Below are 230,686 nucleotides of genomic sequence, written 5' to 3' on the forward strand. Positions count from 1 at the left end.
GGAGACCGTGGGGGCCATCCCCATGGCCGCCCTGGTGGCCGTGATGATCGTGGTCTCCGCGAACACCATCAACTGGCGTTCGGTGCACCCGCGCACGCTGCGGGTGATGCCGGCATCAGAAACTATGGTCATGCTGGTCACGGTCGTTGGTACGGTGACCACGCACAACCTGGCGGTGGGAGTCATAGCGGGCGTGCTCGCCGCGATGGTGGCCTTTGCCCGCCGGGTTGCCCACGTGGTCTCCGTGGAGCTGCGCGGGGATACCTACCGGGTCAAGGGGCAGCTGTTCTTCGCCTCCTCTAATGATTTGGTCTACGCCTTTGACTACAACCTGCCGGGACCGGTCACCGTGGACCTGACGCAGGCCAACGTGTGGGACGCCTCCACGGTCGCCACCCTGGACGCCGTTCGCGCCAAGTATGAGGCGAAGGGTACATCCGTGGAATTCGTGGGCCTGGATGACCAGAGCCAGCAGCGCCTTGACCGGCTGTCCGGCACGCTGGATTAAGCGCGGGTATTGTGGGGCGCTATGGATAAGCGACTAGAAAAGGCACTTAACGATCAGGTCAATTCCGAGCACCAGGCCGCCCTGGTCTACACGCAGCTGGCTTATGAGATGGACAACCTCTCCATGACCGGCATGCGTGATTGGTTCGCGGCGCAGGCCGAAGAGGAGCGTGAGCACGCCGAGCGCTTCGCCAAGCACCTCATGGATCGCGGTTACCGCGTTGAGCTCACCACCATCGAGCTCCCGCCCGTCAAGGCCGCCACCGCGCTGGATGCCTTCGAGGCGGCGCTGGCCCATGAAAAGCACGTCTCTGAGCAGATCCGCCAGATTGCCCGCATCGCTGATGAAGTCAAGGACCTGGACTCCCGCGGCCTGATCAACGACTTCCTGGACGAGCAGGTTGAGGAGGAGGCCACCGTCTCAGAGATCATCGACCGCCTCAAGCTCGTGGGCAACGATGGCTCAGGTTTGCTGCGCATCGACGCAGGCCTGGGGCAGCGTCAGCCTTAGCCGCATTATTCCGACGCCCCCTTTGGGCCCCGCCCCACGCCTCCGTGGCTTGTGGCCATGCCGCCGCACCCCCGGGAACCCGCAGGGGGAGTAATGGCTAAAATCGGGGGCATGCCAAATGTTGTGTTCTCGCTCTACGGCGTGCTCCTCGAAGGGCCTGGCCCCGAGGACCGCCAGCGCATCGAGGCCGCCGCGGGAGTGGAGGACCCTGAGGCGTTCTGGCGGGTGTATTCGCAGCTTCGCCCCGAGTATGAGGCGGGTCTGATCTCAGACAAGCAGTGGTGGCAGAAGGTGGCCAACCGCGCGGGGCTCGTGGAATTTTCCATTGCAGAGGCGGTGGCCGCGGACTTCGGTGCGCGCCTTGACGCCAATGAGGACATGGTGGCCTACGCCGAACAGCTCATCGATGAGGGGCACCAGGTCGGCGTGCTGGCGAACCTGCCGGTGGGGCTCGCGCGACTGGTCCGCGCGAAGCACACGTGGCTAGGTGATCTCGCCGCGGTTGCCATGAGCTGCGACATCGGCGTGGCTAAGCCGGATCCGCGCGCCTATGCCGTGGCCGTGGACGCGCTGGGGGCGACGGTGAAGGACACCTTGTACTTTGACGCCAATCCCTCATGGGTGGCCGGCGCCCGCGAGGTGGGCCTGCGCTCATACCTTATCTCCGGCGTCCCCTCCGTCAAGCAGGTCCTCGCCACCGAGCCCCGCAAGGCGCCGAGGAATAAGCGGGGCTAGGCCCGCTCCAGGGTCTTTCCAAGGGCCAGCGGCGTGCGCAGCAGCTGGTCCAGCGCCACTGCGCGGGCCACGGCGCGGACAATCTCGCGGTGGGTGGGGATCATCCGCAGCTCAACGTCCTCGGTGGGCGTGGAGCAGGCCGCGCGGGCGGAGGCGGCGAACTTCTTGGGCGCGGAGGAATCCGAATAGAAGGCGGAACCCGCCACCACTACGGTCGCCGGGCGGTATTCATCGATAAGCTCCGCGGCCACCTCGCCCAGCAGCCTGGCCCGCTCATCCAGGATGGCCCGCGCCGTGGCGCCGGCACCACTGCCGGTATCTTCGCCCGCCGCCACCGCCGCGGCCAACGATTCCTGGCCCGCCCCCGCGTCCTTCAGCGATTTTAGGACGCCGGCGGTGGTCAGGGCTCTCTCCGCCGCCGCACCGTCGAGGTTGAGCAGATCGGAGCTGACGGTGGGCAACGGGACAATCTGGCGGACGCCGGAGGAATTGGACAGGGCGGCGCCGATGGAGTCGTCGGCGAAAAGCACCAGCACCGGCGCCGTTTCGGAGAGATCCGCCGCCTGAGTTTCCGAGCCCAAGATTGCGGGAATCGCCGAGCTCACGATGACCGGCACGCCGAAGTGGTTACGCAATAGCGATGGCACGTCCAGGCCATCCCAGCCCAGGTTCGGGGCGTAGACGCGGCCGTCCTCGTCCACCCGCCCTGAGGTGGACACGCCCATGGACACCAGCGTGTAGTCCAGCCCCGTGCTCAGGCGGTGGACGCCGGCGATGATGTGCTCGATGAAGTCCTCGTGGGTCAGCTCCGCCACGTGGGTTTCGATGTCAAGATCGCGCAACGGGCGCCCCTTTGTGTCAAAGAGCGCAATGTGCGTGGATTTGGTGCCCACCGCAATGCCGGCCAGCATCCAGTTATTGGTTGCCAGCTCCAGCGGCACGGTGGGGCGGCCCCGGCCATGGGAGCGGGTGAGGTCCATGCGCTGCTGGATGAGGCCGGCGTCCAAAAGCGAGCCGACGGCCCGGGTGATCGTGGGCTGCGACAAACCGGTTAGTTCAACTAATTCGCTGCGCGTGATGATGGGGTTAAGGCGCACCAGGTGGAGACATTTTGCCGCTGGTGTTTGTAGCCGTGAGAATGCCGGTTCTGCCTTATTCATGCGTGAATAATAAACAGATTTAGACCGCTTTGTCTAACGTTGCGGGGGTAGATTTAGACCGCATGGTCTACCCCCAAAATGTCCAAACTACCTGTATAACTATAGAATTCGCCGCCCTTATAGCACCTGCTTAGCAGGCATCCGCCAACCCCGGAAGAACCGTCGCCGCGGTGCCCTCGATGAAGTGGGACGCTATTGGCGTGAGTTCGGTGGGCGCCGGCGAGATCTCAACGATCGGCGTGCCCAACTCGTGGGCCAGCCGCGGCAGGCCCGCCGCCGGGTACACCACGCCGGAGGTCCCCACGATCACCACCAGGTCCGCCTCCGTCATGCGCCGCTCCGCCTCATCCCACTCGCGATGGGGCAGCGGCTCGCCGAACCACACCACGCCCGGGCGCACCAGGTTCCCGCACAGCGGGCAGGCCGGCGGCGTGGCCCGGGGCACCGCCTCCTCCAGCCTTTCCACGGGGCCACGCCAGGGGCGGGCGCACATGCAGCAACGGTAGGAATACAGCGAGCCATGCAGGTGCACCACGTTCGTCATCCCGCCGCGCTCGTGCAGATCATCGATGTTTTGCGTGGTCACCGTCAGTCGCCCGCCGCGCGCTTTTAGCGCCTGCGCCCACCGCGCGATGGCGCGATGGCCCGCATTGGGCTCCGCCCGCCGCGCCACCTCCGCCCGCCAGAGGTACCACGCCCACATGGGCTCCGGGTCCCGCGCCCAGGCGTCGATGCTGGCCATGGCCGTGGGGTCCACGCGTGACCAGATGCCCGTCTGCGGGTCCCGGAAGGTATCCAGCCCGGACTCCGCTGACATGCCGGCCCCCGTGAACACCTCCACACGCTGGGCGCTACGAACAAGCTGCGCTACGTCTTTCATGGCGCCCAGCCTAGCTTTATGCTGGAATGCATGAAGTCTGTTGCTGTGTATTGTGGTTCCGCTTTCGGCCTGTCCCCTAAATACAAGGAGGCCGCCCAAACCCTGGGCGCGGAGCTCGCCGCCCGGGGTATCACGCTGGTGTATGGCGGCGGCAACGTCGGGCTGATGGGCACCGTCGCTGACGCCGCGCTGGAGGCCGGAGGGGAGGTCACCGGCGTCATCCCCCGGCAGCTGGTGGACCGCGAGATGGCGCACCCCCGCCTGACCAGGCTCGAGGTGGTAGACACCATGGCGCAGCGCAAAACCCGCATGGAGCAGCTGTCCGAGGCCTTCATCTGCCTCCCCGGCGGGATTGGAACCCTCGAGGAAATCACCGAGGTCCTATGCATGCAGCAGCTAGGCCACATAGATAGCCCCGTGGGCCTTATAGATATCGATGGCTTCTGGAGCCCCTTTAAGGACCTATTGGCCCAGTTCGCCGCCACGGGATTCATCAAGCAGCGCTACGTGGATGCCATAGTCCTGGATGAGGACCCCGCCGCGGTTTTGGATAAATTCGCCGGCTGGAGCCCGCTGGGGCCAAAATGGGCTGAGTAAATCCTCCGTGAATCCTCCCAGAAAACCGGGGTTTTGCTGAAATTTGGTGAAGATCACCTGTGATTCAAGTTTCCAGCATCAGATCTAAGCGATAGACTACGCCGTTATGACTTCAGAGTATTCTGTAGAGAACCCAGCCAAGGGCACGGGATCCAACGCGGGAGAAAACTCAGCGCCGCGCGAGCCTTCCCTGCTGGACGCATCCTGTGACAACTTCCTGGCAGACCTAGCGGAGCTATCCCCAACCGCGGCCACCGAGTGGGGCATCGAGGGCTTCGATGGCGAGCTGCAGGATTACTCCCCCGAGTACTGGGGCGCGGTGGCTGATCGTACCCGCGAGATGATTGCGGATCTGGACGCCTTGGATGATTCCACCGATGAATCCGATGATGAGGACGACTTTGACCACGTAGATTACGTCACCGCCGCCGTGCTGCGCGATCGCCTGGTCTTGGACCTGGATCTGCACCACCACGGCGAGGATCTGCGCCAGCTCAACAACCTTGCCTCACCGGTCCAGGACATTCGTGACACCCTGGCACAGATGCCGCAGGAGACGCCCGAGCAGCTCGACGCCATCCGCTCCCGCCTGGACAAGGTCCCGCACGCGCTGGAGGGCTACAAGAAGTCCCTACTGGAGGCCGCCTCCCATGGCCACGTGGCGGCGACCCGCCAGATTAATGAGGTCATTGGCCAGTGCAACGCCCTCGCGGACGCCACCTCCGTGCTCGATGGACTCGGCCAGCCCGAGGACTCCACCGAGGTGGAAAACGCCAAGCAAGCCTTCGAGGAGTTCTCCGGATGGCTGTCCGCGGAACTGCAGCCGAACGCCCCCACCGAGGATGCCTTCGGTCGCGAGCGCTACGAACGCTTCTCCAAGCTTTTCGTCGGTGACACCGTGGACCTCGACGAGGCCTACGAGTGGGGCCTTCATCGCCTCGAGGAAATCCGAGCCGAGCAGCAAGCCATCGCCACCGAGCTCTACGGCGAGGACTGCAGCATCCGCCAGGCCATGCGCAAGCTGAATGCCGATGAGCGCTACACCCTCGAGGGCACCGATGCGCTGGTGGAATGGATGCAGGAGACCGCCGATCGAGTCGTCCGCGATTTGGACGGCGAGTACTTCGATATCCCGGAGCAGATCAAGACCATCGAGTGCAAGATCGATCCCGCCGGAACCGGTGGTATCTTCTACACCCCTCCCACCGAGGATTTCTCCCGCCCCGGCCGCATGTGGTGGTCCGTACCGGCAGGCCAGACTACCTTCCACACCTGGCAGGAGCTGACCACCGTCCACCATGAGGGCGTACCCGGTCACCACCTTCAGCTTGGCCAGCAGGTTGCGCAGGGGGATCTCAACATGTGGCGCCGCTTGGCCTGCTGGAACTCCGGCCACGGCGAGGGCTGGGCCCTCTACGCCGAGCAGCTCATGGCGGAGCTGGGCTACATGGATGACCCTGGTTACCGCATGGGCCTCCTCGACGCGCAGCGCCTCCGCGCCGCCCGGGTAGTGGTGGACATCGGACTCCACCTATCCAAGAAGATGCCTGATGGCTCCTGCGTTTGGGACAAGCCACACATGAAGTCCTTCCTGCGTGAGAACACCGCGATGGATGACAAGAACCTCGCCTTCGAGGTCAACCGCTACCTGGGTTGGGCCGGCCAGGCCCCGTCCTATGCTCTTGGTCAGCGCCTCTGGCAGCAGACCCGCGATGAGGCGGTAGCGCAGGGAATGACCCCCCGCGAATTCCACGCGAAGGCCCTCTCCCTCGGCTCCATCCCGATGTCCATCCTCCGCGAGACAATCCTGGACTAATCCAACCAGTAGGCAGCATGCTGCACGGCCCGCTGCTGCCTGCCCACCGCGGACGCGCCTATAGCCCAGTCTCCCCCTACTTTTCGCGTGGGGGACTGGGCTTCGTGCTGTTCCGGGGAGAGCCTAACTAGGCCGCTCCATCTTCAGGCTCGTAAGCGTGGTACTCATCAACGTGGTAGTAGTCATCTTCCTCAAACAGCCACGCCGGGGGATTGTCATGTTCCTCAAAGTCGTTCGCGTGCTGTACTGATACCTGCCCGCCCTCGGGCTGCCGTTTGTCTGTTGGGGGATTTCCTCCGCCACCGCCATCATCGGGCGGAGTCCACGGCTTGCCGGTCAAGTGTTCGGCGGTGCCGTTAACTTCGTTCCTTAGCAACCGGGTGGCTCCCATCTGGGCTCCGACGGTCTCATTGACCTCGAATGTTCCGTCCGCGTGGTACTTGCCAACCAGGCCGGTCTCGGGGTCCCGGTCGATGTAGCCCATGTTGTTGCGGCCGTCCCGGTAATCATTGATATTGACGTGGTCCCAGCGGCAGACGGGCGACATATTGTTTGCGTCCGTCGGCCCGCCCATCGAGTACGCCACCATATGGTGCATGTCGCACTCCCTCGCGGGCTTGTCACACCCGGGTTCCGTGCACACCATGTATGCGGCGGCCAGGGCGATGCGTTGGAAGAAGCTCGCCGTGCGCTGTCCCTGCCCAAGCGCTAGGGGCTTGAACTGCTTGTTATCGGTAATCATCAGGAAGTCGCTGGCTGCAGCGCCCAGGCGCAGCAGGTCGTTGGGGCTTAGCATGGTGCCCACGGTGGTGGGCAACAGCGTATCGGGGCTCAGCTCCTTGAGCTGGTTTACCGTCGCAGAGATGACGATGGTGCCTAGGCCGCCGCTTGGGTGTTTGGAGGCCTTCTCCTCGGACCAGTTGGCCACAATCGCAGCGAGCTGATCATGGCGGCGTTGATTTACCGTGCGGGTGTCTTCCTCGGGCGGAAGATCCGGCCCACCCGGCTGTAATGCGGGGGCCAGGGCATTTTTCACCAGCGTCGCGGTAACCGCATCCAGGTATCCGCCAATGCGGCAACCCCCGTCCTGATCCGGACGGGATATCCATAACTCGCGCTTGCGCGTGGAGGCGTAGGGGTCCTTCTTATTGCGCGGGGTCACCGCGTTGGCATTAGCCTTGCCAACGAGCCTGCGGAGCCAAGCGCGGGTATCGTCCAGGCTGTGGGTCTCGGCGTAATCGAGGGCCTGGAGCCTAAGTTCATTGGGGCCGGGCTGGCTGTATTTCACGAGTGCGCGCAGCTCTTGCTCGATCATCTGCACCTTCTCGCGGTTCGCGGCCCGTGCGGCTTCCTCGAGCAGCTTCTTGCGCAGTTCTTCCTTCTTCTTGGCTTCGCGCTCTTTGCGGCGCCTGGCCTCCTCTTCGGCTTTGTGCCGCTCTTCCTCGCGGCGGCGTTCCTCTTCTTCCTCGCGCCGGCGGCGCGCCTCTTCAGATTCCGCAGCGGAGAAATCAGCTTCGGTTTGCTCCGGCTCCGGTTCCGGACCCAAGTCCAGTTCCGTTTCTTCCTCCTCGGCGAAGAGCATGTTGCCGGCCTTGATGCGGGCAAATGCCTCTTGCCGGGTGATGTGGAGGCGGGCGGTTAGGTAATCAACGGCTTTGGTTGAGCCCACGCGGCGACCAGCGTCATCACGTTCCGCGATGAACGCGAATGCGGCATCCGTGATGGTCTTATAGTTCACGGCAAACTCAAGGCGTTCGAGCGAGTCGCAGATTGAGCCGAAATAAATATCGTCAACATTCGCCATCAGATCCTTGAGCTCCGAGAGCGCGGAGACGGCGCGCTCAACCGTTGCATTTATCTGTTGACTCTTGGTACGCACCGTGACCCCCCTCCCGGACCCCTTATCGATTAGATGTTCTAATTATCTCACCACTATTTTCCCTCGTCAATAGCAATTTTTAAATTCGAACACTTGGGGGTAAAATCGCCGGACCGGCCGCGAAACCGTCCACTGTCATGCCCCGCTGAGCTCGATCAACGCGGCCGCCCTCACGAGGCTTGCACAATGCAATTGGCAATCAATCAACCGGCCGTATACCCCCGCCGCCAGGCCCCAAACCCAGCCGCCGCCAGGCCCCAACCCCAGCCCCGCCAAACTACCGGCCGTGCCTCCGCTTCCAGCCCCGGCCCAGGTTGAGTAGTTGCGGCAGATAACTGGCGATACCTAGCACAAAGATGATGCGGATGAGCTGGACGGCTACTACGGCGGCGGTCGCCCCGCCCTCGGCCGCGAGGGCCAGCACGGTCTCCAGCGCCCCCGGGGTAGTGGCCAGGTAGGCCTCGAAGTAGGTGATATTCAGCCACCACACCAGCGGCCAGGCGCTCAACGCGCACACCGCCATCAGCGCGGCGATAAACCCGATAGTCGCCGGCAGCTGCTTGGCAAAGGCCTTCAACGCGTCAACGCTCAACGATCCGCCGCAGATCCACCCGATAGCCAAGAACGCAAAAATCTGGAGGGGTTCGATGGGGGCGAGCGTGGTGCCGTCGGGCAAGGCGAGGCCTACCGCGACCGTCAGCAACATGGGGCCAAAAATATAGGGCGCCGGTATGCGCAATTTCTTGGCCACGGGGCCGCCCACCAGCGCAATGGCCACAACGAGCAGTATGACCCACCAGGTGTGAGAGGGCTGGCCAAAGCCGCCCGCCCCGCCGCGGTCACCGGGTAGCACCATCAGCGCCGTGACTAGCGGGAGGGAGAAGCTCACCACCAGCAGGCGAAGGTACTGGGTCAGGGACACGTACCTGTAGTCCGCGCCCAGTTCAGCGGCCAGCATGGGCATCATGGAGGCGCCGCCCGGCAGCATGGAAAGGATGCCGGTCTCCCAGGAGATTGCCCTGGGCTGGGCGCGGTGCAGCAGCATGCCGCCCAGGATGCCCACCACCACCGTCAGGATGGAGACAAAGAGACCGGGCGGCAAAAATCGTAGAAGCTCGCCGCCCGCCGCCACGCTCATGGGTAGCGCGGCCAGCATGCCGATTAGCCCCCTGGCCAGCGTGTATGGAAACGCGGCGAGCTTTAGTTCCTTACCCGTGCCTAGTGCCATGGCCGCGGAGCAGATGATCGCCGCCAGGATCCAGGCGGCGGGCACTCCCCAGCGGGTAAATAGCCAACCCAGGCCCAGGGAGGCCGCTACCACCACGGTCCAGCGCGCCACCGCCATGCCCGCCTCCTTTTACTTCTGCGTTGTGTCTACTTAAGCCCCGTCCACCTTACGCTGTGTTCCGCAGGACCTCCCTCTTCGCGATCGCCCCCGCGGCCGTGTAAAACTTCTTGCATGGATATTGGCATGGGTACCTGGGCGCTGCTGGTTGGCGGCGCGGCCACCGCCGGCTGGGTTGACGCGGTCATCGGCGGGGGAGGCTTGGTGCTGATTCCTCTGATCTTGGCGGCGTTTCCGCAGATGGCGCCGGCGGTAGCCCTGGCTACCAATAAGGTCGCGGCGGTCTCCGGCACCGCGTCCGCGGCGTTCACGCTCTACCGCAAGGTCCGCCCGCCCGCGCGGGAATTGGCCATCTATGGCGGCGTGGCCATGGCGTGTTCTGGCATCGGCGCGCTGGCGGCGTCCCTCATCGATTCCGCGGTCATGCGCCCGTTGGTCATCGTCTTGCTGCTTGGCGTCGGCGCGTTCGTCGCGCTTCGCCCGGCCTTCGGCGCCAGCTCGTCCGAGGTCCCCCGCGCCGGCTGGCGGGTCTGGGCAGCCCTAGGCGCGGTGGCCGCAATCGCCTTTTACGACGGCATCTTCGGCCCCGGCACCGGCATGTTTCTCATCATGAGTTTCACCGCCATCTTCTCCCAGAACTTCCTTCGTTCCGCGGCCATGGCCAAGGTGGTCAACACCTGCACCAACGTCGGCGCGCTGGTTACCTTTATCGCCGGCGGGCACGTCATTTGGGGGCTGGCCATCGTCCTGGCCATCGCGAACATCGTTGGCGCCCAACTGGGCGCCCGTACCGTCCTGGGTGGCGGCGCCAAGCTCATCCGATACGCCCTGTTGACCCTCGTCATTGTCATGTGCGGCTACCTTTCGTGGCAGCAGTGGGGGGTAGCCCGCCCGGGTGAACCTTGAGGAGCCAGAGATTTCCAAGGCGCGTGTTACTTAGACTTTCGGGAGAGTTAACTTTGGGTTCCTCGAAATAACATAAAGGGCTTGTAGATTCCCGGTCTGAGCGCTGAAGCTGGCAAGCAGCTGGCATTAGCGCGGGAAGCTAGTCACTTTTAGTTGTTAAGGAATCACCTAATGCGCATTAACGCTCGCATCGCCGCCCCGCTGGTGGCAACCTCCCTGGTTGCAGGCATGGCGGCGCCGGCTTACGCCCAGGAATCTAACGCCCCGAAGAACATTATCTACATGGTTGGCGATGGTATGGGCTACGGTCACATCGCCTACAACAACATCTATGAGACCGGCCAGTCCAAGTACACCGTTGACGGCGAGTTTGGTGCCGTCACGGAGCAGCCGGGCGAGTCCGTGCAGACCTTCGAGGACTTCAACCGCCTGTCCATGACCACCTTCCCCAATGGTGGCTCTTACGATCCGGAGGCCGCATGGGGCTCCCACACCTACGTGGATGAGGGCGCCACGGACTCCGCCGCGGCCGGCACCGCCATGGCCACGGGCATGAAGGTACAAAACGGCACCCTTGGCGTATCGGCATACGGCCACGCGATGGAAAACACCTCCGAGCGCGCAATTGCTCAGGGCAAGGCCGCGGGCGTTGTGTCCTCCGTGCAGTTCTTCCATGCCACCCCGGCCGCTTGGTCCGCGCATAACAAGAACCGCAACAACTACACCGAGATTGCCAATGAGATCATCAAGTCTGATCTCTCCGTGGTGATGGGTGCGGGCCACCCGGAATATGATGATTCCAACGTCAAGCGTGACACCCCGGATTACTCCGCACTGTCCCAGGCTGATTTCGAGTCCCTGAAGAACGGCTCCGCCGGCTGGCAGTATGTAGAGGCCAAGGAGTCCTTCGAGGCCCTGGCGAATGGCGATGTTGAGGCTGATAAGAAGTACTTTGGCCTGGCGCCGGTAAGCACCACGCTGCAGCAGGCCCGCGCCGGCGCGGCCGAGGCCCCTTATTCCGATCCTCGCAATGACGTGACCGATCTTGCGACCATGACCAAGGGCGCCCTGAACGTTCTGGGCCAGGATGAAGACGGATTCCACGTCATGATTGAGGGTGGCGCAATTGACTGGACCGGTCACGCGAATGATTCTGCGCGTGAGATTGAAGAGGTGCAGGACTTCAACGCGGCGGTTGACGCGGCGGTTGCCTGGGTGGAGGAGAACTCCTCATGGGATGAGACCCTGCTGATTGTCACCGCTGACCATGAGACCGGCTACCTCTCCGGCGCCGAAGAGCGCGGCGAGGGCGGCGAGGGCGTCCGCTTCAATGCCATGAATGGTGAAAAGGGCATCATCCCTGAGGGCCACGACTGGTACTCCGGCGATCACACCAACCAGGTTGTCCCATTCTTCTTCAAGGGTGCGGGCTCTGAGGACATCAAGGCGAAGGTAACCGGCACCGATCCGGTCCGCGGTGACTACATCGATAACACCACCGTGGCGAAGCTGACCCTTGAGGACTGGTGGTTCGGCGAGGGCTCCGGCAACGGTGGGGATTCCACGGGCTCGTCCTCTCAGCCTGAGGGTTCCTCCGTTTCCTCCGGCTTTGCCGGCGCCGGCATCGCGGCGGCGGTAATCGAGGCATTGGCGGCCATCGCTCAGGCGACTGGCCTGGTGAAGATTCTTCCCGGTGACCTGCGATTCTAAGACTATTTCCTCTCCTCGCTGAGCTGCCCTCCGGCACCTAAGCCAACGAGGAGACAACTCACCCGGCCGCGAAATATACGCGGCCGGGTGCCTTTGCATCTGGGGCCCACCAGATTGCTTGGCCCCGCCAGCCCAGCCCTAGCCCAGCCCTAGCCCAGCTCTGTGAGCTCGCCGGTGCCCGAGCGCCAGAACACGGCCCTGTGGGCGGTGATGTGGCGGAAGTGGGGTGAGGTTTCCTCATCCAGGGCCGCAAGGTAGTCCGGCACCTGGGCACGGGGGATGCGCAGGCCCATGGTTAGGTGCGGGGTCCACCGGTGGCCGCGGCCTTCCGGATTGAGGGCGGAGAGTTCACGCGCGGCGCCCTCAAGCTCTTCGGGGGCCTCGAGGAGCCAGGCAATCGTTTGTTTTCGCTTGGTGCCAAAAATGACGGTGCCCACTCGCGAAAGCTGGCAGGGCAGGAGCGGCGGCAGCAGCTCCTTGGCGCGCTCAACCACATGCATCTGCATCCGTTTCGCGAAAGTGACGGTGATGTGAGGGGTTTGATTCTGGCGCGGGAATCCCCGTGCGGCGAGACGCTCAAAGATGCCCTGGATCTGCTCTTCCTGTTCGGTGGGGAGGAAGAGCTTGAGGTTCTCCGGGGAATTGATGGACATGGGGCGATGGTACCAAGCAAGCGCTAGGCATCACGTGGGGGCTTGAGGACCCGCAGCCTCGCCAGGGCGGCGCCGGCGATCAGGGCGCCTAGGGCGTCGGCGAAAAGGTCCGTGACCGTGTCATCGTAATCCACCATGACGTCGGCGGGCGTAAAGCGGAAGCCTATCCACTCCACCATTTCCCACGCCGCCCCCAGGGCTAGGCCAATCATGGTGCTAAAAATGAGGCCGTGCGCGGCCGTGTATTCGCGCGCCTCGGGCATCGGCAGCAGACCTAAGCGGGCGAGCAGCAGGTAGCCGATGGTGGCGATCACCGCTGTGCACACGGCGTGGACTACGAGGTCCCACCCGGGGATGGTGGCGTAGAGGCCAAAGATGTTGCTCAGCGCGGCGACCAGGATGACGGTTACCGAAAAGAGGTCGGCGGCGCCGCTTAGGCCCATGAACTTCGGCAGCATGAGGCCGGGGAGGGCAAAGGCCATGATGCCGGCCTCGAAGATGCCCAGCTGGAAAAGCAGCACGAACGTGAGCAGGGTGGCCAGTACCCGGGCGATATCCGCCAGCCATTCCGTCGCGGTGCGCGGTGGGCGCAAGAAGTTGTCAATCATGTGCCGTTGATTTTACTAATCCCCGCCCGCGCCATGGGCATCGACCGCGCAAACCCCAGGCTGTGCGCGGCGGGTTTGGGTAGTCTGGCCGCATGGGAGAACAAGAGCGTACGGAAGACGGCCGCTACATCATCGTCAATGGGCGTAAGTGGCGCGCCACGGATCCCTCCATCCCGGGGTCGCTGGAATCACAACTGGTCAAGGAGCTCATGGACGCCCGCCGGTTGGTCAAGACGGAGGGCGATGCCGTTCGCTACCGGGTCCACGATGCCAAGGTCGCGCTCGGTGAACGCGGTGAGCCGTGGTGGGAGCCAACGGAAGAAGGCCGGCGGGAGCGCATCGCGGCCGCGGAGCGTGCCCTGCTGCGCGGGCGCGACGGTAAGACCATCTGCCCATCGGAGGCCGCCAGGGTCGTTGGCGGGGAGGATTGGCGGGACCTGATGGACTTGGCCCGCGATGTTGCCGGGGAGCTAGTGGAGTCCGGCGAGGTAGTGGTCATGCAAAAAGGCGAAGTGGTGGACCTGGCCACGGCCAAGGGGGCGATTCGCCTGGGGCCGGGGGACAACCTTTTTAAGGATTAGTCACATGCGCTTCTTGGTCCGCGCGGTGGCGGGCGCGCTCCACGGGTCCTCCGGCCACGGGTGCTTGGGGTAGCGCCCGCGCATCTCCGCGCGCACCTGCGCGTAAGGGCCGGACCAGAAGGAGGTCAGGTCATCGGTGACGGCGAGCGGGCGCCCGGCCGGGGAAAGCAGGTGGAACAATACCTTCACGCCGGCGCACTCGGGGGACTGGGCGAGGCCGAAGCACTCCTGGAGCTTGACCCGGGTTACGGGGCGGCCCTCCGCGTAGGAAATGCGTGGGTGGGAACCGGAAGGCACCTCAAGGTTAGCCGGGGCCAGCTCGTCTAGGCGCGCGGCCTCCGGCCACGGCAGCAGGCGCTGCAGGGCGGGGTACATATCCAACCTGGACGGCGCGGTGCCGTGCGCCAGGGCGTCAAGCTCCGGGCCCAGCCAGAACTCCGGGTCCGCTTTGACCGGATCCGGCCAGGGATCCCCCAGCTGCTTGTGAAGGAAGCGCATGCGTTCCATCAATCCCTGAGCCCTCTCGCCAAAGGTGAACAGTCCAAGGCCGTGGGTGCGGATGGCGGAGGCTATAGCGGGGGCGGCCTCCGCCGCGGAGAGCTGCGTTGGGGCGGATGACAGCTCAATCTTGCCGGCGCGCCTGACGGTTCGCCCGCGCAGCTTCCCGCCCTCAAACGTGGCCTCCGTGGTCTCGGTGACGCCGATGATCTCCAACGCATCCGCTTCCGTAATGCGGGCGGCGGCGCGAATGACGGCGCCGGAGCGGCCCGCGCCGGACCTGGCGCGGGTGACCTCAGCGATGGCCAGCCAGTCCGCGCCCGCAAGGCCGGAATCCGGCGGCAGCCAGGCGCGCGTGCCGGAGGCCAGCAGGTAATCCTCTCCCTGGCGCCTGGCCACCCGCAGCGGGTAGGCCATGCCGGTGATGACGCCGGGATCCGTGGCGCCGTTTCGATTGTGTTCCCCGGCGTCGATGAGGCGCCGGAGGCGGTCAACCTCACGCTGCGGGGCCCGCTGGCGGGCAATATCGCCGGTGGGCCGGTCCGCAAGGACGGCGATGGTGGGCGCCGCCTGCGGGCCGCACTCCAATAGCGCCCTGCCCAGGCGGGGCTCCATGGGCAGGGTTGCCAGCCTGCGGCCAAGCGGGGTGGGCGCGTGGGACTCATCGATGGCGCGGAGCGTGGCGAGGGTCTCCCGGGCGGCCTGGAGGGCGGCGGCCGGCGGCTGATCCGGGAGCGGCAGGTCAGGGCTGCCCCAGCAGGCCAGCCACAGCGCAGCCTGGGTGAGATCAGACGTGGCGATCTCCGGGGTGATGTGCGCGGCCGCGTGCTGGTAATCCGCCTGGGAGTAGGCGCGGATGACGGTGCCGGGGCCCTCACGTCCGGCGCGGCCCGCTCTCTGGTCCACGGTGGACTGGGCGGCGGAGATGGTGACCAGCCCGGTCATGCCGCGCTGGGAATCGCGCCGGGGGACACGGGAGAGGCCGGAATCGATGACGGTCCGCACGCCGGGGACCGTCAGGGATGACTCAGCGATGGACGTGGCCACGATGATGCGCGGGACCTCCTCGCCCTGCTCGCGCACCGGAGCCAGGGCGGCGTCCTGCTCCTTGCTGGTCAGGGAGCCGTGCAGCGGCAGGACCGGGTACGGGGAGCGGTTCAAGCAGCCGATGACGGCGTCCACCTCACGCACGCCAGGGACAAAGACCAGCGTGGAGTGCGGGGCGTGGGCCTGCGTGGCCGCAAGCACTAGGTCGGCCAGGTGTTGCAGGAACTCCCGCGTGCACTCCGCGCGGCCGTTGTGCGGGGAGTACGTGACGGTGAGCGGGTGCGTCACGGCGGGGGTCTTAAGGATGGGCGCGCCGAGGAGCCCGGCGAACTTCGCCGCGTCGAGGGTCGCGGACATGGCCGCCAGGTAGAAATCATCCCGCAGCTGCGTGAGCTCAATGAGCATGCCCAGGATGAGATCAGAATCCAGCTGCCGCTCGTGGACCTCATCGATGGCCACGGCGGACACGCCCGCCAGTTCGGGATCCTTAAGCAGGCGGCGCAGCAGGACGCCGGGGGTGACGAATTCCACCAGGGATCCCGGCTTGTGCTCGCCCTTGATGCTATATCCCACGCGCTCTCCCAGGCGGGAGCCGTCCAGGTATGCCAGGCGCTTGGCGGCCGCGCGCACGGCCACGCGCCGGGGCGCGGTGATGATGACCTTGCCGGGACTGTCAAGGCCCGGGTGGGAGGCTAAGAAATTGGCCAGTGCCGGCGGCACCAGCGTGGTCTTGCCGGTGCCGGGTGGGGCCTGGATGACCAGCGTGGCAGAGGATTCAAGCAGGTGGGGCAGCTCATCAATGGTCCCCGCCACGGGGAGTCCGCTGCCAATGCGCGCCAGGTCAAAGAAAGTCACGCTCAGACATTTTACGCGCCCGCGTCATCCGGGCCCCGATGCGCCGGCGCGTCCGCCCGCGGGGCAAAGACTAAGGCTTCAGGGCCACGCGCAGACAAACCCCGAAGGGGCGTACATTGGTGCCCATGCTCTTTGACGTCACCGGCGCCCCGCGCAAAGTGGCCCCCGGCGTGGCCCACCTGCCCGGCTGGCTGCCGCTGGATCAGCAGCGCGGCCTGGTCGAGGACTTCCGCGACCAGGCCCGCGCGCTGGCCGGGACACCGCTGCAGATGGCCCGCCCGCGGTTGCGCTCCGGGCAGATGAGCGTATTCATGCTCCACTACGGCAAATACTGGACCGGGTACCGCTACGTTGACGCCGTGGACGGCCACCGCGTGCCGCCGCTGCCCACGGGCATGGCGGAGCTTGCGCGCCGGGCCCTGGCGGAGGCGGCCGGCGTGGCCGGGGAACTAGCGCCCTGGGTTGATAGCTACCGCCCGGACATGGCTTTGGTGAACTATTACCCGCCGGGCTCGAAGATGGGGCTGCATCAGGACGCCGAGGAGGAATCCGCCGCGCCGATCGTGTCGGTGTCCGTGGGGGACGAGGCGCTGTTTCGCATCGGCGGCGTGGAAACGCGCAATAAGCCGTGGGATGACGTGCGCCTGGCCAGCGGGGACGTGATTGTCTTCGGTGGCCCCAAGCGCCTGGCCTATCACGGCGTGCCGTCCGTGCGGCCGCACACGCTGCCGGCGGGATGCGGGCTGCACGAGGGCCGGATCAACGTCACATTCCGCCAGGTTCACTAGCCGCGGCACCTAGTCCGCGCGGATGAGGACCTCGGCGCGGCCGAAGTCCCCGGCGGCCAGGTCCGCGGGCCGTATCCACACCTCAAGCGGGCATGCGTCGCCGAACCACCACTCCAGGGTGGTCCAGGATTCGATCTCGGCGAGCAGCGCAAAATCCTTGTCCGGCAGCAGCTCGTCCAGCGCCACGGCGGCGCCGGTGGAGGAGTGCCCGCCGAGCAGCGTGGAATTAAATTCGCCCTTGCGGCCGCGCTCGTGGATGAGCGCGCCCTGCCAATCGGAGTAGAGCAGGTCATAGGTGGCGAAGGCGGAATCGGGCAGCTCAAAGCGGTCATTGGGGGAGGCGATACTGTGGGCGGCGCGGAAGGTGCCACGCTGGTAGGCGTCGGTGGGATTGGGCGCCGGATACGTCCTGCCGCCCTTGTGCCAGGTCAGCGCGCCGGTGCCCGCGCCGTCATGGAAGACCTCCAGGTAGCCCGCGGCGGGCAGCAGATTGAGCAGGGGATTGTCCGGGAGGTTGCCCAGGGCGAACGTGGCCACGTGCGGCAGGGAGCTGGGCGTGAAGGACGGGCCGCCCAGCCAGCTGGACCCGGTGTTGTCCTCAACAAACAGCGCCGCCGTGCGGGCGTCCGCGTACTCCGCGTGCTGGCCCAGCCACGCGTGCGGCGGCGGGCTAAAAACCGGAACCCCATTACAAGTCATAGCAACCAGACTAAACTGGCCGGCATGATTCCTGCAGATAAAAAGGTAGCGGTGGTCACCGGGGCGTCCTCAGGCATTGGCGCGGCAACGGCGCGTGCCCTTGCGGCCGAGGGCTTCCACGTGGTCCTCGGCGCCCGCCGCTTCGACCGCCTGGAGGCGCTGGCCCAGGAAATCGGCGGCACCGCCGTCAAGCTGGACGTCACCCTGCAGTCCTCCGTGGACGCGCTGGCTGAGCAGCTTCCGCGCGTGGACGTGCTGGTTAACAACGCCGGCGGCGCCAAGGGCCTGGAGAACCTGGTGGACACGGACATCGAGGACTGGCAGTGGATGTATGAGACCAACGTGCTGGGCACCGTCCGCATGATTCAGGCGCTCATGCCCAAGCTGGAGGCGGCTCCGGAATCTTCCGGCCTGATTATCAACGTTGGATCCACCGCGGGGTGGATTGAGTACGCGGGTGGCTCCGGCTACAACGCCGCGAAGTTCGGCGTGCGCGCGCTCTCCCGCGTGCTGCGCATCGAGAACCAAAACGTTCGCGTCTCCGAGGTGTGCCCGGGCCGCGTCGCCACCGAGGAATTCTCACTCGTGCGCTTCGGCGGCGATAAGGAGCGGGCCGCCGCGGTGTACGACGGGGAATTAAACCTCACCGCCGAAGACATCGCGGAGACCATCCGCTGGATCGCCTCCCTGCCGGCGCACATGAACATCGACCAGGTCACTATTCGCCCGCGCACGCAGTATTAAAACGCAGCAGTGGGCCCCTGCGCAACGAAGCCGCCTTTCCCAGGGCGGCTTTTCCCAGTCCCGGGACTTTCGTTTTACCCCGCTTGAGATTTAAGTTAGGCCCATGACTTTTGCCGCGCTGACCGCTTTCATCGGGGTCTGGGCCACCATGATTGTGGCGCCGGGGCCCGACGTGGTGCAGATCATCCGCACCGCGCCCCGCGGCGTACGTCAAGGCGTGGCGTGCGCTGTGGGAATCGTGGCGGGCATCGCGGTCTGGGTGACCGCGTCCTTGGCGGGAGTTTCCGCGCTCATTGCGGCCCGCCCGTCGATGCTGGCGGTGCTGCAGGTAGGCGGCGGCGCGTTCCTCGTCTGGATGGGTATCGCCTCCGTCAGGGGCGGCCTAGCCGAGCGCGGGGCCACCCGGCCGGGGCCGTCCCACACGTCCGGGCAATTGTCTGATCTGCCGCAGGAAACCGTCGCCGCGGTGGGCGCCGGCGACGTGGTTGGTTTGACCACGCCCAGGGCCTTCCGGCTGGGGCTTGCCACTAATTTGTCCAACCCCAAGGCTTTGGTATTTTTCGGCGCGGTCTTTGCCCAATTCATCACGCCGGGCATGTCCCCGGGCTGGACGTTTACCATCGCGGCCATCATGTTGGGCATGGCCTTGGGCTGGTTCGTGGGTTTTGCGCTTCTGGTCCGCGCCGGGGCCCGGTTTGTGGCCAAGCAGTCCGCGAACATTGACATACTCGCCGGCGTCATCTTCGGCGTCCTTGGCGCCGTGATGGTGGTGGAGGGCCTGTGGCAATTGCCCTTGTTCATGTGATTTAGGCAGCGCAAGCGGATAGATCGCGTAGCCTTAAGTTTATGATTTTCACTACCACGAACACGGTCGAGGGCCGTGAGATTTCCGAGTACATCCGCATTATCGGCGGCGAGACCGTGATCGGCATCAATTTCTTGAAGGACATCGGCGCGGCGTTTCGCAATCTCTCCGGCGGCCGCAGCGCCGGCTATGAGGAAGAGACCGTCCGCGCGCGTGAGGCCGCGCTCAATGAGCTGTGGCAGCGCGGCCAGGAGCTGGGCGCCGATGCCGTAGTGGGCATCGCCGTTGACTACTCCACCATGGGGGCATCGAATGACATGCTGATGGTCTCCTGCACGGGTACAGCCGTGCGCCTGAAGCCGCTAAGCTAGCTGGCATGCATGAAATTGAAGTGGGTATCACTGGCGAGTCCATCAAGCTTGGCCAGTTCATCAAGCTGGCCAGCCTCGTAGGCACGGGCGGTGAGGCGAAGGAGCTCATCGCGTCCGGCGCCGTGACCGTCAACGGCGAGGTCTCCACGCAGCGCGGGCACCACCTGCATGAAGGTGACGTGGTATGCATCGAGGGGCAGTGCGCCCGCGTGGTGGCCGACGATGATGATGACTACTTTGATGAGGCCACCGCCGATGATGACTTTGATCCAGAAAAGTGGAGGAACATGTAATGCCGGCGTTCGAAGCTGAAGTAGGCATGCCCTACTGGATTGACCTGACCACTTCCGAGCCGCGCAAGTCCGCCTATTTCTATGAGAAGGTGCTGGGCTGGGAGGTAAACCCGGCCTCGGAGGGTTCGGAATACCAGATTGGCCGCCTGCAGGGCCTGCTCATCGCCGGATTTATCCCGCAGCCTGAGGATGCGCCGTTCCCGGACACGTGGGTCACGTATTTCAACACGGCCGACGTGGCCGCGGATTGCGAGCGGGCCAAGAACCTGGGCGGCCGCGTGCTGGTGGAGCCGCAGGAAGTGCACCTGGGCACGTTGGCGCTGCTCGCGGATACGGCGGGCGGGATGTTCGGCCTTATCGAGCCCTCGGGCGCGGAGCACTTCGTCGCCGGCGGTGAGCCGGGCTGCCCCGTGTGGCACGAGCTGACGGCCACCACGAGGTTTACCCAGGCTTTGGATTTCTACGGCGAGCTGTTCAACTGGGAGATCCGTGGGCTCCAAGGCGCCGACTCTGCCGACTCCCCCCTCACCTACGCCACCGCCGAAGCCGAAGGCGCACCGTTCGCCGGTTTCTGGAATGCCGAGGGCAATTTCCCGCCGCAGGTGCCAAGCTTCTGGCAGACCTACCTGGGCGTGCGCGACGTTGCCGCGGCCGCTAAGGCCGCCGAGGCCGCCGGGGGCGAGGTCATCCGCGCGCCGTGGGATTCCCCGTTCGGCCGCCTCTGCTTGATTGCCGATTCCACCGGCGCTACCGTGACCCTGGCCGAGGTGGAGGACGCGCCCGAGTTCGAGCCTTCCGAGAGTGACTCCGTCCTTTAGCGGCCACGCGGGCGCAGCCCCCGCGGTGGAAGAGCTTGTCGCGCTGATTCCGGCGGGGAACGTGACCACGTACGGCGAGGTTGCCACGGTAGTGGGCACCGGCGCGCGCTACGTGGGCACGGTCATGCGGCAATCCTCCGGCCTGCCCTGGTGGCGGGTGGTGCGCGCGAATGGCGCGAGCCACGACGCTGACCGCGCGCGGGCCCATTGGCAGGCGGAGGGCATCGCCTTTCGGGGTGGGCGCGCGGACCTCAAGCGCTGCGGTCTAGACCGTGAGGATCTGCGCCACCTGTTAGCGGGGCAAGCATGAGGCGGGCCGTGCCGGCGGCCGTTGTGGCGGTGGGCCTGTTGGGCGCCTGCGCGTCCGAGTCTGCCGAGGTCACCGGCGCCGCCGCCGGGCGGGGTGAGGTAATTCACCTACCGGCGACTGACGGGCCGCACGACGTAATCGTGGCCTTCCACGGCTACGGCGGCGCGGCGGGTCAGCTGGAGCCGTTGGGGCTGGAGGACTCCGGCGCGATCGTGCTCCACGCGCAGGGCGAGGAAGGCGCCTGGGCGGGTGCTCCCTACGCCGTGACCAGCATGGAGGAGGACGTGGCCTACGCCCGGGCCCTCGTGGATGCGGTGAAGAAAAACCATGAGGTGCGGGATGTCTACGGCGTGGGCTATTCCAATGGCGGGGGCTTTGTCCACGCCCTAGACTGCGCGGTTCCGGGAATGTTTACCGCCACCGTTACCATCGCGCCGGCATACTATGCGGGGGCGCTGGAACCGTGCGAGGGTAACGCGGTGCATGCGCCCCGGCTTAATTTTCACGGCGACGCCGATGAGGTCATCGCGGTGGAAGGCGGCCAGCGCCACGGGGAGGAATATGAAAGCTCCCGCGAAATCACGGCTGAAATAGCCGAACAGGGGGTGCCGGCCACCACGCGCATCTTTAGCGGCGGCCATGACTGGTCCGGAGCCAAAGACGAATTGGCGGGGGAGATCCTGGAGTTCTTTGACTTGGAGGGGGACTCGTAATAAATCGTGTATCCGAGGCGACTGTCTTGTAAGCGTTACAACTTCGAGAGTTCGAAACGAGCTCGGCAAGAGATGTCCTGAGAGGTGGACGGAGCCTAAGAGGAGAGGTAATTTTCAATTTTCAGGACAAATGTGACATGTAGCATGCTACTGTGAGCGGAATCACCAATACCTTTTGCTAGGAGGGAGCTCGCATGGGCATTGCTGCACTCGTTGTGTTTATCGCGGTGACAGTTGTGTTTAATACGTTGCTTAAGCGCGATATCTCGGAATCTCTCGTGGTGGCTTTGCTGGCTACCTCGCTGCTCGGCGGTACGAATGCGCCTGCACTGTTAGGCAGTGCAGTCTTTAGTGCGATGCAATCTGAAGTTACCTTTGCCGGTATGGCCTTCGTGTTCATGGGCATCATCGTGCAGTCCACCGGTCTCATTGACCGCCTAATCGGAATTTTGAATTCTATCTTCGGCCGTGTCGCTGGAGGCGCAGCATACGTATCTACCCTGTCTTCGGCGATGATGGGGCTTATTGCGGGATCTACCGCGGGTAACTCCGCAACTGTGGGTTCCGTAACTATTCCGTGGATGAAAAAGTCTGGTTGGAGTTCGAACCGAGCTGCAACACTCGTAGCTGGTAATTCCGGTCTTGGTGTGGCTTTACCGCCAAACTCCACAATGTTCATTATCCTGGCGCTCCCTGCTGCAGCAGGTGCCTCAGCGTCATCGGTGTATGTGGCGCTGGCATGTGGTGGTGCCTATGCGGTTCTCTATCGCTTATTGGTGGTGTTCTGGTGGGCGAAGAAGGACAAGATTAGGGCAACCCCGGCGGACGACATGAAGCCGCTGTCTCAAGCTTGGGCCGAAGGGTGGCGTTCACCTTCTATTTTCCTGGGCATTATTATTCCCGTTCTTTTAACTATTGGGCCAGTGGCTGGGTTCCTAGGCAAGGAAACCATGATCGGCGAGGATGCTGTGGGTGCCATTTCAATTATCGTGTGGGTGCCGATTCTGATCACTATTATCGCCCTGATTGAGGGTGCTAAGCGCATTACCCAGAACAACGCTCATTTTGTAGCGCAGCTAAAGCGTGACTCTCATCAATTTGCCACTGTGGGAATTTCCCTGTTTGCGGCTCTCGCAGCGGCGAACATTATGGAAGAGCTGGGTGTCGGCGCACAGTTGTCTGGCTTGCTCGACTCAATGAATCTTCCCAAGTGGCTTATGCTCCTGGCCGTAGGTGTGCTGGCAGTACTTGTAGCTACACCACTGTCTTCCACCGCGACTGCCGCAGCTATCGGTGCCCCAGCTGTTGCGGCACTGACGGCAGTAGGTATCGATCCAACTATCGCCATTGTGGTCATTCTGCTGTGCACTTCTACCGAGGGCGCTTCACCTCCTGTGGGGGCGCCGATCTACCTATCTGCCGCGATGGCCGAAGCGGAACCACAAAAAATGTTTGTGCCGCTCATTCTGTTGTTCGTGCTCCCGATGATTCTATTGGCTTGGCTCATTGGTATGGGCTGGTTGCCGATTTATGCCCCGACTGCCTAAAAGGAGAAAGATGAAAGCCTTGTTTAAGCTGATTCGCATTTTGTTCTTTATCTTTATGGGTCTGTTCCTCATTGGTGGTGTGGCCATTATCGCCACGCAGACCTTCGGTATCATTTCCGCAGATGGCGACATTGTGACAGGTGTGAATGACTGGCTGTCTCCATTGACTTTTGCTCTGGCCACGGCCTGTGCCATGTGTGCATTTGTGCTGAACTATGAGCCGGGCAATGAAAGGTCAAAGCCTGCCGATTGAGCGAGCAGATGCGCTGCCGGGCTTTTCTATTCAGGTTTAGTCCACATGTTTGACCCACGTCGATGTGACCTTCTCGGCCAATTCGGTAGGCGTGAGCTCGGGGGTGCGTCGGGATAATGCCTGCCTGAGCAGTAGTAAGCCGGTGGCTTCAAGGTGGGCTCGCATAGCAGCGCGAGCTTGTTTTGGATCGTGATTCTCTAAGGCTTCGATGATAGGCAGATGTTCTGAATGAACCTGTTCTAGGGAACGGTATGTGCGGACCGTGGAGTCTGACAGTAAACGCGTGTGAGTGCGAAGCTTGTTAACGACATCCCGGCCGCGGCGTGCATGTCCGGCGGCCAAAATTGCATCGTGAAGCTCTTGATCCCATGTGAAAAATCCAGGTTCATCGTTAGCGTTCATCGCACTGGACATATTAGCGACGATGGACCTGAGCTGCTTGAGTTCATGTTCGGTTATGTCGCGAGCAGCCCGTCCGGCTGCAGCAGGCTCGATGGCCATACGCAGCGAAAATATGTCAGCCACGTCGGAGGCTTCTGGTTCAATGATCCTAAAGCCGCGGTTGCGGACAAATTCGATCACGCCTGCTTCTTCTAACCGCAGTAGTCCATCGCGCACTGGGGATCGGGAGATGCCGAGTTCCTCCGAGAGCTGGTACACGCTGTACCAGGACTCTGTATCCATTTCACCGTTTTGTACGCGGTCCCGTACATAGTTCATCACCTGGGTTGCCAAAGTCTGAGTAGTGACCGCGGGCAGTGGGGAATGGGAATGAAGCATAACTAATAACACTACCCAGGAATCACTCTCATTGAGTAACATGTTACTCAATGAGTAGTGCGTATTTTGTCTGTAATATGCCTGAATTTGCCCATCGCAGAAAGACCTTTCATACAAGAAAAGAGCTAGAGCAACGATGCCAGTAGAGTCCCAGGGATCTAAGTTTAACCGTCTCGAACCGCGCTCCTACGCGCGTGAGATCCGGTCTGGTATGCGCCTTGATATGACTACGAGGGCGGCGTATACCTCGGATGCATCTATCTTCCGGCGTGTACCGCAGGCTGTGGTGGAGCCTCGGATGTTGCAGGATATCCGGGATGGTATCGCTGTTGCTAAGGATCGCGGATGGGCTGTTGTCGGTCGTGGCGGAGGAACATCGGTGGCGGGCAATGCGATTGGTGATGGGCTCATCATCGATACATCGCGTTATTTCAACCGAATCATCGCAGTAGATCCAGTGGCTAGGACGGCTACAGTCCAACCGGGTGTGGTATGTGACAAATTAAGAGAAGCCGTGGCCGAATACGGACTGACTTACGGGCCAGATCCGTCTACCCATTCGCGTTGCACGATTGGCGGCATGGTGGCTAATAATGCTTGCGGTTCACATTCGGTGGCATGGGGCACGGCTGCAGACAATGTGGTTTCCTTAACAATGCTTCTTGCTGATGGACGGTTGGTCACCTTCGATGAACACGGCTGCAGTGACCCAGAACTGCAGGCGTCCATTGACGCGCTGGCTAGCGAGAATGCTGAATTGATTAATAAAGAATTAGGTCGTTTCCCACGCCAGGTTTCTGGTTTTGGATTGCATTATCTGACTGACCATTCAGCTAAGCCTATTCATTATGCGCGTGCTTTGGCTGGTTCTGAGGGGACTCTAGGAATTATTACAGAGTTGACCGTAAATCTGGTTGAGGTGCCGAAGGCTAAGGCTTTAGCGGTACTGGCGTTCGAAACCGTCTTTGACGCGGCGGCTGCTGCCCCGAAGCTACGTCAGGATGGGGTGGCTACCATTGAGGGCATGGGCGGTGACCTTTTAGCTGCGCTGCGCTCAAAGGTGGGCCAAGAAAAGGCCGGCGGCAATCTGCCAGGTAAACGTAAGGGGATCGCGTCTGGTGGATGGCTCTACTGTGAGGTAGTCGGTGCCGACGAAGATGCTGCCTTGGCTCGTGCACAGGAGGTCGCCACCTGTGTACCAACAGTTGATTACATCGTGGTATCTGACCCGCTAGATATGCGTGAGCTGTGGCGTATCCGGGAGGCGTCCGCGGGTCTTGTTACACGTCTGCCCGATGGTGGCGAGGCCTGGCCTAACTGGGAAGACTCCGCAGTGCCCCCTGAGAACCTAGCCGATTACCTGCGTGACTTGTATGCGCTGATGGATAGGTACGGCCTTCGAGGCATCCCGTTCGGCCACTTTGGTGAGGGGTGCGTGCACGTTCGCATCTCTTTTGATTTTGGTACTCCTGAAGGTGTCAAAGCTTTCAAGGCATTCATGGAGGATGCCGCCTCGTTGGTGTCGTCCTATGGTGGTTCTTTGTCCGGTGAGCATGGTGATGGCCGTGCTCGTTCAGCGTTGCTCAAGCGCATGTATTCCGATGAGATGCGTGCGGTATTTGAGCAATTCAAACTCCTCTTTGATCCGGAGAGGCTGTTTAATCCGGGTGTTCTGGTTTGGGCTGATGAAGTCACTGATGGCCTACGTATGGCGCCAGGCCAGCGCACTTTTGAGCTAACTCCAGTTCATGCTTTTAGTCATGACCGTGGTTCGATGGTCAATGCGGTTAACCGATGCGTAGGTGTCTCTGCTTGCCGGTCTGATGACGGCGGGATGTGCCCATCATTTCAAATAACTGGTGATGAAGTTCATTCAACTCGTGGGCGCGCGCGTATTTTTAGCGAAATGTTCCGCGGTGAATCTGTGGCAGACGGTTTCAAGTCAACTGAGGTTGAAGAGGCTCTTGACCTGTGTCTGTCGTGTAAGGCCTGCGCATCTGAGTGTCCAGTAAATGTAGACATGGCTACCTACAAGTCTGAATTCCTCAACGAGTTCTACAGGGGAAAGCTACGCCCTATGGCGCACTACGTGATGGGTTGGTTGCCACTAATCGGATACCTAATTCATAAACTGCCGGTGGTTCCACGGCTCGTCGATTCCGCGATGCAAGCTCCGGTGTTGTCTACTGTCATTGGCAAGCTCGGAGGTCTCGATACCAACCGTTCTCTGATTAACTTTGCGCATAAGTCTTTGCGTAAATGGGCCGCGATGCGAGGAGCGTCGGCGCCGGGATCAGCTGGAACCGTGGTGCTATGGCCAGACAGCTTCAACACCTCCTTGGACACCTCGCCTGCTATTGCTGCAGTGGCGGTTTTGGAGAAGCTTGGCTTCACAGTAGAAATTCCGCAGGAGTTCGTGTGTTGCGGTCTGACCTGGCACTCTACGGGTCAGTTGAGGATGACACAGAGAGTTCTTCAGCAAACCGCAAGGGTTATGAAGCCGTATTTAGACCGCGGGTTGACTGTGATTGGTGTGGAACCGTCCTGTACGGTGATGCTGCGCAGTGAAGCTACTGAGCTGTGTGACGATCCAACTCTAAAGAGCCTTGCTAAGGCGACTGTAAGTTTCGCGGAATTCGTAACGCCATTAATCGAACAGGGCGTGGTCGATGGAACAATCGTCCCAGGTGATGTTTCTGCGCTGACTCAGATACATTGTCATGAGAAGTCTCTGGGGGATCCTTCCCAAAGTACGCGCCTTCTGGCTGCACTGGGAGTTAGTGAGGAGCAGATCGCTACGGGGTGCTGCGGTCTCGCTGGCAACTGGGGCTTTGAGAAGGGGCACGCTGAAATGTCGTTGGCTTTGGGCGAGCGTGAGCTATTCCCGCGGGTGCGGGAAGCGTCCAAAGACGGCAAGGAGATCATTGCTGATGGGTTTTCGTGTCGTACCCAGATCAGTCAAGGTACAGGTGCTGAAGCTAAACACATTACCGAGATAGTTCGGGACATTATCTGCTGACTTACTATTCAACTTCCCTTAGTAATGTTGCGGTGCGTTTCTAGCACTGTACCGAACAATATCGTGAACGTGTCCGCCTCACGGCTCGACGAGCTGGCGGACACGAAAAAGCGGCGAGGAGGTAGTCTCCACGCCGCTTTAGGGGGTTAAGGGGTTACTGCTGGCCGAACTGCCCGGTGGCTGCCGGCGCTAGGTTGGTGTAGACGTGCTTGTGCTCTTGGTATTCCGCGAGGCCGGTTGGGCCCAGCTCGCGGCCGTTGCCGGATTGCTTGTATCCGCCCCACTCGGCCTGCGGCAGGTAAGGGTGGAAGTCATTGATCCAGATGGTGCCGTGGCGCAGGGCGCGGGCCACGCGCTCCGCCTTGCCGGCATCCGTGGTCCAGACCGCGCCGGCTAGGCCGTACTCGGTGTCATTGGCAATCTTGATGGCTTCTTCCTCGGTGTCAAAGGTCTCAACCGTGACGGTAGGGCCAAAGGCCTCGGCGTGGACGCACTCCATGTCCTGGGTGCAGTTATCCAGGATGGTCGGCAGGTAGTAGATGCCGGCGCCGAGGTCCGTCTCGCCGGTGCCGTGAGGTCCCTCGTTGTCGGAGGACTCGGCCTTGCGGCCGCCGGAGAGCACGGTAGCGCCCTCCCGCTTGGCGGTCTCAACGTAGTCAGTGATCTTGTCGCGGTGCTCGGCGGAGATCAGTGGCCCGGTCTCAGCCTTGGAGTCCGTTGGGCCGCCGATCTTGATCTTGTTGGCGCGGCGGGCCAGTTCCTCAACGAACTTGTCGTGGATGGAGGCCTCCACAATCAGGCGGGAGCCCGCGGAGCAGACCTGGCCGGAGTGGAAGAACGCGGCGGTCAGGGCGTTGTCAACCGCGGCCTCGAAATCAGCATCGGCGAAGACAACGTTGGGGTTCTTGCCGCCCAGCTCAAGCGCCGTGCGCTTGATGGTTCCGGCGGCGTTCTTGGCGATGAGCTTGCCGGTCTCAAGCCCGCCGGTGAAGGACACCATGTCCACGTCCGGGTGGGTGGACAGTGGGTTGCCGCAGTTGGCCCCGGCGCCGGTGATGAGGTTGGCCACGCCCGCCGGCAGGCCCGCCTCTTCGAAGGCGGCCATGAGCAGCATGGCGGTGTGCGGGGTCAGCTCGGCCTGCTTGAGCACAAAGGTGTTGCCTGCGGCGATGGCAGGGGCCACCTTCCAGGACACCTGCAGCAGCGGGTAGTTCCAGGGGGTGATAAGGCCGCATACGCCCACTGGTTCGGCGTCGATGCGGGAGCGGACGTTGTCATCGGCGGGGTCAACCACGCGGCCGGCCTGGTGGCTGGCCAAGGTGCCGAAGTACTCGAAGGCGCCAGCGATGTCATCCATATCGCCCTCGGACTCTTCCAGGCGTTTTCCGGTATCGGCGGACTCGGCGGCGGCGAATAAGTCCTTGCGCTCGCGGATGATATCGGCGACCTTGAGCAGGATCTTGCCGCGCTCGATGGCCGGGACGGAGGTCCACTCGCCGGCGTCGAAGGTCTCGCGGGCGACCTTGATGGCGCGCTCCGTGTCCGCGTCGGACGCCTCGGAGACCACGCCCACGGTGGAGCCGTCCGCCGGGCAGGTGATGGTGCGGGTCTCGCCGGACTGGGCCGCTACCCACTCACCGCCGATGTAGAGGCTGCGGGGGCCGCCAGAGGCGTGAACAGGGGCGAGCATTTCTTCTTTGGTTGGGTCGAAAAGGGAGGTCATAAAAGCCTTTCAAATACGTTGTTGTTAACTATCGTCGCGCCAGGTGCGGATCGGGGCCGCATTGTCTGACATGTCGGAGCTGCCGGAATCCTCACGCTGCATGTGCAGGAACGCCATGTGCCGTTCAAACAGGTCAAGCAGGTTGTTGATGAGCTGATGCTGGGTATAGCCGTAGACGTCATAGCCCAGGGAGCCGCTGAGGCCGTAGACCTCAAGGCGGTAGTAAAGCTCTTCGCCCACGCCCTCTGCATAATCCGGTCGGGGTTCCGCCACGGGGAACAGTTGATAACGGAAGTTGCGCTCGTCTTCCAACTGAACGTTGAGATCCAGGTGGGAGACGTTGATCTCAGGGACCACGGAGGTCAGAAGGGTGGCCTTGTAGCCGTTGGCGCGCATCTCCTCCGTGACCTTCTTCAGCGCGGGCGCGGCGGTCTCGCGGATGTAGTTAGTCATGTCATCGCGCGTTGGCCATGCGGTAGCGCGGTTGAGGCGCAGTTTCCACAATTCATCAGAATCCGAGGTGGAATCCACGCGGCCGGACATTGCGTGTGGGAGGGCCAGGGCGCGGGCCTGGGCCTCGTAGTGTTCCAGACGCAGGCACTTCCACAGGGAGAACATGATGAAGTACACCACGAAGGAAAACGGCAGGCCCATGACGATGGTCGCGGACTGGACGGTGGGGATACCGTCAATCTGCAGCATGGTCAGGGTCAGCACGCCAACCGCCACGGACCAGAAGATTCGGGACCAGCGTGGGCCGTCCTGGCGGGAATCCGTGATGCGGGAGGTGAAGTTAGACATCACCAGGGAGCCGGAGTCCGCGGACGTGATGTACAGCAGCAGGCCAATCAGGGTGGCGATGATGATGAGGAACGTGGCCCCAGGGTAGGAACCCAGGAGATCATAAAAGCCCTGCTCGGGATAGTTCATCGCAGTCTCGCCGAACTCTGCCTTACCCTGGTTGCGGACCAGGTCGATGGCGGAATTGCCGAAGAAACTCATCCACAACAGGATGAACAAGAACGGGAACGTCAGGGTGCCCACGATGAACTGGCGCAGGGTGCGGCCGCGGGAGATGCGGGCCAGGAACAGGCCGACGAATGGCGCCCACGCAATCCACCATGCCCAGAAGAACAGGGTCCACGCCTCCATCCAGGCGTGGGTCTCATCCGGATTCGGGGAAAACGCCATGGTGTCCATGGTCCAGGAAGGGAAGGAGGAAACGTAGTCACCAATGTTCATGATGAGCGTGTCAAAGAGGTAAGAAGTCTTACCCGCGATAACCACGTACAGCATCATGGCGATGGCGAGGAACACGTTGGCCTCGGACAGGCGGCGAATGCCCTTGTCCACGCCGGAGACGGCGGAGACCGTGGCCACGGCAATGGCCACGATAACCAGGCCGGCCTGCAATCCGGCGCCCTGGTCCCAGCCGGTGATGAGGTGGATGCCGTAGGCGAGCTGTACCACGCCAATACCCAGGGACGCGGCCACGCCGAAGACGGTGCCCAGCATTGCGGCGATGTCTACCGCGTCGCCGGCCGGGCCATGCACGCGCTTTCCAATCAACGGGTACAGCGCTGAACGGATGGCCAGCGGCATGTTCAGGCGATATGCAAAGTACCCGAAGGCCATGCCCATGAGAGCGTATAGTGCCCAACCGGTCAGGCCGTAGTGGAACAGGGCAAAGACCACGGCGTCCTTGGCGGCCTGCATGGATTCGGGGTCCTCCAGCGGCGGGGCCAGGTACATGGTGATTGGCTCCGCCACCGCGAAGAACATCAGATCCACGCCAATGCCGGCGGCAAAGAGCATGGAGGCCCAGGTAAAGAGGTTGAACTTTGGGCGGGAATGGTCCGGGCCCAGGCGGACATGGCCGGAGCGGCCAAAGGCGATGACTAGGACGAATACCACGGCCACCGTGGCGGTGAGGATGTAGAACCAGCCCAGGTTGGTGGCAATCCAGCTGGTCACGTTGCCCAGGGTCTCTTGGGCGTGCTCCCGGCCAAAGAATGCGTAGGCCGCCACGGCCAGCACGCCGATGGCGGAGATGATGAACACCGGCCAGTTGGTCTCCGGCGGTTCAACCTCGCCGGCTCCTACATCGTCACCGGTTTCTGCGCGGTAGCTGCCCACCAGGGCCCGCAATTGGTAGCGGTTCGCCCGGCGCTTGGCGGGCTGGGCCACCTCCTGAGCCTCACTCTGGTGGCCTGGATTCGTATCAGACACGTCAATAATCTCCTCACGCGCCTGCCCTAAGGGGCCGGGTGGCCACCATTGTTCGGCCGCTGCAAACCGCAACGCCCAGGGCGGTGATTGGGAGCTCCGCCGGGGCGCTTCTTGGGGCTTCAAATCCCAAGGCAGGACCGCGTTTCCGGTCCGCGATTCAAGACGGCTTCACGGAAGCAGGCGCTTGAACTTTAGTTATAGGGTGTTTTCCAAATTGAATGGGATTTTAGCCAAAAACCGTATCAATCTATATGCTAGGTTACTGTAACAACCGTTCGGTTTCACGTTGGTGAGATGACTAGGGGTGATTTTCTGCCGCGTCAGCTCCATCGCTGGAGGGGCCCTCGCGGCGGCCGTGCGCAGGAAAGTCACGCTGAGACCTGTGGAAACCGTGAATAAAACCATATGCGCGAAAGGAATCTTGATGAATTTCGTCAACAAAGTACTCAAGCGAGACAAGGCCAAGACTGAGGGCAAGGCCAAGACTGCCCCATCCGTAACTGATGAAGTCAGCGACGTAGTAGTTGTGGGCGGCGGCTCCGCCGGCTCCGTCATCGCCAACCGCCTGACCGAGGACAAGGACACCCGCGTGGTTGTCCTCGAGGCCGGCCGCCCGGATTCCCTGTGGGATCTGTTTATCCACATGCCATCCGCATTCTCCTTCCCAATCGGGAACAAGAACTACGACTGGAAGTTTGAGTCGGAGCCGGAGCCAGAGATGAACGGCCGCCGCGTGTACCACGCGCGCGGCAAGGTCCTGGGAGGCTCTTCCTCCGTCAACGGCATGATCTACCAGCGCGGCAACCCGATGGACTATGAGAAGTGGGCCAAGAATGACGGGATGGAGCACTGGGACTTCGCCCACTGCTTGCCATACTTCAACCGCATGGAGACCGCCGCCGCGGCGGAGCCTAACGACCCGCGCCGCGGCCACAACGGCCCGCTGTACCTCTCCCGCGGCCCCGCAACCTCCCCGCTGTTCCAGGCGCTGTTCAAGTCCGTCCAGCAGTCCGGCCGCAACCTGACCAATGACGTCAACGGCTACCGCCAGGAGGGTTTTGCCCCGTTTGACCGCAACATCAAGCACGGGCGCCGCCTGTCCGCGGCCCGCGCGTACCTGCACACCATCAAGAACCGTAAGAACCTTGAGATCCGCACCCGCGCGCTGACCTCCCGCATCCTCTTCGAGGGGCAGAAGGCAGTGGGCGTTGAGTATGAGTGGAAGGGTCAGACCCGGCGCATCTATGCCAAGAAGATTGTCCTGTCAGCGGGCGCTTTCAACACCCCGCAGCTGATGCAGGTCTCCGGCGTTGGCCCTAAGGAGCTGCTGGAGAGCCACGGCATTAAGGTGGTCAAGGATCTCCCGGGCGTGGGCGAGAACCTGCAGGATCACCTGGAGGTCTACATCCAGTATGAGACCAAGAACTCCACTGACTCCTCCCAGCCTTACCTGGACAAGTGGCGTTGGCCGCTGATGGGCCTGCAGTGGCTGACCACCCACAAGGGGCCGGTCGCCACCTCCCACTTCGAGGCCGGTGGCTTTGTGCGTTCCAATGAGAATGAGGAATACCCAAACCTCATGTTCCACTTCTTGCCGATGGCGGTGCGCTATGACGGCCAGAAGGCTGACGTAAAGCACGGCTTCCAGTGGCACGTGGGCCCAATGTTCTCTGACACCAAGGGCCATGTCCGCATCAAGAGCGCAGACATCAAGGACAAGCCGGAGATTTTGTTCAACTACCTGCGCACGGATCAGGACCGCCGCGAGTGGGTGGAGGCGATCCGCGTCGCCCGCTCCCTGCTGGACACCGAGGCCATGCGTGAGGTGGGGGCAACCGAGTTCAGCCCAGGCCCTGCCGTGCAGACCGATGAAGAAATTCTGGAATGGGTGCGCAATGACGGCGAGACCGCGCTGCACCCATCCTGCACCGCAAAGATGGGTTCCAAGGATGACCCCATGGCCGTGGTGGACCCTGAGACCATGCAGGTCTGGGGCGTCGAGGGGCTCTACGTCGTGGATGCGTCCGTCTTCCCATCCGTGACGAATGGCAACATCTACTCCCCAGTGATGATGGTTGCCGAAAAGGCCGCGGACCTGATTGCGGGCCGCACGCCACTGGAGCCAATCCACGTGCCGTGGTACAAGGCCGGCGAGGACATGCCGCTCTACGCCGAGGGTGAAGCCATCCGCGATCACGTCGAGGCACCACGCGGCGCTTACTAAAAGCCCGCCACCGGAGCACGGCCAGTGTTCCGGCCGCCGCCTGCCCCCGCGTCGGGCGGGCGGCTTTTCCTATTCCAGGCCGTCGCGGCAGGCTAGTATATGAACAATGTTGAGGAAACTACCGCTGCCGCTTGCCGTGGCGTTTAGCCTGGCGCTGGGGTTGGCCGCGCCCGCGCAGGCCGCCACCACGCTCAATCCATCCGGCGTTCCGGAAAGGACGTCCATCACGCTGCGCTACGGCAATGGCGCCACCGTGGCCACGCCCAATAGCCACCAGTCCCGCCCGGCGCTGTCCCTGTCCAAGCTCTACCTGGGCTACTGGGTCTCCCGCAACGGCGCGCCGGAGGACAAGGCGCGGGTGGAAAACATGATCCGCTACAGCGAGGACGGCACCGCCTCCTACCTGGACAGGAAATACCCGCAGGCTATCCCGTCCGTCATCGGCCAGTTTGGCCTGACGGAGACCCGCCACAATGGCTACTGGGGCAATACCACCACATCCACGCAGGATATGGCGCGTTTCCTGTCCACCGTGCGTGGGGATCCCGCCGCCGCGCCGCTGTTCCGCGGGATGGAGACCGCAGCGCCCATCGCGGCCGACGGCTACCGCCAGGACTACGGCACCGCCCGCATCCCCGGCGTGACCGGCACCAAGTTTGGCTGGTCGGATGACCGCGCCTCCCTGCACGCCACCGCGTCCACGGGCAATGGCTTTGTCATCGCCGCGCAGACCTCGGGGCCGGCCGCGCAGCTTACCGCCGACGTCCTCGGCGCCGTTCGCGTCACCCCCAGCGCCCCGGGCGCTCCGGCCGCCCCCGCGCCGGCCGGTTCCTCCCGGGGGCTGGTGGCCGCGGCGAATAACCTGCCGCGTGAAACCCCGCAGCACCTGCGCCGGGCCGCGCGCGATGCGGCCTACGGCGTTGCCCGCACCGAGGCTCAGGTCACCGGCCAGGTGTGCGACGCCCTGGCGCGGGCGGGCTCATCCCAGGTGTGTTAAAGCCCGGCCCGGCCGGGTAGGGGATGCGCACCCAACCCGGGCCCGGCGGCCGCGTGCGCGCATGGCGGTTGCCGCGGCGCACCAGCACTATGATGGTTGAGTACATCGCCACGGCCACCACGGTGTTCTTGGCGAGGTACGCCGCGTCATCCATGAGGTAGTTCCACGCAAAGTGCAGCGCCACGGCCGCAAACGTCCAGCCCACGGCCGGCCCGATGTTGCGCTTGTGCAGCGCCCAACCCACGCCCCAGCCGGCGATAGCGGCAAACACCACGTGCAGGCCGGGCCCCACTATCACGCGTAGACCCCAGGTGAAGGTGGCGCCAACCGCGTCCGATTCGGGATCCATCACCGCGCCCGTCACGCCGTAGAGGACGTTTTCGAAAATCTCGAAACCGGCGCCCACCACCGCGCCCACAATCAGCCCGTGCCACGGCCGGTCGAATTGCGAAAAGGCCAGCAGGATAAGCGCCACGATAAGCGCCTTGGCCACTTCCTCCGGGTAGCCGCCGGCCCAGCTGGCGGCGGCATTATCCCAGCCCAGCGCCGTGGCGGCCTCAATGAGGGCCACGGCGGGTAGCACGGTAAGCCACATCGCCCCGCCGGAGCCTGCCAGCAGGGCGCAGGCGACCCACAGGGCATTGGAACGGCGGCCGCGTCCGGGCCACATCGGCGAGCGGGAGATAAACCACAACAAAAGGGCCAGATACAGCCCGCCCGCCACCATCCCAATGCCGAACCCCACCGGGGAAGATATCGCGGATGTGAACAGGAAAAACAGCACGCCGCCCAGGCCGGACAAGGTCAGCAAGCCAACCAGGATCTTCGCGGCCGTCATAGCGCCTCCAGGTTGGTCGCGCCGCCGGTCGGCAGTGGTGCCCGCGTTGCCGTGGCCCACAGGGCCTTGGCCAGGTCCCCGGCGCCGCGCCCGCTGATAACCGCGTAGTCATCTCCCACGTTGATGGCGATGAGCGCGTGTTCGGCGGCGATGAACACGGAGCCGGCCTCGGAAGCCAGCGTCTGGCCCTCGGGCTGTGCGCCGCCGCCAAAATACATGCGGGCGGTGCGCTTAAGGGCGGTGGTCGGGTCAAAAGGAAGGGAGGGCTGGGCCGCAAGATAGCGAGTCGCCACGACCGTGTCGCCGCAGTCCCACGACGCGTCAAATTCCATGGGCTCCTCCACCGCGCACCGGGTGCCCGCCACCTCCTTGCCGGCGAAACTGACCGGCCCATACTCGGCGGGCTTACCCGGAATCACTAAACCCAGCGCCGCGGGCAACCCCAACGCCGCAACGCCCAGGGCACACACGGCCGCCACGGCGTTCCCCGACTTGTTCAACGTCATGCCGTCCACTTTTATCAGAATTTACGGGGTTAAGTTGGGCTAGAGTGGGTGGGCATGAAGGACTTGTACCAATTTATTAACGGCCCATGGCTCACTTCCCACGTTATTCCCGATGACCGCGGCGTGGACGGCGCCTTCCACAAATTGCGCGATGACGCGGAGCTAGAGGTCAAGGAGATCGTCGAGCAGGATTCCGGCCGCGCCGGTATCCTCTACTGCCAGTTCATGGACGTAGAAACCATCAACGCCCGCGGCATGGCCCCGCTCGACGCGGACTTGGACCGCCTAAGCGTCAAGGACTCCACGGAGTTTGCGTTCGTGCTCGGCGAGCTAGACCGTGAGGGCGTGGGCGCGCCGGCCTCGTTCTACTCCAGCAAGGACTCCGGCACGGAAGATGAGGTGGCCTACGTGGTCCAGTCCGGCCTAGGCCTGCCGGATGAGGCCTATTACCGCGAGGAAGCCCATGCGCAGATCCTGGCCGCCTATAAGAAGCACGTCGAGGAGATGCTGGGATTTTTGGACCCGGCCCGCCTGTTCGGGCTGCCGGCCGCGGCCGCGGCCGAGCGCATCGTGGCCCTAGAGACCGAGATCGCCGCCGGGCACTGGGACGTGGTGGAATCCCGCGACGCCATCAAGACCCACAACTACCGCAACCTATCCGAGCTCCCCGCCAAGGTCCGCGTCATGCTTGAAGGCGCCCGCGTGCCCGAGCACCGCCTGGTGGCGATGATGCCAAGCTACTTCGAACACTTAGATAGGCTCCTTACCGACGAGCGCCTCGCGGACTGGCAGCTCTGGGCCACCTGGCACATCCTGTACTCCCGCGCCGGCCTGCTCCCGGAGGAGGTGGGCGCCAAGAACTTCGAGTTCTTTGGCACCAAGCTCACCGGCGCCACCCAGCAGCGCGATCGCTGGAAGCGCGGCGTGGGCCTGGCGGATTCCTTCGTCTCCCAAGAAATTGGCCGGGTGTTTGTGGACAGGCACTTCCCGGCCTCTTCCAAGGCAGAGATGGAAGAGCTGGTGCGTTACCTGACGGACGCCTATGAGGACCGCATCTCCACGCTGCCGTGGATGACGGAGGGCACCCGCCGCCGCGCGCTGGAGAAACTCTCCCAGTTCAACGCCAAGATTGGCTACCCGGACAAATGGCGCGATTACACCGGCCTGGAATTCTCCGGCGAGGATCTGCTGGCCGACGTGCGCGCCGGGCATGCCTGGGCCCACGACTTTGAGCTGGCCAAGCTGGGCAAGCCAACCAACCGCGACGAGTGGTTCTGCCCGCCGCAGATGGTCAACGCGTTTTATAACCCAACCGTCAATGACATCACCTTCCCGGCGGCCATCCTGCGCGCGCCGTTTTATAGCCCGGACGCCGACGCGGCGGAGAACTTCGGCGCTATTGGCGCGGTAATCGGCCACGAGATCGGCCACGGTTTTGATGACCAGGGCTCCCAGTATGACGGCCGGGGCAACCTGGACTCATGGTGGACGGATGAAGACCGCGCAGCCTTTGAGCGCCTCACCGCCAAGCTGGTGGAGCAGTATGACGGTGAAGTCCCGTCCGTGTTGACCGAGGCCGGCATCGAATCCAGCGGCGTCAACGGCAAGTTCACCCTGGGTGAGAACATCGGTGACCTGGGCGGCCTGGGCATCGCCGTGGTGGCCTACAAGAAGTACTGCCAGGACAAGGGCATTGACCCGCTGGGCCAGCTGGCGCCCTTCGAGGTAGAAGACGCTGACCCCGCCCTGGGCGAGAAGGAGTGGAACGGCCTGCAGCGCCTGTTCTTCGCGTGGGCTCGCGTGTGGCGCACCGCCATCCGCCCGGAGCTGGCCACCCAGTACCTGGCCATGGATCCTCACTCCCCGGCGGAGTTCCGGTGCAACTTCATCGCGCGCAACATCGCCGAGTTCTATGAGGCCTTCGACGTGGACCAGGATTCCGCCATGTTCCTGCCGGAGGACCAGCGGGTGACCATCTGGTAGTTAGCCCGCGGTCCGGCCGGTAGGCTCGGAGGGTATGAGCGACGACAAAAATTCCCAGCAACGTCCGTTGGAACCCGGCCAGGACTGGCGCATCGGCGGCCAGCAGCGCCAGCTGAGCGAGGAGGAGCAGCTAGAGCAGCTGTGCTCCTACATGGACGCGCATTATGACCTGCCGGATTTCACCCCACCGTGGAGGGGCGGGGCGGGGGATCCTCTGCCCGCGGACCGTTACTCCGCGCTGCTGCCCGACCGGATCACGCACGCCTCCGTCATGGTCTTGGGCTCCGGCGGCGAGCACGAGATGCCGGGCGTGGCCTTTGCCGATGAGTTGGCCGGCCTCCAGATCCGCGACCTGCCCGAGCTGGGCGCGCAGGTCTATGCACCCGGTCCAGCGGCCGGCGCGGCGCAGGGGACCTGGGTTATTTCCTTGCACTCCGGCGGCTGGTGGCGCGGCTCCGGCCAGGCCCTGGAGATGCAGTGGCGTCCCGAGGTCGCGGCCGCGGCCGCCCTGTCCGGCGCCACCGTCATGGACCTGGACTACCCGCTGGCGCCCGAGCACTCCGTGGCGGACATGCTAGCCGCCATCCGGCGCGCGGCGGACTACGCCCGCGGCGAGGGCGCGGCCCGGCTGGTGCTGTGGGGTTATTCCTCCGGCGGTGCGCTGGCCGCTGCGGCCGCCGATCCGGAGCTGGGAATCAATCCGGACGCGTTGCTGCTGACCTTCCCGGACCTGGATTCGGTCGACGGCCTGCCGGACGAGGTCCGGGCGGGCGTAGCCGTTGCCGCCCCCGAGTCCTGGCCGCGCACGCTGCTGCAGGTAGCGCTCCAGGATGAGATCGCCGCCCGCCCGGAGATCCCGGCGGCCGCAACCCACGTCCGCGTCGAGGAGTACGTGGCCCGCCACCGCGTCTCCACGCCCACCGTGGCGCGCGAGCGGGTCAAGGCCGCGGCGCGTTTCCTGGCCTCCGCCCCCGAGTAGGCGGTAGGCGTTAACGAAATACGTGGCGTGCAAGGCTTGATTCATAGCCTTGCACGCCACGTGTTGTTTAGGAGGGCCCGCCCCCCGGCCGCGATTACTCGGAGCCCTCCGGGCGGATCTTCATCTCCGAGTCCTTCCACAGGCCGGAGCGCGTGATGACCTCATGCTGAATATCCGCCTCCACCGGGGCCTCGCCCAGGGAGTTGGTGCGCAGCTCGTACTTTTCGATCGAACCGTAGTCACGGGCCCAATCGTTGGCCAGGTAGGACGGGATCTCATAGGAGTAGTTCACCGCTTCCGCCGTGGCCATGGCCCCGCCGCCGCTGAAGGACTGGAAGTCCGTCAGGGTGGACTTGCCGGGGGCGTCAGGGGAGACGCGATACTCCGGAATTTCCGTCACGCCGGCGTAGTGGTCAAACGTGCGCTGGCACGGGAACTGCAGCGCCACGGACCAGTCCAGCAGCGCCGGGGTCTCCAACGTGAAACGCTCACCCAGCGGCTGGAGCTCCGGCACGCGCGGCGGGGTGAAGGCAACCCAGTCGTCCTCGTCGAGGGAGTCGTCGGTCGCGGAGACGCGCACAACGTCGGCCTCCGCCGGGATGTCCTCCAACGCGATGCGCAGGTTGCGCCACTGCGGGGTGGCACCCACATCACTCATCTCAAGCTCACCGACATTGGTGACGGATTGACCGTCACGCGTGCCGTACTCAAGCACGAGGTCCAAGCCCTCTTGCTCCACGCCGTTAACGTCATGGTGGTAGATGCGGCCGGCCACGGACATGGTCAGCAATGGGGTGGTCTCCGTAGCCTCGGGCAGCTCGAACCACTGGGTGGTGACCTGGGCGGTGCCCTGCTGGGCCTCGTTGTAGGAACCTAGGACCGGGACCTTGGTGTAGTCCAGGTTGAACGGTAGCTGGATGGTGGAACCGTTGGCGCCCTTGGTCTCGCGGGTGCCGCCCTCGGACGCGGACTCGCGATCCTGCTGCTCCTGCTGCTCCTCGGTCAGGGTGGTTCCGTCATTTGCCGCGCCCTGGGACGGATCGGCAGGCGCGGTATCGGAAGAATCCTCCGTCTGCGTGGCAATGGCGCCCACGGAGGCGGAGTTCATGTTCTCCGGCTCGATGGACTCGGGAATCCAGTTGGGGTCAAACCCGGAGAAGCGCTCCTCCTCGTTGACCAGTGAATCCGCCAGGCTGCCTTCAATCGGGGTGAGGAACGCGGCATTGGTGTTTTTCTCAATCAGCGCGTGGGACGCAAGGCCGCAGCGGTCCCCGCCCAGCGAGGCCAGGTTGCCGCGTCCGATGGAAAACGCCTCCCCCTGCGAGACGTACGCCTTGGCGAAGGACGCCATGGACACCGAGACCATGACGATGCAGGCCAGCGCGATGGGGGCGGACACGATACCCGCCCAGCGGGAGACCTTCCGGGCTTCATCGGCGCGGAAGTCAGCCTCGTGGCCGGCCTCGCGGGCCCGGTCCAGGCGGACGGAGTGCAGCATGGATTGCACCACGCCGACTCCCATGATGACCAGGCCGATCACCAGCACCACGGTGCTAAATTCAATACCCTTAAACTGCGGGGCGCGGTCCCACCAAGGGATGCCGAAGGAGGAGACGTACCACCAGGCGTTCCAGCCGGCCAAAGAGATGGCCATGAGCAGGACCACGGAACCCACCGCGAACGTGCGGGCGCGCGGGCTCTTCAAGGCAATCTGGGACAGCACCACCGCGCCCAGCGCCGCCACCACGCCAGCCACGCCGGCGTAGATACCAAAGTGGTGGGTCCACTTGGTCGGGGTGAACAGCAGGAAGAACATGGACAGCGCGATGATCAGCAGCAGGCGGCGGGTGGGGCCGGCCGGCACGCTAGGAATCCGGCGGTCCTTAACGTACGCGAACAGGATGAGCACCAGGCAGAACAGCATGGTAAACATCGCAAAGCGGCGGGTCATGGAACCGTCCACGGACTGCTCGAAGAGCGTGGTGTAGCGGACGTACTCTGAGTGCCACGGTAGGGCCGGGCCCACCTCGGTGCGTACGCGGGTGGACTCAAGCACCGTGGCCAGGGTCTGGTCACCGAATACCGCAACCAAAATCGCGGTGCCACAAGCCAGGAATGGGGCCACCATGGTCAGCCAGCCCAAGGCGCCGCCACCCATGGATGCAACGCGCTCAGACATGAACTTAAACAGCCTCGGCAGGCAGACCAGGAACACTCCCACGGCGAATAGGCCCGTTGGGCCGAGCCCCAGCGTCAAGGTGGCGATGATGGTGCCCACCGCCGCCGGCAGCAGGCGGCGCGTGGCGATGGAACGCTCGAATGACGCCCACGTCAGCATGACACCGAGCGCCACGATTGGCTCCGGGCGGGTGCCGTTGTTGTACGGCAGCCAGAACGCCAGGAACATAAAGGCCGCGGTCCAGTGGGCCACGCGGCGGCCATCGATGTTGGCGCCAAAGCGCGGCAGGATCTCGCGGGAGAGCACGAACCACACCAAGAGGCCGGCGATCAACGCGGGCAGGCGCATGAAGATTGACGCGGTGTTGATCTGCGCCAGCAGCGCAATCAGGTCATAGTACGGGGAGCCGAACGGGGACTCCGGAACGCCGTACCAGCGGTAGTAGTTGGCCATGTAATCCGCGTTCTCGGAGACGCGGCCCATGGTGAAGATGAAGCCATCATCGGAGGTATTGGAACCGAAGATATGCCAGAAGACCAAGATGGCCGCCACCACGCCATCCAGCGGGCGAACCTGCTTCCAGGACGGTGGCATGAAGCCGCGCTTCTGCCCGTCAAGCGCGTCTATGCGCCACAGGCAGAACAAGGAGACTAACACCATTGCCAGGCCGATCCACATGGCCGCGAGCTTCAACGGGGTAGGGGACGAGGTAAAACGGGAGTTGATCTCCACGTCCACGTCCAGACCCGCTGAGGAGAGCGCAGCAAGCGCCTCAGGGGTGTTTTCAATCTCCGTGTAAACGCCGGTGACCTGCGGACGCAGGTCCTCCTCGATGGTCTCCTCAAAGCGCCCGGCGCTCACCGTGGTGCCGTCACCGGTCATGGTGAGGCTTAGCGCGGCATCCGCCGGAAGCTCACTTGCCTCTTCTGCGCTTAAGGAGAGGACCACCTCATCCAGGCTGGTGACGGTCAGGCCAAAATCACCGGTGCGCACAAACATGCCGCGGTTGGTGGCCTCCTCGGATTCCGGCGGAACGGTACCGTAGAGCAGGGTTTGGCCTTCATTAAGGTAGTCGGCGGCCTCCAGTGGGATGGTGGCCTGAATGGACTCCGGCGCCACGGAAATCAGCGGGGCGTTGACGGAGTTTAGGGATTCATTCTGGGGCCAGCTCAACGAGGCCTGGGTCTGATTGACCGGTAGCAACGGGGTCGCCACGAACATCAAGAAACCCACGAGCCCGGCGACCACTGCGAGGATGCGCAGCCAAGCTGGGGACTTTTGGGTTACCCGAAAGGTGGCGGGAGGGTTCTGGGTTTGGGTTGCAACGCTACTTGACACGCAGATAGTTTACGTCACGAACCAGGGATTACCCTACCCAGCCGGGCCTGCTGGCGCGGGTGCGCGGCATGATAGCCGGTGGGGGAGTGGGGGTCAATCATGACGCGTGGGGGAGGCGGAATCTGTGGATAACGTAGCCTAGGTTCCTTCCTGGCGGGGCGCGGGTGTGGGGTTATCCACAGGGGCGCTGCGGACCGTTGTGGCCTGCGGGGTGGCGGGCTTAGCCTCGGCGGCATGAGTTTGCAGCAACATTTTCAACTCCGCGCCCAGGGGCTGGGTTTGGTGGCCCAGGCCGAAGGGGTCTCTAAGTCGCAGATGGTGGCGTGGGGTGCCACGCCCGATGAGGCCGATTCGATGCTGGGGCTATGGTCGGTGTATTTCGGTCAGACGCCTTTTACCGGTTTGCAGCGCCGCGCGGCGGCAAGCCCGCTGTCCCTGCCGGATTTGCTGCGGGTGGAAAAGCACGTGGCGAAGGTGAAAAAGCAGCGCGATAAATGGGTCCTGCGCGCCCAATTATCTACCAGCGCGCCTGAAGATATAGACCGGCTGGCCAAGGCCTTTTTGGACGAACACGAGCCTAAGAAAGCGCCCGAGATGGGGTTTCGCTCCCGCCGGTTAGCGGATCGTGACCGGTTCGTCTTCGATACAGATAAGCTCCTAGGCGCTAGATTGCGCGCGGTCCTTGGGGCCAAGCGCGGCAGCCTGGAGGAGCTGGAAGAGGCGCTGGATAAGGCGGCGGGCCCTGGGCTGCCGGAGGCCGTGGTCAAGCTCAATCTGATTGTCCCGCTGGACGCTGACCTCCGGCTGGTGCATACCGATGCGCAGGATGGTCGCGAGGCGGTCTTTCGCACCGTCGAGGGCGCAACGCTAACGGGGGCGCAGGTGCTGAATGCGAAGTTCGAGGAGTCGGGGCGGGTGCTGGCGGTTCACCCCGCGGAAGGCAAAATCAATCTTTATGACACGGAGCGGTTCGCTAATCCCAAGCAGTTCATGGCGGCGGCGTTGATGAACCCCACGTGTTCGTGGCCGGGGTGCTACGCCCCAGCCGTGGAGTGCCAGGTCAATCACGTGGTTGCGGTGAAAAATGGCGGGTTGACCAACATGAACAATCTGGTGATGGCGTGTGGCTATCACAATGGGGTCAATGACGATGACCGGTGTGGCTTTACCCGCCGGGGTAAGAAGTTGCGGGGTTACCTAGACATCCTTGATGGGGTGGGCTGCCGCATCGCCTACCCCGGGGCGAGCGCGCAGTTTAATGCCTCGGCCTACCGCTTCCCGGCGGATCTCACGGCCGCCTAAAGCACCCCTAAACAACGTTAAGGCGCATAGCCTCAGGCGCAGGGCCCCTGCGCCGGCTTTGGCGTGCCCGCACGCCGCGGCGCCTCCAGCCACGGCGCTAGACGTTATCGCGCGAGGCCACCACGAACGGGCCAACCTGCTTCATGGTCCACAGGGCCTCATCCTCAAAGACCTCGGGGTTGAAGAAGATGGACCGGAAGCGGACGTTGGGCTGGTTTGGGTAGATGTCCTCTGCGAGGTGGATCTTGTAGCCTTCGCCCGGGGCGTCGATGGAGCCGCGGAACAAAATCGCGTCCGGCGAGTGCCACGGATCGCTATCCAGCGCCTCGACGAATTCCTCAGGGGTGGCCTCCTGGGACAAGTTAGCCCACCTCTCCATCTGCTCGTTGCGGACGGAGAATTCGCCCAGCGGGTTGGCGTAGTGAGAGGTAAAGGCGTTGTAGCCAAAGTACGGGTAGTACGCCATGAACAGGTTCTCATCGGTCATGATCACGGTCTCGTTGGTCACGTGGCCCTGCTCTTGGAGGAACTGATGAATGGTGTTGTAGTTCTGGGAGCTATCGGAGGTAAAACGGTCGGCGCGCTCGCCGTAACCGTCGGTATCGGAGTAGGCGTGGTCAATGGCTGACTCGTTGGCCTCCGGGATTTGCTGCGCGTAATAGAGGCCGCCGAACATGCATACCACGGCAAAGGCGGCGGTGATGCGCTTGCTGGTGGACTCGGGCAAGCCCTGCGGGTAGAGGCGGGCTACGCCGCGCAGGCGGATCTCGGCCAGCGCCAGGATGCCGGCCGTGGCGAGCTGCAGCACGATCAGGATTTCGATCCGGAAGCCCAGCAACGTGGTGCCGGCCAGGGTGATTACCATTGACGCTAGGGCCCACAGATACAGGCCCGCCAGTCCCCATGCCATGGTGTGAATCTCACGGTCGGCCACCCGGAACACCAGGTAGATTAGGCCAATGAGGCATAGCAAGCCGATGACGGAGGCGGACAGGAACGGCACCGGAATCTGGGTGCCTTCCTCCGGCAGGTAGTGCTGCGCGGTGGTCTCCAGCGGCGCGTCGGAGCGCAGCGCGGCGAGCACGTAGGGACCCCACGCGATGGCGGCGATAGCCAGCGAGCCCACGCCGATGATGGCGACGCGAACAATCGGCAGCCAGGTGCGGGCAAAGAGCGCGGACAACAGCCCGATGAGCACCACAATGGTCAGGGCCACGGCGCCGGTAAACAGCGTGTAGAAGCAGGCGGAGATGCCGAGGAAGACCATGATGCCAAACGTGGACCACCAGGAACCGCGGAAGGCGCGGGCGCACAGCACGGTGGCGGCGGGCACGCCCATGCCGATGAGCGCGGAGTACGGTTCTTCCGCGGCGATGGTCAAGGTGATCGCGGTGGTGGCCAGCGCAATGGCCGTGGCCACGGGCAGCGAGCCGGTCAGGTGCTGCCACAGCGGCACCAGCATGCAGCCGGCCGCGGCCAAGGAGATCAGGGCCCATGGCTGGTAGACCTCCCAGCCCGGGATGCCCAGCAGGTTGGCCAGGCGCCCGCCCAGCCAGAACCAGCCCATGGGGTAGTAGCTGGGCATGTCCGCGTAGTTCATGTCCTGGTACGCGGCGGTGTCCGCCATGCGGGTCAGAAACTGCGTACGGAAGACCTGGTCCACCTGGATTCCGTCCAGCCACAGGCGGGTGGCGGACAGCGGGATGCCCAGGGACGCCACCGTGAGCATCGCCGGGGACACGTAGGCGATGACCGGCGTGAGGATGCGGCGCCACGCAGGACGCGCCTTCTCGCCCGACGCCCCCTTCCTCACCCCGTACTCATCCAGCAGCCACCACAGCAGCAGGCCCCCCACCAGCACGAAGATCAACACCAGGCCCGCCGTTCCCAGCGCCCGGGTGACCATTGAGGTGTTAAACGCCGGCAGGGTGGTGGCCTTGAGTACCTTCCACGCCGCCAGCGTGGCCACGCCGCCGCCCAGTGCGGCGAGCAGTATAAGCAGCGCCGTGCGCGCCGAGGTCAGCGAATCCGCCTGGTACGGCTCGTTGTCCCGGGGCAGGAGAACATTCTGTTTACCTCTGGCCTCATGGTCGTGGGCGGGGGTGACGGTAGCTGTGGTCATTTAAATAGTCTCCCATAACAGCGGGCCGGCGGCTAAACCCAACAGGCCAAATACGCGCCAAGGGCGAGGGTGATGGGAGCACCCTCGCCCTTGGTTTTCCGCTGGCGTATCGGCATCGATAGCGCCGCGGCGATTCGGAATTTAGAACGGCAGCTTGCGGAAGATTGACTGCGGAATGAACTTGAACGCCAGGGACACGTACTGGAACAGTGGGTGGACAAAGATGGATTGGCGGTTGGACAGCACCGCCTCCACGGTTGCCTTGGCCACGTCATCCACGTCGACGGTCAGTGGGGCCTCGCCGGCCTCGGCGGACATCTTGGTGCGGACCTGGCCCGGGCGCACAACGAGTACCTTGGCGCCGGAATCGCGCAGGGCCTCGCCCAGGTTGATGAAGAAGCCGTCAACGCCGGCCTTGGACGCGCCGTAGACAAAGTTGGAGCGGCGCACGCGCATGCCCGCCACGGAGGACAGGGCGATGATGGTGCCGTGGCCCTGCGCCTTGAAGCGCTGGCCCAGTAGCACGCCCAGGGACACCGGGCCGGTGAAGTTGGTCTGCGCTGACGCCACGGCGGCCTCGTGGTTCTGCCACAGTTCTTCCTGGTCGCCCAGGGTGCCGAATGCCAGGATGGCAACGTCCACGTCGCCGTGGGCGAAGGCGGCCTCGACGGTGGCTGGGTGGGAGTCAAAGTCGGTGGCGTCAAAGTCCACGACCTCGACGGTCGCGCCCTTGGCCTCGAGTGCGTCCTTGGCCCCGGCGATGCGCGGGGAATCCTTGCGCGCCGCCAGGGTCACCTTGGCCGGGCCCTTGTCTAAGAACTCCGAGACAATGCCCAAACCAATTTCGCTGGTGCCGCCCAGAAGGAGGATGTTTTGTGCTTGGCCTACTGCGTTAAGCATATGGTTATTCCTTTCTATTGCAGCTCGAGGCGGCGGGACATATCGGATGCGAAGACGCCGGTTGGGTCGATCGCGTTGCGGGTCTTGAGCCAGCCCTCCATGCCCGGGTACATCTTGTGGAAGTTTTCCGCGGAGGTGCGGGATTCCTTCGCCAGGTACAGGCGGCCGCCGAATTCCATGACGCGGCGGTCCAGGTCATCCAGGAACGCGCCCAGGCCCGGCTTGATGGGGAAGTCAACGCAGACGTTCCAGCCCTCCATCGGGAAGGACAGCGGCGCCTTGTTGCCCTTGCCGAACAGCTTGAACACGTTCAGCGCGGAGTAGTGGCCGGAGCGCTGGATGTCCTTGATGATCTCCTTGAACGGCTCCACGGCGTCGCGCGGGACCACGAACTGGTACTGCAAGAAGCCCCTCTTGCCGTAGCCGCGGTTCCACTCGCCGATGAGATCCAGCGGCTGGTAGAACTGCGTGAGGTTTTGCACCTTGTCCTTGTACTCGCCGGACTTGAGCCACCACAGCTCGCCGATGGCAATCATGGACAGCTTGTTCATGGTAAAGGACGGGAAGATGTCCGGCACGGTCACCAGCTGCGGCGCGTTGAACTTCAGCGGATCCTGCGCCAGCTTGGGGGCGTATTCCTCCAGTTGGGCCAGGGTGGCCAGGGAGCCGCGGGAGATGGCGGCGCGGCCCAGCTTGGGCTCAGGGGAGATGGCGTCAAACCATGCGGAGGAGTAGGTGTAGTTGTGCTCCGAGCCGTCGGAGTGGAACTCGATGGTCTCATCCAGGTTCGCGGTCAGGTCACCGTCGGCGATGAAGTAGGCGGTTTCCGTCTTGGTCATCTTGATGGTGGCGCGCAGGATGATGCCGGTCAGGCCCATGCCGCCCACGGTGGCCCAGAACAGTTCGCCGTCCGGATCGTCGGCGGAGCCTTCTGGCTCGAGGTGCAGGACGCGGCCGTCGGCAACCAGCAGCTCCATGGAGGCCACGTGGTCGCCGAAGGAGCCGGCGGAGTGGTGATTCTTGCCGTGAATATCGGGGCCAATGGCGCCGCCGATGGTCACCTGGCGGGTGCCCGGCAGCACCGGAACCCACAGGCCGTACGGCAGCGCGGCCTTCATCAGCTGGTCCAGGGTGACGCCGCCGTCCACATCAACCAGGGCGTTGTCCGGGTCGATGGAGTGGATCTTGTTCAGCGGCTGCATGTCGATGACCAGGCCGCCGGAGTTCTGCGCAGGGTCGCCGTAGGAGCGGCCCATGCCGCGGGCGATCACGCCACGGCGCAGGTGCGCAGGCTTGTCCGAGTTATCGTCCGCGACCTGGGCCACGGCCTTCTGAATCTCCTCGACGTCCTCGGTGGCGAGGACGTGCGAGACGGCGGGGGCGGTGCGTCCCCATCCGGTGAGTTTCTTCTCGGTGGTTTCTAGAGTGTGGTTCTGTCCCATCTTTTTCTTTCAGTAGAAAATGGATTGGAAAATGGCTTTCTCAACCAGCCTACTCAGCTTGGCCCCCGAACGCCGGAGCGCGCGCGGTGCGGCGCTTGAGCGCAGCCGGCGGGTTAGTACAGGTCCATGATGTCCCGGATTTCCTTGGGCAGTTCCTCCTGGCTGGTGATCTGCGGCTGGCCCGAGGCCTGGTATTCCCGCAGAATGTCATACACGCGGCGCCGTGAGGTGGAATCCAGCATGGGCAGTTCCTCGGCCATCAGCCGCATCATGAAATCGTTAAACGGTGCGGTGGCAAACTCCGTGGCGACGAAGCGGCCGTTGCGCCGGTCATCCTCGGTGCGTTCGTCCTGGGCCGCGCGCTGAGCCGGAGTCATGTTCTTCTTGTCGGCATCATATTGTGGCATGCCTTTAAGCGTACGATGTTTAGCATGACTAATACCACCGAACATTTTGATGGTTACGCACTGGATGACACCCTCGAGGGCCGCCTCGCGCAGGCCGCGGCCGTGGGTGTTCTTACCGCGCTGCCGGATTATTTATCTGGCAAGTCTCTGGTCGCCGCCTACGCCGCCGGATTCGTGGGCTTTGGCGCAGTGGTGGCCTACACCAACGCCGAGGCGCGGGAGGACTCGGACGCCGATGCGCAGCCGGTGACCGAAGAGAAGGACCTGGGGTTTGCCCTACCCGCCCTGGCGGTGGGGCTGATGGCCGCGAGCATGTCCCTGGATAGCTGGGTGAGCCGCAAGTTCGCCGGTTTCCTGCGTACCAAGGGCGTGTCCAAACCGTGGACCGCGATGGGCGCGCTGGGGGCCGCCCTGGCGTTCGGGGTAAGCGAGCTGGAGGCCCGGGACCACGCCAAGCGGGCCGCCGATTCCCAGTAGTGGGTACGCTGGGGCCTATGGAAGCCAAGTACGTAACCGAAGCTGATGGTCGCATCGGCGCGGCGCGTGCACACGGCGCTGACGAAGGCCCCGACGCATCCACGCTGATCCTGCAGGTATCAAACGTTCAGCCGGATGCAGAAGTGCACCGCCACATGGGCGTAACCGATGCCGCGACGTTTGCAGAGCTCCACAAGGTCCTGGGCGTGGTCTTCGGGCTAGACGCCTCGCCGGAAGAGGCCAGCCCCTGGCACTTTTATTGCGTGACTAAGCGGATCAATCCCGAGCATCGCCTGCGGGACTTCCTGCGCCGTGAGGGGGACACGGTGCAGCTGCAGTGGGGGCTGTGGGAGTTTACGCTGAGCGTAGCCGAGGTTTACCCCCGCGATGCCGGCACGCCCCGCGCCCTGTGCGTGGGCGGTTCTGGTTCCTTTCCCGGAACCAGGTTCGATCTGACCGGAATCAATGCGGCGCTGACGGGTGAGGAGACCATCTCTGAGGTCCTGCGGCTCGTGCGCCCCGAGGTCCGCAGCGTGATCGAGCGCTCGAGGCTATACGACTTTGTGCCGCTGCTCCAGGCGCTCGACCTAGCCCGCCCGGTGGATCCGGCGCTGGCGCAGCGCGTCTCCGGGCTGCCGCGCGAGGTGACCGAGCTGGGCCGGGACGCCTTCTGGTGCGTGGTCCTCGCCCTGGCGTGCCTGGGGGAGGAGACCCTGACCGCCCACGTTGCCGCCACCACCATGGAGGCGCTGGGCTGGGTTGAGGATGACGGCTCCGCCATATCTGCGGTGTCAGTTCGCGAGTACTGCCCCGCGTCCGTGGAACGCCTGCTTGAGCTTCGGGCCTGCGGGCCCGACCAGCTCAGCGCGCTGGACCGGCTGGATATCTACCGGGCGCTGCTTCGGAAGTAACCGCCCGTGGGCGTATGATGACCGGGTGACTAACCAACAGGACCCAGCAGCACAGTCAACGCCAGAGTCGGAGCCGCAGCAGGCCCAGGGATATGAGGTGGCCAAGCCATCCCCTGACTCCTCGTTGAAGACCCAGCTCACCCGCTTCATCGCCGTGGGCGTCATCTCCGCCGTGGTGGACCTGGGCCTGACGCTGATTTTGCAGGCCGTGGGCCTAAACCGCACCTTCGCCAAGGCGATCGGCTGGTGCTGCGGCACCCTGACCGCATACATCCTTAACGCAAAGTACACCTTTGGCGCGAAGGTCACCGGCCGGACCGGCGCGGCCGTGGCGGTGCTCTACCTGTCTACCTTCGCCGTTCAGGTATTCCTTTATTGGGTGCTGGACGGCCCGCTCCAGGCGATTGGGCTGGCCGGCACGTTTAAGGACGTCGTGGCCTTTGTCATTGCACAGGGCGTGGCCACCGTGACGAATTTCGCCGTACAGCGCGCATTCATCTTCAAAGAGCGCTAGGGCTGACGCGGCCGGCGCCGCCTGACCCGTGTCAGGGGCGGCGGAAGTCCTCCGTGCGGCCGGCGTTGTGGAGTTTGAGCCACTCCAAAAATCCCCGCGGGTCCTTCTTCTGCACCAGGAAGAACCAGCCGAAGCGCGCGAATTCCTGCGGCAGCAGCTTGCGCATGCCGCGCTGCCAGAGCAGGTAGCCGCGGTTGCGGTAGGTGAAGTGGCGCTTGAATTCACCCTCCGGGTACTGGGTGTGCATCTTGCCGCCGAGGATGGGTTTGAACTCGGAGGAGCCGTCGGGATGCAGGTATGCGCAGGTCAACGCCGTGCCGAAGGCAAGGCCAGAGTTGGCGAGCCGGCGGTGGTATTCCACCTCATCACCGCGGATGAACAGGCGGTAGTCCGGCACACCGATGACCTCCATGGCCTGCGCGGAAATCAGCGCGCCGTTAAACAGGGACGCGATGCCGGGCAGGAAATCCCCCTCGAGCTCCTCCATGCGGCGGCGCCACACCAGGCCCTGGCGCAGCGGGAACGCCAGCGCGCCCGGGTCTTCAATGTTGCACACGGCCGGGGAGACCTCGTGCAGCCCGTTGGCGGCGGCCACGCGGTAGAGCTCCTCCAGCACGCCGTGGTCAGCCGGGCGCCCGTCATCATCCGCGCACCACACCGCGTCCGCGCCCAGGGCGAGCGCGGTCAAAAAGCCCAGCGCAAAGCCGCCCGCGCCGCCGAGGTTGGTCTTTGACGGTACATACACCGCTCGCTCACCGGCGAGCTCTTCTACCAGCGCCTTCACGGAATCCTCCGCGCCGTTGTCCACCACAATCACCCACTGGACTGGGTGGGTCTGGTTGACCACCTGTTCAAGCGAGGCGCGAAGAAGCTCCACGCGCTGATGGGTCACGATGACCGCCGCGGTGGAGCCGGATGGATTCAAAGGCTTTACAGACATGCCCTACATTTTAGGCGCTTGGGCCTGCGAATCCGTAGAGGGACTTACTTTGAGAAAAGCTGAGATTACTGCTGTGGCAGGCGCGGCCATTCCACGCCTGGAATTTCGGGAAGCTCGATGAGCCCTTGTTCGCTCGCATGGATAAGGCCCGCCGCTGCCGCCAGGGCCACCACGGTACCGATGCCCAGCCCCAGGTAGGTCTCCAGGGTGCGGCCGACGGGCCAACCATTGGCCGCGTCCGTGCGGATGGTCTCCCAGATTGGCGAGGCCGCGGAGCCCGCAGCCACCGCGCCCGCCGCCGCGCCCCCAGGATTGGCCTGGGCCCCGGCGATAGCCCCGGCAACCGCGTCAGGGGTCAGCTGCGAGGATGCCGCCTCGCCGGCCCCGCGGAACGATGACGTGTAGCCTTGCTGCCCGGTGAGTTCCTTCCATCCGGCCTCCGCAACATACTTGGTGGTCTCCCACCCGGAGGCCTTGGAGCTGAGCGAGCTGCCGCTTGCCTCCGCCTCCGAGGACGCCCCCGCCGCCCCCGCGCTCACACTCGCCGCCGTCATGGCCGCTAGCAATGCGGTGAAAATAGTGCTGGAATGTTTCATGAATACTCCTTGTCCAAATAAGCGGTGGCGTGAACAAGAAATCCCCCCGCCCCCGAGTTGATAGCTTCTCTAAAAATGTATCTCGAGAGTAACTAGTTTGTCCTTGATTCATTTAAGAAACTTGGGGAATTAACGCTGGCATGGCAAAACCCCAGCCGCAACGGCTGGGGTTTGGGTCATTCGGAAAAGACCTAAGGCCCTCAAGGAGCCGGTTAGGAAACTAGAAAGTTGGCAGCAAGCCAGCGTTGGCTGCGGCCACACCTGCGAGGCCAACCACCGCAGCGATGCCTACGCCGAGCAGGATCTCAAAGGTGGTGCCGACCTTCCAGCCGTTGGCGGCGTCGGCCTTGACGGAGCTGAACAGGCTAGGAGAGATTTCATTGCCGTTATCGATGGAGTTCCGAAGGGAGGAGGTGACGCCAGTGCCAGGGTTGAGCCCTTCATCGATGGCGGCGCCGAAGACGTAACCGGCGGTGTATTCATCGCTAGAGGAGCCATGAACTGCGTTTGGGTCCTGAGCAAAAGCTGCGCCGGTGGACAGGGACAGGGCGGTGGCTGCGGCAACTGCAGCGGTAGCGAAGCGCTTCATGGAATACTCCTAGTGATAGAAAGGGAATAGGCGTTTGACCTGCGCCATCCAGCAAGCCGTGCGGAGCGGTCAATACGTCTTGAATTATTATCCATGCATGAGTGTTTATGAAGGGTTTCGGAGATTTCTTTTACCGCGGGGGTTGAATCGCCGCGGGGTGGAATCCTATTCCTGCAGGTCAAGCGCCTCAGTGGGGGCGGGCTGAATGAGGGGCGAGTTGCTTTCCGGAATGAATAAAACACCCCTTTTGGGTGGGGTTAGCGCTGGTCTTTGAGCTCTTCGGGGATTTCGAGCTCTGCGGGGGCGGCGTCGGATGCCTCTTGCTCGAAGCGGACCAGCAGGTCGCGGACGTACTCGCCGGCGCCGGGGCCCTCGTAGGCCTCGACCACGTCAGCCACCTCGCCGCACTCGCGGACGGTGCCGTGGTCTATCCACAGTGCGGTATTGCACAGCTGCGCCAGGAAGTCATTGGAATGGGACGCGAAGACCAGGATGCCGGAGCGCTTGACCAGCTCCTGCAGGCGCACGCGGGCCTTGGCCATGAACGCCGCATCCACGGCGCCGATGCCCTCATCCAGCAGCAAAATCTCCGGCTCAATCGAGGTGACCACGCCGAGCGCCAGGCGCACGCGCATGCCGGTGGAGTAGGTGCGCAGCGGCATGGCCAGGTAATCGCCCAGCTCGGTGAACTCCGCGATCTCATCCATCTTGGCCTTCATCTGCTTGATGGATTGGCCCAGGAAGAGGCCGCGGATGATGATGTTGTCATAGCCGGAGACCTCGGGGTCCATGCCCACTCCGAGGTCAAAGACGGGGGCCACGCGGCCGCGGACGTCGGCGGAACCGCGCGTGGGCTCGTAGATGCCGGACAGCAGGCGCAGCAGGGTGGACTTGCCGGCGCCGTTGTGGCCCACCAGCCCCACGCGGTCGCCCTCACGCAGGTGGAGGTTGATGTTAGACAGCGCCTCAACCACCACGGTGTTGTCCGCGTTCTTGCCAATCGCGCCGCCGGCGGTGGACAGCATGGCCTTTTTTAGCGAGCGGGACTTGGCGTCAAAGATGGGGAAGTCAACGCACGCGTTGTAAGTATCGATAGAAACCATCGGGAAACCTTTCGTGTGATGCCGGAGGGCATTACACCCAGTAGGAAACGCGGAAACGCCACTGCTTCATGGCGAGCAACGTGATGAGCAGGCCTGCGGCGGTGCAGGCCAGGACGATCCACCAGTGGTAGGCGGCCACGGGCTCACCAATGAGCGGGGCGCGGACAATCTCCAGGTAGTGGTACAGCGGATTGACCTCGGCGATGCGGGCGCGCTCCGCAATCTCACCGCCCTGCTCCTTGAGCGTGTTGGTCATCCAGACAATGGGCGTGACGTAAAACAGCAGCTGGGTCAGCGCCTCTAGCAGCGGGGCCACGTCGCGGAAACGGGTGGCGATGATGCCAAAGAACATGGCCACCCACACGCCATTGGCCAAAAGCAGCGCCATGCCCGGGATGACCAGGAAGAACTCCCAGCCCAGGTTGCGCGGGAAGATGAGGATGAGCAGCAGCCAAATGATCAGGTTGTGGCCTAGGAAGATGGTCTGGCGCCACACCAGGCGGTAGACGTGTACGGACAGTGCGGAGGGCAGCTGCTTGATCAGGCCCTCATTGTCAATGAAGATGGTGGCGCCTTCCTTGATGGCGCCGGAGATGAAGTTCCACATGATAAGGCCCACGGTCACGTGCGGCAGGAACTCCGCCACCGGGATCTGGAACAGCATGGAGTACAAAAGGCCCAGGGCCAGCGCCATGACGCCGGTGGCGATGGTGATCCAAAAGGGGCCCAGGACTGAGCGCCGGTAGCGCTGCTTGATGTCCTGCAGGCCCAGCATGAACCAGAGCTCGCGCTGCTTGGCGCCCTGCACAAGGTCCGCGAATGCCGCCCGCATGGTCATGGATTGCGACGGTGGCGCGGTGCCCTCTTGGGGTTCCGCGGTCATACGGGCTACGTCTGCGGCTAGATTCCTGGCTGGATTCCGGCCGTGGGTGTTGTTGTCTTGCACGCTCAAAAACCTTAGTCGTGTTGGGGGAAGATGTGGAGTTTCCACGGCGTTAGATGTCTAAAAATATTGGGTAAGCTGGGTGTTTCCTTGGATTGTCGCTGTGGCTTGGTTATTCGTGATTGGATAGAAACGGGTATAGAGTAGGGGGTTAATTGGACCGTGGGACTGTATCAAGTGCGTAGGGAGGGCAGACGCGTGAGCTTCGATGTGCCAAGCGTGCGTGGCCTGTATACGGGGCTTTCTGACGGCTGGACGTATCTCAATGCCCATGACACGCCGCAAATCGCCGAGCGCGTCTCCGCCGGCGTGGCCAGGGCTTTCCGTACCGCGGCGGCCGTGGCACCCCAGGACATGGACGGGGGCCACCACGCGCAGCGCCCGGCCCCGGGCAGGCTTGAAGGCGCCGCTTTTACCGACGCCGCCCGCATAGCCGTCGCCGACCTTCTCTCCGTCAGCGCCGATCGCGTCATCTTAGGCCCCAACCTGCCTGCGTTGTACCAGGCGCTGATGCGCGCCATGAAGCCGCTGCTGAAGAAGTCATCCGTGGTGCTTTCAAGGGTGGATGACCCAGAGCTGGCGCAATCGCTGGCCTTCGGCTGCGCCGATGTGCGCTGGGCGCAGCCGGACCTGGGCACCGGTGAACTGCCGGCCTTCCAGTTTCGCGAGCTGGTGGACGGCTCCACGCGCCTGGTTGCCTTCTCCGCCGCGCATGATCTTCTGGGAACTGTGGCCCCGGTCGGGGACATTATTGACTTGGTCAGGTCGCGTTCGCGCGCGTGGACCCTGGTGGACGTCTCCGCGTTGGCGTCCGTGCGCCCGGTGAACTTCGATGAGCTGGGTGCCCACATCGCGGGCGTGGACCTGGGCGCGCTGGGCGGCCCGCAGATGGCGGCGTTGGTATTGCGTGATACCGCCATGTTCAACCGCCTCGAGCCGGGGCACTTGAGCGAGCGCTACCTTTCGGCCGGCCTGGCCGGCGGGGTGGGCCCGCTGGTGGATCACATGGCCGCGCTGGGGCTGGGTGGTGATGCTAGGGGCTCACGCCGCAACCGCCTGGCCGAGTCCATGGCCAACCTGGCCGCGTACATGGAGCGGCTGGGGGATGAATTATTCCTGCTCATGGGTTCGCTGCCGGCGGTCCACATCGTGGGAGTGACCGGCGAGGCCGCCGCGGGGGCCGCGATGGCGGACCGCCTGCCGCGCCTGAGCTTTGTGGTCAGCGGCGTCCCGGCGGAAACCGTCCACCAGCGCCTCTTCGACAATGGCCTGGTCACCACGCTGACCCCGGTGACCCCGCTGCTTGAGGAGATGGGCGTGGCGGAGGCAGGCGGCGCGGTGACCGTGTCGCTGAGCCCGTTTAACACCAGCCAGGACATTGAAAACCTGGTGCGCGTGGTGGCCTCCCTGGCGTAGCGCGGATCTGCGCTACTGGGTTTAGGCGGTGGTGAGCACCAGCGTGCCGGTGACCTCGCCGGAATCTAGGGCCTCGTGGGCCTGGGCCGCCTCCGCCAGCGGGTAGGTGGCGTGCAGGTGGTGGGTGATGTCACCGGAGGCCAGCAGGGGCCAGACGTGCTTGACGGTCTCCGCCACGATCTCCGCCTTGGCGTCCTTGTCGCGCGTGCGCAGCGTGGTGCCCTGGAGCTTTAGGCGCTTGGACACCACCACGCCGATGTTGAGTTCTTCCTTCCTGCCGCCCTGCATCCCGATGGTCACCATGTGGCCGTCCTTCGCCAGCGCCTTGAGGTTGCCCTTGAGATACTTGGCGCCGATGATGTCCAGGATGACGTCGCAGGAGTCCTTCAATTCCTCGGCGAAGTCCTGCTCCTTGTAATTGATGAGTATGTCCGCGCCGTACTTCCTGCAGGTCTCCAGCTTCTCGGCGGAGCCGGCGGTCACCGCCACCTCGGCGCCAAGGGACTTGGCCACCTGGATGGCGAAGGTTCCAATGCCGCCCGCGCCGCCGTGGATCAGGATGCGCTGGCCCTTATTCAGGCCCGCCTCCATGACCAGGTTGGACCAGACCGTGCAGGCCACCTCGATGACCGCGGCGGTCTCCTCCATGGAGTAGCCCTCGGGAAGGGGGAGCAGCTGGCCTTCCGGCACGGCCACGTATTCGGCATAGCCCCCGCCGGAGAGCAGCGCGCCCACCTTTTCGCCGGGCTGGCGTCCGGTGTCACCGGCGTCCTCGATGACGCCGGCTACCTCAAGGCCCATGATTTCAGAAGCGCCCGGTGGCGGTGGGTATGCGCCGCGGGCCTGGAGCAGGTCAGCGCGGTTAACCCCGGCGGCGGCCACCTTGATAAGCACCTCGCCCGGGGCGAGGGAAGGGGTGGAAACGTCCTGCAGTTCCAGCGAACGCGGGTTGTCTAGGTCTGTCTGCACAATAGCCTTCATACCCACCCAGGGTACGGAAAGCGGCGGGAAGCCGCCGCAAATCCGGCGCCAGAGTGGACTTAGGGTGGCGTCAGTTGGTGCGTAGGGCCGGTGCTGGGGTAGTCTATTGGGCACTGGAGACGTGACAGAGCGGCCGAATGTACTGGTCTTGAAAACCAGCGTGGGGAAACTCACCGAGGGTTCAAATCCCTCCGTCTCCGCTCCTAAACCCCTGGTGGGAGCCGTGCACAGCGGCACCCGCCGGGGGTTTGCCCATCTCGGAGGCCGTTTGGCCGGCGGTCAATTCCGGGCGGGGTAGCCTAGGAATAGACGTTAAGGCCTCCAAGAAGCCAAGGACCGTGACTGGATGAACACCGTTTTAGAATCTCTTGCCTCGAACCAAGTGTTGCTTCTCTTCGTTCTGGTGGGCTTCGGGATGATTTTCGCCAAGGTTCGCGTCCGGGGGCTGTCCCTTGGCGCCGCCGCCGTCCTCTTCTTCTCCATCGCGTTGTCCGCCTTCGGGCTGTCCCAGGGCCATGAGCTCCTGGTCGCGCACGATATTGGCACCCTGGGGCTAGCGGTCTTCGCGTTTGCCATTGGCATTAACTCCGGCCCCAACTTCTTCCACACCATGAAGACATCCCTGGGGCCCATCGCCGGCATGCTGGCGGTGTTCGTGCTCGCCGGCGTGGTGGCCGGCGTGCTGGGCCGGGCCATGGGGATGGACTGGGCGCTGATCGCGGGCACATTTGCCGGCGCGGTGACCAATACTCCGGCGCTGGCGGCGGCGGGTTCGGGTTCCGGCGACCCGGCCACGGCAACGGTGGGTTACGCCATTGCCTACCTCTTTGGCGTGATTGGGTTTATCGGCTGGACGTTTTTCGCGCTGACCAAGCGCTCCGGGGATAGGGATAAGCCGCAGGAGGTTATCAACCGCACGGTGCGCATCACCCGCACGGACAAGGTCACCCTCCAGGACGTGATCAACTACGTGGGCGAGGGCGTGGCCTTCTCCCGCCTGGCCCACAGTTCCAAGGCGCCGATTGAGACGCCCGCGCTTGACTCCGAGCTCGAGCAGGGCGAGTTGCTGACCTGCGTGGGCAGCAAGGAGCAGCTGGACCGCGTGGTGGAGTACCTGGGCCATGCCTCGTCCGTGTCGCTGATGGCGGACCGGCGGTACATGGACTTTCGCCGCATGACGCTGTCAGATCCGAAGCTTGCGGGCAAGACCGTGCAGTGGCTGGACATGGAGCACCGCTTTGACGCCACGGTCTCCCGCATCCGCCGCGGCGACACGGACATGGTGGCCGCCCCCGACGTGGTCCTGCAGCTGGGTGACCGCATCCGCGTGGTGGCGCCCACGAACCGGATGAGGGAAATCTCCGATTTCTTTGGGGACTCCGCGCGCGGCCTGGCGGACATCAACCCGGTGGCACTGGGCGTGGGGATGACGCTGGGCATAGTCCTGGGAAACGTGAAGTTTGGTTTTGGTGACTTCAGCTTCGGCATTGGCGCGGCCGCGGGCACCCTGATTGTGGGCCTTATCATGGGGCGCATCGGCCGAATCGGCAAGGTGTACACGTCCGTGCCGTACACCGCGTGCCAGGTGCTCTCCGAGTTTGGCCTGCTGGTCTTCCTTGCCTACGCCGGCACCACCGCGGGTTCCCAGATCCTCAACGCCTTCACCGGCGGCGAGTGGCTAAAGATCTTCCTGCTGGGCGGGGTCATCACCACGATGATTGGCCTGGGCATCTTCCTCATCATGCGCCGGGGATTTTCCATGGGCGGCACTAGGCTTTCGGGCCTGCTGGGCGGCGCGCAGACGCAGCCGGCGGTGCTGGCCTTTGCCAATGACCGCACCAACTTCGACCCGCGCGTGGCGCTGGGATACGCCATGGTCTACCCCGTGGCGATGATCGCCAAGATCATCATCGCCCAGGTACTAGGCAGCCTGGGCTAGCCTTCTCCTGCGGCCCAGCGCGCGTACCCGCCGCGCAGTGACGTCCCGCCCAGGCGGCGCGCGGCAGTGGCCGAACGGACGCCGGAGGCGCAATAAAACAGCACGTCATCCCACGTGCCGTCGGCTACACCGGCGGGGCCTTCCTCGGCCGCGAGGAGTTCATCGAGGGCAATGTGCTCATCGCCCGGGATGTGGCCCTGGGCGCGTTCCTCGGCGGTGCGCACGTCGATGATGCGGGTGAAACCGGCGGGGGAGGAGGCCTCGGGGGCGTCGGATAAAAGCGGGCGTTGCGGCGGCTGGCGGGTGGCCTGGAGGGGGACGTACTCCCACCGCGCGGTCAGCGCATCGAAGTAGCCCAGCTGGCCGGTGAGCGGCTGGCCCACCCCGGTGAGCACCTTGATGGCCTCGAGAGCCATGGCGGAGCCCACCACGCCCACCACCGGGCCTAGGACGCCGGCCACCGCGCAGCTCGGCACGTCCGAGGGCGGGACCGGGAACACGTCCTCAAAGATGGGCCCGCGGCCGGCATGGAAGACGGACATCTGCGCCTCAAAGCCCAGGATGGAACCCCACACGTGCGGGATACCCAACTTTGCGCACGCCCAGGACGCCACGTAGCGCGCCGGGAGGTTATCCGCGCCGTCTAGCACCGCGTCCGCGTCCGCGAGCAGCTCCAGGGCATTGGCCTGGGTCAACTTCGTGGCGTGCGCTACCACCGTGACCTCCGGGTTAAGCGCGTTCATCGCCCGCGCCGCCGAGTCCGCCTTGCCCTGCCCGGGCTGGGTGTGGATGACCTGGCGGTGGAGGTTGCTTAGGTCAACATCGTCCGGGTCAATCACGCTGATGCGGCCCACGCCGGCGGCGGCCAAGTAGAGCAGCGCCGGGGAACCCAGGCCCCCGGCGCCCACAACGGCGACGTGCGCGGCGGCCAGTTTGTCCTGCGCTTCCTGGCCAAAACCGGGCAGCGTCACCTGGCGGATGTAGCGGGAATTCACATGCCCACCCACTGCCTAGAGCCGTCTTCCAAAAACTGTTCCTTCCAGATGGGCACCTCCGCCTTGACCCGGTCCGCCAATTCCGCGGCCGCGGCGAAGGCGTCCCCGCGGTGGGCGGCGGCCGCCAGCACCACGAAGGCCGGATCCCCAATGGCCAGCGGCCCGGTGGCGTGCGCGCACCACAGCCGCACCCGGGGATGGCCCGCGGAGACCTCCCGCGCCACGCGCCCAATCTCCGCTGGCGCGGTGGGGTGCGCGGAATAGGTCAGGCGGGCCACGCGCTGGCCACCGTCGTGATCGCGGACAATGCCCTCAAAGCTCACCAGGGCGCCCATGGCATCCGTCATAACCTCCGCCCGGGCCTGCGCAAGCAGCGGGGTCAAGCCCGGGTGCTCCACCATCAGGGCGCCGATGACCTTCCCGGTCTGGGCGTCAACGTAGCTGGGATCTGCGTGAGGCTCCGTGTGAGTCAAAGGGGGTCCTTTCCGGGGCGGGGATATCGAGGTCGATGTTAACCCCCATAACGGCGCACTGGCGAACGGCCCCGGGTCTTAGGCATAGTGGGCGTCATGATTGACGTACGCTATTTCGCCGCCGCCCGGGCCGCCGCCGGGGTGAGCGCGGAAACCGTTCCTGCGGCCGAGACGCTGGGTGCTTTGTGCGCGTACCTGGTTGAGCGCCACCCGGCATCGGCCACCCCGGAGGGCGCCCTACCTTTAGAAACGGTGCTGGGCAAGAGCTCCTATCTGCTCGATGGCCGAGGGGTTGGGGACCTGGCCGCCGCGCGGGATGAGCCGCTAGGCGGCGTGAAGAGCGTGGACGTGCTGCCGCCGTTTGCCGGCGGTTAGCGCGCCGGGGCGGTGACCATCCCAATGACCGCCTGGGCCAGGCCCAGGATGGCCGCGCCGAATATGGCCGCCCACCACCCGTCGATGACAAGGGTGCCGCGGCCAAGCGCCAATTGGTCTAGCACCCGCGGCACCGCGAGTAGCACCGCGCCGTTGACCACAAGGGCGAACAGGCCCAGGGTCACGCAGGATAGCGGCCAGCTAATGGCGTGGAGGACGGTGCCTAAAACGGCGTTGACCACAACAAAGGCGGCGGCCACCACCACAAACGCCACGCCCTCGGACGATCCCTGCGGATCTAGGGTTATGCCGGGGACCAGCGCGACCACCACCCACAGGGCTAACGCCGTGGAGATGATGGTCAGTGCAAGGTTGATAAGCGTACGCATGCCCCCAGGCTACGCGGTGGCCTTCTCCCACGCGGCCAGCAGCTTGTCCGTTTCCTCAGCCACGGTGACGGTGATGCGGATGCCCTCATCGAAGGCGCGGACCAGTACGTCATGCTCGGCCAGCCTGGCGGCCAATTCCTGAGGGGTGCCAAGGCCCGCGGCGGCGATATTGGCGGCCGGCAGCCACACGTGGTTGGCCTCGGAGTGGGGAACGCCGAATTCGGCCAGGGCCTCCTCCACGCGGTCGCGCTCAACCACGGTTTCCTTCACACGCAGCTGCAGCTCATCCTGGGCCGCCAGGGACGCCTGGGCGCCGGCCTGCGCCACGGAGGATACGCCAAACGGGATGGCCACCTTCTGCATGGCTGCGATGATCTCCTCCGAGCCAAAGGCGTACCCGATGCGCACGCCGGCCAGGCCGTACGCCTTGGAGAAGGTGCGCAGGCCCACCAGGTTCTGGTAGCGGTGGATGGCCTCGGTGGCCAGCGGGGTGGATTCACCCTGGAAGTACTCGATGTACGCCTCGTCCAGGCCCACCACGACGTGGGCGGGGACCTGGGCCATGAAGGCGTCAAAGGCTTCGGCCGTGATGGTGGAGCCGGTGGGATTATTGGGGTTGCACACGAAAATCAGCTTCGTGGCCGGGGTAATGGCGGCCAGCAGGCCGTCCAGGTCCACGCCGTGCTCGGCGGTCAGCGGCACCGGCACCGGGGTGGCGCCCACCACGCGGGCGAAGATGGGGTACGCCTCAAAACTGCGCCAGGGGAATACCACCTCGGCCGGCTCGTTGGCCAGGCAGGTGACCTGCACTAGCTGCTGGCACAGCGCGGAGGAACCGGTGCCCACGGCGACCTGATCGAAGTCCACGCCCAGGTGCGCGGCCAGATCCTCGCGGATTCCCACGGCGAACATGTCCGGGTAACGGTTCGCGCCGGCGGCCAGCTTAGCCATGGCCTCGGCCGCGGCGGGAAGCGGCGGCTGGGACACCTCATTAGAAGACAGTTTCAGGGCGGTGTCATTGCGCGCGCCGGGAACGTACGGCGGCAGCTGCTCTAAGTCTGGGCGAATCATGGGATTTACTTTAGCCCCCGCGGCGCGGCCCCGGGCGCGAACGTGGGCCAATAATCCCTCGCGGGGCGGATTCCTGCGATTGCGGGCGCCGCGAAAGGGCCTTCAGGCGGGAGAAACCGGGTGAAAATCTAAAGGGGCCTGACCGGCTGCCCGCAACTACAACAAGGGCCGCCCGGGATAATCCCGGACGGCCGCTGCGGAAAGAAAAGGGCGCTTTAGGTCAGCGCGCCGGTTTGGCGGGCAACCTCGTCATGAACGAACTGCACCTTCGGGCCAATGACCACCTGTACGGCGGTTTGGGATGGGCGGATGATTCCGGCCACGCCGGCCCTCTTAATCTCGGATTCGTCCACCTTCACGTTGTCCTTCACGGTCACGCGCAGGCGGGTTGCGCAGTAGTCAAGATCGGCAATATTGTCCGCGCCGCCAAGCCCCTTGATGATCTGGGCGGCGGAGCCTTCAAGGTTCTTATCGCCGGAGAAGGTGGCGCCGGCGTCTTCCTTCTCGGTGTCCTCGCCACGGCCAGGGGTCTTAAGGTTGAGCCAGCCGATGAGGAAGTAGAAGACAACGAAGTAGATAATCGCCCAGACAATGCCCTGGACCAGCAGCATGTACCACTTGTTGGCAATCGGGTTCTGGGAGGACAGGACCATATCCACCAGGCCGGCGGAAAAACCAAAGCCCGCGGTCCACTGCATTGCGGCGGCAATCGCCACGGAAATACCGGTCAAAGCGGCGTGGACAACGTAGAGGACAGGGGCCAGGAACATGAAGGAGAACTCGAGTGGCTCGGTCACGCCCGTGAAGAAGGAGGCCAGGGCGGCGGCCAGCATCAGGGAGCCGGTTGCCTTGCGCTGCTTGGTGTCAGCGCGCAGGTACATGGCCAGGGCCGCGGCCGGCAGGCCGAACATCATGACTGGGAAGAAGCCGGCCTGGTAGCGGCCCACTACGCCCACTACCTCACACACGCCGTTTTCCCAGAGGCCCGGGCAGGTCGCGGCGTCCGTAGCCTGTGCCGCGGCGGCAATCGTTGCGCCGCCGCCCAGGAACTTAGCAATGTCATCGATGCCAATGACGTCAAACCAGAAGATGGAGTTCAGCGCGTGGTGCAGGCCGGTTGGGATTAGCAGGCGGTTGACGAAGCCGTAGAGGCCGGCGCCAATGGCACCCAAGCCCTGAATCCATTCGCCGAAGTTGAACAAAACGCTGTAGACCAGCGGCCACAGCAGGTACAGGACGCCGGCCATCGCGATGGACAGGAAGGTGGCCACGATTGGCACCAGGCGGCGGCCGGAGAAGAAGGCCAGGAAGTCAGGCAGCTGGGTCTTGTGGAATTTGTTGTAGCACCAGGAGGCCAGCAGGCCCACGGCGATACCAATCAGCACGTTCTTGTCATTGATGGCGTCCCAGCCCTGGGAGGCCCATTTAACGGCGGCGTCACCCTCGAGGGCGGTGGGGTCCTCGATGCCCTTGTAGCTGGCGACGGCGGTTGGGGAGATCAGCAGGGTCACGGTGGCGTAGCCAATGAACGCGGAGAGCGCGGCCGCGCCGTTGGAGTCCTTGGCCAGGCCGAACGCTAGGGCGATGGCGAAGATCCAGCCCAGGTTGTCCAGGATGGCGCCGCCGGAGCTGATAAGGACACCGGCGAACCAGTTCTCGGCGCCCCAGCCAACCGGGTCGAGCCAGTAGCCAATGCCCATGAGGATTGCAGCGACAGGCATCACTGCAACGGCACCCATCAGCGCTTTACCGAAGCGCTGCAGGGCGGTCATTATTTTGTCTTTCATGACATTTCCTTGTGTTTCGATTTAGGCAACGGAAATGACATGCGGGCAACGTTATTGCTTCCAACCGTGCAAGAACATGGCGAAAAAGGCGGCCTCGCCGCGCAGGGAGTGCGGCAGGGATGGCGTTTCCACCACGGAGCAGATTACTTCCGACGCCGCCCCAAACTCCCGCGGGAGCTCGCGCTCCACCGAGCGGGCCATGGCGTTTGAACGCCGGCGGCCCGCGGCGATGTGCGTGCGCAGCTCAATGAGGGCGCTGGCTAGGCGCTGGGCGGAGATTGAATGCTGCGAAATGGAGGGGGCGATGCCGAGCGCGTTGCGCACAATGGCCATGTCGCCGGCGAGCGCGTTGGCGGTGGCCAGCGGTGCCTTGACGGTTGACCCGGTGCGCGCGGCGTTGAGGTGCAGGGCGATATACGCCGCCTCCTCAACCGGCAGGTGGACGCCGAGGGAGTCATTGACCTCCGCGAGCACCATGAGCGCCGCATCGAACTCTTCAGTAAATGCCGCATGAATCTCTTCGAGCAGTGGGTTGTGGATGATTTCCCCGCGGCGTACGCGCTGCACGGCAAAGGAAATGTGCTCTGCCAGCAGGAGGTATGCAGAAGGGTCCAGCGCGCCCAGGTAATCCATGGCCTTTTCGAGGCCCGCGGTGACCGCGGCGAAGAGATCATCGTCGATGCGCTCTAGCGCCTTGAGCAGCTGGGACTTTTCCTTACCCTTGGGGATGAAGCTGCGCGCCTGGCTGGCGTCTTTCAGCATTTCCCCTGCTTTGACCCCGAATCCCACGCCGCGACCCACCAGGATTTCCTCCTGGTCCGGATGGGCTGTGGATTGCACAAAGACGGCATTGTTACTTATCACGCGGGTCACGCGGTAATCAGTACTCATAGCATTGCCTTGGTGCGGTAGACGTCAAAGGGAAGCTTACGGAAATAAGCGATGTGTTCGTTTCCACATGTCCGGTAATGCCTGACGTGACGTGTCTATGGCAGTCAGTAACACCCGTATGCCCGTGTGACGGCCGGGCCGCCACGGGACCCCATAATTATAAGCCCGGGCGCACCTGGAGTAAACACTGCGCGCATCCCCGCCGTCCAAAAGTGGGTAGGCGGGGGTATCTTACGGGTTGCGTGGGCCCTTGGGTCCGTAGTCGAATTCCGCGGTGGCCGGACCAAAGGCCTGCAGGCCCACCGGTGCGTCGAACGGGTCAAGGTGGACCTCCAGGAAAGCCCCCGCGTCGGAGTCCGCGATGGCCTCCAACGCCGTGGCCAGTTCGCCCTCGGTGGACGCGGAGTAGCTGCGCATGGAGGTGCCGGGCTGGAAGACCTCGGCTAGGGCGCCGTAGTTCCAATCCGCCACGTCGTTGTACTCATCATTCATGCCCAGGATGAAGCGCTCGATGGTGTACCCGCGGTTGTTGACCAAGACGATGATGGGGTTGAGCTCCTCGCGGACGATGGTGGACAGCTCCTGTGCGGTCAATTGGAAGGAACCGTCACCGATGAAAAGCACGTGGCGGCGGGTGCGGTTGGCCAGCTGCGAGCCCAATAGCGCGGGCAGGGTAAAACCTATGGAACCCCAGATAGAAGAGTTGATGTATTTGACGTTGGCCGGCAGCGGCAGGGGGCCAATGCCGATGGAGGACGTCCCCGCCTCGGCGATGACCGTATCCCCCTCGCGCAAAAAGTCCACGAACTGCGGCCACAGGCGCGCCTGGGTCAACGGGGCGTCTGCGTTCGGGGTAAAAGGCTCCACGCTCTTGCCGCCGCCGGCCGGTTGGGCCTCGCGCTGGACGCGCTGGGTTAACGCCTCGAGGACCTCGAGGGTATTGATTCCCACGAAGAATTCGCCGCCCACGTGCACGTGCTGGTCGCCCATGTTGATCACGTTGTCCTCGTTGATGGCGTGGGTAAAGGATCCCGAGTTGCCCTCGATGAAACGCGGATTGGTGGTGATGAGGCAATCGGAGTTCTCCACGCGGTCTTGAACCCCCGGGGCGGAGGCGCCGCCGTTGTAGGTTCCAAGGAAGCGCGGGTGGCGCTCGGACACAATGGCCTTGCCGGAGGAAAGCTGGCTAAACGCAATGCCGGCCTTTTCAATCAGGATGCGGAAATAGGGGGTAAACCCGTGGCGGTCCGTGTCCTGGTCCACCAGGATGATGGGATCCTTGGCCGCGTGAATGCGCTCCAAGATGCGGTTGACGGTGGCCTCAAGGCGCTCCGGATCGGAGTGGGGGAGGCGTGGGTTAAACGGCTGCTCCGGCGCATCGATGACCAGGTGGGTGATGTCCGAGGGCAGCTGGATGTGCACCGGGCGTTTCTCCCGCAGGCAGGTGTGCAGCGCGCGGTCAATCTCCTCGACCGCGTTCATTGGGGTAATCCGCACGGCGACCTCGGTAAACGGGGCGATAGCGTCTAGCATGTTGGCGAAATCGCCGTCGGCTAGGCTGTGGTGCAAATTCCAGCGGTACTCGGTGGCGTATTGCGGCGGGGCACCGGCGATTGAAACTAAGGGAACGTGTTCCGCCCGCGCGCCCGCGATGCCGTTGAGCGCGGATAGTTCGCCCACGCCGTAGGTGGTCAGCAGGCAGCCCACGCCCTTTTGGCGGCCGTAGCCGTCCGCCGCATACGCCGCGTTGAGCTCGTTGCAAGCGCCCACGAAGCGGATGCCGTCAGCATCGCGCAGCTGCTCCAGGAAACTCAGGTTGAAATCACCGGGCACGCCGATGACTTCAGTGATGCCCAGGGCTTTCAAGCGGCTGATGAGAAACTCGCCGATGGTGGTCTTCATAACGCTCCTTATGGGTGCTGGGTGGGTGCTGGTTTTGAGTGTGCGTTTGCGGGCACTGTTTTTAAGCGAAAGTGCGTCTAATAAATTACCTGCCGCGGGCCGCCCAGTGGGTGGATCCGGTGGGTGGATTAAGGGGCGCCGGTTTTGTGTGCTTTCGCGATGGCAGGTATTGTTATCTCAACTCTTCTGTGGGCCGGCTACGGCCCGCATGTGAGTGCTGGAGACGTGCCAGAGCGGCCGAATGGGGCTCCCTGCTAAGGAGTTGACCTTCTTGCGAAGGTCCGGAGGTTCAAATCCTCTCGTCTCCGCCGCGACTCAAACCCCGCTCCTTGCGAGCGGGGTTTTCGCATGTCTTACTGCAGTTCACAGCTTGAAACGTGACATGGCTATAAGGGCTAGAGGGTGCCCGCGGGGAGGGGCCGTGTTAATTCATAAATGTTGGCCTATTGGGGTGAACAACGGGTGATAATCTTGGAAAACCGGAATTTCCAACCCCCGGATGAGTGTTATTTGTTACCAAAGGGGGACATTGGGGTGAATTTTGGGGGTAAAAATGGGGTAGTTCGCATCATTCTTTAAATTTTGTGACAGGTGTTTTGTAAAGTTCACGGGACGCGCCCGGAATCTGGACTGCTGCAGGCAAAAGTCATCTTCAGTCCTCCTGCATTGGCCGGGAGCCCTATCTAATACACATCTTGCAAAGGAGATAGGTCTTATGACTACCCCTCATCTACATGAGTCTACGGCTCACGCGGAGGGTGAGAATGACCACGGTGCAAGCGCCAAGGAATGGCGCCGCCAGGCAATCGGCCTCATCGTAGGTCTAGCGCTTGCACTGCTTGTTTACTTCCTCTTCCCATCCAACGCCGTTGAAACCGTCATGCAGTCCGCTGGCGCAGATCCTGAGGCGGAGTACACCTATAGTTCCATCCGCGCGGTGGCCGCGATTACCGTCCTGATGGGCGTGTGGTGGGCAACCGAAGCCCTGCCGCTGGCCGCAACCGCACTGATCCCAATCGCCATCTTCCCGCTCCTGGGCGTGGCAACCATGTCCGAGGCCGGCGCGCCATACGCATCCGCCACCATCTTCCTGTTCATGGGTGGCTTCCTCATCGCGCTGGCGCTCCAGCGCTGGAACCTGCACCGCCGCCTAGCGCTGATGGTGGTTAAGGCTATTGGTACCTCACCAAAGCGCATCATCCTGGGCTTTATGATCGCGACCGGCGTTTTGTCCATGTGGGTGTCCAACACCGCAACCGCAGTGGTGATGCTCCCAATTGGTACCTCCGTGCTGCAGCTGACCGCCGGCACCGTCGGTGGCATGAAGAACCAGAAGAAGTTCGCCACCGCCCTGATGCTGGGCATTGCCTACGCCGCATCCATCGGCTCCCTGGGCACCCTGATTGGTACCCCTCCGAATGCTTTGATGAAGGGCTACATGGAGGAAACTCATGGCATCACCATCGGCTTTGGCCAGTGGATGATCGTGGGTATGCCGGTAGCGATTGTCTTCCTGGTTATTGCATGGCTGGTGCTTATTACCCTCTTTAAGCCGGAGATGGACAAGATCCCTGGCGGCAAGGAGCTCATCAATGATGAGATTGCCAAGCTGGGCAAGTGGACCGGCCCGCAGATTATGGTTGGCACAATCTTCCTGGTTTCGGCGCTGGCATGGGTATTCGTTCCGCTCATCATTGACTGGACCGGCTGGGAGGGCCCATACGATGACGCTATTGTGGGCCTCGTCGCCGGCCTGCTGCTCTTCCTGCTTCCTGCCAATACCAAGACCGGCGTACGCCTGTTGGACTGGAAGACCGCCAATGAAATGCCATGGGACGTTCTGCTCCTCTTTGGCGGCGGCCTGTCCCTGTCCGCGATGTTCAACCAAACCGGCCTGTCCCTGTGGATCGGCGAGCAGGCCAAGGGCCTTGCATCCCTGCCAATCATCCTGCTGATTGCCGCCGTGGCAACGCTGATTATCTTCCTGACGGAAATCACCTCCAACACCGCTACCGCGGCTACCTTCCTGCCAATCATGGGCGGCGTGGCCGTTGGCGTGGGCCTGACCGCTAATAGTGACATGAACATTATGCTGCTGGCCGCTCCTGTGGCCCTGGCCGCAACCTGTGCGTTCATGCTGCCGGTGGCTACGCCTCCAAACGCTATTGCGTACGGCTCCGGTTACGTCAAGATTGGCGAGATGATCAAGGGCGGCTTCTGGCTCAACATCATCGGCGTGGTTCTCATCACCATCGCCTGCTACCTGATCCTCATTCCGGTATTTGGCATTGTGCTCTAAGCCTGAACGATGAGTGGGATTCTCCCCGCCTCCGCGCCCAGAAATGGGTGTGGGGCGGGGATTTTCTTTCGCTATTTCCGGTCGCCCTTAAACCTAGCGAAAACGTTGGTTGTACTGGCGATTTGTTAAAGAAAACATCAGTGGGTATAGTTAATTTTCGTTGCAAGGACAGCGCACAAGCTTCCAAGCAAAGGTTAGCGCCCGTAGCTCAACGGATAGAGCATCTGACTACGGATCAGAAGGTTGGGGGTTCGAATCCCTCCGGGCGCACAATTAAAGAAAAGCTCAGAATCATTCTTTGATGGTTCTGAGCTTTTTTAGTTTTCCGCTTAGCCCAGCGCGGCGGCCTTTCAAGATTCAACGCGCGGGTTGGCGGTTAGGTCCTCGGGGCCGCTAGGGCCACCGCGTGGGAATCCTAAGCTTGCTACGCAAAGGCTGGTAAAGGCGGGCCGGGCTACGCCGGCCGAGGCGCCTTAGAAGATCTCAATGCGCCCGCCCAAGGACTCGGCCTGCTTGAGCTGGCCCAGCCAGCCGTCGCCGCCGGGGTGCAGGCGCAGGACGGGGCGGGAAGAAATCTTTACCGGGCTGACGGACTCCTTGCGGGCGCCGGTGCGCGCGGCGATGCGGGTGCGGGCACGGTGGCCGGCCTCGGCGAGGCCGGTGATATCGGGTTCATCAGAGGCCAGCTTTTCGCGCGCGGCGGTAAGGATGGTCAGCGCCTCATCGAGGGCTGTTACGAGGGCCGGGGCGTTAGTGCCACACATCTGCTGCACGAGGGCCGGGGCGGTGCCGGCCACGCGGGTGCCATCGCGGAATGAGCCGGCGGCCAGGGACTGGGCCAGAATGCCGCCGTTATCGCCCACCACCGCTAGGGTCTCCGCAAGGACATGGGGGAGGTGGGAGATGCGGGCCACGGCCGCATCATGGGCCGCCACGCGGGCCGGAACGGCCTCGGCGCCCACGAGATTGACCATGCGTACCACATCGGCGAAGAGCGAGATCCATGCCTTGGGGACGGGCAGGCCGGCGTCAAAGCATTCGGTGGCGTAATCATAGGTGATGACGTACGCGGCGCGGGTAAATAGGCCGTTGTGGGAGGCGCCCCAGCCGGATTCGGCCGTGCCGGCCATGGGGTGGCCGCCCACGTAGCGCCCCTCTAGTCCACGGGCGCGGATTTCCTCATAGACGGGGGACTTGACTGATACCACGTCGGTTAGCCCGCAGGTGGGCGCATATTGCACCACAGCGTCAAGGACGGAGCCCACCGCATTCATGGGGACGGCAATGACAATAATGGCGCCTTCTTCTTCCGCGCGGGTAAGGACCGCGGGTAAATCATCGGTGACATCAAAGCCCTCGCGAGCGGCCGTGCGGGCCCCGGAGGTGGAATGGTTATAGCCGAAAACCGGGTGTTGAGCTGCCGAAAGATCACGCAGGAGGGAACCGCCAATGAGGCCTAGGCCAATGAGGCAGATAGGGCGGGAAATCAGTTGATTAGTCACGGTGTTAATTTTTCCATAACGCGACTAATCTGACGAGGTATGAGCGAAGACTTCAATGAGGGCATCTCCTTTGCAGTGACCGTCACCCAGGCGGACGGCGTGTGGCAGGTCCGTGAGTTTGATGATGATTTCGAGGACGTGCAGACCTCCATCAAGGCCGTGCGTGCACTGCGCAGCCCGTCCGCGGCCTTCGCCCTGTTGTGCGTTGAGGATGAATATTTTGTCATCGTCCGCCCGGTGCCGGGCGGGGTGCGCATCGCTTTGTCCGACGCCGTGGTCGCCGTCGAGGATGACTTCGCCGCCGATTTCCTGGACCTGCGGGATATCGACGTCCCAGACTTGGACGAGGATGAGATCGATAACGCGGATCCGTATGCGGAAGGCGACCTGGACATCCTCGCCGATCTAGGACTGAACGAGGATCAGCTGGGCTACATCGCGTCCGATGATGAAGATTACGCCTCAGATATGCTCCTACGCATCGCCGGTGAACTGGGATTCGGCGATGAATTGGAAGACATCATCAACGGCGAGGACGAGTGATCCATCCCGGCGAACGGGCGTGCCGCCTGCCGCGGGAGACCGGGGTTGTACGGGCGCAGCGGCGCATGCGCCGCGCGCTTGAGGTGGCGGCCACCACGCCGGCGGGGGATGTGCCGGTGGGCGCGGTGATCTTTGGGCCGGACGGGGCGGAGCTGGCCACGGGGGTCAACCGGCGCGAGCAACTCCAAGACCCCACCGCGCACGCGGAGGTGGAGGCCATTCGGGCTGCGGTGAAGGTGCTGGGGGATGGGTGGCGCCTGACCGGATGCGAGTTGGTGGTAACGCTTGAGCCCTGTGCCATGTGCGCGGGGGCATTGCAGGGGGCTCGGGTGGACTCGGTGGTATTCGGGGCCTGGGAGCCCCGGACCGGCGGATGTGGATCCTTGGTAGACGTGCTGCGCGCCCCCGGGGCGCTGCACGTTCCGCAGGTGCGTGGGGGCGTGCTGGAGGCGGAGTGTGCGGGAATCCTCTCGACGTTCTTCGGCGAACTTAGGTAGGCTGGCGCTTATACCAACAAGAAGGAGGCTCATTATGGGTGATTTTGACAACGCAAAGGACAAGCTCGTAGGCAAGGCTAAGGAGTCCGCTGGCGCGGCTACCGGCGACGAGCAGCTCGAGAACGAGGGCAAGGGCCAGCACGCCGCGGGCGATGCAAAGCAGAAGATTGCCGACGCGGCCGAGGGTCTTAAGGATAAGGCCAGCGAGGCGCTGGGCAAGCTTAAGGATTAATTTGCCCGGCCGCGCATCGCTGCCGTAGTGTGGAACGCGGTGGCGTGTCCGAGCGGCCGAAGGTGTTCGCCTCGAAAGCGAATGTTGGGTAACCCCCAACCGCGGGTTCAAATCCCGCCGCCACCGCCATTTCCCCACCTGTTTACGCAGGTGGGGATTCTTTTATGCCGTGGGAGGCCACGCGGTAGGCTGGTGTGACACGTGTGAAAGCTATTTGAGGGGATTGTGGTGGCTAAATTTCTGTTCCGCCTTGGTCGATGGTCCTTCCTAAATAAATGGAAGGTGATCATCGGCTGGATTGTGCTGCTGGCGGCCATGGGGGGCGCTACGGCGGCGCTGATGAAGCCCATGACCCAGGAGTTCTCCATCTCCGGAACCCCGGCGATTGACGCCACGTACAGGGCCGTGGAGCTATTCCCCGAGGGTGGCAACCCCGCCAACTCCCCGTCGGTGAACCTCACTTTCCAGGCCCCCGAGGGCCAAAAGCTTAGCGATCCTCACAATGAGGCCGCGATAGATGCGGTCATCTCCCACCTGCGGGAAAACCTAGACTTCGGCGATGACCTGCGTTTTGGTAATCCGCTGGAGGTATCCCCGGCGCTGCAGCAGGGCGTGATTGACCAGATGACTGGATTCGGCCTGCCGCGGGAGACCGCTGAGGCGGACGCCGCGAACCTGGCCATGGTCAATGAGGATGAGACCATCGCCTACACCACGTTCAACTTCGATGCGTCCTCGCCGTACACGGTGGAGCAATCCGATAAGGACATTGTCACGGACGCGATGAACATCGGCCGGGCCCAGGGCCTGCTGGTGGAGGCCGGCGGCGCCGGCTTCGGTGACGTCATCGCCGTAGAGCCCCTCTCTGAGATCATCGGCCTGGCCGTGGCCTTCCTGGTGCTGATTTTCACCTTTGGATCCCTGGTGGCCTCCGGCATGCCGCTGCTGTCCGCCGTCATCGGCGTGGGCCTGGGCGCACTGGGCATGCTGGCCATGACCCACTGGTTTGAGCTCAATAACATCACCCCAGTCCTGGCCGTGATGATTGGCCTGGCCGTAGGCATCGACTATGCGCTGTTCATCCTCTCCCGCTATCGGGCCGAGCGCGAGGCCAGGCCGGGCCCGGAGGCCGCGGGCATGGCGGTGGGCACCGCGGGCTCCTCCGTGGTCTTTGCGGGCGCAACCGTGTTCATCGCGTTGTTCGCGCTCATCATCGCCAACATCGAGTTCCTCACCGCCATGGGCCTGGCGGCCGCGGCCACCGTCGCGGTTTCCGTGCTCGTGGCGCTGACCTTCGTCCCGGCCATGCTGGGAGCGCTGGGGGATAAGTCCTTCGCGGGCGCGGTTCCTGGAGTGGCGGGCAATCCCGCCAAGTGGCGCAAGAAGCGGTCCATGCAGGGCCCAACCATGGGCAACCGCTGGGTGCGTTTCGTGCAGAAGTGGCCGGGCCTCACCATGGCCGCGGTGGTCCTGTCGCTGGGCGCGCTGTCCACGCCGGTGCTCAACATGGAGCTGGCGCTGCCGGCGGATACCACCTCCGATCCGGACACCACGCAGCGCAAGGCCGCGGACACGCTCTCTGAAGGCTTTGGCCCGGGGATTAACGGCCCCTTCCTGGTGATCGTGGACGGACAGGCGGCCGACCCGAACGCCGCGGCGCTGGCGCCGCTCATCGAGGCGCAGGCGGAGGGAAGCGGGCAGGACAAGGCCACCTTCTCCTCCTTCATGTACGCCGCCGACCAGCTCAACACCGTGGGTGGCGTCAAGCGCGCCCAGCTGGTGGGCGTGAACTCAGAGGGCACCGCGGCCCAGATCATGGTCACCCCGGAGACCTCACCAACTGACGCGGCGACCGTGAAGGTGGCGGCCGCGCTGCGCGAGACCAACGCCCAGATTGAGGATGCCACCGGCGCCGAGCTGGGCATGACTGGGCTTACGGCCGTGCAGCTGGATATCACCGAGCGCCTCGAGGGTGCCATGCCGCTGTACCTGTCCATCGTGGTGGGCCTGGCCATCGTCCTGTTGCTGCTGGTATTCCGCTCCATCCTGGTGCCGGTGGTTGCCGGTTTGGGCTTCCTGCTGTCCGTGGGCGCGGCCTTTGGCGTGACCGTCCTGGTGTGGCAGGAGGGTTTTACCGGCCTGGTGCCGGCGCCCGGCCCGCTCATTTCCTTCATGCCAATCTTCCTCATCGGTGTGACCTTCGGCCTCGCCATGGATTACCAGGTATTCCTGGTTACCCGCATGCGTGAGTACTACTCACGCATGGGCGGGCGGGCGTCCGCGGGCTCGCCGTACAATGCGGTGGATGAGTCCACGATTGTGGGCTTTACCCAGGGAGCCCGCGTGGTCACCGCCGCGGCGATCATCATGATCTCCGTGTTCGTGGCGTTTATCGGCCAGCCGCTGCCCTTTATCAAGATCTTCGGATTCGCCCTGGCCGCCGCGGTCCTGTTTGACGCCTTCTTTGTCCGCATGGCCCTGGTGCCGGCCACCATGTTCCTGATGGGCCGCGCCACCTGGTGGATGCCCCGGTGGCTGGATAAGGTGCTCCCGGAGCTGGACGTGGAGGGCACCGCGCTGGAGGAGCAGTACGGTTCGGGGCACCAGAGCGTTCAGGCCGAAGAACGCGTGGGGGCCCACGCCCGTTAAACTGTTGGGCATGACTGAACCACGTGAGCTTTACCCATCTACCGCCAGCGACATTCCGGAGGCGCCGCTGGGCCAGGACCTGAGCTTTGAGGTGGGCACCCAACTCGAGCCGGCCCCGGGCCGCCACGGGCGCACCGGCGTGATTCATACCCCTCACGGTGACATTCACACCCCGGCGTTTATCCCCGTGGCCACCAAGGCCACGGTAAAGACGCTGACCCCGGAGCAGATCCGCTCCACCGGCGCGCAGGCCATCCTGTCCAACGCCTATCACCTGTACCTGCAGCCGGGCCACGACCTGGTGGATGAGGCCGGCGGCGTGGCCAAATTTGAGAACTGGCACGGCCCCACCTACACGGACTCCGGCGGATTCCAGGTGATGAGCCTCGGCGTTGGGTTCAAAAAGGTTCTGGCCATGGACACCACAAACCTCAAGCGCGAGGATATCCGGGCCGCGGACAAGGAGCGCATGGCGCGCGTGGATGAAGACGGCGTTAACTTCAAGAGCTTCATCGATGGTTCCAAGCACCGCTTTACCCCGGAGGTCTCCATGCAGATCCAGCACGGGCTGGGCGCGGATATCCTCTTCGCCTTCGATGAGCTCACCACGCTGGTAGACACCCGCCAATACCAGGAGGAATCCGTGGCGCGCACCCACCGCTGGGCGCAGCGCTGCCTGGACGAGCACCACCGCCTCACGCAGGAGCGTTCCCACCGCCCCCGCCAGTCCCTCTGGGGCGTGGTGCAGGGCGCGCAGTACGAGGACCTCCGCCGGCAGGCCGCCCGCGGGCTGGTCGATCTGTCCGCGCAGGCAGAAGACGCCGGCAAGCGCGGATTCGGCGGCTACGGCATCGGCGGGGCTATCGAGAAGGAGAACCTGGGGACAATCGTCGGCTGGGTGTGCGATGAGCTGCCGGTAGACAAGCCGCGCCACCTGCTGGGAATCTCCGAGCCCGATGATCTCTTCGCCGGCATCGAGGCCGGCGCGGACACCTTTGACTGCGTGGCGCCCACCAGGCTGGGTCGCCGCGGCGGGGTCTACACGCTGGACGGGCGCATGAATCTTAAGGGCTCCAAGTTCAAGCGGGATTTCCGCGGGATCGATGAGGAGTTTGGCGGTTATGTTTCCACGCACTATTCACGCGCGTACATCCGTCACCTGCTCAAGGCCAATGAATTCCTAGCGGGAACGCTGTGCACCATGCACAACCTGGAGTTCATGATCGCGCTGGTGGATAACGCCCGCAAGGCCATCGATGGTGGCTACTACGAGGAATACCGGGACGCCTTTATGGCCCGCTACTACGCGGGCGCGTAGTCCTCGCGGCGCTTGACCCACGCGATGACCTTGGTGGTCACCGGCAGGAGGATGACCTCGATGGCGGTCTTCCACACAAACCCCACCGTTACGTAGTTGACGAACTGGCCCACGGTTTCCACGCCGATGACCGGCGCGGCAATTGCGCAAAACAGCAGCGTGTCGCCGAATTCGCCCACGACGGTGGACAGGACCAGGCGGGTTTTTAGCCGGTTTTCGCCGGCGCGTTTCTTCAGCTGGACCAGGGTCCATGCGTTGAGCAGCTGGCCCGCCACGTAGCCGGCCAGGGAGGCCAGGAGGATTTGCGGCACGAGGCCCAGGGTTGCGGCGAAGGCCTCCTGGCCCTCGTAGAAGTCCGCTGCCGGGAGCCAGATGGCGATGTAGAAGGACAGGGTCATGAGCAGCGCCATGACGAAGCCTATGATGATAGCCCTGCGGGTGGATTTGAATCCGTAGCATTCCGCCAGCACATCGCCCGCGATGTAGGCCAGGGGGAACAGGAAGAAGGCGCCGTCAGTGATGAGGGGCCCTAGCTGGACGCCCTTGGAGGCGTTGATGTTCGAGATGAGGAACGTGACTACGAACACCGTGACCAGCCACGGGTACAGGGTGGACTGTACCGGGATGAATCGGATGCTCTCGCCACGGTTATTCGTGGTTGCGGTTGCCGATTGAGTTGACATAGCGGTTATCTAATCACGGTTTGGGTGCGTAACCTAAAAATTATGCACGGTTCAGGACGTTACGCCCCCAGCCCCAGCGGGGATCTGCACTTTGGCAATCTCCGTACCGCCATGGTCGCGTGGCTTGCCGCCCGCAGCACCGGCAGGGAATTCATCATGCGCGTCGAGGACATTGATACCCAGCGCTCCTCCATGGACTCCGCCCACCGGCAGCTTGAGGACTTAGCGGCGCTGGGCATCGAGTGGGACGCGGTGGAGTATCAAAGCGACAATGGCGCCCGTTACGCCGCGGCGCTGGACAAACTTCCCACCTTTGAGTGTTACTGCTCCCGCAAGGACATCCAGGAAGCGTCCAGCGCCCCGCACGCCATTCCGGGGCAGTATCCAGGCACGTGCCGCGACCTAAGCCCGCAGCAGCGCGAGTCGAAGCGAGAGCAGCTGCAGGCCGCCGGCAGGGTGCCAGCTATCCGCCTCGCATCCGAGGCCTCCTCGTGGCGGGTCCACGACCTCCTCCACGGCGATTACACGGGGGACGTGGATGATTTCATCCTGCGCCGCGGCGGCAACGCCAACCAGGGGCGGGACTGGGCGTACAACCTGGCGGTGGTTGTCGATGACGGGGCGCGCGGGATCGACCAGGTAGTCCGCGGCGATGACCTGCTTTCCTCCGCCCCGCGCCAGGCGTATCTGGCGCACCTGCTAGGGCACGAGGCGCCCGAGTACATCCATGTGCCGCTGGTGGTCAACGCTGAGGGCAAGCGCCTGGCCAAGCGCGACGGGGCCGTAACCCTCCGCCAGCTGCGTGAGCAGCGGTCGGTGGGCGATGCGGACGTAGTGCGAATGATCGCGGAATCACTGGGGTATCCCGGGCTAAACACCGCCCAGCAGCTGCTGGACGCCTTCGACGTAGAACGGATTCCACGCCGGCCCCACGTGTGGGAATAGGCTAGAAGGGCTAGGTTTTCGACAAAGTCAACAGGGCCCTTATGGGCCGGTTGCTAGTCCCTGAAGGCCTTATCCTGGCCACCACCATAGCCGCGGCCCTGGGATTGCCTTGGATGACTCCGATGCGCCGGACGGGGAAACACCGGCAGGCCCACACCAGTAGAGTAGAAAGCTATGAACCACGAGGATTCCGCGCCGGACCACCCCGCCTATGATTTCCTCCCCGCGCCCGATGCCTACGCATGGGCCGGCGGGGAAGAGGGGCTTGAATTCCTCTACGCGTTCCTCGAACAGGACCTTGAGGCGTGCCTAGAGGATGAACGGGCCCTCCTGCCCCAAGGGCTGGAGGATTTGTTGGCCAGCGACTCCCTTGAGGACTACGTGTGGCTGTGGCTCAAGCACCCCGGCCCCCGCGGCTTCAAGGCGTTTATCGCAACCGGCGCGAAATTCCGTGACATTGAGGTAGACCGCGCATACGCCGCCCGCGTCCAGGAGTGGGCCATCGATAATCCGCCGCACGTGACCTGGCTGCGCGAAGACGGCTACGAGGCCCCAATTAATCCGTTTATCTAGCAGTGTCGCCGCATCATGCCCGCCCCAGGCATTTCCCGTAAAAAGGGCGCCCACCAATCAAGGCGCCCCCACGCGGCGGCAAACCCGTATCGCGTCACCCCGGGGATGGGGCGGCGGCTGCTGACTCGCCTTATGGCCCCCAGCGTCCATTGTGCGCCCTTTGGCGCTTGTTCCTTAGGGTTGGGCCTGGGGTCGGCTTCTTAGGGCCCTATACTCGGCGCTCAATTATGCCGAGGCCCCTGGCTAGCCCGCCGCTGTCGAGGTTATCGCTGGCGGGCTGTCAATTGCTGGGCGCGGCATCTAAGAAGCAAATGTAAAAGAAGGAGAAAACCAGAAATTCCCCGGCTCCGAAGAGCCGGGGAATTTCCCTTGGCGGAGGATAGGGGATTTGAACCCCTGAGGGATGTGACTCCCGCACGCGTTCCAGGCGTGTGACATAGGCCGCTAGTCGAATCCTCCGTGGAAAGACTTTACAGTAACCCCTTCAATAGAGCAAAATCCGCAGCTTAAACCGTAAAAATGGCCATTTTTAAGCAGTGTTTAGGTCGGGTTTTAAACCAACCGTGCGCCATCGGGTGCGGGGCGCGGTGTGCCACCGGGTGCGGGCGGCTACTATTCCGGCCAGAGCGGAGGGGTTTGGCGTTCGCTGCCGTTTCCGGCTAAGGTATTGGGCAGGATCTCGCGTGGCGTTTATCCTGTGAATTCCCCCAGGGCAGGAATGCAGCAAGGGTCAGCAGGCTCTGACGGGTGCGTGAGGTCCCCTTTAACGTTTTGGGGACATCCAGTGGGATATCGGGGGATACCGGAGGGTTAAGGGTCAAATGTGTGTCCGGTCGGCGTGTTGCCGGCCGGATGTTTTGTCTTTAGCCGATGGTGCCTTTTCGTATTCCGATGTTGTGTTGGTAGTCGGTTGGGATAGCGTTGTCGTAGAGGGCTGGTCGTCCTGTTTCCTGGTCGGCGTGGTTCTCGTTGTGGGACAAGGTGGATACTTTGGCGAGTGCGTCTTGTCCCCAGCGTTGCTGCCTGGCGATGTCTATCGGATTGTCAGGCAGTTCCGTTTTCATGTAGAGCCACCATTCGAGCATTTTTCGCTGGTGCTCTCCACCTCTGCCACGGTGGTTGCGGGTTGAAGTGTCCCAGGTTTTGTTCCGTTTGAGTAGATGGGAAAATCTGGATTATGCCGAGAAAATTTGACCAGGATGCGAAGGACCGTGTGGTTCGTCTTGTGGAGGACCGCATCTTGTCGGAAAATATGTCGATGCAAGCCGCGTACCAGGCAGTAGCTCCAAAGCTTGGGGTTTCGTGGCACACTGCTCGTCAATGGGTTAACAAATCACGTCGTGAAGGTCGTGTTATTGAACCTATGGCAGAAGATTTGGCTGCTGAAAATACAAGGCTGAGGCGAGAGAATCAACAGCTACGCGACACCAATGAGTTACTGAAAGCTGCATCGGCTTTTTTCGCGTCAGAACTCGACCCGAAACGTTAAGAAATGATCCGGTTCATTGATGAACACCGGGATCGTTTCACCATCGAGTTCATCTGCACGACGTTAAGAAGTAATCGTGAAGGTGGCTTCATCACTTCGCGTGGCTATCGCCAATCAAAGGCCCGTGGCATGAGTGCGCGTCGGCTACGTGACACTGTGCTGATAGAACGCATCAACGAGGTTCACTCCACTAATTACGGTGTCTATGGTGTTCGTAAGATGTGGCACGCACTTCGACGAGAAGGCATCGATATTGGCCGTGAACAAACAGCTCGGCTAATGCGGCTAGCTGGAGTTTCCGGCAAAGGAAAAGGAAAATCTCCGATCACCACCGGCAAACCCAACAGTCCGGATTTAAGGCCAGACTTGGTGTGTCGTGATTTCAAGGCGAGCGCACCGTGCAGGTTGTGGGTGGCAGACATTACGTATGTACGCACCCAGAAAGGGTTCGTGTACACCGCGTTTGTTACTGACGTATTCTCCAGGCGCATCGTTGGGTGGGCATTGTCGGATTCCATGCGCACCGAGGCCTTGCCGTTGCAGGCATTGAATCAAGCGATTGTGTGCGCGAAGGAAACCACCGGGCTGATTCACCATTCTGATCATGGTTCACAGTACGTCAGTATCGTCTACAACGAGAGGCTTGCTGAGTATGGAATTGCTGCTTCTACTGGAACCGTTGGTGATTGCTATGACAATGCTTTGGCGGAGAATGTCAATGGCTCGTACAAGAATGAGCTGATTCACACTCGAAAGTGGTCTGATGTTGTTGAAGTGGAACTCGCGACGTTTGAATGGGTGAATTGGTGGAATGAGACTAGGCTCCATCAAGGACTTGAGTACCGCACACCGAGAGAGGTTGAGTCAGAGTTTTGGAAGAACAACCCAGCCCAAGAAATAATAGAAATTAAGGCAGATGCCTAGGAACAAAACCCAGGGCACTTCAGCCTGCGCAGGCGAAAGCTCACCCTCGACCGGTTGAATCGACTCGGCGGTAACCCCGCGCTCCACGCGCGCGGTAGCCATATCAACGCCACGTTCAACCTCGTCGACAACCTCGACGGTGGTGTATTTCTGCGAACCTTCACGCTGGGTATTATCCAGCTCGCGCGACTTCTCCGGGGTCACCGACCATGTACCGTGCACAGTCAACGCAGCATCAACCAGCCCCTCAACCGTGACCGTCATATCCTCCGGGGATATGGCACCGGGGCGGATAAGTTCTGCTACTTTTTCGGCAACATCAGCGCGAGTAAACGTGGAGCGTTCTGTAACAACCGCGCTTAAAATCTGGGACGGTTTCGGCAAGAAATCCTCGGAAGATTCACGCGCATCTGCTTCATTTTTCGGCTCAAGTCCGGCCACAAATGCGCGCACCTGCGCACCGTGTTCAGCACGTGCCCACTCGGTTTCTAGCATAAACCTAGAGCGCTTAGCGCTCGTAAAGCGTGGTCAGCGCAGAAAAGTAGCCGGCGCTTCGGTGTCTCTGGTTGTGTCAGGCAACCGCTAGCAATAACTGCGAGCGCCAGGACGTCACAATCACACGGGGCAAGGAAGTCGCACACGCGACTTTCGCGGCAGCACCAAAACCTTGAACTCGACCGCGCCCGCAACCTCCAACTACGGCAGCTAGCACAAACGGATGCCGGGTTAAACCGCGCCCAACGACGCGCGAAAACGGAGATAGGGGGGGCGCGCGGAGACATCAAGAACGAGTATCACTGTCTGGTTCAGAGGCGCTTTTTCCGCGTTTGTCTCCCCCAAAGATCATTTCGACGGCGGCTCCCACAATGACCGCAGAGATGAAGAAAACTAACCAGGAAAAAGGTGATGTGAGGTCTACGTAGGAGGTCGCAATAAAGACGATAATCCCTCCTGCTAGAAGACCAATAGCGATTCCCAATATTAGGCGTTTCATGTACTTTCGTACCCCCTGTTGCAGTCGTCCTAAACGGGGAGAGAAAACCTTTGATATCCTCTCCGTATGGCTATTAAGACTCGTGTAACAGTGACCGCTTTGATTGCTGCCCTGACCGTTTCTTTCACTGTACCAGTGGCTAGCGCGACGCCGGTCCATTCTAATACGCAAACTATGGAGCAGGACTCTCTTCAGGTCGAGGATTCCTTTGATGATAGCATCCCCGACGAAGTCATGCTAACGGCCATCGAAGAGGCTTCCGAGGAATTCCCAGACCCGACTGCTGACCCAGAAGGCTACGAACGGGCTATCACGCACTCTGTACAGCGACAGATGGGCCACAATGAGGGAGTTGCTCCCCGCATAGCCCCGGCTGTGATCATCGGTGCCCGGATTGCGATGTGCGCAGCTTCTGCGTACCCCTCATTGGCCGCGTTGGATGGGAATGCAGGGTATGCCCACAACGCTGGACTGATGGGGAATATCCTTGCCTCCTGCATCGGCGGAGGTCTGGCAGGCCCAACGGTCGCAAAGTGGATCATGAAGAATCCACGGATCTTTGGGGGGATCCTGAATTCGATTGGTCTGGGACATCTGGCGGCAGACTCCGCACAGTAGATTTGAGTGCCGCTCGCCTGGTCTTTCCGGGCGTTCGTTTTAGGCACGGCGGGCGTATTCGGTTCGGGCAAAACGGTGCGGCGAGCGCCCACACGGCGTGCGCGTGCCCGTTGGCCGGGTTTTCGACCACGGCGTTGGGTCGCCAGCCGTCGCGGTCCCACATCGTCCGCAAAAGCGCGTCGTCGTGATCGATGTCGACGACCAGGAGATTGCTCACCGCGTCCGGGTTCGCCTCGATGTAGCGCTTACCAAGCGCTTTTCGCGGCTGGTGCGGTAGATCCCGTTGCGCAAATTGTCTGACGCAAGCGGCCACAACGGCAGCCAGAGCTGCTCGAAGCGCCCGTCAGGGCGAACGGTGGGAGTGGACATGGCCTAACCCTCGCATACGGGTGTGCACACCCCTGGTTCATTTTCTCGGCATGCTCAAACTAGCAAAGGAACCAAGTCAGATACTTCCGGGGGGTTAGGGGGTTCCCCTGAAGAACTCTTTCCTGTTCGAGCGAAGCTAGCTCCTTCCCCGGCGGGGTTCCTGCACACCCGGCTGTCACCCTTCCCTTGCACCCACCGGTCGCCCCTTCTCCCCGGACCATCGTCGACCCGTCTCACTTCCCGCGCTCCGGGCCGAAAACCGGCCCTACAACCACACACCTTACGCACTCTTAGTGACACCGGGACATAATTCATCCAACCTAATCTTGTTAAGAGAGGTTTTACTTAACTGCCTAACGCCAGGGGAACCGTATATTGAAGCGTCCTGGGTTTCGTTCCGCTTCTTTTACTACCCCATACTGACGGGCTGGGTGAGATAGTACTCGATTTCTACTTCTCGTGGGGTGGCGTAGTCCAAAGCTTCATGAAGCCGTTTGGTGTTCCACCAATGCACCCACCGCAAGGTCGCCAGTTCGACTTCTCCGACCGACGTCCACGGGCCCTGGGCATGAATCAGTTCAGCCTTGTAGAGACCGTTGACTGTTTCGGCTAGTGCATTGTCGTAAGAATCGCCGACTGTTCCCACACTCGGGCGGATTCCTGACTCAGCTAGCGCAGTGGAATACTTCAGTGACACATACTGGCTGCCCCGATCGCTATGGTGAATTAACTGGTTTCCATGGATTCGCCCGAGAGTGTCTGATGGTTTGTGTGTGGGTACCTAACCCGCGCAAGGAGATGGACCACAATGACAACTATGGCACGACGAGATCCGGCTGATAAGGCCAAGATTGATGCGATTGAAAAGAAGCTGCTTGCTAACCCTGAAATCGCGAAACTGATTGATGACCTAGGCACGTCTACAACGGATGCCAATGACTTGGTTCGCGGCATGTTACAAGCCTCGATTACCAGAGGCCTCAACGCTGAAATGGATGCCCACCTTGGCTACGAGTCTGGCGACAGGAGCGCTAAAGCTGCTGCTGGATGAAGCGTCCTGGGTTTAGTTCCTACCTCAGCTAAGGAAGGATTGAACTATGCCTAGAAAATATTCCGTCGAGTTCAAGGAGAAGGCGGTCCATCAGATCATCGAAATGGTCCGCCTGGAGTCTTGCTCACTGCAACGCGCCTACACGTCAGGTCGGTGAGCTGCTTGGAGTATCCCACCACACGTTGCGGGCTTGGTACCGTGACAGCGCCTGCGTACGCGATAATTCTGACGCTTCAGGCGGCGAAACAATGGAAGAAGAGCTCAAGCGTCTGCGCCGCGAAAACCGCGAACTGAAACGAGCAAACGGGATTTTAAAGACAGCTTCGGCTTTTTTCGCAGCGGAACTCGACCGACCCACGACCAAATGATCTCCTACATCGACGCGTACAAGGATCAATTTGGGGTCGAGGCCATCTGCCGAGTCCTTAAACAAGCAGATCGTGGATTCATTACTTCACGCGGCTACCGCAAAGCCACCACACGTGTTCCCAGCGCAAGGGCCTTAAGCGATAGCCTGCTCATCCCAGAGATACGGCGTGTGCATGCGCAGAATTTCTCGGTCTACGGCATCCGTAAAATGTGGTACGCGATGAACCGTGAAGGCTTTCATATCGGCCGCGACAAGACAGCCCGGTTAATGAAACTAGCCGGTGTTTCCGGCCGCCGACGTGGACGAACCCCTGTGACAACGATTAACTCAAAGGCACCGGATCATCGCCGGGGACCTTGTGCGCCGAAACTTCCGTGCGCAGGCACCAGGCAGGCTTTGGGTTGCCGACATTACCTACGTTCGCACCCTGTCAGGATTCGCCTATACCGCGTTTGTCGTGGATGTATTCAGCCGAAAAATTGTTGGTGTCGCTACACGCTCGACGATGCGCACCGACGCGCTGCCGATGGAGGCTTTGGAGCATGCGTTAACGACTGCAGGGCGAATCCATGGAAACCAGTTAATTCACCATAGCGATCGGGGCAGCCAGTATGTGTCACTGAAGTATTCCACTGCGCTAGCTGAGTCAGGAATCCGCCCGAGTGTGGGAACAGTCGGCGATTCTTACGACAATGCACTAGCCGAAACAGTCAACGGTCTCTACAAGGCTGAACTGATTCATGCCCAGGGCCCGTGGACGTCGGTCGGAGAAGTCGAACTGGCCACCTTGCGGTGGGTGCATTGGTGGAACACCAAACGGCTTCATGAAGCTTTGGACTACGCCACCCCACGAGAAGTAGAAATCGAGTACTATCTCACCCAGCCCGTCAGTATGGGGTAGTAAAAGAAGCGGAACTAAACCCAGGACGCTTCACAGGCGAGGACGTGGTCTAGGGTTGCTGCCACGATAAGGCACCCACCGGCGGTGTAGGTGCCGTCAAGAAAGATTTGATCGTAGATACGGCCGGTATGACCGATCATGGGGTCGGGTATCTCAACGAGCCAGCACCAGGAAAAACGCCGTTTTATGGTGGAGAGGCTGACTCCGGCTGTGAGCGCTGTTTGTTGTAAAGATGTGGTGGATGTGCAGTGCTCGATAAAACTTCGAAACACCGCTGCATTGCTGATATCACTGCGGGTCTTGGTGACGGAGGCGCCGCAGGCTGTGCAGCGCCATCGAGTTTTACCGCTTGTTGTGGTGCCGTTGCGTTTCATGACATTGCCGCAGTGGCAGCGTGGTCGGTGCTTGGGCATTGAATTACCACACCACCGGGCACTACCACATCAAAGCTGCCACACCGTGTATTTCCAGCCCAGTCATTCGATATATGCTCCGCGGGCATATATTTCCAGCAAATACCTAGTTCAGAGACCGAAAAACTCTAATTCCAGACACACATTTTGGGGATGCGGACGAAATCCTGGAGGATTTTCCGCATGACTAATATTCGATACACGGATGCCCAACGACTTAAGGCATTAGAAGTATTCGACAGAACTCAATCTGCTACACAGACTGTCCGGGAGTTGGGCTACCCAGGCCGTTGGACGCTCCATCGCTGGATTAGGGAACGTTCTGAACCCCCAGCCGCCCCTATTCGGCGTACAAGCTTGAAACGCTACCCATTTGCGACAAAGCTTAAAGCTGTCGAACTCTTTGTCTCCGGCATGTCTCCTGATGCCGTTGCAGCCGAGTTGTCGCTGAACTCGAAAATGAGCGTCTATGCTTGGGCTCAACGATTCCGCGAAGAAGGAAAGTGGGGGTTGATGAGCGCAACTGAACGCAAACAGTCAGCAGGTATCGTAACTCACAAAGCTTTTGAAAAGTCACTTCCAGACGATGCGACGGAACTTAAGAAGCTGGCAGCGCGCCTATCAGTAGAAAAGGCTGTGTTAGAGAAAGAGCTGGAAGAAATAAAAAAAGACGACAGCATCGACCCGACCAACCTCAGTAACAGGTTTAAAGCCATTGTGGTCGATGCGTTACGGTCTACGTTCCCAATTTCACTGCTGCTCGATATCGTCGGACTATCCTCATCTAGCTTCTACTACCAGCTCAACGTGCTCAAGGCCCCTTCAAAATATGCGGGGCTGACCGAAAAAATTACCGAAATCGTAGAAGATTCCGGATTTAGTTACGGATATCGTCGCGTATGGATTCAGCTGAAAAACTTAGGCATCAAGGTCAGTGAGAAAGTTGTACGTCGAATCATTTCTGCCGAAGGGTTAACGGTGCGCTACGTTAAGAAAAAGCGTGGTTATTCGTCATATCGCGGTGAGATTTCAGATGCACCGCCGAACCTGGTTAAACGGAATTTTCATGCTGATAAGCCTGGGTTACTGTGGTTGACAGATATTTCAGAATTCCCTGCTGATGACGGAAAAATATACTTTTCAGCGTTGGTGGATTGTTTCGACGGAAAGATTGTAGGAGCAACGACGAGCCACCATCCCAATCAGAAACTTGCTGACGATTGCCTAGCTCAGGCGATTGAAAGTGATGGCCCTGCAGACCCAACAAAATTAGTGATTCATTCCGATCGGGGTTGCCATTACCGAGGTAACAGTTGGATCCAAGCCTCCCGGGACATCGGCTTTGTTCGTTCGATGTCGAAGAAAGGATGCTCACCGGACAATTCGGCGTGCGAGGGATTGTTCGGTCGAATGAAGAATGAGATGTTTTACGGGCGTAAATGGCGCCATCGCGACGAGTTAGAGCACGCAATTCATGACTATGTTGACTTCTATAACGAACGAAGAATCAAACTTGAATACGGCGGATTAAGCATCAATCAACGCCGACGCAATTTACTACTCTAAATGTTCCTAAAAAATGTCCGCATCCCCTTTTTTTGACCCTTAACCCATACCGGAGACCGGGAATCGCGGGTTAGAAATCGCGGCGCAGGGGGCGCTAGTCGCTGATATTCGTGATACGGGCCATTATGATGGTTGGGGATAAAACTTCTCCATTACCGGAAGGCAGGCGAGCATTAGATGTCGCTCCTGGAACTAAACCCTGAACAACTCAAGGAACTCACTGAGCAGACCCGCACGCAGTATGAGGAGCTCAAGGCCAAGGGCCTCAAGCTAGACCTCACCCGCGGTAAGCCATCGCGCGCGCAGCTGGATCTGTCCAATGATCTGCTAGAGCTGCCGGGCCAGGACAATTTCACCGACGCGGATAATGTGGACGCTCGCAACTACGGCAACGCTAAGGGAATCCGTGACATCCGTGAGCTGTGGGGCAACCTGATTGGCGTCCCACTTGGAAACATCCTCGCGGGGGATTCTTCCTCTCTGAACATTCAGTTTGACCTGATCTCCTGGGCGTACACCTTTGGCACCAACGACTCTGAGCGTCCATGGTCCCAGGAAGAATCCCTCAAGTGGATCTGCCCGGTCCCGGGTTATGACCGCCACCACACCATCACTGAGGCCTTCGGCTTTGAGATGATTCCTGTTCCTATGCTGGAGGATGGCCCGGATATGGCCGCGGTCAAGGAATTGGTCAAGGATCCCGCGGTCAAGGGCATGTGGACCGTCCCGGTGTACTCCAACCCAACCGGCGTGACCTTCTCCGAGGAGGTTGTCAAGGAGCTCGCGTCCATGGAGACCGCCGCGCCTGACTTCCGCATCCTGTGGGATAACGCTTATGCCGTGCACCCGCTGGGCGATGAGTTCCCGGAGCTCATCGACGTTCTCACCGTCTCTGAGGAGGCCGGTAACCCTAACCGCTTCTGGCAGTTTTCTTCCACCTCGAAGATCACCCACGCCGGTTCCGGCGTAGCGTTCTTTGCCTCGTCCGAGGCCAACCTGGAGTGGTACCTGAAGTATGCCGGCGTTCGTGGGATTGGCCCTAACAAGATGAACCAGCTGGCGCACGCCAAGTTCTTTGGCTCCGCCGAGGGCGTGCGTGCGGTGATGCGCCGCCACGCCGGCCTGCTCAAGCCAAAGTTTGATGCGGTTCTAGGCATCCTTGAATCCCGCCTGGGCAAGTACAACGTTGCCCAGTGGACCAAGCCTGAGGGCGGCTACTTCATCTCCCTCGACGTGGTGGATGGCACCGCCACCCGCGTGTGGGAGCTGGCCAAGGATGCCGGCATCGTGCTGACCAAGGCCGGCGCCTCCTTCCCGTTGGGTGAGGACCCCAATGACCGCAACATCCGCCTGGCGCCTTCCCTTCCACCGCTGGAGGAAGTTGAGGCCGCCATGGATGGCGTGGCCACCTGCGTTCTGCTCGCGGCCCTGGAGAAGCTGGAGGCATAAAACCATTAATCGCGAAGAGACCGCCCTGTGGTTAGACCAGGCCATCCCGGCGCCGCTTGAATTTAAGTACGTTGACGGGCGGCATCTAGGCTTGGCCTCGCTGGAGGGCGGCCAGTCTCTGGCGGTGACCACGGAGTTTAGTCAGGTGGATACGGGCCTTCAGCTTGCCGACGCCTCCTCGACGGACGTCCGCACCGAACTCCTCGCCGTGGCCCGCGGCACCCAGGCTGACGTGGCCGCCGTTGTGCTGGGCGCCGCAGAGTCACTGGAGAAGGCGCAGGGGATAATCCCCGCCCAGCCCGGGGTCATGCTGCCGTCTATCGTCGATATAGAGGGCATGAGCGTCAAGCATGGTTTGCTCATCGCCCCGTACCTGTGGGGCGGGGATTCCCCTCAGTTCACGGAGCCCGGCCGCATGACATTGGTATGCCAGCTGCTGATGCTTACCGATTCCGAGTATGCCTTCGTCGTGGAGGAGGGCGTGGCGGCGTTTCAGGCCGCCGCGGAGGAACACGGAATCGACCTGCTGGATTACGCTCGCGCCAACGAGTAGGGGAGCTTGTCCGGCTGAACCGGTAGACTTTGCCCCGTGGCTCTTTATCGGAAATATCGTCCAGCAACTTTCGCAGAGGTAGTAGGCCAGGAACAGGTCACCGCACCATTGTCGGCAGCCCTTGATTCGGGGCGCATCAACCATGCGTACCTATTTTCGGGCCCGCGCGGCTGCGGCAAGACCTCCTCGGCCCGCATCATGGCGCGTTCCTTGAACTGCGCCCAGGGGCCTACCTCACAGCCGTGTGGCACCTGCCCTAGCTGCGTATCCCTGGCCCCTGGTGGGCCGGGCAACCTGGACGTGACTGAGCTTGACGCCGCGTCCCACAACGGCGTCGATGACATGCGTGAACTGCGTGATCGCGCCTACTACGCGCCGGCTGAGTCCCGGTACCGCATTTTCATCATCGATGAGGCGCACATGATCTCCCAGTCCGGCGCCAATGCCCTGCTGAAGGTGGTTGAGGAGCCGCCGGAGCACGTGATTTTTATCTTCGCGACCACTGAGCCGGAGAAAATCATCGGCACCATCCGTTCGCGCACCCATCACTACCCGTTCCGCCTTCTAACCCCGCCCGCCATGAAGGGCCTTTTGCAGCGCACGGTGGCCTCTGAGGACGTCCATGTGGATGATGCGGTGTACCCCATGGTCATTCAGGCCGGAGGCGGTTCCCCGCGCGATACTTTGTCCATCCTGGACCAGCTCCTTGCCGGCGCGGGCCCTGACGGATTGACCTATGAACTTGCCCGCCCGCTGCTGGGGGTCACGGATCTCACGCTCATCGATGACACCATCGCGGCTCTGGCGGCCGGGGATAAGGCCGGGCTGTTCAAGCTTGTCGATGACGTGATTGAGGCCGGCCATGAGCCCCGCCGGTTCGCCGTGGACCTGCTTGACCGCCTGCGCGATTTGATGGTCTTGCAGGCCGTCCCTGATGCCTGCGAGGCGGGATTGGTGGATGCCCCTACTGACCGCGCCTCAGTCCTTGCACAGCAGGCGCAGTCTTTCAGTGGTCAGCACCTGGCGTTCTTGGCCGCCAAGGTCAACGAGCAGGTAGCGCAGCTGCGTGGCGCCACGTCGCCGCGCCTGCTGCTGGAGATCTTGTGCGCAAACTTGGTCTCCGCGGCCGCTCCAGTGCAGGAAAACCAGCCTTCCTTCGAGGCTCCTCGCCAAGGCGCTTCGGCTCAAAGCGCATCCGCTCCGGCCGCCGAGTCTGAGCGTCCTTCCCGCTCGGGGCAAAGCGGAGCCGAGGCCGCCGCGGCAGCCGCGGCCGCCATCGCAAACCGCCGGCGGAACGCGCAGCAGGTTAAGCCCGAACCAGGCCAGTCAACCCAGCCTGCCCAAGCGGCCCAACGGACTCAAACAGCTGAGGCACCGCAGCCCGCAGAGCCGGCCCAGCAAGCGCAGCCGTCCCAGCCGGAGCCAACGCAGCTGGCGGGGCCGGCCCAGCTCAATTCGTCTCAGCCCGCGCCTGAGTCTGCGCCAGCGCCGGGGCAGGCTGCCCCATCCCAGCCGGAGGAGCAGCAGGAGGTTGCAACGCCACAGGCAAGCCCGGAGGAGCTGACTGAAAAGATCCGTTCCGAGTGGGCCGCCATCCGTGTCGCCGTGGGCAAGAAGCGCAAGCCGGCGGAAATCATGCTGACGGAGGCGCGCGTCCTGGGGATAAAGGATGGCACCCTAGTCCTCGGCCACACCACGGGTGCCTTGGCGGAACGCTTGAACGCGGATGACAATAATTCGGCGATCGTCGAGGCGCTGAAGGAGCGCCTCGAGGTAGAACTTTCGGTTAATTGCATCATTGGAACCGACCCGGAAAAGGCCGGGTTCTCGGCCCCGGCTGGGCCTCGGCCAACGTGGAATCCACAGAAGGAATCGGCTCAGGAAACCGCGCATGACGAGCCTGAGTCTGACGAACAGGAGCCTGAGAGTCCGGCTCCTAAGCGGCAGGAACGGCCAGCGCCACGGGACCAAGGCGCGCAGCGGGACCGGCCGGCGCGGGCGGAGGAAGCAGAGGCCGGAACTCATGAGCAATCGCCAGGAGACGTCTACTCTGGCCCGGCTGAGGATGAGCAACCACGCAGCCAGCACGAGGCGCAGCAGGAGGCTAACCCCGAGGTAGAAACCCCAGAGGAAAAGGAGGCCGAAGCCGAATCGCAGCCGGCAGCACAACGGGCCCCGGAATCCTCACCCGCGCCAAAGGCGTCTACCGGAGGGTGGGGCGCACCGCGGCCCATCGGCGGAGAGAACCCGCAGCCCGCCCGCGAGCAACCCGATGAGGTAAACCATCAGCCGCAGGAACAGCCAGCGCACCGGAGCTTTGGCGAGGCTGCGCGCCCCGCGCCACCGCAGCCGTCGCCGCGGGCGTCGCAGCCCGCGCAGCCACCGCAGCGTCACGGGAGGCCCAGCTGGCAGGATAAAATTGCCCAGGTTACCCAGTTGACCGCCCAGCGGGAGGAAGAGTTCAACAAAAACGCCTTTAGCAATGGCGTCCCGCTGCCGCCGGAGCCTGAGGATGACTACCCGCCAGCGCCGCCGGAGGAGGAGAATTACTATCCGCCGCGTCAGCAGCACCAGGCTCCCGCGCAGCAGGCGGGCCAGGCGAACAACCAGACGGCGGCGCGCCAAGAGCCACCACAACCGTACAGCCGTGACGATGAAGAACGGGAGATGATCGAGGCCGCCCAGGAGGCAGGCGAGCATGATCACCGCTCTTCCACCGAGGTTGCGATGGAATTGTTGGAAAAAGAGCTAGGCGCGCGCAGGGCCTAGGAGCCCGCAAGCAAGGTGTTTAGCTGAAAGCGATCTGCAGGCCGCTCAGGAAGCCGATGCCGCAGTAGCTAGGTACACTTGCCGTGAGACAAACTTAGACGTTGAAAGGTGCAACCATGACCGAACCAAATCCAATGAACCAGGCTAATGACATGAACGAGCTGCTGGCCCAGGCGGCACGCGTACAGGCTGAATTGCAGAAGGCTCAGGAAGAAATCCTCGCAGCCAAGGTAGAGGGCACCGCGGGCAACGGCCTGGTCAAGGTCACCATGACCGGCGGCGCGGAGCTGCTGGACGTAACCATCGACCCGTCCGTAGCGAATGCCGATGACGTAGAGACCCTTCAGGACCTCATCATCGGAGCTTTCAAGGACGCTCACGCCAAGGCCGGTCAGCTGGCTCAGGAAAAGATTGGTCCGCTGTCCCAGGGCATGGGTCAGTCCCAGCAGGGCTATGACGGGCCATCCTTCCAGGATGTATTCGGTGGCGGTCAGTAAAACCTGCCCCTCGCTAACCTAGACTTAGACGCCGGATGAACCTCCTCTAGGGGAGACATCCGGCGTTTGTCATGACTTTGATGAAAGGACCATGCCGTGTTTGAAGGCCCACTACAAGATCTCATCGATGAGTTCTCCCGCCTGCCGGGTGTGGGACCTAAGAGTGCCCAGCGCATTGCCTTCCACGTGCTGCACATGGACCCGGAGGACGTAACGCGCCTGCAAAACGCGCTGGGCGCGGTGCGCGATGGCGTGACGTTCTGCAGAATCTGCAGCAATATTTCCCGCGAGTCCGTGTGCCGCATCTGTGTGAACTCCCAACGCGACGCGGGGACCATCTGCGTGGTGGAGGAGCCGAAGGACATTCAGGTCATCGAGCGCACCGGTGAATACACCGGCCGCTACCACGTGCTGGGCGGCGCGCTGGATCCGTTGGCGAATATTGGTCCAAAAAACCTGAATATAACCCAGCTCTTGCAGCGCATAGGCGGGGTCCTGCCGGACCGTGAGTTGGCGGATTCCACACCGGACAATCCACTCTATGATGAGACGCCTTCCATCAAGGAGGTCATCCTGGCTACGGACCCTAACACGGAGGGTGAGGCCACCGCGGCATACCTGGTCAGGCTGTTAAAAGACTTCCCGGATTTGAAGATCACGCGGTTGGCCTCGGGAATGCCGCTGGGCGGAGACCTGGAATTCGTGGATGAACTCACGCTATCGCGTGCGTTATCCGGCAGGCTGACCGTGTAAAGATGCCGGAAATAAGACACTTCGGCGCGGCCCACTGATCGCGGTGAGCGCGGGCGCCGCAAAAGGCGCGCGCCCCGCCCAGCCCATTGCGTGTGGCGGCCCGGTGCCGCCGCGCGGCCGTCACCGCCGCCGTGAATTGCGGGAACGCAAGCCTCTAGCCGCGCAGTTGCGGAGCTTCTAGCGCCATGGAACCGCAGTGCGTTGCCGGGGCGAGCCTTTATGAGGGCTAGGACATGCGTTCCTTGCGCAGCTGCTCCACGGCCGGAATATCCAGCGGTTCCAGTTCCTCGAGGCTTTGGCCGGTGGCCTGGGCGAAGAGTAGATCGGCGAGCTGTGGATTGCGGGCCAACGCCGGACCGTGCATGTAGGTGGCCACAACGCTGCCCTGGACGGCGCCCTCCGAGGTGACCTGGACGGCCGCATCCGGAAGGTCTTCGGTTGCGGCCTTATCGGAATTGCCGGTGCCGCGGGTGACGGTGCCCAAGGGCTTAGCCTCTGGGCCCAAAATGGTGGCGCCCATGTGGTTTTCGAAGCCGGTCAGGCGCTCGGTCAGGCCCGCGGTAATGCCGGTGCCGGTTGGGGTGGAGGCTACCTCGCCGATGGAACGTTCCTGCAGCGGGGTGGTGGTGGCATCGATGAGGCCCACGCCGTCCACGACGCGGCCCGAGGCGCGGAAGGATTCACCTAGGACTTGGAAGCCAGCGCAGATTGCAAGAATTGGCCGGCCCGCGTTGGCGGCGCGGGTGAGGCCGCCATCCGCGATGATGTGTTCCGCGGCCAGAATCTGCGCCACGTCCTCGCCCCCGCCAAGGGTGTAGATGTCCAGGGTCTCAGGGATGGGCTCGCCCAGGCGGATGGTGTGGATGGTGGCATTCCAGCCGCGCATGCGCGCGCGTTGGCGCAATACCAGCGCATTGCCGTCATCGCCGTAGGTACCCAGGACGTCCGGCAGTACCAGACCAATATTGAGCTCATTAGCCATTGGTGGCCTCCTTGTCTGCCTGCTCTGCCTTCTCAACTGCGGCGGCGCGCTCCAGCGCCTTCTTCAAATCACGAAACGCCGTGTAGTTTGCCAGGACCTCAACCCGGCCGGGCGGGCAGGACTTAATAGCCTCGACCGGGTCCTTGATGAGCTCGTGGGAAATGTCCGCGTAGACCAGGCGCACTGCGAGGTCCGTGCCGCGCTCGCCGGAGGCCTTGACGGCAATGCCCTCAAAGTGCTCGAATCTAACGTCCCACAGCCAGGACATGTCCACGCCATCGGCAACTTGCCCATTGGCCGCGATGACCAGGCCATCTGCGTCGCGGTCCACCATGGACAGGGCTTCCTGCCAACCTGCGGGGTTCTTGGCCAGCAGGAGACGGATTTCATGGTCTCCCAAGTGGACGGTGGAGTAACGGCCGGCCACGTCGGCGACGGACTCTGCGGCTTTGACGGCGGGTTCCAGCTCCACGCCGAAGCCCTCAACCGCGGCGGCGATAGCCTGTGCCGCGTTGCCACGGTTGGCGCGTCCCGGCAGCGCCAGGTTTAGTTCCGAGGTTCCTTGTGGGGTATGCAGGCCCTCTTCATCTACAACCCAGGAAGGCGTAGGGCGGCGGAACTCGCGGCCGTCCGGCAGCGGCTTAACCGCGTACCAGTCACCGTCCGAGGAGACAATGTGGCCGCCGGTTCGCGGGCAAGAGACGGAATCGCCGAGCCAGCCGGCGCCGGCGGAGACCCAAATGACCTTCTTTGCGTCAAAGGCGACCGAGGTCATCAACACGTCATCGCAGTTAGCAATCACCAACATGTCTGGGTTGGCTTCCACCGCGCCGCGCAGCGCGCGCTCAATTTTGTTGATTTCACCCACGCGGTCCAGCTGGTCACGGGAGAGGTTGAGCAGCACCAGTGCCTGTGGCTTGAGCTTTTCAGCCACGTGCGGCACGTGCAGCTCATCTACTTCCAACACGATGCGGGATGCGTCCTTGCCCGCCATGAGCGCGGAAATGATACCGGCATCCATGTTGTCGCCGCCATCGTTGGTGGCTACGGTGTACGCGGAACGCATGGCGGCCGCCAGCATGCGGGTAGTGGTGGACTTGCCATTGGTGCCGGTAACCAGCACCGCCGGACGCCCAGCGCCCAGTGAGGTCATGATATTGGGGTCAATGGCGCCAGCGATCAAACCGCCAATCATGCCGCCCGCACCGCGGCCAGTTGCGCGCGATGCGGTGGTTGCCAGCGTCGCCGCCGTGGTAGCCGCCTTGGTGCGCAGCTTCTTTAGCGAACCAGGAAGTGAAAAACTCATGGTCCTAGGTTACGCGTTTGGGCCTAAGAATTACCGTTCCCGCGACCGTTGCCGGAAGAATTTCGCCTACGGCGACCACGCCCACCACGCCGACGCTGGTTTTTCTTCCCGGAATTTCTTCCGCCGTCACCATTAGCATTCTTCGGCTTGTTTTTCGTGTTCCCTTTCGCTGAACCCTCGGATGGATCCTTGGCTCCGCCGCCGGAGCCATGGGTGGGCCTCTGGCTGGATTTTTGTCCGGATTTTTGGCCGGGTTTCGTTCCCGAACCGCTCTTGGATGAGCCGGTGCTCGAACGGCGGCGGGCGCTGCGGTTGTTGGAATTAGGAACGTGCTTGCCCTCACGTTCCTTCTTCTCCGGCGCGGGAATCGCGTCCTGGATGCGCTCCAGGGCCTCCATGAAGGCCACATCGGACATCAGCGGGATGTTCTTGCGCACCGCGTGCATGGGCTTGCCCACGAGATCCGTGGTCACGTTGCACACCACGAGTGAAGACTCACGCGAAAGCTTTTCCACGTAGTTGAGCTCGGCCTTGACCAGCGCCTCGATGATAACGTCCGGGTCCATCTCAATATCCGGCGCCACCACAATCTCCATGCCGCGGATAAGCTCCTTGCCCGGCTGATAGGTGCCCGGATTATGGTGCATGCGAGGAGCGTTAATCGCCTCATTGCGGATCATGGAGCGCTGCAGGCCAAAGCGGTCCGCGCGCAGCTTTTCCGGGTCCATGGTGGCTAGGTTTCCGCGCTCGCGTTGGGCTGTAGCCAACGCGATGAGGTTGAGCGTTGCCTCGCGGGAAGTCTCTGCTTCCGGGCGACTGGCGCGTTGCGGCGTGGCCTGCGGCGCCTCTACGTCGAGGCCATAGGCCAGCGCTACGGCGTTGAGGCGGATGTCAGTCAGCTGTACGGCCTGGCGGCGCGCGGTGGCCAAGGTGTCAATAATCGCCGCGGGGTTAGGGATGTGCCCCACCTTCTGGCGGCGGCGCCGATTGCGATTACGGCCGCGGTTGCGCGCACGGTTTTGCCGGGCGGCGGCGGTCATGGCGCGGCGGGCCTCGGAGACCACAAAGCCCCACGTATAAGAAGTGTCATGGAGAATGAGCGTGCGGCCATCGATGAGTTCATCCAGGGTTTTGAGCACGCCGGAAAAGGGCTGGCCCTCCGCTACCTCTTCAGGGGTAAGGCCGTGCTGATGTTTGGGTCCGCAATCGCCGTCCGGGTTGAATACCACGTGAAACTCTTCGCCATGCTCACCGGATTCACTGAGCGTGACCGCATCGAGCGTGATCAGCCTGCTTGTCGCCGGATGAATGCCGGTGGACTGAATAGTCAGTGCAATAAAGGGGAAAGCCGCCTGGGGGTCCTGCTCATCGGGGCATGCCGAATCAGCGGGTGGCGTTCCCGCTGCCTGGCGAAAATCATGCGGCTTTATCATCCCGTCCAGTGTAGTTCACCGGGGCGTGATTCTTGTTACCCGGCGCACTCAACCGCGGTATCGGGCCCTCGCACCCATTTATGCGAATTCCTACATCCGAGCGACCTGGAGGTGCCGTTTAAGGCCTTTTAAGGAACAGGACTTGCCCCGCCTGGTCGAGGCAGAAACAGCGCGGCCTCCCAATGCCGACAGTGGCCGTTCACAGTGCGCGAATAACAAGGTGAATCCCCGCTTGAGAGTGAATAGCAAAGGCGTCCACGCGCGAGCTCGTAATCGAGCCGGGTGGACGCCTTATATAAGCGGGTTACAAAACCTTAGGAATTGAAGGCGCGGTTGACGGCGGAGGTAATCGCGCGCAGGGACGCATTGGTGGTAGAACCTGCGGTGCCAACACCCCAGACCTTGGTGCCGTTGACATCGGCCGCGATGTAACATGCGGCCTCAGCGTCATCGCCGGCGGAACGGGACTGCTGGGAGTACTCCAGGACCTCCAGGTCAATGCCCACGGCCTCCAGTGCATTGGCGTAAGCCGCGATAGGGCCATTGCCGGTGCCCTTGAGCTCCTTCTCCTCGCCGTTGTAGATGACCTTCGCCACCACATCCACGTCAGCATCGATGGTCTCGGCGTTATGGATGGTAATCGCCACCTGCTCCAGCGGGGTGGTGCGGTCCAGGTATTCCTTGGCGAAGATGTCCCACATGGCCTTGGAATTAACCTCGCCGCCCTCAGCATCGGTGACGCCCTGGACGATGGAGGAGAACTCAGCCTGCATAGCGCGAGGCAGGTTAATGCCGTGGTCCGTCTTCATGATGTAGGCCACGCCGCCCTTGCCGGACTGCGAGTTCACGCGGATAACCGCCTCATAGTCACGGCCAACGTCCTTAGGATCGATTGGCAGGTAAGGAACCTCCCAAACGGTTTCGCGCAGCTCCTCCCAGGACACGTCAGTGTTATTAGCGCCTGGGCGAACCTTGTTCGCCAGCGCATCCAGGCCCTTATTAATCGCGTCCTGGTGGGAGCCGGAGAACGCGGTGAAGACCAGGTCGCCGCCGTATGGGTGGCGCTCAGGTACGCGCAACTGGTTGCAGTACTCCACCGTTTCACGGATGGTTGGCAAATCGGAGAAGTCAATCTGTGGGTCTACTCCCTGGGTCAGCATGTTCAGCCCCAAGGTCACCAGGTCAACGTTGCCGGTGCGTTCGCCGTTGCCAAACAGGCAGCCCTCAATGCGGTCCGCGCCGGCCATGTAGCCCTGCTCGGCTGCGGCGATACCCTCACCACGGTCATTGTGCGGGTGCAGGGAGATGATGATGGACTCGCGGTTGTTTAAGTTGCGGTGCATCCACTCAATGGAATCCGCGTACACGTTAGGGGAGATCATCTCCACCGTGGATGGCAGGTTGATAATCATCGGGTTATCAGGGGTGGCGCCCATGATTGCCACTACCTCATCGCAGACTTCCTTCGCGAAGTCCAGTTCGGTGCCGGTAAAGGACTCAGGTGAGTATTCCCAGCGCCAATTGGTCTGAGGGTAGTCCGCAGCAATGCTCTTGATCAGTTCTGCTGCGTCCGTAGCCAGCTTCTTAATCGCCGGCTTGTCCTTGCGGAATACAACCTCACGCTGAAGCTTGGAGGTGGAGTTGTAGAAGTGCACGATCACGTTTGGTGCGCCCTCACATGCCTCGAAGGTGCGGCGAATCAGGTGCTCGCGGGCCTGAACAAGAACCTGGATGGTGACATCTTCAGGGATCTTGTTCTGCTCGATGATTTCACGCACAAAGTCAAAGTCAGTCTGTGACGCGGAGGGGAAACCAACCTCGATTTCCTTGTAACCCATCTTCACCAGCAGATCGAACATACGGTGCTTGCGTTGTGGGGACATGGGGTCAATCAGAGCCTGGTTTCCATCACGCAGATCCACCGCGCACCACTGCGGCGCATGGGTGATCTTTTGGTCCGGCCAGGTGCGGTCCGGCAGGACAATGTCCTCTACCTCCTTGGCGAACGGCAGGTAGCGGTCGATTGGCATCGAGGATCCGCGCTGCTTATTCCATGCCGGCTGGCCTTCGCGGCGTGGGCCAGATGGGGTGGTGATTTCGCGAGGGGCGGAGATAAATGAGTCATTAGGTGACATGGCGGAGTTTTCCTTAAAAAGTGGGATGTTGTGACCACGACCGGCAACACGAGACTCCGCGCCGGGGTGCCAGCCGTGTAGGTAGGTCTAAATCCCGTCGCGGCAAATAAGAAGTAGGTTTGCCCGGTTCAACATGAGACACACTATAGCCCGGGCCGGCGGGGGACAGGGCGGTCTAGCGCTTGAAGCACACTTTTGGGGGTGACGTGCGACATATTTTTAGCTTGCTCTAAGTGATATGCCGCCCGCTCATTTTTCAGGTTCTTTTCGCCCCGTGTCATGCGTCGCATTGGGTTCCCGGTCGCACCTCCGGTTTGACCTGCGGAAAACCTGCAGGCGTCACCCTTTGCCAGCGGCTTTATAAGTTTTTTCTGAGAAATTACTGTGCGGCAAATCTGCGTAGCTAAGAGTTGTCAGGGAAGTCCGCATTTGACCCCGAAAAATTAGGCGTGAGCTGCATGAACTTTTGTTGCTATATTCATGATAATTATCCAACCTTTCTGAGGGGAAAGTATGTCTCTCCTCGGCTTATTAGACAAGGTTTATCGACATGGCTAAACATAGGTATGTATCGTCTCGCGCTCGCCGCCGTGGACTATCAATCGCTGCCAGCGCAGTCACCGCATCGCTCGTGATGCCGATGGTGCAACCGGTCATCCGTCCCGAACTTGCCCCCATTGCCCAGGCTCAGGAGACTCAGCCATCGCAGGACGGTAACTCGCCCGTAAACGAATCCGGTAACAGCACGGTCCAGCGCATCAACGCCGACGGTATAGCCTCCGGCGTCGTGACAAGCATGGATCAGCTGAACAACTATGTGTGGGTCAACCGCCAGCGAGATGCTAACGGTGGCAACTACGGCGGCATGGTTGGCGGACGCCTGTTCGCCCCTGGCGCTGGTGACTTCCAGACTTTCAATGGAAACTCCGAAGGCCTCAACGGCCTGAAGGTGCTGGCGCAGTGGATGGATGAGGATGGCACTGTATCGCCAATCTATGAGGCCACCACCGCCAACCTGAGCGGCTTGTCCGGCGGTGACGGTTCCTATGTTTTCCACTTCCCGAACTTCACCGATGAGAATGGCAACATTCACGAGTTCTACGCCCGCCCGTATCAAGTTCGCGTCAAGTTGTGGCTGGCCCCTGGCCAGAAAAACCCAGAAACCGGCCTGGAGCTGGGCACGCTGCGTTCCGTTCCGGGTGCGAATGTAGGCCTGAACAACGAAGGTGACGGCGGCGCGGGCATGTGGACTAACATCCCGCAGTCATTTGTCTACACCGGCGTGTTTACCTACGAGTACCCCCAGGCGGATCCGGCTGCCCCGAACGGTGGGATCTACCTCCACGCTCCATCGGGTGATCCCCGCCGCCATGATTCCGCGGTCCAGGGCCGGGTTGATGGTTCTTTCGCCGATGAAAACCGTGGTTCGGTCAGCGGCCGCGTGTGGTGGGAGACCGGTGCCAAAGACGTGGGCCTGCTGAACTTCCCCAACTCAGCCGGCGAAACCTTCTTCCGTGCGGGCGAAGCCCGCGTGGTGACCTCCGTGCTTACCCCGGCCGGTGTGGCCGCCATGCGTGGGATTGATCGTGACCTGACCCGCGCCGAGCAGGCCGCTATCCAGCGTGAAATCCTGGAGCAGCACCCTGAATACATCATGGAGACCGTGGTGGCCTACACGGATGATGAGGGCTACTACTCGGCTGTGTTCAATAACAAGGACTGGGACTGGCGCTACCTGTACCAGCACCTGGAAACCAGGGATTCTGATGGCAATTGGCAGGTGCAGTCTGCATACTCCAGCTACATCGACGCCATGTACGGCAAACCTGATGCCCAGACCAACATCCCGCAGCTGTGGCAAGCCGCCCGCCATAGCTGGTACAACATGCACTTCGCCGTGGTGGCTCAGCCAGAGCACAAGCTGATCTTGGACAAAGAACGCGCTTTCACTGGTGATACGGTAACCCCAGCGATCTCCGCGAATATTCCACGTGAAGCGAAGGCGGAGATTGTGTGGCGCAACGCCGCCGGCGAGGAAATCGCTAGGCACTCCGTCAACTCGGCTAACTACGAAGAAGACGCGCTCAGTAACGCCGCTTTCTCAATCCCTGCAGGTTTGAGCGCGGATACTACCTACCGCGCCGAGCTGGTCATCGACGGCTTCATTGTTGCCGCCGATTCCGTGGCATACAGCGTCAACGGCCCCAATAGCCAAGCCGCGCAACACGCGCCGTACTACGAGACGGTATACATCAATGAGCGAACCTCGCTTGGCGGTATAGCCCGTAACAATCTGACGAACATGGGCTTCATCGCGAACGCGGATACGCTTCCCGCCGGAACCACTTTTTCCGTGCCAGAGAACGAGGGCGAACAGATGGTTCCAAACCTCCGCGGTCGTGGCATCAGTAGTGATGATGATAACGATGGCGGATGGTGTGGTGGCGAACAGGGCCAAGAATGCACTCGGGCATCGGCGGTGTTCGTTGGAAAAGCGAAAGAAGCAATAGATCAATACGGCGAGGACTCACCGTTCGCCAAGAGCGCGATCAGACTAGGTGTTCGTACGAGCAGCACTCTAACCTACGATAAGGCGGTCCCAGGCTCCGAGGTTCGCATTCCGGTCACGGTGAGCTACCCCGATGGTTCCAGCGAGGTCATCCAGGCCCACTTTGTCTACGACGACCCGGAGGATCCTCAGAATCTTGAGGATGCCCAGAAGTACTCCACGTCCTATGCGGGTGTCAGCGTAGAGGTTTCTGCTGAGGCCGGTGCAACCGCAACACTTACTCCCACCGTCAGCCAGTACGACGAAAATGGTGCAGCGACCCCAGCACCTGCCGACGCCGTGCAGAGCTATGCTATTGATGCCAGCGCGGCCGACTGGCCAGCTATCGCCAATGCAGATGATGTCACCATCAACAATGCTGGTCAATTGAACTGGAACGTCCCCGCAGGTACGCAGGCCGGCGCCTACCAGTTCCCCGTAACGGTGACCTATTCTGATGGAAGCACCGCTAAGGTGTACGCGCCGGTCACTGTTACAACGGTAGCCTCGGCGGCGGAGACCAACGCGATTCCTGCTTATGCTGAAACCAGCGTGTTCCCTGGTGAGGAAGCAACAGTTGGCGCGCCAGCGTATGCCGAAGGTGAAGTTGCTCCAGAAGGTGTGACGTTCGGCGACGTGATTGCAAACGCAGATGGCACGTCGCGCTACCCATGGGCAGATGTCCAAGATGACGGCACGATCCAGCTGGCGCCGGGCTTGGATGTGGAGCCTGGTACCTACTACATTCCTGTTCAGATGGTCTACGCTGATGGGTCAATCGAGCAGATTTATGCTCCGGTTACCGTCAAGCCGCTCAGCGAGCTTGTGGGCTTTACGATCGGTGCAACCGACGCCGTGGTCGGCATCCCTGCAACGAGCCCCGAGCCTATCTTCAACCCGCTAGAGGGCGAGGGCGGGGCAGCCAAGCCTGAAGGCACCAAGTTCGCTGCAAGCGAGGAGGGGCAGCCGGAAGGATACACCCCTGCCGACTCGGCCGAGAACATCGAGCAGGGCCAGTACTACGTGAACCCTGATACCGGTGAAGTAACGATTAATGCCCGCCCCGAAGATTTCGGTGTGCCGGTAACCGTGGCTATTACCGCGACCTTCCCTGACGGCAGCACCGCTGATGGCAGCGCTACCTTTAATGTTGCGGAAGCTCAGAACACGCAGTACACCCCCACTTACGCTGAGGTTGATGGTGTCCCGGGTGCGGTTGCCGTAGCAACTCCGCTGTTTGGCGATGAGGCTGATGCGCCGGAGGGAGTAGGTTTCGAATTCACGGGCGGAACCCCTGAAGGCTTTACGGTGAAAGGCAGTGCCGATGAAGTAAGCGCACCGGGTGATGTGTTTATTGATCCCGTCACCGGTGAAATCACTGTTGTTCCGCGCAATGAGGACAGGGACTCTGCCCTGCGCTTGCCGGTGACTGTAACCTACGTGGATGGTTCCACCACGGTTGTTGATGCAGTAATTAACGTTGGCGACCAAGCCGGTTCTGTCGAACCTTTCTACCCCAATGGTGATGGAACAAGGGGTGAGGAAGTAACCCTCAACCTCGAACTGCCCGAACAGCAGAACTGGCCAGCGGGAGACCGTACCTTCGAGGTCACTGCAGGCGATGCGGTCCTGGGCGACGATGGAAGCATCACCGTGACTGTGCCTACCGATGGTGAAGTGGGCAGCGCTGTAACCGGAACCGTAACCGTTACATACGCTGACGGTTCCACCGATGAGGTTCCATACTCTGTCAATGTGGCCAACACCCCGTTGGAGGTCGGCGAACTAGAGCCTCAGACTGTCGTTGAAGGCAATGAGATTGCCCCAGTAATCCCGAGCGCCACCGGCGATGCGCCAACCGTTGCTATCAACGGCGAACTTCCTGCTGGCCTTACCTTCGAGAATGGGACGCTAACCGGCACGCCAGCTATTGACAATTGGGCCGAGGAAGAGGAAACCCGCGACCTGGCGGTTACCTTCACAATCACGGATGAAGGCGACGAGAATGCAGCGGAGCAAACTCTAACCATCACTGTCTTGCGTGATACGGATGACGATGGTGTCCCTGATGTTGATGATGGGGATGATGATGGTGACTCGATTGCTGATGAGGTAGATGAGTCTCCTAAGGAGTTCACTGTTACTGGCATTGGTGCTGTTGAGGATCAGACTGTGGTTGAGGGCAATCCGGTTGTTCCGATTCCGGTTGTGCCTGTGAATCCGGATTCTGAGGTTGCGGTGACGGTTCCTGAGGGTCTGGTTTATGACCCGGAGGCTCGTGAGGTTACTGGTGTTCCGGTTGTTGAGGAGTGGGATGCTGATGAGGAGTCTCGTGCGGTAACTGTTGAGGTTGCGGTTGAGAATCCGAATGGTGAGGTGGTTTCTGAGCAGGCCACGGTGACTGTCTTGCGTGATACGGATGACGATGGTGTCCCTGATGTTGATGATGGGGATGATGATGGTGACTCGATTGCTGATGAGGTAGATGAGTCTCCTAAGGAGTTCACTGTTACGGGCATTGGTGCTGTTGAGGATCAGACTGTGGTTGAGGGCAATCCGGTTGTTCCGATTCCGGTTGTGCCTGTGAATCCGGATTCTGAGGTTGCGGTGACGGTTCCTGAGGGTCTGGTTTATGACCCGGAGGCTCGTGAGGTTACTGGTGTTCCGGTTGTTGAGGAGTGGGATGCTGATGAGGAGTCTCGTGCGGTAACTGTTGAGGTTGCGGTTGAGAATCCGAATGGTGAGGTGGTTTCTGAGCAGGCCACGGTGACTGTCTTGCGTGATACGGATGACGATGGTGTCCCTGATGTTGATGATGGGGATGATGATGGTGACTCGATTGCTGATGAGGTAGATGAGTCTCCTAAGGAGTTCACTGTTACGGGCATTGGTGCTGTTGAGGATCAGACTGTGGTTGAGGGCAATCCGGTTGTTCCGATTCCGGTTGTGCCTGTGAATCCGGATTCTGAGGTTGCGGTGACGGTTCCTGAGGGTCTGGTTTATGACCCGGAGGCTCGTGAGGTTACTGGTGTTCCGGTTGTTGAGGAGTGGGATGCTGATGAGGAGTCTCGTGCGGTAACTGTTGAGGTTGTTGTCACGAATCCTGGTGGTGGTTCGATGACTGAGGAGATTGTGGTCACGGTTGAGCGTGATACGGATGGCGATGGTGAGCCTGATCTGAGGGATTCGGATGATGACAATGATGGTGTCTCCGATATCGAGGAAATTGAGAAGGGCAGTGATCCGAAGGACGATGGTTCCTTCCCGGCGACTCCGATGGTTCCGATTACCGGTATTGAGGATGTTGCTCCTCAGACGGTGACGGAAGGTAAGGAGATTGAACTCATTGAGGTCAATCCTGTGAATCCGGAGTCTACGGTTGTGGTGACGGTTCCTGAGGGTCTGGTTTATGACCCGGAGGCGCGTGAGGTTACTGGTGTTCCGGTTGTTGAGGAGTGGGATGCTGATGAGGAGTCTCGTGCGGTAACTGTTGAGGTTGTTGTCACGAATCCTGGTGGTGGTTCGATGACTGAGGAGATTGTGGTCACGGTTGAGCGTGATACGGATGGCGATGGTGAGCCTGATCTGAGGGATTCGGATGATGACAATGATGGTGTCTCCGATATCGAGGAAATTGAGAGGGCAGTGATCCGAAGGACGATGGTTCCTTCCCGGCGACTCCGATGGTTCCGATTACCGGTATTGAGGATGTTGCTCCTCAGACGGTGACGGAAGGTAAGGAGATTGAACTCATTGAGGTCAATCCTGTGAATCCGGAGTCTACGGTTGTGGTGACGGTTCCTGAGGGTCTGGTTTATGACCCGGAGGCGCGTGAGGTTACTGGTGTTCCGGTTGTTGAGGAGTGGGATGCTGATGAGGAGTCTCGTGCGGTAACTGTTGAGGTTGTTGTCACGAATCCTGGTGGTGGTTCGATGACTGAGGAGATTGTGGTCACGGTTGAGCGTGATACGGATGGCGATGGTGAGCCTGATCTGAGGGATTCGGATGATGACAATGATGGTGTTTCCGATATCGAGGAAATTGAGAAGGGCAGTGATCCGAAGGACGATGGTTCCTTCCCGGCGACTCCGATGGTTCCGATTACCGGTATTGAGGATGTTGCTCCTCAGACGGTGACGGAAGGTAAGGAGATTGAACTCATTGAGGTCAATCCTGTGAATCCGGAGTCTACGGTTGTGGTGACGGTTCCTGAGGGTCTGGTTTATGACCCGGAGGCTCGTGAGGTTACTGGTGTTCCGGTTGTTGAGGAGTGGGATGCTGATGAGGAGTCTCGTGCGGTAACTGTTGAGGTTGTTGTCACGAATCCTGGTGGTGGTTCGATGACTGAGGAGATTGTGGTCACGGTTGAGCGTGATACGGATGGCGATGGTGAGCCTGATCTGAGGGATTCGGATGATGACAATGATGGTGTCTCCGATGAGGTGGAAATTGAGAAGGGCAGTGATCCGAAGGACGATGGTTCCTTCCCGGCGACTCCGATGGTTCCGATTACCGGTATTGAGGATGTTGCTCCTCAGACGGTGACGGAAGGTAAGGAGATTGAACTCATTGAGGTCAATCCTGTGAATCCGGAGTCTACGGTTGTGGTGACGGTTCCTGAGGGTCTGGTTTATGACCCGGAGGCGCGTGAGGTTACTGGTGTTCCGGTTGTTGAGGAGTGGGATGCTGATGAGGAGTCTCGTGCGGTAACTGTTGAGGTTGTTGTCACGAATCCTGGTGGTGGTTCGATGACTGAGGAGATTGTGGTCACGGTTGAGCGTGATACGGATGGCGATGGTGAGCCTGATCTGAGGGATTCGGATGATGACAATGATGGTGTCTCCGATATCGAGGAAATTGAGAAGGGCAGTGATCCGAAGGACGATGGTTCCTTCCCGGCGACTCCGATGGTTCCGATTACCGGTATTGAGGATGTTGCTCCTCAGACGGTGACGGAAGGTAAGGAGATTGAACTCATTGAGGTCAATCCTGTGAATCCGGAGTCTACGGTTGTGGTGACGGTTCCTGAGGGTCTGGTTTATGACCCGGAGGCGCGTGAGGTTACTGGTGTTCCGGTTGTTGAGGAGTGGGATGCTGATGAGGAGTCTCGTGCGGTAACTGTTGAGGTTGTTGTCACGAATCCTGGTGGTGGTTCGATGACTGAGGAGATTGTGGTCACGGTTGAGCGTGATACGGATGGCGATGGTGAGCCTGATCTGAGGGATTCGGATGATGACAATGATGGTGTTTCCGATATCGAGGAAATTGAGAAGGGCAGTGATCCGAAGGACGATGGTTCCTTCCCGGCGACTCCGATGGTTCCGATTACCGGTATTGAGGATGTTGCTCCTCAGACGGTGACGGAAGGTAAGGAGATTGAACTCATTGAGGTCAATCCTGTGAATCCGGAGTCTACGGTTGTGGTGACGGTTCCTGAGGGTCTGGTTTATGACCCGGAGGCTCGTGAGGTTACTGGTGTTCCGGTTGTTGAGGAGTGGGATGCTGATGAGGAGTCTCGTGCGGTAACTGTTGAGGTTGTTGTCACGAATCCTGGTGGTGGTTCGATGACTGAGGAGATTGTGGTCACGGTTGAGCGTGATACGGATGGCGATGGTGAGCCTGATCTGAGGGATTCGGATGATGACAATGATGGTGTCTCCGATGAGGTGGAAATTGAGAAGGGCAGTGATCCGAAGGACGATGGTTCCTTCCCGGCGACTCCGATGGTTCCGATTACCGGTATTGAGGATGTTGCTCCTCAGACGGTGACGGAAGGTAAGGAGATTGAACTCATTGAGGTCAATCCTGTGAATCCGGAGTCTACGGTTGTGGTGACGGTTCCTGAGGGTCTGGTTTATGACCCGGAGGCGCGTGAGGTTACTGGTGTTCCGGTTGTTGAGGAGTGGGATGCTGATGAGGAGTCTCGTGCGGTAACTGTTGAGGTTGTTGTCACGAATCCTGGTGGTGGTTCGATGACTGAGGAGATTGTGGTCACGGTTGAGCGTGATACGGATGGCGATGGTGAGCCTGATCTGAGGGATTCGGATGATGACAATGATGGTGTCTCCGATGAGGTGGAAATCGATAAGGGCAGTGACCCGAAGGACAAAGGTTCCATTCCGGTCGATCCGGAATCTGATGTCCACGAGCCAAGCTACGATTCCACTGCGGTAACACCGGATGGCACCGCTACCACGAATGATCCATTCGAGGGCGAGCCTGAACTCAACGAGGTGACCACTTCGGAGGTTGACGGCTGGACCTTCACTACGGATCCGGTCACCGGCCAGATCACTGCGGTGGCACCAAGCCTCGAGCAGTTGGCCGATGCCTGGGATGACGCCGTGGCTAAACTCGGCGATGCGCCTATCTTCGACCAGCTAGTTGCAGAGCTGGGCGACCTGCTTAACCCAACCATCCAGGTTGACGTGACCTACGGTGACGGCACCCAGGACCTGGGTAAGGAGGCTAGCTTCATCCTCACCGATGCAGATGGCACCCCGGGGCTCGATCCTTCGGGTGACTTTGATGCCGATGGGGTGATGAATGCGGACGAGCTGGAGAACGGGACCAACCCATTCGAGCCTGACTCGGATGACACGATTGTGGTTCCGCCGGTCGGCGGTTCCTCGCTCAATGAGAAGTGCATCCCAACCGGATTGGCCGTTGGCCTGCCGTTGCTCCTGCTGATTCCGCTGGGCCTGGCTAACCAGATGAACATCCCGGGTCTAGAACAGCTGCAAGCCCAGGTGGGTCGCGAGATTAACAAGGTGAATAATCAGCTTCGGGATCTCAACACCCAGGCTCAGAAGCGCTTGGGTATCTGGCAAGAAAACAACCAGGTCATCAATGAGATCAACCGCTTGCTGAATTCTGATTTTGCACGTACCACCGCTGCGGTGGTCGCCGGAGCAATCATCCTTGGGCTGCTGATCAATAACTGCGCGTCGGGCGGTTCCTCTTCCGGCTCGTCTGACACTGACGCAGGGGCACCAAACGAGGGCTAAAGCGTAAAAACGCCTCAACCCTTGGGGTAGCTAGGATGGGGTGCCCGCCGCACTCCATCCGCCCTTAAAGGGGCAAAGTCATTAGCGGTGGAAGCGCTGTTCGCCTACCTTAAAGGTGGCCGCGCTTCACCGCTTTGTGCTGAGCGCCATCTCCCCAGGCACCGGCTGCGCAGAGGTGCTGTGGGGTCAGCGGGGCGGCGTCGGCAGCGCGGGAAGCGAGGGCCCGCGCGAGGATACGGTGCGTCCGCGGACATCGCGCTGGGAGAGGTCCACGGTGGAGGCGATCATGATCGCCAACGCAATGGCCATGGCGGACCAGCCCGGAGCGGATTCCACGCGGAAGTGCTCGCCTAACACGGCATAACCCAGGCTGAAGGCCACGATGGGCTCCATGATGGTCATGGCCGGCAGCGATTGGGTGAGTGGACCGGAGTGGAACGAGTATTGCTGCAATACCGTGCCAACTCCGGCGCTGGCGGCAAGGGTATAAAACTCCCAAGACCCCAGCAGTACTGCCACGCCCTCGTCTTTAAAGATGTCCACCACGGCCTTAGACAACACGGCCACGTAGCCGTACAGGGTGCCGCACAGCGCGCCAAGTAGCAGCGCACGCTTCGAGCGGGCGCGGGCGGAGGCGAGCCCAAGAATCGCCATGGCACCAATGCCGATGGCGATAGCCGGAAGCCAGCGGTCCATGGGCGGGCGGCTCATGCCGGCCTCGGGGCGGCCTAGGATGATGAGCACGGCCACGGCGGCGGTAAGCAGGGCGGACCAGAGGAGCTCAGATCCCGCCATGCGGCGCTTGGAATACCAGGCGGCCAGGGGGAGGGTGAGCATGAGGGAGAGGACCAGGATGGGCTGCACAATGAGCAGGGTGCCGAATCCCAGGGCGAGGATCTGCAGGCCGTAGGCCACCACGGCGGCACCCGTGCCAACCCACCATAAGGGGCGCTTTATCGCGGTGCGCATGACGGCATTGTTGGCCTCAAGCGCGATCTTGTGCCGCACAACGGTGCCCCATGCGATGGTCAATGAGGAGGCAAGCGCGAAGGTGACGGCCAGCAGAGTGTCAAACACGTAGTTAACCGTATAGAAAAAGCGTGGAATGGCGAAGTTGGGGAATTAAATCCCAAACCTTGGGAAAATTAGGGGTGAAAATGTCTATATTGTGAGACAAAACGGTTCTCATCTGTGAGGGCCACGTTGTACGATGGTTGTTATCCGTGACTCCTTTATAAGGGGCAACGTGAATATCAACCGTACAAGATGGAAGGCGGCAGCATCCAGTGGCCCTGATCGTGCAAAAATACGGAGGTTCATCCCTCGAATCGGCCGAGCGCATTCGCGCGGTGGCGGAGCGCATCGTGGCCACGAAAAAAGCCGGCAACGATGTGGTGGTTGTGTGCTCCGCGATGGGGGATACCACGGATGAGCTCTTGGACCTAGCCGCGGCAGTCAACCCGGTCCCGCCGAAGCGCGAGATGGACATGCTGCTTACCGCCGGTGAACGTATTTCCAACGCGCTGGTGGCCATGGCCGTGGAGTCCTTCGGCGCCGAGGCGCAGTCATTTACCGGTTCCCAGGCGGGCGTTCTTACCACCGAACGGCACGGCAATGCGCGCATTGTGGACGTGACGCCTGGTCGCATCACGGAGGCGCTGGACAAAGGCAAGATTTGCATCGTCGCCGGTTTCCAGGGCGTGAATAAGGAAACCCGTGACGTCACCACCCTGGGTCGCGGTGGCTCTGACACCACCGCCGTTGCCTTGGCGGCGGCGCTGAAGGCCGATGTGTGTGAGATTTACTCTGACGTGGATGGCGTATACACCGCCGACCCGCGCATTGTTCCGGACGCGCAAAAGCTGGAGCAGCTCTCCTTTGAGGAGATGCTGGAGATGGCGGCCGTCGGCTCCAAGATTCTTGTCCTGCGCAGCGTCGAGTACGCGCGTGCGTTTAATGTACCCCTGCGAGTTCGCTCGTCTTATAGCAATGACCCCGGCACCCTGATCGCCGGCTCGATGGAGGATATCCCTGTGGAAGAAGCAGTACTAACTGGTGTGGCAACCGACAAGTCCGAGGCCAAGGTCACCGTCCTTGGCATCCCGGACCGGCCAGGTGAGGCGGCTAAGGTCTTCCGCGCTGTTGCCGACGCGGAGATCAACATCGACATGGTTCTCCAGAACGTCTCCTCACTGGAGGATGGCACCACGGACATCACGTTTACCTGCCCACGCGAGGACGGCCCACGCGCGGTTGAGCTGCTGAGCAAGCTGAAGGCCGAGGGCGGCTGGACCAACATTTTGTACGATGACCAGGTCGCTAAGGTTTCTTTGGTCGGCGCGGGCATGAAGTCCCACCCGGGCGTGACCGCGGACTTTACCGAGGCGCTGCGTGACGTCAACGTCAACATGGAACTCATTTCCACCTCTGAGATTCGCATCTCCGTTCTGACCCGCGAGGCTGACGTGGACAAGGCCGCCAGGGCGCTGCATGACAAGTTCCAGCTCGGCGGCGAAGTGGAAGCCACCGTCTACGCGGGCACCGGCCGTTAGACGCCCGCAAAGCGTTTAACGCAGAAAGGAATACTCATGACTACTGTTGCAGTTGTAGGCGCCACCGGCCAGGTTGGCCGCGTGATGCGCTCCATCCTCGAAGAGCGTAACTTCCCGGCGGACAAGGTTCGCTTCTTCGCGTCCCCGCGTTCGGCGGGCACCGAGATTGACTTCCGCGGTGAGAACATCGTGGTTGAGGATTTGACCAAGGTCACCGAGGAATCCGTCGCGGATGTGGACATCGCCCTATTCTCCGCCGGTGGTTCCACCTCCAAGCAGTGGGCTCCCGTCTTTGCCGCCGCCGGCGCTACGGTCGTTGACAATTCCTCCGCTTGGCGCAAGGACGATGAGGTGCCGCTCATCGTCTCCGAGGTCAACGGCGAGGCCGTGAAGGATCTGCCGAAGGGCATTATCGCCAACCCTAATTGCACCACCATGGCGGCGATGCCGGTGCTCAAGCCGCTGCACGATGAAGCCGGCCTTGCCAAGCTGCATGTGTCCTCCTACCAGGCTGTCTCCGGTTCCGGCCTGGCCGGGGTGGAGACCCTGGCAAAGCAGGTCGAATCCATTGGTGATCATAATGTGGAGCTGACCCATGACGGCTCCAAGCTCTCCACCAACGAGCTTGGCCCTTACGTGGCGCCAATCGCATTTAACGCCCTGCCGTTTGCCGGCAACCTGGTGGATGACGGTTCCCTGGAGACCGACGAAGAGCAAAAACTGCGCAACGAGTCACGCAAGATTCTGGGCATCCCAGGGCTGCGCGTCTCCGGTACCTGCGTGCGCATCCCGGTATTTACCGGTCACACCCTGACCATCCACGCGGAATTTGAAAGGTCCATTACCCCGGAGCGCGCCAAGGAACTTCTGGCCAATGCGCCTGGCGTGACCGTGGTAGACGTTCCTACGCCGCTTGAGGCCGCAGGCAAGGATGATTCCCTGGTTGGGCGCATCCGTCAGGATCAGACCGTCGATGACAACCGTGGCCTGGTGTTGGTTGTCTCGGGCGATAACCTGCGCAAGGGCGCCGCGCTGAACACGATTCAGATTGCGGAGCTATTGGTTTAACGGCACCTTGTGCATGCGAGGCCGGCGGGGTGGCTTTCCCGCCGGCCTCTGGCGTTTTAGAGACTAAACCAGGGGCTCCGGGGCTTCAGTGGGCCAAGTCGTGGAAGGACAAAGCTCCCCACCGCGTAATCCGTTCACTTCGATTACGCGGTGGGGAGCTAGTCGTTTTTAGCTGCTGAGGCGGTCTACTCTGGTTTGTTCCGCTTCTTTTCTACAACCTTTGCGAGCTTGTCCGCGCCCTTGCCATCGAAGTCCAGGTCAGCGGCCTGCTCCTGGGATACAGGTTCGGTGTGCACGACGTAGGTCACGGATGGGTCTGGATTCTCGCGGTCGAAGTCCTCGAGCTCATCGTCGGCCTCCAGTTCATCAAGGATCTCCTCGGAGACGGCCTCGACGAACTCTGGCTTGTCCATATTGGACGCGGCGGCGAGCTTGGACAGCTCCTTCTTGTTCTTGAGCGTGAAGCGCTTGCGTGGATCCAGCTTGCGCGCCACCAGGACGCGGGCACGGCGGCGGCGGTCGGATTCCTCGTTGAGCTTGCCGCGGTTTTTAATCCAGCTTACGGACATGACCACGATGACTATCAGGCCGAGGTAGCCCAGGATTGGGTAAACGCCGCCAACCAGCTGCTTGAAGCCAACGAAGGACAGGGCAAAGCCAATCAGGCAGGAAACGGCGTAGAACAGGTAGAACTTCTCTGGATTGTTGCGGGTCAGGCGCTTGGACAGCGCGTAGAACATGCCCACGGCGGTGTTGAAGACCATGCCGAAGATGGCGATGGTCATTGGGTAGGTCAGTACCGGGTTGATCTGGTTGATCATCTCAAGCACAGGAAGATCCTGGCCGTTGACTTCGCGAACAACGAAGAACAGGGAAACTACCAGCAGGGACAGCAGTACCAGGTAGATGAAGCCGGCGAACAGGCCGCCAAGTCCTACGGAGCGGCCGTCAAGGAAGTTGCCGCCAATAACAATGGACATGGACACCGCACACAGCACGTTCAGGCCGGTGTAGTTCAGTGCGGAAATCCACCAGTTAGGCAGGGTGGTCTCAACTTCCTGCATCGCGTAGTTATTAGCGTCGGAGAGATCGACGTCGGTGGTGACGATGGTGTAGACCGTCGCGGCCACGATGAAGATAATGATGAACGGGGTGATGATGCCAATGACGTTGGTGACCTTGTCCACGTCCAGCTTGCCGGTTAGCAGGACCAGCACCAGCATAATGAGGCCGCCCACCCAGGCCGGCCAGCCGAACTGCTGCTGCAGGTTGGATCCACCGCCGGCGAACATGACAAAGCCGATGGAGAACAAGGTCGCTAGTGTGGCCCAGTCCATCACCTTGGAGGTGATTGGCCCGGAGACCTTGTCATAGACGGCGGTGTGCTCATCTGCCTGGAAGTAGGAGCCAAGCTGCAAGATGGCAATACCGGAAATCATCATCAAGGCGGCGGCCAGGGCTACGCCCCAGAAACCAGCCTCGCCGAAGGAGACGAAGTACTGCATGGCTTCCTGACCGGAAGCAAAGCCGGCGCCCACAATAACGCCGGTAAAGGCCATGGAGATGCCTATTGCGCGTTTAAGCATTATTAATATCCTTGTACACGCGCCTAACCCCCGCACTGGAAGCGGGGGTTAGGGTCGACGTTCGATTTTCCGCGTGTTTCCCCTTTAACAATAAGTGCGAAACGGCCCGTGTAGTGAATCGAAAAGCCCCCATGCGCTGCGCATTTCGTGCACGGCGGGCCTGTCTTTCCCGTCCCACCCTGCCAAAACGCGGATATGGTAACGGCTCGGTAACGATTAGCGCCTAGCTGTGCATTCGATGTGGATACCCTGCCTGTATTGAATGCCAGTCTTGCTAATTGAGGCATCGATGGGGCGGCGGGGCTTTTGAGATCTTGTGCCTGCGGGCTTGTCCCACCGGTTTCCACCGATGCAGGGCTTGGTGAACCCCGCGAAATAACTACCGTTCCCGGACTAGGTCCTTGCGCGCTCGCGCCACGCGGGAGCGGATGGTGCCCACGCGCACGCCGGCAATCTTCGCCGCTTCCTCGTAGGTGTACCCCAGGACCTGGGTCAAGATGAGGGCCTCGCGGCGGTCCTCGGGGAGCCTGTCAATCATGTTGCGTACATCAATCCACTCGCTCCACGAGGAGGCGTCTTCCTGGGGCATGGTCGCCGCGGCGTCCTCATATTCGGTCGCGGACTTGCGGGGGCGCGCCATGTCATGGCGGATGTTATCTATCCATGCGCGCCGGGCGAGTGAGAGCAGCCAGGTGCGGGCCGAAGAGCGTGCGGCGAAGCGGGGGAGCGCGGACATGACGCGCAGATAGGTTTCCTGCGTCAGGTCGTCGGCAATCTCGGCGCCGCCTAAGTGCGCGAGCAAGCGCCACACGTCATCCTGGGTTGCGCGAATGAACTCCGTAAGCGCGGCACGGTCGCCACGGCCGGCGCGCAACGCCAGGTCAGTGACGCGTGCGTCATCGGCTTCGGAGTGGTGTTTCACGCCTGATAAATCTACCACCCGGCGGGGTTGAACTATCGCAGGTACAATGGTGCGAAATTTCTAATTAATTTTAAGAGACCGGTCGCCATTTTCCATTGAATGGTGTAGGTTATAGTTAGGCCAAAATTGATAGCCAATCTCTAAACACTAGGAGGCCTCCCCATGGCTAATGAAAAGTCTGCAGTAGACCAGATTCTGGACCGCGGCGCACGCGAGCCAGGCGGCGAGCAGTCCACCCGCCCTTCCGGTCAGCCGGTAGCGTCTGAGAACACTTCCATCACCGCCGGCCCACAGGGTCCAAATGTTCTCAATGACATTCACCTGATTGAAAAGCTCGCTCACTTCAACCGTGAGCGCGTTCCAGAGCGCACCCCTCACGCAAAGGGCCACGGCGCCTTCGGCGAACTGCACATCACTGAGGACGTTTCCCAGTACACCAAAGCGAAGCTGTTCCAGAAGGGCACCGTAACCCCAATGGCGGCTCGCTTCTCCACCGTTGCCGGCGAGCAGGGCTCCCCTGATACCTGGCGTGACGTTCACGGCTTCGCACTGCGCTTCTACACCGAAGACGGCAACTATGACATCGTGGGCAACAACACCCCAACCTTCTTCCTGCGTGACGGCATGAAGTTCCCTGACTTCATCCACTCCCAGAAGCGTGACCACACCGGCCTGCGCAACGCCGATATGCAGTGGGATTTCTGGACCCGCACCCCAGAATCCGCTCACCAGGTGACCTACCTGATGGGTGACCGCGGTACCCCTAAGACCTCCCGCCACCAGGACGGCTTTGGTTCCCACACCTTCCAGTGGATCAATGAAGAGGGCCAGGCAGTCTGGATTAAGTACCACTTCAAGACCCGTCAGGGCTGGGATTGCTTCACCGATGCAGAGGCTGAGGAGATGGCTGGCCGCAACGCCGACCACCACCGTCAGGACCTGTACCGCGCAATCGAGCGTGGTGACTACCCAATCTGGGACGTCAAGGTTCAGATCATGCCTTTCGAGGATGCGGAGAACTACCGCTGGAACCCATTCGATCTGACCAAGACCTGGTCCCAGAAGGATTACCCACTGGTTGACGTTGGCTACTTCGTGCTCAACCGCAACCCACGTAACTTCTTCGCTCAGATTGAGCAGATCGCACTGGATCCGGGCAACATCGTTCCTGGCGTTGGCCTGTCCCCAGACCGCATGCTGCTTGCCCGTGCTTTCGCTTATGCTGATCAGCAGCGTTACCGCATTGGACCTAACTACAAGCAGCTGCCTGTCAACCAGCCAATCAACAAGGTCAACACCTATGAGCATGAGGGCTCCATGCAGTTCCTGTTCAACGATGAGGCTGACCCAGTTCACTCCCCTAACCGCCACGCAAAGGGCGCTGGCTACCTGGATGATAATGAGACCTCCGGTTCCGGCAAGACCCTGGGCCAGGCATATGACCTGTACGTCAACCCGGATCCACATGGCACTGACCTGACCCGCGCGGCCTACGTCCAGCACAAGGATGATGATGACTTCATGCAGGCCGGCATCCTGGTGCGTGAGGTTATGGATGACGCCGCCCGCGAGCGCCTGGCTAACAACATTGCCGGCGCTATGGAAGGCGTTCACCCTGACACCGAGGCTCGTTGCTACGAGTACTGGACCAAGGTTGACCCAGACCTGGGCAAGCGCGTTGAGGTTCTCTTCAAGGCCAAGGGCGCGGAGCGCCGCGACGGCGCAGAGAACGTCTAAAAGTTACGGTGCGCCTAGCTGAAACTATCGCCGCTGGTAGTTACAGTTTCAGCTATGAGCGCTACTACTTCTTCCCGGCGACCACGGCTTAGGTACCTACTGGCATTAGTCCTGGTACTTATCCCGCTGGTGGCCGGTGCCGTTTTTGCCGCGGTGCAGGGGTTTGATCCGGCCCGCGCCTGGTCCAGTGAGGAGGAGCGCACGGGCGCTCCGGCGGTGGGGGTTGATCCCTCCCTCTTAGTCGATGCACGCCGGGCCTCCAACGAGGCTAAGGCGCAGGCGGGGTTCCTGGAGACTGGCGCTAATCAGCTGTCCGACGGAACCTCCCAGTTGTCCGAGGGCTCCACCGAGCTCTCCGGCGGCGTCACCCAGCTTAAGCAGGGTGCGCAAGCCCTGGCGGACGGCCTCGTGCAATTGCAGGCCGGCACCGGTCAGCTCGGAGACGGCGCCACGGAACTCGCCAACGGGGTGCAGGCGGCGGTGGACCAGGTCGTTGGCCTGGAAGCGGTCAAGGGCCAGCTGCAGGGGGCAGTGGACCGCGCCATCGAGGACCTGGAGGGCAATGACAACCCAGAGGCGGCGACCGCGAAAGAACAGCTAATCAATCTGCGGGGGCAGATTGCCGCGTTCGAGATCGGTGAGAATATCACCGGGCCTCTCAATGAGTTGAAAAACGGCTCGCGGGAACTGTCCAACCAACTGGACGTGCCCGGTTACGCTTATCATGACGGCATCTACTCTGCGACCAAGGGCGCCCAGGATCTCAACGCAGCCATTGGGGAGCTCGAAGCCGGGGTTGGTGAGGCGCTGGGCGGAGTGGACCAGCTAAACGAGGGCGCGGGGCGCTTGAAGTCCATGGCCGAGCAAAACGCCGGCAAGGTGGACGCGGTGCAGCGCGCCCTGCCCGCCGCGGCGGCCGCCCCCGAGGAGGAGAAATCCTCCCTGGCCCCGGTCGTTGCCCTGATGATCGCCGCCCTCTCCGTGCTCATCGGTGCGGTTGTGGCGCGCACGCGCTGGTTCTACATCCTCGGCGGCCTCGTAGGCGCGGCCGCGGCGGCGGGGATTGTGGCATTCGCGTTTGCAACCAACACGCTGCCGGCGTCGACCGTCGCCGCGATAGCCGGCGTGGCGTTCCTCGGCGCGGCCGCCTCCGCCGCGATTACCAGGGCGCTCGTGGGCCTGTGCGGCCCAACGGCAGGCATGATCCTCGCCGCGGTGCTGGGGTTGGCGCAGTTGGCGGTATGCGCATTCCTGCTCAAGGACGTGGCCGCCAGTGACGGCCAGCTCCCGGGCGCGCTGAGTTTCATCGCCAACCTGATGCCGGTGCAGTGGGCATCGACCGGCATGACCGTGCTTGGCAATGGCGGCCAACCGTCACAGCTGTGGACCGCGCTGGTGGTCCTAGGCGCCGTGGCCGTCATTGGGCTCGCGAGCCGCTTTATTGCTCCATCGCGCGCGGATGAGCAAAGAATTCCTGAGGAATTGGAAGCTGCCTAGGCTCCTGGGCGCGGAAGGCCTGCAGCCGGGGCTTCCAATTCTTTGGGTCCGTATCGAGCTGTTCAATATCGCCGGTCTCGCGGTTGACGAAGGTTGGCCCCAGGGAGGAATCCGGTTCCGAAGGGCTAAACAGCCAGTGCGTCTCGGTTTCTGCGGCCCCGGCCAGCGGGCCACGCGCTGCATGTACCTTGGCTGCGGCTTCGTGGAAAGTAATCATGGCTCCCAATGTAGCGCCTAGGGGATAGTACCCCTGCATCGCCAACCTGTATTGCTTGAGGAAATCTGTGAAACCGTGGTGAGCATCGCTATGGCGCCTTGGGAATATGCAGCTTCATAAAAGCCAGCTGTGAAAATGGAATTCGGTATTAACTTGGCTAGGTTTCTTGGAACGCCTTTGCTAAAATCGATTCTGCTCACAAAGCCCGCTTAGGGGGCGGGCATGCGGTTTCTCCAATCCGTTGTGAGTGATAGGGAATAGGGGACGGAGCGGTATCTTCGGATACCGCTCCGTTTCGTTTTGCCTCCTACATACTCAGGGCCCGGACCAGGGGCGGGAGGTTGCGGGGCATACAAAAGCGCCCGCCGGGCGGCTCAATTGCGTGAGGCGTGCGGCGGGCGCGTTGGCGTTGAAAGCGCCGATTAGTACATCTTCTGGGTGCCGCCGTCAGCCATGAGGGTCTGTCCGGTCATGTACTGGGAATCGTCGGAGAGTAGGAATGCAACGATTGGCGCTACGTCCGTCTTTGGATCGCCAAAGCGGCCGAGTGGAACGTTGCGCAGGGTTGCCTGGTACATATCTGGGAAGGCCTCGCTCCAGGCCTTAACGCCCTCGGTCAGCGCTAGCGGGCTGACCACGTTGACGCGGATCCCGTCCTTGGCCCACTCGTTGGCTGCAACGCGGGTCAGGCCGCGGATGGCCTCCTTCGCAGAAGCGTAGGCCGCCTGGGTCTGCTGGCCAGAGATGCCGGCGCCCGAGGCGAAGTTAACTACGGAACCGCGGCTCTCCTTCAGGTGAGGGTAAGCCTCGAGCATGAAGTTGCGGGTGGCGACGAAGCCGGTGTTGAAGGACAGGTCCCAGTCTGCCTCGGTGAGATCCACGAATGGGGCCTGCTTCGATGCGTGTGCATTGTTGACAACACCGTCGAGGCGGCCGAAGGTGTCAATAGCGGCCTTAACAGCTTCCTGCGCGGTCTCGCGCTTGGATACGTCACCGTAGAGGGAGACTACCTTGTCGCCGAGTTCCTCACCCAGGGCCTTGACGGCATCCTCGCTGAAGTCTACTGAGACTACGTTGGCGCCGCGCTCAACCAGCAAACGTGAGATGCCCTGGCCAATTCCGCCAGCGCCGCCGGTGACAATAAAAGTCTTTCCCTGAACCGTCATGGTTCCTCCTTAATCGTGGTTATGACATGTTCAGGATAGCATTGAAGGCCCCTATACCGGGCCTCAGAGGGGCGGGATGCAGGGCTCGCGCGGGCGGCTCTGCCGGTAAGGTAATTTGCTTTAGCAACTATGACAATCGGCATGCCCGTAGCCTTGCGTTCCCGCATACGGGGGCGCCGGGCGATTCGGGTCATCGATTCTTCTTGGCGATAGCTGCGCTGAGCACCGTGGCAAACGAGGTCCATGCCGCGTACGGGGAAAGCAGCACGCCGCGCTCCGGTGCTGACTTCCACGCGCGGCGGACCATATCCACAGAGCTCAGGGCAAGGGCACCCGCCCATGCGGCCGCCAGCTTCTTCCTACGGGAACGGAAGAACACGCCCGTCCATCCTGCGTTGAGAACCAGGTTGGCGCCCAACGCGGCGGCATTCGCGCGTGCCGATTTAGCATCCCCGTCTTCCAGGTTATCGCTGATGACCAGTGAGTTAACCACTGCGATATCCGTATAGAGGGCGGTCCAAACAACCGGGAAGAGCGCCGCCGGTGGCTGCCAGGACGGCAGCTTGAGGCGGCGGTAATTCTTGTTGTCCGGATCGGTCAGGACCGCACCCGTTGCCGAGCACGCGGCCACGGCGGCGCCCACCGTGCCCAGCGTGCGCAGCCAACGCTTGGTATCCGTGTCCTTTGTGGCCTTGATGACCGCTTCCCTAAAGGTTTCGTTACCGCCTTCCGGGGTGCCGATAAAGCCCTCAAGGTCGCGCTCCTTGACCACCGTGTCATGCATCAGGCTGCCGATGAGCGGCTCGGCGATCTGCGCGTCGACTGGCGTTACCAGGGAGATCCAGTGCGCGGCCATCCTGGGCGTGGCCACCGGAGCGGAAAAGAGGAAACGTGGGCCCAGCTTGAGCGCCTTGGCGTACTCCTTCATCATCTTGGCGTATTTCAAGGTATCGGGGCCGCCGATGTCGAAGGTGCGGTTGACCTCGGACGGCAAATCCGCGGCGCCGGCGAGGTAGAAGACCACGTCGCGCACGGAGATCGGCGTGATGCGATTGAGGATCCATTCGGGGCCAATCGCGCCCGGCAGGCGCTCCGAAAGGTGGCGCAGCATCTTGAAGGAAATCGATTCATCGCCCAGGACCACGCCGGCCTGCAACGCGGCGGTGGGAACGCCGGAATCGATGAATACCTGCCCCACCTCCACCCGTGACGCCAGATGCTCGGAAAGCTCTTCACCTTGTGGATGCAGGCCGCCCAGGTACACGATGCGCTGGACGTCTTGAGCCTTCGCCGCCTCTGCGAAGTCCTGGGCCATTGTTATCTCGGTGTCCTTGAAATCATCATCATCGGACATGGAATGAACCAGGTACCAGGCCACGTCCACGCCGGCTAGGGCCCCGTTGAGATCATCGCTACTGGTGGCATCCCCCTCGAAGACCTCAACCTGACCTGCCTTTGCGGACTGGCCCCGCGGGACAATCGCCTCGGCCCAGTCCATGGTCTCTGCCTTGTCCCGGCTCCGCGATAGCGTGCGTACCGCCCAGCCGCGGTCTAATAGTTCCTGAACCACGTTGCGGCCTACGTATCCCGTGGCGCCGGTGACCAGTGCCAGGCGGGTATTCGATGTGGACGTGTTCTGATCCATGGTGGATACATCCTCTCTTCGGAGCGTGCGTGAAAAATGCACGTAGGCGCTGTTTGCCCCAGCCTACCGAAAGGTCGAGCCAAGGCTGGGGGCCGTTTTATGCCACACTGGGGAGCATGTCTTCTTTCGCCCACGCCACGCACCCGCCACGGATTCTTTGGCGCGTGATCATCCCCGCGGCGCTGGGCGGGCTGGGATTGTTCGTCTCGGCCATCTCCGCGACCGCCTCCGTGGGCTTCTACCTGGGCACATTCTTTACCGCCGCGGTGTGGTTCGCCACCTGGTGGCTATGCGGCAATCGCGCGGCGATGAAGGGGGACTTCCGGCGTGAGGTTCCGCGCGGCTTAATCATCGGGCTGGGGCTTATCGCCCTATTCATCGTCGGCGCGCTGATCGTGCGGTTCATCCCGCTGCTTGCCGCCCCCGTGGATGAACTGCTGGGCAATATGCGCACCGATACCGTGGCCATTACGCTATTAACGCTGGTGGTCAACGGCATTGGCGAGGAGCTTTTCTTCCGCGATGTGGCCCGCCGCCAATTCGGGAAAGTAATGTCCCCAAAGGCGGTGCTGATTGCGACCGTGCTGCTGTATATCGCGGTCACGGCCGCGATGGGCATCCCGCTCCTGCTGGTGGCCTCCGTCCTGATCGGCGGCCTGGCGGGCATGGAAGCCGCCCGCTCCGGCAACGTCATCTCCGCCATCACGCTGCACCTGACGTGGAGTGTGGGCATGGCGTTCCTGCTGCCCTTGATTATCAACTAGGCGGCTATCGCCTCACCATTAGCCCTACAAGGTCAAAGGCTAAAAGCCCTGGCGGTGTGCCAGGGCTTTTAGCCTTTTATGGTCGGGATAACAGGATTTGAACCTGCGACCCCTTCGTCCCGAACGAAGTGCGCTACCAAGCTGCGCCATATCCCGTGCAGATTTTTACGTTACTCCGATTGGGACTCTTAACCAAAAGGGCAGGTTAAGCGGGCTTTTCTGTTATCTTGATTAGCGCCGCGGAGGGGCGGCAGAAGATCCGCACGGGGGCATACTTGGAGGTGCCCAGTCCGTTGGTGACGTGCATCTTCATGGCACCGAAGTCATGCATGCCGGAGGCCCGCTTGCGATCGATCCCGGAATTGGTGACCAAAGCGCGCTCACCCGGCAGGCAGATCTGGCCGCCGTGGGTGTGTCCGGACAAGGAAAGCTGGTAGCCGTCAGCCTCAAAGCGCTTGAGGACGCGCGGCTCGGGGGAATGCAGCAGCGCCAGGGCCAGATCCGCGTCCGGGTTCGGGGCACCGGCGATTTCCGAATAGTCATCCAGATCGTGGTGCGGATCATCCACGCCGGAGGCCGCGAGCTTGACGTTTCCAACCTTAAACTCCAGGCGGGCCTGGTTGGCGTCCTGCCAGCCACGCTCGATGAACGCAGCACGCATGCCCTTCCACGGCAGATCGATGTAGCTGGGGTCGCGTTTTGCGCCCCATAGGTATTTGAATGGGTTGACCGGACGGGGCGCCCAGTAATCATTGGTGCCAAAAACAAACAGGCCGGGGCGGTTAAGGAGCGGCTCTAAGGCGCGGAGAACGTCCGGAACGCCGGCTGGGTCGGAGAGGTTGTCCCCGGTATTAACCACCAGATCCGGGTTGAGGGAATCCAGGGCGCTAACCCATGCAATCTTGTCCTCCTGGCCCGGAATCATGTGCAGATCCGAAAGGTGGAGGAGGCGGAACTCCTCCTTGCCGCGCAGGCTTCCGGGAGGCAGCAGGGGCAGGGTGTATTCCTTGAGGCGGAACTTGTTTAGCTCCGTGTGTCCCCACACCAGGGTTCCGAGGCCGGCCAGGGCGGTTGCGGCGAGGGCAGATAGCGCTGTGGTGGTTGTCTTTTTCACGTATTAGAGCCTACCCGGTCCGGGGCAGGTATTTTTGATTGCATGAGTGCTTTGAAAGATACGATTCGCAACGACATGAAGACCGCCATGAAGAATAAGGAAAAGGAGCGCCTCGGCGCCATCCGCTCCCTACTGGCGGCAATCCAGGCGGAAGAGACCTCCGGTTCCCGCCACGAGCTGACCGATGATGACGTGCTGAAGGTCATCGCCCGTGAGATCAAGAAGCGCCGCGAGTCCGCCGAGGTTTACACCGAGGCCGGACGCGAGGAGCTGGCCGAGCATGAGCTTAGCGAGGCGGGCTTCCTCGAGGCCTACCAGCCGGAGCAGCTGGACGATGAGGGCGTAAAGGCCCTTGTCGATGAGGCCGTTGCCGAGGTGGAGGCGGAAACGGGAGAAGCCGCCTCCATGAAGCAGATGGGTAGCGTCATGAAGGCGGCTAATGCCAAGGCGGCCGGCCGCGTAGACGGCAAGCGCCTGTCCGAGGCCGTCAAGGCGCGCCTGGCCTAAGAAGGTCGAAGTGGCCTCAGAAGCCTCGGCGCCGCCGAAGCTAAGGCCTAGAGGCCAAACATATTGCGCAGGTCGTTGGTGATACGGTCAACGTCGTTCTGGGAAATCAGTGGTCGGGGAGCCTGCGGCGCCGGGGCCGGCTGCTGATTAGTCCGGCCGGGGCCGCCGGGCGAACCGGGCTGCGGGGCGCCCGGCTGAGCTGGGGCCGAACCGGCGGATGAATCGTTGGAGGGGGCACCGGTGCCGTCGGATACCTGCAGGACCACCTCAGCCCCTTTCTTGAGCCCGCCGTTGGGCTCCAATGCGCGCACCACGCGCCCGTAGGCCACGCCGTCACCATTGACGCGGGTGACCTTCACGGTATAGCCGCGGTCCTCCAGGGTGCTGACCGCCTCAGCCTCGCCACGGTTGCGCTGCTGGTCCAGGATCTCCTCACCGGAGACGCCCTTATCGTAGGCGCGGTCATATCCCGCGATAGCGCCGTCCGCGGCGACCTGGCCCGCGATGCTGAAGAATGCGCGCGCGGGTTCCTCACCGCCGTAGAGGTTGCCTTCGCCGCACTGGCGCGCTGGGTTGGCGCACAGTGGGGTGGTGGAGGTGCCGTCATTGTAGATGTATGGCGCCGCGGCGATCTTCGAGTTAAAGCCCAAAAAGGCCGCGGATTGGTTGGATTCCGTGGTGCCGGTCTTTGCTGCCACGCGGCCGCCAAAGCCCATGGCCCGCGCGGCATTCGCGGCGGTGCCGTCCACCGAATCCGATGACAGGGCGTTGGCCAGGGCGTTGGAAACGTCGAAGTCAAGCGCCTGCTCGCACGGGGTCTCTTCAATGTAGACCTCATTGCCTTCCTTGTCCGTCACGCTCGCGATTGGGTCAGGCTCACACCAATTACCGCCGGAGGCGATGGTTGCGCCCACATTAGCCAACTCCAGGGGGTTGACCGCGGTAGGCCCCAGCGTGAATGAACCCATGGGGGCGTCCTTGGCGAACTGGGCAATGGAATTCTCCCCGTCATACGTGCCAGGATCATCGTAGGAGCGCAGGCCTAGTTTCACGGCCATGTCCACTACGTGGTCGATGCCCACCTGCTCCTCGAGCTTGATGAATGAGGTGTTGGGGGACTGCGCCAGGGTGTCCTGCAGGGTCATGGTGCCGCGGTAGGTGCCGGTATTTTCCACGCAGTAGCGGTCAGGCGGGCAGTTCTCGGCGCCGCCGCGGCCCAGCCCCTCCGCCTCATAACGCGAGGGGACCTCGAGGTTGGACTGCACGCCATAGCCGGCGTCCAGGGCCGCGGCGGCGGTAAAGACCTTGAAGACGGAACCGGCGCCGTTGCCAACCATTGAGTACGGCTGCGGCAGGATGGTCTGGCCGGATTCTAGATCCAGGCCGTAGGTGCGGGAGGAGACCATCGCCGTTACCTCGCGGCTGTTGGGGCTTGGCTCGAGGACGTTTATCACTCCGGCCACGCCGGGCTGGTTGGGGTTGACCTGCGAGTCGATGGCGGCCTTGGCCGCATCCTGCACGGCGGGGCGCAGGGTGGTGTTCACGGTGTAACCGCCGCGGGACAGCTCCTGCTCATCCAGGCCCTTGTCCGCGAGGTACTGCAACACGTAATCGCAAAAGAAGCCGCGGTCATTGGCTCCGATGCAGCCATTGGGTAGCAAGGCGGGGGACTCCAGCACGCCCAGGCCCTGGGCCGCGGCCGCGTCCGCCTCTTCCTGGGTGACGTAGCCGTTGCGCGCCATGGTCTGGAGGACCAGGTCGCGGCGGTCGGTGACCTCGGCGGTATTCGTGTAGGGGTTGAGGTATTCGGAGGACTGGACCATGCCGGCGAGCATGGCGGATTGGCCTAGAGAGAGCTCCGCGGCGGAAATGCCAAAGTAGGTCCGAGCCGCGGCCTCAATGCCGTAGGCGTGGTTACCAAAGGGCACAAGGTTGAGATAGTTGGTCAGGATCTCATCCTTGCTGAGCTTCTTGTCGATATCGGCGGCCATGCGGATCTCGCGCAGCTTGCGCCCGATGGACTGCTCCGTCGCCGCCTGCTGCTCCTCCGGCGTGGTGGCCCTGACCAGCAGGAGGAAGTTCTTCACGTACTGCTGGTTGAGCGTGGACGCGCCCTGCTGGACGCCGCCGGCTAAGACATTGGTGGCTAGAGCGCGGAAATTGCCCTGGAAGTCCACGCCCTCATGCTCGTAGAAGCGCTGGTCCTCGATGGAGACAATCGCGTCTTTCATATCCTGTGAGATTTGATCACCCCGAACGGGGTGGCGGCGCTGCTGGAAGAGGTACGCCATATTGTTTCCGTCCGCGTCCTTGATGACGGTCACGCCGGGGGCTTCGCCGGCGGATAGATCATCCACGTCGGATTCCATACTGGCGTTAGTGCGGGCGATGGCTACACCCGAAATGCCCGCTACGGGGGCAAGAGCCACGGCGATGAGGAGGCCCACCAGCGTGGTAGCCAGAACTATCTTTGCCAGCGATTTCGATATATTCACCTTCAATACCCTACGTGGTTTGAGCAAGTTGTGTAAGATACAGCTCCCCCCACTTGTGTGACGTGTTAGACAAGAGTTAAAAGCTGTGAATACACTGACGGTGTTCGCATTTTATGCTTGATAGTTCCCCTTAACCTATAAAGGAGCTCGCACGTAATGACTCTCAGCCTGAAGGGTTCTGGCCGGTCCGCAGTACGCGAGGGGTGGTCCGGTTCTACGTGGGAGCGCGGCGAATGGGTAACTCAGGCCAAGTGCCGCAGCGGGGATCCGGACGCCCTGTTCGTCCGCGGCGCGGAGCAGCGCAAGGCCGCGGTCATCTGCCGCCACTGCCCGGTACTTAACGAGTGCCGCGCTGATGCCCTTGATAATCGCGTGGAGTTCGGTGTGTGGGGCGGCCTTACCGAGCGTCAGCGCCGCGCGCTGCTGCGCAAGAACCCACACGTCTCCAGCTGGGCCGAGTACTTGGCTGAGGGTGGAGAGCTCAACTTTTAAAACCTAATGGATAAGCCCCGGCTTGGGGTGAAAGCACCCGTTTAGTGGCCTTCATGGCCCGGCGGGTGCTTTTTTCGACCCATAGGGCTGTTTAGTAGGCTTCACCGCGCTAGAATGAGCAGCATGACTAAATGGGAATACGCTACTGCGCCTGTCCTAACGCATGCTACTAAGCAGATCCTTGACTCTTGGGGTGAGGATGGCTGGGAGCTGGTGACTATCACTCCGGGCCCTAACCCTGAAAATGTGGTTGCTTACTTCAAGCGGGAGGTCGAGTAGATGAGCTACCTGGCGAAGCTTGAACAGCTGGGCTACGGGTTGCCCGGCGTTGCTAAGCCACTGGCGTCCTACGTCCCCGCCGTTCGCGTGGGCAACCAGGTCTGGACCTCCGGCCAGCTGCCAATCGTTGAGGGGCAGCTGAAGGCAACGGGCAAGGTGGGCGCGGAGGTATCTGCCGCCGACGCGGCCGAGTACGCTCGCATCGCCGTACTCAACGCCCTCGCCGCCATTGACGCTGAGGTGGGGCTGGATAACGTATCCCGCGTGCTTAAAGTTGTGGGCTTCGTGGCGTCCGCCCCCGATTTCGTGGAGCAGCCGGCCGTGATTAATGGCGCGTCTGATTTTATTGGTGAGGTCTTTGGTGACGCGGGCATTCACGCGCGCTCCGCGGTGGGCGTTGCCGTCCTGCCGAAGGACTCTCCGGTGGAAATCGAAGTAATCGTAGAAGTCAAAGAATAAAAGCAGACTGGATAGGCTAAATAATGTTGAAGCATCCTGCATATAGCATGCTGCGCCCCGTGTCTAACTCCGCGGGCGTGGTTCTGTGCGATAACCCAAGCTATTCCGCGCTTGAGGGAACCAATACCTGGATCATCCGTTCCGGTGAGGACAAGAAGGCGATTGTTGTGGATCCGGGTCCTGAGGATGAGGGGCACCTCAACATTGTCAATGCGCAGAGCGGGGAGGTTGCGCTGATTCTTCTGACCCACCGCCACAGCGACCATGCTGACGGTGCGCAGCGCCTGCGCCAGCTCACCGGTGCGCCCATCCGCGCCTTCGACAAGGCTTATTGCAACGGTGCTGAGCCGCTCGAGGAGGGGGAGGTTATCTCCATTGACGGTGTGACCCCCGAGATTGAGGTGGTCCACACCCCGGGGCACACCCGTGACTCAGTGTCCTTCTTCGTCTGGTCCGGCGAGCCGGGCAAATCCGAGCTCGAGGGCATTATGACCGGTGACACCATTGCCGGCCGCCACACCACTATGCTCTCCGAGTCTGACGGTGACCTTGGCGAGTACCTCGAAACCCTGGAGATGCTGGAAAAGCGCGGTGCCGGCGTGCGCCTGCTGCCTGGACATGGTCCAGACTTAGAGGATCTGTCCCAGTTTGCCCGCAAGTACATCGACCGCCGTCACCACCGCATCAACCAGATCAAGGAAGTGCGTTCCCGCCTGGGGGATGACGTGGATCTGAAGACGCTTATCGATGAGATGTATGACGATGTGGACCCCGTGCTGCGCCACGCCGCAGAGCAGTCCACCCGCGCGGCCTTGAAGTACCTGGACACGCACTAGACGCAGCGGGGCGGCGCGCCCTTTAGCGCTGTAGGAGTTCAAAACTAAAAGGAGGACCGGTTAACCGGTCCTCCTTATTTTTATGCTTTGGTTGAGCCTTGGCTTGGCCCCGCGGCGTGCCTAGCGGGCGCGGCGGGCCAGGTGCTCGGTGTCCACGATGAGGACGGATTTGCCTTCAAGGCGGATCCACCCGCGGTGGGCGAACGTGGCCAGGGCCTTGTTTACGGTCTCGCGGGATGCGCCGACCAGCTGGGCGATTTCTTCCTGGGTCAGATCGTGGTTGACGCGTAGGGCACCGCCCTCTTGGACGCCGAAGCGGTTGGCCAGCTGCAGCAGGGTCTTGGCGACGCGGCCGGGCACGTCCGTGAAGATAAGATCCGCTAGGTTAGCGTTGGTGCGGCGCAGGCGGCGGGCCAACACGCGCAGGAGCTGCTGGGCGATGGCTGGGTGCTCCTCAACCCAGTTCTTGAGCATCTCGGAGTTCATGGTCGCCGCCTGAACCTCGGTCACGCAGACCGCGGAGGACGTGCGGGGGCCTGGATCGAAGATGGAGAGCTCACCGAACATATCAGACGGGCCCATCACGGTCAGCAGGTTCTCACGGCCGTCCGGCGCGTGGCGGGCGAGCTTAATCTTGCCGGAGGTGATGATGTACAGACGGTCTCCCGGCTCGCCTTCCTCGAAGATGGTGGTGCCGCGCGGGAAGCGTACGGTCTCCATCTGCTCAGTAAGGTTGTTGACGGCTACAGGATCAACGCCCTGAAAGATGCCAGCGCGCGAAAGGATATCTTGTACGCTTTCCACGAGTTACTCCTTGCCTCTAGTGCACGGGGGATGCACAGATGCGTGTCTTGTCAATAGTGTGACCGCCGTTGTAGGTGTACGTGATACATCCCTCGCGACGGTATGTAACGGATCTCATCCTACAGTGGAGTCAGTCACTATTTCTACTCCTTCGAAACGTGATCACACAACTTTAGGCTGAGAAAGCTGAGGGTATGTTAAGCGTTTGTTGCTACGGGGCCAGTAGATCCGTCTCCAGCTTCTCCATGAGGAATGCAAACAGGGCTAGGCCAAGCGGCATCAGAATCACCAAAGAAATCATGACGGACATTCTACCGGCTACGCTGGATCACCATGACCACCGCCTCGACCCCAGTGACAGTTAGTACTACAAGTAAGGCCCGCGCAGGCTCGCCCACGGGGCGGCAGAAGCCAGGACGGCAAAAGTTAGGACCCCGGGATAAGGCCGGAAGGGTTCACGAGCTGCTCACGGAGATCTACCCGGAGGCGGTCTGCGAGCTAAACTTCACCAACCCGCTGGAGCTTACCGTGGCCACCGTATTATCGGCCCAGTGCACCGACGAACGGGTCAACCAGGTGACCCCGGAATTGTTCTCCAAGTATCCATCGGCGGCGGATTACGCGGCGGCGGACCGTGGGGAGTTAGAGGCCCTCCTGCGGCCGTTGGGGTTCCAACGCGCCAAGGCCGGTCACCTCATCGGCATGGGCGAGGCACTCGAAGCGCACTTCGGCGGCGAGGTGCCCCAGGGCATCGAGGAGCTGACCTCGCTGCCGGGTGTCGGACGCAAGACCGCGCTGGTGGTGCGGGGCAATGCCTTTGGGCTGCCCGGGCTCACCGTGGATACCCACGTCACCCGCGTGTGCACCCGGCTGGGCCTCACCACGGCCAAGACCCCACTGGCCATCGAAAAAGAGGTGGCCGCGCAGCTGGATGAGGCGGAATTGACGGACTTTTCCCACCGCGTCATTCTCCACGGCAGGCGCGTGTGCACCGCGCGCAAGCCGCAGTGCGGCGCGTGCATCCTTGCGGAGCTGTGCCCGTCCGCCGATGAGGCGTGAGTAGTATATGGGTGCAATGAAAAAGCAGATCATCATCTCAGCGGTTGTGGCCGCGGTGCTTACCGTGGTTCTCGTCGGCATGGCCTTGAGCCTGCTTCGCAACGGCCCCGGAGACGCGGGGGAGGACGCGGCGGCGCCGCGGGAGGACTCGGTCGCGCAGGTGGCGCAGCGCCCGGACTGTCCGGCGGGGCCAGTGGCGGGAGTGGACCTGCCGTGCCTGGGAGGCGGGACCGGCGGGGAGTTTAGCGAGGTGTCCGTGGTAAACCTCTGGGCGCACTGGTGCATACCCTGCCGCGCGGAGCTGCCCATCATGGCCCAGGCGGCCGAGGCGCATCCGGAATGGACGGTGGTGGGCGTGCACGCCGACAAGAACTCACCCGCCGGGGCGGATCTACTCAATGAGCTAGATAGCCCGCTGCCCAGCTTTGAAGACACCTCAAACCTCTTTGCGGGCACGCTGGGTCTCCCGCGGGTTATCCCCATTACCGTCATTGTGCAGGACGGAGAGATGGTGGGCCAGTACGCAAAGGAGTTCACCAGCGTCGAGGAAATCGAGGCGGCCGTGGCGGAATCCGTAAGCTAGGGGCCATGACTTTTATCCCGCAACCGGACGCGCCGGGCAGCAACGTGACGCTGCGCCCAGAGGATTCCCCCGCGTGGATGCGCCCCGCCCTGGGAATCGACGCGGCGCACGCGCAGCGCACCATGGGGGACCGCGCAGTAACGAACGGCCCGTGGAAGAAGGAGGCGGCCGTGCTGGTCCTGCTCGCGGGGGATAGCGTCGAGGAGGGCTCGGTTCTTTTGACCCACCGCTCCCCGCGGATGCGCTCCCATTCCGGCCAGATTGCCTTTCCCGGCGGGCGCATCGACCCGGAGGACTTAAACGCCGTGGACGCCGCGCTGCGCGAGGCCTGGGAAGAAACGGGGCTGGATCGCTCCACCGTCACGCCCGTGGAGCAGTGGGCGCGCCTAAGCATCCGCGCCACGGGCAACCCGGTCAGCCCTGTCCTGGCGCATTGGCATGAGCCCTCCCCCGTGGGCGTGGCCAGCCCCAACGAGGCGGATGACGTATTCACCGTCCCATTGGCGGATCTGATTGACCCGGCAAACCGGCTTACCGTGGGCTGGGGCCAGTGGTCCGGGCCGGCCTTTCATGCCCAGGATTACGTGGTGTGGGGGTTTACCGGCGGGGTGCTGGCCACGCTGCTGGAGCGCGCCGGCTGGGCGGAAGATTGGGACCGCGATACCGTGCATCCACTGCACGAAACGCTGGCGCGCTCACGTAACAACGAACGAATGCGCTAATGCGGGTAACATGGCTGAAGTTCCAACCCCGTATCTGAAAGCAAAGCACCGTAGTGACCCCTGAGCTAATCGTTGACGGCCTCATAGCCCTGGTATGCCTCACCATGGCGTGGTCCGGATGGCGGCAAGGCTTTATCAGCTCCGGACTCTCCTTCATCGGGGTGGCCTCAGGCATCATCGTGGGCATGGCCGCCGCGCCTCTAGTTATGGAACTAACGGATCAAGTGGCGCTGCGCTTCCTGCTCGCCATCGGCGTGCTCATTCTCCTAGTCGGCTTGGGCCAGCTCATCGGCTCATCCATCGGCGCCGGCCTGCGCAATCAAATGCGCACCCGCGGCAAGCAGCGCGTGGATTCCTTCTTCGGCGCCATCTTCCAGGCCATGGCCACCATCTTGATGGTGTGGCTTATTTCCATTCCCGTGGCCTCCGCGGTGGGCGGCAAGGTGGGCGAGGGCGTGCGTGGCTCCACCGTCCTCAGCGCCGTGGACCGTTTTGCCCCACAGCAGCTGTCCAACCTGCCGGGCCGACTGTCCGCGATGCTCAATGAATCCGGCCTACCGCCGCTGGTGAGCCCGTGGGAGACCGGCGTGTCCGCCGTAGAGGTGGACGCCCCGCGCATTGAGGTTGAGGACAAGGCGATGGTGGAGCGCGTGCGCCCGTCAATCATCCACGTCATGGGCGACGCTGACGTGTGCGCCCGCCGCCTGATGGGCTCCGGCTTTGTGGCTTCCCAGGACTATGTGGTGACCAACGCGCACGTGGTTGCCGGTACGGAAACAGTGCGTCTGGACACCGTCCTGGGGATCAAAGAGGCTGAGGTGGTCTACTACAACCCTGGGGTGGACCTGGCCGTGCTCTATTCTCCGGGCCTGGACATCCCGCCCCTGGCCTGGGCCCCACAGCCGGCCGCCACCGGGGATGACGCTGTGGTCATGGGATTTCCCAAGTCCGGGCCGTTTACCGCCTCCCCGGCCCGCGTGCGTGACCGGCTGACCATCGCCGGGCCGGACATCTACGCGCAGGGCCGCGTGGAGCGTGACGCCTACACGGTGCGCGGCATCGTCCAGCAGGGCAACTCCGGCGGCCCGCTGCTCAACGCGCAGGGTGAAGTCTTGGGCGTTATCTTCGGCGCCTCAGTGGACGATTCGGAGACTGGCTATGCCATCACCTCCCAGGAGACCCTGGCGCAAATTGGTGACTTCAACGGCCTGCGTGAAGGCGTAGACACCGGGGCGTGCGTGGCCCGTTAACCGCCGGGCGGTTTCACCCGGTTCTAAGCGCGCACGCAAAAGGCCGCCCACGGCGAGGTGAGCGGCCTTGGCTTGAGGGTGACGAGGGATTTAAGCGTCCGTCAGGCCCAGGTTGGAACCGGTGCCAATCTCGATGTGGAGACCGGGCACGGAGTTGATCAGATTGCGGGTGTAATCCTGCTGAGGATGATCGAAAATCTGGTCGGTGGTGCCAGCCTCAACCACCTTGCCCTTTTCCATCACCACAACGTCATCGGCGGTCTGGCGGACCACCGCAAGGTCATGGGTGATAAACAGGTAGGACAAGTTTAGGTCCTGCTGCAGCTGGGCCAGCAGCTGGATGATCTGGTTCTGCACCAGCACGTCCAGCGCGGATACCGCCTCATCCAGCACAATCACGTCAGGATTGAGCGCCAGCGCGCGGGCGATGGCGATACGCTGGCGCTGGCCGCCGGAAAGCTCATTGGGGTAGCGGCGCATCGCCGAACGTGGCATCGCCACCATGTCCAAAAGGTCGGCGACGCGCGCCTCGCGCTCCTTGCGGGAGCCCACCTTGTGCAGCGCCAGTGGTTCCTCGATGCAGCGATAGATGGAGTACATCGGGTCCAGGGAACCGTATGGGTTCTGGAAGACCACCTGCATCTTACGGCGCAGGTTAAATAGTTCCTTCTTGGACAACGTAGACGTGTCCTGGCCCTCATAGTGAATGGTGCCGGAGGTTGGCTCCAGCAGGTTGAGCACCATGTTGGCCACGGTGGATTTGCCGGAGCCGGACTCGCCCACGAGCGCGAGGGTGGTGCCGCGGCGCAGGTCGAAGGAGACATTATCCGCCGCCTTGAGCTTTTTCTTGTCGCCGCGGGCGCCGCGCACGTCAAACTCCTTGCACAGCTCGCGCACGGAGATGACTACGTCCTTGCTAGCCTCGTCCGAGGTCTTCGTAGCGGACAGTAGCTCCGCGGATTCCTCACCGGCCGCGCGTGCGGCGCGAATGCGGGAGGACGCCAGGGAAGGGGCCGCCTTGACCAGGCGCTGGGTGTACGGGTGGCGGGGATCGCGCAGGATGGAGCGGGACGGGCCGGACTCAACGATGCGGCCGCGGTGCATAACAATGAGGTGCTCCGCGCGTTCCGCCGCCAGGCCTAGGTCGTGGGTGATGAACAGGACCGCGTTGCCCAACTCCTTGGTCAGGTGATCCAGGTGGTCCAGGATCTGCTTCTGGACGGTTACGTCCAGCGCGGAGGTTGGCTCATCGGCGATGAGCAGCTTCGGGCGAGCCGCAAGGCCCATGGCGATCAGTGCGCGCTGGCGCATGCCGCCGGAGAATTCGTGAGGGTACTGCTTGGAGCGGCGGGCGGCGTCGGGAAGACCCGCTTCTTCCAGCAGCTCGGCCACGCGCTTGCCGCGCTCGGAGCCGGGGACCACATTGTTGGCCTTGAGGGATTCCTCAATCTGGGTGCCGATGCGCCACACCGGGTTCAGGTTGGACATGGGGTCCTGTGGGACCAGGCCAATCTGGTCTCCACGCAGCGCCTCGAAGTCCTTGTGGGAGAAGTTGGTGATGTCCTGGCCCTCAAAAAGGATCTGGCCGCCGGTGACCTTGCCGGTGCCGGGCAGCAGGCCCAGGATGGACATGGCCGCGGTGGATTTGCCGGAGCCGGATTCGCCAACGATGGCCACGGACTGGCCGGGGTAGATGGTCATGTTGATGCCACGGACAGCCTCAACCACGCCGGTAGAGGAGGTAAAGGAGATCTTTACGTCCTTCATTTCCAGCAAAGGCTGCTCTTCGTGAGCTGGAGTGTGAGTGTCAGTCATTTAGCGCTTCCTTGCCTTTGGATCGAGTGCGTCACGGACCACGTCACCCATCATGATGAAGCTGAGCACGGTCAGCCCCAGGGCGCCCGACGGGTAGAACAGCACGGAAGGCTGAACACGCAGGGATGCCTGTGCGGCGGAGATGTCTCCACCCCAGGACACGAAGGTGGATGGGAGGCCAATGCCCAGGAAGGATAGGGTGGCCTCTGCCACGATGAAGGTGCCCAGGGCAACGGTGGCGTAAGAGATGATTGGTGCCGCGGCGTTAGGCATGATGTGGCTAAAGAGAATGTGGAAGTTCGAAGCGCCCACGGAGCGCGCGGACTGGACAAACTCCTCATTCTTGATGGACATCACGGCGCCGCGGGTAATGCGGGCGATGGAAACCCAGCCGAAGAAGCCGAGGACCAGAACCACGGTGACGATGGTGCGGTATTCCTTGAACACCTGCATCACGACGATTGCTGCCAGAACCAGTGGAATGGCGAAGAAGATGTCAGTGATGCGGGACAGGACTGCATCAAGCCAGCCGCCGAAGTAGCCGGCCAGGGCACCGATGGTGGAGCCGATCAGGACCACGAGCGCGGTGGCCAGTACGCCCACTGCAACGGATGCGCGCGCACCGTAGATGATGCGGGAGTAGATGTCGCAGCCCTGGCGGTCGAAGCCGAATGGGTGGCCATCCCTAGGATCCCCCAGGGAATCGGACAGGTTGCAGGCGCGCGGGTCCATGCTGGTGAACAGGGATGGCCAGATGGCCATGAGCACGGCAACCAGAATCAGGAATGCCGAAACCCAAAACAGCGGGCGCTTGCGCAGGTAGCGCCAGGCCTCGGCCCACTGGGAGGCGGGAGCGGATTCGTCCTTGACGGCGTCAACGGCGCCCAGTCCGGTTTCATCCGTCTCGGCAATGAAGTGTTCCTGGCCGCGACGCGCTTGGGTGATGAGCTTTTCTTCGCCGAGATCGGCGGTTGGGTTAGTGCGATCAAAATCAGGCATAGCGGATCCTCGGGTCAAGTACTGCGTAGAGAAGGTCAACCAGCAGGTTGGCGATGATGTAGATGATGACCAAAACGGTGGTGAAGGAAACTACGGTGGCAGGCTCACCGCGCAGGATGGCCTGGTACATGGTGCCGCCCACACCGTTGATGCCGAAGATGCCCTCTGTCACAATGGCGCCCGTCATAAGCGTGCCCAGGTCGGCGCCGATGAAGGTCGCAACCGGAATGAGGGAGTTGCGCAGTACGTGGCGGATCATGACGGTGTTGCCCGCCAGGCCCTTGGCGCGGGCGGTGCGGACGTAGTCAGCGCGGAGGTTTTCGCTCACGGACTGGCGCGTCAGGCGGATGACGTATGCAAAGGACATGGAACCCAACACGATGGCGGGCATGAGCAGGGCCTCGAAGGTTTCCTTAGAACCCACGGTCACCGGCAGCAGCTCCCACTTGATGCCCACGAGGAACTGGAATACGAAACCAATCACGAAGGATGGCACCGCGATCACGAAGAGGGAGACCACCAGGACGGTGGAATCAAAGATGCCGCCGCGGCGAATGCCGGCGATAACGCCGAAGAGGATACCTAGGACCGACTCGAAGATAATGGCCATTCCCGCCAGCTTGATGGTCACTGGGAATGCGGTAGCCATCACTGTGGTCACCGGCACGCCCGAGAAGGTGGTGCCAAAGTCTCCCTGGAAGATGCCGGCGATGTAGAGGAGGTACTGGACGAAGAACGGCTTGTCGAGGTTGTACTCTGCCATGATTCGTTCACGGGCCGCGTCGCTAAGGCCGCGGTCTCCGCCCAAAGCCTCTACTGGGTCGCCAGGCATAAGGAAGACCAGTGCGTAGATGAGCAAGGTGGCTCCGAAGAACACCGGGATCATCTGGAGCACTCGTCGCCCGATATAGCGCAACATGAGTTGAGTCCTTTTCTGGTGGTAGTTGTTCTCTCCGCCTGGGTAAGGCGGGCCAACAAGGATGCTGGGCCGCGAGACGGGATCCTTATCCGCCTGTTGGCCCAGCACCCTTGACGCACTGCCTCCCGCCTGTGGCGGTCAGCAGGGCTTAGGTCACATGTGTCTGCCAAGAGCATGAACATCGCTTATGGCTTACATGGCATTCTAGAGTGTGACCTGTAGCATGACCCAATTGAGTACGGGCCAGTAATCACAGGCCTTGGCCGCCCGGGGTAGCCCTTTCAGGGCCGGGGTGAAGTACCAGCGCATGAGACAAATGGTTATTATGCAGCGGAAACGAACTTATGCAGGGGGTTGAATGTGGGTGCCCCCACGCGCAAAGTGGGCGGATGCGCGTGGTGTGCGGCGTGTGCCGTTTCACGCGCGCCCGCGCCGGGTGACGCGTGAAACTACGCATCCGGCGCGGCGGTTTGCTGACTTTCTCACGGCATGAAACGGGCCCCGCTGCGTGTGCAACGGGGCCCGTGGGGTTCTATACCTCGCTAGGTCAGGCGCCTATTAACCGGCGCGCTGGCTTAGTTCTTGGTGATGTTGGTGTAGTTAGGCTGGGACTTCCAGGTGAATACTACGTTGTCAACGTTCTCGCTGTGGCCGCCGGTGACGTTGGAGTACCACAGTGGGATGGCCGGCAGATCCTCGAAGAGGATTTCCTGAGCCTCGTTGTAGATCTTCGCGGCTTCCTCAGGGGATGCGGCCGCATCTCCTTCCTTGATCTTCGCGTCGAACTCAGGGTTGGAGTAGTCACCATCGTTGGAGCCGGCGCCGGTGCCGTACAGGGCGGCGAGGAAGTTGCCCAGGCCTGGGTAGTCCGCCTGCCAGCCGGTGCGGAATGCGGAGGTGATGTTGCGGCTGGTGACGTCATCGCGCAGGGACTTGAAGTCTGGGTAAGGATCGCCCACGGCCTCGATGCCCAGGTTGTTCTTGATGGAGTTGGCCACTGCATCGACCCAAGCCTCGTGGCCGCCGTCGGCGTTGTAGGCAATCTTGAACTCAGGAGAGGACCACTCATTGATCTCATCCGCCTGTGCCCACAGTTCCTTCGCCTTCTCAGGATCGAAGTTCAGGACCTCATTGCCGCCGATTTCCCCGGAGTAGCCTGGGATGATTGGGGAGGTGAAGTCCTTGGCCGGGGTGCGGGTGCCCTGGAAGATGGTGTCAGTGATCTGCTCGCGGTCGATCGCCAGGGACAGAGCCTGCCGGCGCAGCTTGCCCTCTTCGCCACCGAAGTGCTCAAGCTTCTCACCGATGGTGAAGGACTGGAAGATAGCGGCCGGTTGGTTGATGGCGCGGTCACCCAGGTCAGCCTCGTAGGTTGCGAATGCGGAGTCCGGGATGGCGTCCAGCACGTCCAGCTGGCCCGCGAGCAGGTCGGAGTAAGCGGCGCCCTGATCCGCGTAGAAGACGAACTTCACGCCGTCATTGGCTGGCTTGCGCTCGCCGGCGTAGTTCTCGTTAGGGACGATGATTGCGTCCTGGTTGTGGTTCCACTCCAGCAGCTTGTATGGGCCGTTGGAGTTCGGGTTCTCACCAAAGGCTGCGGGATCCTCAAGGGCCTCGGCCGGCAGTGGGTAGAACGCGGAGTAGCCCAGGCGGTCCGGGAAATCGGCCGCAGGGGAGCTCAGGGTGATCTTGAAGGTGTAATCATCGATGATCTCGAGGCCCTCAAGTTCCTCGACGCCCTCTTCCGCGTAGCCCTTGATTGGCTCAAAGAAGTACGCGTTCAGCTGTGCGTTGGCAACCGCGTAGTTCCAGGCGTTGACGAAGTTCTCCGCCTTAATCTCGGTGCCGTCATTGAAGGTCCAGCCCTCTTTGATCTTGATGGTGAACTCAGTGTTGTCATCATTCGCCTCGATGGACTCCGCCATCTCATTCTGGGCCGCGCCCTCATCGTCGTAATAAACGAGGCCAGAGAAGATGGAGTCAACAATGCGTCCGCCGCCGGTCTCGTTGGTGTTCGCCGGTACCAGCGGATTCTGCGGCTCGGAGCCGTTTGCTACGACGTAGTTCGCGCCTTCGCCGCCGGCTGCGCCGGATGAATCATCCGAGGAGCATGCGGCGAGGCTAACGGTCATGGCTGCTGCGGCAAGCAGAGCAATGGACTTCTTAGTAGTCATGAGGGGAAAGGCCTCCGTGTTTGGACGGTTAATAAAGACAACCTGTGAATAGGTTGCCAATTAATTTACCCTGTGAGAGAGGGCACATTCAATTAATGAGCAAAAGAGGGACACATATCTCAGCGCCGCAGGGGTAGCCATTGTTCTATAGTTTTTGCCTAGCGAGCCACCCAGACACGGCGTCAATAAAGCCCGTGGGGTTCTCAATGTGCGGCAAGTTCTTTGTGCCGGCGATCGTGGCGGGGGTGATCTCGGCGCGGACTCTCTTGCGCGCGCGGGTGAGCGCCGGGCCCCACAGCGCCTGGGCCGCATGGATGAACAGGACTGGTGCATCCACCCGTGCCCGCAGCCATTTTTGCGGCGTTACGGCGGTCAGCAGCCGGTTGTTCCAAATGATTCCGCGGGCGGAATGGGAGATGTTCGCCGCCTTGATGCGCAGCTCGAGCGCGGTATCAAAATCCTCGCCGCGGAATTGCTGGGAGGTATTCATGCGCAGGTGAATGGGGTAGAGGCGAGTGGCGGTATCACACCGCGTCAGTAGCCCTACCGGCATGCGGCACAGTGCCGCGCGCAGGAGGATCCATAGGAAATCCCACGGCTTGGCCAGCAGCGAGCGGCGCAGATCCACCGGGTGCATCCCGGAGATGGAGACCAGCCCCCGCACCCGCTCGGGGCGTTCCGAGGCCAGTGCCCACGCGACCACCGCGCCCGTGTCATCCCCAACCACCACAGCGTCGCTGTGGCCCAGGGCCTGGATGATGCCGGAGATGTCACCCGTGAGGACCCGCAAATCCTGGCCCAGATCTGTGGGCGGCTTGTCCGATAACCCGTAGCCGCGCAGGTCCACCGCCGCCACGTGGTAGCCCAGGGCGGCCAGCGGGGCGATGACCCGGCGGTACTCAAACCAGCCGCCGAAGGAACCGTGAATGAGCACGATGAGGGGATCATGCGGGTCGCCGGCCACCGCCGCGTGCAAACGGATGCCCCGGGTGTGGACGTATTCATGAGTGTACGGGCCCTCAAGCTCCACCACTGATGGCGGTAGATTGCCTACGGTCATTCACGTTTCCTTGGGTTAAAAGAGTTGTTGTCCGGGTTGAGATAAAAAGCCGCCCGAGCCACCGGGATTCAGGGTGGGGCTCGGGCGGGAGAGCTACGCGAGTTTTAAGGGGTGGGTTTAGGTGTACATTCCGCGGTTAGACTCGATGGACTTGGTGGCCTTGCCTGGAACCAAGCCCTTGAGTTCCTGAACGGACTCGATGGTCTTTTCTGGCTTCTTAACCTTCTTTACGTTCTTCACGCCAACGAGCGCCAAGATTCCGGCGAGTACCAGCATGATGAGGAAGACGATGAGGAACGCCGCCCAGCGGTCCAACCATACGGAGAGCAGTTCCGCAAGGAAGAAGAAAAAGAAGAAGGAGCTGTAAGCTGCGATAACTCCTGCGCCACTGAGGAGGCCGGCGCCAATGCCGCCCTTCTTAGCGGATGCTGCGAGCTCAGTCTTAGCGAGCTCCATTTCGGCACGCACGAGGGAAGAGATCTGCTCGGACGCGTTGGATACCAACCGGCCCACGGACGCCTCGCCGGAACGGGAGGTGTCAGAGTCGGTCAGGGGGATGGAGTTAACCTTCGGGGCGAATGATTCTGCGCCGTCAGTGTAGAGGCCGTCTTTGCTCACGGTGAATACCTTCCTGGCTTAATAAAAAGCTTTGTTTAAGTCTCGCGATTAATCCTTGCTCGCGCATAGGCGTCAAGGCATACATGGCTATCCTAATAGATATGTCAGGATTTGACCCGTTCGGCCAGCTATTCGGTGATTCGCGCCTTAGTCGCAGCGCGGAGGCGGCCGCGTCTGCAATCGCGCAAGTCCACCGCCGACCTGCGGCTTTACGCCAGTATGAGGTGATCTCATCGGAGTCTTTGCTGCGGGGCGCGCGCTCTGGATTAATTTTGGATGGTTTCGATCGTGACCTCTTTGGTGGGCGTTTAGAGTCCGGCGCGGTTACGGACGAATTAGCCCGCGCGGTGCGCATCGCGGGTGCCTTGGCCCCGGACCGGCATGCCACGACCGTGCGCACGTTCGCCCGGGCGCCGCTGCAAGTCATCGCCGGACTCGACGTGGCCGCCGGTGGTGACGGGACCCCGGCGGACCCGCAGCGCATGCAGGCCCTGGCGCAACTTATCGTCGCTACGGCCGCCGGGAAGTGCGGCGCCAACGCCGACCGAGGCCTGCCCGTCGTGGCCCACGCTGAAATCGTAGGGCGGACGCTGTGCGGCGCGCGCAGTGGGGGAATCGGGCGGATGGTGGCGCGGATCGCCGCGGTGACCACGGGCTTTGACCCCCGTGGGCTGGCGGTGCCGGAACCCTACCTGGTCCGTCACAAGGCGCGCTACGCGCAATGCCTGGAAGACTACGAAAAAGATCCGCTACCCCTTTTAATCCTCCTGTTTGAAGCCTGGGAGGCCGGCGCCCGAGAGGCGGAGGGGATTGCCAGAGCGCTGTAGAGGCGCGCCGGCGGCGGGGCTGTAGGCTGGGAACATAGATTGAGTGCCTAGAATAGGCGCACCAATAGTGGGGCCTAACGTGAGGAGGAGTCGTGACCGCGAACACGCAGTCGCTTCAGGACAAGCTTGCCGCCCGCGGGATTGAATGGGCGCAGATTGCCCTGCCGGCAGCGCTCAGGGCGGAGGATATGTGGGAATTCCCGGACGGCTGGGACCGGGTTCCCAAGGAGGTGCTAGGTCTTGCCGAGGGCCAGCCGGGCCCGGAGATCTTCGCCTCCACCACACCTTACGAGGGATTTTCTGCCAATGCCTGTGCGCAGGCCTTCCTGCTCCGCGGCGGCGTGGAGCTGCCCACGTTGCTCGACGGGGTCCACGACCAGCTCCCGCCGGATTCCACCACGCAGAACTTCGAGTCCCGGCAAATCAAGGCCACCCCGGCCGGCGTTACCACCCGCATGGTCTCGGTTTATTCCGCATCCCCGCACGGCGAGCCGCTTACCTGCACCGCGGAATCCCTCTATGACCTAGCGCCGCTGGGTGATGGTGAGCGGTACCTGCTTGTGCAGCGCACCGTGACCGCACGAGTGGACGATCCGGCGCCTTTGCCAACGTTTAAGGACGTACTGCAGGGTGCCTAACCTAGCCGGCTAGGACGGGCTTCGACCTGCCGCCGGGGCGCTGGGCCAGCCAAATGCCCCCGGCAACCAGGGCGGCGAGGCCCGCGACCACGGATGCGCCAATTCCCACCTCACGCGCGTTGGGCATGGTTAGCAGCGGGACCGGGTCCTTGAACGTGCGGATATCCCATCCGGCTTCAAGGGCCTTTTTCTTCATCGGCCGGTCGGGGTTGACCGCCACCGGGTTGCCCACCATTTCCAGCATGGGGATGTCCGTGGCCGAATCCGAGTATGCGTAGCTCGCGCTTAAATCTATGCCCTCTTCCCGCGCGATGCGGCTCATCGCCTCACCCTTGGCGGGGCCCTTGCAGTAGTGAAGGATCTCGCCGGTGAAGTGGCCGTCATGGGCCTCGAGCACGGTAGCCACCACCTTGTCCACGCCGAGTTCCTGGGCGATGAGCTCCACCAATATAGAGGCCGACGCGGAGATGATGACCACCTCATGGCCGGCGGCCTGGTGGAACTTGATGAGTTCGCGCGCCTCGGCGTAAATGGCCGGGGTGACCACCGTGTGCAGGGTTTCCGCGGCAATCTGGCGGACCTCATCGACGGACCAGCCCTTAACCAGGGCGGCCAGCTGATCGCGGGTGGCATCCATCTGATCGCTAGTTAGCCCGGAGAACATGTAGTTGGCCTTGGCCAAGGACATCTGCAGCGCCTCTGCCGGGGTGATGAGCCCGTTATGCATGAACTCCTTGCCAAAGGCGAAGGCGGAGGAGGTGGCAATGATGGTCTTGTCTAGGTCAAAGAACGCGGCAACACGAGTAGCCGGGCCGGCGTCCGGCGCGGTGCGTGGTGTGGCCTGCTGATTGTTCATTGCGTTCGAGTCTAGCCTTAAAAGTCCATGTTGGGTGAAACAGATGTGAAAATTGTTGTTTGGGGGATTGCCTACCCTGTATGTCGTAACGTAGCGGCCGTAAGTTACATTCCGCTGAATATCGGTTGAAGACAGGTTGGCATTTAGGGGCCCGCGCGGCGCGGGACCTTATTTCCATTGCGGATGGTTGAGCGGTCCATATCCCAGTTCGCGGGCCGTGTAAAGGGGTGGGTGGGGTTATCCACAGGCCCTAGTTGCCGCGCGCAATTTTGGGGGAGAAAAGGCGTTTATCCACAGCCTGAAGTGGCGTTTCCTGGCCATAGCCTAGCCCGCGGGGCCACAGTGTGCCCATGAGTAGGAGTTCACAGGATTTCATCCTCATCGCGGTGGCGGATGAGGTGGCCCGCCCGGAGGCTGCGCATGCGGCCGCGGTGACCGGGGTTGAGGTTGTAACGGCGGAAGACCCGCGCGATATCGCGAGGTTGGCCCCGCGCGCCCGTGCGGTGCTGGTGTGTGCGGCCACTGCGGCGCACGTGGCGGCGTTAGGAAGGCGCACGGGCCTATTCCTGGTGGCCGCGGATCCGGGGCCCATTGATTATGAGGCGGGCTTGCGTTGCCATGCGGAACAGGCCTTTGTGCTGCCCAGCCAAGCCCCGGAGCTGCTTACGGCCTTGGGAAATAAGCACGCGCAGGTAAAACCGACCCGGCACAAGACCATCGCGGTTACCGGCGCGTGCGGCGGCGTGGGTGCCTCAACCCTGGCCGCGGCGCTGGCCCGGCACGCAGCGCCATCCGTGCTCGTGGACGGCATACACGGCTCCGGTGGTCTCGACCTGCTGATGGGATTGGAGACCGCTAACGGCGCTCGGTGGCCAGACCTGCAGCTAGGCGGTGGAGGCGTGGATGCGGGCAACCTGGTCCAGGCGCTGCCGGCGACGCACGATGGCGTAGCCGTGCTGTCTGCGGCCCGGGCAGGGATGGCGGATCCTTTCACGCTTACCTTGGACAGCGTTGACCGGGTGCTCGGGTCCCTGCGCACCCGTGATGGGCTCACCATTGTGGACGTGCCCCGCGGGGTGATTCCCGGCGCGGCGGATCACGTGGTGGTGCTAACGGCTGCTGAGGTGCGGCCCGTGGCGGCCGCGGCAGCGATGGTGGCCCAGCTGCATGCGGATTCCGTGCCGTATCAGCTGGTGCTGAGGCACAGGGGCTGGTCGGGCCTGGGCGTAGAAGACGTGGAACGGATATGCCATGCGGATGTGTCCGCGGAGATCCCGCTGATCCGGACCCTGCCCAAGTCCACGGAGTTGGGCGGGTTGCCGGGGCGGTTGCCTAAGGGGTTGGCGCAGGCATGCGGACTGATATTGGAGGAAGCGGGGTGGTTTCAGTGAAGGCCGGGTTGATTGAATCTTTGCGCCAGGCGTTGGCCACGCAACCGGAGCTGGCGGCGGATCCGGCCGCGATGGCGCGCAAGATCCGTGAGGAAGCGGGAGTGGTGAGCGACCATGAGGTGCTGGCCTTGCTGCGGCAGTTGCGCCATGACACCACGGGGGCGGGGCCGTTGGAGGCGGTGTTGGCGTTGCCGGGGGTGACGGATGTGGTGGTCAATGGGCCTAAGGATGTGTTCTTCGACCGGGGCCGGGGGTTGGAGCGATCCTCGGTGGCGTTTTCCTCGGAGGCGGAGGTGCGCCGTTTGGCCACGCGGTTGGCCGTCAGCTGCGGTTCGCGTTTGGATGATGCGCAGCCTTTTGCCGACGCCCGCTTCCCGCGCCCGGATGGTTCCTCCCTCCGTCTCCACGCCGTCCTCTCCCCGCCGGCGGACGGGGGAACGTGTTTGTCCCTGCGCGTGCTGCGGCAGGCCTCCACCAGCTTCGATGATCTGTGCGCCAACGGCACGGTGGCTCCGGAAATCGAGCAGGTGCTGCGGGACGTGGTGGCCCGCCGGGAGTCTTTCCTGGTCCTGGGCGGCACTGGTTCCGGCAAGACTACGCTGCTATCCGCGATGCTGAGCGAGGTGGATGACTCCCAGCGCCTGGTGGTCATTGAGGACACGCCGGAGCTGCGCCCGGCCCATCCGCACGTGGTGGGCTTGGTGGCGCGCCGGGCGAATGCGGAGGGCGGCGGCGAGATCACCATGTCTCAGCTACTGCGCCAGGCGCTGCGCATGCGTCCGGACCGCATTGTGGTGGGGGAGATTCGCGGCGCGGAGGTCTGCGACCTACTCGCCGCGCTCAACACCGGCCACGATGGTGGGGCTGGGACCATTCACGCCAATTCGCTTTATGAGGTGCCCGCGCGCATGGAGGCCTTGGCCGCGCTCGGTGGCCTAGACCGGGCGGCCCTGCATTCGCAATTGGCGTCCGCGGTGGGCGTGGTGGTGAGCATGCACCGCGGCCGGGACGGGGTGCGCCGCGTGGAACAGATAGGGCTGCTTCGCGGCAATCCGGTAGTGGCCCACGAGGTGTGGTCACGCCAGCGCGGGCCGGGGGAGCTGTGGGAGGAATTCCTCGCGGGATTGGGGCGTCGCGATGTGGCTTGAGTTGTTGCTGGTAGCGTCCGCCTTGCTCGTCCCAGCCCCGGCCTTGGGCGGGCGCCTGGCGGAGCAAAAGCGTGAGGCGCGGTGGCAGCCGGCCGTGTTCATGGTGGCGGTCTTCGTCGGGGTACTGGGATTTTTGTTCTTTGGCCGGTTAAGTGTTGCCATCGCCGCGCTGAGCGTCGGCGCATTGGTGGCGTGGACCGTCAGTGACGCCCGCAGGCGCTCATTGCAGATCCGCGGCGAGGAGGCGGTGGCGGGATACCTGGGCGTGGTGACCTCAAATCTGCGCGCCGGGGCGGTGCTGCCCGTGGCCCTGCGGCGGGGCGTGGAGCATCTGCCGGATTCCACGCCGGAAAACGTGCGGGAACCATTGGCTCGGGCGGCCCAGTTGGCGGCCCGCGGGAGTTCCTCGACGCAGGCCTTGCGGGGCCAGCCCGGCGCGGTAGCCACGGTGGGCAGGCTGTTGGAAGTCAGTGAGCGCCATGGCATCGCGGTGGCGGGGGTGTTGGAACAGGCCCAGTCCCGGCTCGATGCGGTAAAGCGGCACCGCGCCGCCACGCGCGCTAGCCTCCAAGGCCCCCAGGCCACCGCCATGGTGTTGGCGTGCCTGCCGGTGGCGGGCATCGCCATGGGCTCGGTAATGGGGGCTAACCCCTTAGGCTTCCTGTTTGGCGGCGGCCTGGGCGGGGTGTTGTTAGTCATTGGCGTGGGGCTCGTTGCGGCCGGGTTTGTGTGGTCCCGGCTGATCATCCGCGGGGCAGGGGGTTAAGGGCGATGGCGTGGATATTCGATCCGTTGACGCTGGTGTTGCTGGCGGGTGCCGTGGCGGTGAGCGCTTTCGGCCGGCGCTCACGGTTGGTGGGCCGGGTGGGCCCATGGGTAGGTGAGGGTGCGCAGAAGACCCCTCGGGACGGCCCGCGGCTTAAGGCCGAGCCCCTCGATATAGCCGCCGACGTGGAACTCTTCGCCGCCTGCCTGCGGGCCGGCGTGGGGGTGACCCGGGCGGTGGGTGCCGTGGCGGACGCGGCGGGCCCCGGGAGCCGGGAGACCTGGCTGCTGGTGGGGTCCCTGCTTGCTGTGGGGGTAAGCCCCGAGCGGGCGTGGGCACCAACCGAGGGGATTGAGGGGCTCCAAGACGTAGCCACGCTGGTGGTGCTTTCTGAACAATCCGGTGCGGCGATAGCCGGTGGATGCGAGCGCATAGTGGACAGCCTTCGCGCTGATTCCGCGGCGCACGCCACCGCCGCGGCCGAACGCGCCGGGGTGCTCATTGCGCTACCGCTGGCGCTATGTTTCCTGCCCGCGTTCGTAGTTCTTGGGCTGGTTCCGGTGGTCATCAGCCTGGGAAGCCAGCTGCTGTAGGCAGCCGGCCATGTCCATGACCGCTACTTGTAAAAACTGGCCCTGACACGGGCACTAAAGAAAGGAAGAACAATGACCAAAATGATTAACAACGACACTGTGGAACCCTCCTCCATCAAGGAGCTCCTGAGAGATGAAAAGGGCATGTCTACCATTGAATACGCCATGGGTTCGCTGGCGGCCGCGGCGCTGGCCGCGGTGCTATACATGGTGATCAATAGCGGTGCGGTGGTGGACGCGATAGAGGGCATCATCACCGATGCCCTGTCCAATACCCCGGGCTAAGGATCATGATGCGCGCCATCAACAATGACCGGGGTTCCGTGACCATCGAGGCTGCCCTTGCCCTGAGTTCACTGGTCATCGTGGCCGCCGCGATCGTGGGCGCCATAGCCACGATGGCGGCGTATGTTTCCGCGGTTGACGCCGCGGGGGCCGCCGCCCGCGCGCACGCCATAGGGGAAGAGTTCACCCCGGCGCGCGCCGATATGCACATCGATATCCAGGAGTCCGCCGGGCTCGTCACCGCGGTGGTGGACGTACCGGCGCCCATTGGTGACATGAGCGCGCGGGCGGTGTACCCGGTGGAAAACGGCGTGGGCTCATGATGCGGCGCGCACTAGTCCGCCGGTTGCGGGAAGACCGAGGCTACGCCACGATGGCCTCCGCGGGCATCATCGTCTGCCTCACCGGCCTGCTGCTCGCGGTCGCCGGCGTGGTGGTTGAAGTCTCCTCCCGGCACGAGGCCCAGGTGGCCGCGGATCTAGCCGCCGTGGCCGGGGCGTTCGCCGCAGCGCGCGGCGGAGAATCCGAGGCCTGCGCGCGGGCCGCGTACGTGGCCGGGCTCAACGGCGGCGAGGTCACCGGCTGCGAGGTACTTGGCCGGGACGTGCGTGTCCGCGTCAGCGTGCGCCACGTGGAGACCGCGGCTAGGGCCGGTCCGGCGTAGCGGCGCCGCCCGGTCCCCGGTCCGAGCCGGGCCCGGCGCCCGTCATGGATACCAAGGCCCCGAGTAGCTTGATGGCGCCGGCCTTGTCCAGCGGGTTATTTCCGTTGCCGCACTTGGGGGACTGGACGCAGGACGGGCAGCCGGACTCGCAAGGGCAAGAACGCACCGCGTCGAAGGTCGCTTCAATCCATTCCGGGAAGCGCTTGAATCCCTCATCGGCGAAACCGGCGCCGCCCGGGTGGCCGTCATAGACAAAGACCGTGGGCAGTTGCGTATCGGCGTGAAGGGCCGTGGATACCCCGCCAATATCCCACCGGTCACACGTGGCGATGAGGGGAAGCAGGCCTATCGCGGCGTGCTCCGCCGCATGGAGCGTGCCGGGGGTTTCGGCGGGCGTAATGCCCAATTCGGCCAGGACCAGCGGATCGATGGTGTAAGCCACCGCCCGGGTGACCAGCCTTTCTTCCGGCATATCCAACGCAACGTCATCGCCCACCGTGCCATCCGGCAGCCGCACCTGATAACCCGTGACCTGATTGATCACCTCCACCTCCACGTTGGCCACCCACAGGCCCGGGGAATAGTTGACCAAGTCATCCCCGCCGGCGGCGGACAGGATCCGGATGTCTGTGGTGGAGCGCGCCTGCGTTGAGTAATCGGGCGCCTTGGGCTGCGCCAGCGCCAGGTACTCGTCCAGGATGAGGTCCTCAATCATGTACGTCTCGCCCTGGTGGATGTACACGGCGCCGGGATGGACCTGAGCGGTCGCGCGGGCCGAATCGATGGTGCCCAAGAGGCGGCCGTCGGAGGAGTCAACGATGAGCACTTCCTGGCCGGTTCCACCGCGCAGGGACACCTGGGCGTGGGCGGATTCGGGCGTTGTTTCACCCTCAAGGCGCGGCACGGCAAACCAGCCGCGCTCGCGGCGCTTGATAAGCCCCTGGTCCGCGAGGGCCTGGGCCACCCGTTCGGCCTTGAGCTCACGAATTTCGGAATCCTGTAGCGGCTTTTCCACCGCCGCGCAGTACAGGTGGCCGTGGAGGATGTACGGGTTAGCGGGGTTGAACACGCTGGCCTCCACCGGCCGGCCTAGGAGGGCCTCCGGATGGTGCACCAGGTAGGAATCCATGGGCTCATCGCGGGCCACCAGAACAACCAGTGAGCCCTGACCCCGGCGCCCGGCCCGCCCCGCCTGTTGCCAGAAGCTGGCAACCGTGCCCGGGAATCCGGCGGTGACCACGGCGTCAAGCCCGCCCACGTCGATGCCCAATTCCAGGGCTGAGGTGGTGGCCACGCCCAGCAGGGTGCCGTCATCAAGCGCCTTTTCAAGCTTGCGGCGATCCTCGGCCAGGTAACCGGCCCGGTACGCGGCGATCCGCTTGGCGAAATCCGGCCGGCCCAGGCTCCCCGATAATTCTTCGGAACAGCGCATGGCTACTACCTCCGCGGCCCGGCGGGAACGCACGAAGGTCAGGGTGCGCGCGCCCTCGGAGACTAGGGCCGCCATGATTTCGGCGGATTCCGTGGTGGCGGCGCGGCGGGTCGGCGGGGCGGGGGAGTCCTCGGGACGCTCGAGGAAGCCCGGCTCCCAAAGCGCTACGGTGCGGGCGCCGGCGGGGGCGCCGTCGGCGGTGATTGCAACAACCCCGTGCCTGCCGGTCAGCCGTTCGGCATGCACCGCAGGATCGCGCATGGTGGCCGAGGCCAAGATGATCACCGGCCGTGAGCCGTAGTGCGCACAGATGCGCAGCAAGCGGCGCAACACTAGCGAAACGTTGGCCCCGAACACGCCGCGGTAAGAATGGCACTCATCGATGACAATAAACTGCAGTTTGCGCAGCAGGCGGGCCCAACGCTGGTGCGCGGCCAGGACGGACATATGCAGCATGTCCGGGGTGGAGAAAACAAACCGGGAATGATCGCGGATTCCCGCGCGCGCCTCCTGCGGGGTGTCACCGTCATACGGCGCGGGCTGCACGCCCTTGAGGGAAGGGCACGCCCTCACTAAGCGCTCCACCGCCAGCAGTTGGTCAGAACCCAGCGCCTTAGTGGGGGTGAGATACAGCGCGCACGCGGTGGGGTCCGCGGCCAAGCGGGACAAAATGGGCAGTTGATAGCCCAGGGACTTGCCGGAGGACGTGCCGGTGGCCACCACCACGTCCCGGCCCTCCCACGCGGCATGAGCGGTGGCGGCCTGATGGATAAAGGGGCGGGTTATGCCGGAATCCTCAAGCGCGACGCGAAGCTCCGGGAGCACCCACTCTGGCCACTGCTCGTGCCGAGAAGCGCGCGCGGGAATGGTAGTGGAGTGCGTCAGTTCGGAGGAATCGAAGCGCCTGCCGAGGAATTCCACGAGCTCCTCGCCCAGCGGATTCGCGCTTTGCTGGCTCATTCCGGCCATATTGTCCCCCTTTCCGGGTGTGGTTGGGCGCCTTTTGCCGCCTACGGGTATCGCTATCACTATAAACGTGCCAGACTGGCGGGGACCGCCACGGGTTTTTTGTTGCAGTGTAGTTCTACGGTGCTCGCGAAAGATTTATCAATGCACCCGGGGGATCCGGGAGTTTTAACTGGCGGTCCGGCGCAGGCACAGTGCGGGCGCCGCTCATCCCCCAATTGGAAGGAAACATACACATGGCACAGGGAACCGTTAAGTGGTTTAACGCTGAAAAGGGCTTTGGCTTCATCGCCCCAGAGGACGGCTCTGCGGACGTATTCGTTCATTACTCTGAGATTCAGGGCAATGGCTTCCGCACCCTCGAAGAGAACCAGAAGGTTGAGTTTGAGATTGGTGAGGGCACCAAGGGCCCTCAGGCTCAAAACGTTACCGCCGTTTAATCCAAACTAGAGCGGCACACCGCTGAAAGACTTTCAAAGCCACCCAGCGCTTCGGCGCGGGTGGCTTTCGGTTTGAGATGCAGAAGGCGTGGGTTAAGTAGCGGCTAAGGGGGAAAGTGTGTCCGGAGTGCCCGGGCGAGCTACCGGGCCTACGGGGAGTGCGGGCCTACGGAGTCTCCGCATAGCCGCGCCGGGTGTCCAAACGGTCAGTAATCCACAGCTGCAGCTTCTGCACAACCCACCCCACGACGAGCGCCATGGCGATGGACAATCCAAGCGCCAGGATTGGGTATTCGGATAGCAGCGCACCGCCGGCATAGCCAATGGCCAGGCCCTGGATGGCCCACAAGATGACGCCGAGCGTGTCAAAGAAGAAAAACAGCGGCCACGGGTAGCGCATGGACCCCAGCAAAATGGTCATGAAGAACCTGGCTGAGGGGATAAAGCGGGCCACCAGGATGGCGGCGCCGGCGCCGCGGCGCATATTGCGGCGCACCCACGATAGCCCATCGGCGGCCTTGGAATTCGGCGGCACCCTGCGGATAAACGGCATCAGGCGCGTGCCCAACAGGTAGCACACGTTGTCGCCGGCCACGGCGGCCATCACGGCTACACCGAAGATGGCGTACAGATCCGGCGCCCCGCGAGCCGCGGACCAGGCGCCGGTGAGGTTCAAGATGACCTCTGATGGCATCACAGGAGCCAGGCAATCAAAGAAGATGAAAAAAGCGGCGATGGGGTAAATCCACAGCGTGCCCATGACGGACTCAATGGCCGTGGTTAACACATCAGTCACGCGTCATCTCCTTTGTTCTTAAGCCCTGGGTTGTTCTTAAGCCCTGGGTGGTGGCAGCAACCTGGTGGGCCGCCCGCGGGGGACGTGGCCGCCCCAAGGGCATGTCAGTCACCCAATCTTAGCCCCGCTAAAGCCCCAAATGCACCACGAGCAACCAACGCTTATTGATTCCACAGCCGCCGGGCAACCGCGCTGCGTGCCGAGGCGCCCATTGGGGCCTTATCGCGGGGTTTCCCGCAGGCCGCGGCGAGCCGTAATCCCGGCAGCTAACCGCGGGGCGGACATGGCCGCGCCGGGTGCCGCATTAGGGGGCTCGCAATAGCCCCATTAAATACTGTGAGTTAAGAATGTGTACTCTAGGGGCAATTGCCTCGCAAAGGTTTATCATGCGAGGAGAAAACTATCTAGAAGTTTCAGTCATTAAGGATGTGGCAGGCGTGGCAGCAGATAGCGGTCAGGGCAAGACTCTTGTGATTGTGGAGTCCGCTACTAAGGCAAAAAAGATTCAGCCTTACCTCGGGGATGATTACATTGTGGAGGCCTCGGTGGGCCATATTCGCGATCTTCCCCGCGGTGCCGCGGACGTGCCCGCCAAGTTCAAGAAGGAATCCTGGGCCCGCCTCGGTGTAAACCCTGAGGATAACTTCACCCCGCTCTACGTGGTGTCCGCGGACAAAAAGAAAAAGGTCGCGGACCTAAAAGCCAAGCTGAAGCAGTGCGACCAACTATATCTGGCAACAGACCCGGACCGCGAGGGTGAGGCTATTGCGTGGCACTTGCTCGAGGTGCTCAAGCCCAAGGTTCCGGTGCGCCGCATGGTGTTCAACGAGATCACCAAGTCCGCCATCCTAGAAGCCGCGGAAAACACCCGTGAGCTGGACGAGAACCTGATCGACGCGCAGGAAACCCGGCGCATCCTGGACCGTCTCTACGGCTATGAGGTATCCCCGGTGCTGTGGAAGAAGGTCATGCCGCGCCTATCCGCGGGCCGCGTTCAGTCCGTTGCCACCCGCGTGATCGTTGAGCGTGAGCGCGAGCGCATGGCGTTTATCCCCGCCGAATATTGGGATCTGACCGCCAACCTCGATACCGGAAATAGCGGCGCCGATTCCGCCAATCCGCGCACCTTCAGCGCGCGTTTGAGCAGCGTTGATTCCAAGCGCGTGGCCCAGGGCCGCGATTTTGATGACCGCGGTCAGCTTAAGTCCGATGAGGTTACCGTTGTCAGCGAGGCGCAGGCCAAGGCTCTGGCTGAGGGGCTGCAGGGCAGCCGCATGAACGTCGTGGGCGTTGAGCATAAGCCGTATACCCGCAAGCCCTATGCGCCGTTCATGACGTCCACGCTCCAGCAAGAAGCGGGCCGCCGCCTGCACTTTACCTCGGAGCGCACCATGCGTATCGCCCAGCGCCTGTACGAAAACGGCCACATCACCTACATGCGTACGGATAGCACCTCCCTGTCGCAGCAGGGGCTCAACGCCGCGCGCAATGCGGCCACCACGCTGTTTGGCTCCGAGTACGTGTCCTCTTCGCCACGCGTTTATGACCGCAAGGTGAAAAACTCCCAGGAGGCCCACGAGGCCATCCGTCCGGCCGGTGAGAAGTTCGCCGCCCCGGGCCAGCTGGCCGGCCAGTTGGATGCTGAGGAGTACAAGCTCTACGAACTGATTTGGAAGCGCACCGTAGCGTCCCAGATGGAAGACGCCAAGGGCACGTCCATGAAGGTGACGGTAAGCGCCATGGCCGTGACCGCTGATGGCAGCACGGACGTTGAGTTCTCCGCCACCGGACGCACCATCACCTTCCCGGGTTTCTTGAAGGCGTATGAGGACCAGACTGACAAGTCCGCCGGCAAGGGCAAGGATGACGAGGCCCGCCTGCCTCGCCTGGAGGAGGGCGACCAGCTCACCGCCACCGAGGTTACGGCGGACGGGCACTCCACCAACCCGCCGGCCCGCTACACCGAGGCGTCCCTGGTGAAGAAGATGGAGGATCTGGGCATTGGGCGTCCTTCCACCTACGCATCCATCATCAAGACCATCCAGGACCGAGGTTACGTCCTGTCCCGCGGTAACGCGCTGGTCCCATCCTGGGTGGCGTTCGCGGTGATCGGCCTGCTGGAGAACAACTTCGCCGAGCTCGTGGACTTTGATTTCACCTCATCCATGGAGGATGAGCTGGACGCAATCGCCGCCGGCAACGAGGACCGGACGGAATGGCTCAACGCTTTTTACTTTGGTGATGCCGAGGCCGATGGGGATACCGCTAACGCCATCGCCCGCCACGGCGGCCTGAAGTCCCTCATTGACGTCAACCTCGAGTCCATCGATGCGCGCCAGGTCAATTCCTTAAAGCTGTATGAGGACTCCGAGGGCCGTGACGTGTTTGTCCGCGTGGGCCGCTACGGGCCGTACATCGAGCGCTTGGTTGGTACCTCCGAAACGGGTGAACCGGAATACCAGCGCGCTAACCTTTCTGAGACCACCACCCCGGATGAGCTGGGGGAGGAGCTGGCTGAGAAGCTCTTCGCCACGCCTCAGGGCGGCCGCGAGCTGGGTGAAAACCCCGATTCCGGCCGCATGATCGTGGCAAAGGAGGGCCGCTTTGGCCCGTACGTCACGGAGGTGCTCGGCGACGATGAGAAGGAAAAGGCCGCTGCCAAGGCAGAGGAGATAGTCGCCGAGGAGCGCGCCGCTGAGGATAAGCAGCGCGCGGAGGAGGGCAAGCGCGCCAAGAACTGGGAGACCAAGACCGCCGCGAAGCAGAAGGAAAAGCGCATCGCCGAGATCATCGATGAGACGCTGAAACCTAAGACCGCCTCCCTGTTTAGCTCCATGGAGCCGTCCTCGGTGACGCTTGAGGACGCACTGAAGTTGCTGTCCCTGCCGCGCGAGGTGGGCACCGATCCGTCCGACGGCGAGCTCATCACCGCCCAAAACGGCCGTTACGGTCCTTATCTGAAAAAGGGCAGTGATTCCCGCTCCCTGGCGAACGAGGATCAGATCTTTAGCATCACCCTCGACGAGGCCCGCCGCATTTACGCCGAGCCGAAGCGTCGTGGTCGCGCCGCTGCGCAGCCGCCGCTGAAGCAGCTGGGTGATAATGACGTGTCCGGCAAGCCAATGTCCGTGAAGGACGGCCGCTTTGGCCCATACGTCACGGATGGAACCACCAACGCGTCCCTGCGCAAGGGTGATTCCCCGGAGACGCTGACCGACGCCCGCGCCAACGAGCTGCTCTCCGAACGCCGCGCCAAGGAGGCGGCCGACGGCGGTTCCTCGGCCAAGAGGTCGACCAAGAAGTCGACTAAGAAAACGACCAAGAAAACGGCGAAGAAGTCCACCAAAAAGTCTTCCAAAAAGGCTGCCAAGAAGTCGGCGAAGAAGTCCACCACCTTGACCAAGAATGTGGTCAAGGCCGGTTCCAGAAGGAAGTAAAAGCCACAACGGGAAAGGGGCAAGGCCATGAAATCCCTGGTTAACGCCGCTGCGAGGCGGACCAAGCAAGGTTCCCGGGCCCTGATAGCGGGGCTGAGGCGCGCCGAGCCGGAGCGCCTTGCGTTCCTCGCGGTGGGCGAGTCCGTGGCCTGGTCGCGCCTATTCCAGTGGGACCGTGCCGACAAGGGATTATCCCGCGCCGTTACTCCAGTGTTGGCGCTGAGCCTGGCCCGCTTGCCCAAGACCCGCTCCACCGGCTACCTTGCGGGTGCGCTAGCGGCCGGCAGCGTGGGCCAGTGGGTCAAAACCCGCGGCCTTGCCAGGCCGTCCGCGCTGGGCGTGGCGGGAGTATCCGGCCACTACGCCGGATACGGTTTCGCCCTATGGCATGCCGGCGCCCGCCCTACTCCTACGATGGCGGCGGTAGGCGGGGCCGCGGTACTCGGCGGGACCCTCGCCGCGGCCGCAAAGAGCCCGGCCCACGTTCCGGCGGTGCTCATCGGTGGCGCGTGCGCCGCACTCAACGCGGCGCTGGCCGATGACCCCTCCTTCCGCGAAAACAACGCCCCGGTCCAGGCGCAGGGTCTAAGCCACGGCGCGAACCTGCTCATGGTGTCCGAGGCGGCCACCTTCGCCCGCGCACTCACCACGCCCGGGACTTGGGGCTTTCGCGGGCTGGGTGCCGCCGAGGCGGCGGCCCATTACCTGGGTTCTTTCCTACTGTTCGAGGGGCTTGCGCGCCGGTAACGCGCCCGTCCTGCCGTAAGCAAGATGGCGGTGGACCCATTCGAATGGGCCCTGCCAGCCCATCTTTTCCCACACCCAGGCGGCAATGAGCATGGCCGCCCACGCCCCGGCGGCCATAAGCCCCAGCATGGTGGCGCCCGCGTTCGCGCCCAAGCCCAACAGGTATGGCTGGACCAAGATAAATAGCACGATGGATTGCAGGATATAGCCGCTCATGGACCGCTTACCCAGCGCCGCGGCCACCTGAAGCGGTAGAGGCATAGTACCGCCGGCGTCGACCTTCCTTTGTGTCCCCTCACAGGCCAGCGCCAGGCCCGCCAGGATTGCCGGGCCGGTGAGCACACCGAGCAAGGAATTTAGCATAGCCAAGCCGGGTTCCCACCCGGCGGGCAGCACCCCAAGGGCCGCTAGGCCCCACGGAATGCCCACGCCTGCGGCCACCACCGCGCCCGTAATGACCCAGCGCCACAGCATGGGACGGTGCTTATCCACATGGGCGAGCACGCCCCGGCGGGCCCACACAAAACCGATCAACATCACCGGCAAATAGGACAGCAAAAACACGGGCAGGGTTGTTAACTGAGAGAGCATCCAATTCGCATTAATCCCCAGCGTCTCCCCGTAAGACGCTCCAGCCCCCGGAACCGCAAAGACGTCCATCCCCGCCCCGAGGAAGGCCACTATCATCGTGGACAGCAATCCCAGGGCCAGCCATATTCCCAGGAGCACCCACGCGGTAGTCATCAGCGCCTTATTCCTCATAGGCATCAGCACAGCCAGCACTATGCCAGCGAAGCCGTAGAGCATCATTATGTCACCAAAGAACAACAGGACTCCGTGGATAATGCCAAAAAGGGCGAGGATCCCGTACCGGAGGATGAGGCGGCCCCGGGCGGCGGGAAGCGGATAGCCCTTGCGCCACAGGCTCATGGCCAGCAAGCCAACGCCGAAGCCCAGCAGCGTGGAAAACATCGGTAACCCGCGCGAATGCGCCGTCACGGCCGTAACCATGACGGTGGGAACATCAGCGGCATGGACCACCCCGCCCAAGCTGCTGGCCCGTAACTCCGGGCTCGCCGGCGCCCATGCGGTGGGGACGTTCGCCAGGGCGATGCCCAACAACGCCAAGCCACGGGCGATGTCCGGGACAATCATGCGGTGGTTCTGCTGTGCCTGTGTCATGCACTTCAAAGTACCGCAGGCAGCCCTTTTGTGCGCGGGCTACCTCGTGAAACGCCGGCGGTGCGGCGCGGGGCTGTTAAAGGCTGGTTGGAGTGAGGCCTAGGATAATCCAGTAAAAACCGCACTGAGACCGAGCATCGTGGCAAGCGTCGCCAACGGGATGGCCACCGTGACCATGGCGATATCCTTGTACGAAAGCTTATGGGTCATGCCGCAAACAATCAGCATCGTGAGGATCGCGCCATTGTGGGGCAAGGAGTCGAAGGAAACCGATGCCATTGCCGTCACTCGGTGCATCAGTTCCATGCTAATTCCTTGGGATTGGGCTAATTCGGCAAGATCGCCACCAAGCGTCTGCATTGTGATACTCAAGCCGCCAGACGAGGATCCGGTAATGCCGGAAATTACGGCGGTCGAGACAACGGAGACGACCAAGGCATTGTCACTAACCTGGTACATGTTGTCGCGGATTATCGCAAAGATGGCAAGAGACGCAATTACCGCACCGTATCCAACCTCGCTCGCCGTGGTCATACAGGGGACAACGGCGTTCTTCGCGCCCTCGGAAAAATCAGCCACGGATCTTTTCACCCGCTGAGGAAACATCAACACGATTACTACAACGGCTGTTGCAAGCGCGGCGGTGGGGGACCACACGCCCACGAGAGAGTCAATATCCGTGCTGCCAAACTCTTCCTCAGCGAGGTAGCCGGTGTCTAACCACCCGGCGAGGAAATAGACGAAGACGAAGTTGACCACAATGACCACAAGAATTGGAAGTAACCCCAGCATTCCTTGGACCTTGACGCTCCTATCCACTCTCGTGGTCAATGAAGCAGGGGCCGAGGAATCCGTATCGGAGCGGTCGACATGAAAATGCTCGCCACCGATCTCAAGATCTTCCTCACCATCTCCTAACCCGGCTGGTGTTTCTATGACTTTTCCGTCCTTAGTGATCGGTTCAAAGCGTTCCCCAGCTTGGTGGAGCTGCTTAACACGATGGCTTAGCCAGAGCATGCCCAGGGTCATCATCAGTAACGCCGAAATGATTCCGAACCACGGTGCCGCATAAATGTTTGTTCCGAAGTACGAAGTTGGGATGGCATTGTGGATTTGAGGAGAACCCGGCAAAGCCGCGAGTGCGAAGGTAATGGTACCCAGAGCAATGGCCGCTGGCATAAGGCGCCTTGGTAACTCGGATTCACGGAAGAGCGCAGTAGCGATGGGGACGATGGTAAACGCCACAACCCACGCGGACACACCCCCGTAGGTGAGTAGGGCTGTGGCAATCACGGTTGAGAGCATCGCGCGTTTCGGTCCAAACAGTGCAGTGATTCCTCGGGCAAGATAACGGGCCAGGCCGGTAGCCGTCATGAGATATCCGAAAATAGCGCCGAAGAGGAAAAGCGGGAAGTAGGAGGTAACGAAGTCTCCTAATGCGGGCATAAAAATCTGCGTGTAGGTTCCCAGAAGCGGAGCACCAGAAAACAGGACGGCTATTAGTACGGCTATCGGTGCTACCACGATGACGGAATGCCCACGGTAGGCCAGACCGACAAGGGCGATGAGGGACAGGACTACGCCGATAAAGCTTAGGACCATGGCTTCCTTTCGGGAGAGTCATTGAAAATAAAAACGTCGGGCTTCACTGGGGATTAGCTGAAAACGGCCCTCGTAATTCGGGTATAGATAAAATCGATCACTATGACCCGCATTGACCCAGCACGTGAACCATCGGCGCCTATGAGCACACGGGAGAAAATCCTTTCGACCTCACGTCGACTCTTCAGTGAAAACTCGTTTGGGGATGTGTCATTAAAAGACATCGCCGAAGACGCAGGGGTATCAGTGGCGCTAATCGTCAAGCACTTCCAGAACAAAGACCGTTTGTTCGAGGAAACCGTTGATTTCAGTGTCTCTTCAGCGGCCCTTTTTGCGGGCCCATTTACTGAGCTTGGGCGCACTGCTATCAAAGAGACACTCACGGCCCCCATCAACGCGCCTTATTCCATGGCCCGAATGATTTCCGTTGCCAATGGAAAGACCGAATCCTTGAATGCGATTGGAAAGCGAATCAAAACGGATTTGATGGAGGTCTTAGCGAGCAGGATTAGGGAAGAGGCTCCTAATCCCACACCATCGCCAGAGTTGCGTGCCCAGAGTGCAATGAGCCTCCTGCTTGGGCTTAGTTTGATGCGTCGTTTTGGAGACACAGAATTCCAAGCCTTCAGTGCTCAAGTTTTGGAGGACCATTATTCGCAGCTGTTGCAAGAACTGATTGATGGTGAATCGAGATAGAAAGTCCGCTCTCAAAATGTGAGGGCGGACTACGAAGCGAGTTTTAATTCTCCTTGGCTCGGACTTCGTTGATGATCGCGGAGAAATCAAGTTCCGCGTGGCCATCCTCTACGAATTTGGCGTACTGCTCAGCGGCGATGCGGCCCAGCACGGTATCAGTTCCGGTCTCCTCGGCTGAGGCCATCGCTAGCTTGAGGTCTTTGAGCATCAGAGCCGATGCGAAGCCCGGCTTAAATCCATTATTCGCCGGGGAGCTTGGAACAACATCTGGCACAGGGGCGTTGACGGATAAGGACCATGAATTGCCGGTCGCGTTGGAAACAACATCAAAGAAGGCCTGGTGATCGAGGCCAAGACGCTCTCCTAATACGATGGCCTCCGCAAGTACTATCTGCTGAACTGCGAGAATCATATTATTGCAGGCCTTAACAGCTTGGCCATTGCCAGCGCTACCACAGTGGGTCACGGTGCGTCCCATTATTTCGAGTAGAGGCTTAGCCTCGGTGAAAGCCGCTTCAGAACCACCAACCATGAAGGCTAGGGTGCCGGCCTCTGAACCCGCTACGCCACCTGAAACCGGGGCATCGATGAATCGGGAACCATTTGATTCCAGTAACTCACCAACCTCACGTGCCTCCGCCACTGAGATGGTGGAGGAATCGATGAACAAGCGGGGGGTTGGGTCGGCGTCCAAGATTTGAGTGATGACCTGTTTAACCAAACCACCGTTTGGAAGCATGGTGATTAATACCTCGGCGCCCTGGGCCGCCGCAGTTACCGTGTCCACCGCGTCGACACCCCTGGCGGTAGCTTTTTTGCGAGCTTCTTCAACAACATCGAAGCCTGATACCTCATGGCCGGCGGCTGCGAGATTAGCAGCCATTGGGCCACCCATATTGCCCAAACCGATGAATGCGATGCGAGTCATTTTAAATATCCTTTCCTTGCTCGTTAGTCCATCACCGGCATGGTGAATTGTGGGCCGGCATTTTCATCCTCCGGCCAACGCGAGGTGACCGTCTTTGTCTTGGTGTAGAAGCGGAAGGAGTCTGGCCCATGCTGATTCAGGTCGCCAAATCCGGAAGCCTTCCAGCCACCGAAGGTGTGATATGCGATTGGCACAGGGATAGGAACGTTCACGCCGACCATGCCGACCTGGACATTCTGGACGAAGTCCCGAGCGGCGCCACCGGATTGGGTGAAGATTGCAACGCCATTGCCATAGATATGATCGTTTGGCAGCTTGATAGCCTCCTCGAGGGTTTCCGCGCGAACCATACACAGAACTGGGCCAAAGATTTCTTCGGTATAGATGGACATATCGGTGGTGACGTTGTCGAAGAAAGATGGGCCCGTGTAGAAACCGTCTTCAATCGACTCGCCTTCGTGCTCAATGCCGCTAAGATCCAGTTCACGGCCATCATTAATCAAATCGGCTCCGGCTTCGACGCCCTCGCCGACTAGGCGTACCACGCGGTCACGAGCTTCTGCCGTGACGAGTGGGCCGTAATCGGCTTCGGGATCCAGCGAGTGCCCAACCTTGAGATCAGGGATGCGCTTCTGGAGAGCATCGCGGAGCTTGTCTGCAGTGTCCTTGCCGACTGGAACCACTACGGATAGCGCCATGCATCGTTCACCGGCGGAACCGAACGCGGCGCCTACCAGGGTGTCTGCGGTGGCTTCGATATCGGCATCAGGCAGGACGATTGCATGATTCTTTGCGCCGCCGAAGCATTGGGAGCGCTTGCCGGTGGCCGCACAGCGCTCGTAGATGTATTTCGCAATCGGGGTGGAGCCCACGAAACCAACGGCCTTAATAACCTCGGAGTCCAAGATTGCGTCTACTGCGTCCTTGCCGCCATGAACGACATTGAGAACGCCGGCTGGGCCACCTGCTTCGATGAACAACTCGGCTAGGCGGTTAGGGACGGATGGATCGCGCTCGGACGGTTTTAGGACGAACGTGTTACCCGCTGCCAGTGCAGGCCCGGCCTTCCATAGGGGGATCATCGCTGGGAAGTTAAATGGAGTAATGCCTGCTACTACACCCAGCGGCTGGCGCAGCGAGTAGGTATCAATGCCAGTACCGACCTCTGGAGAATACTCACCCTTCAACTGATGAGGCGCGCCAAGTGCGAATTCCAGCACGTCAACGCCGCGGAGGATATCACCTTTGGCATCTGGGAAGGTCTTACCATGCTCGAGTGAAAGCTGGCGGGCCAGCTCATCCATGTTGGCGTGGATGAGCTGAATCCACTTCATGATGACGCGAATACGCTTTTGCGGGTTCTGCGCGGCCCAGCCCTTCTGTGCCTTCTGCGCAGAAGCAATCACGTAATCGACATCGGCTTTGTTAGCTAGAACTACATCCGCCTGAGCTTTACCCAGCGATGGGTTGAGTACAGGCTGGGTATTCCCACTGGTGCCTTCGTAGGGTTTGCCGTCAACGTAGTGGAGGATAGTGTTCATCATGGTTTCCTTCCTGAGCTGTCAAGTTTCATTTTTGTGACCGTCATGCCATTGCTTGCTCGGATAAAGCTCAGCAATTGTCCGTACGGTGCACTCTATGAGATGTGCAACACATTTTCACTGCTATCGTGACTGCAATCACTATTTACCCCCGCGGTCGCATTGGTATGCCTTGATAGCCAGTGCAGTTTCAATGAGATGGAGAAACCAATGGGGTGAACGCTATTCACCGTTGAAAATCGCCTATTTTTAGCCGCATGAGCTGGGTAAAGTGGCTAGCAATTAGAAGAAATAGAGATGAGAACCTGGAACTTTAACTACAAGGGAGCTACATGACGGTCCAATTGAATTGGGAAGCAGATGTCATTCTCAACGAAGGCGATATCGCTACCTTGCGCCCAGTACGTGACGACGATCGGCAAAAACTGAGGCAGTTCTGGGGAAAGCTTTCTGATAAATCCAAATATTTGAGGTTCTTTTCAACGCATCCCACTTTGACGGATCAAGATCTCGATGACTGGCTGGACACCGATGGGTATGACAAAGTCACGCTTGTTATAGAGGAGCGTGACCATATCGTTGCTGTCGCGAGCTATAAAATCGTGGAGCAGCTCTTGCCGGCTCGCGTGGGGGATGTTTCCTTCCTGGTGCAGGATTCTCACCATGGAAAGGGAATCGGCCCAATTTTGCTAGAGCATCTCGCGGAGATCGGTCGCGAGGGGAAGATTGAACGTTTCTTCGCTGAAATGCTTACCCAGAATCGCCATATGGTGAAAGTCTTTATAGCTGCGGGGTACAGAGTAAAACCGGAGCTTGAAGATGGTTACATTACAGTCGATTTCACGATCGCAGCGCACGAGGTTTCCCGCGAAGTTTTAGAGCGTCGGGAACTTCGCTCGGAGGCTAATTCCATCAGACGGCTCTTGAACCCTAAGTCAGTCGCGGTATTGGGGTCCATCGAAAACGTGCGGACGATCATTCCATCGTTAGTGGCGGGAAAGTTCCGGGGAAATCTCCACATCCTTACTACCGAGAGTGCGGATTCGTACATGGCGGATGCCATCGCCAACATTGATGAAGACGTTGATCTGTTGTTGCTCGGGCGCATCGATGACCAATTTGATAGTGTGCTCGACGCAGCAGCACGCAAGAACGTGGCTGGCATCGTGGCAGTTGCGGGTTCGCAAAACCACGGTCTCAGCCGGGAACGCTCGATGGAGATCGTAGCGAAAGCTCGTGATCATGGGATTCGTGCTCTCGGTCCGGCAGCTCTTGGGATTATTAATACGTATCCCAGCGTGCAGTTAAACGCATCACCTGCGCCGATGCCAAGGCATGGCAGGGTTGGTTTGTTTACTCAGTCCGCGGGTGTCGCTACGGTAATGCTTTCTTCGGCTGTTGAGAATGGCACTGGGCTTTCATCTTTTATTGCGTCTGGTTCTTACGCCGATGTCACTGGCAATGATGTCATCCAGTACTGGTCCGATGACGAACGCACCGATATCTGCCTGTTGTCGCTGGATTACATTGGTAATCCGCGCAAGTTTTTCCGAGTACTACACCGTCTGGCTTTACAAAAGCATGTGGTGGTTTTCTTGCCGTCTCGCGCACTGAAGTCAGCGCGGCACTATGACATCGAAGGGCTTACTGCAGCTACGCCGGAAGCTCTAGATGAAGTAATTCGGCAGACGGGGTCGATGGTCGTCACTCGTCGCGAGACTATGTACAACGTTGCGCGACTCCTCGCTCGGCAGCCCTTACCAAAGGGAAACCGTGTGGCCGTTATCTCGAACTCTTTGGGACTAGTCCAGCAAATGGCGCAATCAGCTGAGAGGTTTGGTCTTGTTCCACAACTGCAGGAACTCGTTATCGACTACCCGGTTGTGGGAATCCCCAAAGCCGTGGAAACCGTATTGGAAGACCCCACTGTGGATGCCGTCTTGGTGACGGTGGTGGACGTCGATTCATCCGTGCTAGCCCCAGTGCATCAGCGGTTAGAAAGCATTGCCTCAACGACAACCGATGTGCCGTTGGTGGCCAGTTACACAGGTTTCGATCGCCCGTCATTTCCAACGACGGATAGCGAGGAGAAGGGACAGCTTCCGCTGTTTCACACCTACGCTGATGCTTTAGAGGCTCTGAGTCTGATCCACGCGACTGAAATCAAGCGTGAGGAGGCTAAACCGCTCGAAGAAGATGAGATAGCTAAAGGTGATAAACAAACTGCCCGCGCCATCGTCGAGGACATTCTGCGTGATGCTCCGGAAGGTCGATGGGCAACTGATGAAGAATGCGCAGCCATATTGTCTGCCTACGGCGTAGACATAGTCCCTTGGAAGGCGGTGAACAGCTATGAAGAAGCGATTGAAGCTGCCATTGAACAAGGCTGGGACGTAGTCCTGAAGTGTGTGAGCCCTGTGGTTCGAGGACGAAATGAGCTGCCGACGGTAGTTCGCCACATCAAAGACAGGGACTCCATGGCTGAAGCATGGAAAACCATTAGCCTGATGGCCAAGGAACTTGGGCTTGATGCCCAAGGGGATCCAAGAGTGTTGGAACCGGTAGTCCAGACCAACGTTTCTGCAGGTGCTTCCTTAGCTATCAAGGCATTCGAAGATCCTGTACTAGGGCCCATCGTTTCTGTAGGTATGACGGGAATCGCATCTGACCTGTTGGAGGATCTGTCGTGGCGCGTCCCTCCGATGCGGCGTCGCGATGCACGATCCATGTTGGAGTCGCTCAAGGCTGCACCGTTGCTGGGTGGGTATAAGGGCACCAAGTCATCGAGGATGGACACCCTGGAAGACGTGATAATGGCGGTCAGCGCGCTTAACGATGACATCGCGTCCGTGGTGGACATTGAATTGACACCGGTTATTGCCGCGGTGGAGAGCACCCCAGTGGTTGGTGCCAGGATGCGAGTCGCGCCATTGAAGGACGTACGTGATCCGTTAGCTAGGAAGATAAGTTAGGGCGCGTCATGACGACTTTAGGGGTTGAGCCTCGGCCACTGCTGGTTATCACGGAGGAAATGTATTCCTATTCATTTGGTGATGACCATCCTTGGGTGGCGGACCGGGCTAAAGTGGCCGTGGACGTTGCCAGCCATTTCGGATTACTTGGTCAGTTTGACGTTTCATATCCTCATCCACTGGATGACGCGACCCTTCGGTTGGTGCACTCTCAGGATTACATCGATGCCACTCGCAGCGGAGCGCCCAATCCGAAGTACGGTATCGGCACCGATGACAATCCCCTCAATCCACAGCTTCCGGAGGCGGCGTCAAGAATTGCGGCTGGAACGCTCGATGCTGTCAAAGCCGTATTCGAGGGCGTGGCTCCGCGGGCCGTGAATCTCTCGGGTGGTCTCCACCACGCCTTTGCGAGCTCCATGTCGGGTTTCTGCTTGTACAACGATGCTGCGATTGCGATTCAGTGGTTACTTGACCATGGGCTAGAGCGCGTGGCTTACGTCGATTTCGACGCTCACCACGGCGATGGCGTGGAATCTATTTTCTGGAATGATCCCCGAGTTCTGACTATTTCCATCCATGAATCGGGGCTCTATCTCTTTCCTAACACTGGGTTTGCCAAGGACATCGGCGGCCCTAATGCTGCGGGAACGGCGGTCAATGTGGCATTACCAAAGGACGCCTCCGATGATGAGTGGCTGCAAACTATTCACGCGATTATCCCGCCATTGTTGAAAAAATTTCGACCGCAATTCGTCATCAGTCAACACGGGGCTGACCCCCATCGCGATGACCCGTTGGCGGATCTCCAGATCTCAATCAATGCGATGGCGCGTGCATATCACTCCATGAGGGAGTGGGCTGAGTCTTTTGCCGACGGCAAATGGGTAGCGGTAGGCGGGGGTGGTTATCGCATGGACTCCGTTGCTAGAGCCTGGACACAGGTTCTTGCAGCGGTTGCCGATGTCGAGTTGAATCTCTCTGCGAAGATGCCGGATTATTGGGAGTCCAAGTTCGGTTCGGGTGTTTCCAGAACCTTAGGAGATGCGGGAGTTTCTGCGTTAATAGACAACTTTGATCCGCATCGAATTGTCACCCACTGCCCGCACCCAGCTTTGGTTCAGACCTCGGGGTATGTCTTTCCTTATTGGGGATTGCGGCCGTACGGATAAAACCAATTAAGCCCCAGTTCAACTTGCGAACTGGGGCTTAATGGTGGCGGTTAGCGTGGCGGCATACGCAGCGCACCATCCAGGCGAATTGTTTCACCATTAAGGTAATTATTGTCAGCTATTTGCGTGACGAGCTTTGCAAACTCTTCCGGCTTTGCCATGCGGGAGGGGAACTGAACCAGTTCCTCGAGTTTCTCTCGGAACTCAGGGGTAATTTGCTCCATCATCGGTGTTAGTACAACGCCTGGAGCGATTGTGTTGACGCGAATACCGTTAGAAGCAAGGTCACGGGCCGCGGTAATAGAGAGTGCTTGAACTGCACCCTTGGAAGCGGCGTAAGCGGCTTGCCCTACCTGTCCTTCGAATGCTGCTACGGATGCCGTGTTAATTATGACGCCGCGCTGCCCATCTTCATCTATTGGCTCATTTGCAGCAATGGCAGCGGCTGCGGCAGTCATGACGTGGAACGTGCCCATCAAGTTAACGTTGATTGTCGTAGCGAAGAGTTGGGGATCGTGAGTGCCCTTGCGGGAAAGAATGCGTTGGGAAGGGCAGATGCCCGCGCAATTGACAGCGAGGCGGAGTGGGGCGATTGAAACCGCAGCCTCTATGCCTTCCGTAACGGCGTCATAGTCTGTCACGTCTACGTCGAGATAGGTCACGCCATCGATAGCGGAGCCGATTTCCTGGGCTTTGTCGATAGATTTTTTGAGATCGAAGGCTATGACATGGACGCCTGCGTTGTGGAGTGCTTCGGCGGTCGCCGCGCCCAAACCGGACGCGCCGCCCGTGACTACAGCAGAAATAGAGTTATCAAGCTTCATGAGATGTCTTTCTTCTTCGTACCAAGGAATTGCGATTAGACGAATGCGGATACTCCGGTGATGGCCCTTCCTACAATTAGCGAGTTGACCTCGTAGGTTCCTTCGTAGGTATAAAGGATTTCAGCGTCATTGAATAGTTTGGACAGCTCGAATTCCGTGAGAATACCGTTTCCGCCCCCGATTTCGCGGGCTAGAGCAGCAGACTCGCGCGTCAGGCGCGTTGTCGTTGATTTGGCCATTGCTGCGTGCGGCATTTCCAGTTGCCCCGATTCCTGGAGACGGGCAATGCTCGCCATCATGCTGAGGGAGGCTGTGGTATTGCCAAGGATGCGAGCGAGCTTTTCCTGAATGAGCTGGAACTTGGCGATAGGGCGTCCAAATTGCTCACGGGTAATGGCGTACTCGCGAGCCACATCGAAAATGGCAAGCCCCAGTCCAGCGCCTTGCCATGCTACCCAGGCTCGGGAGGAGCACAGGAAGTCATTGGTGTTGCGGAATGACTTCGCGCCGGGGATAAGCGCTGAATCTGGAACCTTGACATTGTCGTAGATAATGTTTGCATTCTGCATGATCCTCAGGCCGGATTTGCCCGAAATCTTGGTGGCGGAAACGCCTTCCAAGCTGTGCTCGATGAGGAAACCCTTGATCTCGCCATCTGCTAGATCACGAGCGAAGCAAATGGAGAAGTCCGCGAAGGTACCTCCACCGATCCAGCGTTTTTCGCCATTGATGACCCAGCCATCGTTTGTCTTTTCCGCGGTCGTCGCCAGGCCGCCAGCGATATCTGAACCGTGATTGGGCTCGGTAAGGGCAAAGCAACCTACCCGTTCGAATTTGGTAAGCCCTTCTAGCCATTTTTCCTTTTGTTCCTCTGATCCCAGAGCAGCGATGAGGGCAACGATGAGTTCGTTGTGGATCCCTACAAACGCGGACAGGGAAACATCCGCGCGAGTCACCTCCGCATAAACTAAGCCGCGAAACAACCTAGAGGTGCCAGAAAGTTCGATGGCTCCTAACCCGTGTTCCGCGAGTTTGGGAAGAAGATCAAATGGCAATTCCTCCCTGTCCCAGTACGGGCCTACCACCGGACGTATTTCAGTCTGTAGGAATTCGTGGATTTGCTGGAGCTTTTTTCGCTCATCGTCATTGAGCTGGTCAGCTACGGACAATATATCTGCTTGGGGATACTTAACGTTAGCGAGGATTTGGATCTTCTCGTGATTCTTTGGCAATTGCGGCGGCATTGGTTAACTCCTGACTTCTAGGGTTCAGCACATTCTCGTTTCCGGAGCGCCGAAGAGTTTAGGTGTACATTTTTGAGTTATACCGTACAGTACTTAGTGGCCTATGTCACTAGGGCCGGGTAATTTTTGCAATCTTGACGGTTCGGTAGGGAGTCTGGAGGGAAAGTGGGAGTAGGTCATCCGCATTGGTGATCTACTCAAGTCTTTGAAGCAAGTTAACGATGAGGAGATCCTTGTGAACGCCCCTGCCCCCGTTCCGCTCACTCCGAGGCAGCGAGAACTGTTTAATGCCCTCTTGCGAGATTTTCTCTCGGAAGGTTTTGAAAATTTCACCATCGATTCTGCGGTGAAGAAATATCACTGTTCCAAGTCGACCATTTACGGGATTGGTGCGACCCGCGACCAAATCATCTCCAGGATCTTAATTAGTTACTTTAAGGAGATTGCACGGCGAACGGCGCCGCAGGCTAAGAGAGCTGGCAGTTTGGCTGTCGCATTGGAGGACTACTTTGACGCGATGACCTCGGCTCTTGAAGGAGCTTCGCCCAAGTTTATGGGGGACCTTGCCACTGAGCCTGTTGCGCGAGAGATCTACTCAATCAATACCGAAGCGGCGGTGAACGTAATCCATGGACTTATCGAAGAGGGGGTTGCTGCCGGAGAATTCAATGTAGATTCTGTGGGCTTTGCGTCTGTGCTTATTCAGCGGTCAATGCAGGATATTCAGCAGGGGATCTACTCTGCCCATTTGAACTCTAAAGATGCGTACCAGGCGCTCGGTCAAATCGTTCTTCGGGGGTTGTGCGTCTAGTTGGTAACAAATTCTTAACCTAAAAACCGTCTTCTTCCTTGGGCTTTGATTGGGGCGCCACCTTCGGGTGGCGCTTTTTCCGTCTAGACACTGGAAAATACTTTGAACTCGAATTATAGTGAAGTGCGACGCGGGTCACATTTAAGGCTAAAAGAGATTTAGATTTCAGCTTTTGGTCGTTTAAAGCACTCACCAATCCCGCGAAGGAACCAATCTTCAAGGAGCATCATGACGACAGTAACTGAGAGATTCCGCGCCGCACGTGACCTGCTGGTGTCCCACCAGCAGGACTACGAGGCCGCACGCGAGGCATTCGAATGGCCCCGATTCGAGCACTTTAATTTCGGTATCGATTGGTTTGACGCGGAGCTCGCTACCAATCCGGAGTCAAGGGACCGTGAAGCTCTAGTCATTCGCGAGGTAGACGGGAAAACTACACGCCGTACTTTCGCGGAGATGTCCGCGCGTTCGTCCCAACTTGCTAACTGGCTGGTGGACCAGGGGGTGCAGCGTGGTGACCGGGTCATGCTTATGCTTAACAACCAGGTTGAACTGTGGGAATCGATGCTGGCCTGTATCAAAGCTGGATTCGTGCTGAATCCAGCAACGGCAATGCTCGGAACGGTCGACCTTCAGGATCGTACGGAACGAGCTGAGGTTTCATGGGTAATCGCCAATGCTGAAGATGCGGCGAAGTTCCAAGGTGTTACCGCAGACATCACGATTATTCAGGTTGGAGATGAACCTGATGCACAGGACGCTCACCCCACTTTGCGCTACTCAGACTCATTCACAGCATCTGAAAACTTTGAGCCTTCCCAGGAAACTAGCGCTGATGAAACGCTGCTCTTTTACTTCACCTCCGGAACCACCTCCAAGGCGAAGTTAGTAGAGCACACCCACACCTCTTACCCGGTTGGTCACCTGACTACCATGTACTGGATTGGCCTAGAACCTGGTGACGTGCATCTGAACGTAGCCGCTCCCGGTTGGGCTAAGCACGCATGGTCTAATTTCTTCGCTCCATGGATTGCCGGTGCCACTATTTTCCTATTCAACTACTCGCGCTTTGATGCGAAAGCGCTGATGGATGCAATGGAAGCAGAAGGAGTCACTTCTTTCTGCGCCCCGCCTACTGTGTGGCGGATGCTTGTACAGGCTGACTTGGGTTCCATGGAAACCCCGCCCAAAAAGTTGGTTGCAGCCGGTGAGCCGCTCAATCCCGAGCTGATTAACACGGTTAAAAATGCCTGGAAGACCGATATCCGTGACGGTTTTGGCCAGACCGAAACTACGTTGCAGATCGCGAACACCCCGGGGCAAAGGGTGAAGGCCGGCTCGATGGGGCGTCCGCTGCCGGGCTGGGAGGTGGCACTGATTGACCCCGCGACGGATGAGATTGGTGACACGGGAGAGATATGCCTGAAGCTGGATCCTCGACCGGTGGGCTTGACCAAGGGCTATTTCGGCGATGATGACAAGAATGCTGAAACTTTCCGCGACGGTTACTACCACACGGGCGATATTGCAGAGCGGGATGAGGAAGGGTACATCTCCTACGTAGGTCGTGCGGATGACGTATTTAAGGCATCTGATTACCGCCTTTCCCCCTTCGAGCTGGAATCGGTCGTGATTGAGCATGCTGCGGTTGCGGAGGTGGCGGTGGTCCCATCGCCGGATCCAATTCGACTAGCGGTCCCGAAGGCATATGTTGCCCTAGCCCCAGGTTGGGAGCCAACGGCCGAAACTGCTGAACAGATTCTGAAGCATTGTCGCGATGGCCTGGCGCCGTACAAGCGTATTCGTCGCCTCGAATTCTTTGAGCTCCCGAAGACGGTTTCCGGAAAGATTCGCCGCGTTGACTTGCGCAAACGTGAAGGCGAAATCCACGTGTCAGACGGCGGTGAAACCAAGGCGTCTACGGAATTTGCTGATTCTGATTTCCCATCGTTGAAGGGATAGTGACCCGCTGCCTTAAGGCCAAGGCCTTCTTCGTGCCCCATGGAGGGTAGGGAGAAGGCCTTTTCATTTAGTAGCAAGATATATTCGAGTGCAGAGCGTGACAGCGAAAGTATAGGTCAATGGGGAGTCGGTAGAAGTGAGGAGCATGCATAAAACCAAGGGCGGCAAAATGGACAATGTGGCTGAAGGCCGTAGGCAGTGGGCAAAGCACAATGGCCAAGAGTCTGCAGACATATTGGCCTCGGTAACATCTACTATCAGGTTGGCACAGTATTTTGTGTCCGGAGGGGATAAATCTCTCGAGCCATTTGGGATCACCTTCGCCCAATTTGAGTTATTGACCCTACTCAATTACGCCCGTCGGGGATACCTGCCCATGTCTTCAATAGCGTCCAGGCTTCAGGTACCTCCGCCATCTTTGACACATACGGTAAGGAAGCTTGAGCGTGAGGGGCTACTCGAGCGTACGCCAGACCCTCAAGATAAGAGGTCGCTGCGAGTTTCTCTGACCGACCAAGGCACGGTCCTGCTCTCATCGGCGACGCCAGCCTTCAACGCCTTCCTTGCGTCGCTCGAGTTAGATTCCCAAGCGAGGGAAACGCTCATCGAAGTCTCTGCACGGCTGCGGGGCTTCGAGATATAGAAGCTAAAACTCAAAATCCGGCGCCGATGCTCCTATCGGAAAGGAGGTATCGGCGCCGGATTCTTTTTAAATTTTGTAATTACCGGTGCTTGAATTCTGCTTCGCGCTTTTCTACGAATGCAGACATACCCTCCTTCTGGTCCTCAGACGCAAAGATGGAGTGGAAGGTACGGCGTTCGAAGAGGATGCCTTGGGAAAGGAAAGTCTCATCGACGGCGTTAACCTGCTCCTTAATCAAGCTAGTGGCGACAAGAGACTTGGAAGCAATGAGCGCTGCGGTCTCAATTGCCTTGTCTACTAGTTGCTCAACAGGGTGGACGGAGGCGACCAAGCCGGAGCGCTCGGCTTCTTCGGCGCCCATCATGCGGCCGGTCAAACACATCTCCATAGCCTTAGCCTTGCCGATTGCGCGGGTGAGCCTCTGGGAGCCGCCCATACCGGGGGTTACGCCAAGGTTGACTTCCGGTTGTCCAAACTTGGCCTTCTCGCCCGCCATGATGAAGTCACACATCATTGCTAGTTCGCAGCCTCCACCGAGGGCGTAGCCATTGACAGCACCGATTACAGGGGTGCGAACGGCGGAAAGTCCGTCCCAGCCGGCAAACCAGTTGCTGTTGTACATTTCTGTAGCGGTTTTGGTTTGCATTTCTTTAATGTCGGCGCCGGCAGCAAAAGCCTTTTCGGAGCCGGTTAGGATAATGCAGCCGATGCCAGGGTCGGCGTCGAACGCTTGGGCCGCGGCGACGACCTCCTCCATCGTTTCCTTGTTGAGCGCGTTGAGGGCTTTGGGTCGGTTGAGGGTAATGATGCCCACGCGATCGTGCGTTTCAGTCAAGATGTTGTTGTATTCAGTCATGAAATCTCCTTGAATTGGGCGTTCAGCTTTAAACCGCTTGGAATTGGGGCGGCTCGAAACCTGGCTTGTCGATTGGGGTGAAGAATGACTTCACCTTCCGACTGGACACGGATTCAAGCGTGGCGCAGTTCCACTGCGGATTCCGGTCCTTGTCGATGATCTGGGCACGGACGCCTTCGGCAAAGTCGGGGTCGCGCTGGAAATGTGCGGACATCCAAAAATCGTTGGTCAGGGTTTCTTCGACCGTGGCACCGCCGTTGAGGTTTAGCGAGTATTCGGTGACCTTTAGGCCGAGTGGTGAGTTGCGGCGGATTCGCTTCAGAGCATCGGCGGCCCAGTGCTCAGCGCCTTTGTCTGATGCAAGGTCTTCCAGGCGTTTAAGGATATCCTCGATGGTCGGTGCAGAGTAGACGTCCACCATTTCGTCGCGATTTACGCCAAATCCTTGCCCGATTTCTTCTGCGTACTTGGCGATATCATCAACACCGTTTTCGGCCAGTGCATTGATGAGTTTTTCAATCTGTTCCTTTGGGACGTAATAATCGGCGAAACCAGTATCGATGGCTTCTGCAGGACCAACGTGGCCAGCGGTGTATGCGAGGTGGCGGCCTAAGTTATCTGGAGCATTGGCGAGCAAGCGAGAACCGCCGACGTCCGGAGAAAAACCGATGTTTACTTCCGGCATTCCTACGCGGGTGTCGTCCGTTACCACCCGATGAGAGCAATGCCCGGCGATGCCGATTCCACCGCCCAAGACTATGCCGTTCATGATGGCTACGGTTGGCTTCGTGTACCGCGAAATCAGATAATCGAGCTGGTATTCTTCTCGCCAGAATTCAACTCCTTCCGTGCCGTCTTCCAACGCGTCTCGATATAACATGGCGATGTCTCCGCCTGCGCAGAGCCCTCGGTCACCGGCGCCTTTAAAGATAACGAGCTGCACGGAATCCTCGTGCTCCCAGTCTTTAAGGACCCTTGTTAGCTCAAGCACCATTTCCAGGTTTAGCGCGTTGATAGCCTTCGGTCGATTCAGGGTGAGGATGCCAGCTTTGCCCTGAATTTCAGAAATAATTTGGTCAGTCATTAAGTACTCCTTGAAACCTAGATTTCTAGTTGCTCAAAAGCAGGGCCTCGCCTTGGCCACCGCCTCCGCATAGACCCAAGGCCGCCTTGCGGGCGTTGCCGTTGGCAATTTGATGAGCGGCGTGGACTACAAGGCGTGCTCCGGAGGCGCCGATAGGGTGTCCAAGGGCAATAGCTCCGCCGCAAGTATTGACGTCTTCGATATCCCTTCCGAGTTGGCGAACGGAACCAATAACTACGGAAGCGAATGCCTCATTGATCTCGATGAGGTCCAGATCCTTTGCGGTCCAGCCTTCTCTTGCCAGTGCGGCTTCGATGGCCTGCGCGGGCTTGGTCTGCAGGGACATATCGGGGCCAGCTATCTGTCCCGGCGAACGTAGTGTTGCAAGGATTGTGAGGCCTTTTTCCTTTGCATGCGCTCGGGTGGTGAGCACCACTGCGGCCGCACCGTCGGTAATTGGCGATGAATTTCCTGCTGTAATTGATCCGTCTTGTGAAAAAGCGGGCCGCAACTTGCTCAGCGATTGCACTGTTACGCCTTCGCGAATTCCTTCATCCGCCTCGACCGTGACGAGTCCGGTGCGTTTTTCGATTTCAATCGGCGCGATCTCTCTGCCAAACACGCCCGATTCTCTCGCTTTGTTGGCGCGCTGGTGGGACAGTGCTGCCACGTGGTCCTGTTCTTGCCTTGTAGCGGGGTACGTGTCTGCGTATTCCTCTGTGAGCGCCCCCATTGAGGCGCCGGTATCTGCTGCGCGCAGACCGTCGTATTCCATATGATCCGTGACGGAAAACGCGCCGAATTTTGTACCTTTGCGTGACTGAGGGAGAAGATGTGGCGCATTGGTCATTGATTCCATGCCACCTGCGACAACGATGTTCGCCTCGCCGGAGCGGATGAGGCGTGCGGAATCGATGACCGCGGTGAGGCCAGATAGGCAAACCTTGTTAACGGTGTTGGTATGGGCGGTTAGTGAAATGCCGCCCTTGATTGCTGCCTGTTTGGTGGGGTTTTGCCCTGCGCCGGCTTGGAGTACCTGGCCGAACACTACTGCGTCAACCTCCTCGCCGCTGATCCCGGCGTCGGAGAGGGCAGCTTTGATGGCATAACCACCGAGGTCAGTGGCCTCGAGGCTGGAGAGCCCGCCAAGAAGCTTCGTAAATGGAGTGCGCTTAGCGCCAACGATGACGATGTCTTCTGGTCTTTGTTGGTTTGTCATGGGCAGATTCAACCAACCTTTCATTAACAGTAGGCCCTACAAGCCTCAGTAGATTTGGCAGTACGATTTATTCTTAAACCGTACATGTAAAGTGTGTCCCACGCCACCCTTTTGGACTTGTTGATGGTACAAGTTCCCTGCGGCACGGCGTGGGGCTGGGATGGTGACGCTATACCTGCCGGACATCCGGGGTTATTTCGAGCAAGCGCTAGCGGCGTTGCGGAAGCCGGGACAACTCTTTTGTTAAAACTTTCTGCGTCTTTCCTTGCCAGCTGGTCCATCGCAGAAGTAGTGATCCGTGCGAAATGATATGCGGGGAAGGGGGAGGCTGGAGAGGAGATAGCCGGGGCAGTTCTAAGTGCGAGCGTGGTGACTTTATGCCGGTGTGGTGACGCAGTGCTGTCACGCCTTTGAAACCCCGGTCGCTTCGAGAGATAGGAAAACCGCCCGACTCCCTGCATTTTCAGGTAGTGGGCGGTCTACTTCTTGAGCTGCTTGCGAGAATCGAACTCGCGACCTTTTCATTACGAGTGAAATGCTCTACCGACTGAGCTAAAGCAGCGCGCTAATAAGCTAGCACCTTCGAATCTTAGCCTAGGAGCCCGCGTGCGGGAAATTGGCAGCTAACGGGCCTTACAGGCCAGGCGCAGGCGGCCTATCATGCCATCAAAGGCGATGGTAGGCGTCACGGAGACGCCAATGTGCTCGCGGCAGGTGGTGATGGCGTCCTGGCAGGCTACAAGCCCCTCCTCGCTGATGTGGGACGCCAGCTCGCCGGCCAGGCCGCTAAAGTCCGGGTGGGTCAGCTCCACCTCGGCGCCCACCTTGAGCATGAGCGCATCGCGGTAAATCCCGGCCAGGTCCACCAGCGTTAGGTCAATCAGGTCCCGCAGGCGCCGAGTGGCGCGCTTTTTCTGCAGCGCCTGTAGTTCTTTGACGGCGGTGTTGACCTCGCGCTGGGACTTGGCCGCGCCCTTGCCCTTTCCGCCTGCGCCGAAGGCGGCTTCAAGCTTGGCCACCTCCGCGGCGTCGTTCCCGGCGTGCTCCTCCTTGGACTCCTTGTCCAGCACCTTGAGCAGCGCGGAGGTGGATTGGAAGGCCTGGGAGCCGTGGAAGATGTCCTCGGCCAGGTTGATGGACATGGCGCGGCGTTTCTGCACGCCCTCGTCGAATACCAGCCGGCGCGCGCGTCCCACATGGCGCAGGGAGGTCACGGCCGCCAGCTTCGCATGTTCTTCCGACGCCCCCTCCGCCACCAGCTGCCCCACAATCGCCTCCACGGAAGGCGCGGGTACGTAGAGGTGGCGGCAGCGCGAGCGCAGCGTCTGGGAAAAATCCTCGGGATCGGCCGACGGCGCACACATCACCATCACCGTGGACGCGGTGGGCTCTTCGACGGTTTTGAGGAGGGCGTTGGCGGCGCCGTCGGTCAAGCGATCTGCGTTGTCGAAAACAATGACGCGCCACCGGGCGACGGTGGGACGCGACGCTGCCTGGGCGATGATGTCACGCACGGTGTCCACCGCGATGGACAGCTCCTGCGGCTGGATAAAGACCAGATCGGTGTGCTGGCGGTTCTCCAGCACGGCGCGGCAGGAGGCGCAATGCCCGCACCCCGGCTCCCCGTCCGGGGACTCGCACATGAGCGCCGCGGCGAAATCCAGCGCGGCCATGGAGCGCCCGGAACCCGGTGGGCCGGTAAACAGCCAGGAGTGGCTCATGGCGCGCGGATCGGAGCCGGGCAGCCCACGCGCCGCGCGAGCTGCGGCCAAAATGGTATCCCGCACGGACGGGGTATCGGCAAGACGCTGAGCCACAGATCCTTTGTTCACTTGGCCCATCCTACTGGGGTTTACCGGCTGCGTGCTAAAGGGGACGGAGATGGATAAAGTAGAAAACCATGAATAGACTACTGCGCGGATTCACGTGGCTGATGGGCACCAACTGGCCCGTGTATGCGGCCGCCATCGTGGGCGTGAATACCATCGGCGCGGTAGCCGTCATGTCCTTCGTGCGCTGGTTGTTGCCGATCGCCGAAATCCGCGAATTCACCTCTGACATCCCGCACCTGTGGGCGGTGGGCGTGGCGTACGTGGTCTTCGCCGTCATCGCGGGCAGCCTGGTGACCGTGCGCCTGTTTAGGCCAATTTTGGATTGGCAGCGCAACCCGGACGCCCATGACCCCATCATGATCCGCAACCTGGTGCTGCGCATCCCCTTCTACCAAGCCGCGGTGGCGGCCCTGGTGTGGGCCATTGGCATCATCATTGCCGTGGTGGTGGCGGGCCGGGATTCGGGGCTATTGGCCCTGGTGGTGGGCCTATCTACCACCCTGATGGGGATGATGGTGGTGTTGTTGACCTACCTGGTTTCCGGCCGCATGGTGCGCCCCATCGCCTCCCGGGCGCTGGCGCGGCGCTCGGAGGATTCCACCCTTGAGGCGCCGATTCGCACCCGCCTCATTATCACGTGGCTGGTGAGCACCGGCGTCCCGCTCGTCGGCGTGCTGCTTTTGCTGCTGGGCAGGTCCCTGCAGATCTTCGACAACCGCGCCGGTGACCTCATCCCCGCGGTGACCGCGCTGGTGCTCACGGCCATGATTACGGGCCTGGTGGGCACGTTCTACGCCACGTCCTCCGTGGTGGATCCCATCCACGAGCTGCAGGACGCCATCAACCGGGTGCGCCGCGGCGAATCCGGCGTGGAGGTTGACATCTATGACGGCTCTGAAATGGGCGTGCTCCAGGCGGGCTTTAATGAGATGATGCGCGGCCTGCGTGAGCGCCAGCGCGTCAGTGACATCTTCGGCCGCTACGTGGGCGCCGAGGTGGCCCAGCGCGCCCTAGAAGAACGCCCGCAGCTGGGCGGTGAGGACCGCAAGGTGGCCGTGCTGTTCATTGACGTCATTGGTTCCACGACATTCGCCGTGGCGCACACGCCGGAAGAAGTGGTGGAAGAGCTCAATAAGTTCTTCGACAAAGTGGTATCCGTGGTCCACCGGAATAAGGGCATCATCAACAAGTTCCAGGGCGATGCGGCTTTGGCGGTTTTCGGCGCCCCCGTCAATGTGCCTGACTCCACGTCCATGGCGCTCCAGGCGGCGCGTGAGATGCGGCAGGAGCTGCGTGGCCTGCGCCTCCAGGCCGGTATCGGCGTGGCGGCGGGACACGTGGTTGCCGGACACATCGGCGGCAGTGACCGTTTCGAGTACACCGTGATTGGTGACGCGGTCAATGAGGCCGCGCGCCTAACGGAGCTGGCCAAGGACACCCCGGGCCAGGTGCTTACAAATTCCTCCACGCTGCGCGGCGCAAACGAGGCGGAACAAGCCCGCTGGACGCTCATGAAGTCCATCGAGTTGCGTGGGCGTCGACGCATGACGCAACTGGCTCGCCCCATCCGCCCGACGCTCGCTGACCGCTCCTAAAGTCCCGCCAGTACGCGCCCGGCGGGCCCATTTTTTGGGGGTGGCTTTGTTCTGTAGCCCGCGGGTTGCCGGGGCCGTGGGGGCTGTGGGGGCCATGGGGGCCTGCCCCTTGGCGCGCTATCGGTGCCAATTTTCATTAGCGGCGAGGAAGTGAAAATGTGGGTAGGCTCTGGGCATGACGAATCAGACTGTGAAAGCAATTGTGTCCCTTGCCAAGGGCGAGCCGGTGGAAGCCGTTAACATCGTGATTCCGGAGCCGGGCCCTAATGACGTAGTGGTCAAGATCCAGGCCTGCGGCGTGTGCCATACGGATCTGGCCTACCGCGACGGCGACATTGAAGACGCGTACCCATTCCTCTTGGGCCATGAGGCCGCGGGCATCGTGGAGACCGTGGGTGAGCGGGTAACCCACGTCGAGGAGGGGGACTTTGTTGTCCTCAACTGGCGTGCCGTCTGCGGCGATTGCCGCGCCTGCAAGAAGGGAGAGCCAAAGTATTGCTTCAACACCTTCAACGCTTCGAAGAAGATGACTCTGGAGGACGGCACGGAGCTGACCCCCGCCCTGGGTATCGGCGCCTTCGCGGAGAAGACCCTGGTCCACGAGGGCCAGTGCACCAAGGTTGACCCCGAAGCCGACCCAGCCGCCGCGGGCCTCCTGGGCTGTGGCGTCATGGCCGGTCTGGGCGCCGCGGTCAACACCGCGGAGATCAAGCGAGGCGAGTCCGCGGTGGTCTTCGGCTGCGGCGGCGTGGGCATGGCGGCCATCGCCGGAGCCAATCTGGCCGGCGCATCCAAGGTGATCGCCGTGGACGTCGATGATTCCAAGCTGGAAAAATCCCGCGAATTCGGCGCCACCCACACCATCAACTCGAAGGAACTGAGCCACGATGAGCTGGTCGCCGCGGTGCAAGACCTTACCGATGGTTTTGGCACCGATGTCGCCATCGACGCAGTGGGCATCCCGGCGACCGCGCAGGCCGCCTTCTACGCGCGTGACCTGGCCGGCCGCATGGTCATGGTCGGTGTGCCTGACCAGACCAGCCGCTTTGACATCCCCGCGGCTGACTTCTTCAGCCACGGCGGTTCCTTAAAGTCCTCCTGGTACGGTGACTGCCTGCCGGAGCGCGACTTCCCGATGTACATCGACCTGGCAAACCAGGGCCGCTTCCCGCTGGACAAGTTCGTCTCCGAGCGCATTGGCCTCGAGGATGTAGAGCAGGCCTTTGAGACCATGAAGTCCGGCAAGGTCCTGCGTTCCGTGGTGGAAATCTAGCGGTCCGGAATATAGGGAGTAGTGCTTATGAAGATCGACAAGATTGTCACCTCGGGAAAGTTCTGCCTGGATGGCGGGGAATGGGATGTGGACAATAACGTCTACATCATCGGCGGCGCGGATGGCGTCTACGTGGTGGATCCTTCCCATGACTTGGACGCCGTGGAAGAGGCCGTGGCCGGCCGGCCGGTTCGCGGGGTGCTGTTGACCCACGCGCACAATGATCATTGTGAGCTGGCGCCGGCGGCGTCGGAACGCTTTGATTGCCCGGTGTACTTGCACCCCGACGATGACATGCTGTGGCGCGAATCCAACGGCGACGCGCCCTACGAGACTCTGGCCGATAACCAGCAGTTCGAGGTCTCCGGACAGAAACTCGCCGTGTTCCACACGCCGGGCCACACCCCGGGCTGCGTGGTCTTCCACCTGCCGTCCGAGGACATCCTGCTTAGCGGCGATACCCTCTTCAACGGCGGGCCGGGCGCAACGGGGCGCAAGTATTCCGATTTCGATGTGATTATCGAGTCCCTGCGCAACGTGGTCTTCCACCTTCCGCGCGAGACCAAGGTGCTTCCGGGGCACGGCGATGAGACCACCATCGGCGCGGAGGCCGCCCGCATCGATGAATACATCGCCCGCGGGTACTAGCCCGCCGTAAATCCGCCCTTAAGCCCCGGCGGCCTATCGCCGGCCGGCCCCCGCCAATAACCGCAAATGACTGGTTGTAAACGACTGACATCGACCCCAGCGGCTCGGAGTTTCCGAGGATTCCGCGATAAAACGGCGATGTGGGTTGTTTGCGACCAGTCATTTGCATTTGGCCGTCCCTTTTAAGACAGTGACCGGTCACGGAGTTATCCACAGATTTGGTTTAGCGAGGCCCAATTGCTGGACTAAAAGCCTTTTAAGTCCCAATGTCGAGTCATGGACAATCGACAATTACAAAAATACGCATCAGGAAAGCTCGTGGACCTTCGCAAGATAGCGACCAACGACGAGCGAAAACACAGGCATCTTTACAGTGGATATCTCAGGCGGCTGTCCCCGGCATTCGGAATCTATAAGCCGGATTATGACGCCTTGAGCTTTAACGACAGGGAGCGTCTGCGGTTGCTGGCCCACAGTCAGGGACTTCCGAGTTCGATACTCGTTCTGAATTCCGCCGCGCGCTGGCACGGGCTGTGGGTTATAGGAGACGACGCGATAGAGGCCACCACCCGAAACGGGAAACTGCCGCTGAGGAACCGGTGGTATGGAAGACGGTATTACTCAATCCTCTTGCGCAGGGAGCATTGGGGACAGTATTTCGGAGTCAGGTGCACGAATCCCGCGAGGACGTGCATTGACATTGCTCGGATACATGGGTTCCGGGCGGGCCTCGTAGCAATGGATAGCTTCCTGGCGCGGGGACACAACATCCATAAACTCCGTTCAACGCTCTCCAACGTGGGCAGGCTCAAAGGAATCGCCACGGCTCGGCGGTGTGTGAACCTCGCGATTTCCAACTCCGGTTCGCCGTGGGAATCGGTAGTTCGCGCGGACTTGCTGGATTGCGGGATAGCTATGGAGGTCGAAGCGCAGAAGAAGATCCTCAACTACTACGCCGATATCTGCATTGACGGGTGGCTTGTCGTGGAGGTAGACGGCAATGTGAAGTATGACGGGACTTTCGGCGACCCAACGAGCGCTATCGTCGATGAACGCCGTAGGGAGAAGGAAATAACCAACGCCGGGTACCGCGTCTTGAGGCTATCGCCCCAGCAGTTAGCATCGCCCGACGCACTTATTGAAATGGTCAGGCGCGAGTTGAGCTTTGGTCCCCTGCGGCGAAGGCCCGCGGTCTAAAGGTGCGAGGCGGAGCGTCCGCTAGGAAAACAACCGCCCGCAAACGACCTACACCGACGTTTTCGGCCCAAATAAGGCACAAGCTTCACCTAGCTGACCGTGGTGTAGGTCGTTTGCGGGCAGTCATTTGCGGGAATCGAGCACCCCCAGCCCCAGCACCAGGCCCCGCCCCAGCCCCGCCTAGTCCTCGCGTGCCGCTGTGCGCAGGTACGCGCCGTAACCGGATTTGTCGAGCTCCTCGGCCAGTTGGACCAAGGCCTCGCGGGAGATGAACCCCTCGCGATAGGCGGCAACCTCCGGGGAACCGATGACCGCGCCGGTGCGCTTCTGGAGCACCTCGATGTATGCGGAAGCCTCGGACATGGAGTCCACGGTGCCGGTGTCTAACCACACGTCGCCGCGCTGCAAGCGCTTGACCGCCAGCTTCCCGCGGCGCAGGTATTCCTCGTTGACGGCGGTAATCTCTAGCTCGCCGCGCGCGGAAGGGGCGATCCCCCGCGCGATGTCCGCCACGGAGTTGTCATAGAAGTACAAGCCCACCACGGCGAAATTGGACCGTGGCTCAGACGGCTTTTCCTCGATGGACAAGGCATTGCCGCCCGCATCGAACTCCACGACGCCGTAGCGTTGGGGGTCGGAAACCTCGTAGGCAAAGATGGTGCCGCCGTCCGGATTCCGGCATTCGGCAAGCGCGGTGGAAAACCCGTGGCCGTCGAAGATGTTGTCACCCAGCACCAGCGCCACGGAGTCATCACCAATGAAATCCTCGCCGATGATGAAGGCCTGGGCCAAGCCCTCGGGCCGCGGCTGCACGGCGTAGGAGAGCATGATGCCTAGGTGTGAGCCGTCGCCCAGGAGGCGCTCGAACGCCGTCCGGTCTTCTGGGGTGGTGATAATCAAGATCTCCCGGATGCCAGCCTGGATCAGCGTGGACAGCGGGTAGTAGATCATTGGCTTGTCATATACCGGCATGAGCTGCTTGGATATGCCCTTGGTGATGGGGTACAGCCGCGTGCCGGAGCCGCCGGCGAGGATGATGCCTTTCATAAGTTTCTAGCCTAATGCCAAGTACAGCGCCACGGCGGCGCGCCAGTTCATTGGGGTAAATCCGGTGGCCTCGATCTTCGAAAGGTCCAGTGTGGATTCCGCCGGGCGGTCCGCCTCGGGCCCGGCAATCTCGCGATACTGCTGCGTGGTCACGGGGTGCACGCCCGCGGGATCTTTCCCGACGGCAATAAACGCCGCCATCGCTATCTCATCGCGCCCCACCGCGTCACCGCCCGAGGTCACGTTGTATACCCCGTACTCCGCACCGGTCTCGAGGAGGTGTTTGATGGCCTTGGCCAGATCCTCGGCGTAGGTGGGGCGCCCGCGCTGGTCGTGGATGACCCGCGGCTCCACGTCCTTGGCGGCCAGGTCCGCCATGGTGCGGATGAAGTTCTTGCCCTCGCCGAAGACCCAGGCGGTGCGGATGACATAGTGCTTGGGCGTGGTCTGCGCGGCCGTGTCGCCGGCCGCCTTGGACGCACCGTAAAGGCTTAGCGGGGACGGGATTTCCTCCTCGGTGTGCAGCTCGCGGGTGCCGTCAAAGATGTAATCGGAGCTGACGTGCACGAGCGTGAGGTTGTGCTCGGAGGCGATCGTGGCGAGCTTCGCCGGGGCGGAAGCGTTGACGGCCCACGCCTCGGCCCGGCGCTCCTCGGCGCCGTTAACATCGTTGAACGCCGCACAATTGATGATCGCCTGGTACTGGGCCCAGTCCCGCGCCGGCGGGTTGGTGATATCGAATTCCGCGCGCGTGCAGTATTCCACGTGCGCCGCGTCGCCGTAGACCGCCTTGAGTGCGCGCCCAAGCTGACCGTTTGCGCCCGTTACCAGGATCTTACGCGGCGGCACCGGCACGGCGTCCGCCAGCTGTGGGTGGTGCTTATCCTTTTCGGAAACCTCGGTGGGCTCGAGCGGCCAGTCAATCATGTCGAGGTTCACAAAGCTATAGGCCGCGTCCGGAGACCAATGCGCGTTGACCAGGTAGGTGTAGGTGGTGTTGTCCTCCAGAGCCTGGAAGCCATTGGCCACGCCCCGCGGCACGAACACGGCCGTGGCCGCATCGATGCGGTGGGTGTAGGTGTGCCCGTACGTGGGGGAGCCCTCGCGCAGGTCACACCACGCGCCCATCACGGAACCGGTGGCTACGGAGATGTACTTATCCCAGGGCTCGGCGTGCAGCCCGCGGGTTACCCCGCGCTCGGCGTTGAAGGAAATATTGTTTTGCACCGGGCCGAAGTCCGGTAGCCCCTGCTCCAGCTGCTTGGAGCGCTGCCAATTCTCCTTGAACCAACCACGCTCATCCCCGTGAACGTCGAGGTCAAAGATCTTTAAGCCGTCAATCATCACTGGCCCCTTTCCGCGTACTGCGCTTCGACCGCCTTCTTGAGCGGTTCCCACCACGCGCGGTGGGCCGTGTACCACTCGATGGTCTGCTCCAGTCCCCGCCGCATGCCCGTCTGATTATCCGTGTATACCGGCGCCCAGTCCAGTTCCCGGCGCAGCTTCGCCGAATCCATCGCGTAGCGCTGGTCGTGGCCCGGGCGGTCGGCGACGTGCTCAAATTCGCCGCCCATCAGCTCGCAGATGAGCTCTATTACCTGGAGGTTGGAGACATGGTCATTGTCGGCACCGATGTTATACGTCTCACCCAGGGCCCCGCGCTCGAGAATCGCTAGGACGGCGGCGTTGTGGTCATCGACGTGGATCCAGTCCCGCACCTGCGCGCCGGTGCCGTAGAGCTTGGCCGGCAGGCCGCTTAAGATATTGGTGACCTGGCGCGGGATGAATTTCTCGATGTGCTGGTAGGGGCCGTAGTTGTTGGAGCAATTGGAAATCGTGGCGGCCAGGCCAAAGCTGCGTATCCACGCGCGGACTAGGTGGTCGGACCCGGCCTTGGATGCCGAATACGGCGAGGACGGCGCGTATGGGGTTTGTTCCGTAAAACGTGCGGGATCGTCGAGGGCTAGATCGCCGAAGACTTCGTCGGTGGAGATGTGGTGGAAACGCTTGTCGTGCTTGCGCGCGGCCTCCAACAGCGTAAACGTGCCCACCAGATTGGTGTCTATGAATGGGCGCGGATTGGACAGCGAATTGTCATTGTGGCTCTCCGCGGCGAAATGCACCACCACATCCGCCGCGGCCACCAACCGGTCTACGAGGTCAGAATCGCAAATATCGCCCTCCACGAGGCGCGCGTCCGTTCCCTCCAGGTTCGCGGGGTTGCCCGCGTAGGTGAGCTTGTCTAGGACGGTGATCTCCCATGAGGGCCGTTCGCGGCGCAGCAGGTGGACGAAATTGGCGCCGATGAAGCCGGCGCCGCCCGTAACAAGGAGTTTTTGGGGAGAGCTCATGGGAATCTAGTTTAGCGCCGCGCCGGGCGGGGGAGCCCCTGGGCTTGATAGACAAAGCTGTACATTAAAGTCTTGTAAAAATAGACGGATAGGTCTAATGTGGTGCCTCCGGAAATAATTCTCACTACATCAACGGAGTCCACATGATACTTAGCGGTCTGGCGCTCGGCGCCGTCCTCGGAATCGTCATGCAGCGCGGGCGGTTTTGCGTCACCGGCTTTTTGCGGGATATCTTCCTGCTCAAAAGCTGGCGCACCTTCACCGCGCTGCTTATCGTCATCTCGGTCCACGCGGTTGGACTAACCGCGCTGAGCAGCGCCGGTGTCATTAGCCCCGAGGTCAGCAATTTTGCGCCGGTCGCGGTGATAGTGGGCGGTTTCCTCTTCGGCATCGGCATCGTGTGGGCCGGCGGCTGCGCGTCCGGCACCTGGTACCGCACCGGCGAGGGCCTGGTAGGTTCCTGGTTCGCGCTGATCTTTTACGCGCTGTTCGCCGCGGCCATGAAGTACGGCTTCCTCAACCGCTTGGATGAGTCCGTCAAATCCTTCAGGGTTGAGGCCACCACCATCCCGGAAACCTTGGGCGTGTCCCCATGGATCTTTACCATCGCGCTTAGCGCTCTGACCGCGTACCTGACCTGGCATTACATGTCCAAGGAAAAGCGCGCCGGGCTCAAGGTGGCAAACCTCGGCAAGAAGGGCCTTGCCAAGCCGCTCCACGTCTACACTGCCGCCGTGCTGGTGGGCCTGCTGGGCGTGGCGGCGTGGCCGTTGTCCGCGGCTACCGGCCGCAACTCCGGCCTGGGAATTACCACCCCGTCCGCTGACATAGCCAGCTTCCTTACCACCGGCGAGCCGGAGCGCATCAACTGGGGCGTCATGTTGGTATTGGGCATCCTGATCGGTTCGTTCATCGCGGCAAAAACGACCGGCGAGTTCCGCATCCGCATTCCTGACGCCACCCAGACCGTCCGCTCCATCGGCGGCGGCGCGCTCATGGGAATCGGCGCGGCGCTGGCCGGCGGCTGCACCGTGGGCAATGGCATGGTCCAAACCTCCCTGTTTAGCTACCAGGGCTGGGTCTCCTTGCTGTTTATGGCGCTGGGCGTGGGTTTCGCGGCCAAGATCTGGCTCAAGCCTTCCCGTGGTTCCCAGCCTGCCTCCGCGCCCGACGCCGCCCCTCAGGACCAGCCGCTTAACACCGCCGCTAGCCCGGTGATCCAGGCCGCCCCGTCCCTCGGCGGAACCGCGGTGGCAACCCTGCCGCAGGTAGACCTGGGGCTAAAAGTCGCGCGCAAGCCTGGCCTGACCCAGCTGGAGCAGGGCAGGTACCACCTGGATTCCATGGGCGCGGTGTGCCCGTTCCCGCTGATTGAGGCCAAGGATGCCCTCGAGCAGCTCGAGGTGGGCGATGAACTCACCATCGAGTTTGACTGCACGCAGGGCACGGAGACCATCCCGCGCTGGGCCGCCGATAACGGCCACGAGGTGGTTGATTTTCAAGAGACCGGCGACGCGGGCTGGATAATCTCCATAGTCAAGCGTTAAAGCACCACCGGCTTACGCCGGGAAGCGCGGCAGCGCGCGCTGGCCTAGCCAGTCCGCTGCGAGCGCGTCGATAGCGGCGGGGTTGCCGGCGCTGCGGAAGGCGGAGAGGGCGTCGGACGCGGTGGTGGTTGAGTGGCGCGCCGCGGCAAGATGGCTGCGGATGGCGCGGAAGAACGCATCGTCGCCCAGCTCGCGCCGCAGCGAATGAACGAAGAGCGCGCCGCGTTTGTACACCCGATCATCGAACATATCCCTGGCGCCGGGATCCGCCAGGTAGAGGTCCTGGTCCTTGCGCTCTAGCACCTTGTAGTGGGAACGCGCGGACTCATGAGCGGGCACGCCCTGGGAATGCTCAAGCCACAGCCACTCCGAATAGCAGGCAAATCCCTCGTTGAGCCAAATGTCTCCCCACACGCTCAGCCCGCAGGAGTTACCAAACCATTGGTGGGAAAGCTCGTGGGCGATGAGCCGCTCAAAGACGTGGTCTCCTTTGACGTGATTGGAACCAAAGATGGACAGGCCCTGGGCCTCAAGCGGAATTTCCAAGGCGTCCTCGGTGACCACAACGCGGTAATCCGGGAAGGGATAGTCCCCGAAGCGTTCCTCAAAGAAGTCCAGCATGTCCTGCTGCCGGGCAAACTCCTCATTGACCTGGGACTTGAGCTCCGCCGGGGCGAACACCGTGGTGTTGCGGCCTAAATCGAAGGCCGTGAACTCGCCCACGTTGACGGTGGCGAGATAGGTGGCCAGGGGGGACTCGGCCGCGTAATGCCAGCGGGTGGTGGAACCGGTGGAGCGCTTCGATATCAGCGTGCCCGGGCACACCACCGTAAACGGCGAATCGGCCGCAATCCTGAAATCGAAGGTGGCCTTCTGGCTGGGGTGGTCATCACACGGGAACCAGCTCGGCGCGCCATTGGGCTGCGAGGCAACCAGCGCGCCGGACTCCGTTTCCTCCCAACCAATCTGGCCCCACGTGGTCCGAATGGGCTTGGGGTTGCCGCCGTAACGAATGGTCAACGCGAATTCCTGCCCGGCGGGAACCGGCGCGCCGAAGCTTATACGCAGCTTGCCGCCGGACTGCTTGAACTTAGCAACCTTTACCTTGCCGTCCGCCGTGACGCGGCGCGTCACCATGCCCGCGGCGAGGTCCAGGCTCATTTTCTTAAGCTCCTCGTCGCCCGTCACAACCCGCAGTACCGCTTCGCCAGCCAGCGCATTGGGCTCCACCTTGTAGTCCAGGTTTAAGGCGTAGTGGCTGACCCGAAAGCCCAGGTTAAACTCCACCCCCGTGTACGGGTCACGGGATCCAGAAAGGGCGGCAGGGCACAGCGTGAACATAAGCTGCGATCCTACCGCCCCTGGGGGCTCAAGTGAACTTAAGCGTAGAAAGCGCGCCAGAAGGTGGCCCAGGACTTCTCAATGTCCTCACGCCAGCCCGGCCAGGAGTGGGTGCCAACGTTGCGGAAGTTGTAATCCGCGGGGATACCGTTCTTGTCCAGCTTGGCCTTTAAGTTATGGGTGCAGTGGTTGACCGCGGCCTCGATGGCGCCGCCCTCAATCTGCAGGGTTGCGGCACCCAGAACGGCCGGGACGGGTTCTATGCCCTGGGCGGTGTAGTAGGAAGGCATATCGGTCTTGCCGGCCAGGCCAGAGCCCGAGGAAATGTAGAGCTCGGTACCGCGCAGCTTGGCGGCGTTGATTAGGGCGTCATTCCAGCGGTTGGTCGCGGAACCCTGGCGGCCCCACATCTGCTCAGGCTGCCCGCCGCCGCGATTAACGGTCAGGCGCGTGAACTCATAGGTCGCCGGGTCGGCGGTAGCGGCGCAACCGGCAAAGGAGCCAACTGCGTCGTAGAAGCCCGGATTATGCTGGGCAAACAGCAGCGCGGAGGTAGCGGACATGGACATGCCGGCCACCGCGCGCTTGTTGTTGGCCTGCAGGTGACGCTCGATTGGGCCGGGAAGCTCCTTGGTCAGGAAGGTCTCCCACTTCTGTGGGCCCTTCAGGTAGGTGCCGTTAGGGTCTTGCTTCCAGTCCGTGTAGTAGGAAAAAGCGCCGGCCTGCGGGATGACCACGTTGACCTTCAGATCCGAGTAGAAATCCACCACCTGGGACATCACGGTCCAGTCCATGTCCTGCTCTGCGCCGCCGGCGCCGTTGAGCAGGTAGATGGTTGGGCGGTTGGCCTCGCCGGCCGGGATAACCGCGAGCGGAACCACGCGGCCGTTCATCGCGGGTGAGGTGGCCTGCAGCTTCATGACGCGGTCATCGTTCGCGAACTGCTTGTACCACGCGGAGTCAGCAACCTCGGGGGTGGCCTCTAGGGGGGATACGGTGGACAGGGCCTGGCTGCCTGCGACCTGCTGAGGGGTCAGATTGGCGGCGGTTGCCGCCGGAGCAAGAGCCAAAGAACCAGCTACGGCCACTGAAGCAATGATGGTGCCAAGACGCTTCTTCATGAGAATCCTTATGGGTATTTGGGTTTTAGGGGTGAGCTTATAACGCGGTGCGGATTACTGCGACTCGGGAAGGCCGAAGGCCCGGGCAAACGTGGGCCAGGATTCGCGCAAGTCTGAGCGCCAGCCCGGCCAGGAATGCGTGCCGGTTGGGCGGAAGTTCCAGGTAGCGTCCACGCCTTCCGCGTCCATCTTACTCTTCAGGTCATGGGTGCAAGCGTTCATCGCGGCCTCGATGGCGCCGCCCTCAACGGTCAGGGTGGAGGAGGTTTGGAAAGCCGCGGAGGTCTGTTCGAAAGAGGGGTTGTCCGGAATCATGGAGGAGAGCATCTCATTTTCGCCCGGCAGGCCGGAGTTCGTGGAGACGTAAATCTCAGAATCCGCGAAATTATGCGCGGTGGCGTTAATCAACGCGTCGTTGTAGCGGGCGTACTGGCCGTTTGCCGGGCCCCACATCTGTGCAGGGGTGCCACCGCCGCGGTTGACCGTCAGAGCCGTATAAAAGCGCGGCAGCGGGGTGGACGTGGCCGCGCAGCCGGAGAAGGAGCCAATGGCGTCATAGAAGCCCGGATTATGCTGGGCCAGCAGCAGCGCGGAGGTAGCGGACATGGACATGCCGGCGATGCCGCGCTTCCCGTTGCCGTTGATCGCGGGTTCGAGCGCCTGCGGCAACTCGCGGGTAAGGAAGGTCTCCCACTTGATTGCCGGGTCGCTGAGGTAGCCGGTTTGTGGGGATTCCAGCCAGTCCGTGTAGTAGGAGAAAGCGCCGCCCATCGGGATGACCACGTTTACGTCGTGGCCCGAGTAGAAATCGACGATGTCAGTATCGGGGCGGCCCACCGTGGCGGAAATCCAGTCCATGCCCTGCTCCGCGCCACCGGCGCCGTTGAGCATATAGATGGTGGGGCGGGGAGTATTGAACGTTCCATCCGGGGTGATGACGGCCAAATCGATGAATTTGTTCATTGACGGCGAGAAGGTCTCAACCCAACGGACCCGGCCGTTGTAGTGGTTGCCCACTGATTCCGGCCCAAAGAATATGGTGCCCTTCTCATCGATCCTGGACAGGTTGGAATTGATGATCCATTTGTCAGAGTCTTTCAGCTTTTCCCAGCTGGACTCGCTCTCGGACCATACCTGCACGGCGCGCTTTTCGAAGTCCTCCACGGACTTTACGGTCACCGTGGCGGCGTCTTCCCCCTGGGTGATCCGCGGGTCATCCGCGGCGATGTCCGAGGCCGCGGCGATGGCGGGCGCGGTTAGCACTCCGGCGGCGATGGCGATGGCCGCGGCGGTGCTGGTTGCAGTGCGAAGGATCTTCATATGTTCCGCTTCCTGGGTAGAACGTCTCCGGGCGGTGACGATGCAGAGCTAGGGACAGGGATTGCGTGCTTCTTCCCCTCACATCGGAAGGGCCTGGGAAGATGTTAACAATCCATTCGGCCCCAGCTGGACGCGCCAGTGCCGCGGCTTTGATGATGGTCAGGGAGTTATGCGTGTGCGCACAGCATAGCAAGTTAAAGAAGTGATTGGTGGGACTATTGTTAAAGTTGTGTCAAATGGGGTGCGCGGTGTGTTATAGTCGCGAAAACCTATCTTGCGGTGTATCGATGCACGCTTGCGTGCAAGTTGCACTGCCGCGCACGTAACGCGGTAGTAGGATTTGGCGTTAAAAGCGTGTAAGAACGCCCTGAAAAATCAACTGCCTATTGTTCTAAGGATCCAGCATGAACCCGATTGATCTTTTCCTCGTACAGCTCAATACCTACCTCGGCGAGTTCATTCACATGGGCTCCTCCGGCTCCTCCCAACTGGCCGTGTCCCTGGGCTGGTTCTAAGGAATAGCTAAAGGGTAGATTGCCCGGGCCGGTGACGGCGCGGGCGATTTTTTATGCGATCGACCCGAGCCTGGGTAGGCGATATATAGGGGTAGGCGCAGACAGATACGCAAAATTTAGATACCCTATAGGGCGTGACTAAAGAACATTATGACGTAGTAGTACTCGGCGCGGGCCCTGGTGGCTACGTAGCCGCTATCCGTGCAGCTCAGCTTGGCCAGAAGGTCGCGGTTGTTGAGAAGCAGTACTGGGGCGGTGTCTGCCTGAACGTAGGTTGCATCCCTTCCAAGTCGCTGATCAAGAACGCTGAGATCGCAAACATCCTCAAGCATGAGAAGGATGTCTTCGGCATCAAGGGCGACGTGGAGATGGATTACTCCCACGCCCACAAGCGTTCCCGCAAGGTCTCGGAGAAGATCGTGGCGGGCGTCCACTACCTGATGAAGAAGAACAAGATCACCGAGATCCACGGCCTGGGTTCCTTTACCGATGCCAAGACCATGGAAATCACCGAGGGCGATGACAAGGGCAAGACCATCACCTTCGATAACTGCATCATCGCCACCGGCTCCATCGTTAACACGCTGCCTGGTATTGAACTGTCTGAGAACGTGGTCTCTTTTGAGGAGCACATCCTCAACCCGGAGGCGCCAGAAAAGATCGCCATCGTGGGCGGCGGCGCAATCGGCATGGAGTTTGCCTACGTGCTCAACGCGTACGGCGTCGATGTAACCCTCATCGAGTACATGGACCGCGTGCTTCCTAACGAGGACGCAGAGGTCTCCAAGGCGATCGCTAGGGTCTACAAGAAGCATGGCGTCAAGCTTCTTCCAGGGCACGCTACCACCGCGGTGCGCGACAATGGGGACTCCGTCGAGGTTGACTACCAGAAGAAGGGCTCTGATAAGACGGAGACCATCACCGTTGACCGCGTTCTGATTTCCGTTGGCTTCCGTCCTCGCACCGAGGGCTTTGGCCTGGAGAACACCGGCGTTGAGCTCACCGAGCGCGGCGCTATTGCCATCGATGATTACATGCGCACCAATGTTGACGGCATCTACGCCATCGGTGACGTCACCGCCAAGCTGCAGCTGGCTCACGTGGCCGAGGCTCAGGGCATCGTTGCCGCCGAGACCATCGCCGGCGCCGAGACCCAGACCCTGGGTGATTACATGATGATGCCTCGCGCAACGTTCTGTAACCCGCAGGTCGCCTCCTTCGGCTACACCAAGGAGCAGGCTGAGGAGAAGTGGCCGGACAAGGAGATCAAGGTTGCCTCCTTCCCGTTCTCCGCGAACGGCAAGGCGGTTGGCGCCAACGCGACCGACGGCTTCGTCAAGGTCGTCGCCGATGGCGAGTACGGCGAGCTGCTGGGCGCCCACATGGTAGGCGAGGGTGTATCAGATTTCACCCCACAGCTGACCCTGGCACAGCGCTTCGACCTGACCGCGGGCGAAATCTCACGCAACGTGCACATTCACCCGACTATGTCCGAGGCAATGAAGGAAGCCGTTCACGGCATCGAAGGCCACATGATTAACCTTTAGAGCGCCCTTCGCTTGAGTTAGCACCGCGCCCGTCCGGTTGACCCCCGAGGTCCCGGGCGGGCGTTGCTGTTGGGGGTACATTATTGTCGTTATATTCGATGGAGGAAGCCGAAGCATGAATGAGGAGATGGCCGGTATTAGGAAAGCGGTGCTGGTAGTCGCCGCGCTGAACTTTGCTTACTTCCTGGTTGAGATGGTCATGGCGGTGCGGCTGGGATCAGTGTCGCTGTTCGCGGACTCGGTGGATTTCTTTGAAGACACGGCCATTAATATGCTGGTGTTCTTCGCTTTGACCTGGTCTTTGGCTGCGCGCAGGCGCGCGGGCATGGTGCTCGCGGCGGTGATCCTGCTGCCGGCGATAGCCGCGGTGGTCACCGCGGTGGCCAAGATTTTCGACCCGCAGCCGCCCGAACCGGGCGCCCTGACGCTTACGGCCGCGGGCGCGCTGGTGGTCAACGTGGCGTGCGCGGTCATCCTGCTCAAGCTGCGCAGGGCCCATGGTGAGGGCGTGCCGGGGCAATCCTTAACCCGCGGCGCATGGCTGGCGGCGCGCAACGATGCGCTGGCGAACGTGCTGATTATCGCCGCCGGTCTGGCCACCTTTGCGGTGGCCACCGCGTGGTTCGATGTCATCGTGGGGCTGATTATTGCCTCCATCAACTTCACGGCAGCCAAGGAAGTATGGGAGGCATCCGTCAGCGAGGAGGATCCGCTGGAAATGCTCGATGATGACTAGCGCCAATCCATTGGCGGTGGCGGCGGTAAGCGTCGCGGCTAGTAGGGGGCCACGGAGGACTTGTGCGCGTCGATGGTGAGGGCCTCGTTGATTGAGGGGAAAGCGCGTTGCGCGCAGTTCTCGCGCGGGCAGGTCCTGCAGCCGGCGCCGATTGGCGTGGCGGCATCCGTGTCCGTGATGTCGAGACCCTCGGCGTAGACGGTGCGGTCCGCGTGGCGCGCCTCGCAGCCTAGGCCAATGGCAAATAGCTTGTTGGTGTCCGTGAAACGCCCCTGCTGTTGCTGCACCGTGCGGGCGATCCAGAGGTAATTGCGCCCGTCCGGCATCTGCGCCAGCTGGCGGGAAATCACGCCCGGCTGGGCGAAGGTGTCATACACGTTCCACAGCGGGCAGGTGCCGCCGGAGTTGGAGAAGTGAACGCCGGTGGCGGACTGGCGCTTCGACATATTTCCGGCGCGGTCCACGCGCACAAAGGTAAAAGGAATGCCGCGCAGGTTGGTGCGCTGAAGCGTGGACAGGCGGGACGCCGCGGTCTCATACCCCACGCCGAAGACCTGGCACAGGTATTCAATGTCATAGCCGGATTGCTCAGCCTCGGCGTGGATCATCTTGTAGGGCAGGACCGTCGCGGCCGCGAAATAGGACGCGATGCCGCGGCGGGCGAGGTTGCGGGAGGCGTCGGAAGTGAAAGGCTCCTCGTCCACCAGCCGCTGAATCTGGTCCCCGGCCTCCAGGAATCCCAGCTCGGCGGCCATGCGGAAGGCGCGCTGGCCCTCGGTCAGGCGGGAGGCGAGGCGCAGCGTCTTGGCCTCACGGTCGAAGCGGTGCAGGGTGCCATCCAGTTGCGGGGTGGTAATGATCTCGATGCCGTGCTTGTCGCGCAGGCGCTTAGCCAGGGCCTCCTCGGTCTTGCGGATCTGGAAGCGGTCTACTCCGACGTCCCCCGCGATGCCTTCCGCCACGTTATCCAAATCGTCCAAGTAGTTCTGGCGGGCGTAGAAAAAATCGCGGACCTCGTCGTGCGGCATGGACAGCGCCTGGGCGCCGGCGGTGCGGCGGGTGTCCGTGGCGAGGGAGAGCTTGTCACGCACATTGCGGTAGCGCCGGTGGATGTCCACCATCGTGCGCGCGACGGTGGGGTGGTTGTACACGAGCTCGGAAAGCTCCTGCAGCTCGACGGGGGATGGGCACAGCTCCTTGTCCTGGATGACGTCCTGGATCTCGGCGAGCAGGCGTGAATCATCATCGCGGGAGAAGAAGGTGGCGTCCACGCCAAAGACTTCCGTGATGCGCAAAAGTACCGGGACCGTCAGCGGGCGAACATCGTGCTCAATTTGGTTGACATAGCTGGCTGATAGGCCAAGCGTGGATGCAAGTGAAGCCTGGCTGAGATCGCGCTCGCGCCGGAGCTGGCGAAGCCGTGAGCCTACGTACGTCTTTCCCATGCAGCACAGATTACAGAACGGTGTAAATCTTTAACACCGATTTTGCAAACTTGATGTGAATCTACGGGCGAGTGGATAAAAAGCAATGGTTACGGGGGTGGGTAGGGGAGAAAATATCCGGAGGAAATTCGCCCTGGGCGGAGCTGGAATTGGCGGGATCCGGCGAAAGTTTGACACATATTGGGGTAAAAACTTCACGCGGACAGGCTTCGGTGATAAACGTCACATTTGGCCGGAAATTAGACAACACACGTGTTGCATAAATGGCGGTTGACGTGCTTATAGGGGGTTTCTCTGGGGAGGGTTAAGGTTACCCTAACCTAAAAGCTGTGAATTCCTTGGGGGGAAGCTGGCTAGCGGCATGAAAAAGGTCCGTATTTGAGTGGTTACCTGTGGCGGCTGGTGCGTAAGGTAATACCGACTATGGAGGTGTCATGACTGTAAGAAATCCAGACCGTGAGGCAATTGCTCACGGCTACATCACTAACGAATCGCTGCGCGAGAAGCCATCCGTCCCAACGTGGGCGCTGAAGCTGGTAATGGCCATCACGGGCCTGCTCTTTGCAATGTTCGTTGTAGGCCACATGGCCGGTAACTTGAAGATCTACTCCGCCCCTTACGAGGATGGCCAGAACCCGATCGACAAGTACGGCCACTTCCTGCGCACCATGGGCGAGCCAATCCTGCCCGCCGGTACCGCTCTGTGGGCTATCCGCATTGTCCTGCTCGTTGCGATTATTGCCCACATTTACGGCGCGGTTGCCCTGCACGGCCGTTCCAAGCGCTCCCGCGGCAAGTTCTCCCGCACCAACCTGATGGGCGGCGTTGACTCTTTCGCCACGAAGACCATGCTGTTTACCGGCATCTTCCTGCTGCTGTTCATCGTCTTCCACCTGCTCGACCTGACTATGGGCGTTGCGCCAGCAGCCCCTGAGGGCTTCGTGCATGGTTCCGTCAAGGCCAACATGATCGAGACGTTCAGCCGCTGGCCGGTCACGATCTTCTACGTGCTGGCAATGGTTGCCCTCTTCTTCCACCTGACCCACGGCATCAAGCTCGCCGCCTCTGACCTGGGTATCACCGGCAAGAAGTGGCGCCAGGTCTTCGTAGTACTGGCATACGTGATTCCTGCTGTTGTCACCATCGGCAACATCATCCTGCCTCTGTCCGTAGCCCTTGGCTGGGTAACCCTGTAGCCGGACTGATTGGAAAGTTTGAATTCATGACTAACACTGAACTGAAGCGCGAGCACCCGAACTTCTCGCACCCACAGTCCATCGTTCCTGGCGTTACCGCTGGTTCGATCCTGGAATCCAACGAGCCTCACGGCGTCCCAATGAAGGACATGTGGACCTGGCAGAAGGACCACAACCTGGAGCTCGTTTCCCCTCTGAACCGCCGCAAGTTCACCGTCCTCGTTGTGGGCACCGGTCTGTCCGCCGGCGCGGCCGCCGCGTCCCTGGGCGAGCTGGGCTACAACGTGAAGGTATTTACCTACCACGACTCTCCGCGTCGCGCGCACTCCATCGCTGCGCAGGGTGGTGTGAACTCCTCCCGTTCCAAGAAGGTGGATAATGACTCCTCCTACCGCCACGCGAAGGACACCGTCAAGGGCGGCGACTACCGCTGCCGCGAGTCTGACTGCTGGCGCCTGGCCATGGAGTCCGGCCGCGTAATCGACCACATGAACGCGATCGGCGCTCCTTTCGCCCGTGAGTACGGCGGCACCCTGGCTACCCGTTCCTTCGGCGGCGTGCAGGTATCCCGCACCTACTACACCCGCGGTCAAACCGGCCAGCAGCTGCAGCTGTCCACCACGTCCGCGCTTTACCGCCAGATTGGCCTGGGCAACGTGGAGATCTTCCGTCACCACGATCTGCAGGACTTCATCACCTACGAGGACAATGGTCGCAAGCGCGTGGGCGGCATTGTCACCCGCAACCTGATCAACGGCGAGCTCAAGGCATTCACCGGCAACGCCGTAGTCATGGGTACCGGCGGATACGGCAACGTGTACCACATGTCCACGCTGGCAAAGAACTCCAACGCCGGCGCCATGATGCGCGCCTACGAGCAGGGCGCATACCTTGCTTCCCCGGCGTTCGTGCAGTTCCACCCAACCGGCCTTCCGGTCAACTCCGAGTGGCAGTCTAAGACCATTCTGATGTCTGAGTCCCTGCGTAACGATGGCCGCATTTGGTCCCCAATCGAGCCAAATGATGACCGCGATCCAAACACCATTCCGGAAGAAGAGCGCGATTACTTCCTGGAGCGTCGTTACCCAGCGTTCGGCAACCTTGTGCCGCGTGACGTTGCGTCCCGCGCCATCTCCCAGCAGATCAACAAGGGCCTCGGCGTAGGCCCGCTGCATAACTCCGCTTACCTGGACTTCCGCGACGCAATCGAGCGACTCGGCAAGGACACCATTCGCGAGCGTTACTCCAACCTGTTCGCGATGTATGAGGAGGCCATTGGCGAGGACCCATACACCACGCCGATGCGCATCGCGCCTACCTGCCACTTCACCATGGGTGGCCTGTGGACCGATTTCAACGAGATGACCTCCCTCGACGGCCTGTTCGCCGCCGGTGAGTGCTCCTGGACCTACCACGGCGCAAACCGCCTGGGCGCTAACTCCCTCCTGTCCGCTTCCGTCGACGGCTGGTTCACCCTGCCGTTCACCGTCCCTAACTTCCTGGCGAAGCACCTGGGCGAGGAGAAGCTGTCCGAGGATTCCGCCGAGGCAGCGGCCGCCGTTGAGCGCGCTCAGGCCCGCATCGACCGCATCATGAACATCCGCGGCGAGGATCCACACGGCCCCGCGTACTACCACCGCCAGCTGGGCGACCTGCTGTACTTCGGCTGCGGCGTGGCGCGTAACATCGAGGACCTGAAGTCCACCATCGAGAAGATCCGCGCGCTGCGCGCCGACTTCTGGGCTAACGTTCGTGTTCCAGGCTCCGCCGATGACATGAACCAGGTCCTGGAGTACGCCCTGCGCGTTGCGGACTACATCGACTTGGGCGAGCTCATGTGCGTCGACGCGCTTGACCGCGACGAGTCCTGTGGCGCCCACTTCCGCGATGACCACCTCACCGAGGACGGCGAGGCAGAGCGTGACGATGAGAACTGGTGCTTCGTTTCCGCTTGGGAGCCAGGCGAGAACGAGGGCGAGTTCATCCGCCACGCAGAGCCTCTGTACTTCGATTCAATCCCGCTCATGACAAGGAACTACAAGTAAATGAAACTGACACTTGAGATCTGGCGTCAGGCCGGACCAACCGAAGACGGCGCATTTGAGACCGTTCAGGTCGACGATGCAGCCGAGCAAATGTCCATCCTGGAGCTCCTGGACCACGTCAATGACGGCCTTATCGAGGCCGGCAAGGAGCCGTTCCAGTTCGCTTCCGACTGCCGCGAGGGTATCTGCGGTACCTGTGGCCTGGTCGTCAACGGCCGCCCCCACGGTCCCGGCCAGAACACCCCGGCATGCCAGCAGCGCCTGTTCCAGTTCGAAGATGGCGCAAAGATTAAGCTGGAGCCATTCCGTTCCAATGCCTTCCCCGTAATCAAGGACTTGGTCGTTGACCGCGTAGCCCTTGACCAGGTGATGCAGAAGGGCGGCTACGTCTCCATGGACGCGGGTACCGCTCCGGACGCTGATACCCTGCACCTGAACCACCAGACCGCCGAGTTCGCCCTGGATCACGCGGCCTGCATCGGCTGTGGCGCATGCGTTGCGGCGTGCCCTAACGGCGCGGCCCACCTGTTCACCGGTGCGAAGCTGGTTCACCTCTCCCTCATGCCACTGGGCAAGGAGGAGCGCGGCAAGCGTGCCAAGGCTATGGTCGATGAGCTTGAGACCAACTTCGGCCACTGCTCCCTCTACGGTGAGTGCGCGGATGTCTGCCCTGCAGGCGTTCCGCTGACCGCGGTAAGCGCCGTGACCAAGGAGCGCGCTCGCGCGGCTCTCCGCGGCAAGGCCGACTAGGATATAGTCGTATAAGAGCAATAAGGAACGAGAGAAAGTTTCAGCCATGAGCGATAACACCAACGCAGTTGCGGACCACGCAAGCGAGACCTACCCGGTTTACTCTGCGAAGATCCAAGACGGTTACATCGAGGGCTACGATGTGGTCTCCTACGAGGCCCCACACTCCTCCCTTCTGAAGACCATTACCTGGGTTGGCATGGGCCTGATTCTGGGCATTCTGCCTGCTATCGGCACTTTGACCTTTGGTGCTGCAGCCAAGATTTACCCGTTCGGCACCTCTGCACAGTACGCAGATACCCTGATTATTGTGGGTGCTATCCTCACGGTTGTCATTGCGATTGCAGCGATCGTTACGGTCAAGGTCGGCCGCAAGGGGTACCACGCGTACCGCAAGGAAACCGGTCGTTATAACTAAGCTTCCTTCCCCCGCCGCGTGGACGCCCCCGCGGCGGATGCGGTAAAGCTCACCTCCGTCAAGGCTCCGTCTCCCACCCGGGAGGCGGGGCCTTGATAAGTTTTACCCCCGTTAAAAGGTGTTTTATTTAACGGTGGGTGCGGCGAATGGCCCCCGAATTCCGTGGCTTCACATCCGGGGGTTCACGCACAGCGATCCCATGCGCGCCGCAACTGGGTGATAATGGAACAATCATGGGAAAACACCGTTTAGAAATACTTGAGCAGCCGCAGGACTCGGCCGCGTCGGGGCGCGAGCTTGCCCCCTCCGCCGGGGGCTTTCTTGCTGGCGCCATGCCCAGTCCCAGCCCCGAGGTGGAGGCGGAGCGTCGCCGCCAGCTAAAGAAGTACAAGCGCATCGCCACCGGCCTGCTGATTATGGCCGCGGCCATCTTCCTGGGATGTTCCTGGTGGCAGAACCAACCGGGCGGCGCGCCCATCATAGTGGGCTACATCCGCGCAGCCGCCGAGGCCGGCATGGTGGGCGGCCTGGCGGACTGGTTCGCGGTAACCGCGCTGTTTCGCTACCCGCTAGGCCTGCGCATCCCCCATACCGCACTGGTGCTCAATAAGAAGGATCAGGTGGGCGAGCAGCTCTCCGGGTTCATTGGGGATAACTTTCTCAACGCGGAGCTGATTACGGAGAAGGTTTCCAAGGCTAACGTCGCCCAGAAGATTGGCCATTGGCTCGCCGAGCCAGATAATGCGCTGAAGGTATCGCACGAGGCCGGCAAGCTCACCGCCAATGCCGTGCGGGCCATCAAGCCTGCCGATGCCGAGGCCGTGATTCAGTCCCAGCTCATTGACCGCCTGGCGGAGCCGGAATGGGGTCCGCCCGCCGGCCGCCTGCTCGAGGGCCTCATCGATGACGGCAAGGTGGAACCCGTCGTGGATGAGATCATCAACTGGTCCCACGCCAGGGTGCTGACCATGGAGGACGTGGTGGTCACCACCATCGATGAGCGCATGCCGGCCTGGGCCCCGCGGTTCGCTAAGTCCCTGGTGGGGGAGAAGGTCTACCGGGAGTTGGTCAACTGGGCCACGGAGGTCAAGTTCAATAAGGATCACGAGGCCCGCCGCGCCATCCGTCGCGGTTTGTCCCAGTTCGCCCGGGACCTCCAAGAGGATCCCGCGATGGTTGAACGCGTAGAATCCATCAAGCGGGACATTATGGGCTCGACTCCCGTGCAGGGCGCCTCGGCCGCGATGTGGAAGCGCCTGGCCGCAGCCATCATCGGCCAGGCGGAGGACTCCACGTCCATGCTGCGGTCCAAGGTCGCTTCGCTGTGCATCGAGTGGGGGACTAACATTCAGCGGGATCCGCAGTTGCGCGCCAGCCTCGACAGGCGGATCCAGTCCACGGTGAGGTTCCTGGCGGATAACTATTCCGGCGAAGTGACCAGCATAATCTCGGAAACTGTGCAGCGCTGGGATGCGGAAGAGGCCTCGGACAAGATAGAGCTGATGGTAGGCAAGGACCTGCAGTACATCCGCTTCAACGGAACGGTTGTGGGCGCGCTCGCGGGATTAGTTATCTATGCTGTAAACCATATTATTTTTGGAATCTAGGAGTTGAATTACAAATGACTGACGCTAATAACCCGCACACCGATGCCCAGGATCCTAAGAAGGACTCTGTCATGGACTCGCTCCGTGAACCCCTAGAATCCCTGAAGAACGCGGGGACCTCAGCGGCCGGCGTGGCCAAGGAGTTCAGCCAGCGTCTGCGCGAGGACCGCGAGGCCACCCAGGCCGAGGCCGCGGGTTTCGCATCCGCGGCCCAGTCCACCGGGGCCGAGGCCACGGGCAAGGACTCCCTGTTGAACAAGGCCACCGCTATCGCCAAGGACCTGGGCAGTTCCGTCTTGCGCGCCGCAGAGGCTACGTCCCAGACCCCACAGTTCGCTGAGGCCAAGGAGCGCATTGGCGAGGCCGCCAAAACCACGCGCGCCGGCCTAGCCGAGGCATACGGCACCGCCAAGGCAAACCGGGAGGCCAAGAAGACCGCGGCCGAGGAGACCACCTCAGGCGCCCACGGTTCGGAAACTGCCGGTAAGGCAGATATCATTGACGGCGAAGTTATCTCTACTGATCAGGACTACACGCAAGGCTAACTAACTACTGATGACACCACTTGGCATTCTTTTCAATTTGGTCACCTACATTGAAATGGTGTTGTACCTGTTGGTCGCCATTGCCGCGGCCGCGGGGGCTATCACCGCGGTGATGACGCGCGATGATGCGTTTGACGCCGCGGGGCGCAAGCCCAAGATGGTGTGGTTCGCACTGCTAATGGGCTCGGCGATGGTCCTGTTCGTCTCGCTGACCCTGCCCTTGCCGATTCTGCCGTGGGTCGCGGCCGTGATTACCGGTGTGTACTGGTTTGACGTGCGCCCGCACCTGCAGGGGCTGATCCGGGGCGATTATCGCTACTAAAAATCACAATGAAGGCGTTGGGGTAACCCAGCGCCTTTAGTTGTAAACGCTGACGTTGTAAATGAAGGGCTTAATAATGAGTAAATCCCAAACCTACCTGTGGCTCGTTGATGAGCGGCACAAGGCGGCGGATGTTCGCCGCATCGTCGAGGGGGAAGCCGCTAAAGGGGACAGCGGCCTGTATCAGGGCGTGGTGGTCGCCCCCACGCACATCGGAGCCGCCGAGGCGGGCGGAGCCACGCACATCATCTCCGTAGCGGGCTTTCCCACCGGGCGTCACCACGGGCTTATCAAGGCCTCAGAGGCGCGCCTGGCCGTGCAATCCGGCGCGTCCGAGGTCTGGGTCTCCGTCGATGACGCCATGGATGAAGTAGAGGAGTTCCTCCCCGATTTGGTCACCATTCGCGAGGCGTGCCCGGAGCCGGTCGAGCTGGGCATGTTCACCCCGTGCCCGGCTTCCGGCGCCCAGAACGCCGTCAGGGCCGCCCACGCGGCTGAGCTCGCCGGCTTTGACCGGGTCATCGTTCCAGCCGCCGAGCTGGCCACCCCGCTGCAGACCTCGTTGGCCACCGTGGTCCTAGCGCCCAATTCATGCGATGAAGCCACCGTCGCGTCCTGGCTCAATGCAGGAGCAGCGGCGGTGGCTCACCCGGCCGGCTAGTCCGGCCCGTTATGCGTTTAAGTGGTTTCGCCCGCCTCCTGGCCGGTCTGCTCGCCGCCAAACTGGTTGCTTAGTTCTTTAATGGGCACATCGTTTCCCACGACGGTTACCTCCACGATGCCGCTGCCCACGCGTATATCGTCGAGCGCAAGGTCGCCCGGGACCTGGTTCTTGAGGCTCTCGGTCAGTGCGGCGGAGACAGTCTGGGTTGCCTCCTGCGATAGCTCAATGCCGAACAAGGTGGAACGCTTCGCCTCCAACGCCAGCGCGCCGTCCGCGGCGCTTGGGAGCAGCTCCACAGTGGCCAGGCCGCCGCCTAGTTCTACGTCGATGGTGTCCTTATCGCCGTCGGCGCGCATGTCCGTGACGATTAGGTCCCCCAGGTCTCCCAGGTTGTCCTGCCCGCTCATGCCCTGCTGAAGGGCGGCCAGAAGGAACTCATCCGGGAGGTATGTGGTGGCGGTGAGTTCACCGGCCACCGGATTATCAGACAGGGTCATCTCCCTCATCTCTACCTTGGTCTCCGGCAGGCCCAGGATCTCCTCGCCATTTATCTCAAGCGTATCCGGGGTGTCCATGGTCATCTGGGGGATGTTGCCGCCCAGCAGGCCCAGCAGCAGCGGGGTGGAGCCAAAACCAATTTCCGGTTTTTCCTCGGTGGTGATCCCCTCCTCGGCGTTAGCTTCCTCGAAGCCCTTGGTCATCTGATGGCCCAAGAACCAGCGCAAACCAAATTCGATAATCACAAGCACAATGACAACAACGAGGACAATCCCGAGGATGGCCTTCCACGCGCGGGAACCCCGGCTTTTCTGAGCAGACATGCGTCCTAGTTTGTCCTATTACCGCCGCGAATGCCACCCGTTTAGAATCTCGGAGCCACGTTTCACAGGGAGCGCACAGGTGCCACGGTGGACCAATCCACGGTGAGCACGTTATCGCGCAGGCGTCGGCGGACAGGGTGGAGGGGGACATCGGACGCAAGAAGCGCTCGCGCCTCGCGCCATCGAACCCGGGGGCCGTACGGGGCGTAACCGGCGCACCTATCCCACGCGGAATCGGCGGCCCGCAGCAGGTCATAAATGCGCTCACCGGGCACGTTGCGGTGGATCAAGGCTTTGGGCAAGCGCTCCGCTATGTCCGACGGCCTCTCCACATCAAACGGATCCCACGCCAACGTCAGGGTCTTAGGACCGTGGGAGTCGAGCAGGATCCACGCGCAGCGGCGGCCCAGCTCATCGCACGTGCCCTCAATGAACATCCCGCCCGGGGCCAAGCGTGAACACACCGACTCCCACGCCTGAGGTACCTGATCCACGTCATATTGACGCAATACGTTAAATGCGCGCACCAACTGCGGCCGGTACCCGGCCAACTCGAACCCGCCGAGCTCAAAGGTCACGCCGTCGCGCGGCGGCAGCACGCGCTCCGGATCAATCTCGAGGCCCGTAACCCGCACGTCCGGATTGACGCGGCGCAGCCAGCCCGCCCACTCGCAGGTTGTGGTGTGGGAGGCGCCGTAACCCACGTCGAGCGCCAGCGGCTGCGGAACCGAGCGCATGAGGGAGCGAATCGCCGGATGGGACGCGACCCAGCGGTCACACCGGCGCAGGCGATTGATGTTGGTGGTGCCGCGCGTGATGACGCCAAAAGGCCGACCACCGCTAGCGGTTGCCCGCAGATTATGCGCGTGATCGGCCATAAGAGTAGTGCGAATGCTGCAAAAGCGGGGCTTTTACAGGTTCTCGTTGATCCACTGCTCGGTCAGGCGAGCCTCTTCCTCGGCGATGCCGCCCAAGGCCTCGCCAACCTTTGGCTCGATGGCGGCGCCCATCATTGGGATGTTGACGGTCACGTCGGTGATGTAGTGAGCCTTGGTGGTCTCACCCTCGCCGGTCAGGGTGAAATCCCCGCCGAAGGCCACAGGGGTGCCCTTCACGTCAGCGTCAAAGTGCATGGCTACAGTCTCACCGTTGAGCTCGCCGATGGTGATAACGCGCTTAACCTTCAACGCCTGGGAGACCATGGCGCGCACGGCCTCGGGAAGCATGGTGGTGGGCAGCACCTCGAACAGGGTCGCCTTGTCGCCTGCGAACTCGTGAACCTGACCCGGCTCTGCGGACAGGTTCGCGGTGAGGAAGGACCAGTAATCCTGGGAGGAGTACGCCTGGTGTACCTGGGCTACAGGCTTGTTGATAGTTACGGTGTATTCACTACGAGTTGACATGGTATACAGACTACCGTGGTAGACGTGCATGATGAATTTATGACCCAAAATCTTTTAGCGATTGATGGCGTGGAGCTTGACCATGAGACCACCTTCGCCGAACTAACCACCCTGCGTGTGGGTGGAAAACCGCGGGCCACCGTGCGCTGCCACACGCCCGCCGCGCTGGCGTCCGCCGTGCGCGAATTAGACGCCGCCGGAATCGACGTGGTCATCGTCGGCGGCGGTTCCAACCTCCTGGTCGCGGATGGCCAGCTTGACGTCGTGGCCGTCACCATGGAATTCGACGAGATCATCGACGCGGGCGGCGGCCTGCTCCGCGCCCAGGCCGGCGCGGATTGGGACGACGTGGTCAAAGCCTCCGTCGATGCCGGCCTGGGCGGCATCGAGTGTTTATCCGGCATCCCGGGAAAGGCCGGCGCGGTCCCGGTACAAAACGTGGGCGCATACGGCTCGGAGATCTCTGACACTCTGACCCGGGTACGCCTCTACAACCGCGAGACCGGCGCGGACGAATGGGTATCCGCCGAGTCCCTGGAGCTTGCCTACCGCTACTCAAACCTGAAGTTCACCGGACGGGCGGTGGTTATGGAGATAGAACTACAGCTCACCACGGACGGATTGTCCTCCCCGCTCCGCTTCGGCCAGCTCACCCAGGACCCCGGCGAGCGCCGCCCCGTTGCCGACGTCCGCGCCCAGGTCCTCGAGCTGCGCCGCGGCAAAGGCATGGTTCTAGACGCCGCGGACCATGACACATGGTCCGCCGGTTCCTTCTTTACCAATCCCATCGTTGACCCGTCCGTGGCCGATCGCGTCCAGGCCGCGGTCCGTAGCTCCCGCGGGGACGATGATGCCGACCGCATGCCGCGCCACCCATCCGGCCGCGGCGATGACACGGTCAAGCTCTCCGCCGCCTGGCTCATTGAGCGCGCCGGGTTCGCCAAGGGCTACCCGGGCTCCGGGCCGGCCACCCTGTCCACGAAGCACACGTTGGCGCTGACGAACCGCGGCGGGGCGGCCGCCGCGGACGTAGTTGCCTTGGCCCGGGACATTCGCGCCGGCGTTGCGCGCGCGTTTGGCGTGGTGCTTGAGCCGGAGCCGGTGTGGCTGGGGCTTAGTATCGAAACCGCCGAAACGCCATAAGACCGATCGCAAACGACCTACACCGAGAAAACCGTTGGGATTTTGGCCGGATTTCCGGTCGATTATCTTGGTGTAGGTCGTTTGCGATCAGTCATTTAGCTTTTGGCCGGGGCCAGCCGGGGCCAGCCGGGGCAACTGGGGCCAGCCGGCGCCTGCCGGGGCCTGGCCCTTTAAGCCATCACCTCGAGCCATTCGTCCTTCTTCGCGAGGTACTCCCTCACGGCGGCCTGCGCGCCCTCGAGGGAGTGATGGGCGCCCCAACCACACTGCACCTCGTTGGCCGCGGGGACCTCGGTGGCGTTGAGGATGTCATTGAGGGCGTTTTCCAGCGCGTAGAGGAGTTCGTCCTGCTCCATGCCGTTCGTAATCGCATAAAAACCGGTGCGGCAGCCCATGGGGGCAAAGCCGATGAGCTTATCGGTGTAATCACGCATGTAGTTGGCCATCATGTGCTCGATGGAGTGCAGCGCCTCGGTATCGAGGTGTTCCTTATTAGGCTGGCAGAAGCGCAGGTCATACTTGATGACGGTGACACCCCCGCCCAAGTCCGTGCGGCCGGCGACACGCACGTACGGGGCCTTGACCAAGCGGTGGTCCAGCTCAAAGGACTCCACATTGGTCTTTTCCTTGCCCTGGTGTGAATTCTTGTCAGTCATGGCTGCCAGTCTACTGGGCCCGGCCCTTGGCAAGGCCCGCCACCGCAAACCCGAGGCCTTTACACAGTTCGTACGCGAATAATCTGCTGCCATCGGCCACCCGGGCGCCGGGATTTAGCTGGCATTAAGCTAGTCTGAAACCCATGACCAAACCGGACCAGGGTAATTCGCACGTAATCGTGCCCACGCATAGCTCCAAGATGCTTCCTGTCCAGGAATATTCCGAGGACAATAACCCGCTTAGCCGCTCGAATCGCTTGAGCGGTCGCTCGTGGAAGTTGGTATTCAAGCGCGTGTGGACGGATTTTTGGTTCGACGCGCTCATGGACCGTGGCGCCACGATGACGTTTTTCTCCCTGCTGGCGTTTGCCCCCACCGTGCTGGCGGCTTATTCGGTAGCCACGCTGCTTTTTGCCTCCCGACGTAGCGACGTGGAGAGGCTCACGGATCAATTCATCGCGGATTTCGTGCCTGATTCCCTGGTGGATAACGCCAACCAGGTGGTCGCCGGCATCGTGGGCTCCGCGGCCGAGGGCGCCTGGGCGCTGACTATCTCCGTGCTCATCTCCCTGTTCTCGGCCTCCGGTTACGTGCGCGCCTTCTCCCGCACCGCGAACATGGTTTATGGTCGCGTTGAGGGCCGCGGCATCATCCGCACCTGGGCCATGATGTGGGGCCTGACCCTGATGCTGGTCGTGGGCGGCGTGCTGGTGCTCTTCGCGAACCTGCTGCGCGACACGGTGGTCAATGGGATCATCGTGCCTATTGCCCGCCCGCTGGGCGTCGAGGGCTTCGTGGACTACATGCTCGATATCTTCCTGCCCATCTGGGATTGGCTGCGCTTCCCTGTGACCGTGATCGTGGTGCTCACGCTTATCGCTTTGCTGTACCACTACGCGCCGAATGTGAAGCCCCTGCGCTTCCGCTGGATAACGCTGGGGTCCATCGTGGCGCTTACCGTGTCTGTCGCTTCTTGGGCGCTGTTCGGGCTGTACCTGACCTACTTCGCGGGCACGTCCGCCTATGGGGCGATCTCCACCGTCATGACGCTCATCATCGCGGTGTGGGCGGTTAACATCGGCCTGGTCGTGGGCGTGAAGCTGGATGCGGAGGTTCTGCGCGCCAAGGAACTGCAGCGCGGCATGCCGTCAGAGCGTTACATTCAGGCCCCGCCGCGTAGCGATGTGGCCGCGCAGGCGCAGGCCCGCGCCCAGCAGACCATCGAGGAGCATTCCTCCAGCGTGGCGAGGACCGGCGAGGAGCAAGAGGCGGAGGCCCGCCAGAACCAGCAGCCCCGGTTTACCGCGGCCGGCACCCCTGCCGAGCGGACGGACAACTAAGCCACCTAGGAATCTGCGGGTCGAATCCACAAACGCCTGGCACTAGCCACCCCGGGCCGCCCCGGGCCGTCCCTGGTAGCGGGCCTTACAGCTGCCCGCTTAGAAACTGGAGCGAACGGCCGTCGGCGGTAAGCCACAGCGTCGCGTCCGCGCCGAGGAAGACTCGCGGGTTGGCGGCGAAGAATTCCGCGAGCTCGCGCTCTACGCGCGAGGCCTCCGGAGGGCAGGCCATCCTGGTGCTCCGAAGCTCGCCGACCTCCAGGCGGCCGCCGGTGATGGCATAATCCGCCGAGATGTTGTTGCACGGGGTGTAAACCAGCAAGGATCCGTCCGCGCCGAATTCCACGCCGGTGCTTTCGGGAGCCTCGGCGGAGCGCCAGGACGTTCCGGGCAGGGTGGTGGCCTGGGCCTCCGTGAGGGCGCGGAGTCCATCCGGCGCCTCGCCGTGGACGGCACCGTCCGGGCCCGCCGAGCTCGAGTCCGTCAGGCCCACCGTCGCGTTGGCGCGCGGGTAGACGCACGCGAACGCCAGCCCCGCGACCACCAGGATGGCGCCGATAACCACCACCGCGCCGCGAGCGATACCGGCCGGGGAATCGTGTGTAGTAAACGCAAACCTCTTCATGTCCCGGAGTCTAGTAGGAAATGGTGACTCCGGGGCGCGGCGAGGAAATTGCTAGGTCCCGAGTGGGCCGGGAGAGGTGGTTAGACGGCTGGGAAGGTGCCGTCCTCGGTCAGGCGTACGTCGCCGTCGAGCAGCAGGGCGATCTCGGCCGCCTTGTCCGCGGAGACGCGGCCGTATCCCTCAACTTCGGCTGTCGCCGCGCCGTTCCAAGAGCGGCGCGGCAGGCGCCGGCCCTCGATGGCGGTGAACAGCTGCTCGCGGCCCAGCATGCCGGCCTCGAAGTGGGCGGCACCGGCGGCCAGTCGCTGGGACGCGCGCTTTTTCCAGTCCTGGGCAGCGTGGCTGCCCAGCTGCTGCTCAATCGCCGCCTCGAAGACGCCGGGGTGGGCGTAGACCAGCAGCGCGCCCACGTGTCCGAATCCCAGGGAGGTCAGGGCGGCGGCCTTAATGCTTCGGCCGGCGGCCTGCAGATCGAGCGGTGAGCGAAGCCAGACTAAATTCTTGGCCTTTGGCTCGATGAGCGGATCCACGCAGTCCAGGGACACGTTCGCCGGGATGCGCCCGGTGCGGAAGACATCGATGATGCCGCCGGTCTGGAACAGCGCCGCGCCCGCCTTGGAGTGGCCGGTGAGCGTCTTCTGGGAGATGACGAATAGCGGCTCGTCGGCGTCGCGGCCAATGGCTGGCCACAATATGGAGTGCAATTCCGACTCATTGGGGTCATTGGCGTTGGTGGAGGTGTCATGCTTGGACAGGACGGACACGTCGTTCGGGGTCAGCCCCAGCCCGCGAAGTCCCTGAGCGAGCTTCGAGTTTTCGCGGCCGCGGCCCGCTCCCAGCGCACCCAGGCCGGGGGCCGGGATGGAGGTGTGGGCGCCATCGCCATAGGAGGCCGCGTGGGCCACCACGGCGTAGACGGGCAGTCCCAGCTCGCGGGCCAAGGAGCCACGCACTAGGAGAACGGTGCCCCCGCCCTCGCCCTCGAGGAAGCCGCCGCGTCGGCGGTCATTCGCGCGGGAGATGAAGCGGTTGTCGATGCCCTGCGCGGTCATCTTCGCCGTCTCTGCGGTGGCGTTCATGTCACCAAAACCGGTGAGGGATTCGACCTGAACATCATCGATACCGCCGGCCACAACCACGTCAGCCTTGCCCAGGGCGATCTTGTCCACGCCCTCCTCGATGGAGACGGCCGCGGTGGCGCACGCGCCGATCGGGTGGATCATGGAGCCGTAGCCACCCACCAGGGACTGCATGGTGTGCGCGGCGATCACGTTTGGCAGCGCCTCCTGCAGGATGTCAGACGGGCGTTCCTCACCCAAAAAGCGGGTGACGAAGACCTTGTGCAGGGACTCCATGCCGCCGATGCCGGTGCCCTGCGTGGTCGCCACCTGGGACGGGTGGATGGATTTCAGCAGCTCCGCCGGGCTGAAGCCGGCCTGGGTAAACGCGTCGATCGCGGTGACCAGGTTCCACACCGCCATGCGGTCCAGGGAGTCCAGCATGTTTGCTGGGATGCCCCAGTTTGCGGCGTCGAAATCATCGGGCATCTGGGCCGCAACGGTGCGGGTAAGGGTCGCCTTGCGTGGGACCCTGGCGGTGGCGCCCTTGAGGCGGGTGACCTCCCACTCGCCGTCGGCCTCGCGGATGCGGGTCATGTCAGGGTCGGCGGCGGCTATGTCGCTCGCCTCAGCTTCCGACGCCACCGTGAACGTAATGTCCCTATCCAAAAATACCGTGGTCAGGTCGATAGAGCCTTGGTCTTTAAGGTGGTACTTGTCCGTCAGGGTGCGCACGCCGGAGCGGGCCACCACCTCATCGCGGAAGCGCTCGTAGATGTCTTCCTCGGCAACGGCGGTGCCGTTAGCGTCATACCAGCCCGGGTGTGGATCCTCGGACCAGCGCACAAGGCCGGTCATCCATGCCAGTTCCAGGACGCCGGCGGCGGTCATCTCGACGGTGCCGTCACGCTGCAGGCCAAACTCGGCCTCGAAGCGGGTGCGTCCGGAACCCCAGGAGGACACCTCGCCCACGCCGGCGATGACCACCATGTCATCAAGCGGGGTGGTGACCTCTCCTACCTCGATGCCACCGGGCTGCTCAACGCAGACTGGGTTAGGCAGCGCCTGGATGGTCGGTGCCGACGCAGACTCGGAAGAGTCCGCGGCCTGGCCGCCCAGGTCAGCGGTGCGTGCCAGCTCGGAGATGGAGACACCGGCGTCGTCCAGGCCACCGGTGAGGTCCTTGTGCAAAGGAGCCTCGGCCGCCTTGGCGCGGTTCTCCGCAGATGCCAGGTCCATGAGTTCGGAGCTGATTTCTTCTGGTGTCCAGACGTGGATTCCCGCTGCCTCGGCGGCTGGTATGAGCGCGTCATTGCCGCCCATGAGGTGGGTGCCGGAGACCCAGCCGATCTTGGCCTGGGCCAGGGTGACGCCATCCGGCCAGCCGGCCTCGGAGGACCACTTGTTCACGATGGCGTCCAGCGCGGCCTTGGTCTCACCGTAGGCGCCGTCGCCACCAAAGGTGCCGCGGTTCGGGGAACCCGGAATCACGATGTGGGTGCGGGTGTCGACGGCGTTCTGGGCGAGCTCGGACAGCCGCGCGATGGTGCGTTCCAAAGACCACAACAGCAGGCGGGCCTGGTTTTCCGCCTGCGCGCCGGCGTCGGCCAGGGAGCCGGATACAGACGGTGCTGCGAATGGGAATGCCAGGGTTGGAACCAGCGCAGGCTTGGTGATCTTGACCTCGTTGCCGACGGATTCCTTCTGCTCGGTGCCGATCCAGTCGATGAGTGCATCGACGTCGCGGAAGGAGCTCAGGTTCGCAGGGACAACCCACAGGGCCGCGCCGGGAGCGGCGTGCGCGGCGTAGAGTGTGCGGGTGAATTCCTTACGGGACTGGGACACGTTCGACGCGGTCATGATGACGGTCGCGCCGCCTTCCAGCAGGCGCTCAACCAGGGCCGTGGCGATGGAGCCAGGGGCGGCGCCGGTGACCAGCGCGACGTCCTTGGCATATTCACCTTCCGAGGCACCCCGTGCCGCCTCCGCAATAGCAGCCAAGTCGCCTTCGCCACCGTTGGCGGCCCACCATGCGGCCTGCTTAGCTACGGTCTCACCGGTGCCCTTGAAGCGGGCAACCGGCAGGTCGAGCTCGCCAAGTGCGACTCGGGCCAGGTCTTCGCGGGCGGAAGCCCAGCGGTCGTCGAACAGCACCGCGCGCTTTGCGTTGAATGCGGGGGCGACGGTCCTGACCCAGCCGGGGCCGAGCTCGGCCTCGACGGCGTCGAACAGGGTGGTGTCTGGTGCTTCAAACTCTGCGCCCTCTTCGATGTGGCCAAGCTGGGCCAGAACCTGACGAGCCGCGGTAGCCAGAACGCCGTCTGGGCCGGTCACAGTATCTGCGTAGGCATCCAGGGCTGCAGAGTCGACGACTCCGCCGCCACCAGCGCCGCCGCCGGAGTTCATGGAAACGGACGTGCCGTTGGCAGCCGCAACGTTCTGGATTGCGGCGTCGATGATGCCATCAACGTCAGCCTTGGAAGACGCGGATGCCGGAACGGTGTTCAGGCTGCCGCCACGAACGGAGTCTTCATCGCGGGTGCCCAGCAGGATTTCCGCTTCAACGTGGGCGGTCCAGGATGCTGGCAGACCCCATGGGCCGGTCACGCGCTCGCCGACGTAGGCAGGCTTGACGCCGGCAGCACCGGTCAGCTGGCGCAGGCGCGCGGTCACGGCTTCGCCGATAACACCGCCGAACGCGGAATAGCCAGGAGCTGCGGTGTTGACTCGCTCACGCAGGGTGGCCACGTCAGCATCGGCAGCGCCATCGATGGCCGGCACGCCGATTTCGGCGGACATGTCCATCAGCAGCTGGTTACGACGGGACGATACGCCATTGGTCAACTCTTCCACGGTGTCAGAATCGTTGATTTGCTCGATGCGGATCTTGTTCTGGAAAGCGAAGAGAACCATGATGGCCTGGGCCGCCTTGAATGGCAGGTCCGGAGCGTCGGCGCCGGAACCGCCGCCGGTGGCAGCGGGAGCCGCCGGGGTTGCGGCTGCCGGGGTTTCCGCAGCAGGTGCAGCCGGTGCTTCTGCCGCAGGGGCGGCTGCCGGAGCATAGGCTGTTGGGGTGTCAGCTTCCGCTTCTGGTTCTTCGACGGCCGGCGCGGCGACGGTGTCCTGCAGCATGACCTGGTCCTGGTCGCGCTCGACGTTGAAGACTGGCAGGTCAACGCCCGCAACCTCCATGGAGCGTTTAGCCAGGTTGGTCAGGGTTGGCGACGATGCCAGGCCGACCTCCACAATCTGCTCCACCTCGCCGAAGAGGTACTCCTGGGTCTCAATCCAGCGCACGGGGGAGGCGAACTGCCAGGACAGTAGCTCTATCATCAGCAGGCGCGCCAGGGCGTGGCGGCCGGGATCATCGGCGGCGAATTCATCGACGCGCAGGCCATCCAGCTTGCCGGACGGTGCCAGTGGGGCCACGGCGTCCACGAACTCCTGGGTCAGTTCAAATGGGCGGGCTACAAGGTTGGGAATGTAGCGGCCCACTAGGGCGTCGAGGTCGAGGGTCTCGGGAAGGAGCTCGTCCAGCTTGTCGGCGAAGGCGGCAACGCCATCGCGCAGGACCTTGGAATGGAACGGGACATCGATGCCCGGAACTGCCACGTAGGCTCGCGGGGCGATGCCGTTGGCCTTGTCTTCCAGGGCCTTCAAGCCGGCCTTGGTGCCGGCGATGGAGTACTGCTGGCCGGCGATGTTGTAGTTGACAATCTCCAGGAACTCGCCGGATTCTTCGGCGACCCCGTCGACGAATGCCTGCACGTCCTCGGCGGCGATGCCGGCCAGGTTTGGGCGCAGAGCCCCCATACCGTAGTTGGAGTTTCCTTGCTCGTCGCGTTCGACCAGTCCGCCCATCGCGGAGCCGCGGGAGTAGACGATGTCAATGACGGATTCGAGGTCAAAGATGTTGGCCAGGGAGGCCAGCGCGGTGTATTCGCCCAGGGAGTGGCCGGCGTAGAGGGCGCCGGAGGCCAGGGCGTTCGCCTCGCGCAGGCGCTCCGTCTGGGCGTAGGCAACCACGGCCAGAGCTACCTGGGTAAATTGCGTTAGGTGCAGCACGCCCTGCGGGTGGCGGAAGGTGGTGCCGCGCACCTCGATAACGGTGGGGTTTTCATCAATGATGCGCTGGATGCTAAAGCCCAGGTTGGTGCGGGTGTGCCTGTCCGCGCGGCGCCAGATTTCGCGGGCCGCTGGGGACGCGTCGCGGTCACCGCGGCCCATGCCCTCAGCCTGGATGCCCTGGCCCGGGTAGACGTAGGCGGTCTTGGGTTCCGCCATGAGCGCTTGGCCACGGGAGACCACCTCACCGTCGATTCGGCAGGTGACCTCGAGGGCCGCGTGGATGCCGGTGCGGCCCACGCGCTCTACGGTGATTTCAACCTCATCGTTGAGCTGCACCATGCCGTACATGGAGTAGGTCCACCCCACCACGCGGCCATGCTTGCCCGCGAGGTGTTGCGCCGTGGCGGACAGCCACATGCCGTGGACCAAGGGGGCCTGCAGGTTGACCAGCTGGGCCGCGTTGTAGGAGGTGTGGATCGGATTATAGTCACCGGAGACTAGGGCGAACGGGGTCATGTCTGCGGGCGCGGTGACGGTGGCGCGGTCCACGAAGGACCGAGGGGTTGGCTCCACCTTGGTGGAGTATTTGCCGCCACCCCACTCTGGTGCAGGAGTTGGGGTGGCGGTGCCGTTAGCGCGTCCGCGGATGGCGAAACGCTGAACCTGGGTGGCGACAATGTCGCCGAGGGTTCCGTCGGGTCTCGCGGCGTCGCGCAGTTCGAGTTCCACGGTGACGATGCGGCCGGAGGCGGACTCATCGATGCCCGTGCACTTGGAGGTCACGTCGATGCGGCGGCCGTCAGCGAGTTCCTCGAGCGGGACTCGCAGTTCGATGAGGTGGTCCAGGTGGACCGCGTTGAGCAGCCCCTCGATGACCGGGTAACCGGAATCAAGCTTGCCCGAACCCAAGGCCACGTAGATGGCTGGCCAGCATGGGCCCACCAGGGCGTCAGGGGTTCCTACGGGCGCGTGGGTCGCGCCGCTGGCCGAGGCGCTGCCCAGGCCGGCGCCGGTGACGTTGGTGTGGGCGGCCAGCAGGGACTTCGGCAGGGTAAAAGAGTACTCGGCGGTGCCGAACGGCGCCTCGGGGGACTCCGAGCCCGGGGTGATGACCGGCATCTCGGTAATGGCATCGCCGGTCTCGGAGGTGGAGCCCACGCCCGCTAGGCCCTCGAGCAGGGCGAAGACGGATTCCGGCAGGCGCTCGTCGGAGACCACGGGGGAGCCACCCGTGGCGACGCCCGCGGGCAGATCCAAAGGGACGGTCACGGACCTCACATAGAACGGGCGCTGATCTTCTGGGAGGTTGTCCCAGTAGGAATCGGAGTGAATGACAATGTTCCAGTTGCCGTCCGCGTCCTGTTCAAGCTGATAGGCGTCATCATCCATCTCGTAGGCGGGGTTGGCCATGAGGTGACCGTGCCACTGGATGGTGGGGACGGACTTAATGTAGGCCTTGGCGTCCTTGGCGGAAGCCAGGCGGGAGAAGAGCTCTTCAGCCTCTGCGCCTTCGTCGACGAGCTTGCGAGTCGACACGGCTTCGAAGCGGCCCAGGAGTTCAGCGACCGGCTCGTTCTTCTTGGTAATTCCGGCCACGGCGACCGGTCCCGGGATGATGCGGACCTGGTCGGCGGTGTAACGCTCATCCTGGGCCTGCCAGAGGGTGTCCTTGCCGAACCACACTTTAAGATCGCCATCGATGGCGGGGACCCAGGGCATAGGCTTGACGTGCTTGTAGTGCAGTGAAATCCACCACGCGGCGTCACGCGGGGAAACGGTGGTTGTGCGTGCCGCCGGGTAGGCGTTGAGCAGGCGCCGGGCCATCTCGGGCGCGTCGGCGACCTCCTCTATGTCCGGGAAAAGAGTGTGAATCTCGCCGTGATCGCTTGGGTGCAGGCGGGCCTCGACGCGGTGCAGCAGGTCGAAGAAGCGGTCATCCCAGGTTGGATCGTGGAAGGGGTGGGCCAGCTCGACAAAGCGCTCCACCCACTCCGCGTAGGTCATGGTCTCAACGTCGCCGAAGTACGGCTTAGCGGTCTTGTTCAGAGCCGCGATGATCTCATCGCGCTTGTCTTCATACTCGTCGCTGTCAAGGGACGTGATGAGGCGGGAGGCGGCGGCGAAAGAGTTGTCCAGGTCGTGGATATCGGCCAGCAGGTGGGACTGGGACGAGGCCACGCCATTGGTCCCGGTGCCGCGGCCAACCCAGCCGCCATTCGAGTCCGGCGAAATGCCGGGCGTGTTGACCAGCAGGTCCTTGACGGAATCGGTGGCCTTGGCCTCCTTGGTGGCCATTGCCACCGTGCCGATGAAGACGGCATCCACCGGCATGGCGGGAACGCCGTAACGCTCAGACCAGGAACCGGTGATGTACTCAGACGCGCGCTCCGGGGAGTAGATGCCGCCGCCCACGGCTAGCAGCGCATTGCCATGCTCGCGGACCTCCGCGTACGTATCGAGCAGCATGTCATCGAGGTTGACCCAGGAGTGGTGGCCGCCGGCGTGGCCGTCCTCTACCTGGACGATGACCGGGAAATTCGGGTTGGCGCGCGCGATGGCCAGAACGTCGCGTATCTGCTTAGCCGTGCCCGGCTTGAATGCGATGTATGGGAAGCCGTCCTCGGTGAGCTGGGCAATCAGCTGGGTGGCCTCCTCGACCTCCGGGATGCCGGCGGAGATGCACACGCCGTTAAACGGTGCGCCGGCGGCGCGGGCCTTGGGCACTATGCGGGCCTGTCCAAAGTGCAGGTTCCACAGGTAGCGGTCGAAGAACATGGTGTTGAACTGCGCGGTGCGGCCCGGTTGAAGGTGCTCAATGAGGTTGTTCTTGTGCTCCGCGAAGACCTCATCGGAGTACATGCCGCCACCGGCCATTTCGGTCCAGTAGCCGGCGTTGGCGGCGGCGGCCACAATCTCGCCGTCGGCGGAGGTGGGCGTCATGCCGCCGAGGATGATGGGGGACAGGCCGGTGACGTCGGAAAAGCGGGTCTGCGTAAATTGCTTGCCGCCGATGGACACCAGGCGCGGTGCGAAGTCCTGGTAGGAGCGGGGCGCGGGCAGCTCGGCGCCCGGGGTGGCCAGCTGGTCACGCTCGGCCGGGGTGGCAGCCTGAACGATGACCTTGCCCGTGCCCGCGGTGGCGGACGCGGTGAGCTTGGCCAGGCCGCGGTCCAGCGGCAGTAAGTGGGTGGCTTCGAGCGCGCCCAGGGTCGCCGGCCAATCATGCGGGTCGACCAGGATTGCTTCCGCCAGCTCGCGGGCGGAGGCAGACTTCAGGGTGATGCCGCACAGCGCGGCCCACTCGGTGGTGAGCTGCGCCGCCTCGGCTAGGGAAGTGTGGTGGAAGGGCAGGGCGACCGGCAGGGCATCGAAAAGTGGTGAGAGCTCATCGCCGCCACGGGAGCGGGACTCCAGTTGCTTGTTGTGCGCCGCGGCGGCGGCCTCGAGCGCGGATTGGGAGGCCTGAAGATCCTCCGGCGTTCCGGCCAGCACGTGGTGAGTGCGGCCGTTGACCACGGCGATCGCCGCCTCGCCGGACAGGTGCGATGCCAGGGTCGCGCGGTCCAGGCCGCGCACGGAGAGCATGTGCGGGCGCGGATCGGACGCCCCATGCACCACCGACGCCGCCGTGCCCATCAGCACGGCCAACGCCAACGCGTGCTCAGGATCCTCTACTGCGGCAACGCCCAGGCAGCCCTGGGAATGGCCGGCGAAGTCCGTGGTCTCCGGGCTGAGCGGCAGGCCCAGATCCCGAAGCTGATCGATGGCGGCAATCTGACCGAGCACGATTCCCGGGATGGAGACGGCCGGGTACACATCCGCCGCGTCGGTTTCCGGTGTCGCGCCGGGCTTGGTGTCTATGAGCTGCTCGAGTCGCTCAAAGACGCCCGGGCAGGTTGACGCAATGGTTCGGGCCACGGGGCCGGTGAGCTGGCGGGCGCGCTCCAGCAGGCTTTTGAGGCGGGAAGCGGCATGGTGGGTTGCGGCGGCGTCCGCGATTGCCTTTTGCCAGGAAGAACCCTGGCCAGCAAAGAGGACGGCCGGACGGTTCTGCTCGGTGGTCATGGTGAGCAGCGGGGTCAAGGACATGTAGGTCTACCTCATCGGATTGTGGGGCGTATGCGTTCGCGCGGAAATTTACTTTTGGCCAACTTGTATTTAGGCACAGAGAAGTTTTTCGCGAATGGGGCCACGGTAGCCTACGTGCGGGTTAGTTTTAAGACCATGTGGCCAAAACGTGAGGATTTATTCACGTTTTGTCGATTTCGCCCGAGGTGGCAGGGGGTTTATTGAAAGTTGTGATTTGTATCACGGGGAGCGGGATGAGGGCGAAAACGATAAAAGACTGATCGCAAACGACCGACACCAAGAATTTCACCCGGCATTTGCGCTGAAACCGGGCGAATGTGGTTGGTGTAGGTTGTTTGCGATCAGTCTTTTGGGATTTGGGGGAAATCCTGGGTACGCGGACCCTGGGTAAAGGATAGGGAGGGGAAGAGCTTTTCTATCCTGTTTGCAGCAATGCCGTCCGGGCCGGACTCCGCGAAGCAGGCTTCATGCCCGTGGCGATGATGGCGTAACCGGCCCCGCCCAGGCCTTTGCCGCGGCGGCAAGCTGGCTCGCGGCGGCAAGCTGGCTCACGGCCTCTTCGAGCACGCGGATGACCGCTCCAATCCGGCCGCGCGGCCGCGGTTTCTTCGTTGCATGGGGGCGGGCTGTTTTGGGGGTTACCGGGGAGTGGGGAATAGGGGTGCTCTGGGGTGAACCAGTGTCTATTGACGCTGTGCCTTATTGCTCTTCAGGAGCTCCAAAAGGTCTGCCTGAACCTCGCGGCGGCGAATCTTGCCGAGCTGGTCAGCGGCCAGCTCATCAAAGTGGTAGAAGGTGCGTGGGACCTTGTAGCGGGTAAGCCGCTCACGGGCGTGTGCCTTGAGGCCTTCTGGATCTAAGGCCGCGCCGTCACGGAGGGTGACGCAGGCTACGACGTCCTCGGAACCGTCCGGGCGTGGGCGGCCAACCACCGCTACGTCTTCCACATCCGGGTGGTCGCGGATGGCGTCTTCCACTTCGGCAGGGTAGACGTTGAAGCCGCCGGTGATGATGACTTCCTTGATGCGGGCGACGATCTTGATGAAGCCGTCTGATTCCATCACCGCCATGTCACCGGTGCGGTACCAGCCGTCATGGAATGCGTCCTCAGTGGCCTGCGGGTTGTTGAGGTAGCCCTTGAACACCTGTGGCCCCTTGACAAGGAGCTCGCCTTCCACGCCATCGGGCTGGGTCTCATCTAAATTCTCCGGGTTGGCAATCCGCACGAGCGTGTTGGGAAAGGGGATGCCAATATAGCCCGGGCGGCGGGCGTTGGACATAGGGTTGCCCACGACGACGGGGGATGTTTCGGTAAGCCCATAGCCCTCGACTAGCAGGCCGCCGGTCAGCTGCTCCCATTCCTTGACCGTGGACTCCGGGAGCGCGGCCGCACCGGATAGGGAGGCGCGGATGCCCCGAATCTCAATTTTTTGTTCTTTCGCGGCATCGATGATCTTGGTGTACAGCGTAGGCACGCCCGGGATCCAGGTAGGCGTGTGTTTTTTCATGATGTCCATGATGAGCGGGACCTGTGGGGCCGGCAGCAACACCATCTCGCCGCCGATGTAGACCGCCAGGCCGGCAATCAGGGTCATGCCATAGGCGTGGAACATGGGCAGCGCGGCCAGCATGCGCTCATCGTGCTGGCCCAGTTCAGGCACCCAAACCTCACCCATCTTGATGTTGGACATGATGTTGCCGTGGCTCAGCTCCGCGCCCTTAGGCGCGCCGGTGGTACCGGAGGTGTACAGGATGACGGCGGTGTCATCCTTGGTGGGGAGATAGGACGGGGTGAAATCCTGGCCGCCGATTGCCTTGGATAGCAGCGTGTTCCATGGGACAGTGTTCGGCGCATCGCCGGTAAGCTGGGCCCGCTTTTCCTTGATTGGGGGAAGGGGGAGCTTGAGCGCTAGCTGCTGCAGGCGGGGCATGGCCTCTACCATGTTGACGGAAATGACGGTTTCCAGCTGGGTGGTCTCCCGCAGGTGCTCAAAGACTTCGGTGGCCTTGTCCCAGCCGATGACCACGCGGGCGCCATGGTCCTTGAAGAGGCCTTCCAGCTCGTGCGCCGTGTAGAGCGGGTTATGCTCCACAACCACGGCGCCCAGCTTGAGCACCGCGTAGAAGGCCGCGATGTGCTGCGGACAATTAGGCAGGACTATCGCCACCTTATCGCCCGGGCGGATGCCAAAGGCCTTGAGGCCCGCGGCGGCGGCCTTGACCTGGGCGTCGAGCTCGGCGTAGGTCTGCTGGCGGCCAAAGAACCAGGTGGCGGACTTATTCGCATTTTTGGCCAGGTTCGCATTGTAAGAGTCAACCAGCGTGTCATTACCCAGGTCCAAGGAGTGGGGGGTCCACTCGGCGTAGCTATCTAGCCAGGCCTTGGATTCGAAGGCGGAGGCTGCTGAGGTCATAACTTACCCTTCCGTATATTTTGCAAGTGGAACTATTATGACACACCGACCCCCGCAAACATGAAGCCCGCCTCACCTTTGCCGGGGGCATGGGAACTTCTTCCGATGCCCCGCCCCGGCTGTGGTGGGCGGGCTTAGTTGGGCCGCGGGCTTCTAGGCCTTGGCGGGATTGTCGAGGCGCTTGAACAACTCGGCCTGCACATCGCGGCGGCGGATCTTGCCCATCTGGTCCCTGGCCAGGGCCTCAAAGTGGTAGAAGGTGCGCGGCACCTTGTAGCGGGTGAGGCGCTCGCGGGCGAAGTCCTTGAGGCCCTCCGGATCCAGGGCGGCGCCGTCATTGAGCTCAATACATGCCACAACGTCCTCGGAGCCGTCCGGGCGTGGGCGGCCCACTACGGCGATATCGCGGATATCCGGGTGGACGCGCAGCGCTTCCTCAACCTCGGCTGGGTAGACGTTGAAGCCGCCGGTGATGATGACTTCCTTGATGCGGCTGACCAGGCGTACAAAGCCGTCCTCTTCCATCACTCCCAGGTCGCCGGTGCGGAACCAGCCATTGTGGAAGGCCTCGGCGGTGGCCTCAGGATTATTGAGGTAACCCTTGAAGATCTGCGGGCCGCGGGCCAGGATTTCACCCTCTTCGCCGTCAGGCAGGGTCTCATCCAGGTTCTCTGGGTTGGCGATGCGGATTTCCGTATCGGGGAACGGGATGCCCACATAACCCGGGCGGCGGTCCTTGTTCATTGGGTTGCCAATGATGATGGGGGAGCACTCCGTGAGGCCGTAGCCCTCGACCAGCAGTCCGTTGGTGAGCTGCTCCCAGTGCTCCACGGTGGAAACCGGCAGGGTTGCGGCGCCGGAGAAGGAATTGCGGATGCCCTCAATGGCAATGCCCTTATCCTCGGCCGCCTGCACAATCTTTTCGTACAGGGTTGGAACGCCCGGCACCCACGTAGGGGTGTTCTTCTTCATGATGTCCATGATGAGCGGAATCTGGGGCGAAGGAAGCAGCACCACCTCGCCGCCGATGAGCGGCGCCAGCGTGACGTTCATGGTCAAACCGTAGGCGTGGAACATCGGCAGCGCGGCGAGCATCCGCTCGTGGGAATCGCCCAGGCCGGGAACCCAATGCTTGCCCTGCAGGATGTTCGCGTACAGGGAACCGTGGGTCAGCTCCGCGCCCTTTGGCGCGCCGGTGGTGCCGGAGGTGTACAGGATGACCGCCGTGGTGTTTTTGTCAATGGACGGCTCGGAGACCAAATCGTGGCCGTCACCGCCGATGGCATTGGAACTCAGCGAATCCCACGGGACGGTGTTGATGGCGTCGGCGGACAGCTGGTCGCGCTTGGCCTTGAGCATCGGGATTGGCAGGCGCAGGGCCACGCGCTGGAGCTTGGGCATCGCGTCAATCATGTTGACGGAGATGATGGTCTCTAGGTTGGTGGTATCCCGTAGCTTTTCCAGCGTGGACGCGGCCTTGTCCCAGCTGATGGCCACGCGTGCCCCGTGGTCTTTGAACAGGCCCTCCAACTCGTGCGCGGTGTAGAGCGGGTTGTGCTCTACTACCACGGCGCCCAGCTTGAGCACGGCCCAGAAGGCGGCCACGTGCTGCGGGCAGTTGGGGAGGGCGATGGCCACTTTGTCACCCGGGCGCACACCGAAGGCCTTGAGCCCGGCGGCGGCGCGGCGGACTTGGCGGTCCAGCTCCGCATAGGTTTGGGTGCGGCCAAAGAACCAGGTCGCGGTCTTTTCCGGATTTATGGCTAGGTTATTTTCATAGATATCCAGCAGGGTGGTCTCGCCGTAATCCAGGGAATGTGGGGTCCACTCCGGGAAGTGCTGGAGCCAAGCCTTAGATTCAAAAGCTGACAACGTTAAACAACCTTCAATTCATTTAGGGACTATTTAGGTATCTCGCAGGCCAGTATAACGCGCGCTACGCATCGCCTAGATTCGGCGCCTAAACTTGGGCGCTATGCGCATAGTTATGATCTCCATGCATACCTCCCCCATTGAGCAGCCAGGTACCGGCGACGCGGGCGGAATGAACGTCTACGTCCTCAACACAGCCACGCACCTGGCCCGCCAGGGGGTGGACGTGGATATCTATACCCGCGCCACCCGCCCCTCCCAGGGGCGCATCGTAGAGGTCGCGCCCCACCTGCGCGTTATCAACATCGTCGCCGGTCCTTACGAGGGGCTAAGCAAGGATGACCTGCCCACCCAGCTGGCCGCGTTCGCCGGCGGGGTGGTGCAGTTTACTAAGTGTGAGGGCCTCCACTATGACCTCATCCATTCCCATTACTGGCTCTCGGGCCAGGTGGGGTGGCTCCTGCGCGATCTGTGGGAAATCCCGCTGGTGCACACCGCGCACACGCTGGCCGCGGTTAAAAACGCCCATCGATCCGACGATGATTCGCCGGAATCCGAGGCCCGCCGCATCTGTGAGCAGCAGCTGGTGGACAACGCGGACGTGCTGGTGGTCAACACCGATGATGAAACCCGCGAGCTGGTGGGCCATTATGACGCCGACCCGGCCCGCATCAAGGTGGTGCGCCCCGGGGCCGACGTGGAGCTGTTTACGCCCGGCACGGACCGCAACACGGAGCGTTCTCGCCGCGAGTTGGGCATCCCAATGCACACCAAGGTGGTGGCCTTCGTGGGCCGCCTGCAAAAGTTCAAGGGACCCGATGTGCTGATCAAGGCCACCGCGGAGCTGGTCAGGCGGGACCCCATGCGCAACCTGCGCGTGGTTATCTGCGGCGGCCCCTCCGGCGCTCACTCCACCCCGGAGACCTATCAGGACTTGGCCCGTGAAGTGGGGGTGGCCCGCTACATCCGCTTCCTGCAACCGCGCCCACCGCAGGAGCTGGTGGCGGTCTACCAGGCCGCCGATATTGTCGCGGTGCCCAGCTATAACGAGTCCTTCGGCCTGGTGGCCGTGGAGGCGCAGGCCTCTGGCACCCCGGTGGTGGCCGCCCGGGTTGGTGGCCTGCCCGTGGCCGTGCAGGAGGGGGAGACCGGCCTTTTGGTCACCGGCCACGATCCCTCGGACTGGGCCGACGCGTTGGAAGAACTGCTCGACGATGATGAGCGTCGCATCGCCATGGGCGAGGCCGCCTACGAGCGCTCGGCGCGGTTTAGCTGGGCGGCGTCGGCAGAACAGCTGTCCGAGGTCTACCGCAACGCGCTGGCCACCGTTGAGCCCCAGCCCTGCACGGACCGCCGCGGCGCCGGGTCGTAGGTAGGCGGCGCAGCCGGCCGAAATCGCGGGCCCGTGCACCGCGAGGCCGGGAAATACCCACGTTCGGGAACGCGCCGGTCTGACATGTCGATTATTTAGCGGCGGAATGGCCGGTTTAATGGCAAACTGAAACGTATGAGTAACGGCAAACTGATTCTCCTCCGTCATGGCCAGTCCAAGTGGAATGAGTCCAACCAGTTCACTGGTTGGGTCGATGTAGACCTCACCGCTAAGGGCGAAGCCGAAGCTAAGCGTGGTGGCGAGCTCCTCGCCGAGCAGGGCATCCTGCCGGACGTGCTCTACACGTCCCTCCTGCGACGCGCTATTCGCACCGCAAACATTGCGCTAAACCACGCTGACCGCCACTGGATCCCGGTTATTCGCGACTGGCGCCTCAACGAGCGCCACTACGGCGCGCTCCAGGGCCTGAACAAGGCAGAGACCAAGGACAAGTACGGCGAAGAACAGTTCATGGCCTGGCGCCGCTCCTATGACACCCCACCGCCAGCGCTGGCCGACGACGCAGAATACTCACAGGCCAATGACGTCCGCTACAAGGACCTAGATTCCGTCCCGCAAACGGAGTGCCTGCTCGATGTGGTCAAGCGCCTGGTTCCTTACTTCGAGGAAGAAATCCTGCCTCGCGTGAAAAACGGTGAAACCGTCCTGGTTGCCGCGCACGGCAATTCCCTGCGCGCGCTGGTTAAGCACCTGGACAACATCTCCGATGAGGACATTGCCGGCCTGAATATCCCAACCGGTATCCCACTGGTGTACGAAATCGATGCGGACGGAACCGTGCAGAACCCGGGTGGTTCTTACCTGGATCCGGAAGCCGCCGCCGCTGGCGCCGCTGCCGTGGCAAACCAGGGTAATAAGTAGTTCCGTCCTGGTTCCGCGCCGAGTTGGGCCCCGCGCTCATCCGGCGAGTCTGCCCCCGGGGGTTTATACTCCCGGGGGCAGACTTGTTTGTTTAATTCCTGGCCCGCCCCAGTTAACCTGGTCACCTATTAGATACAGGTGGCTGGCTTTTCGGAGGGCAGAGAACTTGAGGATTGTTTAGTTGATGCAGTTAGCACTCGCGTTCATCGCCGGCGTGCTGGTGTGCGCGCTGGCGGCCCCGCTGATCCGGTGGATTCGGCGTAGGCTGGAGCGCCGCCGCCTGGCGGCGGCCACCGCGGCGAACCAGGTCACCACCTTGTCCCAGGTCTTTAACCTGGCCATTCAGGGCTCCCCGGTGGGCGTGACCGTGGTGGACAATGAGGGCTCCGTGGTGGTGTCTAACACCTCGAGCCATGAGATGTCCATTGTCCATGACCGCACGCTCAACCCAGACATTTGGACCGTGTCTCAAGAGGTCTTTGAAGACAAGGAAACCCGCACGGTCGATCTGTCCATTCCGCGCCGCCGAACCGGCAACCGCGTGAGCCAGGTCAAGGCCGTGGTGCAGCCGCTGACTTTGCACGATGACCGTTTCGTCATTGTCTACGCCACGGATGAGTCTGAATCCGTGCGCATGGAGTCCGCGCGCCGCGACTTCGTGGCGAACGTCTCCCATGAGCTCAAGACCCCGGTGGGCGGTATTGCCTTGCTGTCCGAGGCCCTCCTCCAGGACCCCGGCGACGCGGAACACGTGCAGTACTTCGGCGCCAAGATTCAAAAGGAAGCCTCACGCATGGGCAACATGGTCAGTGAGCTCATCGCCTTGTCCAAGCTGCAGGGCGCCGAGGCGCTGCCCGAGATGGAGCCGTGCCCGGTCGATGAAATCGTGGATGAGGCAATCCATCGCAATCAGCTGGGCGCGGATGCACGCAATATCGCCATCACCCGCGGTGCGCGCGCCGAGGTGGACGTGTTGTGCGACAAATCCCTGATAGTCACCGCGGTGTCCAACCTTATTTCCAACGCCGTGAACTACTCCCCGGATGGCGTGCAGGTTTCCATCTCCCACAAGGTGGTCAGCGAGGACGTTGTGTATATCCGCGTGACGGATCGGGGAATCGGCATCGCGCCAGAGGATCAAAAGCGCGTCTTTGAACGTTTCTTCCGCGTTGATAAGGCCCGCTCCCGCTCTACCGGCGGCACGGGCTTGGGCCTGGCGATTGTCAAGCACGTGGTGGCCAATCATGGCGGAAACATCAAACTATGGTCGCGCCCGGGGACCGGCTCAACGTTTACGATTGAGTTGCCCATCTATCACAATCAAAACCCGGCGGAATTGCCGGATAGCCGTAATAATGACAGTACGAAGTCGATCAAGGCGCGCGGCACCTCCCTCCCGGGGTCATTGCCTAGTGCCATGGCCCGCGTGGCCGCTCGTCGAAAGGAAAAGGAAAAGTGACCTCCATCCTCATTGTTGAAGACGAAGAGTCTTTGGCGGACCCGCTTGCGTTTATCCTGCGCAAGGAGGGATTTGAGCCTCACATCGCCTACGACGGGCAGGCCGCACTCGACGAGTTCGCCAAGCATGACTTCGACATTGTCCTGCTTGATCTCATGCTGCCCGGCATGTCCGGAACTGACGTGTGCAAGGAATTGCGCAAAATCTCCCAGGTGCCCATCATCATGGTCACCGCCCGCGACTCTGAGATTGATAAGGTGGTGGGCCTGGAGCTGGGGGCGGATGACTACGTGACCAAGCCGTATTCCTCCCGCGAGCTGATAGCCCGCATTCGCGCAGTCTTGCGCCGCGGTGGGGAGCCGGCGCGCCCTGAGGCAGAGGAAGTCGAAGAGGAGATCCTCGAGGGTGGCCGCGTGCGCATGGACGTGGAGCGCCACATTGTCACCGTCGATGGGGAGCCGGTGTCCATGCCGCTCAAGGAGTTTGATCTCCTGGAATACCTGTTGCGCAATACCGGCCGCGTGCTGACCCGCGGGCAGCTCATCGACCGAATCTGGGGCGTGGATTATGTGGGCGATACCAAGACCCTTGACGTTCATGTCAAGCGCCTGCGCTCCAAGATTGAGGCGGAGCCTTCCCGCCCGCAGCACCTGGTCACGGTGCGCGGGCTGGGCTATAAATACGAGGTCTAATACATCTAGGGCTTGTTAGCCACCGGGCAATTCCCGGCGGGGCATAAGACCATCCCTTGGGGCAGGGGTGGGGCCTTATGCCCCTTTTTCAATCCCCCGGGGATTTTTAACCGCGGGTTTGATGAGGGTCTGCGGGGTGGCGCGGGAATTCGGCGCCGGCCTGCCGGGCCTTTTCCCGCGCGCGCAGGTACGTGGCCAGGACCTCGTAGCCTTCCTCGCCCAGCAGCGCGGTCAGCTCTGTTTGTTGGGACTTCCATAGCGGTTCCGGCGAGGTATGGCAGCGCGAATCCCCGGAGCAATACCAATCAAAGTCCTCCCCGCCACCGCCCCAGGCGCGGCGGTCATATTCGCCAATCGTCGTGCGCAAAATCTCCTGGCCGTCCGGGCGTTCCTCCCAGTCCTCGTAGCGGCGAATGGGTAGCTGCCAGCACACCTCCGGCTTTACCACGGTCAATTCCTGGCCCTCCGCCACGGCCCACTGGTGAATGGCGCAACCCACGCCGGTTTCCCAGCCGGCGCGGTTGGCAAAGACGCATGCACCATCGACGATGGGCGTCTTCAGCGCCGGCTCCGGCTCGCCGTCCTCGCCGTCCAATTCATCCCATTCAAGCCATGGCTCTAGCTCATCGCCCGCCGAGCCAGCCTCGGCGCGCTCGAGGAAGGAGTCCACCCCCGCCGGGCGCAGTTGCCAATATTTGGCCGGCATTCGCTTGACCGCATCGAAGAGTTGGTCGCGGTCTTCCTCGTCGGCCATGTAGGCGCCGTGGACGCAGCAGCCCACCTCGGGACGCGAGGCGTCAATGCCGTGGCAGGCATCCGTGCCAAACATGCAGTTGTAGTGGGATTCAAGCCAGGTGATATCCACCTCGAAGGTGTGGAATTCGTCCTTGGGATCGACAAATTCGTACCACTCACGTGGGAAATCGGGCGGCACTTCGTGGCCGGCCAGGATGGACGCGGCCGCCGGGGAGACGGCCGGGAAACCAAGATTGACGGGATTAGTTTTTTGGCGATTCACACCCACCTACCGTAGACCTACTAACCTAGACGTGTGCGATTAGGTGTATTAGACGTGGGAAGCAACACCGTTCATCTCGTGGCAGTGGACACTGCCGCCGGTGGGCGACCTTCCCCCATGAGCGATTGGAAGACCCCGCTTAAGCTGGTCGAGCAGCTTGACAAGGACGGCAACATCCACTCCAAGGGAGTCAAAAAGCTAGTCAATGCCGTGGGTGAAGCCGCCGAGCTTGGCAAGAAGCTGGGGTGTGATGACTTCATTCCCTTTGCCACCTCGGCCATCCGCTCCGCGGGTAACGGCGATGAGGTGTTGGACACGGTGGAGAAGGAAACGGGCGTGCGCCTGGAAATCCTCTCCGGCGTGGATGAGGCACGCCTGACATTCCTGGCGGTGCGCCGCTGGTATGGCTGGTCGACTGGCCGCATCACCAACCTAGACATCGGCGGCGGCTCCCTGGAGATGTCCACGGGCACGGACGAGATTCCTGACCTGGCGTTCTCCCTTGATCTGGGCGCGGGCCGTTTGACCCACAACTGGTTCGATGAGGATCCTCCTAAGAAGAAGGACGTAAGCTCTTTGCGTGATTTCATCGACGCGGAGCTGGAGGACGCGGCGCAGCAGATGCGCTCCCTGGGCCCAGCCGGCCTGGCGGTGGGTACTTCCAAGACCTTTCGTACACTGGCGCGTTTGACCGGCGCCGCGCCGTCCTCTGAGGGGCTATACGTCAAGCGCTACCTCACCACGGCGGGCCTGCGCCAACTGATTAACTTCATCTCTAGGATGACCGCAGCTGACAGAGCGGAGCTTGAGGGTGTAAGTTCAGACCGTTCGCACCAAATTGTTGCCGGCGCCCTCGTGGCCGAGGCAAGCATGCGCGCGCTGGGCATCGAACAGATGGAGATTTGCCCGTGGGCACTGCGTGAAGGCGTAATCTTGCGCCGCATCGATAAGGGACTGGAGTAGTAAGGAAATAGCTATGGCTGACGATAAGCAGTTAACCGTTGCGGAGCTCCTTGCGCGGAACAAGGCCGAGCGAGATGCCAAGGCTAGTTCGCGCGATGAGGCCCCGCGCCGTAGGCGTCGCCGGAGCCTCGATGAGGGCGGCATTTCCGTTGCGGAGTTGACCGGCAACCTGCCAAAGGTTGACGCGAATCCGGCGCAATCCAAGCACTCCAGCGTGGGCATCGACGAGCCGGCGCCGGTCATCCCCGCGCCGAAGAAGCAGCCAGCTCCTGTACGCGACCAGGCGCCCGCGGGCAGCGACCCGGAAATCAAGGACCAAGCTAAGCAAGCTAAAGCTGAGTCCAAGGCCGGGGCTAAGCCTTCCTCCAAGGAAGGGGCAAAGCCTGGGGTCATAAAGCCGCACAACGATGAGACCACCGTCATTAAGCGGGTGGAGGCGCAGGAGGCCGAGTCTAAGAAGCCGCAGGCCCAGAAGGTAGATACGGCCAAGGCTGGCGCGAAGCTTAAGGAAAAGGACAAGCTCGAAGAAACCGGCGTCATTCCGGTTGTCACCCCGGAGGCGGGCGAGGACAAGCGTGGCGCGCTCGCTAAGCCTGAGGAGAAGGCTGCGGAAAGGGCCGCAGAAAAGGCCGAGAAGAAGAATTCGGCTGATGGCGCCAAGGCTGAGGCCGTAGAGGAAGACGGACTGGATACCTTTGGTGAAGACGTCGAGGAAGAGGCCCGCGAGGAGGACTCCAAGGTCAATCCGGTGGCCGTCATCATCTTGGCGCTTATCGGGGTAGTCCTAGGCACCGTTGTGTTTAAGGGTTTCGAGATCCTGTGGACCGCCCTCAATGGCGTTCTGGTGGGCGTGCTTGCGCTTGTGGTCACCGGTGTGATGGTCGGCGTTATCCACGCCCTGCGCACCAACACTGACAAGGTCTCGATGGGGCTGGCAGGCGTGGTGGGCCTCGTGCTTACCTTCGGGCCTTTGCTGATCGTCTAAAGCGCCAATCGTTTAAAACCCAGCGCACACTCACCCGGCCACCGGCCCCACTAATAGCGGGGAGCAGGGTGGCCGGGTTTCTCGTTGTCTGGCATGGTGGGGTCATGACAAAAATTGCAGTACTTGGAGGGGGCCAAATCGGCGAAGCGCTGATTTCCGGCCTGGTTGCATCCGGCTATGAGCCCGCTGACATCGTGGTCACCAACCGCAGGGCGGAGCGTAGCGAAGAATTGGCAAGCAGCTACGGGGTCAGCACTACCTCGGACAATCTCGCGGCCGTAGACGGCGCGGATTACGTCTTTGCGTGCGTCAAGCCGTACGCCATCGTGAGCCTGCTTGAGGAGGTTTCCGGATCCTTGGGCGTGGACACCACCGTGATTTCCCTTGCGGCGGGCGTGACGCTCGAAGCGATGGAGGTGGCGGCCGGGGAGGGCGTGCCCGTGGTCCGCGTTATGCCCAACACTCCGATGCTGGTGGGCAAGGGTATGTGCGCCGCAGCGGCCGGTGAGTCCGTGGAGGCGGAGCAGCTGGACGGGGTAGTAAAACTGCTTGAGGCCGTGGGTGAAGTGGTCGTGGTCCAGGAGAAGGACATGGACGCGGTGACGGCGCTTTCTGGTTCCTCACCCGCGTACTACTTCCTGGTGACCGAGGCGCTCATCGACGCCGGCGTGCAGCTTGGTTTGACGCGCGATGTGGCGGAGAAGCTGGCGGCGACCTCGGCAGCGGGCGCGGGCAAGATGCTTGCCGAGTCCGGCCGCGACGCCGGCACGCTGCGCGCCAACGTGACCTCCCCGGGCGGCACCACCGCCGCGGCGCTGAGGGAGCTCGAAGAATCCGGCATCCGTGGGGCGTTCTTCCGCGCGGCGCAGGCCTGCGCGGATCGCTCCGCCGAGCTCGGCTAGTCCCTGACCCATGGGTCCCATAGGGCCCATAAGGGCCTACAGGGGCCTGTAAGGCAGCGCGTCTAAGCTCCCCGCCCACCCGCATAGGGTTTACCTGTGCTGGGGGCGGGGTTTTATCTTTAAGGCCGGGACTGCCGCCCGCGCCGCGAATTTCCCCTATCTGGGGGTAAAAAGTGGGTCGCGCGGAGGGGCGTGGGAAGGGGGTGGCCCGCGGTGGCCGGAGAGTGCTTGTGAACAGCTGTGTGGTCACTGTTAAAGCCGTGAATCAAATGCCTAGAGGAGTCACGTGTGAGAATTTTTAACACTTAAGTCGCAATAGTCACACGATTCACGCTAAACTCTTGTGGAGCACGTGCGTGTACGTCCTGTGGGAGGGGAAGCCTACAGCGCGCCTACGTGTTGAAGGGTTAGATAACTATGGCTAATGAAGAAAAGGGAACCTTCTTGACGGTTGCTGAGGTCGCTGACATGATGCGAGTCTCCAAGATGACCGTTTACCGTTTGGTTCACGCAGGCGATCTACCAGCGGTTCGCGTGGGGCGCTCATTCCGCGTCCACGAGAATGCTGTGAGCGAGTACCTTGAGAACTCCGTGTACGGAGTTGGCTAAGACCCGCGCTTTCCTATCGCCTCTTCGCAGCGCCTTCCACTGTTGAATCCACGGAGTGTGGGTTTGTGGTGGAAGGCGCTGCAGTCATTTGTTACCGCGCCTGGGTGGGGTGGTTCCTTGCCGGCTCCGCGGGTCCAATTTTTGAGGCGGGCCAGCCGCTGGGTAAGATGTAATCCATTCGTGCCGGCACTCGCCAGCAGTGCGAGCTTTGATCTCTGGTCTTTGTGGCCGTGAGTGGTGGCCCGCAGCCGCATTGAGTGCACCTTTGCGGCTACGTCCCGTGCGAGCGGGGTGGGGCTGAAGGCGCCGGCAGGTTAAGTACGTACTTCAATCTTTGAAAGGGGAGCCGTAATGGGTTCTGTTATTAAGAAGCGCCGCAAGCGTATGTCCAAGAAGAAGCACCGCAAGATGCTGCGCCGCACCCGCGTTCAGCGTCGTAAGCTCGGCAAGTAAAGCTTGCCCGCTGCCAGTCAGGCCGTGCCCGTCATCGCGATGGGCGCGGCCTGATTGGTGTTTTAGCGCGGCGGCTTGATGCTGATGCCGGCCTTGCGTAGCACGCGCCAGGACCCGTAGCTTGCGGCCGCGGTGGCCAGCGTGGGTACGCCGTAGGAGCGCACCGCGCGGCGCAGGGAGCGGTAATCGTGGACTAGCCAGCCCTCGTCGGCCGCAATTTCGCGGAGCCTGCGGTCAGGGTTGACGGCCACGGCAGAACCCACCATGGACAGCAGGGGGATGTCATTGGCCGAGTCGGAATACGCGGTGCACCGCGAGAGGTCTAGGCCCTCGAGCGTGGCTAGCGCCGCCACGGCATGCTTTTTGCCGGGGCCGTGGAGGATGTCTCCAACTAGCCGGCCGGTGAACCTGCCGTCCTTGACTTCGGCGACGGTGCCCAGCGCGCCGGTAAATCCCAGGCGTTTGGCGAGGATTTGCGCTAGGAGAACCGGGGTGGCGGTAACCAGCCACACCTGTTGGCCGGCGTCTAGGTGTGCCTGCGCCAACTCCTTGGTGCCCGGGTAGGCCTTATCCAACATCGAGTGGTCCACAATCTCTTCGCACAGGGCTACGAGTTCAGCTACGTCCCGGCCCTTGATGAATTCCAAAGCCTGGTTGCGCCCGCGGTGCACATCGCCCGCAATTTCCTTGCCTGAAACCCTGTATTTCAACTGCTTCCAGGCAACGGGGGCTATCTCGCCGAATCTCAGGTACCTGCGGCGGGCGAGGCCGTAGGCAAAGTCCACCAGGGAAGAGCCCTGGATGAGGGTGTTGTCCACGTCAAAGAATGCGGCGGCGCCGTGGTCCTGGGGGATGGCGGGATCGTGGGCATGCTTGCCGCCGGTGTGGGCGAAGATGGCCGCGACGGAGCTTAAGCCGGATGAATAGTCCTCAAGTTTCAGGCCAAAGAGCTCGCTGGCCGCGGCCGCGGCGGCCGCCTCGCCGGCCTCCCGCTGCTGGAACTCGCCCAGGGGAGCGGCGGCCCTGGTTTCCAAAAAGTTGCGCAGGTTGCCGCGGCTGGCGGACCAACTGGCCAGAAAGTCTATGGGGGACTCCGGCATAGGCGCAGGTTCAGGGCGATTATTCACGGTCGAACTTTCACAACTTCCTCCCCAAATTCCGGGGCAAGCGGTTGGCGGGCTGGGCGTCTCGGGTAACCTCACCATAGTAACGGCAGGGGCGCAGCCCAACTTGCCTAGCCCAACTGAGTCGAAAGGAGCCCGCAATGTCCCCAGCAGTTGAACTTATGGTGAGGCGGACCTGCGGCTCCTGCAAGCGCGTCCACGCCCAGATTGAACCGGTCGTGGCGCGTGCCGGTGCCACGCTCACCCTGGTTGACGTAGATAGTGACCCAGAGTTGGCTATGGAATATGGGGACCGCGTGCCCGTTGTAGTGATCGACGGCGAAGAGTTTGCGTGCTGGGAAGTCGATAATGATGAATT

At 61.9% G+C, this 230,686-nt stretch carries 191 protein-coding genes, 7 tRNA genes, 1 other RNA gene and 6 pseudogenes (2 of these 205 cut by a window edge); 115 read left to right on the forward strand and 90 right to left on the reverse strand.

Translation table 11 applies throughout. From position 1 onward, the window contains the following. The 3 genes from CENDO_RS00495 to CENDO_RS00505 all read left to right on the forward strand — a co-directional run. On the forward strand, nt 1-508 hold the 3' end of the coding sequence (locus CENDO_RS00495; protein WP_136140295.1) for a SulP family inorganic anion transporter. 1,067 nt of this gene lie to the left of the window's left edge; only the last 508 of its 1,575 coding nucleotides appear in the window; the start codon falls outside the window, past its left edge; the stop codon is at nt 506-508. Between the two features lie 21 nt (nt 509-529). After that, nucleotides 530-1,018, forward strand: a complete 489-nt coding sequence (locus CENDO_RS00500) for a ferritin (protein ID WP_136140296.1) — start codon at nt 530-532, stop codon at nt 1,016-1,018. A 111-nt stretch (nt 1,019-1,129) separates the two neighbouring features. Then, entirely contained in the window at nt 1,130-1,753 is a 624-nt protein-coding gene (locus CENDO_RS00505) for an HAD family hydrolase (protein ID WP_136140297.1), read from the forward strand. Here CENDO_RS00505 and CENDO_RS00510 read toward each other — a convergent pair. Next, nucleotides 1,750-2,913 carry an ROK family transcriptional regulator gene (locus tag CENDO_RS00510; protein WP_136140298.1) on the reverse strand — a complete coding sequence of 388 codons (1,164 nt, stop codon included), beginning with the start codon at nt 2,911-2,913 and terminating at the stop codon, nt 1,750-1,752. The genes CENDO_RS00505 and CENDO_RS00510 overlap by 4 nt on opposite strands. Before the next feature lie 130 nt (nt 2,914-3,043). Continuing rightward, nucleotides 3,044-3,793 carry an NAD-dependent deacylase gene (locus CENDO_RS00515; RefSeq protein WP_136140299.1) on the reverse strand — a complete coding sequence of 250 codons (750 nt, stop codon included), beginning with the start codon at nt 3,791-3,793 and terminating at the stop codon, nt 3,044-3,046. Between the two features lie 30 nt (nt 3,794-3,823). On the opposite strand from CENDO_RS00515, the gene CENDO_RS00520 reads away from it, so the two are divergent. Together CENDO_RS00520 and CENDO_RS00525 are read left to right on the forward strand one after the other, a co-directional pair. Further along, entirely contained in the window at nt 3,824-4,390 is a 567-nt protein-coding gene (locus CENDO_RS00520; protein WP_136140300.1) for an LOG family protein, read from the forward strand. 106 nt (nt 4,391-4,496) lie between these two features. Then, a complete protein-coding gene (locus tag CENDO_RS00525; RefSeq protein ID WP_136140301.1) occupies nt 4,497-6,206 on the forward strand; it encodes a DUF885 domain-containing protein in 1,710 nt (569 codons plus the stop codon). A 127-nt stretch (nt 6,207-6,333) separates the two neighbouring features. Here CENDO_RS00525 and CENDO_RS00530 read toward each other — a convergent pair whose 3' ends face one another. Continuing rightward, nucleotides 6,334-8,085: an HNH endonuclease signature motif containing protein gene (locus CENDO_RS00530; RefSeq protein ID WP_136140302.1), complete on the reverse strand. Its 1,752-nt coding sequence runs from the start codon at nt 8,083-8,085 to the stop codon at nt 6,334-6,336. Between the two features lie 277 nt (nt 8,086-8,362). Then, on the reverse strand, nt 8,363-9,430 hold the full coding sequence (locus CENDO_RS00535; RefSeq protein ID WP_136140303.1) for an AbrB family transcriptional regulator: 1,068 nt from the start codon (nt 9,428-9,430) through the stop codon (nt 8,363-8,365). 114 nt (nt 9,431-9,544) lie between these two features. Here CENDO_RS00535 and CENDO_RS00540 point away from each other — a divergent pair, with 114 nt between their 5' ends. Next, complete coding sequence (locus CENDO_RS00540) at nt 9,545-10,336, forward strand: TSUP family transporter (protein ID WP_136140304.1); 792 nt, start codon at nt 9,545-9,547, stop codon at nt 10,334-10,336. A gap of 171 nt (nt 10,337-10,507) precedes the next feature. After that, nucleotides 10,508-12,046, forward strand: coding sequence for an alkaline phosphatase (locus CENDO_RS00545; protein WP_168707148.1), 1,539 nt, complete (start codon nt 10,508-10,510; stop codon nt 12,044-12,046). A 149-nt stretch (nt 12,047-12,195) separates the two neighbouring features. On the opposite strand, the gene CENDO_RS00550 is transcribed toward CENDO_RS00545, so the two are convergent. Further along, the gene (locus CENDO_RS00550) at nt 12,196-12,693 is read right to left on the reverse strand and encodes a 2'-5' RNA ligase family protein (RefSeq protein WP_136142073.1); all 498 of its coding nucleotides are present in this window, start codon (nt 12,691-12,693) and stop codon (nt 12,196-12,198) included. A gap of 29 nt (nt 12,694-12,722) precedes the next feature. Next, a complete protein-coding gene (locus CENDO_RS00555; protein WP_136140305.1) occupies nt 12,723-13,307 on the reverse strand; it encodes a DUF2238 domain-containing protein in 585 nt (194 codons plus the stop codon). A 92-nt stretch (nt 13,308-13,399) separates the two neighbouring features. On the opposite strand from CENDO_RS00555, the gene CENDO_RS00560 reads away from it, so the two are divergent. Then, complete coding sequence (locus CENDO_RS00560) at nt 13,400-13,888, forward strand: DUF3253 domain-containing protein (protein WP_136140306.1); 489 nt, start codon at nt 13,400-13,402, stop codon at nt 13,886-13,888. Here CENDO_RS00560 and hrpB read toward each other — a convergent pair whose 3' ends face one another. Continuing rightward, a complete protein-coding gene (gene hrpB / locus CENDO_RS00565; RefSeq protein ID WP_136140307.1) occupies nt 13,889-16,288 on the reverse strand; it encodes an ATP-dependent helicase HrpB in 2,400 nt (799 codons plus the stop codon). 125 nt (nt 16,289-16,413) lie between these two features. Between hrpB and CENDO_RS00570 the strand changes: the two genes are divergently transcribed. Then, complete coding sequence (locus CENDO_RS00570) at nt 16,414-17,076, forward strand: alpha-ketoglutarate-dependent dioxygenase AlkB family protein (RefSeq protein WP_136140308.1); 663 nt, start codon at nt 16,414-16,416, stop codon at nt 17,074-17,076. 9 nt (nt 17,077-17,085) lie between these two features. Here the strand turns inward: CENDO_RS00570 and CENDO_RS00575 are convergent, their stop codons facing one another. Next, nucleotides 17,086-17,775 (reverse strand): DUF1963 domain-containing protein, encoded by a 690-nt coding sequence (locus CENDO_RS00575; protein ID WP_136140309.1) that lies wholly within the window; start codon nt 17,773-17,775, stop codon nt 17,086-17,088. A gap of 24 nt (nt 17,776-17,799) precedes the next feature. Between CENDO_RS00575 and CENDO_RS00580 the strand changes: the two genes are divergently transcribed. The 9 genes from CENDO_RS00580 to CENDO_RS00620 all read left to right on the forward strand — a co-directional run bounded on the left by CENDO_RS00580 (nt 17,800) and on the right by CENDO_RS00620 (nt 23,629). Continuing rightward, nucleotides 17,800-18,519, forward strand: coding sequence for an SDR family oxidoreductase (locus tag CENDO_RS00580; protein ID WP_136140310.1), 720 nt, complete (start codon nt 17,800-17,802; stop codon nt 18,517-18,519). A gap of 103 nt (nt 18,520-18,622) precedes the next feature. Further along, a complete protein-coding gene (locus CENDO_RS00585) occupies nt 18,623-19,324 on the forward strand; it encodes a LysE family translocator (protein ID WP_136140311.1) in 702 nt (233 codons plus the stop codon). Between the two features lie 41 nt (nt 19,325-19,365). Further along, entirely contained in the window at nt 19,366-19,695 is a 330-nt protein-coding gene (locus tag CENDO_RS00590; protein WP_136140312.1) for a YbjQ family protein, read from the forward strand. 5 nt (nt 19,696-19,700) lie between these two features. Then, entirely contained in the window at nt 19,701-19,988 is a 288-nt protein-coding gene (locus CENDO_RS00595; protein ID WP_136140313.1) for an RNA-binding S4 domain-containing protein, read from the forward strand. Then, complete coding sequence (locus CENDO_RS00600; protein ID WP_136140314.1) at nt 19,988-20,806, forward strand: VOC family protein; 819 nt, start codon at nt 19,988-19,990, stop codon at nt 20,804-20,806. Before CENDO_RS00595 ends, CENDO_RS00600 begins: the two co-directional genes overlap by 1 nt. Continuing rightward, nucleotides 20,790-21,116, forward strand: coding sequence for an MGMT family protein (locus CENDO_RS00605; protein ID WP_246014311.1), 327 nt, complete (start codon nt 20,790-20,792; stop codon nt 21,114-21,116). Before CENDO_RS00600 ends, CENDO_RS00605 begins: the two co-directional genes overlap by 17 nt. After that, on the forward strand, nt 21,113-21,829 hold the full coding sequence (locus tag CENDO_RS00610) for an alpha/beta hydrolase family protein (protein ID WP_136140315.1): 717 nt from the start codon (nt 21,113-21,115) through the stop codon (nt 21,827-21,829). Before CENDO_RS00605 ends, CENDO_RS00610 begins: the two co-directional genes overlap by 4 nt. Before the next feature lie 194 nt (nt 21,830-22,023). Further along, nucleotides 22,024-23,376, forward strand: a complete 1,353-nt coding sequence (locus CENDO_RS00615) for a TRAP transporter large permease subunit (protein WP_136140316.1) — start codon at nt 22,024-22,026, stop codon at nt 23,374-23,376. A 10-nt stretch (nt 23,377-23,386) separates the two neighbouring features. Next, nucleotides 23,387-23,629: a hypothetical protein gene (locus CENDO_RS00620; protein WP_136140317.1), complete on the forward strand. Its 243-nt coding sequence runs from the start codon at nt 23,387-23,389 to the stop codon at nt 23,627-23,629. A gap of 36 nt (nt 23,630-23,665) precedes the next feature. Here CENDO_RS00620 and CENDO_RS00625 read toward each other — a convergent pair whose 3' ends face one another. Further along, nucleotides 23,666-24,409, reverse strand: coding sequence for a GntR family transcriptional regulator (locus tag CENDO_RS00625; protein ID WP_136140318.1), 744 nt, complete (start codon nt 24,407-24,409; stop codon nt 23,666-23,668). A 136-nt stretch (nt 24,410-24,545) separates the two neighbouring features. On the opposite strand from CENDO_RS00625, the gene CENDO_RS00630 reads away from it, so the two are divergent. Next, nucleotides 24,546-27,428, forward strand: coding sequence for an FAD-binding and (Fe-S)-binding domain-containing protein (locus CENDO_RS00630; protein ID WP_246014315.1), 2,883 nt, complete (start codon nt 24,546-24,548; stop codon nt 27,426-27,428). A 154-nt stretch (nt 27,429-27,582) separates the two neighbouring features. Here CENDO_RS00630 and CENDO_RS00635 read toward each other — a convergent pair whose 3' ends face one another. Then, a complete protein-coding gene (locus CENDO_RS00635) occupies nt 27,583-29,151 on the reverse strand; it encodes an aldehyde dehydrogenase family protein (protein WP_136140319.1) in 1,569 nt (522 codons plus the stop codon). Between the two features lie 24 nt (nt 29,152-29,175). Continuing rightward, nucleotides 29,176-31,338 carry a choline BCCT transporter BetT gene (gene betT / locus CENDO_RS00640; protein WP_210726578.1) on the reverse strand — a complete coding sequence of 721 codons (2,163 nt, stop codon included), beginning with the start codon at nt 31,336-31,338 and terminating at the stop codon, nt 29,176-29,178. 466 nt (nt 31,339-31,804) lie between these two features. Here betT and betA point away from each other — a divergent pair, with 466 nt between their 5' ends. After that, nucleotides 31,805-33,604 carry a choline dehydrogenase gene (betA, locus tag CENDO_RS00645; RefSeq protein ID WP_136140320.1) on the forward strand — a complete coding sequence of 600 codons (1,800 nt, stop codon included), beginning with the start codon at nt 31,805-31,807 and terminating at the stop codon, nt 33,602-33,604. Between the two features lie 106 nt (nt 33,605-33,710). Beyond that, nucleotides 33,711-34,601, forward strand: coding sequence for a hypothetical protein (locus CENDO_RS00650; RefSeq protein ID WP_136140321.1), 891 nt, complete (start codon nt 33,711-33,713; stop codon nt 34,599-34,601). Here the strand turns inward: CENDO_RS00650 and CENDO_RS00655 are convergent. Then, nucleotides 34,546-35,439, reverse strand: a complete 894-nt coding sequence (locus tag CENDO_RS00655) for a PrsW family intramembrane metalloprotease (protein WP_136140322.1) — start codon at nt 35,437-35,439, stop codon at nt 34,546-34,548. The two genes, CENDO_RS00650 and CENDO_RS00655, sit on opposite strands and share 56 nt — an antisense overlap. Continuing rightward, the gene (locus tag CENDO_RS00660) at nt 35,436-35,945 is read right to left on the reverse strand and encodes a hypothetical protein (protein WP_136140323.1); all 510 of its coding nucleotides are present in this window, start codon (nt 35,943-35,945) and stop codon (nt 35,436-35,438) included. Before CENDO_RS00660 ends, CENDO_RS00655 begins: the two co-directional genes overlap by 4 nt. 54 nt (nt 35,946-35,999) lie before the next feature. Here CENDO_RS00660 and CENDO_RS00665 point away from each other — a divergent pair, with 54 nt between their 5' ends. Next, the gene (locus CENDO_RS00665) at nt 36,000-37,928 is read left to right on the forward strand and encodes a M13 family metallopeptidase (RefSeq protein ID WP_136140324.1); all 1,929 of its coding nucleotides are present in this window, start codon (nt 36,000-36,002) and stop codon (nt 37,926-37,928) included. A 34-nt stretch (nt 37,929-37,962) separates the two neighbouring features. Beyond that, complete coding sequence (locus CENDO_RS00670; protein ID WP_136140325.1) at nt 37,963-38,907, forward strand: alpha/beta hydrolase; 945 nt, start codon at nt 37,963-37,965, stop codon at nt 38,905-38,907. A gap of 94 nt (nt 38,908-39,001) precedes the next feature. Here CENDO_RS00670 and CENDO_RS00675 read toward each other — a convergent pair whose 3' ends face one another. After that, nucleotides 39,002-42,424 (reverse strand): arabinosyltransferase domain-containing protein, encoded by a 3,423-nt coding sequence (locus CENDO_RS00675; protein ID WP_425456186.1) that lies wholly within the window; start codon nt 42,422-42,424, stop codon nt 39,002-39,004. A 234-nt stretch (nt 42,425-42,658) separates the two neighbouring features. Between CENDO_RS00675 and CENDO_RS00680 the strand changes: the two genes are divergently transcribed. After that, a complete protein-coding gene (locus tag CENDO_RS00680; RefSeq protein ID WP_136140326.1) occupies nt 42,659-43,726 on the forward strand; it encodes an HNH endonuclease signature motif containing protein in 1,068 nt (355 codons plus the stop codon). Nucleotides 43,727-43,823: 97 nt separating this feature from the next. Here the strand turns inward: CENDO_RS00680 and CENDO_RS00685 are convergent, their stop codons facing one another. The 4 genes from CENDO_RS00685 to CENDO_RS00700 form a co-directional block, all read right to left on the reverse strand. Next, nucleotides 43,824-45,848, reverse strand: a complete 2,025-nt coding sequence (locus CENDO_RS00685) for a galactan 5-O-arabinofuranosyltransferase (RefSeq protein ID WP_136140327.1) — start codon at nt 45,846-45,848, stop codon at nt 43,824-43,826. Nucleotides 45,849-45,989: 141 nt separating this feature from the next. Continuing rightward, nucleotides 45,990-46,748, reverse strand: a complete 759-nt coding sequence (dprE2, locus tag CENDO_RS00690; protein ID WP_136140328.1) for a decaprenylphospho-beta-D-erythro-pentofuranosid-2-ulose 2-reductase — start codon at nt 46,746-46,748, stop codon at nt 45,990-45,992. 14 nt (nt 46,749-46,762) lie between these two features. Next, a complete protein-coding gene (gene dprE1, locus CENDO_RS00695; RefSeq protein ID WP_136140329.1) occupies nt 46,763-48,190 on the reverse strand; it encodes a decaprenylphosphoryl-beta-D-ribose oxidase in 1,428 nt (475 codons plus the stop codon). A gap of 113 nt (nt 48,191-48,303) precedes the next feature. Beyond that, nucleotides 48,304-48,597 carry a hypothetical protein gene (locus tag CENDO_RS00700; protein ID WP_136140330.1) on the reverse strand — a complete coding sequence of 98 codons (294 nt, stop codon included), beginning with the start codon at nt 48,595-48,597 and terminating at the stop codon, nt 48,304-48,306. A 24-nt stretch (nt 48,598-48,621) separates the two neighbouring features. Here CENDO_RS00700 and CENDO_RS00705 point away from each other — a divergent pair, with 24 nt between their 5' ends. Genes CENDO_RS00705 through CENDO_RS00715 form a run of 3 tightly spaced genes read left to right on the forward strand, consistent with a single transcriptional unit; the run spans nt 48,622 to nt 50,499 of the window. Then, the gene (locus CENDO_RS00705; protein WP_136140331.1) at nt 48,622-49,074 is read left to right on the forward strand and encodes a hypothetical protein; all 453 of its coding nucleotides are present in this window, start codon (nt 48,622-48,624) and stop codon (nt 49,072-49,074) included. A 17-nt stretch (nt 49,075-49,091) separates the two neighbouring features. After that, nucleotides 49,092-49,985, forward strand: coding sequence for a hypothetical protein (locus CENDO_RS00710; RefSeq protein ID WP_136140332.1), 894 nt, complete (start codon nt 49,092-49,094; stop codon nt 49,983-49,985). Between the two features lie 25 nt (nt 49,986-50,010). After that, nucleotides 50,011-50,499, forward strand: coding sequence for a GtrA family protein (locus tag CENDO_RS00715; RefSeq protein WP_342773414.1), 489 nt, complete (start codon nt 50,011-50,013; stop codon nt 50,497-50,499). A gap of 31 nt (nt 50,500-50,530) precedes the next feature. Here the strand turns inward: CENDO_RS00715 and glfT1 are convergent, their stop codons facing one another. The 5 genes from glfT1 to wzm all read right to left on the reverse strand — a co-directional run bounded on the left by glfT1 (nt 50,531) and on the right by wzm (nt 54,610). Beyond that, complete coding sequence (gene glfT1, locus CENDO_RS00720; protein ID WP_136140333.1) at nt 50,531-51,439, reverse strand: galactofuranosyltransferase GlfT1; 909 nt, start codon at nt 51,437-51,439, stop codon at nt 50,531-50,533. A 65-nt stretch (nt 51,440-51,504) separates the two neighbouring features. Next, on the reverse strand, nt 51,505-52,035 hold the full coding sequence (locus CENDO_RS00725; RefSeq protein ID WP_136140334.1) for a hypothetical protein: 531 nt from the start codon (nt 52,033-52,035) through the stop codon (nt 51,505-51,507). Between the two features lie 220 nt (nt 52,036-52,255). Then, complete coding sequence (locus CENDO_RS00730; RefSeq protein WP_136140335.1) at nt 52,256-52,624, reverse strand: hypothetical protein; 369 nt, start codon at nt 52,622-52,624, stop codon at nt 52,256-52,258. Nucleotides 52,625-52,881: 257 nt separating this feature from the next. Continuing rightward, complete coding sequence (gene wzt, locus CENDO_RS00735) at nt 52,882-53,727, reverse strand: galactan export ABC transporter ATP-binding subunit Wzt/RfbE (protein WP_136140336.1); 846 nt, start codon at nt 53,725-53,727, stop codon at nt 52,882-52,884. 31 nt (nt 53,728-53,758) lie between these two features. After that, entirely contained in the window at nt 53,759-54,610 is an 852-nt protein-coding gene (gene wzm / locus CENDO_RS00740) for a galactan export ABC transporter permease subunit Wzm/RfbD (protein ID WP_136142079.1), read from the reverse strand. Between the two features lie 258 nt (nt 54,611-54,868). On the opposite strand from wzm, the gene CENDO_RS00745 reads away from it, so the two are divergent. Next, entirely contained in the window at nt 54,869-56,086 is a 1,218-nt protein-coding gene (locus CENDO_RS00745) for an aminotransferase class V-fold PLP-dependent enzyme (protein ID WP_136140337.1), read from the forward strand. 21 nt (nt 56,087-56,107) lie between these two features. Here CENDO_RS00745 and CENDO_RS00750 read toward each other — a convergent pair whose 3' ends face one another. Then, entirely contained in the window at nt 56,108-57,067 is a 960-nt protein-coding gene (locus CENDO_RS00750) for an NAD(P)H-quinone oxidoreductase (RefSeq protein ID WP_136140338.1), read from the reverse strand. 115 nt (nt 57,068-57,182) lie between these two features. Between CENDO_RS00750 and CENDO_RS00755 the strand changes: the two genes are divergently transcribed. Continuing rightward, a tRNA-Ser gene (locus CENDO_RS00755) sits at nt 57,183-57,267 on the forward strand. A 146-nt stretch (nt 57,268-57,413) separates the two neighbouring features. Beyond that, a complete protein-coding gene (locus CENDO_RS00760) occupies nt 57,414-59,006 on the forward strand; it encodes an aspartate:alanine exchanger family transporter (protein WP_136140339.1) in 1,593 nt (530 codons plus the stop codon). On the opposite strand, the gene CENDO_RS00765 is transcribed toward CENDO_RS00760, so the two are convergent. After that, nucleotides 59,003-60,001 carry a ThiF family adenylyltransferase gene (locus CENDO_RS00765; protein WP_136140340.1) on the reverse strand — a complete coding sequence of 333 codons (999 nt, stop codon included), beginning with the start codon at nt 59,999-60,001 and terminating at the stop codon, nt 59,003-59,005. The two genes, CENDO_RS00760 and CENDO_RS00765, sit on opposite strands and share 4 nt — an antisense overlap. Next, nucleotides 59,998-60,474 carry a molybdenum cofactor biosynthesis protein MoaE gene (locus tag CENDO_RS00770; RefSeq protein ID WP_246014317.1) on the reverse strand — a complete coding sequence of 159 codons (477 nt, stop codon included), beginning with the start codon at nt 60,472-60,474 and terminating at the stop codon, nt 59,998-60,000. The genes CENDO_RS00765 and CENDO_RS00770 overlap by 4 nt, the downstream gene beginning before the upstream one ends. Nucleotides 60,475-60,570: 96 nt before the next feature. Here CENDO_RS00770 and CENDO_RS00775 point away from each other — a divergent pair, with 96 nt between their 5' ends. Further along, nucleotides 60,571-60,849: a MoaD/ThiS family protein gene (locus CENDO_RS00775; protein ID WP_136140341.1), complete on the forward strand. Its 279-nt coding sequence runs from the start codon at nt 60,571-60,573 to the stop codon at nt 60,847-60,849. On the opposite strand, the gene CENDO_RS00780 is transcribed toward CENDO_RS00775, so the two are convergent. The 5 genes from CENDO_RS00780 to CENDO_RS00800 all read right to left on the reverse strand — a co-directional run bounded on the left by CENDO_RS00780 (nt 60,846) and on the right by CENDO_RS00800 (nt 66,889). After that, complete coding sequence (locus CENDO_RS00780; RefSeq protein ID WP_136140342.1) at nt 60,846-61,238, reverse strand: phage holin family protein; 393 nt, start codon at nt 61,236-61,238, stop codon at nt 60,846-60,848. The genes CENDO_RS00775 and CENDO_RS00780 overlap by 4 nt on opposite strands. A gap of 9 nt (nt 61,239-61,247) precedes the next feature. Beyond that, a complete protein-coding gene (locus CENDO_RS00785; protein WP_136140343.1) occupies nt 61,248-62,309 on the reverse strand; it encodes a histidinol-phosphate transaminase in 1,062 nt (353 codons plus the stop codon). Nucleotides 62,310-62,524: 215 nt separating this feature from the next. Continuing rightward, nucleotides 62,525-64,096, reverse strand: coding sequence for an N-acetylglucosamine-specific PTS transporter subunit IIBC (gene nagE / locus CENDO_RS00790; RefSeq protein WP_136140344.1), 1,572 nt, complete (start codon nt 64,094-64,096; stop codon nt 62,525-62,527). A 51-nt stretch (nt 64,097-64,147) separates the two neighbouring features. After that, the gene (locus tag CENDO_RS00795) at nt 64,148-64,987 is read right to left on the reverse strand and encodes a PRD domain-containing protein (protein WP_136140345.1); all 840 of its coding nucleotides are present in this window, start codon (nt 64,985-64,987) and stop codon (nt 64,148-64,150) included. A gap of 231 nt (nt 64,988-65,218) precedes the next feature. Beyond that, nucleotides 65,219-66,889, reverse strand: a complete 1,671-nt coding sequence (locus tag CENDO_RS00800) for an alpha-keto acid decarboxylase family protein (RefSeq protein WP_136140346.1) — start codon at nt 66,887-66,889, stop codon at nt 65,219-65,221. Between the two features lie 219 nt (nt 66,890-67,108). On the opposite strand from CENDO_RS00800, the gene CENDO_RS00805 reads away from it, so the two are divergent. The 3 genes from CENDO_RS00805 (at nt 67,109) to CENDO_RS00815 (ending at nt 69,458) form a co-directional block, all read left to right on the forward strand. Then, nucleotides 67,109-67,197 (forward strand) — tRNA-Ser (locus tag CENDO_RS00805). Between the two features lie 407 nt (nt 67,198-67,604). Beyond that, nucleotides 67,605-69,188, forward strand: coding sequence for an SLC13 family permease (locus tag CENDO_RS00810; protein ID WP_136140347.1), 1,584 nt, complete (start codon nt 67,605-67,607; stop codon nt 69,186-69,188). Nucleotides 69,189-69,385: 197 nt separating this feature from the next. Next, nucleotides 69,386-69,458 (forward strand) — tRNA-Arg (locus tag CENDO_RS00815). 203 nt (nt 69,459-69,661) lie between these two features. On the opposite strand, the gene CENDO_RS00820 is transcribed toward CENDO_RS00815, so the two are convergent. Beyond that, entirely contained in the window at nt 69,662-70,690 is a 1,029-nt protein-coding gene (locus CENDO_RS00820) for a prephenate dehydrogenase (protein ID WP_136140348.1), read from the reverse strand. 39 nt (nt 70,691-70,729) lie between these two features. Here CENDO_RS00820 and CENDO_RS00825 point away from each other — a divergent pair, with 39 nt between their 5' ends. The 6 genes from CENDO_RS00825 (at nt 70,730) to tgt (ending at nt 75,929) form a co-directional block, all read left to right on the forward strand. Then, nucleotides 70,730-71,233: a tRNA adenosine deaminase-associated protein gene (locus CENDO_RS00825; RefSeq protein WP_136140349.1), complete on the forward strand. Its 504-nt coding sequence runs from the start codon at nt 70,730-70,732 to the stop codon at nt 71,231-71,233. A 65-nt stretch (nt 71,234-71,298) separates the two neighbouring features. Beyond that, complete coding sequence (locus CENDO_RS00830; RefSeq protein WP_136142081.1) at nt 71,299-71,730, forward strand: nucleoside deaminase; 432 nt, start codon at nt 71,299-71,301, stop codon at nt 71,728-71,730. Between the two features lie 34 nt (nt 71,731-71,764). Beyond that, entirely contained in the window at nt 71,765-71,962 is a 198-nt protein-coding gene (locus tag CENDO_RS00835; protein WP_136140350.1) for a CsbD family protein, read from the forward strand. 38 nt (nt 71,963-72,000) lie between these two features. Further along, a tRNA-Ser gene (locus tag CENDO_RS00840) sits at nt 72,001-72,091 on the forward strand. A gap of 99 nt (nt 72,092-72,190) precedes the next feature. Next, on the forward strand, nt 72,191-74,611 hold the full coding sequence (locus tag CENDO_RS00845; protein WP_136140351.1) for an MMPL family transporter: 2,421 nt from the start codon (nt 72,191-72,193) through the stop codon (nt 74,609-74,611). Between the two features lie 10 nt (nt 74,612-74,621). Continuing rightward, complete coding sequence (gene tgt, locus CENDO_RS00850; RefSeq protein WP_136140352.1) at nt 74,622-75,929, forward strand: tRNA guanosine(34) transglycosylase Tgt; 1,308 nt, start codon at nt 74,622-74,624, stop codon at nt 75,927-75,929. Here tgt and CENDO_RS00855 read toward each other — a convergent pair. Then, complete coding sequence (locus CENDO_RS00855; RefSeq protein ID WP_136140353.1) at nt 75,914-76,612, reverse strand: queuosine precursor transporter; 699 nt, start codon at nt 76,610-76,612, stop codon at nt 75,914-75,916. The two genes, tgt and CENDO_RS00855, sit on opposite strands and share 16 nt — an antisense overlap. A 42-nt stretch (nt 76,613-76,654) precedes the next feature. Between CENDO_RS00855 and gluQRS the strand changes: the two genes are divergently transcribed. Further along, on the forward strand, nt 76,655-77,557 hold the full coding sequence (gluQRS, locus tag CENDO_RS00860) for a tRNA glutamyl-Q(34) synthetase GluQRS (protein WP_136140354.1): 903 nt from the start codon (nt 76,655-76,657) through the stop codon (nt 77,555-77,557). A 174-nt stretch (nt 77,558-77,731) separates the two neighbouring features. After that, nucleotides 77,732-78,130, forward strand: a complete 399-nt coding sequence (locus CENDO_RS00865; protein ID WP_136140355.1) for a hypothetical protein — start codon at nt 77,732-77,734, stop codon at nt 78,128-78,130. 370 nt (nt 78,131-78,500) lie between these two features. Here the strand turns inward: CENDO_RS00865 and CENDO_RS00870 are convergent. Beyond that, nucleotides 78,501-78,589, reverse strand: a tRNA-Ser gene (locus CENDO_RS00870). 211 nt (nt 78,590-78,800) lie between these two features. On the opposite strand from CENDO_RS00870, the gene ffs reads away from it, so the two are divergent. Continuing rightward, nucleotides 78,801-78,899: signal recognition particle sRNA small type (gene ffs, locus CENDO_RS00875), an RNA gene on the forward strand. Between the two features lie 94 nt (nt 78,900-78,993). On the opposite strand, the pseudogene CENDO_RS00880 reads toward ffs, so the two are convergent. Continuing rightward, nucleotides 78,994-79,254: pseudogene (locus CENDO_RS00880) on the reverse strand (IS1249 family transposase); the annotation flags it as partial. A gap of 28 nt (nt 79,255-79,282) precedes the next feature. Between CENDO_RS00880 and CENDO_RS11360 the strand changes: the two are divergent. Both CENDO_RS11360 and CENDO_RS00885 read left to right on the forward strand, forming a co-directional pair. Continuing rightward, a pseudogene (locus CENDO_RS11360) lies at nt 79,283-79,619 on the forward strand (transposase). 3 nt (nt 79,620-79,622) lie between these two features. After that, nucleotides 79,623-80,543, forward strand: a complete 921-nt coding sequence (locus CENDO_RS00885) for an IS3 family transposase (protein ID WP_342773415.1) — start codon at nt 79,623-79,625, stop codon at nt 80,541-80,543. On the opposite strand, the gene CENDO_RS00890 is transcribed toward CENDO_RS00885, so the two are convergent. After that, complete coding sequence (locus CENDO_RS00890; RefSeq protein WP_136140356.1) at nt 80,484-81,038, reverse strand: hypothetical protein; 555 nt, start codon at nt 81,036-81,038, stop codon at nt 80,484-80,486. The two genes, CENDO_RS00885 and CENDO_RS00890, sit on opposite strands and share 60 nt — an antisense overlap. A 673-nt stretch (nt 81,039-81,711) precedes the next feature. Here CENDO_RS00890 and CENDO_RS11110 point away from each other — a divergent pair. Beyond that, nucleotides 81,712-82,155 carry a hypothetical protein gene (locus CENDO_RS11110; protein WP_168707140.1) on the forward strand — a complete coding sequence of 148 codons (444 nt, stop codon included), beginning with the start codon at nt 81,712-81,714 and terminating at the stop codon, nt 82,153-82,155. Here CENDO_RS11110 and CENDO_RS00895 read toward each other — a convergent pair. Together CENDO_RS00895 and CENDO_RS00900 are read right to left on the reverse strand one after the other, a co-directional pair. After that, nucleotides 82,076-82,468: a replication initiation protein gene (locus CENDO_RS00895; RefSeq protein WP_210726547.1), complete on the reverse strand. Its 393-nt coding sequence runs from the start codon at nt 82,466-82,468 to the stop codon at nt 82,076-82,078. The two genes, CENDO_RS11110 and CENDO_RS00895, sit on opposite strands and share 80 nt — an antisense overlap. 465 nt (nt 82,469-82,933) lie before the next feature. Beyond that, a pseudogene (locus CENDO_RS00900) lies at nt 82,934-83,260 on the reverse strand (integrase core domain-containing protein); the annotation flags it as partial. A gap of 81 nt (nt 83,261-83,341) precedes the next feature. Here CENDO_RS00900 and CENDO_RS00905 point away from each other — a divergent pair. Together CENDO_RS00905 and CENDO_RS00910 are read left to right on the forward strand one after the other, a co-directional pair. Then, nucleotides 83,342-83,572: pseudogene (locus tag CENDO_RS00905) on the forward strand (IS256 family transposase); the annotation flags it as partial. A 49-nt stretch (nt 83,573-83,621) separates the two neighbouring features. Beyond that, nucleotides 83,622-84,846 (forward strand): annotated as a pseudogene (locus CENDO_RS00910) (IS3 family transposase). 35 nt (nt 84,847-84,881) lie between these two features. On the opposite strand, the pseudogene CENDO_RS00915 reads toward CENDO_RS00910, so the two are convergent. Beyond that, a pseudogene (locus tag CENDO_RS00915) lies at nt 84,882-85,259 on the reverse strand (transposase-like zinc-binding domain-containing protein); the annotation flags it as partial. A gap of 183 nt (nt 85,260-85,442) precedes the next feature. On the opposite strand from CENDO_RS00915, the gene CENDO_RS00920 reads away from it, so the two are divergent. The 6 genes from CENDO_RS00920 to CENDO_RS00945 all read left to right on the forward strand — a co-directional run bounded on the left by CENDO_RS00920 (nt 85,443) and on the right by CENDO_RS00945 (nt 92,846). Next, nucleotides 85,443-86,825: an IS3 family transposase gene (locus CENDO_RS00920; protein WP_136140358.1), complete on the forward strand. Its 1,383-nt coding sequence runs from the start codon at nt 85,443-85,445 to the stop codon at nt 86,823-86,825. A gap of 177 nt (nt 86,826-87,002) precedes the next feature. Further along, nucleotides 87,003-88,274 (forward strand): aspartate aminotransferase type Ic, encoded by a 1,272-nt coding sequence (locus CENDO_RS00925; protein WP_136140359.1) that lies wholly within the window; start codon nt 87,003-87,005, stop codon nt 88,272-88,274. 91 nt (nt 88,275-88,365) lie between these two features. Continuing rightward, nucleotides 88,366-88,827, forward strand: a complete 462-nt coding sequence (locus CENDO_RS00930) for a suppressor of fused domain protein (protein ID WP_246014321.1) — start codon at nt 88,366-88,368, stop codon at nt 88,825-88,827. Between the two features lie 36 nt (nt 88,828-88,863). Continuing rightward, the gene (locus CENDO_RS00935) at nt 88,864-91,596 is read left to right on the forward strand and encodes a DNA polymerase III subunit gamma and tau (protein WP_136140361.1); all 2,733 of its coding nucleotides are present in this window, start codon (nt 88,864-88,866) and stop codon (nt 91,594-91,596) included. Nucleotides 91,597-91,712: 116 nt separating this feature from the next. Next, nucleotides 91,713-92,093, forward strand: coding sequence for a YbaB/EbfC family nucleoid-associated protein (locus CENDO_RS00940; RefSeq protein ID WP_136140362.1), 381 nt, complete (start codon nt 91,713-91,715; stop codon nt 92,091-92,093). A gap of 96 nt (nt 92,094-92,189) precedes the next feature. Next, entirely contained in the window at nt 92,190-92,846 is a 657-nt protein-coding gene (locus CENDO_RS00945) for a recombination mediator RecR (protein ID WP_136140363.1), read from the forward strand. A 226-nt stretch (nt 92,847-93,072) separates the two neighbouring features. On the opposite strand, the gene CENDO_RS00950 is transcribed toward CENDO_RS00945, so the two are convergent. The 4 genes from CENDO_RS00950 to leuA form a co-directional block, all read right to left on the reverse strand. Continuing rightward, the gene (locus CENDO_RS00950) at nt 93,073-93,828 is read right to left on the reverse strand and encodes a type 1 glutamine amidotransferase (protein WP_136140364.1); all 756 of its coding nucleotides are present in this window, start codon (nt 93,826-93,828) and stop codon (nt 93,073-93,075) included. Continuing rightward, nucleotides 93,821-95,134 (reverse strand): Mur ligase family protein, encoded by a 1,314-nt coding sequence (locus CENDO_RS00955; protein WP_136140365.1) that lies wholly within the window; start codon nt 95,132-95,134, stop codon nt 93,821-93,823. Before CENDO_RS00955 ends, CENDO_RS00950 begins: the two co-directional genes overlap by 8 nt. A gap of 23 nt (nt 95,135-95,157) precedes the next feature. Next, on the reverse strand, nt 95,158-96,567 hold the full coding sequence (locus CENDO_RS00960) for a DNA polymerase III subunit epsilon (protein WP_210726548.1): 1,410 nt from the start codon (nt 96,565-96,567) through the stop codon (nt 95,158-95,160). A gap of 314 nt (nt 96,568-96,881) precedes the next feature. Continuing rightward, a complete protein-coding gene (gene leuA, locus CENDO_RS00965) occupies nt 96,882-98,702 on the reverse strand; it encodes a 2-isopropylmalate synthase (protein ID WP_136140366.1) in 1,821 nt (606 codons plus the stop codon). 550 nt (nt 98,703-99,252) lie between these two features. On the opposite strand from leuA, the gene CENDO_RS00970 reads away from it, so the two are divergent. Next, nucleotides 99,253-104,979 carry a Rib/alpha-like domain-containing protein gene (locus CENDO_RS00970; protein ID WP_136140367.1) on the forward strand — a complete coding sequence of 1,909 codons (5,727 nt, stop codon included), beginning with the start codon at nt 99,253-99,255 and terminating at the stop codon, nt 104,977-104,979. Then, nucleotides 104,934-108,257, forward strand: coding sequence for a hypothetical protein (locus tag CENDO_RS00975; protein WP_136140368.1), 3,324 nt, complete (start codon nt 104,934-104,936; stop codon nt 108,255-108,257). The genes CENDO_RS00970 and CENDO_RS00975 overlap by 46 nt, the downstream gene beginning before the upstream one ends. A 186-nt stretch (nt 108,258-108,443) precedes the next feature. On the opposite strand, the gene CENDO_RS00980 is transcribed toward CENDO_RS00975, so the two are convergent. Further along, the gene (locus CENDO_RS00980) at nt 108,444-109,334 is read right to left on the reverse strand and encodes a DMT family transporter (RefSeq protein ID WP_168707150.1); all 891 of its coding nucleotides are present in this window, start codon (nt 109,332-109,334) and stop codon (nt 108,444-108,446) included. Between the two features lie 209 nt (nt 109,335-109,543). Here CENDO_RS00980 and CENDO_RS00985 point away from each other — a divergent pair, with 209 nt between their 5' ends. Further along, the gene (locus tag CENDO_RS00985) at nt 109,544-110,809 is read left to right on the forward strand and encodes an aspartate kinase (RefSeq protein ID WP_136140369.1); all 1,266 of its coding nucleotides are present in this window, start codon (nt 109,544-109,546) and stop codon (nt 110,807-110,809) included. Between the two features lie 36 nt (nt 110,810-110,845). After that, on the forward strand, nt 110,846-111,877 hold the full coding sequence (locus CENDO_RS00990) for an aspartate-semialdehyde dehydrogenase (RefSeq protein WP_136140370.1): 1,032 nt from the start codon (nt 110,846-110,848) through the stop codon (nt 111,875-111,877). Nucleotides 111,878-112,062: 185 nt separating this feature from the next. Here the strand turns inward: CENDO_RS00990 and CENDO_RS00995 are convergent, their stop codons facing one another. Next, a complete protein-coding gene (locus CENDO_RS00995) occupies nt 112,063-113,463 on the reverse strand; it encodes a YkvI family membrane protein (RefSeq protein WP_246014323.1) in 1,401 nt (466 codons plus the stop codon). Nucleotides 113,464-113,842: 379 nt separating this feature from the next. Continuing rightward, the gene (locus CENDO_RS01000) at nt 113,843-114,385 is read right to left on the reverse strand and encodes an RNA polymerase sigma factor (RefSeq protein ID WP_136140371.1); all 543 of its coding nucleotides are present in this window, start codon (nt 114,383-114,385) and stop codon (nt 113,843-113,845) included. A 162-nt stretch (nt 114,386-114,547) separates the two neighbouring features. Between CENDO_RS01000 and CENDO_RS01005 the strand changes: the two genes are divergently transcribed. Together CENDO_RS01005 and CENDO_RS01010 are read left to right on the forward strand one after the other, a co-directional pair. Beyond that, the gene (locus tag CENDO_RS01005) at nt 114,548-116,122 is read left to right on the forward strand and encodes a catalase (RefSeq protein WP_136140372.1); all 1,575 of its coding nucleotides are present in this window, start codon (nt 114,548-114,550) and stop codon (nt 116,120-116,122) included. A gap of 54 nt (nt 116,123-116,176) precedes the next feature. Next, nucleotides 116,177-117,619: a hypothetical protein gene (locus tag CENDO_RS01010; protein WP_136140373.1), complete on the forward strand. Its 1,443-nt coding sequence runs from the start codon at nt 116,177-116,179 to the stop codon at nt 117,617-117,619. Here CENDO_RS01010 and CENDO_RS01015 read toward each other — a convergent pair. The 3 genes from CENDO_RS01015 to CENDO_RS01025 form a co-directional block, all read right to left on the reverse strand. Next, complete coding sequence (locus tag CENDO_RS01015) at nt 117,561-117,836, reverse strand: peptidase M23 (protein WP_136140374.1); 276 nt, start codon at nt 117,834-117,836, stop codon at nt 117,561-117,563. The two genes, CENDO_RS01010 and CENDO_RS01015, sit on opposite strands and share 59 nt — an antisense overlap. 422 nt (nt 117,837-118,258) lie before the next feature. Continuing rightward, the gene (locus CENDO_RS01020; RefSeq protein WP_136140375.1) at nt 118,259-119,002 is read right to left on the reverse strand and encodes an SDR family NAD(P)-dependent oxidoreductase; all 744 of its coding nucleotides are present in this window, start codon (nt 119,000-119,002) and stop codon (nt 118,259-118,261) included. 190 nt (nt 119,003-119,192) lie between these two features. Then, nucleotides 119,193-120,647 carry a tryptophan-rich sensory protein gene (locus tag CENDO_RS01025; protein WP_136140376.1) on the reverse strand — a complete coding sequence of 485 codons (1,455 nt, stop codon included), beginning with the start codon at nt 120,645-120,647 and terminating at the stop codon, nt 119,193-119,195. Nucleotides 120,648-120,763: 116 nt separating this feature from the next. Between CENDO_RS01025 and CENDO_RS01030 the strand changes: the two genes are divergently transcribed. Continuing rightward, the gene (locus CENDO_RS01030; RefSeq protein ID WP_168707151.1) at nt 120,764-121,411 is read left to right on the forward strand and encodes a CPBP family intramembrane glutamic endopeptidase; all 648 of its coding nucleotides are present in this window, start codon (nt 120,764-120,766) and stop codon (nt 121,409-121,411) included. 79 nt (nt 121,412-121,490) lie between these two features. On the opposite strand, the gene CENDO_RS01035 is transcribed toward CENDO_RS01030, so the two are convergent. Together CENDO_RS01035 and CENDO_RS01040 are read right to left on the reverse strand one after the other, a co-directional pair. Further along, a tRNA-Pro gene (locus CENDO_RS01035) sits at nt 121,491-121,567 on the reverse strand. 49 nt (nt 121,568-121,616) lie between these two features. Beyond that, the gene (locus tag CENDO_RS01040; protein WP_136140378.1) at nt 121,617-122,525 is read right to left on the reverse strand and encodes a metallophosphoesterase; all 909 of its coding nucleotides are present in this window, start codon (nt 122,523-122,525) and stop codon (nt 121,617-121,619) included. A 42-nt stretch (nt 122,526-122,567) separates the two neighbouring features. Here CENDO_RS01040 and CENDO_RS01045 point away from each other — a divergent pair, with 42 nt between their 5' ends. Further along, complete coding sequence (locus CENDO_RS01045; RefSeq protein WP_136140379.1) at nt 122,568-123,032, forward strand: GatB/YqeY domain-containing protein; 465 nt, start codon at nt 122,568-122,570, stop codon at nt 123,030-123,032. Nucleotides 123,033-123,079: 47 nt separating this feature from the next. On the opposite strand, the gene CENDO_RS01050 is transcribed toward CENDO_RS01045, so the two are convergent. Next, nucleotides 123,080-125,527: a transglycosylase domain-containing protein gene (locus tag CENDO_RS01050; RefSeq protein WP_210726549.1), complete on the reverse strand. Its 2,448-nt coding sequence runs from the start codon at nt 125,525-125,527 to the stop codon at nt 123,080-123,082. A 156-nt stretch (nt 125,528-125,683) separates the two neighbouring features. Here CENDO_RS01050 and CENDO_RS01055 point away from each other — a divergent pair, with 156 nt between their 5' ends. The 4 genes from CENDO_RS01055 (at nt 125,684) to CENDO_RS01070 (ending at nt 127,593) form a co-directional block, all read left to right on the forward strand. Further along, nucleotides 125,684-126,019 (forward strand): WhiB family transcriptional regulator, encoded by a 336-nt coding sequence (locus CENDO_RS01055; RefSeq protein WP_136140380.1) that lies wholly within the window; start codon nt 125,684-125,686, stop codon nt 126,017-126,019. A gap of 123 nt (nt 126,020-126,142) precedes the next feature. Beyond that, complete coding sequence (gene sp36, locus CENDO_RS01060) at nt 126,143-126,298, forward strand: Sp36 family protein (protein ID WP_210726550.1); 156 nt, start codon at nt 126,143-126,145, stop codon at nt 126,296-126,298. After that, nucleotides 126,299-126,757, forward strand: coding sequence for a RidA family protein (locus CENDO_RS01065; protein ID WP_136140382.1), 459 nt, complete (start codon nt 126,299-126,301; stop codon nt 126,755-126,757). A gap of 26 nt (nt 126,758-126,783) precedes the next feature. Next, nucleotides 126,784-127,593, forward strand: coding sequence for an MBL fold metallo-hydrolase (locus CENDO_RS01070; protein WP_136142083.1), 810 nt, complete (start codon nt 126,784-126,786; stop codon nt 127,591-127,593). Nucleotides 127,594-127,713: 120 nt separating this feature from the next. Here the strand turns inward: CENDO_RS01070 and glxR are convergent, their stop codons facing one another. Beyond that, nucleotides 127,714-128,397 carry a CRP-like cAMP-activated global transcriptional regulator GlxR gene (gene glxR, locus CENDO_RS01075; protein ID WP_136140383.1) on the reverse strand — a complete coding sequence of 228 codons (684 nt, stop codon included), beginning with the start codon at nt 128,395-128,397 and terminating at the stop codon, nt 127,714-127,716. A 333-nt stretch (nt 128,398-128,730) separates the two neighbouring features. Here glxR and nth point away from each other — a divergent pair, with 333 nt between their 5' ends. The 4 genes from nth to CENDO_RS01095 are packed head-to-tail and all read left to right on the forward strand — an operon-like array spanning nt 128,731 to nt 132,011. After that, nucleotides 128,731-129,456: an endonuclease III gene (nth, locus tag CENDO_RS01080; RefSeq protein WP_136140384.1), complete on the forward strand. Its 726-nt coding sequence runs from the start codon at nt 128,731-128,733 to the stop codon at nt 129,454-129,456. 16 nt (nt 129,457-129,472) lie between these two features. Continuing rightward, nucleotides 129,473-130,039, forward strand: coding sequence for a TlpA family protein disulfide reductase (locus tag CENDO_RS01085; protein WP_136140385.1), 567 nt, complete (start codon nt 129,473-129,475; stop codon nt 130,037-130,039). Between the two features lie 5 nt (nt 130,040-130,044). Continuing rightward, a complete protein-coding gene (locus CENDO_RS01090) occupies nt 130,045-130,761 on the forward strand; it encodes an NUDIX hydrolase (protein WP_136140386.1) in 717 nt (238 codons plus the stop codon). Between the two features lie 53 nt (nt 130,762-130,814). Next, complete coding sequence (locus CENDO_RS01095) at nt 130,815-132,011, forward strand: MarP family serine protease (protein WP_136140387.1); 1,197 nt, start codon at nt 130,815-130,817, stop codon at nt 132,009-132,011. Nucleotides 132,012-132,101: 90 nt separating this feature from the next. Here the strand turns inward: CENDO_RS01095 and CENDO_RS01100 are convergent, their stop codons facing one another. The 6 genes from CENDO_RS01100 to CENDO_RS01125 form a co-directional block, all read right to left on the reverse strand. Next, nucleotides 132,102-133,826 carry a dipeptide ABC transporter ATP-binding protein gene (locus tag CENDO_RS01100; RefSeq protein WP_136140388.1) on the reverse strand — a complete coding sequence of 575 codons (1,725 nt, stop codon included), beginning with the start codon at nt 133,824-133,826 and terminating at the stop codon, nt 132,102-132,104. Next, a complete protein-coding gene (locus CENDO_RS01105) occupies nt 133,827-134,825 on the reverse strand; it encodes an ABC transporter permease (RefSeq protein WP_136140389.1) in 999 nt (332 codons plus the stop codon). Next, nucleotides 134,818-135,744, reverse strand: coding sequence for an ABC transporter permease (locus CENDO_RS01110; protein WP_136140390.1), 927 nt, complete (start codon nt 135,742-135,744; stop codon nt 134,818-134,820). Before CENDO_RS01110 ends, CENDO_RS01105 begins: the two co-directional genes overlap by 8 nt. 575 nt (nt 135,745-136,319) lie before the next feature. Continuing rightward, entirely contained in the window at nt 136,320-137,918 is a 1,599-nt protein-coding gene (locus CENDO_RS01115; RefSeq protein WP_136140391.1) for a peptide ABC transporter substrate-binding protein, read from the reverse strand. A 145-nt stretch (nt 137,919-138,063) separates the two neighbouring features. Next, nucleotides 138,064-138,978, reverse strand: coding sequence for an alpha/beta fold hydrolase (locus tag CENDO_RS01120; RefSeq protein WP_136140392.1), 915 nt, complete (start codon nt 138,976-138,978; stop codon nt 138,064-138,066). A 117-nt stretch (nt 138,979-139,095) separates the two neighbouring features. Beyond that, nucleotides 139,096-139,596, reverse strand: a complete 501-nt coding sequence (locus CENDO_RS01125) for a phage holin family protein (protein ID WP_136140393.1) — start codon at nt 139,594-139,596, stop codon at nt 139,096-139,098. 101 nt (nt 139,597-139,697) lie between these two features. Between CENDO_RS01125 and CENDO_RS01130 the strand changes: the two genes are divergently transcribed. Both CENDO_RS01130 and CENDO_RS01135 read left to right on the forward strand, forming a co-directional pair. Further along, the gene (locus CENDO_RS01130; RefSeq protein WP_136140394.1) at nt 139,698-140,423 is read left to right on the forward strand and encodes a Fic family protein; all 726 of its coding nucleotides are present in this window, start codon (nt 139,698-139,700) and stop codon (nt 140,421-140,423) included. A gap of 92 nt (nt 140,424-140,515) precedes the next feature. Then, nucleotides 140,516-141,061, forward strand: coding sequence for a hypothetical protein (locus tag CENDO_RS01135; RefSeq protein ID WP_136140395.1), 546 nt, complete (start codon nt 140,516-140,518; stop codon nt 141,059-141,061). Nucleotide 141,062: 1 nt separating this feature from the next. Here CENDO_RS01135 and CENDO_RS01140 read toward each other — a convergent pair whose 3' ends face one another. Continuing rightward, nucleotides 141,063-141,917, reverse strand: coding sequence for an HAD family hydrolase (locus CENDO_RS01140; RefSeq protein ID WP_136140396.1), 855 nt, complete (start codon nt 141,915-141,917; stop codon nt 141,063-141,065). A gap of 350 nt (nt 141,918-142,267) precedes the next feature. Here CENDO_RS01140 and ssd point away from each other — a divergent pair, with 350 nt between their 5' ends. From ssd to CENDO_RS01175, 7 genes are all read left to right on the forward strand, one after another. Then, nucleotides 142,268-143,308 (forward strand): septum site-determining protein Ssd, encoded by a 1,041-nt coding sequence (ssd, locus tag CENDO_RS01145; RefSeq protein WP_136140397.1) that lies wholly within the window; start codon nt 142,268-142,270, stop codon nt 143,306-143,308. Then, nucleotides 143,305-144,456, forward strand: a complete 1,152-nt coding sequence (locus CENDO_RS01150) for a TadA family conjugal transfer-associated ATPase (protein WP_246014396.1) — start codon at nt 143,305-143,307, stop codon at nt 144,454-144,456. The genes ssd and CENDO_RS01150 overlap by 4 nt, the downstream gene beginning before the upstream one ends. Continuing rightward, a complete protein-coding gene (locus CENDO_RS01155) occupies nt 144,446-145,222 on the forward strand; it encodes a type II secretion system F family protein (RefSeq protein WP_136140399.1) in 777 nt (258 codons plus the stop codon). The genes CENDO_RS01150 and CENDO_RS01155 overlap by 11 nt, the downstream gene beginning before the upstream one ends. A 5-nt stretch (nt 145,223-145,227) precedes the next feature. Beyond that, nucleotides 145,228-145,815, forward strand: coding sequence for a type II secretion system F family protein (locus CENDO_RS01160; RefSeq protein ID WP_136140400.1), 588 nt, complete (start codon nt 145,228-145,230; stop codon nt 145,813-145,815). A gap of 81 nt (nt 145,816-145,896) precedes the next feature. After that, nucleotides 145,897-146,100, forward strand: a complete 204-nt coding sequence (locus CENDO_RS01165; protein WP_136140401.1) for a DUF4244 domain-containing protein — start codon at nt 145,897-145,899, stop codon at nt 146,098-146,100. A gap of 8 nt (nt 146,101-146,108) precedes the next feature. Further along, nucleotides 146,109-146,423 carry a hypothetical protein gene (locus CENDO_RS01170; protein ID WP_136142084.1) on the forward strand — a complete coding sequence of 105 codons (315 nt, stop codon included), beginning with the start codon at nt 146,109-146,111 and terminating at the stop codon, nt 146,421-146,423. After that, the gene (locus CENDO_RS01175; protein WP_136140402.1) at nt 146,420-146,764 is read left to right on the forward strand and encodes an Rv3654c family TadE-like protein; all 345 of its coding nucleotides are present in this window, start codon (nt 146,420-146,422) and stop codon (nt 146,762-146,764) included. The genes CENDO_RS01170 and CENDO_RS01175 overlap by 4 nt, the downstream gene beginning before the upstream one ends. On the opposite strand, the gene CENDO_RS01180 is transcribed toward CENDO_RS01175, so the two are convergent. Further along, nucleotides 146,745-149,156, reverse strand: coding sequence for a DEAD/DEAH box helicase (locus CENDO_RS01180; protein ID WP_425456187.1), 2,412 nt, complete (start codon nt 149,154-149,156; stop codon nt 146,745-146,747). The genes CENDO_RS01175 and CENDO_RS01180 overlap by 20 nt on opposite strands. 242 nt (nt 149,157-149,398) lie before the next feature. On the opposite strand from CENDO_RS01180, the gene cspE reads away from it, so the two are divergent. Further along, the gene (cspE, locus tag CENDO_RS01185; protein WP_136140404.1) at nt 149,399-149,602 is read left to right on the forward strand and encodes a transcription antiterminator/RNA stability regulator CspE; all 204 of its coding nucleotides are present in this window, start codon (nt 149,399-149,401) and stop codon (nt 149,600-149,602) included. Between the two features lie 166 nt (nt 149,603-149,768). On the opposite strand, the gene CENDO_RS01190 is transcribed toward cspE, so the two are convergent. After that, nucleotides 149,769-150,398, reverse strand: a complete 630-nt coding sequence (locus CENDO_RS01190) for a DedA family protein (protein WP_136140405.1) — start codon at nt 150,396-150,398, stop codon at nt 149,769-149,771. A 437-nt stretch (nt 150,399-150,835) separates the two neighbouring features. Here CENDO_RS01190 and topA point away from each other — a divergent pair, with 437 nt between their 5' ends. Together topA and CENDO_RS01200 are read left to right on the forward strand one after the other, a co-directional pair. Further along, a complete protein-coding gene (gene topA / locus CENDO_RS01195; RefSeq protein ID WP_136140406.1) occupies nt 150,836-153,835 on the forward strand; it encodes a type I DNA topoisomerase in 3,000 nt (999 codons plus the stop codon). Between the two features lie 27 nt (nt 153,836-153,862). Beyond that, nucleotides 153,863-154,582 carry a hypothetical protein gene (locus tag CENDO_RS01200; RefSeq protein ID WP_136140407.1) on the forward strand — a complete coding sequence of 240 codons (720 nt, stop codon included), beginning with the start codon at nt 153,863-153,865 and terminating at the stop codon, nt 154,580-154,582. Here CENDO_RS01200 and CENDO_RS01205 read toward each other — a convergent pair. Both CENDO_RS01205 and CENDO_RS01210 read right to left on the reverse strand, forming a co-directional pair. Then, nucleotides 154,553-155,764, reverse strand: coding sequence for a DUF418 domain-containing protein (locus CENDO_RS01205; protein ID WP_246014325.1), 1,212 nt, complete (start codon nt 155,762-155,764; stop codon nt 154,553-154,555). The two genes, CENDO_RS01200 and CENDO_RS01205, sit on opposite strands and share 30 nt — an antisense overlap. 99 nt (nt 155,765-155,863) lie before the next feature. Further along, nucleotides 155,864-157,366: a GntP family permease gene (locus CENDO_RS01210; RefSeq protein ID WP_136140408.1), complete on the reverse strand. Its 1,503-nt coding sequence runs from the start codon at nt 157,364-157,366 to the stop codon at nt 155,864-155,866. Nucleotides 157,367-157,468: 102 nt separating this feature from the next. Here CENDO_RS01210 and CENDO_RS01215 point away from each other — a divergent pair, with 102 nt between their 5' ends. After that, on the forward strand, nt 157,469-158,062 hold the full coding sequence (locus CENDO_RS01215) for a TetR/AcrR family transcriptional regulator (RefSeq protein WP_246014327.1): 594 nt from the start codon (nt 157,469-157,471) through the stop codon (nt 158,060-158,062). A gap of 43 nt (nt 158,063-158,105) precedes the next feature. Here the strand turns inward: CENDO_RS01215 and mmsB are convergent, their stop codons facing one another. Continuing rightward, nucleotides 158,106-158,990, reverse strand: coding sequence for a 3-hydroxyisobutyrate dehydrogenase (gene mmsB, locus CENDO_RS01220; protein WP_136140409.1), 885 nt, complete (start codon nt 158,988-158,990; stop codon nt 158,106-158,108). Nucleotides 158,991-159,013: 23 nt separating this feature from the next. Beyond that, nucleotides 159,014-160,531 carry a CoA-acylating methylmalonate-semialdehyde dehydrogenase gene (locus CENDO_RS01225; RefSeq protein ID WP_136142087.1) on the reverse strand — a complete coding sequence of 506 codons (1,518 nt, stop codon included), beginning with the start codon at nt 160,529-160,531 and terminating at the stop codon, nt 159,014-159,016. 332 nt (nt 160,532-160,863) lie between these two features. Here CENDO_RS01225 and CENDO_RS01230 point away from each other — a divergent pair, with 332 nt between their 5' ends. Beyond that, entirely contained in the window at nt 160,864-163,503 is a 2,640-nt protein-coding gene (locus CENDO_RS01230; protein WP_136140410.1) for a GNAT family N-acetyltransferase, read from the forward strand. Nucleotides 163,504-163,511: 8 nt separating this feature from the next. Then, complete coding sequence (locus tag CENDO_RS01235; protein ID WP_136140411.1) at nt 163,512-164,675, forward strand: acetoin utilization protein AcuC; 1,164 nt, start codon at nt 163,512-163,514, stop codon at nt 164,673-164,675. 50 nt (nt 164,676-164,725) lie between these two features. Here the strand turns inward: CENDO_RS01235 and CENDO_RS01240 are convergent, their stop codons facing one another. Both CENDO_RS01240 and CENDO_RS01245 read right to left on the reverse strand, forming a co-directional pair. Beyond that, complete coding sequence (locus tag CENDO_RS01240) at nt 164,726-165,499, reverse strand: SDR family NAD(P)-dependent oxidoreductase (protein ID WP_136140412.1); 774 nt, start codon at nt 165,497-165,499, stop codon at nt 164,726-164,728. Between the two features lie 35 nt (nt 165,500-165,534). Beyond that, a complete protein-coding gene (locus tag CENDO_RS01245; protein ID WP_136140413.1) occupies nt 165,535-166,743 on the reverse strand; it encodes an acyl-CoA dehydrogenase family protein in 1,209 nt (402 codons plus the stop codon). Between the two features lie 205 nt (nt 166,744-166,948). Between CENDO_RS01245 and CENDO_RS01250 the strand changes: the two genes are divergently transcribed. The 3 genes from CENDO_RS01250 to CENDO_RS01260 all read left to right on the forward strand — a co-directional run bounded on the left by CENDO_RS01250 (nt 166,949) and on the right by CENDO_RS01260 (nt 170,159). Continuing rightward, nucleotides 166,949-167,554 (forward strand): TetR/AcrR family transcriptional regulator, encoded by a 606-nt coding sequence (locus CENDO_RS01250; RefSeq protein WP_246014328.1) that lies wholly within the window; start codon nt 166,949-166,951, stop codon nt 167,552-167,554. Nucleotides 167,555-167,782: 228 nt separating this feature from the next. Continuing rightward, nucleotides 167,783-169,516 carry an AMP-binding protein gene (locus CENDO_RS01255; RefSeq protein WP_136140415.1) on the forward strand — a complete coding sequence of 578 codons (1,734 nt, stop codon included), beginning with the start codon at nt 167,783-167,785 and terminating at the stop codon, nt 169,514-169,516. A gap of 169 nt (nt 169,517-169,685) precedes the next feature. Further along, nucleotides 169,686-170,159: a MarR family winged helix-turn-helix transcriptional regulator gene (locus CENDO_RS01260; RefSeq protein ID WP_246014398.1), complete on the forward strand. Its 474-nt coding sequence runs from the start codon at nt 169,686-169,688 to the stop codon at nt 170,157-170,159. Nucleotides 170,160-170,238: 79 nt separating this feature from the next. On the opposite strand, the gene CENDO_RS01265 is transcribed toward CENDO_RS01260, so the two are convergent. From CENDO_RS01265 to CENDO_RS01285, 5 genes are all read right to left on the reverse strand, one after another. After that, nucleotides 170,239-171,015, reverse strand: coding sequence for an enoyl-CoA hydratase (locus CENDO_RS01265; RefSeq protein WP_136140417.1), 777 nt, complete (start codon nt 171,013-171,015; stop codon nt 170,239-170,241). Nucleotides 171,016-171,043: 28 nt separating this feature from the next. Next, nucleotides 171,044-172,099 (reverse strand): enoyl-CoA hydratase/isomerase family protein, encoded by a 1,056-nt coding sequence (locus CENDO_RS01270; protein ID WP_136140418.1) that lies wholly within the window; start codon nt 172,097-172,099, stop codon nt 171,044-171,046. A 25-nt stretch (nt 172,100-172,124) separates the two neighbouring features. Next, nucleotides 172,125-173,318, reverse strand: coding sequence for an acetyl-CoA C-acyltransferase (locus CENDO_RS01275; protein WP_136140419.1), 1,194 nt, complete (start codon nt 173,316-173,318; stop codon nt 172,125-172,127). A 489-nt stretch (nt 173,319-173,807) separates the two neighbouring features. Then, nucleotides 173,808-173,880, reverse strand: a tRNA-Thr gene (locus CENDO_RS01280). A gap of 61 nt (nt 173,881-173,941) precedes the next feature. Further along, on the reverse strand, nt 173,942-175,159 hold the full coding sequence (locus CENDO_RS01285; protein ID WP_136140420.1) for a DNA polymerase III subunit delta': 1,218 nt from the start codon (nt 175,157-175,159) through the stop codon (nt 173,942-173,944). A gap of 59 nt (nt 175,160-175,218) precedes the next feature. Here CENDO_RS01285 and CENDO_RS01290 point away from each other — a divergent pair, with 59 nt between their 5' ends. The 4 genes from CENDO_RS01290 to CENDO_RS01305 all read left to right on the forward strand — a co-directional run bounded on the left by CENDO_RS01290 (nt 175,219) and on the right by CENDO_RS01305 (nt 179,863). Continuing rightward, nucleotides 175,219-176,745 carry an adenylate/guanylate cyclase domain-containing protein gene (locus CENDO_RS01290; RefSeq protein WP_136140421.1) on the forward strand — a complete coding sequence of 509 codons (1,527 nt, stop codon included), beginning with the start codon at nt 175,219-175,221 and terminating at the stop codon, nt 176,743-176,745. A gap of 175 nt (nt 176,746-176,920) precedes the next feature. Continuing rightward, complete coding sequence (locus tag CENDO_RS01295; RefSeq protein ID WP_136140422.1) at nt 176,921-178,018, forward strand: S-(hydroxymethyl)mycothiol dehydrogenase; 1,098 nt, start codon at nt 176,921-176,923, stop codon at nt 178,016-178,018. 27 nt (nt 178,019-178,045) lie between these two features. Further along, complete coding sequence (locus tag CENDO_RS01300; RefSeq protein ID WP_136140423.1) at nt 178,046-178,666, forward strand: MBL fold metallo-hydrolase; 621 nt, start codon at nt 178,046-178,048, stop codon at nt 178,664-178,666. Nucleotides 178,667-178,942: 276 nt separating this feature from the next. After that, complete coding sequence (locus tag CENDO_RS01305; RefSeq protein WP_136140424.1) at nt 178,943-179,863, forward strand: DUF559 domain-containing protein; 921 nt, start codon at nt 178,943-178,945, stop codon at nt 179,861-179,863. Nucleotides 179,864-180,043: 180 nt separating this feature from the next. Here the strand turns inward: CENDO_RS01305 and rfbA are convergent, their stop codons facing one another. The 3 genes from rfbA to rfbB are packed head-to-tail and all read right to left on the reverse strand — an operon-like array spanning nt 180,044 to nt 183,261. Next, nucleotides 180,044-180,910, reverse strand: a complete 867-nt coding sequence (gene rfbA / locus CENDO_RS01310) for a glucose-1-phosphate thymidylyltransferase RfbA (RefSeq protein WP_136140425.1) — start codon at nt 180,908-180,910, stop codon at nt 180,044-180,046. 6 nt (nt 180,911-180,916) lie between these two features. Continuing rightward, on the reverse strand, nt 180,917-182,254 hold the full coding sequence (locus CENDO_RS01315; RefSeq protein WP_136140426.1) for a sugar nucleotide-binding protein: 1,338 nt from the start codon (nt 182,252-182,254) through the stop codon (nt 180,917-180,919). Further along, a complete protein-coding gene (gene rfbB / locus CENDO_RS01320; RefSeq protein ID WP_136140427.1) occupies nt 182,254-183,261 on the reverse strand; it encodes a dTDP-glucose 4,6-dehydratase in 1,008 nt (335 codons plus the stop codon). Before rfbB ends, CENDO_RS01315 begins: the two co-directional genes overlap by 1 nt. Before the next feature lie 143 nt (nt 183,262-183,404). Between rfbB and CENDO_RS01325 the strand changes: the two genes are divergently transcribed. Next, a complete protein-coding gene (locus CENDO_RS01325) occupies nt 183,405-184,808 on the forward strand; it encodes a YeeE/YedE thiosulfate transporter family protein (protein WP_136140428.1) in 1,404 nt (467 codons plus the stop codon). A 12-nt stretch (nt 184,809-184,820) separates the two neighbouring features. On the opposite strand, the gene CENDO_RS01330 is transcribed toward CENDO_RS01325, so the two are convergent. Genes CENDO_RS01330 through CENDO_RS01340 form a run of 3 tightly spaced genes read right to left on the reverse strand, consistent with a single transcriptional unit; the run spans nt 184,821 to nt 188,590 of the window. Further along, entirely contained in the window at nt 184,821-186,149 is a 1,329-nt protein-coding gene (locus tag CENDO_RS01330) for a M1 family metallopeptidase (protein ID WP_136140429.1), read from the reverse strand. Nucleotides 186,150-186,187: 38 nt separating this feature from the next. Continuing rightward, complete coding sequence (locus CENDO_RS01335; protein WP_136140430.1) at nt 186,188-187,270, reverse strand: alpha/beta hydrolase; 1,083 nt, start codon at nt 187,268-187,270, stop codon at nt 186,188-186,190. Nucleotides 187,271-187,324: 54 nt separating this feature from the next. After that, nucleotides 187,325-188,590 (reverse strand): alpha/beta hydrolase, encoded by a 1,266-nt coding sequence (locus CENDO_RS01340; RefSeq protein WP_136140431.1) that lies wholly within the window; start codon nt 188,588-188,590, stop codon nt 187,325-187,327. A 649-nt stretch (nt 188,591-189,239) separates the two neighbouring features. Here CENDO_RS01340 and lpdA point away from each other — a divergent pair. Both lpdA and CENDO_RS01350 read left to right on the forward strand, forming a co-directional pair. Beyond that, nucleotides 189,240-190,652 carry a dihydrolipoyl dehydrogenase gene (gene lpdA / locus CENDO_RS01345; protein ID WP_136140432.1) on the forward strand — a complete coding sequence of 471 codons (1,413 nt, stop codon included), beginning with the start codon at nt 189,240-189,242 and terminating at the stop codon, nt 190,650-190,652. A gap of 115 nt (nt 190,653-190,767) precedes the next feature. Next, complete coding sequence (locus CENDO_RS01350) at nt 190,768-191,388, forward strand: cation efflux transmembrane domain-containing protein (protein ID WP_210726552.1); 621 nt, start codon at nt 190,768-190,770, stop codon at nt 191,386-191,388. A gap of 38 nt (nt 191,389-191,426) precedes the next feature. On the opposite strand, the gene ramB is transcribed toward CENDO_RS01350, so the two are convergent. After that, nucleotides 191,427-192,833, reverse strand: coding sequence for an acetate metabolism transcriptional regulator RamB (gene ramB / locus CENDO_RS01355; protein WP_136140433.1), 1,407 nt, complete (start codon nt 192,831-192,833; stop codon nt 191,427-191,429). 434 nt (nt 192,834-193,267) lie between these two features. Here ramB and CENDO_RS01360 point away from each other — a divergent pair, with 434 nt between their 5' ends. The 8 genes from CENDO_RS01360 (at nt 193,268) to CENDO_RS01395 (ending at nt 200,377) form a co-directional block, all read left to right on the forward strand. Next, on the forward strand, nt 193,268-194,029 hold the full coding sequence (locus CENDO_RS01360) for a succinate dehydrogenase cytochrome b subunit (RefSeq protein ID WP_136140434.1): 762 nt from the start codon (nt 193,268-193,270) through the stop codon (nt 194,027-194,029). Between the two features lie 26 nt (nt 194,030-194,055). After that, nucleotides 194,056-196,074, forward strand: coding sequence for a fumarate reductase/succinate dehydrogenase flavoprotein subunit (locus tag CENDO_RS01365; protein WP_136140435.1), 2,019 nt, complete (start codon nt 194,056-194,058; stop codon nt 196,072-196,074). After that, nucleotides 196,075-196,824 carry a succinate dehydrogenase/fumarate reductase iron-sulfur subunit gene (locus CENDO_RS01370; protein ID WP_136140436.1) on the forward strand — a complete coding sequence of 250 codons (750 nt, stop codon included), beginning with the start codon at nt 196,075-196,077 and terminating at the stop codon, nt 196,822-196,824. 46 nt (nt 196,825-196,870) lie between these two features. Beyond that, entirely contained in the window at nt 196,871-197,242 is a 372-nt protein-coding gene (locus CENDO_RS01375) for a hypothetical protein (RefSeq protein ID WP_136140437.1), read from the forward strand. 332 nt (nt 197,243-197,574) lie between these two features. Then, nucleotides 197,575-198,849 carry a DUF445 domain-containing protein gene (locus CENDO_RS01380; protein ID WP_246014400.1) on the forward strand — a complete coding sequence of 425 codons (1,275 nt, stop codon included), beginning with the start codon at nt 197,575-197,577 and terminating at the stop codon, nt 198,847-198,849. Nucleotides 198,850-198,863: 14 nt separating this feature from the next. Beyond that, nucleotides 198,864-199,394: a CGLAU_01105 family protein gene (locus tag CENDO_RS01385; RefSeq protein ID WP_136140439.1), complete on the forward strand. Its 531-nt coding sequence runs from the start codon at nt 198,864-198,866 to the stop codon at nt 199,392-199,394. A 10-nt stretch (nt 199,395-199,404) separates the two neighbouring features. Then, a complete protein-coding gene (locus CENDO_RS01390; protein WP_136140440.1) occupies nt 199,405-199,716 on the forward strand; it encodes a DUF2516 family protein in 312 nt (103 codons plus the stop codon). A gap of 76 nt (nt 199,717-199,792) precedes the next feature. Beyond that, a complete protein-coding gene (locus tag CENDO_RS01395; protein WP_210726553.1) occupies nt 199,793-200,377 on the forward strand; it encodes a hypothetical protein in 585 nt (194 codons plus the stop codon). A 17-nt stretch (nt 200,378-200,394) separates the two neighbouring features. On the opposite strand, the gene CENDO_RS01400 is transcribed toward CENDO_RS01395, so the two are convergent. The 3 genes from CENDO_RS01400 to CENDO_RS01410 all read right to left on the reverse strand — a co-directional run bounded on the left by CENDO_RS01400 (nt 200,395) and on the right by CENDO_RS01410 (nt 202,604). Next, nucleotides 200,395-201,201, reverse strand: a complete 807-nt coding sequence (locus CENDO_RS01400) for an LmeA family phospholipid-binding protein (RefSeq protein WP_136140441.1) — start codon at nt 201,199-201,201, stop codon at nt 200,395-200,397. Nucleotides 201,202-201,263: 62 nt separating this feature from the next. Continuing rightward, complete coding sequence (locus CENDO_RS01405; RefSeq protein WP_136140442.1) at nt 201,264-202,079, reverse strand: class I SAM-dependent methyltransferase; 816 nt, start codon at nt 202,077-202,079, stop codon at nt 201,264-201,266. 33 nt (nt 202,080-202,112) lie between these two features. Beyond that, nucleotides 202,113-202,604 (reverse strand): DUF2505 domain-containing protein, encoded by a 492-nt coding sequence (locus CENDO_RS01410; RefSeq protein WP_136140443.1) that lies wholly within the window; start codon nt 202,602-202,604, stop codon nt 202,113-202,115. 24 nt (nt 202,605-202,628) lie between these two features. On the opposite strand from CENDO_RS01410, the gene CENDO_RS01415 reads away from it, so the two are divergent. Continuing rightward, a complete protein-coding gene (locus CENDO_RS01415) occupies nt 202,629-203,747 on the forward strand; it encodes a UDP-N-acetylmuramate dehydrogenase (RefSeq protein ID WP_136140444.1) in 1,119 nt (372 codons plus the stop codon). Nucleotides 203,748-203,917: 170 nt separating this feature from the next. Here the strand turns inward: CENDO_RS01415 and CENDO_RS01420 are convergent, their stop codons facing one another. Further along, nucleotides 203,918-204,403 (reverse strand): S-ribosylhomocysteine lyase, encoded by a 486-nt coding sequence (locus tag CENDO_RS01420; RefSeq protein ID WP_136140445.1) that lies wholly within the window; start codon nt 204,401-204,403, stop codon nt 203,918-203,920. 143 nt (nt 204,404-204,546) lie between these two features. Between CENDO_RS01420 and CENDO_RS01425 the strand changes: the two genes are divergently transcribed. Next, a complete protein-coding gene (locus tag CENDO_RS01425; RefSeq protein ID WP_136140446.1) occupies nt 204,547-205,743 on the forward strand; it encodes a YihY/virulence factor BrkB family protein in 1,197 nt (398 codons plus the stop codon). 85 nt (nt 205,744-205,828) lie between these two features. On the opposite strand, the gene CENDO_RS01430 is transcribed toward CENDO_RS01425, so the two are convergent. The 4 genes from CENDO_RS01430 to CENDO_RS01445 all read right to left on the reverse strand — a co-directional run bounded on the left by CENDO_RS01430 (nt 205,829) and on the right by CENDO_RS01445 (nt 219,869). Then, nucleotides 205,829-206,368: an META domain-containing protein gene (locus CENDO_RS01430; protein WP_136140447.1), complete on the reverse strand. Its 540-nt coding sequence runs from the start codon at nt 206,366-206,368 to the stop codon at nt 205,829-205,831. Between the two features lie 80 nt (nt 206,369-206,448). After that, nucleotides 206,449-215,583 (reverse strand): type I polyketide synthase, encoded by a 9,135-nt coding sequence (locus tag CENDO_RS01435; RefSeq protein WP_136140448.1) that lies wholly within the window; start codon nt 215,581-215,583, stop codon nt 206,449-206,451. Between the two features lie 683 nt (nt 215,584-216,266). Continuing rightward, nucleotides 216,267-217,997, reverse strand: a complete 1,731-nt coding sequence (locus CENDO_RS01440) for a long-chain-fatty-acid--CoA ligase (protein ID WP_136140449.1) — start codon at nt 217,995-217,997, stop codon at nt 216,267-216,269. Between the two features lie 153 nt (nt 217,998-218,150). After that, nucleotides 218,151-219,869 (reverse strand): long-chain-fatty-acid--CoA ligase, encoded by a 1,719-nt coding sequence (locus tag CENDO_RS01445; RefSeq protein ID WP_136140450.1) that lies wholly within the window; start codon nt 219,867-219,869, stop codon nt 218,151-218,153. A gap of 103 nt (nt 219,870-219,972) precedes the next feature. On the opposite strand from CENDO_RS01445, the gene mshA reads away from it, so the two are divergent. The 4 genes from mshA to CENDO_RS01465 all read left to right on the forward strand — a co-directional run bounded on the left by mshA (nt 219,973) and on the right by CENDO_RS01465 (nt 224,274). Then, nucleotides 219,973-221,241, forward strand: coding sequence for a D-inositol-3-phosphate glycosyltransferase (mshA, locus tag CENDO_RS01450; RefSeq protein ID WP_136140451.1), 1,269 nt, complete (start codon nt 219,973-219,975; stop codon nt 221,239-221,241). A 135-nt stretch (nt 221,242-221,376) separates the two neighbouring features. Beyond that, on the forward strand, nt 221,377-222,123 hold the full coding sequence (locus tag CENDO_RS01455) for a phosphoglyceromutase (RefSeq protein ID WP_136140452.1): 747 nt from the start codon (nt 221,377-221,379) through the stop codon (nt 222,121-222,123). A gap of 184 nt (nt 222,124-222,307) precedes the next feature. Further along, nucleotides 222,308-223,582: a sensor histidine kinase gene (locus tag CENDO_RS01460; protein WP_136140453.1), complete on the forward strand. Its 1,275-nt coding sequence runs from the start codon at nt 222,308-222,310 to the stop codon at nt 223,580-223,582. Further along, nucleotides 223,579-224,274, forward strand: a complete 696-nt coding sequence (locus CENDO_RS01465) for a response regulator transcription factor (RefSeq protein WP_136140454.1) — start codon at nt 223,579-223,581, stop codon at nt 224,272-224,274. The genes CENDO_RS01460 and CENDO_RS01465 overlap by 4 nt, the downstream gene beginning before the upstream one ends. 106 nt (nt 224,275-224,380) lie before the next feature. Here CENDO_RS01465 and CENDO_RS01470 read toward each other — a convergent pair whose 3' ends face one another. Then, nucleotides 224,381-225,292 carry a DUF3109 family protein gene (locus CENDO_RS01470; RefSeq protein WP_136140455.1) on the reverse strand — a complete coding sequence of 304 codons (912 nt, stop codon included), beginning with the start codon at nt 225,290-225,292 and terminating at the stop codon, nt 224,381-224,383. Nucleotides 225,293-225,325: 33 nt separating this feature from the next. Between CENDO_RS01470 and CENDO_RS01475 the strand changes: the two genes are divergently transcribed. The 5 genes from CENDO_RS01475 to CENDO_RS01495 all read left to right on the forward strand — a co-directional run bounded on the left by CENDO_RS01475 (nt 225,326) and on the right by CENDO_RS01495 (nt 229,204). Beyond that, the gene (locus tag CENDO_RS01475) at nt 225,326-226,255 is read left to right on the forward strand and encodes a Ppx/GppA family phosphatase (RefSeq protein ID WP_136140456.1); all 930 of its coding nucleotides are present in this window, start codon (nt 225,326-225,328) and stop codon (nt 226,253-226,255) included. Nucleotides 226,256-226,268: 13 nt separating this feature from the next. Beyond that, nucleotides 226,269-227,240: an NADH-quinone oxidoreductase subunit E gene (locus tag CENDO_RS01480; RefSeq protein ID WP_136140457.1), complete on the forward strand. Its 972-nt coding sequence runs from the start codon at nt 226,269-226,271 to the stop codon at nt 227,238-227,240. Between the two features lie 104 nt (nt 227,241-227,344). After that, nucleotides 227,345-228,142 (forward strand): pyrroline-5-carboxylate reductase, encoded by a 798-nt coding sequence (proC, locus tag CENDO_RS01485; RefSeq protein ID WP_136140458.1) that lies wholly within the window; start codon nt 227,345-227,347, stop codon nt 228,140-228,142. A 417-nt stretch (nt 228,143-228,559) separates the two neighbouring features. Beyond that, nucleotides 228,560-228,751: a helix-turn-helix domain-containing protein gene (locus tag CENDO_RS01490; RefSeq protein ID WP_136140459.1), complete on the forward strand. Its 192-nt coding sequence runs from the start codon at nt 228,560-228,562 to the stop codon at nt 228,749-228,751. A 351-nt stretch (nt 228,752-229,102) separates the two neighbouring features. Next, complete coding sequence (locus CENDO_RS01495; protein ID WP_003855542.1) at nt 229,103-229,204, forward strand: 30S ribosomal protein bS22; 102 nt, start codon at nt 229,103-229,105, stop codon at nt 229,202-229,204. Between the two features lie 62 nt (nt 229,205-229,266). Here CENDO_RS01495 and CENDO_RS01500 read toward each other — a convergent pair whose 3' ends face one another. Continuing rightward, entirely contained in the window at nt 229,267-230,304 is a 1,038-nt protein-coding gene (locus CENDO_RS01500; RefSeq protein WP_136142089.1) for an HAD family hydrolase, read from the reverse strand. Nucleotides 230,305-230,468: 164 nt separating this feature from the next. Between CENDO_RS01500 and CENDO_RS01505 the strand changes: the two genes are divergently transcribed. Further along, nucleotides 230,469-230,686: the 5' portion of a glutaredoxin family protein gene (locus CENDO_RS01505; protein ID WP_136140460.1), read on the forward strand. 22 nt of this gene lie beyond the right edge of the window; the window shows 218 of its 240 coding nt (coding positions 1-218); it begins with the start codon at nt 230,469-230,471; its stop codon lies beyond the right edge, outside the window.

It is taken from the genome of Corynebacterium endometrii (genome assembly GCF_004795735.1).
Classification (GTDB): domain Bacteria; phylum Actinomycetota; class Actinomycetes; order Mycobacteriales; family Mycobacteriaceae; genus Corynebacterium; species Corynebacterium endometrii.

Bases quoted from the DNA above. Each gene is read 5' to 3' on its own strand.
- CENDO_RS01055 (WP_136140380.1), top strand. From the start codon at position 125,684: ATGACTCTCAGCCTGAAGGGTTCTGGCCGGTCCGCAGTACGCGAGGGG.
- CENDO_RS00600 (WP_136140314.1), top strand. From the start codon at position 19,988: ATGCCGGCGTTCGAAGCTGAAGTAGGCATGCCCTACTGGATTGACCTG.
- CENDO_RS01115 (WP_136140391.1), bottom strand. From the start codon at position 137,918: ATGACTACTAAGAAGTCCATTGCTCTGCTTGCCGCAGCAGCCATGACC.
- CENDO_RS01420 (WP_136140445.1), bottom strand. From the start codon at position 204,403: ATGACTGACAAGAATTCACACCAGGGCAAGGAAAAGACCAATGTGGAG.
- CENDO_RS01390 (WP_136140440.1), top strand. From the start codon at position 199,405: ATGACACCACTTGGCATTCTTTTCAATTTGGTCACCTACATTGAAATG.
- CENDO_RS00730 (WP_136140335.1), bottom strand. From the start codon at position 52,624: ATGAAGCGCTTCGCTACCGCTGCAGTTGCCGCAGCCACCGCCCTGTCC.
- cspE (WP_136140404.1), top strand. From the start codon at position 149,399: ATGGCACAGGGAACCGTTAAGTGGTTTAACGCTGAAAAGGGCTTTGGC.
- rfbB (WP_136140427.1), bottom strand. From the start codon at position 183,261: ATGAGCTCTCCCCAAAAACTCCTTGTTACGGGCGGCGCCGGCTTCATC.
- CENDO_RS01010 (WP_136140373.1), top strand. From the start codon at position 116,177: ATGAGCGCTACTACTTCTTCCCGGCGACCACGGCTTAGGTACCTACTG.
- CENDO_RS01340 (WP_136140431.1), bottom strand. From the start codon at position 188,590: ATGAAGATCCTTCGCACTGCAACCAGCACCGCCGCGGCCATCGCCATC.
- CENDO_RS00615 (WP_136140316.1), top strand. From the start codon at position 22,024: ATGGGCATTGCTGCACTCGTTGTGTTTATCGCGGTGACAGTTGTGTTT.
- CENDO_RS00775 (WP_136140341.1), top strand. From the start codon at position 60,571: ATGATTGACGTACGCTATTTCGCCGCCGCCCGGGCCGCCGCCGGGGTG.
- CENDO_RS01285 (WP_136140420.1), bottom strand. From the start codon at position 175,159: ATGGGCCAAGTGAACAAAGGATCTGTGGCTCAGCGTCTTGCCGATACC.
- CENDO_RS01335 (WP_136140430.1), bottom strand. From the start codon at position 187,270: ATGAAGAAGCGTCTTGGCACCATCATTGCTTCAGTGGCCGTAGCTGGT.
- CENDO_RS01480 (WP_136140457.1), top strand. From the start codon at position 226,269: ATGGCTGACGATAAGCAGTTAACCGTTGCGGAGCTCCTTGCGCGGAAC.
- CENDO_RS00780 (WP_136140342.1), bottom strand. From the start codon at position 61,238: ATGCGTACGCTTATCAACCTTGCACTGACCATCATCTCCACGGCGTTA.
- CENDO_RS00520 (WP_136140300.1), top strand. From the start codon at position 3,824: ATGAAGTCTGTTGCTGTGTATTGTGGTTCCGCTTTCGGCCTGTCCCCT.
- CENDO_RS01330 (WP_136140429.1), bottom strand. From the start codon at position 186,149: ATGTTCACGCTGTGCCCTGCCGCCCTTTCTGGATCCCGTGACCCGTAC.
- CENDO_RS00665 (WP_136140324.1), top strand. From the start codon at position 36,000: ATGAAGGACTTGTACCAATTTATTAACGGCCCATGGCTCACTTCCCAC.
- CENDO_RS01100 (WP_136140388.1), bottom strand. From the start codon at position 133,826: ATGACTGACACTCACACTCCAGCTCACGAAGAGCAGCCTTTGCTGGAA.
- CENDO_RS00825 (WP_136140349.1), top strand. From the start codon at position 70,730: ATGAGCGAAGACTTCAATGAGGGCATCTCCTTTGCAGTGACCGTCACC.
- CENDO_RS00590 (WP_136140312.1), top strand. From the start codon at position 19,366: ATGATTTTCACTACCACGAACACGGTCGAGGGCCGTGAGATTTCCGAG.
- CENDO_RS00995 (WP_246014323.1), bottom strand. From the start codon at position 113,463: ATGCTTAAACGCGCAATAGGCATCTCCATGGCCTTTACCGGCGTTATT.
- CENDO_RS00955 (WP_136140365.1), bottom strand. From the start codon at position 95,134: ATGAGTTTTTCACTTCCTGGTTCGCTAAAGAAGCTGCGCACCAAGGCG.
- CENDO_RS01395 (WP_210726553.1), top strand. From the start codon at position 199,793: ATGAGTAAATCCCAAACCTACCTGTGGCTCGTTGATGAGCGGCACAAG.
- mmsB (WP_136140409.1), bottom strand. From the start codon at position 158,990: ATGACTCGCATCGCATTCATCGGTTTGGGCAATATGGGTGGCCCAATG.
- CENDO_RS01005 (WP_136140372.1), top strand. From the start codon at position 114,548: ATGGCTAATGAAAAGTCTGCAGTAGACCAGATTCTGGACCGCGGCGCA.
- CENDO_RS00830 (WP_136142081.1), top strand. From the start codon at position 71,299: ATGCGCCGCGCGCTTGAGGTGGCGGCCACCACGCCGGCGGGGGATGTG.
- CENDO_RS00655 (WP_136140322.1), bottom strand. From the start codon at position 35,439: ATGACGGCCGCGAAGATCCTGGTTGGCTTGCTGACCTTGTCCGGCCTG.
- CENDO_RS01255 (WP_136140415.1), top strand. From the start codon at position 167,783: ATGACGACAGTAACTGAGAGATTCCGCGCCGCACGTGACCTGCTGGTG.
- CENDO_RS01275 (WP_136140419.1), bottom strand. From the start codon at position 173,318: ATGACAAACCAACAAAGACCAGAAGACATCGTCATCGTTGGCGCTAAG.
- CENDO_RS01265 (WP_136140417.1), bottom strand. From the start codon at position 171,015: ATGACTGAATACAACAACATCTTGACTGAAACGCACGATCGCGTGGGC.
- CENDO_RS00555 (WP_136140305.1), bottom strand. From the start codon at position 13,307: ATGATTGACAACTTCTTGCGCCCACCGCGCACCGCGACGGAATGGCTG.
- CENDO_RS01160 (WP_136140400.1), top strand. From the start codon at position 145,228: ATGGCGTGGATATTCGATCCGTTGACGCTGGTGTTGCTGGCGGGTGCC.
- CENDO_RS00750 (WP_136140338.1), bottom strand. From the start codon at position 57,067: ATGAAGGCTATTGTGCAGACAGACCTAGACAACCCGCGTTCGCTGGAA.
- CENDO_RS00635 (WP_136140319.1), bottom strand. From the start codon at position 29,151: ATGACCTCCCTTTTCGACCCAACCAAAGAAGAAATGCTCGCCCCTGTT.
- CENDO_RS01365 (WP_136140435.1), top strand. From the start codon at position 194,056: ATGACTAACACTGAACTGAAGCGCGAGCACCCGAACTTCTCGCACCCA.
- CENDO_RS01490 (WP_136140459.1), top strand. From the start codon at position 228,560: ATGGCTAATGAAGAAAAGGGAACCTTCTTGACGGTTGCTGAGGTCGCT.
- CENDO_RS00535 (WP_136140303.1), bottom strand. From the start codon at position 9,430: ATGGCGGTGGCGCGCTGGACCGTGGTGGTAGCGGCCTCCCTGGGCCTG.
- CENDO_RS00625 (WP_136140318.1), bottom strand. From the start codon at position 24,409: ATGCTTCATTCCCATTCCCCACTGCCCGCGGTCACTACTCAGACTTTG.
- CENDO_RS00705 (WP_136140331.1), top strand. From the start codon at position 48,622: ATGACTAATACCACCGAACATTTTGATGGTTACGCACTGGATGACACC.
- CENDO_RS00575 (WP_136140309.1), bottom strand. From the start codon at position 17,775: ATGACTTGTAATGGGGTTCCGGTTTTTAGCCCGCCGCCGCACGCGTGG.
- CENDO_RS00810 (WP_136140347.1), top strand. From the start codon at position 67,605: ATGACTACCCCTCATCTACATGAGTCTACGGCTCACGCGGAGGGTGAG.
- CENDO_RS01105 (WP_136140389.1), bottom strand. From the start codon at position 134,825: ATGCCTGATTTTGATCGCACTAACCCAACCGCCGATCTCGGCGAAGAA.
- CENDO_RS00865 (WP_136140355.1), top strand. From the start codon at position 77,732: ATGAACCACGAGGATTCCGCGCCGGACCACCCCGCCTATGATTTCCTC.
- CENDO_RS01015 (WP_136140374.1), bottom strand. From the start codon at position 117,836: ATGATTACTTTCCACGAAGCCGCAGCCAAGGTACATGCAGCGCGTGGC.
- CENDO_RS01165 (WP_136140401.1), top strand. From the start codon at position 145,897: ATGATTAACAACGACACTGTGGAACCCTCCTCCATCAAGGAGCTCCTG.
- CENDO_RS01290 (WP_136140421.1), top strand. From the start codon at position 175,219: ATGAATAGACTACTGCGCGGATTCACGTGGCTGATGGGCACCAACTGG.
- CENDO_RS00515 (WP_136140299.1), bottom strand. From the start codon at position 3,793: ATGAAAGACGTAGCGCAGCTTGTTCGTAGCGCCCAGCGTGTGGAGGTG.
- CENDO_RS01120 (WP_136140392.1), bottom strand. From the start codon at position 138,978: ATGACCGTAGGCAATCTACCGCCATCAGTGGTGGAGCTTGAGGGCCCG.
- CENDO_RS01270 (WP_136140418.1), bottom strand. From the start codon at position 172,099: ATGACTGACCAAATTATTTCTGAAATTCAGGGCAAAGCTGGCATCCTC.
- CENDO_RS01020 (WP_136140375.1), bottom strand. From the start codon at position 119,002: ATGACGGTTCAGGGAAAGACTTTTATTGTCACCGGCGGCGCTGGCGGA.
- CENDO_RS00505 (WP_136140297.1), top strand. From the start codon at position 1,130: ATGCCAAATGTTGTGTTCTCGCTCTACGGCGTGCTCCTCGAAGGGCCT.
- CENDO_RS00920 (WP_136140358.1), top strand. From the start codon at position 85,443: ATGACTAATATTCGATACACGGATGCCCAACGACTTAAGGCATTAGAA.
- ramB (WP_136140433.1), bottom strand. From the start codon at position 192,833: ATGGGAAAGACGTACGTAGGCTCACGGCTTCGCCAGCTCCGGCGCGAG.
- CENDO_RS00975 (WP_136140368.1), top strand. From the start codon at position 104,934: ATGGTTCCGATTACCGGTATTGAGGATGTTGCTCCTCAGACGGTGACG.
- sp36 (WP_210726550.1), top strand. From the start codon at position 126,143: ATGACTAAATGGGAATACGCTACTGCGCCTGTCCTAACGCATGCTACT.
- CENDO_RS00990 (WP_136140370.1), top strand. From the start codon at position 110,846: ATGACTACTGTTGCAGTTGTAGGCGCCACCGGCCAGGTTGGCCGCGTG.
- CENDO_RS00660 (WP_136140323.1), bottom strand. From the start codon at position 35,945: ATGACGTTGAACAAGTCGGGGAACGCCGTGGCGGCCGTGTGTGCCCTG.
- CENDO_RS00670 (WP_136140325.1), top strand. From the start codon at position 37,963: ATGAGCGACGACAAAAATTCCCAGCAACGTCCGTTGGAACCCGGCCAG.
- CENDO_RS01230 (WP_136140410.1), top strand. From the start codon at position 160,864: ATGACGGTCCAATTGAATTGGGAAGCAGATGTCATTCTCAACGAAGGC.
- CENDO_RS01300 (WP_136140423.1), top strand. From the start codon at position 178,046: ATGAAGATCGACAAGATTGTCACCTCGGGAAAGTTCTGCCTGGATGGC.
- CENDO_RS01440 (WP_136140449.1), bottom strand. From the start codon at position 217,997: ATGACCTCAGCAGCCTCCGCCTTCGAATCCAAGGCCTGGCTAGATAGC.
- CENDO_RS01170 (WP_136142084.1), top strand. From the start codon at position 146,109: ATGCGCGCCATCAACAATGACCGGGGTTCCGTGACCATCGAGGCTGCC.
- CENDO_RS00620 (WP_136140317.1), top strand. From the start codon at position 23,387: ATGAAAGCCTTGTTTAAGCTGATTCGCATTTTGTTCTTTATCTTTATG.
- CENDO_RS00970 (WP_136140367.1), top strand. From the start codon at position 99,253: ATGGCTAAACATAGGTATGTATCGTCTCGCGCTCGCCGCCGTGGACTA.
- CENDO_RS01205 (WP_246014325.1), bottom strand. From the start codon at position 155,764: ATGACACAGGCACAGCAGAACCACCGCATGATTGTCCCGGACATCGCC.
- CENDO_RS01430 (WP_136140447.1), bottom strand. From the start codon at position 206,368: ATGAAGAGGTTTGCGTTTACTACACACGATTCCCCGGCCGGTATCGCT.
- CENDO_RS01155 (WP_136140399.1), top strand. From the start codon at position 144,446: ATGTGGCTTGAGTTGTTGCTGGTAGCGTCCGCCTTGCTCGTCCCAGCC.
- CENDO_RS00650 (WP_136140321.1), top strand. From the start codon at position 33,711: ATGTTGAGGAAACTACCGCTGCCGCTTGCCGTGGCGTTTAGCCTGGCG.
- CENDO_RS01180 (WP_425456187.1), bottom strand. From the start codon at position 149,156: ATGAGCCAGCAAAGCGCGAATCCGCTGGGCGAGGAGCTCGTGGAATTC.
- CENDO_RS00540 (WP_136140304.1), top strand. From the start codon at position 9,545: ATGGATATTGGCATGGGTACCTGGGCGCTGCTGGTTGGCGGCGCGGCC.
- CENDO_RS01045 (WP_136140379.1), top strand. From the start codon at position 122,568: ATGAGTGCTTTGAAAGATACGATTCGCAACGACATGAAGACCGCCATG.
- CENDO_RS01235 (WP_136140411.1), top strand. From the start codon at position 163,512: ATGACGACTTTAGGGGTTGAGCCTCGGCCACTGCTGGTTATCACGGAG.
- CENDO_RS01305 (WP_136140424.1), top strand. From the start codon at position 178,943: ATGGACAATCGACAATTACAAAAATACGCATCAGGAAAGCTCGTGGAC.
- leuA (WP_136140366.1), bottom strand. From the start codon at position 98,702: ATGTCACCTAATGACTCATTTATCTCCGCCCCTCGCGAAATCACCACC.
- CENDO_RS00685 (WP_136140327.1), bottom strand. From the start codon at position 45,848: ATGACCACAGCTACCGTCACCCCCGCCCACGACCATGAGGCCAGAGGT.
- CENDO_RS01090 (WP_136140386.1), top strand. From the start codon at position 130,045: ATGACTTTTATCCCGCAACCGGACGCGCCGGGCAGCAACGTGACGCTG.
- CENDO_RS01410 (WP_136140443.1), bottom strand. From the start codon at position 202,604: ATGTCAACTCGTAGTGAATACACCGTAACTATCAACAAGCCTGTAGCC.
- CENDO_RS01495 (WP_003855542.1), top strand. From the start codon at position 229,103: ATGGGTTCTGTTATTAAGAAGCGCCGCAAGCGTATGTCCAAGAAGAAG.
- CENDO_RS01085 (WP_136140385.1), top strand. From the start codon at position 129,473: ATGAAAAAGCAGATCATCATCTCAGCGGTTGTGGCCGCGGTGCTTACC.
- mshA (WP_136140451.1), top strand. From the start codon at position 219,973: ATGCGCATAGTTATGATCTCCATGCATACCTCCCCCATTGAGCAGCCA.
- CENDO_RS00545 (WP_168707148.1), top strand. From the start codon at position 10,508: ATGCGCATTAACGCTCGCATCGCCGCCCCGCTGGTGGCAACCTCCCTG.
- CENDO_RS00500 (WP_136140296.1), top strand. From the start codon at position 530: ATGGATAAGCGACTAGAAAAGGCACTTAACGATCAGGTCAATTCCGAG.
- gluQRS (WP_136140354.1), top strand. From the start codon at position 76,655: ATGCACGGTTCAGGACGTTACGCCCCCAGCCCCAGCGGGGATCTGCAC.
- CENDO_RS01315 (WP_136140426.1), bottom strand. From the start codon at position 182,254: ATGATTGACGGCTTAAAGATCTTTGACCTCGACGTTCACGGGGATGAG.
- CENDO_RS00510 (WP_136140298.1), bottom strand. From the start codon at position 2,913: ATGAATAAGGCAGAACCGGCATTCTCACGGCTACAAACACCAGCGGCA.
- CENDO_RS00570 (WP_136140308.1), top strand. From the start codon at position 16,414: ATGCTCTTTGACGTCACCGGCGCCCCGCGCAAAGTGGCCCCCGGCGTG.
- wzt (WP_136140336.1), bottom strand. From the start codon at position 53,727: ATGGTTTCTATCGATACTTACAACGCGTGCGTTGACTTCCCCATCTTT.
- CENDO_RS01370 (WP_136140436.1), top strand. From the start codon at position 196,075: ATGAAACTGACACTTGAGATCTGGCGTCAGGCCGGACCAACCGAAGAC.
- CENDO_RS00925 (WP_136140359.1), top strand. From the start codon at position 87,003: ATGTCGCTCCTGGAACTAAACCCTGAACAACTCAAGGAACTCACTGAG.
- CENDO_RS01025 (WP_136140376.1), bottom strand. From the start codon at position 120,647: ATGGATCAGAACACGTCCACATCGAATACCCGCCTGGCACTGGTCACC.
- dprE1 (WP_136140329.1), bottom strand. From the start codon at position 48,190: ATGGGACAGAACCACACTCTAGAAACCACCGAGAAGAAACTCACCGGA.
- dprE2 (WP_136140328.1), bottom strand. From the start codon at position 46,748: ATGCTTAACGCAGTAGGCCAAGCACAAAACATCCTCCTTCTGGGCGGC.
- CENDO_RS01435 (WP_136140448.1), bottom strand. From the start codon at position 215,583: ATGTCCTTGACCCCGCTGCTCACCATGACCACCGAGCAGAACCGTCCG.
- CENDO_RS00855 (WP_136140353.1), bottom strand. From the start codon at position 76,612: ATGTCAACTCAATCGGCAACCGCAACCACGAATAACCGTGGCGAGAGC.
- betA (WP_136140320.1), top strand. From the start codon at position 31,805: ATGAATTTCGTCAACAAAGTACTCAAGCGAGACAAGGCCAAGACTGAG.
- CENDO_RS01110 (WP_136140390.1), bottom strand. From the start codon at position 135,744: ATGTTGCGCTATATCGGGCGACGAGTGCTCCAGATGATCCCGGTGTTC.
- CENDO_RS00795 (WP_136140345.1), bottom strand. From the start codon at position 64,987: ATGAGTACTGATTACCGCGTGACCCGCGTGATAAGTAACAATGCCGTC.
- CENDO_RS01065 (WP_136140382.1), top strand. From the start codon at position 126,299: ATGAGCTACCTGGCGAAGCTTGAACAGCTGGGCTACGGGTTGCCCGGC.
- CENDO_RS01030 (WP_168707151.1), top strand. From the start codon at position 120,764: ATGTCTTCTTTCGCCCACGCCACGCACCCGCCACGGATTCTTTGGCGC.
- CENDO_RS00940 (WP_136140362.1), top strand. From the start codon at position 91,713: ATGACCGAACCAAATCCAATGAACCAGGCTAATGACATGAACGAGCTG.
- CENDO_RS01375 (WP_136140437.1), top strand. From the start codon at position 196,871: ATGAGCGATAACACCAACGCAGTTGCGGACCACGCAAGCGAGACCTAC.
- CENDO_RS01425 (WP_136140446.1), top strand. From the start codon at position 204,547: ATGACCAAACCGGACCAGGGTAATTCGCACGTAATCGTGCCCACGCAT.
- CENDO_RS01460 (WP_136140453.1), top strand. From the start codon at position 222,308: ATGCAGTTAGCACTCGCGTTCATCGCCGGCGTGCTGGTGTGCGCGCTG.
- CENDO_RS00580 (WP_136140310.1), top strand. From the start codon at position 17,800: ATGATTCCTGCAGATAAAAAGGTAGCGGTGGTCACCGGGGCGTCCTCA.
- CENDO_RS01500 (WP_136142089.1), bottom strand. From the start codon at position 230,304: ATGCCGGAGTCCCCCATAGACTTTCTGGCCAGTTGGTCCGCCAGCCGC.
- CENDO_RS00585 (WP_136140311.1), top strand. From the start codon at position 18,623: ATGACTTTTGCCGCGCTGACCGCTTTCATCGGGGTCTGGGCCACCATG.
- proC (WP_136140458.1), top strand. From the start codon at position 227,345: ATGACAAAAATTGCAGTACTTGGAGGGGGCCAAATCGGCGAAGCGCTG.
- wzm (WP_136142079.1), bottom strand. From the start codon at position 54,610: ATGACCGCGGAACCCCAAGAGGGCACCGCGCCACCGTCGCAATCCATG.
- CENDO_RS01140 (WP_136140396.1), bottom strand. From the start codon at position 141,917: ATGAACAATCAGCAGGCCACACCACGCACCGCGCCGGACGCCGGCCCG.
- tgt (WP_136140352.1), top strand. From the start codon at position 74,622: ATGACTGAACCACGTGAGCTTTACCCATCTACCGCCAGCGACATTCCG.
- CENDO_RS00760 (WP_136140339.1), top strand. From the start codon at position 57,414: ATGAACACCGTTTTAGAATCTCTTGCCTCGAACCAAGTGTTGCTTCTC.
- CENDO_RS01380 (WP_246014400.1), top strand. From the start codon at position 197,575: ATGCCCAGTCCCAGCCCCGAGGTGGAGGCGGAGCGTCGCCGCCAGCTA.
- nth (WP_136140384.1), top strand. From the start codon at position 128,731: ATGACCACCGCCTCGACCCCAGTGACAGTTAGTACTACAAGTAAGGCC.
- CENDO_RS01240 (WP_136140412.1), bottom strand. From the start codon at position 165,499: ATGAAGCTTGATAACTCTATTTCTGCTGTAGTCACGGGCGGCGCGTCC.
- CENDO_RS01215 (WP_246014327.1), top strand. From the start codon at position 157,469: ATGACCCGCATTGACCCAGCACGTGAACCATCGGCGCCTATGAGCACA.
- CENDO_RS01295 (WP_136140422.1), top strand. From the start codon at position 176,921: ATGACGAATCAGACTGTGAAAGCAATTGTGTCCCTTGCCAAGGGCGAG.
- nagE (WP_136140344.1), bottom strand. From the start codon at position 64,096: ATGAAAGACAAAATAATGACCGCCCTGCAGCGCTTCGGTAAAGCGCTG.
- CENDO_RS01385 (WP_136140439.1), top strand. From the start codon at position 198,864: ATGACTGACGCTAATAACCCGCACACCGATGCCCAGGATCCTAAGAAG.
- glfT1 (WP_136140333.1), bottom strand. From the start codon at position 51,439: ATGTCTGTAAAGCCTTTGAATCCATCCGGCTCCACCGCGGCGGTCATC.
- CENDO_RS00960 (WP_210726548.1), bottom strand. From the start codon at position 96,567: ATGATAAAGCCGCATGATTTTCGCCAGGCAGCGGGAACGCCACCCGCT.
- CENDO_RS00700 (WP_136140330.1), bottom strand. From the start codon at position 48,597: ATGCCACAATATGATGCCGACAAGAAGAACATGACTCCGGCTCAGCGC.
- CENDO_RS01225 (WP_136142087.1), bottom strand. From the start codon at position 160,531: ATGAACACTATCCTCCACTACGTTGACGGCAAACCCTACGAAGGCACC.
- CENDO_RS11110 (WP_168707140.1), top strand. From the start codon at position 81,712: ATGGAGCAGGACTCTCTTCAGGTCGAGGATTCCTTTGATGATAGCATC.
- CENDO_RS00950 (WP_136140364.1), bottom strand. From the start codon at position 93,828: ATGGCTAATGAGCTCAATATTGGTCTGGTACTGCCGGACGTCCTGGGT.
- CENDO_RS01455 (WP_136140452.1), top strand. From the start codon at position 221,377: ATGAGTAACGGCAAACTGATTCTCCTCCGTCATGGCCAGTCCAAGTGG.
- CENDO_RS00525 (WP_136140301.1), top strand. From the start codon at position 4,497: ATGACTTCAGAGTATTCTGTAGAGAACCCAGCCAAGGGCACGGGATCC.
- CENDO_RS00785 (WP_136140343.1), bottom strand. From the start codon at position 62,309: ATGATTCGCCCAGACTTAGAGCAGCTGCCGCCGTACGTTCCCGGCGCG.
- CENDO_RS01175 (WP_136140402.1), top strand. From the start codon at position 146,420: ATGATGCGGCGCGCACTAGTCCGCCGGTTGCGGGAAGACCGAGGCTAC.
- ssd (WP_136140397.1), top strand. From the start codon at position 142,268: ATGAGTAGGAGTTCACAGGATTTCATCCTCATCGCGGTGGCGGATGAG.
- CENDO_RS00595 (WP_136140313.1), top strand. From the start codon at position 19,701: ATGCATGAAATTGAAGTGGGTATCACTGGCGAGTCCATCAAGCTTGGC.
- CENDO_RS00560 (WP_136140306.1), top strand. From the start codon at position 13,400: ATGGGAGAACAAGAGCGTACGGAAGACGGCCGCTACATCATCGTCAAT.
- CENDO_RS01210 (WP_136140408.1), bottom strand. From the start codon at position 157,366: ATGGTCCTAAGCTTTATCGGCGTAGTCCTGTCCCTCATCGCCCTTGTC.
- CENDO_RS01400 (WP_136140441.1), bottom strand. From the start codon at position 201,201: ATGTCTGCTCAGAAAAGCCGGGGTTCCCGCGCGTGGAAGGCCATCCTC.
- CENDO_RS00725 (WP_136140334.1), bottom strand. From the start codon at position 52,035: ATGAAACATTCCAGCACTATTTTCACCGCATTGCTAGCGGCCATGACG.
- CENDO_RS00680 (WP_136140326.1), top strand. From the start codon at position 42,659: ATGAGTTTGCAGCAACATTTTCAACTCCGCGCCCAGGGGCTGGGTTTG.
- rfbA (WP_136140425.1), bottom strand. From the start codon at position 180,910: ATGAAAGGCATCATCCTCGCCGGCGGCTCCGGCACGCGGCTGTACCCC.
- CENDO_RS00710 (WP_136140332.1), top strand. From the start codon at position 49,092: ATGGAAGCCAAGTACGTAACCGAAGCTGATGGTCGCATCGGCGCGGCG.
- CENDO_RS00610 (WP_136140315.1), top strand. From the start codon at position 21,113: ATGAGGCGGGCCGTGCCGGCGGCCGTTGTGGCGGTGGGCCTGTTGGGC.
- CENDO_RS01245 (WP_136140413.1), bottom strand. From the start codon at position 166,743: ATGCCGCCGCAATTGCCAAAGAATCACGAGAAGATCCAAATCCTCGCT.
- CENDO_RS01405 (WP_136140442.1), bottom strand. From the start codon at position 202,079: ATGGCCGATCACGCGCATAATCTGCGGGCAACCGCTAGCGGTGGTCGG.
- CENDO_RS00885 (WP_342773415.1), top strand. From the start codon at position 79,623: ATGATCCGGTTCATTGATGAACACCGGGATCGTTTCACCATCGAGTTC.
- CENDO_RS01350 (WP_210726552.1), top strand. From the start codon at position 190,768: ATGAATGAGGAGATGGCCGGTATTAGGAAAGCGGTGCTGGTAGTCGCC.
- CENDO_RS00835 (WP_136140350.1), top strand. From the start codon at position 71,765: ATGGGTGATTTTGACAACGCAAAGGACAAGCTCGTAGGCAAGGCTAAG.
- CENDO_RS00630 (WP_246014315.1), top strand. From the start codon at position 24,546: ATGCCAGTAGAGTCCCAGGGATCTAAGTTTAACCGTCTCGAACCGCGC.
- CENDO_RS01260 (WP_246014398.1), top strand. From the start codon at position 169,686: ATGGACAATGTGGCTGAAGGCCGTAGGCAGTGGGCAAAGCACAATGGC.
- CENDO_RS00800 (WP_136140346.1), bottom strand. From the start codon at position 66,889: ATGAAGACCACCATCGGCGAGTTTCTCATCAGCCGCTTGAAAGCCCTG.
- CENDO_RS01325 (WP_136140428.1), top strand. From the start codon at position 183,405: ATGATACTTAGCGGTCTGGCGCTCGGCGCCGTCCTCGGAATCGTCATG.
- CENDO_RS01200 (WP_136140407.1), top strand. From the start codon at position 153,863: ATGAAATCCCTGGTTAACGCCGCTGCGAGGCGGACCAAGCAAGGTTCC.
- CENDO_RS01360 (WP_136140434.1), top strand. From the start codon at position 193,268: ATGACTGTAAGAAATCCAGACCGTGAGGCAATTGCTCACGGCTACATC.
- CENDO_RS01130 (WP_136140394.1), top strand. From the start codon at position 139,698: ATGTCAGGATTTGACCCGTTCGGCCAGCTATTCGGTGATTCGCGCCTT.
- CENDO_RS00890 (WP_136140356.1), bottom strand. From the start codon at position 81,038: ATGCTAGAAACCGAGTGGGCACGTGCTGAACACGGTGCGCAGGTGCGC.